The organism is Pseudomonas sp. FSL L8-0168, assembly GCF_037976155.1.
Lineage (GTDB): Bacteria > Pseudomonadota > Gammaproteobacteria > Pseudomonadales > Pseudomonadaceae > Aquipseudomonas > Aquipseudomonas paracarnis.
The window spans coordinates 3403696-3634381 of the sequence record NZ_CP150262.1; the positions used below are offsets into that span (position 1 = coordinate 3403696).

At 57.6% G+C, this 230686-nt stretch carries 221 protein-coding genes, 2 pseudogenes and 1 riboswitch; of the genes and pseudogenes, 94 read left to right on the forward strand and 129 right to left on the reverse strand.

What is annotated here, in order from left to right; genetic code table 11:
• Nucleotides 1-332: 332 nt before the first annotated feature.
• Complete coding sequence (locus tag MHH62_RS15450; protein WP_032904206.1) at nt 333-1121, reverse strand: transporter substrate-binding domain-containing protein; 789 nt, start codon at nt 1119-1121, stop codon at nt 333-335.
• A gap of 92 nt (nt 1122-1213) precedes the next feature.
• A complete protein-coding gene (locus tag MHH62_RS15455; RefSeq protein WP_014719316.1) occupies nt 1214-1837 on the reverse strand; it encodes a TetR/AcrR family transcriptional regulator in 624 nt (207 codons plus the stop codon).
• A gap of 153 nt (nt 1838-1990) precedes the next feature.
• Here MHH62_RS15455 and MHH62_RS15460 point away from each other — a divergent pair, with 153 nt between their 5' ends.
• The 8 genes from MHH62_RS15460 to MHH62_RS15495 all read left to right on the forward strand — a co-directional run bounded on the left by MHH62_RS15460 (nt 1991) and on the right by MHH62_RS15495 (nt 11398).
• Nucleotides 1991-3769: an acyclic terpene utilization AtuA family protein gene (locus MHH62_RS15460; protein ID WP_032904205.1), complete on the forward strand. Its 1779-nt coding sequence runs from the start codon at nt 1991-1993 to the stop codon at nt 3767-3769.
• A gap of 12 nt (nt 3770-3781) precedes the next feature.
• Entirely contained in the window at nt 3782-4654 is an 873-nt protein-coding gene (locus MHH62_RS15465; protein ID WP_073454665.1) for an SDR family oxidoreductase, read from the forward strand.
• Nucleotides 4655-4658: 4 nt separating this feature from the next.
• Nucleotides 4659-6272 carry a geranyl-CoA carboxylase subunit beta gene (gene atuC / locus MHH62_RS15470; RefSeq protein ID WP_339231275.1) on the forward strand — a complete coding sequence of 538 codons (1614 nt, stop codon included), beginning with the start codon at nt 4659-4661 and terminating at the stop codon, nt 6270-6272.
• 93 nt (nt 6273-6365) lie between these two features.
• On the forward strand, nt 6366-7523 hold the full coding sequence (atuD, locus tag MHH62_RS15475) for a citronellyl-CoA dehydrogenase (protein ID WP_038451036.1): 1158 nt from the start codon (nt 6366-6368) through the stop codon (nt 7521-7523).
• Complete coding sequence (locus MHH62_RS15480) at nt 7520-8281, forward strand: enoyl-CoA hydratase-related protein (protein WP_019818530.1); 762 nt, start codon at nt 7520-7522, stop codon at nt 8279-8281. The genes atuD and MHH62_RS15480 overlap by 4 nt, the downstream gene beginning before the upstream one ends.
• A gap of 109 nt (nt 8282-8390) precedes the next feature.
• Complete coding sequence (locus tag MHH62_RS15485; protein ID WP_339231276.1) at nt 8391-10274, forward strand: acetyl/propionyl/methylcrotonyl-CoA carboxylase subunit alpha; 1884 nt, start codon at nt 8391-8393, stop codon at nt 10272-10274.
• A gap of 74 nt (nt 10275-10348) precedes the next feature.
• Complete coding sequence (locus tag MHH62_RS15490; RefSeq protein ID WP_019818536.1) at nt 10349-10891, forward strand: exonuclease domain-containing protein; 543 nt, start codon at nt 10349-10351, stop codon at nt 10889-10891.
• Nucleotides 10892-11113: 222 nt separating this feature from the next.
• Nucleotides 11114-11398: a pyrimidine/purine nucleoside phosphorylase gene (locus MHH62_RS15495; RefSeq protein ID WP_014719324.1), complete on the forward strand. Its 285-nt coding sequence runs from the start codon at nt 11114-11116 to the stop codon at nt 11396-11398.
• A 49-nt stretch (nt 11399-11447) separates the two neighbouring features.
• Here MHH62_RS15495 and MHH62_RS15500 read toward each other — a convergent pair whose 3' ends face one another.
• Both MHH62_RS15500 and MHH62_RS15505 read right to left on the reverse strand, forming a co-directional pair.
• Nucleotides 11448-12254 (reverse strand): MOSC domain-containing protein, encoded by an 807-nt coding sequence (locus MHH62_RS15500; protein WP_032904201.1) that lies wholly within the window; start codon nt 12252-12254, stop codon nt 11448-11450.
• A 38-nt stretch (nt 12255-12292) separates the two neighbouring features.
• Nucleotides 12293-13228, reverse strand: a complete 936-nt coding sequence (locus tag MHH62_RS15505) for a chemotaxis protein CheV (protein WP_339231279.1) — start codon at nt 13226-13228, stop codon at nt 12293-12295.
• 548 nt (nt 13229-13776) lie between these two features.
• Here MHH62_RS15505 and MHH62_RS15510 point away from each other — a divergent pair.
• The 3 genes from MHH62_RS15510 (at nt 13777) to MHH62_RS15520 (ending at nt 16033) form a co-directional block, all read left to right on the forward strand.
• Complete coding sequence (locus MHH62_RS15510) at nt 13777-14223, forward strand: hypothetical protein (protein ID WP_014719326.1); 447 nt, start codon at nt 13777-13779, stop codon at nt 14221-14223.
• 260 nt (nt 14224-14483) lie between these two features.
• Nucleotides 14484-15377, forward strand: coding sequence for a sensor histidine kinase (locus tag MHH62_RS15515; protein WP_032904200.1), 894 nt, complete (start codon nt 14484-14486; stop codon nt 15375-15377).
• Nucleotides 15374-16033 (forward strand): response regulator transcription factor, encoded by a 660-nt coding sequence (locus MHH62_RS15520; RefSeq protein ID WP_019818544.1) that lies wholly within the window; start codon nt 15374-15376, stop codon nt 16031-16033. Before MHH62_RS15515 ends, MHH62_RS15520 begins: the two co-directional genes overlap by 4 nt.
• Here the strand turns inward: MHH62_RS15520 and yegS are convergent.
• The 15 genes from yegS to flhA all read right to left on the reverse strand — a co-directional run bounded on the left by yegS (nt 15992) and on the right by flhA (nt 32276).
• The gene (gene yegS / locus MHH62_RS15525) at nt 15992-16912 is read right to left on the reverse strand and encodes a lipid kinase YegS (RefSeq protein ID WP_019818546.1); all 921 of its coding nucleotides are present in this window, start codon (nt 16910-16912) and stop codon (nt 15992-15994) included. The genes MHH62_RS15520 and yegS overlap by 42 nt on opposite strands.
• Before the next feature lie 1073 nt (nt 16913-17985).
• Nucleotides 17986-18378, reverse strand: a complete 393-nt coding sequence (locus tag MHH62_RS15530; RefSeq protein ID WP_014719330.1) for a DUF2802 domain-containing protein — start codon at nt 18376-18378, stop codon at nt 17986-17988.
• The gene (locus tag MHH62_RS15535; RefSeq protein ID WP_003192896.1) at nt 18379-18861 is read right to left on the reverse strand and encodes a chemotaxis protein CheW; all 483 of its coding nucleotides are present in this window, start codon (nt 18859-18861) and stop codon (nt 18379-18381) included.
• A 79-nt stretch (nt 18862-18940) separates the two neighbouring features.
• Complete coding sequence (locus MHH62_RS15540; RefSeq protein ID WP_014719331.1) at nt 18941-19732, reverse strand: CheW domain-containing protein; 792 nt, start codon at nt 19730-19732, stop codon at nt 18941-18943.
• Nucleotides 19732-20520 (reverse strand): ParA family protein, encoded by a 789-nt coding sequence (locus MHH62_RS15545; protein WP_014719332.1) that lies wholly within the window; start codon nt 20518-20520, stop codon nt 19732-19734. Before MHH62_RS15545 ends, MHH62_RS15540 begins: the two co-directional genes overlap by 1 nt.
• Before the next feature lie 51 nt (nt 20521-20571).
• Nucleotides 20572-21459, reverse strand: coding sequence for a flagellar motor protein MotD (motD, locus tag MHH62_RS15550; RefSeq protein WP_014719333.1), 888 nt, complete (start codon nt 21457-21459; stop codon nt 20572-20574).
• A gap of 205 nt (nt 21460-21664) precedes the next feature.
• Nucleotides 21665-22405, reverse strand: a complete 741-nt coding sequence (locus MHH62_RS15555) for a flagellar motor protein (protein ID WP_003192902.1) — start codon at nt 22403-22405, stop codon at nt 21665-21667.
• Complete coding sequence (locus MHH62_RS15560) at nt 22405-23535, reverse strand: chemotaxis response regulator protein-glutamate methylesterase (protein ID WP_003192904.1); 1131 nt, start codon at nt 23533-23535, stop codon at nt 22405-22407. The genes MHH62_RS15555 and MHH62_RS15560 overlap by 1 nt, the downstream gene beginning before the upstream one ends.
• Nucleotides 23536-23583: 48 nt before the next feature.
• Nucleotides 23584-25797, reverse strand: a complete 2214-nt coding sequence (locus MHH62_RS15565; protein WP_339231284.1) for a chemotaxis protein CheA — start codon at nt 25795-25797, stop codon at nt 23584-23586.
• 11 nt (nt 25798-25808) lie between these two features.
• Nucleotides 25809-26597: a protein phosphatase CheZ gene (locus MHH62_RS15570; protein ID WP_003192906.1), complete on the reverse strand. Its 789-nt coding sequence runs from the start codon at nt 26595-26597 to the stop codon at nt 25809-25811.
• 18 nt (nt 26598-26615) lie between these two features.
• Entirely contained in the window at nt 26616-26990 is a 375-nt protein-coding gene (locus MHH62_RS15575; RefSeq protein ID WP_003192908.1) for a chemotaxis response regulator CheY, read from the reverse strand.
• Nucleotides 26991-27157: 167 nt separating this feature from the next.
• A complete protein-coding gene (gene fliA, locus MHH62_RS15580) occupies nt 27158-27898 on the reverse strand; it encodes an RNA polymerase sigma factor FliA (protein WP_003192909.1) in 741 nt (246 codons plus the stop codon).
• On the reverse strand, nt 27895-28728 hold the full coding sequence (gene fleN, locus MHH62_RS15585; protein WP_003192912.1) for a flagellar synthesis regulator FleN: 834 nt from the start codon (nt 28726-28728) through the stop codon (nt 27895-27897). Before fleN ends, fliA begins: the two co-directional genes overlap by 4 nt.
• A gap of 105 nt (nt 28729-28833) precedes the next feature.
• Nucleotides 28834-30150: a flagellar biosynthesis protein FlhF gene (flhF, locus tag MHH62_RS15590; protein ID WP_019818351.1), complete on the reverse strand. Its 1317-nt coding sequence runs from the start codon at nt 30148-30150 to the stop codon at nt 28834-28836.
• 11 nt (nt 30151-30161) lie between these two features.
• Complete coding sequence (gene flhA, locus MHH62_RS15595; protein ID WP_019818353.1) at nt 30162-32276, reverse strand: flagellar biosynthesis protein FlhA; 2115 nt, start codon at nt 32274-32276, stop codon at nt 30162-30164.
• Nucleotides 32277-32677: 401 nt separating this feature from the next.
• Between flhA and MHH62_RS15600 the strand changes: the two genes are divergently transcribed.
• Nucleotides 32678-32932: a DUF6124 family protein gene (locus MHH62_RS15600; protein WP_020302703.1), complete on the forward strand. Its 255-nt coding sequence runs from the start codon at nt 32678-32680 to the stop codon at nt 32930-32932.
• A gap of 112 nt (nt 32933-33044) precedes the next feature.
• Here the strand turns inward: MHH62_RS15600 and MHH62_RS15605 are convergent, their stop codons facing one another.
• Together MHH62_RS15605 and MHH62_RS15610 are read right to left on the reverse strand one after the other, a co-directional pair.
• Nucleotides 33045-33248, reverse strand: a complete 204-nt coding sequence (locus MHH62_RS15605) for a cold-shock protein (RefSeq protein WP_020302702.1) — start codon at nt 33246-33248, stop codon at nt 33045-33047.
• A 385-nt stretch (nt 33249-33633) separates the two neighbouring features.
• Complete coding sequence (locus tag MHH62_RS15610; protein ID WP_020302700.1) at nt 33634-33810, reverse strand: cold shock domain-containing protein; 177 nt, start codon at nt 33808-33810, stop codon at nt 33634-33636.
• Nucleotides 33811-34093: 283 nt separating this feature from the next.
• On the opposite strand from MHH62_RS15610, the gene MHH62_RS15615 reads away from it, so the two are divergent.
• Nucleotides 34094-35206: a hypothetical protein gene (locus tag MHH62_RS15615; RefSeq protein WP_032902455.1), complete on the forward strand. Its 1113-nt coding sequence runs from the start codon at nt 34094-34096 to the stop codon at nt 35204-35206.
• A 33-nt stretch (nt 35207-35239) separates the two neighbouring features.
• Here MHH62_RS15615 and flhB read toward each other — a convergent pair whose 3' ends face one another.
• From flhB to MHH62_RS15790, 35 genes are all read right to left on the reverse strand, one after another.
• Nucleotides 35240-36376, reverse strand: a complete 1137-nt coding sequence (gene flhB, locus MHH62_RS15620) for a flagellar biosynthesis protein FlhB (RefSeq protein WP_019818363.1) — start codon at nt 36374-36376, stop codon at nt 35240-35242.
• A gap of 3 nt (nt 36377-36379) precedes the next feature.
• Nucleotides 36380-37165, reverse strand: coding sequence for a flagellar biosynthetic protein FliR (fliR, locus tag MHH62_RS15625; protein WP_005790062.1), 786 nt, complete (start codon nt 37163-37165; stop codon nt 36380-36382).
• 4 nt (nt 37166-37169) lie between these two features.
• Nucleotides 37170-37439 (reverse strand): flagellar biosynthesis protein FliQ, encoded by a 270-nt coding sequence (fliQ, locus tag MHH62_RS15630; RefSeq protein WP_003192936.1) that lies wholly within the window; start codon nt 37437-37439, stop codon nt 37170-37172.
• A gap of 4 nt (nt 37440-37443) precedes the next feature.
• The gene (gene fliP, locus MHH62_RS15635) at nt 37444-38187 is read right to left on the reverse strand and encodes a flagellar type III secretion system pore protein FliP (RefSeq protein ID WP_003192937.1); all 744 of its coding nucleotides are present in this window, start codon (nt 38185-38187) and stop codon (nt 37444-37446) included.
• Nucleotides 38187-38621: a flagellar biosynthetic protein FliO gene (fliO, locus tag MHH62_RS15640; protein ID WP_032902456.1), complete on the reverse strand. Its 435-nt coding sequence runs from the start codon at nt 38619-38621 to the stop codon at nt 38187-38189. The genes fliP and fliO overlap by 1 nt, the downstream gene beginning before the upstream one ends.
• A gap of 1 nt (nt 38622) precedes the next feature.
• A complete protein-coding gene (gene fliN / locus MHH62_RS15645) occupies nt 38623-39090 on the reverse strand; it encodes a flagellar motor switch protein FliN (RefSeq protein WP_003192941.1) in 468 nt (155 codons plus the stop codon).
• A gap of 43 nt (nt 39091-39133) precedes the next feature.
• Complete coding sequence (gene fliM, locus MHH62_RS15650; RefSeq protein ID WP_014719344.1) at nt 39134-40102, reverse strand: flagellar motor switch protein FliM; 969 nt, start codon at nt 40100-40102, stop codon at nt 39134-39136.
• A gap of 9 nt (nt 40103-40111) precedes the next feature.
• The gene (gene fliL, locus MHH62_RS15655; protein WP_014719345.1) at nt 40112-40612 is read right to left on the reverse strand and encodes a flagellar basal body-associated protein FliL; all 501 of its coding nucleotides are present in this window, start codon (nt 40610-40612) and stop codon (nt 40112-40114) included.
• Nucleotides 40613-40874: 262 nt separating this feature from the next.
• Complete coding sequence (locus MHH62_RS15660; RefSeq protein ID WP_339231290.1) at nt 40875-42179, reverse strand: flagellar hook-length control protein FliK; 1305 nt, start codon at nt 42177-42179, stop codon at nt 40875-40877.
• 84 nt (nt 42180-42263) lie between these two features.
• Nucleotides 42264-42611, reverse strand: a complete 348-nt coding sequence (locus MHH62_RS15665; protein WP_014719347.1) for an Hpt domain-containing protein — start codon at nt 42609-42611, stop codon at nt 42264-42266.
• Nucleotides 42612-42641: 30 nt separating this feature from the next.
• Nucleotides 42642-44360, reverse strand: a complete 1719-nt coding sequence (locus tag MHH62_RS15670) for a fused response regulator/phosphatase (RefSeq protein ID WP_339231292.1) — start codon at nt 44358-44360, stop codon at nt 42642-42644.
• Nucleotides 44357-44662 (reverse strand): STAS domain-containing protein, encoded by a 306-nt coding sequence (locus MHH62_RS15675; protein ID WP_014719349.1) that lies wholly within the window; start codon nt 44660-44662, stop codon nt 44357-44359. Before MHH62_RS15675 ends, MHH62_RS15670 begins: the two co-directional genes overlap by 4 nt.
• 183 nt (nt 44663-44845) lie before the next feature.
• Nucleotides 44846-45295: a flagellar export protein FliJ gene (fliJ, locus tag MHH62_RS15680; RefSeq protein ID WP_003192954.1), complete on the reverse strand. Its 450-nt coding sequence runs from the start codon at nt 45293-45295 to the stop codon at nt 44846-44848.
• Between the two features lie 3 nt (nt 45296-45298).
• Nucleotides 45299-46657: a flagellar protein export ATPase FliI gene (gene fliI, locus MHH62_RS15685; protein WP_003192955.1), complete on the reverse strand. Its 1359-nt coding sequence runs from the start codon at nt 46655-46657 to the stop codon at nt 45299-45301.
• Nucleotides 46647-47411: a flagellar assembly protein FliH gene (fliH, locus tag MHH62_RS15690; RefSeq protein WP_282399264.1), complete on the reverse strand. Its 765-nt coding sequence runs from the start codon at nt 47409-47411 to the stop codon at nt 46647-46649. The genes fliI and fliH overlap by 11 nt, the downstream gene beginning before the upstream one ends.
• 10 nt (nt 47412-47421) lie before the next feature.
• The gene (fliG, locus tag MHH62_RS15695) at nt 47422-48438 is read right to left on the reverse strand and encodes a flagellar motor switch protein FliG (protein WP_003192957.1); all 1017 of its coding nucleotides are present in this window, start codon (nt 48436-48438) and stop codon (nt 47422-47424) included.
• The gene (gene fliF / locus MHH62_RS15700) at nt 48431-50206 is read right to left on the reverse strand and encodes a flagellar basal-body MS-ring/collar protein FliF (RefSeq protein ID WP_014719351.1); all 1776 of its coding nucleotides are present in this window, start codon (nt 50204-50206) and stop codon (nt 48431-48433) included. The genes fliG and fliF overlap by 8 nt, the downstream gene beginning before the upstream one ends.
• A gap of 16 nt (nt 50207-50222) precedes the next feature.
• Complete coding sequence (gene fliE, locus MHH62_RS15705) at nt 50223-50552, reverse strand: flagellar hook-basal body complex protein FliE (RefSeq protein WP_003192959.1); 330 nt, start codon at nt 50550-50552, stop codon at nt 50223-50225.
• 131 nt (nt 50553-50683) lie between these two features.
• On the reverse strand, nt 50684-52060 hold the full coding sequence (fleR, locus tag MHH62_RS15710) for a sigma-54-dependent response regulator transcription factor FleR (protein WP_282399266.1): 1377 nt from the start codon (nt 52058-52060) through the stop codon (nt 50684-50686).
• Between the two features lie 7 nt (nt 52061-52067).
• Entirely contained in the window at nt 52068-53279 is a 1212-nt protein-coding gene (locus MHH62_RS15715) for an ATP-binding protein (RefSeq protein WP_019818388.1), read from the reverse strand.
• A gap of 110 nt (nt 53280-53389) precedes the next feature.
• The gene (locus MHH62_RS15720) at nt 53390-54862 is read right to left on the reverse strand and encodes a sigma-54 dependent transcriptional regulator (protein WP_003192966.1); all 1473 of its coding nucleotides are present in this window, start codon (nt 54860-54862) and stop codon (nt 53390-53392) included.
• 169 nt (nt 54863-55031) lie between these two features.
• Nucleotides 55032-55328: a hypothetical protein gene (locus MHH62_RS15725; protein ID WP_014719354.1), complete on the reverse strand. Its 297-nt coding sequence runs from the start codon at nt 55326-55328 to the stop codon at nt 55032-55034.
• A gap of 25 nt (nt 55329-55353) precedes the next feature.
• On the reverse strand, nt 55354-55743 hold the full coding sequence (gene fliS, locus MHH62_RS15730; protein ID WP_020302689.1) for a flagellar export chaperone FliS: 390 nt from the start codon (nt 55741-55743) through the stop codon (nt 55354-55356).
• Nucleotides 55744-55871: 128 nt separating this feature from the next.
• A complete protein-coding gene (gene fliD / locus MHH62_RS15735; RefSeq protein WP_014719356.1) occupies nt 55872-57239 on the reverse strand; it encodes a flagellar filament capping protein FliD in 1368 nt (455 codons plus the stop codon).
• An 82-nt stretch (nt 57240-57321) separates the two neighbouring features.
• The gene (locus MHH62_RS15740; RefSeq protein ID WP_014719357.1) at nt 57322-57669 is read right to left on the reverse strand and encodes a flagellar protein FlaG; all 348 of its coding nucleotides are present in this window, start codon (nt 57667-57669) and stop codon (nt 57322-57324) included.
• A gap of 76 nt (nt 57670-57745) precedes the next feature.
• Complete coding sequence (locus MHH62_RS15745) at nt 57746-59458, reverse strand: flagellin (protein WP_032902460.1); 1713 nt, start codon at nt 59456-59458, stop codon at nt 57746-57748.
• 264 nt (nt 59459-59722) lie between these two features.
• Nucleotides 59723-60652: a ketoacyl-ACP synthase III gene (locus MHH62_RS15750; RefSeq protein ID WP_014719359.1), complete on the reverse strand. Its 930-nt coding sequence runs from the start codon at nt 60650-60652 to the stop codon at nt 59723-59725.
• A gap of 276 nt (nt 60653-60928) precedes the next feature.
• Nucleotides 60929-62539, reverse strand: coding sequence for a flagellar hook-associated protein 3 (locus tag MHH62_RS15755; RefSeq protein WP_014719360.1), 1611 nt, complete (start codon nt 62537-62539; stop codon nt 60929-60931).
• A 14-nt stretch (nt 62540-62553) separates the two neighbouring features.
• Nucleotides 62554-64599, reverse strand: a complete 2046-nt coding sequence (gene flgK, locus MHH62_RS15760) for a flagellar hook-associated protein FlgK (RefSeq protein ID WP_032902462.1) — start codon at nt 64597-64599, stop codon at nt 62554-62556.
• Between the two features lie 10 nt (nt 64600-64609).
• Entirely contained in the window at nt 64610-65869 is a 1260-nt protein-coding gene (flgJ, locus tag MHH62_RS15765) for a flagellar assembly peptidoglycan hydrolase FlgJ (RefSeq protein WP_032902465.1), read from the reverse strand.
• 4 nt (nt 65870-65873) lie between these two features.
• Entirely contained in the window at nt 65874-66983 is a 1110-nt protein-coding gene (locus MHH62_RS15770; protein WP_161981170.1) for a flagellar basal body P-ring protein FlgI, read from the reverse strand.
• A gap of 6 nt (nt 66984-66989) precedes the next feature.
• Nucleotides 66990-67685: a flagellar basal body L-ring protein FlgH gene (flgH, locus tag MHH62_RS15775; protein ID WP_014719364.1), complete on the reverse strand. Its 696-nt coding sequence runs from the start codon at nt 67683-67685 to the stop codon at nt 66990-66992.
• Between the two features lie 52 nt (nt 67686-67737).
• Nucleotides 67738-68523, reverse strand: a complete 786-nt coding sequence (flgG, locus tag MHH62_RS15780) for a flagellar basal-body rod protein FlgG (protein ID WP_003192986.1) — start codon at nt 68521-68523, stop codon at nt 67738-67740.
• A gap of 62 nt (nt 68524-68585) precedes the next feature.
• Nucleotides 68586-69326: a flagellar basal body rod protein FlgF gene (locus tag MHH62_RS15785; RefSeq protein WP_003192988.1), complete on the reverse strand. Its 741-nt coding sequence runs from the start codon at nt 69324-69326 to the stop codon at nt 68586-68588.
• A 975-nt stretch (nt 69327-70301) separates the two neighbouring features.
• Entirely contained in the window at nt 70302-71867 is a 1566-nt protein-coding gene (locus tag MHH62_RS15790; protein ID WP_032903136.1) for a sigma-54-dependent phenylalanine hydroxylase transcriptional regulator PhhR, read from the reverse strand.
• A gap of 257 nt (nt 71868-72124) precedes the next feature.
• Between MHH62_RS15790 and phhA the strand changes: the two genes are divergently transcribed.
• The 3 genes from phhA (at nt 72125) to MHH62_RS15805 (ending at nt 74564) form a co-directional block, all read left to right on the forward strand.
• Nucleotides 72125-72916, forward strand: coding sequence for a phenylalanine 4-monooxygenase (gene phhA, locus MHH62_RS15795; RefSeq protein WP_014719366.1), 792 nt, complete (start codon nt 72125-72127; stop codon nt 72914-72916).
• Between the two features lie 98 nt (nt 72917-73014).
• Entirely contained in the window at nt 73015-73371 is a 357-nt protein-coding gene (locus MHH62_RS15800) for a 4a-hydroxytetrahydrobiopterin dehydratase (protein ID WP_003192995.1), read from the forward strand.
• Nucleotides 73371-74564 carry an amino acid aminotransferase gene (locus tag MHH62_RS15805; RefSeq protein WP_019818405.1) on the forward strand — a complete coding sequence of 398 codons (1194 nt, stop codon included), beginning with the start codon at nt 73371-73373 and terminating at the stop codon, nt 74562-74564. Before MHH62_RS15800 ends, MHH62_RS15805 begins: the two co-directional genes overlap by 1 nt.
• Nucleotides 74565-74743: 179 nt before the next feature.
• Here the strand turns inward: MHH62_RS15805 and MHH62_RS15810 are convergent, their stop codons facing one another.
• Nucleotides 74744-75553, reverse strand: coding sequence for a UDP-2,3-diacylglucosamine diphosphatase (locus MHH62_RS15810; RefSeq protein WP_014719368.1), 810 nt, complete (start codon nt 75551-75553; stop codon nt 74744-74746).
• A 137-nt stretch (nt 75554-75690) separates the two neighbouring features.
• Between MHH62_RS15810 and MHH62_RS15815 the strand changes: the two genes are divergently transcribed.
• Both MHH62_RS15815 and MHH62_RS15820 read left to right on the forward strand, forming a co-directional pair.
• Entirely contained in the window at nt 75691-76440 is a 750-nt protein-coding gene (locus tag MHH62_RS15815; RefSeq protein WP_103452155.1) for an AraC family transcriptional regulator, read from the forward strand.
• Between the two features lie 100 nt (nt 76441-76540).
• Complete coding sequence (locus MHH62_RS15820; RefSeq protein ID WP_034126769.1) at nt 76541-77422, forward strand: DMT family transporter; 882 nt, start codon at nt 76541-76543, stop codon at nt 77420-77422.
• Nucleotides 77423-77424: 2 nt separating this feature from the next.
• On the opposite strand, the gene MHH62_RS15825 is transcribed toward MHH62_RS15820, so the two are convergent.
• Nucleotides 77425-77712, reverse strand: coding sequence for a SelT/SelW/SelH family protein (locus tag MHH62_RS15825; RefSeq protein ID WP_014719371.1), 288 nt, complete (start codon nt 77710-77712; stop codon nt 77425-77427).
• 83 nt (nt 77713-77795) lie between these two features.
• Between MHH62_RS15825 and MHH62_RS15830 the strand changes: the two genes are divergently transcribed.
• Entirely contained in the window at nt 77796-79985 is a 2190-nt protein-coding gene (locus MHH62_RS15830; protein WP_032903134.1) for a patatin-like phospholipase family protein, read from the forward strand.
• Between the two features lie 120 nt (nt 79986-80105).
• Here the strand turns inward: MHH62_RS15830 and MHH62_RS15835 are convergent, their stop codons facing one another.
• Complete coding sequence (locus MHH62_RS15835; protein WP_003193007.1) at nt 80106-80540, reverse strand: MarR family transcriptional regulator; 435 nt, start codon at nt 80538-80540, stop codon at nt 80106-80108.
• A gap of 121 nt (nt 80541-80661) precedes the next feature.
• Complete coding sequence (gene recQ, locus MHH62_RS15840) at nt 80662-82791, reverse strand: DNA helicase RecQ (RefSeq protein ID WP_014719373.1); 2130 nt, start codon at nt 82789-82791, stop codon at nt 80662-80664.
• 276 nt (nt 82792-83067) lie between these two features.
• Between recQ and MHH62_RS15845 the strand changes: the two genes are divergently transcribed.
• The 3 genes from MHH62_RS15845 (at nt 83068) to MHH62_RS15855 (ending at nt 87649) form a co-directional block, all read left to right on the forward strand.
• Nucleotides 83068-83655, forward strand: a complete 588-nt coding sequence (locus MHH62_RS15845) for a YecA family protein (protein WP_019818413.1) — start codon at nt 83068-83070, stop codon at nt 83653-83655.
• A 20-nt stretch (nt 83656-83675) separates the two neighbouring features.
• The gene (locus MHH62_RS15850; protein WP_019818414.1) at nt 83676-84059 is read left to right on the forward strand and encodes a YbaN family protein; all 384 of its coding nucleotides are present in this window, start codon (nt 83676-83678) and stop codon (nt 84057-84059) included.
• Nucleotides 84060-84178: 119 nt separating this feature from the next.
• Nucleotides 84179-87649 carry a PAS domain-containing hybrid sensor histidine kinase/response regulator gene (locus MHH62_RS15855; protein ID WP_019818415.1) on the forward strand — a complete coding sequence of 1157 codons (3471 nt, stop codon included), beginning with the start codon at nt 84179-84181 and terminating at the stop codon, nt 87647-87649.
• Nucleotides 87650-87697: 48 nt separating this feature from the next.
• Here the strand turns inward: MHH62_RS15855 and rmuC are convergent, their stop codons facing one another.
• Both rmuC and MHH62_RS15865 read right to left on the reverse strand, forming a co-directional pair.
• The gene (gene rmuC, locus MHH62_RS15860; protein WP_181004907.1) at nt 87698-89062 is read right to left on the reverse strand and encodes a DNA recombination protein RmuC; all 1365 of its coding nucleotides are present in this window, start codon (nt 89060-89062) and stop codon (nt 87698-87700) included.
• A 175-nt stretch (nt 89063-89237) separates the two neighbouring features.
• A complete protein-coding gene (locus tag MHH62_RS15865; protein ID WP_014719377.1) occupies nt 89238-89561 on the reverse strand; it encodes a hypothetical protein in 324 nt (107 codons plus the stop codon).
• A gap of 457 nt (nt 89562-90018) precedes the next feature.
• Here MHH62_RS15865 and MHH62_RS15870 point away from each other — a divergent pair, with 457 nt between their 5' ends.
• The 4 genes from MHH62_RS15870 to MHH62_RS15885 all read left to right on the forward strand — a co-directional run bounded on the left by MHH62_RS15870 (nt 90019) and on the right by MHH62_RS15885 (nt 93176).
• On the forward strand, nt 90019-90324 hold the full coding sequence (locus MHH62_RS15870) for a hypothetical protein (protein ID WP_014719378.1): 306 nt from the start codon (nt 90019-90021) through the stop codon (nt 90322-90324).
• A gap of 443 nt (nt 90325-90767) precedes the next feature.
• Nucleotides 90768-90992, forward strand: a complete 225-nt coding sequence (locus MHH62_RS15875) for a hypothetical protein (protein WP_003193022.1) — start codon at nt 90768-90770, stop codon at nt 90990-90992.
• Between the two features lie 278 nt (nt 90993-91270).
• Nucleotides 91271-91753: a hypothetical protein gene (locus MHH62_RS15880; protein WP_019818423.1), complete on the forward strand. Its 483-nt coding sequence runs from the start codon at nt 91271-91273 to the stop codon at nt 91751-91753.
• A gap of 145 nt (nt 91754-91898) precedes the next feature.
• Nucleotides 91899-93176, forward strand: coding sequence for an outer membrane protein transport protein (locus MHH62_RS15885; RefSeq protein WP_003193026.1), 1278 nt, complete (start codon nt 91899-91901; stop codon nt 93174-93176).
• A gap of 64 nt (nt 93177-93240) precedes the next feature.
• Here MHH62_RS15885 and MHH62_RS15890 read toward each other — a convergent pair whose 3' ends face one another.
• From MHH62_RS15890 to cobO, 13 genes are all read right to left on the reverse strand, one after another.
• Nucleotides 93241-93792 (reverse strand): redoxin domain-containing protein, encoded by a 552-nt coding sequence (locus tag MHH62_RS15890; RefSeq protein ID WP_019818425.1) that lies wholly within the window; start codon nt 93790-93792, stop codon nt 93241-93243.
• 150 nt (nt 93793-93942) lie between these two features.
• A complete protein-coding gene (locus MHH62_RS15895) occupies nt 93943-95142 on the reverse strand; it encodes an MFS transporter (RefSeq protein ID WP_161975084.1) in 1200 nt (399 codons plus the stop codon).
• A 63-nt stretch (nt 95143-95205) separates the two neighbouring features.
• Nucleotides 95206-95610, reverse strand: a complete 405-nt coding sequence (locus MHH62_RS15900; protein WP_014719383.1) for a MarR family winged helix-turn-helix transcriptional regulator — start codon at nt 95608-95610, stop codon at nt 95206-95208.
• Nucleotides 95611-95652: 42 nt separating this feature from the next.
• Nucleotides 95653-96381 carry an adenosylcobinamide-GDP ribazoletransferase gene (locus MHH62_RS15905; RefSeq protein ID WP_032873566.1) on the reverse strand — a complete coding sequence of 243 codons (729 nt, stop codon included), beginning with the start codon at nt 96379-96381 and terminating at the stop codon, nt 95653-95655.
• Nucleotides 96382-96383: 2 nt separating this feature from the next.
• The gene (gene cobC, locus MHH62_RS15910) at nt 96384-96959 is read right to left on the reverse strand and encodes an alpha-ribazole phosphatase family protein (RefSeq protein WP_339231304.1); all 576 of its coding nucleotides are present in this window, start codon (nt 96957-96959) and stop codon (nt 96384-96386) included.
• Entirely contained in the window at nt 96956-98011 is a 1056-nt protein-coding gene (gene cobT, locus MHH62_RS15915; protein WP_106111351.1) for a nicotinate-nucleotide--dimethylbenzimidazole phosphoribosyltransferase, read from the reverse strand. The genes cobC and cobT overlap by 4 nt, the downstream gene beginning before the upstream one ends.
• A complete protein-coding gene (gene cobU / locus MHH62_RS15920) occupies nt 98008-98529 on the reverse strand; it encodes a bifunctional adenosylcobinamide kinase/adenosylcobinamide-phosphate guanylyltransferase (RefSeq protein WP_019818435.1) in 522 nt (173 codons plus the stop codon). The genes cobT and cobU overlap by 4 nt, the downstream gene beginning before the upstream one ends.
• Nucleotides 98530-98977: 448 nt before the next feature.
• Nucleotides 98978-100429 carry a cobyric acid synthase gene (locus tag MHH62_RS15925; protein ID WP_130175633.1) on the reverse strand — a complete coding sequence of 484 codons (1452 nt, stop codon included), beginning with the start codon at nt 100427-100429 and terminating at the stop codon, nt 98978-98980.
• Nucleotides 100426-101415 carry a threonine-phosphate decarboxylase CobD gene (gene cobD, locus MHH62_RS15930; protein ID WP_032903127.1) on the reverse strand — a complete coding sequence of 330 codons (990 nt, stop codon included), beginning with the start codon at nt 101413-101415 and terminating at the stop codon, nt 100426-100428. Before cobD ends, MHH62_RS15925 begins: the two co-directional genes overlap by 4 nt.
• Entirely contained in the window at nt 101408-102316 is a 909-nt protein-coding gene (gene cbiB, locus MHH62_RS15935; protein ID WP_014719390.1) for an adenosylcobinamide-phosphate synthase CbiB, read from the reverse strand. The genes cobD and cbiB overlap by 8 nt, the downstream gene beginning before the upstream one ends.
• Nucleotides 102313-102963 carry a 5,6-dimethylbenzimidazole synthase gene (gene bluB / locus MHH62_RS15940; RefSeq protein WP_014719391.1) on the reverse strand — a complete coding sequence of 217 codons (651 nt, stop codon included), beginning with the start codon at nt 102961-102963 and terminating at the stop codon, nt 102313-102315. The genes cbiB and bluB overlap by 4 nt, the downstream gene beginning before the upstream one ends.
• Nucleotides 102960-104351, reverse strand: coding sequence for a cobyrinate a,c-diamide synthase (locus MHH62_RS15945; protein WP_060767400.1), 1392 nt, complete (start codon nt 104349-104351; stop codon nt 102960-102962). Before MHH62_RS15945 ends, bluB begins: the two co-directional genes overlap by 4 nt.
• Entirely contained in the window at nt 104348-104959 is a 612-nt protein-coding gene (gene cobO, locus MHH62_RS15950; RefSeq protein WP_005790169.1) for a cob(I)yrinic acid a,c-diamide adenosyltransferase, read from the reverse strand. Before cobO ends, MHH62_RS15945 begins: the two co-directional genes overlap by 4 nt.
• A gap of 78 nt (nt 104960-105037) precedes the next feature.
• A riboswitch (cobalamin riboswitch) is annotated at nt 105038-105285 on the reverse strand.
• A 99-nt stretch (nt 105286-105384) separates the two neighbouring features.
• On the opposite strand from cobO, the gene MHH62_RS15955 reads away from it, so the two are divergent.
• Nucleotides 105385-106698, forward strand: coding sequence for a sorbosone dehydrogenase family protein (locus tag MHH62_RS15955; protein ID WP_339231307.1), 1314 nt, complete (start codon nt 105385-105387; stop codon nt 106696-106698).
• A gap of 123 nt (nt 106699-106821) precedes the next feature.
• On the opposite strand, the gene MHH62_RS15960 is transcribed toward MHH62_RS15955, so the two are convergent.
• The 5 genes from MHH62_RS15960 to MHH62_RS15980 form a co-directional block, all read right to left on the reverse strand.
• Nucleotides 106822-107361 (reverse strand): C40 family peptidase, encoded by a 540-nt coding sequence (locus MHH62_RS15960; RefSeq protein WP_003193049.1) that lies wholly within the window; start codon nt 107359-107361, stop codon nt 106822-106824.
• A 144-nt stretch (nt 107362-107505) separates the two neighbouring features.
• Complete coding sequence (locus MHH62_RS15965) at nt 107506-108135, reverse strand: NlpC/P60 family protein (RefSeq protein ID WP_003193051.1); 630 nt, start codon at nt 108133-108135, stop codon at nt 107506-107508.
• A 209-nt stretch (nt 108136-108344) separates the two neighbouring features.
• Entirely contained in the window at nt 108345-109049 is a 705-nt protein-coding gene (hda, locus tag MHH62_RS15970) for a DnaA regulatory inactivator Hda (RefSeq protein WP_014719395.1), read from the reverse strand.
• Nucleotides 109050-109254: 205 nt separating this feature from the next.
• Nucleotides 109255-110328, reverse strand: coding sequence for an AI-2E family transporter (locus MHH62_RS15975; RefSeq protein WP_014719396.1), 1074 nt, complete (start codon nt 110326-110328; stop codon nt 109255-109257).
• Between the two features lie 55 nt (nt 110329-110383).
• Entirely contained in the window at nt 110384-111424 is a 1041-nt protein-coding gene (locus MHH62_RS15980; protein ID WP_014719397.1) for a DUF2066 domain-containing protein, read from the reverse strand.
• Between the two features lie 341 nt (nt 111425-111765).
• Here MHH62_RS15980 and purM point away from each other — a divergent pair, with 341 nt between their 5' ends.
• The 7 genes from purM (at nt 111766) to MHH62_RS16015 (ending at nt 120194) form a co-directional block, all read left to right on the forward strand.
• Nucleotides 111766-112824 carry a phosphoribosylformylglycinamidine cyclo-ligase gene (gene purM / locus MHH62_RS15985; RefSeq protein ID WP_014719398.1) on the forward strand — a complete coding sequence of 353 codons (1059 nt, stop codon included), beginning with the start codon at nt 111766-111768 and terminating at the stop codon, nt 112822-112824.
• The gene (purN, locus tag MHH62_RS15990) at nt 112824-113474 is read left to right on the forward strand and encodes a phosphoribosylglycinamide formyltransferase (RefSeq protein ID WP_339231309.1); all 651 of its coding nucleotides are present in this window, start codon (nt 112824-112826) and stop codon (nt 113472-113474) included. Before purM ends, purN begins: the two co-directional genes overlap by 1 nt.
• Nucleotides 113475-113482: 8 nt before the next feature.
• Nucleotides 113483-114196, forward strand: a complete 714-nt coding sequence (locus tag MHH62_RS15995) for a DUF3108 domain-containing protein (RefSeq protein ID WP_014719399.1) — start codon at nt 113483-113485, stop codon at nt 114194-114196.
• A 364-nt stretch (nt 114197-114560) separates the two neighbouring features.
• Nucleotides 114561-114749 carry a hypothetical protein gene (locus tag MHH62_RS16000; protein ID WP_003193064.1) on the forward strand — a complete coding sequence of 63 codons (189 nt, stop codon included), beginning with the start codon at nt 114561-114563 and terminating at the stop codon, nt 114747-114749.
• Nucleotides 114750-114935: 186 nt separating this feature from the next.
• Nucleotides 114936-116861, forward strand: coding sequence for an IucA/IucC family protein (locus tag MHH62_RS16005; RefSeq protein WP_339231311.1), 1926 nt, complete (start codon nt 114936-114938; stop codon nt 116859-116861).
• Nucleotides 116851-118077 carry an MFS transporter gene (locus tag MHH62_RS16010; protein WP_103452229.1) on the forward strand — a complete coding sequence of 409 codons (1227 nt, stop codon included), beginning with the start codon at nt 116851-116853 and terminating at the stop codon, nt 118075-118077. The genes MHH62_RS16005 and MHH62_RS16010 overlap by 11 nt, the downstream gene beginning before the upstream one ends.
• Nucleotides 118074-120194 (forward strand): TonB-dependent receptor, encoded by a 2121-nt coding sequence (locus tag MHH62_RS16015; RefSeq protein WP_014719401.1) that lies wholly within the window; start codon nt 118074-118076, stop codon nt 120192-120194. The genes MHH62_RS16010 and MHH62_RS16015 overlap by 4 nt, the downstream gene beginning before the upstream one ends.
• 60 nt (nt 120195-120254) lie before the next feature.
• On the opposite strand, the gene MHH62_RS16020 is transcribed toward MHH62_RS16015, so the two are convergent.
• The 7 genes from MHH62_RS16020 to MHH62_RS16050 form a co-directional block, all read right to left on the reverse strand.
• The gene (locus MHH62_RS16020; protein ID WP_014719402.1) at nt 120255-120800 is read right to left on the reverse strand and encodes a DUF2058 domain-containing protein; all 546 of its coding nucleotides are present in this window, start codon (nt 120798-120800) and stop codon (nt 120255-120257) included.
• A 25-nt stretch (nt 120801-120825) separates the two neighbouring features.
• Nucleotides 120826-121659, reverse strand: coding sequence for a nucleoside triphosphate pyrophosphohydrolase (gene mazG / locus MHH62_RS16025; protein ID WP_014719403.1), 834 nt, complete (start codon nt 121657-121659; stop codon nt 120826-120828).
• 154 nt (nt 121660-121813) lie between these two features.
• Complete coding sequence (gene relA, locus MHH62_RS16030; RefSeq protein WP_005790193.1) at nt 121814-124057, reverse strand: GTP diphosphokinase; 2244 nt, start codon at nt 124055-124057, stop codon at nt 121814-121816.
• A 120-nt stretch (nt 124058-124177) separates the two neighbouring features.
• On the reverse strand, nt 124178-125530 hold the full coding sequence (gene rlmD, locus MHH62_RS16035) for a 23S rRNA (uracil(1939)-C(5))-methyltransferase RlmD (protein WP_019820441.1): 1353 nt from the start codon (nt 125528-125530) through the stop codon (nt 124178-124180).
• Nucleotides 125530-126432 (reverse strand): cysteine synthase CysM, encoded by a 903-nt coding sequence (gene cysM / locus MHH62_RS16040; protein ID WP_003193080.1) that lies wholly within the window; start codon nt 126430-126432, stop codon nt 125530-125532. Before cysM ends, rlmD begins: the two co-directional genes overlap by 1 nt.
• A gap of 105 nt (nt 126433-126537) precedes the next feature.
• Entirely contained in the window at nt 126538-127137 is a 600-nt protein-coding gene (locus MHH62_RS16045; protein WP_014719405.1) for a DTW domain-containing protein, read from the reverse strand.
• A gap of 7 nt (nt 127138-127144) precedes the next feature.
• Nucleotides 127145-128038 (reverse strand): LysR family transcriptional regulator, encoded by an 894-nt coding sequence (locus MHH62_RS16050; protein WP_014719406.1) that lies wholly within the window; start codon nt 128036-128038, stop codon nt 127145-127147.
• A gap of 186 nt (nt 128039-128224) precedes the next feature.
• On the opposite strand from MHH62_RS16050, the gene speB reads away from it, so the two are divergent.
• Nucleotides 128225-129175 carry an agmatinase gene (gene speB, locus MHH62_RS16055; protein WP_014719407.1) on the forward strand — a complete coding sequence of 317 codons (951 nt, stop codon included), beginning with the start codon at nt 128225-128227 and terminating at the stop codon, nt 129173-129175.
• Nucleotides 129176-129337: 162 nt separating this feature from the next.
• Nucleotides 129338-130720, forward strand: coding sequence for a sodium:solute symporter (locus tag MHH62_RS16060; protein WP_014719408.1), 1383 nt, complete (start codon nt 129338-129340; stop codon nt 130718-130720).
• A gap of 177 nt (nt 130721-130897) precedes the next feature.
• Here MHH62_RS16060 and MHH62_RS16065 read toward each other — a convergent pair whose 3' ends face one another.
• Both MHH62_RS16065 and MHH62_RS16070 read right to left on the reverse strand, forming a co-directional pair.
• The gene (locus tag MHH62_RS16065; RefSeq protein ID WP_003193089.1) at nt 130898-131020 is read right to left on the reverse strand and encodes a PA1414 family protein; all 123 of its coding nucleotides are present in this window, start codon (nt 131018-131020) and stop codon (nt 130898-130900) included.
• A 142-nt stretch (nt 131021-131162) separates the two neighbouring features.
• Nucleotides 131163-132056 carry a LysR family transcriptional regulator gene (locus MHH62_RS16070; protein ID WP_014719409.1) on the reverse strand — a complete coding sequence of 298 codons (894 nt, stop codon included), beginning with the start codon at nt 132054-132056 and terminating at the stop codon, nt 131163-131165.
• A 104-nt stretch (nt 132057-132160) separates the two neighbouring features.
• Between MHH62_RS16070 and MHH62_RS16075 the strand changes: the two genes are divergently transcribed.
• A complete protein-coding gene (locus MHH62_RS16075) occupies nt 132161-133339 on the forward strand; it encodes an MFS transporter (protein WP_339231315.1) in 1179 nt (392 codons plus the stop codon).
• Here MHH62_RS16075 and MHH62_RS16080 read toward each other — a convergent pair.
• Both MHH62_RS16080 and MHH62_RS16085 read right to left on the reverse strand, forming a co-directional pair.
• Nucleotides 133283-133681 carry a DUF2177 family protein gene (locus MHH62_RS16080; protein WP_103452273.1) on the reverse strand — a complete coding sequence of 133 codons (399 nt, stop codon included), beginning with the start codon at nt 133679-133681 and terminating at the stop codon, nt 133283-133285. The genes MHH62_RS16075 and MHH62_RS16080 overlap by 57 nt on opposite strands.
• 159 nt (nt 133682-133840) lie before the next feature.
• Complete coding sequence (locus tag MHH62_RS16085) at nt 133841-134677, reverse strand: S1-like domain-containing RNA-binding protein (RefSeq protein ID WP_019820451.1); 837 nt, start codon at nt 134675-134677, stop codon at nt 133841-133843.
• A gap of 323 nt (nt 134678-135000) precedes the next feature.
• Between MHH62_RS16085 and MHH62_RS16090 the strand changes: the two genes are divergently transcribed.
• From MHH62_RS16090 to MHH62_RS16100, 3 genes are all read left to right on the forward strand, one after another.
• Complete coding sequence (locus MHH62_RS16090; RefSeq protein WP_003193095.1) at nt 135001-135180, forward strand: hypothetical protein; 180 nt, start codon at nt 135001-135003, stop codon at nt 135178-135180.
• 212 nt (nt 135181-135392) lie between these two features.
• Nucleotides 135393-136115 carry a TorF family putative porin gene (locus tag MHH62_RS16095; RefSeq protein ID WP_019820453.1) on the forward strand — a complete coding sequence of 241 codons (723 nt, stop codon included), beginning with the start codon at nt 135393-135395 and terminating at the stop codon, nt 136113-136115.
• Nucleotides 136116-136181: 66 nt separating this feature from the next.
• Nucleotides 136182-137048 carry a DUF6279 family lipoprotein gene (locus MHH62_RS16100; RefSeq protein WP_020302672.1) on the forward strand — a complete coding sequence of 289 codons (867 nt, stop codon included), beginning with the start codon at nt 136182-136184 and terminating at the stop codon, nt 137046-137048.
• Here MHH62_RS16100 and copD read toward each other — a convergent pair.
• The 5 genes from copD to MHH62_RS16125 form a co-directional block, all read right to left on the reverse strand.
• Nucleotides 137045-137926 (reverse strand): copper homeostasis membrane protein CopD, encoded by an 882-nt coding sequence (gene copD, locus MHH62_RS16105; RefSeq protein ID WP_103452271.1) that lies wholly within the window; start codon nt 137924-137926, stop codon nt 137045-137047. The genes MHH62_RS16100 and copD overlap by 4 nt on opposite strands.
• On the reverse strand, nt 137923-138309 hold the full coding sequence (copC, locus tag MHH62_RS16110; RefSeq protein WP_003193103.1) for a copper homeostasis periplasmic binding protein CopC: 387 nt from the start codon (nt 138307-138309) through the stop codon (nt 137923-137925). Before copC ends, copD begins: the two co-directional genes overlap by 4 nt.
• A 49-nt stretch (nt 138310-138358) precedes the next feature.
• A complete protein-coding gene (locus MHH62_RS16115) occupies nt 138359-139186 on the reverse strand; it encodes a copper resistance protein B (protein WP_103452270.1) in 828 nt (275 codons plus the stop codon).
• A 10-nt stretch (nt 139187-139196) separates the two neighbouring features.
• The gene (locus tag MHH62_RS16120) at nt 139197-140912 is read right to left on the reverse strand and encodes a copper resistance system multicopper oxidase (RefSeq protein WP_014719415.1); all 1716 of its coding nucleotides are present in this window, start codon (nt 140910-140912) and stop codon (nt 139197-139199) included.
• A 127-nt stretch (nt 140913-141039) separates the two neighbouring features.
• Complete coding sequence (locus MHH62_RS16125) at nt 141040-141429, reverse strand: hypothetical protein (protein ID WP_014719416.1); 390 nt, start codon at nt 141427-141429, stop codon at nt 141040-141042.
• 153 nt (nt 141430-141582) lie between these two features.
• On the opposite strand from MHH62_RS16125, the gene MHH62_RS16130 reads away from it, so the two are divergent.
• On the forward strand, nt 141583-141852 hold the full coding sequence (locus tag MHH62_RS16130) for a hypothetical protein (RefSeq protein ID WP_032903111.1): 270 nt from the start codon (nt 141583-141585) through the stop codon (nt 141850-141852).
• A 64-nt stretch (nt 141853-141916) separates the two neighbouring features.
• Here MHH62_RS16130 and MHH62_RS16135 read toward each other — a convergent pair whose 3' ends face one another.
• Nucleotides 141917-143263, reverse strand: coding sequence for a DEAD/DEAH box helicase (locus tag MHH62_RS16135; RefSeq protein WP_014719418.1), 1347 nt, complete (start codon nt 143261-143263; stop codon nt 141917-141919).
• A 191-nt stretch (nt 143264-143454) separates the two neighbouring features.
• On the opposite strand from MHH62_RS16135, the pseudogene MHH62_RS16140 reads away from it, so the two are divergent.
• From MHH62_RS16140 to MHH62_RS16165, 6 genes and pseudogenes are all read left to right on the forward strand, one after another.
• Nucleotides 143455-144156: pseudogene (locus tag MHH62_RS16140) on the forward strand (mechanosensitive ion channel family protein); the annotation flags it as partial.
• Nucleotides 144157-145124: 968 nt separating this feature from the next.
• Nucleotides 145125-146546: a site-specific integrase gene (locus tag MHH62_RS16145; protein ID WP_339231319.1), complete on the forward strand. Its 1422-nt coding sequence runs from the start codon at nt 145125-145127 to the stop codon at nt 146544-146546.
• A gap of 40 nt (nt 146547-146586) precedes the next feature.
• Complete coding sequence (locus tag MHH62_RS16150; RefSeq protein ID WP_339231320.1) at nt 146587-148434, forward strand: integrase; 1848 nt, start codon at nt 146587-146589, stop codon at nt 148432-148434.
• Complete coding sequence (locus MHH62_RS16155; RefSeq protein ID WP_339231321.1) at nt 148431-150359, forward strand: integrase; 1929 nt, start codon at nt 148431-148433, stop codon at nt 150357-150359. The genes MHH62_RS16150 and MHH62_RS16155 overlap by 4 nt, the downstream gene beginning before the upstream one ends.
• Nucleotides 150356-150574 carry a hypothetical protein gene (locus MHH62_RS16160; RefSeq protein ID WP_339231323.1) on the forward strand — a complete coding sequence of 73 codons (219 nt, stop codon included), beginning with the start codon at nt 150356-150358 and terminating at the stop codon, nt 150572-150574. The genes MHH62_RS16155 and MHH62_RS16160 overlap by 4 nt, the downstream gene beginning before the upstream one ends.
• Entirely contained in the window at nt 150571-150963 is a 393-nt protein-coding gene (locus tag MHH62_RS16165; RefSeq protein ID WP_339231325.1) for a hypothetical protein, read from the forward strand. The genes MHH62_RS16160 and MHH62_RS16165 overlap by 4 nt, the downstream gene beginning before the upstream one ends.
• Nucleotides 150964-151467: 504 nt before the next feature.
• On the opposite strand, the gene MHH62_RS16170 is transcribed toward MHH62_RS16165, so the two are convergent.
• A complete protein-coding gene (locus MHH62_RS16170) occupies nt 151468-152082 on the reverse strand; it encodes a hypothetical protein (RefSeq protein WP_339231327.1) in 615 nt (204 codons plus the stop codon).
• A 598-nt stretch (nt 152083-152680) separates the two neighbouring features.
• Here MHH62_RS16170 and MHH62_RS16175 point away from each other — a divergent pair.
• From MHH62_RS16175 to MHH62_RS16210, 8 genes are all read left to right on the forward strand, one after another.
• Complete coding sequence (locus MHH62_RS16175) at nt 152681-153712, forward strand: hypothetical protein (protein WP_339231328.1); 1032 nt, start codon at nt 152681-152683, stop codon at nt 153710-153712.
• Between the two features lie 213 nt (nt 153713-153925).
• On the forward strand, nt 153926-154186 hold the full coding sequence (locus MHH62_RS16180) for a hypothetical protein (RefSeq protein WP_339231330.1): 261 nt from the start codon (nt 153926-153928) through the stop codon (nt 154184-154186).
• A 165-nt stretch (nt 154187-154351) separates the two neighbouring features.
• Nucleotides 154352-154663, forward strand: a complete 312-nt coding sequence (locus MHH62_RS16185; RefSeq protein ID WP_339231331.1) for a hypothetical protein — start codon at nt 154352-154354, stop codon at nt 154661-154663.
• Nucleotides 154660-155262 carry a hypothetical protein gene (locus MHH62_RS16190; RefSeq protein ID WP_339231333.1) on the forward strand — a complete coding sequence of 201 codons (603 nt, stop codon included), beginning with the start codon at nt 154660-154662 and terminating at the stop codon, nt 155260-155262. The genes MHH62_RS16185 and MHH62_RS16190 overlap by 4 nt, the downstream gene beginning before the upstream one ends.
• Before the next feature lie 1316 nt (nt 155263-156578).
• Nucleotides 156579-157721: a DUF262 domain-containing protein gene (locus MHH62_RS16195; RefSeq protein WP_339231335.1), complete on the forward strand. Its 1143-nt coding sequence runs from the start codon at nt 156579-156581 to the stop codon at nt 157719-157721.
• Entirely contained in the window at nt 157718-158842 is a 1125-nt protein-coding gene (locus MHH62_RS16200) for a DUF3696 domain-containing protein (protein ID WP_339231336.1), read from the forward strand. Before MHH62_RS16195 ends, MHH62_RS16200 begins: the two co-directional genes overlap by 4 nt.
• A 14-nt stretch (nt 158843-158856) precedes the next feature.
• Entirely contained in the window at nt 158857-159813 is a 957-nt protein-coding gene (locus tag MHH62_RS16205; protein ID WP_339231338.1) for a hypothetical protein, read from the forward strand.
• 922 nt (nt 159814-160735) lie between these two features.
• Nucleotides 160736-161746, forward strand: a complete 1011-nt coding sequence (locus MHH62_RS16210) for a hypothetical protein (protein WP_339231340.1) — start codon at nt 160736-160738, stop codon at nt 161744-161746.
• A 565-nt stretch (nt 161747-162311) separates the two neighbouring features.
• On the opposite strand, the gene MHH62_RS16215 is transcribed toward MHH62_RS16210, so the two are convergent.
• Nucleotides 162312-163595: a HEPN/Toprim-associated domain-containing protein gene (locus MHH62_RS16215; protein WP_339231342.1), complete on the reverse strand. Its 1284-nt coding sequence runs from the start codon at nt 163593-163595 to the stop codon at nt 162312-162314.
• Here MHH62_RS16215 and MHH62_RS16220 point away from each other — a divergent pair.
• Nucleotides 163588-163851, forward strand: a complete 264-nt coding sequence (locus MHH62_RS16220; protein ID WP_339231344.1) for a hypothetical protein — start codon at nt 163588-163590, stop codon at nt 163849-163851. The two genes, MHH62_RS16215 and MHH62_RS16220, sit on opposite strands and share 8 nt — an antisense overlap.
• A 93-nt stretch (nt 163852-163944) precedes the next feature.
• Here MHH62_RS16220 and MHH62_RS16225 read toward each other — a convergent pair whose 3' ends face one another.
• Nucleotides 163945-164448, reverse strand: coding sequence for a hypothetical protein (locus tag MHH62_RS16225; RefSeq protein ID WP_339231346.1), 504 nt, complete (start codon nt 164446-164448; stop codon nt 163945-163947).
• Between the two features lie 510 nt (nt 164449-164958).
• Here MHH62_RS16225 and MHH62_RS16230 point away from each other — a divergent pair.
• The 3 genes from MHH62_RS16230 to mauJ all read left to right on the forward strand — a co-directional run bounded on the left by MHH62_RS16230 (nt 164959) and on the right by mauJ (nt 169317).
• Nucleotides 164959-165669 carry a hypothetical protein gene (locus MHH62_RS16230; RefSeq protein WP_339231347.1) on the forward strand — a complete coding sequence of 237 codons (711 nt, stop codon included), beginning with the start codon at nt 164959-164961 and terminating at the stop codon, nt 165667-165669.
• A gap of 511 nt (nt 165670-166180) precedes the next feature.
• Nucleotides 166181-167905: a hypothetical protein gene (locus MHH62_RS16235; protein WP_339231349.1), complete on the forward strand. Its 1725-nt coding sequence runs from the start codon at nt 166181-166183 to the stop codon at nt 167903-167905.
• An 86-nt stretch (nt 167906-167991) separates the two neighbouring features.
• Nucleotides 167992-169317, forward strand: coding sequence for a methylamine utilization protein MauJ (mauJ, locus tag MHH62_RS16240; protein WP_339231350.1), 1326 nt, complete (start codon nt 167992-167994; stop codon nt 169315-169317).
• A gap of 279 nt (nt 169318-169596) precedes the next feature.
• Here the strand turns inward: mauJ and MHH62_RS16245 are convergent, their stop codons facing one another.
• The 3 genes from MHH62_RS16245 to MHH62_RS16255 form a co-directional block, all read right to left on the reverse strand.
• Nucleotides 169597-170307 (reverse strand): hypothetical protein, encoded by a 711-nt coding sequence (locus MHH62_RS16245; RefSeq protein WP_339231351.1) that lies wholly within the window; start codon nt 170305-170307, stop codon nt 169597-169599.
• Entirely contained in the window at nt 170307-170777 is a 471-nt protein-coding gene (locus tag MHH62_RS16250; protein WP_010218777.1) for a RusA family crossover junction endodeoxyribonuclease, read from the reverse strand. Before MHH62_RS16250 ends, MHH62_RS16245 begins: the two co-directional genes overlap by 1 nt.
• Before the next feature lie 80 nt (nt 170778-170857).
• Nucleotides 170858-172024, reverse strand: coding sequence for a restriction endonuclease (locus MHH62_RS16255; RefSeq protein ID WP_339231354.1), 1167 nt, complete (start codon nt 172022-172024; stop codon nt 170858-170860).
• 265 nt (nt 172025-172289) lie between these two features.
• Between MHH62_RS16255 and MHH62_RS16260 the strand changes: the two genes are divergently transcribed.
• Genes MHH62_RS16260 through MHH62_RS16270 form a run of 3 tightly spaced genes read left to right on the forward strand, consistent with a single transcriptional unit; the run spans nt 172290 to nt 174535 of the window.
• Entirely contained in the window at nt 172290-172910 is a 621-nt protein-coding gene (locus MHH62_RS16260) for a hypothetical protein (RefSeq protein WP_339231356.1), read from the forward strand.
• Nucleotides 172903-174015, forward strand: coding sequence for an XRE family transcriptional regulator (locus MHH62_RS16265; RefSeq protein ID WP_339231358.1), 1113 nt, complete (start codon nt 172903-172905; stop codon nt 174013-174015). The genes MHH62_RS16260 and MHH62_RS16265 overlap by 8 nt, the downstream gene beginning before the upstream one ends.
• Before the next feature lie 34 nt (nt 174016-174049).
• Nucleotides 174050-174535, forward strand: coding sequence for a hypothetical protein (locus tag MHH62_RS16270; protein ID WP_339231360.1), 486 nt, complete (start codon nt 174050-174052; stop codon nt 174533-174535).
• Nucleotides 174536-174571: 36 nt separating this feature from the next.
• Here the strand turns inward: MHH62_RS16270 and MHH62_RS16275 are convergent, their stop codons facing one another.
• On the reverse strand, nt 174572-174784 hold the full coding sequence (locus MHH62_RS16275; protein ID WP_339231361.1) for a hypothetical protein: 213 nt from the start codon (nt 174782-174784) through the stop codon (nt 174572-174574).
• A 301-nt stretch (nt 174785-175085) separates the two neighbouring features.
• Here MHH62_RS16275 and MHH62_RS16280 point away from each other — a divergent pair, with 301 nt between their 5' ends.
• Nucleotides 175086-175631, forward strand: coding sequence for a hypothetical protein (locus MHH62_RS16280; protein ID WP_339231362.1), 546 nt, complete (start codon nt 175086-175088; stop codon nt 175629-175631).
• 275 nt (nt 175632-175906) lie between these two features.
• Here MHH62_RS16280 and MHH62_RS16285 read toward each other — a convergent pair whose 3' ends face one another.
• Nucleotides 175907-176371, reverse strand: coding sequence for a hypothetical protein (locus MHH62_RS16285; RefSeq protein WP_339231364.1), 465 nt, complete (start codon nt 176369-176371; stop codon nt 175907-175909).
• Nucleotides 176372-176848: 477 nt separating this feature from the next.
• Between MHH62_RS16285 and MHH62_RS16290 the strand changes: the two genes are divergently transcribed.
• Nucleotides 176849-177271, forward strand: coding sequence for a hypothetical protein (locus MHH62_RS16290; protein WP_339231365.1), 423 nt, complete (start codon nt 176849-176851; stop codon nt 177269-177271).
• Nucleotides 177272-177750: 479 nt separating this feature from the next.
• Here MHH62_RS16290 and MHH62_RS16295 read toward each other — a convergent pair whose 3' ends face one another.
• The 3 genes from MHH62_RS16295 to MHH62_RS16305 form a co-directional block, all read right to left on the reverse strand.
• Nucleotides 177751-178248: a GNAT family N-acetyltransferase gene (locus MHH62_RS16295; RefSeq protein ID WP_339231367.1), complete on the reverse strand. Its 498-nt coding sequence runs from the start codon at nt 178246-178248 to the stop codon at nt 177751-177753.
• 205 nt (nt 178249-178453) lie between these two features.
• Entirely contained in the window at nt 178454-178666 is a 213-nt protein-coding gene (locus MHH62_RS16300; protein WP_339231369.1) for a hypothetical protein, read from the reverse strand.
• 13 nt (nt 178667-178679) lie between these two features.
• Entirely contained in the window at nt 178680-179087 is a 408-nt protein-coding gene (locus MHH62_RS16305; protein ID WP_339231370.1) for a hypothetical protein, read from the reverse strand.
• 272 nt (nt 179088-179359) lie between these two features.
• On the opposite strand from MHH62_RS16305, the gene MHH62_RS16310 reads away from it, so the two are divergent.
• Together MHH62_RS16310 and MHH62_RS16315 are read left to right on the forward strand one after the other, a co-directional pair.
• Nucleotides 179360-179869, forward strand: a complete 510-nt coding sequence (locus tag MHH62_RS16310; RefSeq protein WP_339231371.1) for a hypothetical protein — start codon at nt 179360-179362, stop codon at nt 179867-179869.
• 168 nt (nt 179870-180037) lie between these two features.
• Nucleotides 180038-180718: a competence protein CoiA family protein gene (locus MHH62_RS16315; protein ID WP_339231373.1), complete on the forward strand. Its 681-nt coding sequence runs from the start codon at nt 180038-180040 to the stop codon at nt 180716-180718.
• Between the two features lie 210 nt (nt 180719-180928).
• Here MHH62_RS16315 and MHH62_RS16320 read toward each other — a convergent pair whose 3' ends face one another.
• The gene (locus MHH62_RS16320) at nt 180929-181177 is read right to left on the reverse strand and encodes a CsbD family protein (RefSeq protein WP_057009840.1); all 249 of its coding nucleotides are present in this window, start codon (nt 181175-181177) and stop codon (nt 180929-180931) included.
• Nucleotides 181178-181365: 188 nt separating this feature from the next.
• On the opposite strand from MHH62_RS16320, the gene MHH62_RS16325 reads away from it, so the two are divergent.
• Nucleotides 181366-181584, forward strand: a complete 219-nt coding sequence (locus tag MHH62_RS16325) for a hypothetical protein (RefSeq protein ID WP_339231375.1) — start codon at nt 181366-181368, stop codon at nt 181582-181584.
• A gap of 67 nt (nt 181585-181651) precedes the next feature.
• Entirely contained in the window at nt 181652-182206 is a 555-nt protein-coding gene (locus MHH62_RS16330) for a restriction endonuclease (RefSeq protein ID WP_339231376.1), read from the forward strand.
• Nucleotides 182207-182444: 238 nt separating this feature from the next.
• Here MHH62_RS16330 and MHH62_RS16335 read toward each other — a convergent pair whose 3' ends face one another.
• The 3 genes from MHH62_RS16335 to MHH62_RS16345 form a co-directional block, all read right to left on the reverse strand.
• Nucleotides 182445-184052: a methyl-accepting chemotaxis protein gene (locus tag MHH62_RS16335; RefSeq protein WP_339231377.1), complete on the reverse strand. Its 1608-nt coding sequence runs from the start codon at nt 184050-184052 to the stop codon at nt 182445-182447.
• Nucleotides 184053-184117: 65 nt separating this feature from the next.
• Nucleotides 184118-186220, reverse strand: coding sequence for a 3-hydroxyacyl-CoA dehydrogenase NAD-binding domain-containing protein (locus MHH62_RS16340; RefSeq protein ID WP_339231379.1), 2103 nt, complete (start codon nt 186218-186220; stop codon nt 184118-184120).
• Between the two features lie 56 nt (nt 186221-186276).
• Nucleotides 186277-187428, reverse strand: a complete 1152-nt coding sequence (locus tag MHH62_RS16345; protein WP_339231381.1) for an outer membrane protein transport protein — start codon at nt 187426-187428, stop codon at nt 186277-186279.
• A 406-nt stretch (nt 187429-187834) separates the two neighbouring features.
• Here MHH62_RS16345 and MHH62_RS16350 point away from each other — a divergent pair, with 406 nt between their 5' ends.
• Entirely contained in the window at nt 187835-188800 is a 966-nt protein-coding gene (locus tag MHH62_RS16350; protein WP_339231382.1) for an AraC family transcriptional regulator, read from the forward strand.
• 146 nt (nt 188801-188946) lie between these two features.
• On the opposite strand, the gene MHH62_RS16355 is transcribed toward MHH62_RS16350, so the two are convergent.
• On the reverse strand, nt 188947-189798 hold the full coding sequence (locus MHH62_RS16355) for an SDR family oxidoreductase (RefSeq protein ID WP_226033756.1): 852 nt from the start codon (nt 189796-189798) through the stop codon (nt 188947-188949).
• An 87-nt stretch (nt 189799-189885) separates the two neighbouring features.
• Between MHH62_RS16355 and MHH62_RS16360 the strand changes: the two genes are divergently transcribed.
• The 10 genes from MHH62_RS16360 to MHH62_RS16405 all read left to right on the forward strand — a co-directional run bounded on the left by MHH62_RS16360 (nt 189886) and on the right by MHH62_RS16405 (nt 199056).
• Nucleotides 189886-190302 (forward strand): helix-turn-helix domain-containing protein, encoded by a 417-nt coding sequence (locus MHH62_RS16360; protein WP_226033755.1) that lies wholly within the window; start codon nt 189886-189888, stop codon nt 190300-190302.
• A 322-nt stretch (nt 190303-190624) separates the two neighbouring features.
• Complete coding sequence (locus MHH62_RS16365) at nt 190625-191077, forward strand: nuclear transport factor 2 family protein (protein ID WP_339231385.1); 453 nt, start codon at nt 190625-190627, stop codon at nt 191075-191077.
• A gap of 21 nt (nt 191078-191098) precedes the next feature.
• Complete coding sequence (locus MHH62_RS16370) at nt 191099-192106, forward strand: hypothetical protein (protein WP_339231386.1); 1008 nt, start codon at nt 191099-191101, stop codon at nt 192104-192106.
• Nucleotides 192107-192199: 93 nt separating this feature from the next.
• On the forward strand, nt 192200-193126 hold the full coding sequence (locus MHH62_RS16375) for a 3-keto-5-aminohexanoate cleavage protein (protein WP_218543582.1): 927 nt from the start codon (nt 192200-192202) through the stop codon (nt 193124-193126).
• A 44-nt stretch (nt 193127-193170) separates the two neighbouring features.
• Entirely contained in the window at nt 193171-194502 is a 1332-nt protein-coding gene (locus MHH62_RS16380; protein WP_274091274.1) for a glycine cleavage T C-terminal barrel domain-containing protein, read from the forward strand.
• 62 nt (nt 194503-194564) lie between these two features.
• A complete protein-coding gene (gene purU / locus MHH62_RS16385) occupies nt 194565-195449 on the forward strand; it encodes a formyltetrahydrofolate deformylase (RefSeq protein ID WP_163912794.1) in 885 nt (294 codons plus the stop codon).
• 110 nt (nt 195450-195559) lie between these two features.
• Nucleotides 195560-196456, forward strand: coding sequence for a bifunctional methylenetetrahydrofolate dehydrogenase/methenyltetrahydrofolate cyclohydrolase FolD (folD, locus tag MHH62_RS16390; protein WP_339231391.1), 897 nt, complete (start codon nt 195560-195562; stop codon nt 196454-196456).
• Nucleotides 196457-196528: 72 nt separating this feature from the next.
• Nucleotides 196529-197230, forward strand: coding sequence for an alpha/beta hydrolase (locus tag MHH62_RS16395; RefSeq protein WP_339231393.1), 702 nt, complete (start codon nt 196529-196531; stop codon nt 197228-197230).
• Between the two features lie 111 nt (nt 197231-197341).
• Nucleotides 197342-198124, forward strand: coding sequence for an aldolase/citrate lyase family protein (locus MHH62_RS16400; protein ID WP_339231395.1), 783 nt, complete (start codon nt 197342-197344; stop codon nt 198122-198124).
• A 20-nt stretch (nt 198125-198144) separates the two neighbouring features.
• Entirely contained in the window at nt 198145-199056 is a 912-nt protein-coding gene (locus MHH62_RS16405) for a hypothetical protein (protein ID WP_339231396.1), read from the forward strand.
• Nucleotides 199057-199302: 246 nt separating this feature from the next.
• On the opposite strand, the gene MHH62_RS16410 is transcribed toward MHH62_RS16405, so the two are convergent.
• Entirely contained in the window at nt 199303-199890 is a 588-nt protein-coding gene (locus MHH62_RS16410; protein ID WP_163912784.1) for a TetR/AcrR family transcriptional regulator, read from the reverse strand.
• Nucleotides 199891-200055: 165 nt separating this feature from the next.
• Between MHH62_RS16410 and MHH62_RS16415 the strand changes: the two genes are divergently transcribed.
• The 5 genes from MHH62_RS16415 (at nt 200056) to MHH62_RS16435 (ending at nt 205264) form a co-directional block, all read left to right on the forward strand.
• Entirely contained in the window at nt 200056-201156 is a 1101-nt protein-coding gene (locus MHH62_RS16415; protein WP_339231398.1) for an alkene reductase, read from the forward strand.
• Nucleotides 201157-201207: 51 nt separating this feature from the next.
• On the forward strand, nt 201208-201996 hold the full coding sequence (locus MHH62_RS16420) for an SDR family oxidoreductase (RefSeq protein ID WP_339231400.1): 789 nt from the start codon (nt 201208-201210) through the stop codon (nt 201994-201996).
• 101 nt (nt 201997-202097) lie between these two features.
• Entirely contained in the window at nt 202098-202967 is an 870-nt protein-coding gene (locus tag MHH62_RS16425; protein ID WP_315337334.1) for an alpha/beta hydrolase, read from the forward strand.
• A 75-nt stretch (nt 202968-203042) separates the two neighbouring features.
• On the forward strand, nt 203043-204041 hold the full coding sequence (locus MHH62_RS16430) for an NADP-dependent oxidoreductase (RefSeq protein ID WP_339231402.1): 999 nt from the start codon (nt 203043-203045) through the stop codon (nt 204039-204041).
• Between the two features lie 410 nt (nt 204042-204451).
• Nucleotides 204452-205264 carry an oxidoreductase gene (locus tag MHH62_RS16435; RefSeq protein WP_163912774.1) on the forward strand — a complete coding sequence of 271 codons (813 nt, stop codon included), beginning with the start codon at nt 204452-204454 and terminating at the stop codon, nt 205262-205264.
• 274 nt (nt 205265-205538) lie between these two features.
• Here MHH62_RS16435 and MHH62_RS16440 read toward each other — a convergent pair whose 3' ends face one another.
• Both MHH62_RS16440 and MHH62_RS16445 read right to left on the reverse strand, forming a co-directional pair.
• On the reverse strand, nt 205539-205772 hold the full coding sequence (locus tag MHH62_RS16440) for a hypothetical protein (protein WP_339231403.1): 234 nt from the start codon (nt 205770-205772) through the stop codon (nt 205539-205541).
• Nucleotides 205772-206098, reverse strand: a complete 327-nt coding sequence (locus tag MHH62_RS16445; protein WP_339231405.1) for a hypothetical protein — start codon at nt 206096-206098, stop codon at nt 205772-205774. The genes MHH62_RS16440 and MHH62_RS16445 overlap by 1 nt, the downstream gene beginning before the upstream one ends.
• Nucleotides 206099-206423: 325 nt before the next feature.
• Between MHH62_RS16445 and MHH62_RS16450 the strand changes: the two genes are divergently transcribed.
• Entirely contained in the window at nt 206424-207122 is a 699-nt protein-coding gene (locus tag MHH62_RS16450) for a helix-turn-helix domain-containing protein (RefSeq protein WP_339231407.1), read from the forward strand.
• Nucleotides 207123-207147: 25 nt separating this feature from the next.
• Here the strand turns inward: MHH62_RS16450 and MHH62_RS16455 are convergent, their stop codons facing one another.
• The 3 genes from MHH62_RS16455 to MHH62_RS16465 form a co-directional block, all read right to left on the reverse strand.
• A complete protein-coding gene (locus MHH62_RS16455; RefSeq protein WP_339231408.1) occupies nt 207148-209793 on the reverse strand; it encodes an AAA family ATPase in 2646 nt (881 codons plus the stop codon).
• 290 nt (nt 209794-210083) lie between these two features.
• Nucleotides 210084-211751, reverse strand: coding sequence for an ATP-dependent helicase (locus tag MHH62_RS16460; protein WP_339231409.1), 1668 nt, complete (start codon nt 211749-211751; stop codon nt 210084-210086).
• A complete protein-coding gene (locus MHH62_RS16465; RefSeq protein WP_339231411.1) occupies nt 211748-213703 on the reverse strand; it encodes an AAA family ATPase in 1956 nt (651 codons plus the stop codon). The genes MHH62_RS16460 and MHH62_RS16465 overlap by 4 nt, the downstream gene beginning before the upstream one ends.
• A 412-nt stretch (nt 213704-214115) precedes the next feature.
• On the opposite strand from MHH62_RS16465, the gene MHH62_RS16470 reads away from it, so the two are divergent.
• Nucleotides 214116-214457, forward strand: a complete 342-nt coding sequence (locus tag MHH62_RS16470) for a hypothetical protein (RefSeq protein ID WP_339231413.1) — start codon at nt 214116-214118, stop codon at nt 214455-214457.
• A 339-nt stretch (nt 214458-214796) separates the two neighbouring features.
• Here MHH62_RS16470 and MHH62_RS16475 read toward each other — a convergent pair whose 3' ends face one another.
• The 6 genes from MHH62_RS16475 to MHH62_RS16500 form a co-directional block, all read right to left on the reverse strand.
• Complete coding sequence (locus MHH62_RS16475) at nt 214797-215912, reverse strand: DUF3800 domain-containing protein (RefSeq protein WP_339231414.1); 1116 nt, start codon at nt 215910-215912, stop codon at nt 214797-214799.
• A 341-nt stretch (nt 215913-216253) separates the two neighbouring features.
• Entirely contained in the window at nt 216254-218089 is a 1836-nt protein-coding gene (locus tag MHH62_RS16480; RefSeq protein ID WP_339231416.1) for a DUF4209 domain-containing protein, read from the reverse strand.
• A gap of 354 nt (nt 218090-218443) precedes the next feature.
• The gene (locus tag MHH62_RS16485; protein ID WP_339231418.1) at nt 218444-218722 is read right to left on the reverse strand and encodes a hypothetical protein; all 279 of its coding nucleotides are present in this window, start codon (nt 218720-218722) and stop codon (nt 218444-218446) included.
• Between the two features lie 64 nt (nt 218723-218786).
• Complete coding sequence (locus tag MHH62_RS16490) at nt 218787-219170, reverse strand: hypothetical protein (protein WP_339231420.1); 384 nt, start codon at nt 219168-219170, stop codon at nt 218787-218789.
• A gap of 90 nt (nt 219171-219260) precedes the next feature.
• Complete coding sequence (locus MHH62_RS16495) at nt 219261-219707, reverse strand: hypothetical protein (protein ID WP_339231422.1); 447 nt, start codon at nt 219705-219707, stop codon at nt 219261-219263.
• A 54-nt stretch (nt 219708-219761) separates the two neighbouring features.
• Nucleotides 219762-220157, reverse strand: coding sequence for a hypothetical protein (locus tag MHH62_RS16500; RefSeq protein WP_339231423.1), 396 nt, complete (start codon nt 220155-220157; stop codon nt 219762-219764).
• A 130-nt stretch (nt 220158-220287) separates the two neighbouring features.
• Between MHH62_RS16500 and MHH62_RS16505 the strand changes: the two genes are divergently transcribed.
• Nucleotides 220288-220749, forward strand: coding sequence for a helix-turn-helix transcriptional regulator (locus MHH62_RS16505; protein WP_339231425.1), 462 nt, complete (start codon nt 220288-220290; stop codon nt 220747-220749).
• A gap of 319 nt (nt 220750-221068) precedes the next feature.
• Nucleotides 221069-221659: pseudogene (locus MHH62_RS16510) on the forward strand (mechanosensitive ion channel family protein); the annotation flags it as partial.
• Between the two features lie 16 nt (nt 221660-221675).
• Here MHH62_RS16510 and MHH62_RS16515 read toward each other — a convergent pair.
• Nucleotides 221676-222242: a TetR/AcrR family transcriptional regulator gene (locus MHH62_RS16515; RefSeq protein WP_038451095.1), complete on the reverse strand. Its 567-nt coding sequence runs from the start codon at nt 222240-222242 to the stop codon at nt 221676-221678.
• A gap of 125 nt (nt 222243-222367) precedes the next feature.
• Here MHH62_RS16515 and MHH62_RS16520 point away from each other — a divergent pair, with 125 nt between their 5' ends.
• Together MHH62_RS16520 and MHH62_RS16525 are read left to right on the forward strand one after the other, a co-directional pair.
• Nucleotides 222368-223156 (forward strand): SDR family oxidoreductase, encoded by a 789-nt coding sequence (locus MHH62_RS16520; RefSeq protein WP_014719421.1) that lies wholly within the window; start codon nt 222368-222370, stop codon nt 223154-223156.
• A 62-nt stretch (nt 223157-223218) separates the two neighbouring features.
• Nucleotides 223219-224247, forward strand: coding sequence for an NADP-dependent oxidoreductase (locus tag MHH62_RS16525; protein ID WP_339231428.1), 1029 nt, complete (start codon nt 223219-223221; stop codon nt 224245-224247).
• Here the strand turns inward: MHH62_RS16525 and MHH62_RS16530 are convergent.
• The 3 genes from MHH62_RS16530 to MHH62_RS16540 all read right to left on the reverse strand — a co-directional run bounded on the left by MHH62_RS16530 (nt 224204) and on the right by MHH62_RS16540 (nt 226341).
• A complete protein-coding gene (locus tag MHH62_RS16530; RefSeq protein WP_034136149.1) occupies nt 224204-225073 on the reverse strand; it encodes a carboxylate/amino acid/amine transporter in 870 nt (289 codons plus the stop codon). The genes MHH62_RS16525 and MHH62_RS16530 overlap by 44 nt on opposite strands.
• Before the next feature lie 202 nt (nt 225074-225275).
• Nucleotides 225276-225875: an FMN-dependent NADH-azoreductase gene (locus MHH62_RS16535; RefSeq protein WP_014719424.1), complete on the reverse strand. Its 600-nt coding sequence runs from the start codon at nt 225873-225875 to the stop codon at nt 225276-225278.
• Between the two features lie 151 nt (nt 225876-226026).
• Nucleotides 226027-226341, reverse strand: a complete 315-nt coding sequence (locus MHH62_RS16540) for a 3-phosphoglycerate kinase (RefSeq protein ID WP_038451101.1) — start codon at nt 226339-226341, stop codon at nt 226027-226029.
• A gap of 49 nt (nt 226342-226390) precedes the next feature.
• On the opposite strand from MHH62_RS16540, the gene MHH62_RS16545 reads away from it, so the two are divergent.
• From MHH62_RS16545 to MHH62_RS16560, 4 genes are all read left to right on the forward strand, one after another.
• Nucleotides 226391-227314 carry a LysR family transcriptional regulator gene (locus MHH62_RS16545; protein WP_014719426.1) on the forward strand — a complete coding sequence of 308 codons (924 nt, stop codon included), beginning with the start codon at nt 226391-226393 and terminating at the stop codon, nt 227312-227314.
• 14 nt (nt 227315-227328) lie between these two features.
• Nucleotides 227329-228132, forward strand: a complete 804-nt coding sequence (locus MHH62_RS16550) for an alpha/beta hydrolase (protein WP_020302664.1) — start codon at nt 227329-227331, stop codon at nt 228130-228132.
• Between the two features lie 3 nt (nt 228133-228135).
• Complete coding sequence (locus tag MHH62_RS16555; protein ID WP_014719428.1) at nt 228136-228699, forward strand: peptidylprolyl isomerase A; 564 nt, start codon at nt 228136-228138, stop codon at nt 228697-228699.
• 82 nt (nt 228700-228781) lie between these two features.
• Entirely contained in the window at nt 228782-230614 is a 1833-nt protein-coding gene (locus MHH62_RS16560; RefSeq protein WP_339231432.1) for an ABC transporter ATP-binding protein, read from the forward strand.
• The last annotated feature ends 72 nt before the right edge of the window (nt 230615-230686 follow it).

The following is a 230686-nucleotide window of genomic DNA, read 5'->3' on the forward strand; positions in this document are numbered from 1 at the left end:
TGGCGGCGGCCCACGGATTCAAGCCTGTGTTCGGGCACACCGAGCCTAAGCGAGGTGCCGAGTGGTGGGGCAAGAGCCTTTTGCTTACTTTTGGGCTCCTTTCAAAAGTGAGCCGCTGTCAGAGCGGAACCCTAAGTGGCCGTTACCGCAGGAATGGATATGTACACAATCCAACTGTGTCGCCTGTCAGGCCGCCTTCGCGAGCAAGCCCGCTCCCACAGTTGGATTGTGGGGTGTCAGGTAGATAGGTGTCGGCTGGCAGGCCGTCATCGCAGGCAAGCCAGCTCCCACAGTTGACCCCACTGAGCCCAAAGGATCTTATTTACTGCGATCTAGGGCAGTGGCGTCACATCAATACGATACGGCTCAAAAATCCTCAGCATCTGCCCACTGCTGCGTAGCCCCTTGAGCAACGCCGAAAACGCCTCCCCCGTGATCGGTGTCTTTGGCCGCAACAACGCGTAGTGGTGATACACCTGATCAATACGCTCCGACACCAAAAACTGCCCCGCCATGTCCGCGTTGCGCACCATGAAATCACTCAGGTACGAGCGGGTAACCAGCGCAATATCTGCACGCCCACGAGCAACCATCAGCAGGTTACTGTCATGGGAATAGGTCAACGTCGCGTTGAAACGCTCGGCCATGTTCTTGGGATCGGGATTGAAGTCGGCGAAGGCATAGTGATACCCGCTGAATACCGCCAGGCGCTTGCCGCTGAGGTCGGCGAAGTAGCTCTGGTCACGCCCGGGTTGGCGCTGGGCAACGAAGATTTCCGCATCTTCCAGCCCCATATCAACACTGGTATGGGCAATATTCTGCCAACCCCAGGAAGGGTTTTCGAAGATAGCCATGTCGACCCGGCCTTGCTCGAAGTCACGAAAACGCCGAGGTATCGAGGTAGGCACCACCACAAACTGGTAATCGGTTTGCGCAGCGTTCAACGCCTCGACCAATTGCGGCAGCAACCCGGTGTCGGCGCCTTGTTCAGGGCGTACGGTGTAGGGCGGAAAATGCGCCGCGCCGATTCTCACCAACTGCGCGGCACCAGCCTGCGTCCACGCGGCGGTGCCCAGTGCCCATAAAGTAAGTCCTGCAGCCAGCCGCCATGGCGAAAACATCGAGGCACACACCGTTGAAGAGTTCAATGCCGATAAGCTAGGCGTTTTTACTGGGGGAGACAACTTTCGCCAGCAAATTAATAACTTGCGCCTCAGTCCGACTTCAGCACCATCAACAAGGCCTCTTCGGCCAACTCCTCAAGGGTCAGGCTGCCTTGGGCACGAAACCAGGTGGTGGTCCAGGATAAGGCCCCCGTGAGGAAGCGCCGGGTAATAAACACATCGCCCCGGATGTAGCCAGCGGCCTTGGCCTCGCCCAGTACCTGCAACCAGATCTGCTCATACACGTCACGCAGGGCCAGCACGTGCGCCTGGCCTTCGGCCGACAGCGAGCGCCATTCGTAGACCAGCACCGCCATGGCCTCGCCACTGCCGCCCATGATCGACTGCAACTCGCAGCGGATCAGCGCCAGCACGCGTTCGCGCACCGTGCTCGCCTCCTCCAGTGAAGCGCGCATCATCGCGGTGTTGTAATGGATGGTTTCCTCCATCACGGCACGCAATATCTCATCCTTGCTCTTGAAGTGATGAAAGATGCTGCCGGACTGGATGCCCACGGCGCTGGCCAGATCTCGCACGGTGGTGCGCTCGAAACCCTTGTTGCGAAACAGATGAGCCGCGGTTTGCAGCAACTTGCCGCGGGCGCTCTCGGGGTCGGTCAATTGGCCACTGTCGACCATGGTGCGCATCACCCCCAGGGCTTTGTGCTCATCCATGCTGCTCTCCTTCACGTCTACTGTCGTCTTGGCCGGCAATTTAGGCCGTGACTGCCACCCAAGCAAGCGCTTGGGTAAAACTTGTGACTGGAGTTTACAAACCAAGCGCTTGCTTGGTAGTCTCGGCACCAGCCCTTAGAGGAAGGATTTCTCATGAGCAAGACGGTACGTATCGGCTGCGCCAGCGCCTTCTGGGGCGACACTTGCACCGCCGCCGCCCAATTGGTGCAGGGCGGTGCCTTGGATTACCTGGTGTTCGATTACCTCGCGGAAGTCACCCTGTCGATCCTCGCCGGTGCCCGCCTGAAAGACCCCAAGGCCGGTTACGCCACGGATTTTGTCGAGGTGCTGACACCCCTGCTGGCGGATATCCAGCGCCAGGGCATCCGGGTGATCAGCAATGCCGGTGGTATCAACCCCCAAGCCTGCGCCGCCGCCCTGCAAGCGGCCTGCGATAACGCGCACATCCCGCTGAAAATCGCCGTGTTGCTCGGCGATGACCTGCACCCTCAACTCAAACAGCTGCCACCTGTCACCGACCTGTACAACGGCGCTCCGCTGCCGCCTCTGTGCGTGTCCGCCAACGCCTACCTCGGCGCACCGGGCATTGCCCAGGCCCTGGGGCTCGGCGCTGATATTGTCATCACCGGCCGGGTGGTCGACAGCGCAGTGGTCAGCGCGGCACTGGTGCATGAATTCAATTGGTCATGGCAGGACTACGATCATCTGGCCCAGGCCGCCCTGGCCGGGCATATCATCGAATGCGGCGCCCAATGCACCGGCGGAAACTTCACCGACTGGCGTGACGTGCCCGACTACGAACACATCGGCTTCCCTATCGTCGAAGTCAGCGCCGACGGCCAGTTCACCGTCAACAAGGTCGAAGGCAGCGGGGGGCTGATCAGCGAACTCAGCGTGGCCGAACAACTGCTGTATGAAATCGGTGACCCGCGCGCCTATGTGCTGCCGGACGTGATCTGCGATTTCAGCCAGGTCAAACTGCAGCAACAAGGCAAACACGCGGTGCGCCTGCACGGCGCCAGGGGCCTGCCACCCACCGACCAGTACAAGGTCAGCGCCACCTACCCCGATGGCTTTCGCTGCACCGCCAGTTGCCTGCTCGCTGGCATCGACGCGGTGGCCAAGGCCGAGCGGGTCAGCCAGGCGCTCATCAACAAGACTTCGGAGCTGTTCAGCCAGCGCGGCTGGGCGCCCTACACCGACGTCAACATCGAACTGCTCGGCAGCGAAGCCACCTACGGCGCCCACGCCCGGCGTGCGGATTGCCGCGAAGTGGTGGTGAAGCTGGCGGTGCGGCATCCGAACAAGCAGGCGCTGGTACTGTTCGCTCGCGAGATCGCCCAGGCGGCCACCGGCATGGCACCGGGGCTGACCGGCATTGTGGGCGGGCGGCCGACGGTGTATCCGCTGATTCGGCTGTTTTCGTTCCTGGTCGACAAATCACGGTGTAGCGTCGCCATCGAGTACCAAGACCAACGTCATGCCGTCGAGCTGCCCGCCTCCGCGCCTCTGCTCACGCCGGCTGTGCCCATCGAGCCGGCCAAGCCGGAGGGCCGTGCCGATGCCAGTGTGCCGCTGGTGAAACTCGCCGTGGCGCGCTCAGGTGACAAGGGCAACCACAGCAATATCGGCGTGATCGCTCGCCACCCTGACTACCTGCCGTGGATCGCCGAAGCCCTGACCCCGGAGGTAATCGTCGACTGGATGGACCACGTGCTCGACCCGATCCATGGCCGCGTCGAACGCTGGTATTTGCCCGGCAGCCACAGCCTGAATTTCCTGCTGGAGAATGCCCTGGGCGGCGGCGGTATCGCCAGCCTGCGCATCGACCCGCAAGGCAAAGCCTTCGCTCAGCAACTGCTGGAAATCCCCATCGCCGTGCCGCAACACATTGCCGACCAACTCACCTAAAGGACCGTCGCCGTGGCCTTCGACTCGATCTTCAAAGCCGACCTGTTCAAGGGGCAAACCGTGATTGTCACCGGAGGCGGCAGTGGCATTGGCCGCTGCACCGCCCATGAGCTGGCGGCCCTTGGTGCCTGCGTGATCCTGGTGGGGCGCAAGCCAGAAAAACTGCAGAAGGTCGCGGCGGAAATTGCTGAAGATGGCGGCGTGGCCCATTGGCATGCCTGTGACATTCGTGAGGAAGAGGCGGTGAAAGCGCTGGTCACGCAGATCCTGCACGACCACGGCCCCATCCATGGCCTGGTGAATAACGCGGGAGGCCAATACCCGTCGCCACTGGCGGCGATCAATCAGAAGGGCTTTGAAACCGTACTGCGCACCAACTTGGTGGGCGGTTTCCTGATGGCGCGGGAAGTGTTCAACCAGTCGATGAGCAAGCACGGTGGCGCGATCGTCAACATGCTCGCCGACATGTGGGGCGGCATGCCCGGCATGGGCCACTCCGGCGCGGCGCGCTCCGGCATGGACAACTTCACCAAGACCGCCGCGTTTGAGTGGGGCTATGCCGGGGTGCGCGTCAACGCCGTGGCGCCTGGCTGGATTGCCTCCAGCGGCATGGACACCTACGAAGGCGCGTTCAAGGCGGTGATTCCCACCCTGCGTGAGCATGTGCCGCTCAAGCGCATCGGCACCGAGTCGGAAGTCAGCGCGGCCATCGTCTTCCTGCTCAGCCCGGCTGCGGCCTTTATCAGCGGCAGCACCCTGCGCATCGACGGCGCCGCGAGCCTGGGCAGCCGCGCATGGCCGCTGCACAAGGCGCAGGCGCCAAGCGAGCCGTTCAATGGGTTCCACCGCGCCTATCTACCGGATGTGCTCAAGGCGGAGCAATAACGCCATGCCAGTCATTGAAACCCTGATCGACCCTGACAGCCCAGCCTTCGCGCAAAACCGTGAAGCCATGCTGGCGTGCATCGCCCAACTGCGCCAACTGGAACACGCCCTGCTGGCCAAGGCCCAGGAAGCCAAGCCCAAGTTCGACAAGCGCGGCCAATTGCTGCCCCGTGAGCGCCTCAACCTGCTGCTGGACCCCGGCGCGCCGTTCCTGGAGCTGGCCAGCCTGGCCGGCTACAAGCTCCACGACGACAAGGACGGCAGCGCCGCCGGTGGCGGGCTGATCGCTGGTATCGGCTATGTCAGCGGCGTGCGCATGCTGGTGGTGGCCAACAACAGCGCGATCAAAGGTGGCACCATTTCCCCTTCCGGGCTGAAGAAATCTCTGCGCCTGCAACAGATCGCCATGGAGAACAAACTGCCGGTGGTGACCCTCGCCGAAAGCGGCGGCGCCAACCTCAACTACGCCGCCGAGATTTTCGTCGAAGGCGCGCGCAGCTTTGCCAACCAGGCCCGCATGTCCGCCATGGGCTTGCCGCAGATTACCGTGGTGCACGGCTCGGCCACGGCCGGCGGTGCGTATCAGCCGGGCCTGTCGGATTACGTGGTGGTGGTGCGCGGCAAGGCCAAGCTGTTCCTCGCCGGGCCACCGTTGCTCAAGGCCGCCACTGGCGAAGTCGCCACCGATGAAGAACTGGGGGGTGCGCAGATGCACGCGCAAACCGCCGGCACCGCTGAGTACCTGGCCCAAGACGATGCCGACGGCGTGCGCATCGTGCGTGAAATTGTGGGCCTGCTGCCCTGGAATGATCGCTTGCCGCACGCACCACAACGCGCTTATCGCGAACCGCTGTATCCGATTGAAGAGCTGTTGGGGCTGATCCCCGATGACCCGAAAAAACCCTACGACGTGCGCGAGATCCTGGCGCGCCTGGCTGACGGTTCCAACCTGCTGGAATTCAAGGGCGAGTTCGACCCCCACACCGTCTGTGCCCATCTGCATATCCAGGGGCGCGCCGTGGGAGTGATCGGCAATAACGGCCCCATCACGCCGAAGGGCGCGAGCAAGGCCGCGCAGTTTATCCAGCTGTGCGACCAAAGCCGCACGCCGCTGCTGTTTTTGCACAACACCACCGGCTTCATGGTGGGCACCGAGTCGGAACAGCAAGGGGTAATCAAGCACGGCGCGAAGATGATCCAGGCGGTGGCCAATGCCCGGGTGCCTAAACTCACCATCGTGGTCGGTGGCTCCTACGGTGCCGGCAACTACGCCATGTGCGGCCGCGGCCTCGACCCACGCTTTATCTTCGCCTGGCCCAACAGCCGCACGGCAGTGATGGGCGGCGCACAGGCCGGTAAGGTGCTGCGCATTGTCACCGAGGCCAAGCAACTCAAGGATGGCCTGGTGCCCGACCCCAAGGTGCTCGACATGCTCGAACAGGTCACCGCGCAGAAGCTCGACAGCCAGTCCACCGCCCTCTACGGCAGCGCCAACCTGTGGGACGACGGGCTGATTGATCCACGGGACACCCGCACCTTGCTCGGTTTTTTGCTGGATATCTGTCACGAAGCCGAACTGCGGCATCTGCAACCGAACACCTTCGGCGTAGCGCGCTGATCGTTCCCACGCTCCACGTGGGTGATCGTTCCCACGCTCCGCGTGGGAATGCAAACCAGGACGCTCCGCGTCCCAACAGGGAGAACAATAAAAATGATCTTCACCCAGGAACACCAGGAACTGCGCCGCACCGTGCGCGCCTTCGTCGACCGCGAGATCAACCCGCACGTGGATGAATGGGAAAAAGCCGGGCGCTTTCCCATTCACGAGATCTTCCGCAAAGCCGGCGACCTCGGCCTGCTGGGCATCTCCAAACCGGAAAAATTCGGCGGCATGGGCCTGGACTACAGCTATTCCATCATCGCCGCCGAAGAGTTCGGCACCATCCGCTGCGGCGGCATCCCCATGTCCATCGGCGTGCAGACCGATATGTGCACCCCGGCCCTGGCGCGCTTCGGCTCCGATGAACTGCGCGAAGAGTTCCTGCGCCCGGCCATCAGCGGCGAACAGGTCGGCTGCATCGGTGTCTCGGAAACCGGTGCCGGCTCCGACGTGGCCGGGCTCAAGACCCATGCGCGCAAGGATGGCGACGACTATGTGATCAATGGCAGCAAGATGTGGATCACCAATTCGCCCAGCGCCGACTTCATCTGCCTGCTCGCCAACACCTCGGACGACAAGCCGCATATCAACAAATCCCTGATCATGGTGCCGATGAACAGCCCCGGCATCAGCGTCAGCCCGCCGTTGGAAAAACTCGGCATGCACAGCTCCGAGACCGCCCAGGTGTTTTTCGACGACGTGCGCGTGCCGCAACGCAACCGCATCGGCCACGAGGGCGCGGGCTTCATGATGCAGATGTTGCAGTTCCAGGAGGAACGCCTGTTTGGCGCGGCCAATATGATCAAGGGCCTGGAGTACTGCATCGACAGCACCATCGAATACTGCAAGGAGCGCCAGACCTTCGGCAAGGCGTTGATCGACAACCAGGTGATCCACTTTCGCCTGGCGGAACTGGCCACCGAAATCGAATGCCTGCGCGCCTTGGTCTACCAGGCCACCGAGCAGTACATCAAGGGCCAGGATGTCACGCGGCTGGCCTCCATGGCCAAGCTCAAGGCCGGGCGCCTGGGCCGTGAGGTCAGCGACAGTTGCCTGCAATATTGGGGCGGCATGGGCTTCATGTGGGACAACCCGGTGGCCCGCGCCTATCGCGACGTGCGCCTGGTGTCGATTGGCGGCGGTGCCGACGAAATCATGCTGGGCATCATCTGCAAACTGATGGGCACCCTGCCCGGTAAAAAGCCATGAACACCTTGCTGCTCGAAGCCCACAACGGCGTGCTCCACGTCACCCTCAACCGGCCTGAATGCCGCAATGCGATGAGCCTTGAAATGGTCAAGGAGCTACGTACGGTACTGGCGCAGTTGGACAGCCAGGTGCGCGCCGTGGTGATCAGCGGCGCGGGCGGGCATTTTTGTGCGGGGGCCGATGTGAAGGATCTGGTCGGCGCGGGGGATCAACTGCAAGCGTTGAACCGCGCGTTTGGGACCTTGCTGCAAGAGGTGGAGGCGCTGGCGCAGGTGGTGATCGTGGTGCTGCAAGGCGCGGTGCTGGGCGGTGGGTTCGGGCTGGCGTGCGTGAGTGATATTGCGATTGCACAGGGCCAGGCGCAATTCGGCTTGCCGGAAACCCGCCTGGGCTTGTTGCCGGCGCAGATTGCGCCCTTTGTGGTCAAGCGTATTGGCTTGACCCAGGCGCGGCGCCTGGCGCTGACGGCGGCGCGGTTTGATGGGATTGAGGCTGGGCGGTTGGGGGTGGTGCATTTTGTCGAGCACGACGCCCAGGCATTGGCGCAGCGGGTGGATGAGGTGTTGGGGCAGGTGTTGCAGTGCGCGCCGGGGGCCAATGCACGAACCAAAGCCTTGTTGTTGGCCAGTGTGGATGAGCCCCTTGAGACCGTGCTGGATCGCGGGGCGCAGTGGTTTGCCGAGGCGGTGAGGAGTGAGGAAGGGGTTGAGGGGACGCAGGCGTTTGTGCAGAAGCGAAAGCCGAGTTGGTCTCGATGACGCCATCGCAGGCAAGCCAGCTCCCACAGGGGAACACATTTCAAATGTGGGAGCTGGCTTGCCTGCGAAGAGGCCCCAACACACGCCACATTCATCAAGGGATAACCCAATGCCCGCATTCAGCAAGATCCTGATCGCCAACCGCGGCGAAATCGCCTGCCGCATCCAGCGCACTGCCCAGGCCTTCGGCTACCGCACCGTGGCCGTGTACAGCGACGCCGATACCGACGCCCTGCACGTGCAGATGGCCGATGAAGCCGTACACATCGGCCCGGCGCCCGTCCACCAGTCCTACCTGAACACAGAGGCCATCCTCGCCGCCGCCCAGCTGACCGGCGCCGACGCCATTCACCCCGGCTACGGTTTCCTCTCGGAAAACCCCGACTTCGCCCGCGCCTGCCAGCAGGCCACGCTCACCTTCATCGGCCCCAGCGTCGAGGCGATCGAACTGATGGGCAGCAAACGCCTGTCCAAACTCGCCATGCTCGACGCCGGCGTACCTTGCATCGCCGGCTACCAAGGCAGTGCCCAGGACGATGCCGCCCTGCAACAGGAAGCCGAACGCATCGGCTTCCCACTGATGATCAAGGCCAGCGCCGGTGGCGGTGGGCGTGGCATGCGCCTGGTGCATCAGCGCGAACAGCTGCTGGAGCAACTGCGCACCGCACGCTCGGAAGCCATGAATGCGTTCGGCAGCGACGAGCTGATCCTCGAACAGGCGCTGATCGACCCGCGCCACGTGGAAGTGCAACTGTTCGGCGACCGCCATGGCAACCTCATCTACCTCGGCGAGCGCGACTGTTCGATCCAGCGCCGCCATCAGAAAGTCATTGAAGAAGCGCCCTGCCCCGTGATTACGGCCGATCTGCGCCAGGCCATGGGCGAAGCCGCGCTCAAGGCCGGGCGGGCGGTGAACTATGTAGGTGCCGGCACCGTGGAGTTTCTGCTCGACCGCAACGGCCAGTTCTATTTCCTGGAAATGAACACACGCCTGCAAGTCGAACACCCCGTCACCGAGATGATTACCGGCCTCGACCTGGTGGACTGGCAGTTGCAGATCGCCGCCGGCCAACCGCTGCCACTCACCCAATCACAGGTGACCCTGACCGGCCACGCCATGGAAGTGCGCCTGTACGCCGAAGACCCGGCCCAGGGTTTCCTGCCGCAAACCGGCGACGTGCTGCGCTGGGAACCCGCCCCCGGCGTGCGCATCGACCATGGCTTGCGTGAAGGCCAAACCATCAGCCCGTTCTACGATCCGATGCTGGGCAAGATCATCGCCCACGGCGCCAGCCGCGAAGAAGCCCGGCGAAAACTGCTGCGGGCCGTGGAAGACAGTGTATTACTGGGGGTAGCGACCAATCAGCGCTTGCTCATCGACCTGCTCAAGCACCCGGACTTTATCAACGGCGACTTCAGCACGGGCTTGATCGCCGAACACTTCAGCGTCATCTCACAGCAGACGGCAACCGCTGAACAGCTCTCGCTGGCCGCCGCGCTGTTTTATCAACACAGCGCCAACCAGCACCCCCAAACACTCGCGCGCTGGCGCAACACGGCGAGTGTCCCCGCCACGTACCGCCTGGAGGTCAACGGCCAACTCCACAGTGTCAGCGTTGACGACCTGCAACTCACCACCGACAGCCGCCACGCCAGCCTGGTCATCAACGGTATCCGCCGCCGCATCGCCTATCACCTGGACGGCAACCGGCTATGGCTGCCAGGGCTGACCGTCACCGACCGCACCCAGCAAGTCGCCAGCCGCCAGGCCGACGCCAGCAGCGGTACGGTCCAGGCGCCCATGGACGGCGCCATCGTCGATATACGGGTGTGCGTCGGTGAGGCCGTCAGCAAAGGCCAACTGTTGCTGGTGCTCGAAGCGATGAAAATGGAGCACCCGTTGAAGGCCGGCATCGATGGCACCGTCAAGGAGATGCGCGTCATGACGGGCGATCAGGTGCGCAACCGTCAGGTTTTGCTGGAGATCGAATAACGCCCCTAGGCGGAACTACAGGGCCGGGCTACGCTCTATCCCCATCAGGAAGGGACGAGTACGGGAACCTGCACATGCCTCATTGGCTGATTATTGACCTTGAAGCCACAACGGATGACGGCGGCTGGCCCGTGACGGAGATGGAAGTCATCGAGATCGGTGCCAGCCTGGTCAACCGCCAGGGCCGCGAACTGGACCACTTCCAGCGCTTTGTGCGGCCCTTGCGCCGGCCATTGCTGACACCCTTTTGCCGCAAACTCACCCATATCACCCAGGCCAATATCGACATGGCCGCGCCGATCACCGAGGTGTGGCCGCTGTTCGAGCGCTGGCTGGGCCAACATCAGCCACGCCTGGAAGGCTGGGCCAGCTGGGGTGACTATGATCGCGTGCAGCTTGAGCTGGAGTGGCAGCGCCATGGCCTCGCCAGCGCCTTGGGCGACACGCCGCATGTGAACCTCAAGCAACGCTTTGCCAAGGCCCGGCGCCTGGACAAGCCGCTGGGGCTCAATGGTGCGCTGCAATTGGCCGGAATGCAGTTCAATGGCCAGCAGCATCGCGCCCTGGAGGATGCACGCAACACCGCGCGCCTGCTGCCACTGATTTTGCCGGTCTAGGCAGCGCTTGCAGCCTTGGGCATACTGGCCAGCCAATTTCCTTTGTTGCTACCCACCTGCACCAACGAAATCCTGTGGCGAGCAAGCTTGCTTGCGCTGGGGTGCGAAGCGCCCCCAAAAAACGGGGACTGCTACGCAGTCAACGGGAGCAAGCTCCCTCGCCACAGAAGCCCGCGCCTGCAGTGATGAGCGTAAGCATCCATCTTTTCCGAGGATTCACCCATGTTCAAAGTCAACGAGTACTTCGACGGCACCGTCAAGTCGATCGCTTTCGGCACCGCAGAAGGGCCGGCGACCATCGGCGTGATGGCTCCGGGTGAATACGAATTCGGCACCGCCCAACGTGAAATCATGCACGTGGTCTCCGGCGCCCTGACCGTGAAGCTGCCTGACAGCAGCGACTGGGAAACCTTCGCCGCCGGCAGTCAGTTCCACGTACCGGCCAACAGCAAGTTCCAATTGAAGGTTGCGGTGGACACCGCCTACCTGTGTGAATACCGCGGCTAAGCGGTACCCGGCACACAAAAAAGCCCGTCTCCCACCAGACGGGCTTTTTTTATTCCAACACCGTTACCGGCATGCCGACTTCCAGGCGCCCGATGCCATCGTTGACCAGGTTCTGGCCGAACATCGCGCCCTTTTCGGTCTTGCGGTAGGTTTCCAGTGTCGTGAAGGGCTCGCGATCGGGGCTGCGCTCACCGGTCTGGGGGTCGATGGTGGTGAGGATGCACCGCGAACACGGCTTGACCACCCGAAACTCCACATCGCCGATGCGCAAGCGCTTCCAGCCGTCTTCGGCGAAGGCCTCGGCGCCTTCGATGACCAGGTTGGGACGAAAACGCAGCATCTCCATCGGGCGACCGATCTTTACACACAAGTCGTCGAGGGAGCCCTGGCCGATCAACAGCAAGGGGTAGCCGTCAGCGAAGCCGACCTTGTCGTCATCCTTGCCATAACCGGCTTCGGTGGTGCGCGCACGTTCCAGGGGCAGTTGCACCAGGCGCGTCGGCTTGCCAATGAACGCGCTGACCCAGGCCGCGGCCTCATCGCCAGCATCCGGCACGCGCAGAGTGTCACGCCAAATGGTCACACCGCGCAGTTCGCTGGCGCTGCCCGGCAACGCTACATCCAGCGGCGCGTAGCCCGGCGAGCTCAGGGTGAGGCCCCCGCTGCTGTTCCATAACGCCGAGAGCTGGCTCATCTTCGCCACGGCCCGCTGCGTCAGGAACCGCCCGCTGGCTTCATCCACCAGCATCCAGCGTCGATCCCCGTCCAACCCGAGTTTATCCAGCCCAATCTGCTGCAAAGTTTCGGCCTTGCCGGACTTCAAGGGGTAACGGTACAACGCGCTGAGACGCAGCATGGGCCTGCCTTCCTAGGAAACAAAGTGTCATCCTAAAGTCAGGCGGGCATTTCGTCCAACATCAGTCGCTGGCGCACCACGTCCACCAGCTTGTCCGGCTGGAATTTGGAGAGGAAATTGTCGCAGCCGACCTTCTTGACCATCGAATCATTGAAGCTGCCCGACAGCGAGGTGTGCATCACCACGTACAGACCGCGCAGGCGTGGGTCGTTGCGGATCTCGGTGGTGAGGCGGTAGCCATCCATCTCGGGCATTTCAGCGTCGGTAAAGATCATCAGCAGTTTGTCGGTCATGACCTGGCCACTGTCAGCCCAGGCCTTGAGCATGTTCAGTGCCTTGAGGCCGTCGCTGGCAATGTGCATCTTCACACCCAACTGGCCCAGGGTGTCACGCAGCTGCGACAACGCCACGTTGGAGTCATCCACCAGCAGCACTTCGCGGCCACGGGCACGCTCCAGCATCGGGTCTTCAAGTTTGTCCCGGGAGACCTTGGCGTTGTAGGGCACGATCTCGGCGAGGACTTTTTCCACGTCGATGATTTCCACCAGTTGCTCATCGACCTTGCTGATGGCGGTGAGGTAGTGCTGGCGACCGGCGCTGGTCGGCGGCGGCAGGATGGCTTCCCAGTTCATGTTGACGATGCGGTCGACGCCGCCCACCAGGAACGCCTGCACCGAGCGATTATATTCGGTGACGATAATGGTGCTGTTGGGGCCCGGCACCAAAGGACGCATACCGATGGCCTGGGACAGGTCGATCACCGGCAGGGTCTGGCCACGCAGGTTGACCACCCCACACACGAACGGGTGGCGCTGGGGCATCAGGGTCAGCTTGGGCAACTGCAGCACTTCCTGCACTTTGAACACGTTGATCGCGAACAACTGCCGTCCGAAGAGGCGGAACATGAGAATTTCCAGGCGATTCTCACCCACCAATTGCGTGCGTTGATCTACCGTGTCGAGAATGCCGGCCATTAAAAGCTCCTGGTGTACACGCCGCAGGCGCGTTGAAAGGGTGTGCAACTGTATAAGCACGTTATCGGCGGCAAGCGCCGGACCTTGACCCGAATAAAATGCCATGTAAATCCATTGATGTCACACTGACATCATGCTTTACTGCCTAGGCCCCTGATGCTCTTTCAAGCCGCCTTGCGCGACAGTCGAATTGACGTGCAGTTCCACCACATAGGGGATTCCCCTATGCGCAATCAGGCCCAACCTGATATTCGCGATATCTAATAGCCATTAATGTGACGCCATTCTCATTGCATGAATGGAGTCAGGCTTTTGTTTGCCATCCCCAGCCCTTGGCCCACGGGCCTTTCAGGCACTCACGTATCGGCAACTGAAGTCGTGTCATCCCGTACAACCGGGGCTACATACGACTTTCGTGAGCACTTCGCTAAACGTCCTACTGGATTATCAGAATCGACCTACAAGTCCGAGCCGTATTTCAGCGCTAGTTTTACGTCATTCACCCGGTGCGACATCTCATCATCCGACCCTACGTTGCGGAGACCTGCATGATGAACGACGGTAACGAGTGGCAATCTGCACTTCCCGAGTTCCTGCACGAGGCTGAAAAGCTGCTGATCAGGTCAGAAGAGTGCTTGAACCACCTGCATTTGATTCGAAACGACAGTGACGCTATCGACTGCATGAAAGCCAGCCTGAACAAGCTCGCCGAGAGCGCAGACTGTCTCGCATTGCAGGCCATTAGCGAGTTCTCTCGGCAGATTCAATACTTGATTGCCAATGCCGTGAGCCCGGTGCAATTGCATGACCAGGCGCTGCATGCCTTGCATGACTGCTTGACGCTACTGGCCTGGCAACTGGAACTGATCGATATCCGTACTGGCAAGCTTAGTCTGGATGAAGAAGAGCAGTCGTCGCTGATTGAGGCGGTCAGCTTGCAGATCCCGCAAAAAGCCCCCCAATACACTCCGCAGCATGATCGGCGCGCACAATAAATATCAATTAGCTATCAATGCAATAACGATACAAACCAACTTTGTTAATACAACTTTCCATGTTGAACTCTGGGGTGCCTGCCCAGAGTATTCGCGTGGGCCATAAACCCAATCAGACGACCAACGCTAATAGGGGTGTTACTATGCGCCCCCCGAAGTGATTTAACTTCAACAGGCTTAAAAACGATTTGGCAGCGCACTCCAAACAGAGCCCGGTCAACCGGCCTCCCCGCAGTGAACCCTCATTGGCTCCATCCGCTATGTACGCCAGTTTCAAGTCACTTATCGCCAGGTCCGTGTCCCCCAGCCACGCACGCCGCCTTACCCTTTCGCTATGCGTGTGCTCGTTGGTGGCGAGCCTGTGGGTCTATCTGCTGGACGCGCCACTGCCGTTGCTGATCGTGCTGCTCAACCTCGCCACGCTGATGGTGGTCGGGCTGCAACAGTGGCGTTCGCGCACAGCCATCAAGTTCGAGCCTCAGGAACTGGCCGCCCGCTTATTGCAAGTTCAGGAGAACGAACGTCACCGACTCAGCCGCGAACTGCATGACGACATCGGCCAGCTACTGACAGCCGCCAAGCTGCAAAGTGAATGGCTGCAGCGCCGCCTGCCCCAGGATCTGCAAAACCATTGTTCGGTGCTGTGCAATACGCTCAATGAAACCCTGGCCAAGGTGCGTGACGTCTGCGCCATCCTCAACCCGCGCCAACTGACCAGCCTGGGCCTGGAAGCCAGCCTGCGCGCGCACCTGCTCAAGACCCTGGAAAACACCCAGGTGTGCTGGAGCCTGGAGTGCCAGCAACGGCTCACCGGCATCCCCGAAGAAATGGCCGTGGCGGCCTTTCGCGTCACTCAGGAAGCGGTGACCAACATGCTTCGCCATGCAAAGGCTCGCAACCTGCTGGTGCGTCTGCAACGCCTGCCTGAAGGCTTGTCGTTGATAATCTGCGATGACGGCCAGGGGTTCTTGCCTGCCCCCGATCCGGGCCGGGAAGGCCAACGGGGCATGGCCGGTATGTGCGAACGAACACACCAACTGGGAGGCACCTTTTCCGTCAGCAGCGAGCCCGGCAAAGGTACACGCATCAACGCACTTTTCCCTTGGGCGCCCCGCGCTCTCGAACGGGCCAGCGCCCCTAAGGTTCTCGAGTGACCTGCAATTTACTCTTGGTAGACGACCATGCACTGATTCGCGCCGGCGTGCGCGCGCTGATTCTGGATATTCCCGGCTACAGCGTCATCGGCGAAGCCAGCGATGGCGCGCAACTACTGGAGCAATACAGTGCCTTGCAGCCAGATACCGTGCTGCTCGACCTGTCGATGAAGCACACCGGCGGGCTGGATGCCTTGCAGCAACTCAAGCGTTTTTACCCCACGTGCAAGGTGCTGATTCTGTCGATGCACACCGAGCCGGACCTGATCATGCGCGCACTGGAGTCCGGTGCCCACGGCTACCTGCTCAAGGACACCACCGCCAACGAGCTGGAACATGCCCTGCTGGCCCTGCGTAACAACGAACGCTACCTGAGCCCCGCCATCGCCCACACAGTGATCAACCAGGCGCTGATCCGTAGCCAGGCCCCCAGCGCGCCTGTCGCCCACAGCCACAGCCTGACGGCGCGGCAACTGGAAATCCTGCGCTTGATCGTGCGCGGCAAATCCACCCGGGAAATTGCCCACGGCCTGGGCCTGAGCATCAAGACTGTCGAAGCCCACCGCTCGCAGATCATGAAGCGCTTGCAGATTTTTGACGTGGCGGGCCTGGTGTTATTTGCCGTGCGTGAGCAGATCATCAGCCTGGACGACTAACGGCGAACCCAGCGGCAAGTGCACGCGCAGGGCCTTGGGCAGCACCTCGAAGTGCAGGTCGTCGCCTTCCAGCGGCTCGCCGTCGAGGTTGATGTACAAGCCTTGTGCGACCTTGATCTTCACCCAGGGCAGGCGTGCGCGCACGAACATGGTGTCCAGGCCCCAGCCGTTGTTCATCAACTCACGCAACGTGCCGACCACCTCTTGAGGCGCCGGCAAGATGCTGACATCCAACAGCCCGTCATCAGCCAATGCACCGGGGCACAGCACATGCCCGCCACCGGCCTGGCGACCGTTACCGATGCCCAGCGCGAGCAACTCGCCTTTCCAATGGAAATCCGGGCCTTCCAATTCACCGTAGGCGGCTTTCAATTCACTGAAGCGGGTTAAACCGGTAAACAGGTACGCGGCACCGCCCAGGACCTTCTTCAGGTCTTCGGACGTGTTGGCCGTGACCTGGCTGCCAAAACCACCGGTGGCCATGTTCAGGAAGATTTGCCCACCGACCTGGCCCAGGTCAATCGCCTTGGGCGGCACATCCAGCAAGGCCAGGGCGCCAGCCGGCTCCAACGGCACGCCGGCGGCCTTGGCGAAATCATTGGCGGTACCCAGGGGCATCAGCACCAGGCTGGCGTCGGTGTTGGCATGGGCCATGGCTTCGGCCACATCGCGCAAGGTGCCGTCACCACCGCCGGCAATGATATGGGTGTACCCCTCGGCCAGCGCTTCATTGACCAGTCGCCGGGCATCGCCGCCCTCCCACGTCACCCGCACGGCCAGCTCCCCACCCTGCTCACGCCGGGCCAGCACGGCAGCGCGCACATCCTCGTTGAGGGCTTGTTTGCCGTGAAGGATCAACAGGGCTTTGGGGGCGGTCATTTGGGAGAATCTCCTGGGTCAAGGTGCTTGAAGGATGTTGACCTTTGGGGAACAGGAAAAGTCTGTGGCTGGAGAAAATTGATTGAAGAACACAGATCAAGAAGTGGGAGCTGGCTTGCCTGCGATGGCGGCGGTTCAATCGACAAAGACTTCAAATCTGCCACCCAACGGTAACCACGATGCGAAGCGAGCCGCTCTTGATCTTGATCTTGCTCTGCTTTTGATCTCAGGCGCCCCGTTAAACCACGCTGGCCGAACGCAGGCTTGAATTCGTGGGTAACCCGGCAGGACGCCGGGTTAGCCGCCCCGCGCCATGGATGGCGCGTGGCGGCGGCCCACGGATTCAAGACTGTGTTCGGGCACACCGAGCCTAAGCGAGGTGCCGAGTGGTGGGGCAAGAGCGCTTTGCTTACTTTCGCGCTTTTCGAAAGTGAGCCGCCGTCAGGGCGGAACCCTAAGTGGCCGTTACCGCAGGAATGGATATGTACTCGCTATAACAGCGTCGCCTGTCAGGCCGCCTTCGCGAGCAAGCCCGCTCCCACAGTTGGATTGTGGGGTGTCAGGCAGAGAAGTGTCGGCTGATAGGTCGTCATCGCAGGCAAGCCAGCTCCCACAGTTGGATCGGGGGTGTCAGGTAGAGAGGTGTCGGCTGGTAGGCCGTCATCGCAGGCAAGCCAGCTCCCACAGTTGGATCGGGGGTGTCAGGTAGAGAGGTGTCGGCTGGTAGGCCGTCATCGCAGGCAAGCCAGCTCCCACAGTTGGATCGGGGGTGTCAGGTAGAGAGGTGTCGGCTGGTAGGCCGTCATCGCAGGCAAGCCAGCTCCCAGTTGGATCGGGGGTGTCAGGTAGAGAGGTGTCGGCTGGTAGGCCGTCATCGCAGGCAAGCCAGCTCCCACAGTTGGATCGGGGGTGTCAGGTAGAGAGGTGTCGGCTGGTAGGCCGTCATCGCAGGCAAGCCAGCTCCCACAGTTGGATCGGGGGTGTCAGGTAGAGAGGTGTCGGCTGGTAGGCCGTCATCGCAGGCAAGCCAGCTCCCACAGTTGATCGCTGCGGCGGCCAAGCCGCGTCGAGAATCAGCCCTTGTGCAACTTGCTCATCAACTGCGCCTCGGCCTGGGTCAGCCCGCACGACTGGGTCAACTCATCCACCGTCGCCCCCATGCCAACCAGCTTGGCCGCCTGGGCAAACGACAGGTTCGACGGATCACGCTGCTCCAACTGCACCAACCTGTCCGGCAACGGCGCAAGAATCGCACGCAGTTCATGCACCTCATCCCCCACCCGCACCGCACTTTGCTGGTAATGATCAACGCGCTTGACCAGTTCCAGAATGCGCCGGTCACGCACCGCATCGCGCTCGGCCTGTTGCAAGGCCAACTCCCGCTGCTGGCGCACATAGCGCAGCACAAACGCCAAGGTCCCGGCCCACAACAGGGCCAGGACAATCACCGCTGCCTCAAGGAACAATCAGATGCTCTCCAGTTCCGACCACTCTTCTTCGCTCATCATCTTGTCCAGCTCAACCAGAATCAGCAGTTCGCCGTTCTTGTTGCACACGCCCTGGATGAACTTGGCCGACTCTTCGTTACCGACGTTCGGTGCGGTTTCCACTTCCGATTGGCGCAGGTAAACCACCTCGGCCACGCTGTCGACCAGGATGCCGACCACTTGCTTGTCGGCCTCGATGATCACGATACGGGTGTTGTCGCTGACTTCAACCGTGTCCAGGCCGAAACGCTGGCGGGTGTCGATCACCGTCACCACGTTGCCGCGCAGGTTGATGATGCCCAGCACGTAGCTTGGCGCGCCTGGAACCGGGGCGATCTCGGTGTAGCGCAGCACTTCCTGCACGCGCATCACGTTAATGCCGTAGGTTTCGTTGTCCAGCTTGAAGGTCACCCATTGCAGGATCGGATCATCCAAACCTTGTGCGGACGCTGACTTGTTCATTCATCTGACCCCTTCAAATGCCGCTATCGACGGCGTGTGTGCACGTAGGCCGCGCAACCGCACGGCCCTTATTGTTCAATCAACTGCGTTTGTTCTGTGGCATCGCCTTCACCGCACCGCTGGCGATCAACTCGGCCAGTTCGGCGACATCCAGCAACGCGCACATGTGTTCGATCACAGTGCCCGCCAACCACGGCCGCTGGCCACGGTGGCTGCGCCATTTGATTTCATTGGGGTCCAGGCGCAACGAGCGGCTGACTTGATGCACTGCCAGCCCCCACTCGTAGCCCTGCACGGAGATCACGTATTGCAGGCCCTGGCGAAAATCATCGCGGTAGCGGTCGGGCATCACCCAGCGCGCCGTATCCAGCACCTTGAGGTTGCCGGCCTGGCTGGGCAGGATGCCGAGGAACCACTCCGGCTGCCCGAACAGCGGCGTCAGCTCCTGGCCTTCCAGGGAATAGATCGAGCCCAGGCACACCAGCGGCACCGCCAGGGTCAACCCGGCGACGTCGAACAGCAGGCACTCGAACGGCTCGGCAGCCCATGAGGGGCGACCGTCGCCCGTCACCGGTGGCGGCGTGATGCTGGGCGGCAGGTGCACGTCCACCAGCGGTTCGACCACCGGCGGCGCCACCACCGCGGGGGCGCTTGGCACCACCACGGGCACCTCCACCCCCTGCGCATCCCGTGCCTGCTCTTCCATCACCGCCTGCTGGAATTCATCCAGCGGGCTTTCGGGTTCGACAGCAGGCTCAAGTACCAGAATCGGTTCTGGCAGTTCCTCGGCCGTCGCATCCTGCAGCAAGGCATCCAGGTAGGATTCCAGTGCCAGTTGCGGGCGGGTCTTGAATTCGACAGGACGGTTCATCACGCCACCTGCGCCACAAGTTGTTGCGACAGCAGGTGCTTGAGCAACGCACGGTAGGCCAGCACGCCACGGCTCTTGCCGTCGAACTGCGACGGTGTGAGCCCGGCACGGCTGGCGTCACGCAGGCGCGTGTCCACCGGGATGTAACCGTTCCAGATGGTGTCCGGGTAGGCATCGCGCAATACGCGCAAGGTGCCGAGGGACGCCTGGGTGCGACGGTCGAACAAGGTCGGCACGATGCTGAACGGCAGCGCCTGCTTGCGCGAACGGTTGATCATCGCCAGGGTGCTGACCATACGCTCCAGGCCCTTGACCGCCAGGTGCTCGGTCTGCACCGGGATCACCAATTGCTGGCTGGCCGCCAACGCGTTGACCATCAGCACGCCGAGCAACGGCGGGCTGTCGATGATCGCGTAATCGAAGTCCTGCCACAGCTGCGCCAGGGTCTTGGCGATCACCAGGCCCAGGCCGCTCTGGCCTGGCGACTGGCGCTCCAGCGTGGCCAGGGCGGTGCTCGACGGCAGCAGGGAAATGCTTTCGTTGCTGGTGGGCAACAGCAGTTGCCCAGGCAGATCCGCCGGCACGCTGCCCTTGTGCAAAAACAGGTCATAGCAGCTATGTTCCAGCGCATCCGGGTCGTAGCCGAAATAGCTGGTCATGGAACCGTGGGGGTCCAGGTCGACCACGACCACACGCTTGCCCGCTTCGGCCAGCAAACCGGCCAAGGCGATGGAAGTGGTGGTCTTGCCGACTCCACCCTTTTGATTGGCAACTGCCCAGACTCTCATTCGGTTGGTTCCTCCCGGCGGGCACAGGCGCGACCGAGACATTGCATACGGTTATTGAGCCAGCGACGGAGAATTGACGTTACTCGGTCGGACCGGCGGTTTGACAACGGGCGGTGCAGTTTGTGTGCCAGCACGCTTCAACGCCGCATCCGGGGTGGCATTGGCGGTGCCGGTTCCGGTCAGGCTGCGACGCACATCCAGGTTGCGCGAGACCACCAGCACCACCCGGCGGTTACGGGCGCGGCCTTCGACCGTGGCGTTATTGGCCACCGGCTGGAATTCACCATAGCCCACCGACGCCAGGCGCTGGGGGTTCACACCCTGCATCGCCAACATGCGCACGATGCTCGACGCGCGAGCCGAGGACAGTTCCCAGTTGGTCGGGTACTGCGCAGTGCTGATGGGGAAATTGTCGGTGAAGCCTTCCACGTGGATCGGGTTTTCAAACGGTTTGAGGATCGCCGCGACCTTGTCGATGATGGTGAACGCCTGGTCACTGGGCAATGCATCGGCACTGGCGAACAACAGGCTGGAGTTCAGCTCGATCTCCACCCACAACTCATTGCCGCGCACGGTCATCTGGTTGGAGCTGATCAGGTCGCCAAAGGCGGCACTGATATCGTCGGCGATGCTCTTGAGCGGGTCGCTGGTGCCTTGGATGCCAGCAGCGGTTTCATCACTGTCATTGACCAGGGGCTTGGCCGGGGTCACGGTCTTGGGCCGCTCTTCGCCGATAGGGATCGGCTTGAGCGACCGCTCGGCATCGTTGAACACGCCCACCAGCGCCTGGGAAATGATCTTGTACTTGCCTTCGTTGATCGACGAGATCGAGTACATCACCACAAAAAACGCGAACAGCAAGGTGATGAAGTCCGCGTAGGACACCAGCCAACGCTCGTGGTTGACGTGTTCTTCAGGCTCGCGACGGCGACGGCTCACAGGCAAATACCTCCCTGACCGCTATTGGCCGCTTTACTGTGGCGAGCGAGCTTGCTCGCGCTGGGGCGCGAAGCGGCCCCCATCCAGGCAACGCATTTGTTCAGACAAATTGCTGTGCCTGGTTTTGGGGCTGCTTCGCAGCCCAGCGCGAGCAAGCTCGCTCGCCACATAAAGCTCACTGGCCACAGGTCAATGCGCATACCCATCAATCCATGAAGCCCTGAAGCTTCAATTCGATGGAGCGCGGGTTCTCGCCCTCGGCAATCGACAGGATGCCTTCGAGCAACATTTCGCGATAACGCGACTGGCGCATGGCAATCGACTTGAGCTTGCTGGCCACCGGCAGCAGCACCAGGTTGGCACTGGCCACGCCGTAGATGGTCGCGACAAATGCCACGGCAATACCGCTGCCCAGTTGCGAAGGATCGGCCAGGTTGCCCATCACGTGGATCAGGCCCATCACCGCGCCGATGATGCCAATGGTCGGCGCGTAGCCGCCCATGCTTTCAAAGACTTTGGCCGCGTTGATGTCACGGCTTTCCTGAGTGTAGAAGTCCACTTCGAGGATGCTGCGGATCGCTTCCGGTTCGGCGCCATCGACCAACAGTTGCAGGCCTTTGCGCGCGTAGCTGTCAGGCTCGGCATCGGCCACGCCTTCCAGGCCCAGCAGGCCTTCCTTGCGGGCGGTGAGGCTCCAATTGACCACGCGGTCGATGCCGCCTGCCAGGTCGACCCGTGGCGGAAAAATGATCCACACCAGAATCTGCATGGCACGCTTGAATGAGCTCAGGGGCGACTGCAACAACGCCGCGCCCACGGTGCCACCGATCACGATCAGCGCTGCCGGGCCGTTGGCCAAGGCGCCGAGGTGGCCGCCTTCCAGGTAGTTGCCACCAATAATGGCGACAAACGCCATGGTGATGCCGATCAGGCTCAACACATCCATCAGAGGCAGGCCTCCACCAGGTGCTTGCCGATGTCGTCCAGGCTGTAGACCGCATCGGCCAGGTCAGCCTTGACGATGGCCATGGGCATGCCATAGATCACGCAACTGGCTTCATCCTGGGCCCAGATGGCGCTGCCGCCCTGCTTGAGCAGGCGCGCACCTTCACGGCCATCGGCGCCCATGCCGGTGAGCACCACCGCCAGAACTTTGTCGCCATAGGACTTGGCCGCCGAACCGAAGGTGATATCCACACACGGCTTGTAGTTCAGGCGCTCATCGCCCGGCAGGATTTTGATCGCGCCACGCCCATCCACCATCATCTGCTTGCCGCCCGGCGCCAGCAGTGCCAGGCCAGGACGCAGAATGTCGCCATCCTCGGCTTCCTTGACGGTGATACGGCACAGCTTGTCCAAGCGCTCGGCGAACGCCTTGGTGAATGCCGCCGGCATGTGCTGCACCAGCACAATCGGCGCAGGGAAGTTGGCCGGCAGTTGGGTCAATACCCGCTGCAAGGCCACCGGGCCGCCGGTGGAGGTGCCGATGGCGACCAGCTTGTAAGCCTTGCGCTTGGGTGCCGGCGAATGCGCACTCGGCGCTGCGGCGGCACGCACCGGCGCGACCGCAGGCCGGGCCACGGGCGCCGGGGCCGGGCGCGCAAACGACGAACTGGGCGCCGCTGCGGCGGGCGCAGGCGTAGGGGCTGGCGCAGGTGTGCTGAACAGGCTGCGACGGTTACTGCGGGAAATGCTGTGCACCTTCTCGCACAGCATCTGCTTGACCTTGTCGGGGTTGCGCGAGATGTCTTCGAAATTCTTCGGCAAAAAGTCCACCGCGCCGGCATCCAAAGCGTCGAGGGTCACCCGCGCGCCTTCGTGAGTCAGCGAGGAAAACATCAATACCGGTGTAGGGCAGCGTTGCATGATGTGGCGCACGGCCGTGATGCCATCCATCATCGGCATCTCGTAGTCCATGGTGATCACGTCCGGCTTCAAGGCAATGGCTTGATCGATCGCCTCTTTGCCGTTGGTGGCCGTGCCGACCACCTGGATCGTTGGATCAGCGGAAAGAATTTCCGAGACGCGGCGGCGGAAGAAACCCGAATCGTCCACCACCAGGACCTTGACTGCCATAAACACTCCGTTAGGCGGGGCGGGCATGACCGCCCTGCCCCACCAGAATCAAATACGCCGTGCGGCGTAACGCTTGAGCATGCTCGGAACATCGAGAATCAGTGCGATGCGACCGTCACCGGTAATGGTTGCGCCCGACATGCCTGGGGTTCCCTGCAGCATCTTGCCCAAAGGCTTGATCACCACTTCTTCCTGGCCCACCAGTTGGTCGACCACAAAGCCGATGCGCTGGGTACCCACGGACAGAATCACCACATGACCTTCGCGTTGTTCTTCATGGGCGGCCGAGGCCACCAGCCAACGCTTGAGGTAGAACAGCGGCAACGCCTTGTCACGCACGATCACCACTTCCTGGCCGTCCACCACGTTAGTGCGCGACAGGTCGAGGTGGAAGATCTCGTTGACGTTGACCAGCGGGAAGGCGAACGCCTGGTTGCCCAGCATCACCATCAGGGTCGGCATGATCGCCAGGGTCAACGGCACCTTGATGACGATCTTGGAGCCCTGGCCCTTGGTCGAGTAGATATTGATCGAGCCGTTGAGCTGGCTGATCTTGGTCTTCACCACGTCCATGCCCACGCCACGCCCGGACACGTCGGAGATCTCGGTTTTGGTCGAAAAGCCCGGGGCAAAGATCAGGTTGTAGCACTCGGTGTCGGTCAGGCGGTCGGCGGCGTCCTTGTCCATCACGCCGCGCTTGACCGCGATATTGCGCAAGATGGTCGGGTCCATGCCTTTGCCGTCATCGGTGATCGACAGCAGGATGTGGTCGCCCTCTTGCTCCGCCGCCAAAATCACTTTGCCGTTGCGGGACTTGCCCGCAGCTTCGCGTTCTTCCGGAGTTTCTACGCCGTGGTCGACCGCGTTGCGCACCAAGTGGACCAGCGGGTCAGCCAGAGCCTCGACGAGGTTTTTGTCGAGGTCGGTTTCTTCGCCCACCAGTTCCAGGTTGATTTCTTTCTTGAGCTGGCGCGCCAGGTCACGAACCAGGCGCGGGAAACGGCCGAAGACTTTCTTGATCGGCTGCATCCGCGTTTTCATCACCGCGGTTTGCAGGTCGGCGGTGACCACGTCGAGGTTCGACACGGCCTTCTGCATGGCTTCGTCGCCGCTGTTCAGGCCCAGGCGCACCAGGCGGTTACGCACCAGCACCAGTTCGCCCACCATGTTCATGATGTCGTCCAGGCGCGCGGTATCCACACGCACGGTGGTTTCGGCTTCGCTGGCAGGTTTTTCCGCTGCCGCTGGGGCCGCTGCACGCGCAGGGGCCGGGGCGGCGGCAGGTGCTGGCTTGGCTGCCGGCGCAGGTTTGGCAGCAACCGGTGCCGCAGTGGCAGCGGCTGGCGCTGCAACCTGGGCGGCAGCGGCCGGGGCCACTTCGCTGAACTTGCCTTTGCCGTGCAGTTCGTCGAGCAAGGCTTCGAATTCGTGATCGGAGATCAACCCGTCACCGGCCGGTGCGGTACTGGCCGCTGGCGCGGCGGCGGCGGCGGCAGTCGCCGCCACCTCGGGCAGGGCTTCGGCCACAAAGGTGCCTTTGCCATGCAGTTGGTCGAGCAGTGCCTCGAATTCGTCGTCGGTAATGTCAGTGCTGGTGTTGGCAGCGGGTGCTTCTGGCGTCGCCGCAGGAGGTGCCACGGCATCCGCCGCGAACTGGCCTTTGCCGTGCAACTGGTCGAGCAACGACTCGAACTCGGCGTCCGTAATGTCTTCACCGCTCGGCGTCGCGGCAGGCTGCACCGGCACTTCAGCTTCGGCCTTGACCGCGCTGAGGGAGTTGAGCAGTTGTTCGAACTCGCTGTCGGTCACGTCCGGCTCGGCTTGCGCCACCGGCTCCGGTGCGGCCTCGACCACCGGCGCAGCCGCGGTATCGGCAGGTTCGGCCAGGCGCGCCAGGGCGGCCAGCAGTTCCGGCGTGGCGGCAGTGATCGGTGCACGTTCACGCACTTGGCTGAACATGCCGTTGACCGCATCCAGTGCTTCGAGAATCACGTCCATCAGTTCCGAGTCGACGTGACGCTCACCCTTGCGCAGGATGTCGAAAACGTTCTCGGCGATGTGACAGCACTCCACCAGCTCATGGAGCTGGAGGAAGCCGGCGCCCCCTTTTACAGTGTGAAAACCGCGAAAAATTGCATTGAGCAGGTTCGCATCATCCGGTCGGCTTTCCAGCTCGACCAGTTGTTCGGACAGTTGCTCTAGAATTTCGCCGGCCTCTACAAGGAAATCCTGAAGGATTTCTTCATCGGCGCCGAAGCTCATGTGGGTGCTCCTTAGAAGCCTAAACTGGATAACAGGTCATCTACGTCATCCTGACCTGACACAACGTCTTCACGTTTATCGGCATGAATCTGCGGACCTTCACCCTTGGCGAGATGTTTTTGTGGATCTTTTTCCGAGAGGATCGCTTCACGGTCATGTTCGATGCCGGCAAAACGATCGACCTGGCCGGCCATCAGCACCAATTTGAGCAAGTTGCTTTCCACTTCGGTAACCAACTGGGTCACGCGCTTGATCACCTGGCCGGTGAGGTCCTGGTAATCCTGGGCCAGCAGGATGTCGTTGAGGTTGCTGGCCACCGTGCGGTTTTCCTGTTCGCTGCGCGACAGGAACCCGTCGACGCGACGCGCCAGTTCACGAAACTCTTCAGCGCCCACTTCGCGGCGCATGAAGCGGCCCCAGTCCTGGCTCAAGGCCTGGGCTTCGGTGGCCATGCCGTTGACCAGGGGCGTGGCGTTTTCCACCAGGTCCATGGTGCGGTTGGCCGCCGCCTCAGTCAGCCTGACCACATAGGACAGGCGCTCGGTGGCGTCGGTAATCTGGGAAATTTCTTCGGCCTGGGGCATGCGCGGGTCAATCTGGAAATTGACGATTGCGCTGTGCAGCTCGCGTGTGAGCTTGCCCACTTCCTGGTACAGGCCGCGGTCACGGGTCTGGTTAAGCTCATGGATCAACTGCACCGCATCGGCGAACTGGCCTTTTTCCAGGCTGTCGACCAACTGGTGAGCATGTTTTTTCAGGGTCGACTCAAAGTCGCCCTGTGACGTTTCGTTATGCTCCATAGCTCCCCCGCGATGGCATTAGCCGTGGATGCGTTCGAAGATTTTCTCGATCTTCTCTTTCAAGGCCAGTGCCGTGAATGGTTTGACCACATAACCGTTGACCCCGGCTTGGGCGGCTTCGATGATCTGTTCGCGCTTGGCTTCGGCGGTCACCATCAGCACAGGCAAGCTGCGCAGTTTTTCATCGGCGCGCACATGGCGCAGCAGGTCGATACCGGTCATGCCCGGCATGTTCCAGTCGGTTACCAGAAAGTCGATGCTCCCGCTGTTGAGGATCGGAATGGCCGTCAGGCCGTCATCCGCCTCGACCGTGTTGGTGAACCCAAGGTCACGCAACAGGTTTTTAATGATCCGCCGCATCGTTGAGAAGTCATCAACGATGAGGATTTTCATGTTCTTGTCCAATTCGACCTCCAAGCAGTCTTAAACGCGCCCAGCACCTGGACGCGCCATTTCAATCAACAGGCGTTACACAAAAAGGACTGCCCAGGGCACCACGGCACACAGCCGCGAAACCTTGCGATCTCACGGCAGCGTCTGCAGTGCCCCCACACTGCCTGTCAGCGCGCGCGCCACTCGGCCAATCGCCCCCGCAAGCGGGCTGCGCACTGGCTATGCAACTGGCTGACACGCGATTCGCTGACCCCCAGGACCTCACCGATTTCCTTGAGGTTCAGCTCTTCGTCGTAGTACAGCGCCAGCACCAGCCGCTCACGCTCCGGCAAGTTGGCGATTGCATCGGCCAACGCGCCCTGGAAACGTTCATCTTCCAGGTCGCGTGACGGCTCCGTATGCGCGCTCGCGCCGTCCTCGTGCAGCCCTTCGTGTTCGCCGTCCTGTAAAAGGTCGTCAAAACTGAACAGGCGGCTGCCCAAGGTATCGTTCAAAATCCCGTAATAATCGTCGAGACTCAATTGGAGTTCGGCCGCAACTTCATGATCTTTAGCGTCACGACCGGTTTTTGCTTCAATTGCTCGAATTGCATCACTGACCATGCGCGTATTGCGGTGTACCGAACGCGGCGCCCAATCGCCTTTACGCACCTCGTCGAGCATCGCGCCACGGATACGGATACCCGCATACGTTTCGAAACTGGCACCCTTGCTGGCGTCGTATTTGGTCGAGACTTCAAGCAGGCCGATCATGCCGGCCTGGATCAAGTCTTCAACCTGCACACTCGCGGGCAGGCGCGCCAACAGGTGATAGGCAATGCGCTTGACCAACGGCGCATAGCGCTCGATCAATTCGCCCTGGCTGTCACGTGCCGACTTTTTGTAAAGGTTGTAGCCGCTGGATGTCATAGCACCGGTCCTGCGCTCGTCTGATGCACCAAACGCTCGACGAAAAACTCCAGATGCCCCCGCGGGTTGGCGGGCAACGGCCAGGTATCGACCTTCTGGGCAATGGCCTTGAACGCCAGTGCGCATTTCGAACGAGGGAACGCTTCGTAGACCGCACGCTGCTTTTGCACGGCCTTGCGCACACACTCGTCATAGGGAACTGCGCCGACGTATTGTAAAGCCACATCGAGGAAGCGGTCCGTGACCTTGGTCAACTTGGCGAACAGGTTGCGCCCTTCCTGCGGGCTCTGGGCCATGTTGGCCAGCACGCGGAAGCGATTCATGCCGTAGTCACGGTTAAGCAGTTTGATCAGCGCGTAGGCATCGGTGATCGAGGTGGGCTCGTCGCACACCACCAACAGCACTTCCTGCGCTGCGCGCACAAAGCTGACCACCGACTCGCCGATCCCGGCGGCGGTGTCGATCACCAGCACGTCGAGGTTGTCGCCGATGTCGCTGAACGCCTGGATCAGCCCGGCATGCTGCGCGGGGCTCAGGTGCACCATGCTCTGGGTGCCCGAGGCCGCCGGCACGATGCGAATGCCACCAGGGCCCTGGAGCAGCACATCGCGCAGCTCGCAGCGGCCCTCGATCACATCGGCCAGGGTATGTTTGGGTGTCAGCCCCAGGAGAACGTCCACGTTCGCCAAGCCCAGGTCAGCATCCAGCAGCATGACGCGACGGCCAAGCTCTGCCAGGGCCAGGGACAAATTCACTGACACGTTAGTTTTCCCGACGCCACCTTTGCCGCCGGTCACCGCGATCACCTGTACGGGATGCATGCTGCCCATTTTATTTCTTTACCTTGTCTTGCTTAGACGCAGGCTACATGGCTTGGCCGCGTGAATCGCTTGCAGACCATCGATGTAGGTACATTTCACGGTGTTCATCCTGCCTCAACCCACCCGTTTAGCCGGGTGGTGGTAAAGGTCGGCGAACATATCGGCCATCGCTTCCTCGCTAGGCTCGTCTTGCATTTGCACACTCACGGCACGGCTGACCAACTGATGACGGCGCGGCAGATGCAGATCATCCGGGATCCGCGGCCCGTCGGTGAGGTAGGCAACCGGTAATTCATGGCTGATGGCCAGGCTCAATACCTCGCCCAGGCTCGCGGTTTCGTCGAGTTTGGTGAGGATGCAGCCGGCCAGGCCGCAACGCTTGTAGCTGTGATAGGCAGCGGTAAGAACCTGTTTCTGGCTGGTGGTTGCAAGCACCAGGTAATTTTTCGACTTGATGCCACGCCCGGCCAGGCTTTCGAGCTGCATGCGCAGCGCTGGATCACTGGCTTGCAGGCCGGCGGTATCGATCAGCACCACGCGCTTGCGCAGCAACGGCTCGAGGGCATTGGCCAGGGACTGGCCCGGGTCGACATGGGTCACCGGCACGTTGAGAATGCGGCCCAGGGTCTTGAGCTGCTCCTGGGCGCCGATGCGGTAGCTGTCCATGCTCACCAACGCGATATTCTGTGCGCCGTACTTAAGCACATAACGGGCGGCCAGCTTGGCCAGGGTGGTGGTCTTGCCCATGCCGGCGGGGCCGACCATGGCGATCACACCGCCCTCTTCCAGGGGTTCGATTTCCGGCGTGGCGATCATGCGCGCCAGATGCGCCAGCAACATGCGCCAGGCCTGACGAGGTTCTTCGACTTCGGCGGTCAAGGCCAGCAGGTCGCGGGACAACGGGCCGGACAAGCCGATGCGTTGCAAGCGGCGCCACAGGTTGGCTTGCTGGGGCTTGCTGCCTTGCAACTGAGTCCAGGCCAACGAGCCCAGCTGCACTTCGAGCAATTCACGCAGGCCATTGAGTTCAAAGCGCATCGAGTCGATCACACGCTGGTCAACTGCGGCGGCCGGGGCAGGCGCTGCAGGACGCGGCGGTTCGACAAAGGTGGGCTCAACCAGCGGCTCGGCGGCGGTCAGCGGCAGGCCGGCGAATAATTGGCGATTGGTGCTGGCATCGCTGTCACCGCGCATGCTCAGTTCAGCCTGGGCCGACACAATGCGCGAGGCGGTCTTGCGCAGCTCGTCTTCGAGTTCCATGTTCGGCACGCGCGGGGCCAGCGCCTGGGGCGTGTAATCCAGGGCAGCCGTCAGCTCGACACCGCCGGCAATCCGACGGTTACCGATAATCGCGGCATCGGCGCCCAGCTCATCGCGGACCAACTTCATGGCCTGACGCATATCGGCGGCGAAAAAACGCTTAACTTGCATAACCCACTACCTCAGCCATTGGGCCCAACTGTCGCGACGATAGTCACTTGCTTATTGTCAGGAATTTCCTGGTAAGCCAACACGTGCAAATTCGGTACAGCCAGGCGTCCAAACCGCGACAACATCGCGCGAACCGGGCCGGCCACCAGCAGGATCACCGGGTTGCCCTGCATTTCCTGGCGCTGTGCGGCGTCGATCAACGAACGCTGCAGCTTTTCAGCCATGCTTGGCTCCAGTAAAACGCCCTCTTCCTGGCCTTGCCCTGCCTTCTGAATACTATTGAGCAATATTTGTTCCAACCTGGGTTCCAAGGTGATCACAGGCAGCTCGGACTCAGTCCCTACAATGCTTTGCACGATTGCGCGGGACACCCCGACACGCACCGCCGCCACCAGAGCGGCAGTATCTTGACTCTTGGCGGCATTGTTGGCGATGGCCTCGGCAATGCTGCGAATGTCGCGCACAGGCACCTGTTCGGCCAACAGCGCTTGCAACACCTTGAGCAACTGCGACAACGACAGCACGCCAGGCACCAGCTCTTCGGCCAGTTTTGGCGACGATTTGGCCAGCAAGCCCATCAATTGCTGGACTTCCTCGTGGCCGATCAGCTCGTGGGAGTGCTTGTAGAGAATCTGGTTGAGGTGCGTGGCGACCACGGTGCTGGCATCCACCACGGTGTAACCGAGGGACTGCGCCTGGCTGCGCTGGCTGACTTCGATCCACACCGCTTCCAGGCCGAAAGCCGGATCTTTGGCGGTGATGCCGTTGAGCGTACCGAACACTTGGCCGGGGTTGATCGCCAGTTCGCGGTCCGGGTAGATCTCGGCTTCGGCCAGGATCACCCCCATCAGTGTCAGGCGATAGGCGCTGGGGGCCAGGTCGAGGTTGTCACGGATATGCACAGTGGGCATCAGGAAGCCCAAGTCCTGCGACAGCTTCTTGCGCACGCCCTTGATTCGCGCCAGCAGTTGCCCACCCTGGTTGCGGTCGACCAGCGGGATCAGGCGGTAGCCGACTTCCAGGCCGATCATGTCGATGGGCGTGACGTCGTCCCAGCCCAGTTCCTTGGTTTCCTGGGCACGGGCCGGGGATGGCAGCAGATCCTGTTGACGGGCAATCTCCTGCTCGGCCTGGACCTTGACCTGGTTCTGCTTCTTCCAGAACAGGTACGCCGCGCCACCCGCCAGGGCCGCCATGCTCAGGAACGAGAAGTGCGGCATGCCCGGCACGATACCCATGATCGCCATAATGCCCGCCGCCACGGCCAGGGCCTTGGGCGAAGCGAACATCTGCCGGCTGATCTGCTTGCCCATGTCTTCGGAGCCCGAAGCACGGGTAACCATGATGGCCGCCGCTGTGGATAACAACAGTGATGGCAATTGCGCCACTAAACCGTCACCAATGGTCAGCAAGGCGTACACCTTGCCGGCATCGCCGAAGGTCATGCCGTGCTGGAAGATACCGACCGCCATGCCGCCGATCAGGTTGATAAACAGAATCAACAGGCCAGCGATGGCGTCACCGCGCACAAATTTGCTGGCGCCGTCCATGGAGCCGTAGAACTCGGCTTCCTGAGCAACTTCGGCCCGGCGCGACTTGGCTTGGTTCTGGTCGATCAAGCCGGCGTTGAGGTCGGCGTCGATGGCCATCTGCTTGCCGGGCATGGCGTCGAGGGTAAACCGCGCGCTCACCTCGGAAATCCGCCCGGCGCCCTTGGTCACCACCACAAAGTTGATGATCATCAGGATCGCGAACACCACGATACCGACCACGTAGTTACCGCCGATCACCACCTCACCGAAGGCCTGGATCACCTTACCGGCAGCGGCATGGCCGTCCTGGCCGTGGAGCATCACCACCCGCGTGGAGGCGACGTTCAATGCCAGACGTAGCAGGGTCGCCACCAGCAGAATCGTCGGGAACACCGCGAAATCCAGCGGCCGCAAGGCGTACACGCACACCAGCAAGACCACGACAGACAGGGCAATGTTGAAGGTAAAGAACACGTCGAGCAGGAAGGGCGGCATCGGCAACATCATCATTGCCAGCATCACCAGCAACAACAACGGCACACCCAGATTGCCCCGCGACAGGTCAGTCAGGGTGCCACGGGCCGTGTTGAGCATTTGAGAGCGATCTACCACCGGTATTCCTCGGGTCCTTGAAGCAAAGTTTTGACGCTGGAGGGCGACTTGGAGGCGGGGTTGCAAGAAGCCTTCCAACTTTGGTTTTGGGATGATTCTCGAGTGCTAGCCGATTCAAGTGTGGGAGCTGGCTTGCCTGCGATTGCGGTGTGTCAGCCACTGAGATATTGGCTGTGAGTCAGCTATCGCAGGCAAGCCAGCTCCCACATTTGGATTTGTGTGCACCTTGGATATCGAGGAAATTTCCGATAAGGATTTGGGGTTGCCCCTAGGAAACTCGCTCTCTAGTCTCCGTACACCGCTGCAAACGCAGCGGACGGGCGTCGCGGCCCGGATTACCTAGGAGCAAAAGCACCCTCTCCCTTTCTAAAAGGAGCTTCACAGTGATCAAACACGCCTCAAATTCCCCCACCCGGCTGTTTACCGTAGCCGACGGCATCAGCAGCGAAGACCTGCTGGTCAACCTTAGTGAAACACTTGCTTCGGCCAATGCGCTGAGCTGCGACTTGGCCTTTGACCTGGAAGGTTCGAAACGAGAGGAATTGCTCGGCGTTGCGCAGTTGATCGAACTCGCGCAGTTACTGGCTGATCGCCTGCACGTTGGCGCCACAATGGCGGGCAAAGCAAGCAGCGGATAATACGGGCAAGGGTGGGAGCTGGCTTGCCTGCGATTGCGGTGTGTCAGCCACTGGGATATTGGCTGTGAGTCAGCCATCGCAGGCAAGCCAGCTCCCACCTGTGATTCAGTTTTTAAACTGGCCGTATATTGTAAGCCTGTGGGCCTTTTGGACCTTGTGTGATGTCAAACTCTACTTTTTGATTCTCCTCCAGGCTTTTGTACCCAGCCGTCGCAATTGCCGAGTAATGGGCAAACACATCGGGCCCTTCATCATCTTGGGTAATAAAACCAAATCCCTTCTCCGCGTTAAACCACTTCACCGTGCCAGTTGCCATTGCCATTCTCCCTACACTTCACTTGAGACCCGGTTCACCTGGGTTGCACCGTTTGATAGGCAACGCATAAATACCCTCGGGTCGATGGACCATTTGGAACTCCATGCGCTTGCCAAACCACAGCGCGGTGCAACGCCAGTCTCTGCCATTGATAAACACATCCTCTCCCCCGCCATCGGGCTTGATCAACCAATCGCCTCTGAGCCAGACGTAATACCTGACCGTACCCGTAGCCACCTTCACAACCGCTCTCCCTGCATCTCGTTACTACATACGCGCAGTGCATGGTGGGTAATAAAACAGCGGGCAGCGCCCGTTGGCTACTGTCAGAGTTGACAGGTAGACGCGGGCTTTCAATGGGTGATAGGCATGGCAACGTTGCGGATCATGCATCCGCTGATTTTTTGCGTTTGCGCGGTTTGCGCTGCTTGGCAGGCGCTTGCGGGATTTCAGCACATGTGACATTCATCGATTGGACGGCAACCTCGTTGCCATCGCGATCCCGCACAATAAAGCCGATGCCTTTGACCGCATCGAACCACCTGACCGTACCCCTATCCATCACCGCCTCCCGAGCCGCGCATGGCTGCGCGCCTCATCGCTGTATCAAACAGTGAAGGCGGCGTAATGGCTACTGTCAAAGTTGACAGGTAAGACCGGGTTTGAATCCTGATGAAGTCATCATGATAGGTACTTCGACGCCTGCGAAAACGCTATCGGGCCTAGGGATAAAGATTTTGTGGAACCGGTACGACATTTTTTGTCACTCAACTCGCTGAGCGATCAGCTCTTTAAAATCACCCTTCCCTAGGGTGGATAAGCGATTAAAAAATAGCGGCGAAACCATGGACTTAAATTTAAACGCATTAAACACCTTTTTTCGCTTTGCCTCCTCAGAGGCTGAAACGGTTGAATCAGGGCCCCCTAAAGCTGAGTACGTTTGGGCGCCAGCGCCGTCGACGGGCGAAACTAAACTGGTACCAGATCTGAAAAAAACGCTATTCGAGATTTTAGGCAATGAAGTGGATTCACCCGCAGCGTTCGATAAGTTGATCGAAAAACTCAAGGTGATGCCGCAAAAAGATCTGAAAGCCTATCTACAGCGTTTTGAATCAGCCCTGTCACCTGAACGATTCAAACGCCTGCAGGACGATCTTAATTTGGTAAGAGGAGGCTGGACATCTGACCCGCGCGGGATTCCAGGTGATGGTGGCAGCAATTCCCAAAACGTCGACATGAGCCTTTACCCCGCGGGCGAGGTCATCAGTGACAAGCCCCTGATGAAGGCGGACAGCTTCTATCACTATCATCCTGGTGGGTCTGAACCCGGAAAAAAGCCAGAAAATATCTATAGTGGTTTCAGCCAAGGTTATGAAGATAACTGTGTAATTACTTCCTGGATCAAGGCAGGGATGGCGCTGTTTGGTCAAAAGGATGTCTTTGAAGCGGTAAAGGAAGTCGCTCAGGGTTATTTCGTGACCATGCGCGACGGTTTCAAACTGTACCTGTCAAAAGGCGAGTTACAGTTGGCAGCCCGCAATTCAGGGTATAAAGGCGATGATCCGGTGATGCTCACCGACGCTAACTTTATGTTCGCAGTGGCTGCCAAGCGAGCACAACTGGTAAATAGCTATGATCGTGTTGGACAGAGCTACGCTAATGGCGTGAAAAGCCTTAACGATGGAGCTTCTCCTTGGGAAGGGTATGAACTCCTTGGGTTAAAGGATCACATTAAACCCGGCCGCGATAGTAACGCGAAGTTGAAGGAGCTGGAAACTCCGGGTGAAATCGGGGTTGCCAGCGCTCCAGGCCACAATTTTTTGGTAGTGGATGGCCGGCAAGAGCTCTTTGGAACCCGTGGCGGTAAACCAGACCCTACACTTGTAGAGCAGGTGTACGTGCTGCAATTATCGAAAGTCGAAGCACCCCAAAGCGATACTCCCGAGCGACTTAAATAACTACGGTTTACCACAGCCGCGGCGCATTGAGCCTCAGGAATCCCGACGCAAATCCGGCGGAATCGGCAAATCCTTGAGCGGATCAGGCCGCTTGCCCTTGCCGGCGCGGTATTGGCGGATTTGGTAAACGTAGGCCAGTACCTGTGCAACGGCCAGGTACAAGCCGGCCGGGATTTCCTGGTCGAGGTCGGTGGAATAGAAAATCGAGCGCGCCAACGCCGGCGATTCCAGCAACAGAATGTCGTTGGCCACGGCGATTTCGCGGATTTTCAACGCGGTGAAGTCGCTGCCCTTGGCCAGCAGCATCGGTGCGCCACCCTTCTCCGGGTCGTATTTGAGCGCCACGGCGTAGTGGGTCGGGTTGGTGATGATCACATCGGCGTCGGGCACCGAGGCCATCATCTTGCGCTGGGACATTTCCCGCTGCAGTTGGCGGATGCGTTGCTTGACCTCGGGGCGGCCTTCCTGGTCCTTGTGCTCGTCGCGCACTTCCTGCTTAGTCATCAGCAGTTTCTTGTGGCTTTCCCACAGTTGGATCGGCGCATCCACGGCGGCGATCAGGATCAGCCCGAGGGCCATCCACAGTGCGCTCCAGCCCACCACCTGCACGCTGTGGATGATCGCCGATTCCAGCGGTTCATGGGCAATGCGCAGCAAGTCGTCGATGTCGGATGACAACACCGCCAACGCCACGAACAGAATCAGGAAAAACTTGGCCAGGGCCTTGAGCAATTCAATCAGGGCCTTGGCAGAGAACATGCGCTTGAGCCCCGCCCCCGGGTTCATGCGGCTGAACTTGGGCGCCATGCTGCCCGCGGCAAACAACCAGCCGCCGAGGGCGACCGGGCCGATCAGCGCGGCCAGCAGCAAAGTGATCAAGATCGGTTGCACCGCCAACAGGGCGATTTTGCCTGAGTGCAGCAGGTACTGGGCCATGGCGTCAGGGTTGAGCAGCACTTCGCGGGGCAAGCTGAAGTTGTGCTTCATCATCTCCAGCAGGTCCAGCGCCAGGCCACCGCCGTAGATCAGCAAGGCGCCTGCACCGGCGATCATGGTGGCGAAGGTGTTGAGCTCTTTGGAGCGCGCGATCTCGCCCTTTTCCCGGGAGTCCTTTTTACGTTTCTCCGTGGGGTCTTCTGTTTTGTCCTGACCACTCTCGCTCTCGGCCATGGCTCAGCGCGCCCGTGCCAGGTCACGTAAGAACTGCAAGGCGTCGGTGGCCAGCGGTTGATACTGATTGAGAATGTCAGCCAGGCCGACCCAGAAAATCCCCATGCCCAACACCAGGGTCAGCGGGAAACCAATCGAGAAGATGTTCAGTTGCGGCGCCGCGCGGGTCATCACGCCGAACGCGATATTGACCACCAGCAGCGCCGTGATCGCCGGCAACACCAGCAACAGCGCCGCGCCCAGCACCCAACCGAGGCGCCCCACCAGTTCCCAGAAGTGGTTGACCACCAAGCCTGCGCCCACCGGCAAGGTGGTGAAACTCTCGGTCAGCACCTCGAACGCCACCAGATGACCGTTCATGGCCAGGAATAGCAAGGTCACCAGCATGGTCAGAAACTGCCCGATCACCGCCGCCGACACGCCGTTGGTGGGGTCCACCATTGAAGCGAAGCCCATACCCATCTGGATCGAGATGATTTGCCCGGCCACCACGAAAGCCTGGAAGAACAGGGTCAGGGAAAACCCCAGCATGGCGCCGATCAGAATCTGTTCGGCAATCAGCAACAAGGCGCTAAGGTCCAGTGCGTTCACCGGCGGCATCGGCGGCAGGCCCGGCACGATCACCACGGTGATCGCCACAGCGAAATACAGGCGCACACGACGCGGTACCAACGTGGTGCCGAACACCGGCATGGCCATCAACATCGCCGTGACGCGAAACAGCGGCAGGATGAACGAGGCCACCCAGGTACTGATCTGGGTGTCGGTCAAGGCCAGCAAGGATTGCATCGGCTCAGCCGATCAACTGCGGAATACTGCCGTACAACTGCAGGATGTATTCCATGAAGGTTTGCACCAGCCACGGGCCGGCGACGATCAGGGTCACCAGCATCACCAGCAGGCGCGGCAGAAAGCTCAGGGTTTGTTCGTTGATCTGGGTGGCCGCCTGGAACATCGCCACCAGCAGGCCCACCAACAGACTGGGCACCACCAGCACGGCGACCATCAGGGTGGTCAGCCACAGCGCTTCACGGAACAGGTCAACGGCGACTTCTGGCGTCATAGCGCTATACCCCTCCGAAACTGCCGGCCAGGGTGCCAATAATCAGCGCCCAGCCGTCCACCAGCACAAACAGCATGATCTTGAACGGCAGCGAGATGATCAACGGTGACAGCATCATCATACCCATGGCCATCAGCACGCTCGCCACCACCAGGTCGATGATCAGGAACGGGATGAAGATCATGAAGCCAATCTGGAACGCGGTCTTCAGTTCGGAGGTGACGAACGCCGGCACCAGAATAGTCAGCGGCGCCTGGTCCGGGGTAGCGATGTCGGTGCGCTTGGACAGGCGCATGAACAGCTCAAGGTCGCTGGAGCGGGTTTGCGACAGCATGAAGTCCTTGATCGGGCCCTGAGCCTTGTCGATGGCATCCTGGGCTGTGAGCTTTTCCGCCAGATAAGGTTGCAGGGCTTGCTGGTTCACCTTGTCGAACACCGGCGCCATGATGAACAGCGTCAAAAACAGCGCCATGCCGGTGAGGATCTGGTTCGATGGCGTCTGCTGCAGGCCCAGGGCCTGGCGCAGGATCGAGAAGACGATGATGATCCGCGTAAAGCTGGTCATCAGCATGACGAACGCCGGGATAAAACTCAGCGCCGTCATGATCAGCAGGATCTGCAGGCTGACCGAATATTCCTGCGCGCCCGCCGCGTTGGTGCCCAGGGTGATCGCCGGGATCGACAACGGGTCGGCGCCCAGGGCCATCGGTGCGGCCAGCAACAGCATGAGCGTCAACAAAACGCGCATTACTTCTTATCCTTCTGATCCTTGCCCAGCAACTCCATCAGGCGCTGGGCGAATTCTGGCGTGGCGGCTTCGGTCTTGACCGCGTCCACCGGGGTCTTGAGTACATGCAGCGGGGTGATGCGGCCGGGGGTGATGCCGAGCAGGATCTGCTCCTCGCCCACCTGCACCAGCACCAGCCGATCACGCGGGCCGAGGGCGCGCGAGCCCACCAGCTCGATCACTTGGCCGTTGCCCGGGCCGATGCGCTGCACGCGGCGCATCAACCAGGCCAGCACGAAGATCAGGCCAATCACCAGCAACAGGCCCAGCACCAGTTGCGTCAACTGCCCACTGACACTGCCGACCGCTGGCGCCGCAGCCACCTGCGCCACCGGTTCCGCCGCCAGGGCGCTCAATGGCAGCGCCAGCAACAGTCCCGCCATCAAGTACTTCATCTCAGCGCAACTTCTTGATGCGTTCGCTCGGGCTGATCACGTCGGTCAGGCGGATGCCGAACTTCTCGTTGACCACCACCACCTCGCCATGGGCAATCAGGGTGCCGTTGACCAGCACGTCCAACGGCTCGCCGGCCAGGCGGTCCAGCTCGATCACCGAGCCCTGGTTGAGCTGCAACAGGTTGCGGATGTTGATTTCGGTGCTGCCCACTTCCATGGAAATCGACACCGGGATGTCGAGGATCACATCCAGGTTCGGGCCGTCGAGGCTCACCGGGTCGTTGTTCTTCGGCACGCTGCCGAATTCTTCCATGGCCAGGCGGTTGCCGGCCGGCGCGGTAGCGGCGTCGGCGGCCAGCAGCGCGTCGATGTCGTCCTGGCCAACATCGCCGGTTTCTTCCAGGGCCGCAGCCCACTCGTCAGCCAGGGCCTGGTCTTCGGCGGAAGTATTTTCGTGTTCGGTAGCCATTACATGTCCTCGGCGCAGCAAACAATCATGAATTGGGGTTGAATCAGCGGCGGTTGATCGGCTCAACCACTTGCAGCGCCAGGTTGCCCTTGTGGGAACCGAGCTTGACCTTGAATGACGGCACGCCGTTGGCGCGCATGATCAACTCTTCCGGCAAGTCGACGGGGATGATGTCCCCAGGCGCCATGTGCAAAATATCGCGCAGGCGCAACTGACGGCGGGCCACGGTGGCGCTCAACGGCACGTCGACGTCCAGCAGGTCTTCGCGCAGGGCCTTGACCCAGCGTTCGTCCTGGTCGTCGAGGTCGGACTGGAAGCCGGCGTCGAGCATTTCGCGCACCGGCTCGATCATCGAGTACGGCATGGTCACGTGCAGGTCGCCGCCACCGCCATCGAGTTCGATGTGGAAGGTCGACACCACAATGGCCTCGCTCGGCCCGACGATGTTGGCCATGGCCGGGTTCACTTCCGAGTTGATGTACTCGAAGTTGACTTCCATGATCGCCTGCCAGGCTTCCTTCAAGTCGATGAAGGCCTGCTCCAGCACCATGCGTACCACGCGCAGTTCGGTGGGGGTGAATTCACGCCCTTCGATCTTGGCGTGACGGCCGTCGCCGCCGAAGAAGTTGTCCACCAGCTTGAACACCAGCTTGGCGTCGAGGATGAACAGCGCAGTGCCGCGCAACGGCTTGATCTTGACCAGGTTGAGGCTGGTGGGCACGTACAGCGAGTGTACGTATTCACCGAACTTCATCACCTGCACACCGCCCACGGCCACGTCCGCCGAGCGGCGCAGCATGTTGAACATGCTGATGCGGGTGTAGCGGGCAAAGCGTTCGTTGATCATCTCCAGGGTCGGCATGCGTCCCCGCACGATGCGATCCTGGCTGGTCAGGTCATAACTTTTGACGCTGCCGGGTTCGGCAGCCATTTCGGTCTGTACCAGACCATCGTCCACGCCATGCAACAGCGCATCGATTTCATCCTGGGACAGCAGGTCTTGCACGGCCATGTCGTGATCCTACTGCAATACGAAGTTAGTGAAGAGCGCCTGCTCGACCACAACTTTGCCGAGTTCTTTCTGGGCCACTTCCTGCACGCTGGCAGTGACCTTCTGGCGCAGCATTTCCTGGCCGACTGGCGTGGCCAGGCTGTCGAAGCTCTGCCCGGAGAACAGCATCACCAGGTTGTTGCGAATCACCGGCATATGCACCTTGAGGGCATCCAGATCCGCTTGGTTGCGCGCCAACAAGGTGATGCTCACCTGCAGGTAGCGTTGACGACCATTCTGGTTGTAGTTGGCGACAAAGGCCGGAAGCATCTGTTCGAAGATTGCCGGTTGCTTGACGTTCGTGGCGGCTTCGGCGGCGGGCGCCGGTTTGCTCGCGCTGCTGTGCATGATGTACCAGGTGCCGCCCACCGACGCACCGATGGCCAGAAGCAGGCCCAGCACAATCATCAGGATCAGCTTGAGCTTGCCTTTGCCTGCGGGGGGAGTTGCTGCGTCGTCGCTCTTCGCCATGCCAATAATCCGTCACTATTCGGGGATTCGTAGATCTATGGCAAGGCAAGAGCAAGTGTTATGCCAGAGTTGGCTGGCAGGCGCAGGAAGATGATCGTTCCCACGCTCTGCGTGGGAATGCATCCTGTGACGCTACGCGTCACCGTGCGCAACGGTCGAAAACATCGCCGACTTCGGGACGCGGAGCGTCCGGGGTGGCATTCCCACGCAGAGCGTGGGAACGATCAGCCAGCTCCCACACTGACCGGGTTTGAGCAGGAAGTCAGGCGTAGTAGTCGACGGCGCTGGAGCCGATCACGCTCTGGCTCACGGGCGCTGCCACTTCGGCCACGTCCACAGGGCCACCGGCGTCGCCGCTGTCAGCACGCCTGCCGCTGCCACTGACGCCCCGCGCCTGGCCCTGCTGTTGCTGCTGCTCCTGGCCCCGCGACTGGTCGGACACGTTCACATCCACCTGCCCCATGCCCTGCTGGGCAAACATCTCGCGCAAACGGCCGGACTGGCTTTCCAGGGCTTCACGCACCACCGCATGGCCGCTCATGAAGTTGACTTGGGCTTGCTGGTCCGCCGTCATATTGACCTTGATATCCAGGCGCCCCAGTTCAGCGGGCTGCAACTGGATCTCGGCCGACTTGAGGTTGGCGCTGGACAGGTACATCACGCGGTTGACCACCTCTTCGGTCCAGCCGCTCTGATGCATGGCAAGCGGCGCGTTGGCAACCGGCGGCAAGGCGTTGGCGGTTTTGGGCGTGGCGGCCTGGGTCAGCGCGGCGAGGCGGTTGGCGAAGTCGTCCACGCGGGTGTCGCTGCTGGCGTTCTTGAGGTCCTTGAGGCCGTCATCGATCAGCGCGCCGAAGGCCTTGTCGCCCCCCTGGTCGGTGCTGTCCTTGGTGGCTTGCTGGTCGACCATGTTGGCCAGGCCGGCGGCAAAGCTCTGCGCGGCGGTCGGCTGGTCCTGGGGGGTGGGCGCGGCTTTCTGCGGCGCCTGGCTGCTGGCCGAGACGTGACCGCCCTGCTCCATCGCCAGGCGCACGGCCGGCATCGAATCCAGCGGGTCGGCCTCAGGGTCGAAGGCCGGCTGCTTGGGCTCCTCGGTCACAGCAATGAGCGGCTGGGCCTGGTCATCTTCGGCAGTAACGGCAGGCGCTTGTACGGACACAGGGGCTGCCACGGGCGTCACGGCGGCGACCAGCGCCGGGTCGGCCACCGGTTGCTGCGCCAGGGACGGGTCGGCAGGTGGCTCGCCTTCACTGTCAGCGTGGTCGTCGCTCTTGGCCGGCTTGGCAGGCAAGGGATTGCCGCTATCGGCAACCGCTGGCGCGCTGGCGGCAGGTTTATCGTCGCCGGCGGCCGGTTTGGCGCTGGGATCAGAAGCCTTGTCGCGCACGGGTTTGGCTGGCGCGTCGTCGCTCTTGGCCTGCGGCTTGGCAGCTTGCTTGGCAAACACTTGAGCGAAGCCAGCGCCCTTGTCCCGCGGGGCCGCAGGCGCTACCGCAGGCGTGGCGGCCGGCGCTTGAGGCTTGGCCGCAGCAGCAGCCTGAAGAAGCGAATTGGGGGCGACTGGCATAAGTAAGGGTCTCCACTGCATGGGGTCGGGGATGCAGTCTATGGAGGTAGAGCAAGAGTCGGGCCAAGTCAGGCCGATAAAATATCAAACCCCAGAAAACCGCTCCCGCTCATGCTCATAAAGCGGCCGAACCAGCGCAAACTCACGATCAATCTGATCCACCAACGCCCCCAAGTCGGAAGCAGACTTGAAGGACTCGGTCTCCAACCGCTCACACAACGTTGCCAAGCGCAGCGCCCCCAAGTTGCCACTGCTGCCCTTGAAGCTGTGTGCGATACGCCCCAACGTCTTGGCGTCGTCCCGCGCCTTGCGCAGCGCTTGCACGCGCTCTTCAGAGTCATGCAGAAAGGTGTCCAGCAGCGTGGGGTATTCGCTTTCCATGACTTCCTGCAAACCCGACAACACCTCGGGGTCCATATGAATCTCAGCCACTTGCTCGCTCCTTGATCAAGAATCGGCGGATTATGCCAGAGCCGCCCAACAAAACTCCACGCAGACAGTGCGCCCGCCATCGGACCAGCCTACAGCGCTGCTCAGTTGACGCACCAGGCTCAGGCCCCGACCAGACAGACGGTCGATGTCCACGGGGCGCGCCAGCTCTTGCTCCACATCAAAACCCTGCCCGCTGTCTTCGAGGCGTAAGGTCAGTTTGCCGCCCTTGTCGGTGGGTACCACCTGCACATGCACGCGCACGTAACCGCTGTCCAACTGCGCCAGGCGCTCATGGCGCTGGCGATAATACTGCGCAAACCCCTGGGCATCGCGCTTGAGCCGTGAGTCCAGGCCCAGCACGCCATGCTCCAGCGCGTTGGAATACAACTCGGCCATCACACTGTAAAGCGCCCCGCTCTGCGCGCGCAGGCCATGGATCTCCAACAGCAGTTGCAGCAGGTACGGCAACGGGTTGTAGGTCCTGAGCGTCTGGGCGCGGAATTCGAAACTCACCGACCAATCCAGCGGGCACGACCGGCCGCTGTCGGCATACATCGGTTCGGACGCCCGCAAGGGTTGGCCCGCCTGCAACGTGATCTCGACCATGCTGACGTCATCGCGCGCCTGGCCGCGAAAGGCCGCCAGGGCCTGCTCGATGTCCTCGAACAGGCGGTCGGGCTCGCGGTTGGCGGCGAACACCTGCTGCAAGCGCTCGGCGCCGAACAGTTGATCGTTGGCGTCAGCGGTGTCGAGCACGCCGTCGGAAAGCAAAAACACCCGGTCGCCCAACGCCATGGGCCAGACCTCGGTGCTGTCATCGAACGCCTCTGCCGACAACACCCCCAGGGGCAGGTGCCGCGACATCAATGGCGTGCGCCTGCCCGTGGCGACTTCATGCACATAGCCTTCGGGCATGCCGCCGTTCCACACCTCCACCGCCCGCCGCTGGGCGCTCAGGCACAGCAAGGTGGCGCAGCAGAACATGTCCACCGGCAGGATGCGCTTGAGCTTGGCGTTCATTTCCCGCAGGGTCTGCGTGAGGCCGTAGCCCTTGGCGGTCATGCCGTAGAACACTTCGGCCAGGGGCATGGCGCCGATGGCGGCCGGCAAGCCATGGCCGGTGAAATCACCCAGCATCACATGCATGTCACCCGATGGCGTGTAAGCCGCCAGCAACAAGTCGCCGTTGAACAACGCATAAGGCGATTGCAGATAGCGGATATTCGGCGCGGCGTTGATGCAACCGGAATGGGCGACCTTGTCGAACACCGCCTTGGCCGCCCGCTGCTCATGCAGCAGGTGTTCGTGGTGCCTGGCGATCAGGTCACGCTGTTGCAAAACCGTGGCCTGCAGGCGGCGCAGGCGGTCCATGGCGTTGATCTTCGCTGCCAGGATCAAGGGGTTATAGGGCTTGGGCAGAAAGTCATCGCCGCCCGCGTCCAGGCACTGGGCCAGGGCTTCGCTTTCGCGCAGCGACGTGAGGAAGATGATCGGCACCAGCGCCTCCCCCGCCAGTTGCTTGATCTGCCGTGCGGCTTCGAAGCCGTCCATCACCGGCATCAGCGCGTCCATCAACACCAGTTGCGGGCGCTCACGGGCAAACACCTCAATCGCTTCGGCGCCGTTGCTGACAGTCAGCACCTGGTGGCCCTGACGGCGGATGATGCTCGCCAGCAACAGGCGGTCGGCGGCGCTGTCTTCGGCGATCAGGATGGTCAGCGCCTCCAGGACAGGGGCCAGGGCGCTCAATTGATATCGAACAGTTTGTCGAAGTTGGAGATGGCGAGGATCTTGCGCACGTCGGAGTTGCTGTTCGTCACGCGAACTTCGGCGTCATCACCTCCAGCATGATCCCGTAGCAACAGCAGCATGCCGAGGGCTGAACTGTCCATGTAGGTGGCATCCTTGAGGTCGACGATATAGGTCTCGGGCACCTTGTAGAAACGCTCGTAGGCTTCCCGAAACGCCTGGTGGCTGCCGAAATCGAACCGACCCTTGATTGCGATCGTCAACTTCTTCCCGTCCAGGGATACTTCTGACTCGACTGTCATGTGACTGCTTCCTTGTCGTTGCACTAGACACAAGGTGTAGCAGCTGAACCGCATCTGAGCAACACAGTGAATCAACTGTGGGAGCTGGCTTGCCTGCGATGGCGGCGTGTCAGCCACTGAATCTTTAACTGAACCACCGCGTTCGCAGGCAAGCCAGCTCCCACACTGGATTTGTGGTGCCGGTTAGAACTGTTCTGGGCGGGGAAGGCGTTGGGACAATTCATCGAGCAGCTTTTGCTCGCGCTTGTCTTCGATGGCTCGCGCTTCGTCGATGTAGCGCTGCACCAGTTTGCGCAGCCCCTCGACCCGGGCAAACGCCTGTTGCCAGGCCTCGCGCGCTTTGTCGAGGTTGGCCTCGTGCCAGGCCAGGCTCTGGCGTTGCTGACCAACGGCGGTTTCAAGCTGATTGAGAAAGCCCTGGTACCCCATCAGCCACTGGCCGGATACACCCTGGCTGCCGCGCTCGATCCACTGTTGCTGGTACTCGCCCCGAAAGCGCTCCAAGTCGCCCAGCTTGCTTTGGGCCAGGCGCACCTGGCCCTGGAAGTAGCCCAGGCGCTGCACAGCGGCTTTCTCGGCCTTTTCGGCCATGTCCACCACCGGAGCCAGGCGGGCGGCGCGGCTGTTGGCCATGGCTTAGCCGCCCGGCGCCGGGGCGAAGATGGACTGCAAGTGCGACTGGCTCTCGCCCATGGTGATCTTGTCGTTGAGACCCTGGCGCAGGTAGGTCACCAGTTGCGGCTGCAAGGCGATGGCCAGGTCGGTGTCGCGGTCACCACCGGCCACATAGGCGCCGACGCTGATCAGGTCGCGACTTTGCTGGTAACGCGACCACAACTGTTTGAACTGCTGGGCACGGGCCATATGCTCCGGCGTGACCACCGCCGGCATCACCCGGCTGATGGACGCTTCGATGTCGATGGCCGGATAGTGCCCTTCTTCGGCCAGGCGGCGCGACAGCACGATGTGGCCGTCGAGCACACCTCGCGCCGAGTCGGCAATCGGGTCCTGTTGGTCGTCGCCTTCGGACAACACGGTGTAGAACGCGGTGATCGAGCCACCGCCGGCTTCGGCATTACCGGCACGCTCCACCAGCTTGGGCAGCTTGGCGAACACCGATGGCGGGTAACCCTTGGTCGCGGGCGGTTCACCGATGGCCAGGGCGATTTCGCGCTGGGCCTGGGCGAAACGCGTGAGCGAGTCCATCAGCAACAGGACGTTCTTGCCCTTGTCGCGAAAATATTCGGCGATGCGCGTGCAGTACATCGCCGCACGCAGGCGCATCAGCGGTGCATCGTCTGCCGGAGAAGCGACGACAACGGAACGCTTGAGCCCTTCTTCACCGAGGCTGTGCTCGATGAACTCCTTCACTTCGCGGCCCCGCTCGCCGATCAGCCCCACCACGATGATGTCGGCCTCGGTAAAGCGCGTCATCATGCCCAGCAACACCGACTTACCCACGCCAGTACCGGCGAACAGGCCCAGGCGCTGGCCGCGACCGACCGTCAATAAACCGTTGATGCTGCGAATACCCACGTCCAGTGGCACGCTGATGGGGTTGCGCTTGAGCGGGTTGATGGTGGGGCCGTCCATCGGCACCCAGTCTTCGGCCTTCATGCCGCCCTTGCCGTCCAGCGCACGGCCGGCCCCGTCGAGTACGCGGCCCAGCATGCTCATGCCCATGGGCAGGCGGCCAGTGTCGGCCAGCGGCACCACGCGGGCGCCGGGGGCAATGCCGGCGAGGCTGCCGACCGGCATCAGAAAAATCTTGCTGCCCGAAAAGCCCATCACCTCGGCTTCGACCTGCACCGGGTGGTAGCTGTCGTCGTTGATCACCAGGCAGCGGCTGCCCATGGCGGCGCGCAGGCCCTCGGCTTCGAGGGTCAGGCCGACCATGCGCAACAGGCGCCCTTCGAGGATCGGCTGGCCGGGCAACTCGGTGGCCTCGGCGTAGCTGCCCAGGCGCTTGGCGAAGCTGGTGCGATCAAGGCGCATCGGTGGCGTCCAGGTCAACGCTCAGGTCCGGCTCGGCGGGGTGCAGGGCTTGTTCATGCAGTTGATCGAACAACTTGGCCATGATCTGGCTGATGCGGGTTTCCACCGTTGCATCGATGCGGCTGTGCTCGGTTTCGACACGGCAACCACCGGGCTGCAACGAAGCGTCTTCGACGATGCGCCAGGTTTCTTCATGGCGCTCGCGCAGGGCTTTGACCTGTTCGAAATCCAGGGGGTTGATGTACAGCCGCACATTGCCGACGCCCAGGGGCAGCAGCTTGAGGGCTTCGCGCATCACGCCTTCGATCTGGCTGGAATCGAGCACCAGTTCGCGCTGGATCACCTGGCGCGCGATGTGCTGCACCAGGCCAACCATGGATTTTTCCAGCTGCGAGTCCTGTTCGGCGATAGGGTCGAACAGGTTGCCCATCAGGCGCTCCAGGCTACCCAACTTGGTGGCCAGCGCCGCTTCGGCCTCCTGGCGAACCTTGAGGGTGGTGCTGCGAAAACCGTCTTTTTCCCCCGCCGCGAAGCCTTCGTTGTAGGCCTCCTGACGAATGGTTTCCAGCTCTTCGAGGGTCAGTGGCTGGACTTCATCCAGTGGCACTTCTTCCATCTCTGCCGGAGGTTCTTCAACCGGTTCAGGCTCAGGCTCCGGCACATGGGGGTCGAAACTGGGCAGCGACCAGATGTCGAAACCACCGACATCCCGCGCGCGAATCAGATCGCTGGGCGCCTCATCTTTATTCGACATGCAAGGCGCCTTAGATCATTTCTTCGCCGCCCTTCCCGCCGAGAACGATTTCTCCGGCTTCGGCCATACGGCGGGCAATGGTGAGGATTTCCTTCTGGGCGGTTTCCACGTCGCTGACGCGCACCGGGCCCTTGGCTTCCAGGTCGTCGCGCAACAGCTCCGAGGCGCGCTTGGACATGTTCTTGAAGATCTTTTCTTTGACGTTTTCGTCCGAGCCCTTGAGCGCCAGCACCAGCACGTCCGAGGAAACTTCGCGCAGCAGCGCCTGGATGCCACGGTCGTCGACATCGGCCAGGTTGTTGAACACGAACATCAGGTCTTCGATCTGGCCGGACAGGGTGTCGTCGATCTCGCGGATCGAGTCCATCAACTGGCCTTCGACCGAGCTGTCGAGGAAGTTCATGATGTCGGCTGCGCGCTTGATGCCACCCAGGGTGGTGCGCGAGGCGTTGGAATTGCCGGAAAACTGCTTCTCCAGAATGGTGTTGAGTTCTTTGAGCGCCGCCGGCTGCACGGTGTTCAACGATGACACACGCAGGATGATGTCCAGGCGCACTTTATGGTCGAAGTGGCCGAGCACTTCGCCGGCCTGGTCCGGGTCCAGATAGGCCACCACGATCGCCTGGATCTGCGGGTGCTCATAGCGGATCACGTCGGCCACTGCTCGCGGTTCCATCCACTTGAGGCTGTCCAGGCCGCTGGTGTTGCCGCCCAGCAGGATGCGGTCGATCAGGCCGTTGGCCTTGTCTTCGCCCAGGGCCGAGGTGAGCATCTTGCGAATGTAGCTGTCGGAGCCGACGCCCAGGCTGGTCTGGTCGCCGACGATCTCGACGAACTCGCTCATCACCTGCTCGACTTGCTCGCGGTGCACATTGCGCATCTGCGCCATGGCCACGCCGACACGCTGGACCTCTTTGGGGCCCATGTGGCGCAGCACTTGGGCAGCGTCGGTTTCACCCAGGGACAGCAGCAACACAGCGGCTTTGTCGACCCGGGACAGCTTGGCCACAGCGGCTCGATCATTCATCAGCGTTAATCCACTCTTTCACGACCTGGGCCACACGGCCCGGGTCTTCTGCCACCAGACTCTTGATTGCGTTCAACTGAGCGTCATAGCCTTCGCTCGGGCTTGGCAACAGGATGCTTTGCGGGCCGCCAAGGCTGACGCGGTCGTTGGCCAGTTCGCCGTCCAGGCCGCCCATGCCACCCAACTCGACGTCGCCACCGGCCAGTGCCAGTTGCTTCTTGCCGCCACCGGTGATGTTGTTGAGCACCGGGCGCAGTACACCAAACACCAGCACCAGGATGAACAACACGCCCAGCACTTGCTTGACGATGTCCCAGAACCACGGCTGGGTGTAGAACGCAGGGTCAGCGATCACTTCACCGCGCTCGGCGGAGAACGGCATGTTGATCACGCTGACGCTGTCGCCACGGCTGGCGTCGAAGCCAACGGCGTCCTGCACCAGGCGGGTGAAACGGGCCAGTTCGTCAGCCGTCCACGGCGCACGGGTCACCGCGCCGTCTGCCGGGTTGACCTTGACCTGGTCATCGACCACCACCGACACCGACAGACGATTGATCTTGCCCTGTTGCTGCTTGGTGTGGCTGATGGAACGGTCCAGTTCGAAGTTCTTGGTGGACTGGTTACGCTTGTCCGCAGGGTACGGCGCAAGCATCGGCTGGCCGGTGGCCGGGTCCATGATCTGCTGGCCGTTGGCGTCCAGCAATGGCTGGCCAGGCTGGATCGCGCCCGCCGTGGCGGCAGCGCCACCGGTGGTCTGCGGTGCCGAGGCCGGCGCGGGTGGCTGGTTGCTCAGGGCGCCCGGCACACCTTGGGGGCCATTGCTGGCGGTGCGTTGTTCGCTGGTGGACTGCTCGCTGCGCAACGCTGGCTGGTCCGGGTTGAACTGCTCGGAGGTGGACTCGACAGCGCTGAAATCCACATCGGCGGAGACTTCAGCCTTGTAGCGGTCGTTACCCAGTACCGGTTGCAGGATGTTGTGCACACGCTGGGTGAGCATGCTTTCCATGCGGCGACTGTAGTCGAACTGCTTGCCGGCCTGGGTCAGCGCGGAGTTTTCGGCCATGTCGGACAGCAGGTTGCCCTTCTGGTCCACCACGGTGATTTGCGACTTGCTCAATTCGGGAACACTGGTTGCCACCAGGTTGACGATCGCCAGTACCTGGCCAGGCTCCAGGGAGCGGCCAGCAAACAGCTCGACCAAGACCGAGGCGCTGGGCTTGCGTTCGTCACGCACGAACACCGAGCTTTTCGGAATCGCCAGGTGCACACGGGCGGCCTTGACGTTATTGAGGCTGGAAATGGTGCGCGCCAGTTCGCCTTCCAGGCCACGGCGATAACGGGTGGCTTCCATGAACTGGCTGGTGCCCAGGCCCTGGTCTTTGTCGAGAATTTCAAAACCGATATTGCTGTCGGACGGCGCCACACCAGCGGCGGCCAATTTCATGCGTGCGCGGGCGACGTCGTCAGCCTTGACCAGCAAGGCACCTGAGTTGGGCTCCACGGTGTAGGCGATGTCGGCGGCGGCGAGGGTTTCCATGATCTGCTTGGAATCCATGCCCGACAGGCTGCCGTACAGGGGGCGGTAATCGGGTTGCTGCGACCACAGCACCACGGCAAAACCAATCGCCACGCTGGCTGCCAGGCCCACCATCAGGCCCACCTGACGCAGCATGGTCATTTCCGAGAGGTTTTCCAGGAACGACAGGCCAAACAACGGCGGTTTGCCGTCGGCCTTGGCGGGGAGGTTGTCGGAGACTGCTTCAGCCATGACTTAAATCTCGTCCTTAAACCGGCATCTGCATGATGTCTTGATACGCCTGAACCAGCTTGTTACGCACTTGGGTCAAGGCCTGGAAGGACACACTGGCCTTTTGCGAGGCGACCATCACATCGGTGAGGTCCACGCCGCTTTTACCGATCTCGAAAGCCGTCGCCAACTGGCTGGACGCCTGCTGGGTATCACTGACTTTATTGATTGCCTGACCGAGCATGTCGGCAAAATTGCTTTGGCCCAATTCCGGCGCTGGCGCGACGGATTTCGGTTGAGCCATGGCGTCCATTTGCATGGCGCGCATATCCAACATCAACCGATTGAACTCAATACCCTGGCTCATGACCTTCTCTCTCCGACGACCCGCAATTTTTTGACACTACGCAGCGGTTACTAGGGGTGGTAGCAACAAGGGTGCCAGCTCTGTGACAACTCGTAAGAAAAGGCGACAAAGCTTGTCAAACTTGTTACCGGTCATGTGGCGAAAAGATACGCCTCCACATCCATACCGGCGTCGCGCATCTGCGCCAGCTTGTAGCGCAAGGTGCGCGGGCTGATGCCCAGGCGCTCGGCCGCTTCTTTGCGACGGCCGCGCTCGGCGCGCAGGGTGTCGATGATCATCTGAAATTCACGGCGGCGCAGGTCATCACCCAGGGCGCCTGCCGATTCCGCCTCGGCGACCACTGGAGCCGGAGCCAGGCTCGGCAACGGCGCAGCGCCAGTGCCCATGGCCAGGCAGAAATCCTGCGGCTGGATCAAGCCGCCCTGCTGCAAAATCAGCGCACGCTGGATGGCATTATCCAACTCGCGCACGTTGCCCGGCCATGGATAATTGACCAGGCACGCCTGGGCCTCGGGCGACAACCGCGCCTGGGCATGCTTCATTTTTTTGACATGGTTGTTCAGCAGGCGCTCGGCCAAGGGGATGATATCCGCCGGGCGCTCACGCAATGGGCGCCAGGCCAGCGGGAACACCGACAACCGGTAGAACAGGTCCTCACGGAAGCGCCCCGCCGCCACTTCGCCCGCCAGGTCGCGGTTGGTGGTGGCAACCACGCGAATATCCAGCTGGATCGGCTTGCGCGCGCCCACGCGCTCCACCTCACGTTCCTGCAATACGCGCAGCAACTTGGCTTGCAGGCCAAGGGGCATTTCCGAAATTTCGTCGAGCAGGATGGTGCCGCCGTCGGCCTGTTCGAACTTGCCGGCCTGGGCCGCGATGGCGCCGGTGAACGAGCCCTTTTCATGACCAAACAAGGTCGCTTCGAGCATGTTGTCGGGGATCGCCGCGCAGTTGATCGCAATGAACGGTTGCTGGGCGCGGCTGGACTGCTGGTGGATGTAGCGCGCCAGCACTTCTTTACCGGTACCGGATTCACCGGAAATCAACACAGTGGAATCACTGCGCGCCACCCGCGCGGCCAGTTCCAGCAATTGCGCGCTGGCCGGCTCAAAGGCAATCGGGCCATCGCCCTCGCCCGCCGACGCTACGCCCAGAGCATGTCGGGCCACCAGCTCGATCAGCGCCTTGGGCTCGAACGGTTTGACCAGGTAATCCGCCGCGCCCTGACGCATAGCATCCACCGCCCGCTCCACCGCGCCATGGGCGGTCATCAGCAGCACCGGCAGTTGCGGCTGGCGCACGCGCAGCAGGCCGAGCAACTGGTGGCCGTCCATGCCGGGCATGTTGACGTCGCTGATCACCAGACTGAAGGCCTCCTGTTCGACCGCCTCCAAGGCTTCCTCGGCAGAGCCGACCGCACGGTAGTCATGGCCCGCCAGCAGCAGCGTGTCAGCCAATGCTTCACGCAGGGCGCGATCGTCTTCCACCAATAAAACCTTGATAGCCATCATCCTCTTACTCCGCGCTTGCCGCGCTGGAAAACAGCGGCAAGGTCATCAATGCACAGGTGCCACGCCCCAGGCGGGAACGCAGCTGCAATTGTCCCTGATGGGCGCGGGCCACTGCCTTGACCACAGTCAGGCCCAGGCCAGTGCCGTTGGTCTTGGTGGTAAAAAACGGCTCGCCCAGACGTTGCAGCACCTGCGGGGCGATACCGCTGCCGCTGTCGCTGACGCACAGGCGCAGGGTTTGCCCGCGGGTGTACAGGTGCACTTTCAGGCGCGCCCCGGGGCCACTGGCCTGGGTGGCGTTTTCGATCAGGTTGAGCAGCGCGCCCACCAGGGTGTCGCGGTTGCACAGCAATTCGCCCTGATGGCTGTCGCACTGCCAGCGCAGGTTGGCCTCCTGCACATGAATGGCCGCTGCCGCTTGCAGGGACTGCATCAAGCCGGCAGGTGTAACGCGATCGGTCAGCGGCAGTTCGCCACGGGCAAACACCAGCATGTCGCGCACTTGGTGCTCCAACTCATGCAGGCGCTCCTTGAGGCGCCCGGCAAAGCGTTGGTGGGTGGCCGCCGGTAATTGCTCGTCAGTCAAATGGCTGGCGTAGATCAATGCCGCCGACAACGGCGTACGAATCTGATGGGCCAAGGAAGCGACCATACGCCCCAGGGACGACAGCCGCTCATGGCGCGCCAGTTGATCTTGCAGGTGCCGGGTTTCTGTCAGGTCATTGAGCAGCACAAGCTGGCCCGGCTCGGCGTCCAGGGAACGGGTCGCGATGGACAGCCGACGCCCGTCCTTGAGGGAGACTTCGTGGCCGTCGTCTTCACGGGGGGCAAAACAGCGGGTGATGACTTCACGCCACAGCTCGCCTTCCAGCGGCAGGCCGAGCAGATCACAGGCTGCCGGGTTGGCTTCGCGCACGCGGCCCTGGTCATCGATGACGATTACGCCACCGGGCAACAGGTCCAGCAGGTTTTGCAGGCGGTTGGCCAGGCGTTCTTTCTCGGCCAGCTCTTGCATGCGCTGGGCGCTGACCACCGCCAGTTCGCCTTTAAGCTCCGAAACCCGGGCCTCAAGCAGGCTGTAGGAGTCGGTCAGCTGGCTCGACATCTGATTGAACTGCGAGAACGCGTGCTCCAGGCCCTGGCGGGTCGGCGGTTCTACAGGCGAAACCAGCCCCTGGATGGCAGGGGCCGAAGATAGTTGGGCGGCGTGGGGCATGATGCTCTCTCGCTTGGCTGACCGTCAGTTAAACGGAACGTTGCGAGGGCTGTAGCAATACCCGTGCCGAAAAAAATCTACCTATAAATCAAATAGTTGAAAAACAGGCGTCAATCATCCGCCTGTTCATCACCTTCTTTGCGGCTCATACCGTACTTGCGCATCTTCTCCACCAGGGTGGTGCGACGGATACGCAGGCGCTCGGCGGCGCGGGCCACGATGCCATGAGCATCGTCCAGGGCCTGCTGGATCAACCCTTGTTCGAGATTGCCGAGGTAGTCCTTAAGGTCCAGGCCTTCGGGCGGCAACATCGCGGTGGCGCCGAAGTCCGGAGTATGGCCGTTGATCGCCACGCGCTCTTCCATATCGCTGCGCAAGCTGTCCATCTGTTCGTCTTCGTCGTCGACGTAGCGGAATTTCTTCGGCAGTTCGACCACGCCGATCACCCCGTACGGGTGCATGATCGCCATGCGCTCCACCAGGTTGGCCAGCTCGCGCACGTTGCCCGGCCAGCCGTGGCGGCACAGGGACATGATTGCCGCGGAGTTGAAACGAATGGAGCCGCGCTTTTCGTGCTCCATGCGCGAGATCAGTTCGTTCATCAACAGCGGGATGTCTTCCACGCGCTCGCGCAGCGGGGCCATCTCGATAGGGAATACGTTGAGGCGGTAGTACAGGTCTTCGCGGAAGCTGCCGACCTCGATCATGCTTTCGAGGTTCTTGTGGGTGGCGGCAATGATGCGCACGTCCACGCTCTGGGTCTTGTTGCTGCCCACGCGCTCGAAGGTGCGCTCCTGCAATACGCGCAGCAGCTTGACCTGCATCGGCAACGGCATGTCGCCGATTTCGTCGAGGAACAGAGTGCCGCCATTGGCCAGCTCAAAACGCCCGGCACGGCTGGTGATCGCCCCGGTAAAGGCGCCCTTCTCGTGGCCGAACAATTCGCTTTCCAGCAGCTCTGCCGGGATCGCCCCGCAGTTGACCGGCACAAAGGGCCCGTCGCGACGCTTGGAGTGATAGTGCAGGTTGCGCGCGACCACTTCCTTGCCGGTGCCCGACTCGCCGAGGATCAGCACGCTGGCGTCGGTGTCGGCCACTTGCTGCATCATCTGGCGCACGTGCTGGATGGCACGGCTGGTGCCGACGAGGCTGCGAAACAGATTGGGCTCACGGTGACGGCCGCGCTCGCGGGCCTGGTCGTACATCTCGCGATAGACCTGGGCGCGGTGCAGGGAATCGAGCAATTTGCTGTAGCTGGGCGGCATTTCCAGGTTGGACAACACACGGCGGCGCTGGTCTTCCGGCAGGTCCACGGAAGAAATATCGCCCATTAGCAACACCGGAAGGAACTCATCCCAGGTAGACAGTGTCTTTAACAGGCCCAGAACTGCGCCAGGAGCGTTTACCGTCCCGATCAATACGCAAATGACTTCACGGCTCGACGACAACGAGCTGACCGCCTGCTGCCAATCGTGGCTGCCGCAGGGTAAATTTTCTTCACCAAGAAAATTTAAAATCACCGCTAAATCGCGGCGGCGGACGCTATCGTCATCGATCAGCAGAATTTTGGTTTCACGCCACATGCAATAGCAACTTCCCTAGTAAAACTTCCTGCCCCGGAATGAGGGCAATCTAGACGTCTGTAAGATTTCTTACCTTCTAGACGTCTGAAATCTGAAAACAGCACTAGTTAAGTCAAAAATGCTGGCACAGTCAAATATATGACGCGCCGTTCGGATTAACTGCGCCCGTTCAACCGAACAGATGGTAAACCTTTGACGCATTTTTCGCTTGGTTGATCTGCGACATCTCTTCGAAAATCGCCTGGCGTTCGCCGGTCGTCACCTCCAGCAACTGCTGGTACACCACCAACAAACTTTCCAGCTTCTCGCGCAATGCGCCCTCGTCTACCGGTGCCTCACTGAGCACCTCATCAATCACCGCGCGGCAACCCAGGTCCAACTCGCCCACGGCTTCCCAATTGCGCTCAGCCAGCGCGCCGAGAAGGGCTTCGCGGGTTTCGTCGATGCGTTGCAGTGCGTGGCTCATGATGTGTACCTCAAGGCAATCGGCCTTATTGTGGAGCGATGGCATCCCAGCCGGTCTTGACGGTGATCAGCAGGCGGGCGACTTCGTCGATCATCTCGGCGTCGTTGACGCGATTGGCCTCGACCAAGCGATTGCCCATGTAGTTGTACAGGGCATCCAGACGCTGGATCGCGGCCGGATCTTCGGCTTTCTCAGGCTCCAGGCCATCGCGCAGGCCCGAAATGATTTCGATCGCCTTGCCCAGCATCAGGCCCTTTTGCGCGATGTCCCCGCGGCTCAACGCACCCTTGGCCTGGGCCATGCGATCCAGGCCACCTTCCATCAGCATCTGCACCAGGCGGTGCGGGCTGGCTTCGGAGACCTGAGCGTGGGCATTGACCTTCTGGTACTGGCGAAGGGCTCTCATCGGGTTCATGTTGCTACCTCGTTACTGGCGACAATCGAATAGGTTTGCTTAACCAGTTTTTCGACCACGGCGATAAAAACTTTAATCCAGCACCCTGCGCGAGGGCCCCTGGACAGGGCCCTGGCGCGCACCGCTCATCAGTTCGACTTAGGATTGTTCAGCGAGTTGAGGGTGGTCAGGATGCTGGAGCTGCTGGCGTTGATCTGCGCGATCATGGTGTCCATCGCCGTGTACTTGGCGGTCAGGGACTTCTGCAAGGCATCCATGCGCCGCGTCAGGTCGTCGGTCTCTTTGGTCAAGTCGGTCAACTTGTTGTTGAGATCGGTGGCACGTGTCGCCAGGGTGCCGGTAGTGCCGACGTAGCTGTTGGTCGCCTTGTTCATGCGGGTGATCAAGCCCGTGTCGCCGGTGAACAGCTTGGCAATGTCGCCAGCGCCCTTGACCACGGCCTTGTCCCAGGTTTTGTCATCCAGGCTCAGCAGGCCGGTTTTCTGGTCGGTGGTGATGCCCATCTGCGCCAGGCTGGTCATGGTGCCCGCGCCGGAGCCGTTGACCAATTCGGAACGCAGGCTGTTCACCAATTGACGCATCGACGCATCGCCGGTCAACGCACCTGCGGTGGTGGTGGAGGCATCACCGGTTGCAGTGACCTTGGTTTGGGTGTTGATCGCCGTCATCAGCGTGTTGTAGGCGCTGACGAAGGACTGCACCGAGGTTTTCAAGGTGTCGGTGTTGCTGGCCACGGTGATGGTGGTCGGCTTGGTGATGTCTACCGTGTCCAACAGGTCCAGGGTCACGCCGCTGATCGCCGAGGTGATCTTGTTGCTGTTCGATGACATTTCAATGCCATCAATGGAGTACTTGGCGTTGGTCGGCGCCTTGCCTTTGTCGTAGCCGACAGCCAGCTGCGAATCACCGCTGAGGGTGATGTCGGTGCCCTCGCCCATGGTGGTCGAAGTCAATACCAGACGCGCGCCATTAGAGTCACTCAGTACGTTGGCACTGATGCCTTGGGACGAGAGCTGGGTATTGATCGACTCGCGCACCTGTTGCAAGGTCGCGCCGCCTGGGATCACCACGTCGTAGCTTTTGCCCGACTGGTTGATGGTCAGCGTCTGGTCTTCGTCCGTGCTGTTGGCCTTGCCCGACGCGCCGTCCGCATTCACCGCCGTGGTGACTTTCGAGGCGGTCGCAAGGTTGGCGATCTTCAACAGGTATTTGCCGCTGGACGCACCGTCGGTCAGGGTGACCTTGGCGTTTTTCTCTTCCGAAGAAGTCGCCGCCAGCCCGTTGAAGGCCGAGGCATTGTTCAACTTGGTGATCGCCGCCTGGTAGGCTTCCAACGCCGTCTTGACCGAGCCCACGGCAGACAACTGCACGGTGGCCTTCTTCTGCTCGTTGGTGATCTGAGCCTGCTTGGGCGCCTGCTCGGCACCTACCAGCGCCTTGACGATAGCCTGGGTGTCGTAGCCCGAACCTGGGCCGGAAATCGTTGAACTAGCCATTTGCCATTCTCCTTGTCCTGCAGCGGCCGTTTTTTGGCGCTTATACGCCTAGACCGCAATCAAAAACATGTTTCGTGCCAACTCAAGCCTTGCTATCAAACAGCAGGCTGCCGGCATCGCTCAGGTTCTGCGCCAATTTCAGCGCGGTCTCCGATGGAATCTGTCGAATCACTTCACCACTGTCAGTGGCGATCACCTTGACCACTACCTTGCCGGTAGAGTCATCGATGGAAAAATCCAGGTTGCGCTGTGAAGCCTGCACAAACTCACGCATATCGGTAACAGCCTTTTCCAGCGCCACGCGCTGCGGCTCTTCACTTTTGATCGGCTCATTGCTGGCCACAGGCTTGGCCTGGGTCACCACTGCGCCAAGGTTGGCCGGGGCCGTGGCTGCGGGGTAAGACGAGGTCAGCTTGATGCTCATGTCCATGTCACCACCTCCAAACTGAAAAAACGGAAGGGCACGTTGTTAAACGCACCCTCCCGTTATTTAACCGCTAGCGCTATTACTGAAGCAGCTTCAGAACAGACGATGGCAGTTGGTTGGCCTGGGACAGGATCGCAGTGGAAGCCTGTTGCAGGGTTTGTTGCTTGGTCAGCTCAGCGGCTTCAGAAGCGAAGTCAGCGTCTTCTACGCGGCCTTTGGCAGCGGAGGAGTTCTGCGAAATGCTCTGCAGGTTGGCCACGGTGCTGGCGAAGCGGTTTTGTACGGCACCCAGCTGCGAACGCTGGCTGTCGATCTGCTGCATAGCATCGTCCAGAGCCTGGATGGCCTGCTGCGAAGAAGCGGCAGTCAGGATGTTCAGGTCGGAAACGCTGGTTTCCATGGTGACGGCGGTTTTGGTGCCGGCCGCTGCAACAGCGGTCAGACCCAGTGCAGCCAGGCCAGTACCGGCGCTACCATCCTTGATGGTGATGTCTTTGTCAGCGAACAGGTTCAGGGTGCCGTCAGCGTTTTTGCTGGCTTGAACACCGGTGCTGGCGCTGTTGATCGAGGCTACTACTGCATCAGCAGTGTCACCCTTCTTGAACTTCACTTCGACGCCGTTCACGTCAATCGAAGTGTCAGCGGTCAGTTTGGCTTGGGTAGTACCGGCCGACAGACCCAACTGGGAAAGCGAACCGCTCGAAGTGTTGGACAGCTTGATGTCCGCACCGTCACCCGAAGTCAATTTGACACGGCCATCAGTGAAAGTGGCCGAAGCGCCTGTCGCCGCACCGCCAGCCGCGTTTTCAAGCTTGGTCAACACAGAAGCCATGGTGTCAGTAGCAGACCAAGTTACGGCTGTGCCATTGACCGAGATGGCACCGTCAGCCTTGAGGTTGCTGTTGGATGGAACGGTGGCTGCTGCACCCAGACCGAGCTTGGCCAAACCGTCTGTCGCGCCAGCGGTAGCCGAAGCGCCCAGGACAATGTCGTTTTTCGAGGTCAGGGTTACGACGCCAGCGGCATCGGCAGTAGCGGTAACACCAGTGGTTGCGGTTTGAGCGTTGATGGCAGTCAGTGCAGCAGTAGCTGCCGGAACACCAGCGGCGGCAACACCGAGAGCAATTTCAGTACCGTTGATAGTGAACGCGTCGGTAGCAACGGTAGCGGTTGCTGCGGCTGCGCCAATTTTCATTGCGCTATTGCCCAATACCGAACCAGTAGCGGTAGCGGCCAGGCCTTTCATCGCAACGCCATCTACAGCAGCTTCTTTGTAGTTACCCTTCAGCGCAGTCGAGCTGATATCGGTCATACCGAACGAGATAGTCTCGTTGGCATTGGCGCCGATCTGGAACGCTACGTTGCTGAACGAGCCGTCCAGCAGGTTACGACCACCGAAGGTGGTGGTGCTGGCGATACGGTTCAGCTCGCCCACTTTAGCGGTGAATTCTTGCTGCAGGGAAACACGGTCAGCGTCGCTTTTATCACCGTTGGCCGCTTGCAGGGCGAGTTCACGCAGACGCTGCAGGGTGTTGGTGGATTCTTGCATCGCGCCTTCAGCGGTCTGGGCAATCGACACGCCGTTGTTGGCGTTGGCGATGGCAACGTTCAGACCTTTGACCTGGTTGTTCAGACGGTTAGCGATCTGCATGCCGGCAGCGTCGTCTTTGGCGCTGTTGATTTTCAGGCCGGAGGACAGACGGTTCATCGACTGGCTCAGAGCGTCGGAAGCTTTGTTCAGGTTCTTCTGGACACCCAGGGAGGTGATGTTGGTGTTTACTGATAATGCCATGACGAAATCCTCGTGGTTTGGATACTGCGGCTTCCGGCCCTGGCGACCGCCGGGTGTGGCCTAGAGAACCTACGTAATAGTTATCGTCGTGGTAGCCGGTTGCTTGAGGATTTTTTTGATTTTTTTTAGTAGCCCTGTGCCAGCCCTTGTATTTCAAGGGCTTATGCAGGCGCAGAAGCCCGGTTTCATTGGCTTTTCTGGCGCCAATAAAAAAACGCCGATGATCATTCGATCATCGGCGTTTTTTGTGCAACGGCTAATGCATCACGGACGATAGAGAATCGCCGAGCCCCACGACAGGCCCACGCCAAAGCCGCTGATTGCCACGCGCTTCCAGGTGGCGTCCATCACGTGCTTTTCCAGCAGCAGCGGGATGCTCGACGACACGGTGTTGCCGGTCTCGACCATGTCCTTGATGAACTTGTCCACCGGCGCTTCTTCAAAACGGCGCGCCACGGCGTCGACGATGGCCGCGCTGCCCTGATGGATGCAGAACGCATCGATGTCATCGGCCTTGAGGTCCGACTCTTTGAGCAGCTCGTGCAAGTGCGCAGGCACCTTGAGCAAGGCGAAGTTAAACACCTGGCGGCCGTTCATGAAGAACACGCCGTCGCTGACCTTCAGGTGCGGTGCGCCGGAACCGTCGGTGCCGAACTTGGATTTGCCCAGCAGCCATGGCGCGTCCTCGCCCATCCAGGTGGCGGTGGCGGCATCGCCGAACAGCATGGTGGTGTTGCGGTCTTCCGGGTCGACAATCTTGGAATACGGGTCGGCGGTGATCAGCAGGCCGTTTTTCAGGCCCGCGGCTTCCATGAAGCCTTTCATCGCGTAGATGCCGTAGACGTAGCCGGAGCAGCCCAGGGAAATGTCGAAGGCGGCCACGTGAGTTGGCAGGCCCAGTTTGTCCTGCACGATGGCGGCGGTGTGAGGCAGGCCCTCTTCATCGCCGTTCTGGGTGACGACGATCAGCGCGTCGATGGATTCGCGCTTCAATTGCGGGTTGTTGGCAAACAAGGCGTTGACCGCCTCGACACACAGATCCGAGGTTTCCTGTGCCGCTTCCTTGCGCGGCAGGAACGCCGAGCCGATCTTGCCGATGATGAACTCTTCATCCTTGGCGAACTTGGCACCCTGGGCGTAGTTATCGATCCCGTCCGCCGGCACGTAACTGGCGATGCTTTTTATGCCAATCATTGTGGCTTCCCAATACTAAATAGCTGGAGAACACCCCTCGGGCTATGCCGGAAGTGCTGACAATAAAGGGGATAACCCCATAAAAATCCCGCTGAAAGCCGCCCGATGAAGGCCCTGTGACGACTTATCCTTTTCACACGATACAGTGAAGATGCGCTTTATGACTCACAGGTCACTCAATTTTGCGTGGTTTATGCAAAACGTTTCAACAATTAAGCCCCCGAAACGACAACGGCCCGCCCTGTTTCCAGAGCGGGCCGCTTGACTGAACGCCGTTTACATCTTGTTGAACAGGCTCAACTGCGAGATTTTCACGAAGGCCAATTGCGAGGCCTGCAACATGGTTTGCTGCAAGCTCAGGTTGATGGCGGCTTCGGCGAAGTCGACATTGCCCAGGGCATTCATGGTGGTGGTATTGGCCAGGTCCAGGCTGACGTTTTCCTTGGACTGAATGTCCAGGCCATTGAGGCGCGCGCCCAGGGAGCCACGCGCCTGGTCGATCTGGCCGTAGGCATTGGTCAGGTTGCCAATGGACTTGGCCACCACATCCTTGAGCTCCTTCTGCGCCGCCGGGTTGCCGTCTGACGGCGTTTCCAGGATTTTGCGCAGATGGCTCAGGGTGTCGAGGACGTTCTCGTTCTTGTTGCTGGTGGCACTGATCGCAAACTGGTCGCCGGCTGCCGGTGCCGGTGCGGTGGTGACATCAAAGGTCACCCCTGCCGCCGTGATGGTGGTGGCGCCGGCCGCCAGGGTGCCACTGGCGATGGACTTGCTGTCTGCGCTATACGGCTGGGCATACAGGTCATAGGCGCCGGCGGCACCGAACTTCACGATCACGCCCGAGTTGGGAAAGGTGCTGGCGTACGCCGCCGGATCGCTCACCGTGCCGCCGCTCAGTTGCGCGGTGGACGGATTGCTCGGGGTGCGCGAAACGCTGAAGGTGTCCGGCTTGACCGACAGGCTGAACTCGCGATCCTTGACGATGGCGTCCGACGGCGCGCCTGGCAGTATGTCTTTGCCCAGTGCGTCTTTGCCCAGGTTCAAGCCAATGTCGAACTTGACCCCGCGCAGGTTGATAGTCGAGCCGCCTTCCTTGGTGGCATCGAAAGTGCCGTTGCCTGGAATCTCCGAAGTGATGTCCTTGCCAGCATTGTCCGTGACCACGTATTGGGTGCTGCTGGTGAAGGTCAGCTTATACGGCTGACCATCGGAAAAGCTGCTGTTATAGCTGCTGTTGGCCGCGATCAGCCCGGCAGATACGGTGACCTTGCCATCGTCGACCGCTGGCGGCACGAGGATCGGCGCGGTTTGCGTACGGCCCGTATTCGCTGAGCTTTCAAGCATGCTCTTGGCGGTATTGCCCATGGCAACCGACAGGTTCTCTGCGATCTGCAGGCTCAACGGCGTGTCATCGCCCTGGTAACTGTAGGTGCCGTCATTGTTGCGGGCGTAGGGCGGCGTATCGGTCTTGCTGCCGGAGAACAAGTAATTGCCGCTGGCGTCCTTGGTATTGAGCAGGCCCAGGATCTGGTCTTCAATGGCGCCAATCTCGGCGGCCGTCGACTTGCGGTCAGCGTCGCTGATGCCGACGTTACCCGCCTTGAGCGCCAACTCACTGGCCCGTTGAATCGCGATATTGATATTTTCCAGCACGCCGTCCTGGGTGGTCAGCGAGTTTTTCAGGGTGTCGATGTTGCCATTGAACTGCGCCAGCATGTCTTTCTGCTGCTGCAGCATCAACAACCGCGCCGCCGCCACCGGATCATCTGCGGCGGTTTGCACGCGCACGCCGGAGCTGGCCTGGTCCTGGGCCTTGACCACGCTGGAATAGTTGCTCTGGTACTTGGCAGAGCTGGTCTCGAAATACTGCTGTGTAGAAATACGCATCGTCCCAGCCTCCCTTAAAGAGCATTCATCAGTGTGGTGAAGGTTTCCTGCGCAGCCTTGATGATCTGCGACGACGCGGTGTAGTACTGCTGGAACTTGATCATGTCGCCCGCTTCATCATCCAGGTTGACCCCGGATACCGAGTTGCGTGCTTCCTTGTTGGCGCTGAGCAACGCACCGGTGGCGGCGGTGTCGACCCCGGCCTGGCTGGCCTTGGCACCCACGGTCGAGACCAGCTTGCTGTTGGCACCCACCAGGCTGGTGCCCGCGTTGCCCTCGCCCATGCCGACGGTGGCCTTGGTTTGCAGGTTCAGCAGTTCCTGGGCGTTGCGGCCGTCGGACTTGCCACCACTGTTGAAGGCAAAGGTGGTGCTGTCGCCGTCTGCCGGGGAGCCGTTGACAGTGGTGTCGAACTTGAAGCTCTTGCCGGGAATGGCGGCACCGCTGGCGTCGCGCATTGGCACGTCCACGGTGATCTTGTTGCCCTGCCCCGGAATGATCGAGCCGGTGCCAATCGGGTTGCCCTTGGAGTCGCTGATCGTATACGACTGCGTTCCGTCGGCGGCAGGCTTGCCGAACACCATCTTCACCGGCATCGAGTTTTCAATACCGGCGCGCAACTGGGCAGTGTCAGTGCCGCCATGGATATCCAAAGGCACTGTCAAAGCCGGCTGGGTAAAGGTGCCCGTGCCACTGTTGGTCTTGCTGCTGGTACCTGCCAACGGGCCGGCAAACGCCAGCTTGTTCGCATCGGTGAGCGCCACGCCAATACCGCTGGCGCCCGTGGCGGTGGGGCTGACCTTGAAGCTGTCGCCAAACGCCATGGTGCCCTTGCCGTCCAGCGCCAGGGTGAAACCATCCAGGGTCGGCGGCGGTGTAGCGCTCATGTCAAAGGTGCCCATGGCCTTGCCGTCCGAGCGCAACACCGTGATTTTGTTAGGATCGGTCTTGTCGCTGAAGGTCACGGTGTAGTCAAACGTGGACAACTGACTGCTGTCCTTGATCGTCACGTTCAGGTTGCCCGCGCCGGCGCTGTTGCCCGAGGCACCCTGGCTGCGCGAGGCAATGGCGGCCGCGCTGTTGATGTCTTTGAACAGCGAAACGCCAAAGTCACCATTGAGGTCCAGGCCCTGGCCCAGTTGGCTGTTGAGCGTGTCCGCGGTGGCAATGGCGATACGCCCCAGCTCATTGATGGCCGGCATCAAGGCATCGCTGCGATAGCGCAACAGGCCACCGATGCTGCCGCCGCTGATCACCGAGCCCAGGTCCAGGCTGGTGCCGTTCATGTCCAACTGGATGGTGTACTGGCTGTTATCGGTTTTGCTTGGTGCCGCGGAAATCTTGTTGGAGATCCCGCCCTCTACCAGGGACTGGCCGCTGCCGGTGGTCACGCTGAACTGGCCGTTTTTCTCGGTGGCCGTGACACCGATCAACTCATTGAGCGAGCGTACTGCCTCGTTACGCGAGTCCAGCAGGTTGGCTGGGGCGCTATTGGAGCTGCCCTGGGCCTGGGAGATCTGCTGGTTAAGCGAGGCAATCGAGGCGGTCAATTGGTTGACCTGATCAGTCATGCTGCTCAGTTGGTTGTTGATGGTCTCTTTCTGCTGGGTCAACTGCGTGGAGATCGAGTTGAAACGGCTGCTCAGGGTCTGGGCGTTGGTCACCAGCAATTGGCGGGCCGACAGGTCGCTGGGGTTGGACGCGGCGGTTTGCAGGGTGGCGAAGAACGAACTGAGCACTGAGGACAGACCGGTGGTTTTGTCCGACAGCACTTTGTCGACGGCCCCCACCTGGTCCAGGTACGCCTTGGCGTCGTTATTGAGCGCCGTGCTGTTCTGGTAAGCGGTGTCCAGGTACTCGTTGTACACCCGGCGCACATCGGCCAGGGTGGTGCCGCTGCCGATGTACACGCCGCCGAACGGGTTTGATGCGTTGGTATTTTGCGTGGTCTGCTGACGCGAGTACCCTGGGGTATTCACGTTGGCGATGTTATTACTCAAGACCGACAACGATCCTTGAGCGGCATTGAGCCCTGACATCCCGATACTGAGCAAACTCATGGTTCAGACCTTATAAATGTGTGGTTGCGCCAGCGGCAGCGTAGTTCTGGTAACTGTTCATGTTTTTTGCGATCTGCGAAATCTTGCTGGCGTAATCCGGGTCGGTTGCATAACCGGCTTTTTGCAACTCGCGTACAAACTGTTCCGGGTTGTCGGCTGATTTCACAACTTCTTTATAGCGATCATGGCTTTGCAGCAAAGTCACGAGGTCGTGGAAGCTGTCCTGATACGAGCTGTAGGAACGGAACTGCGCCGTTTCCTTGACCATCGCACCATCGCGAAACTCGCTGGTGATCGCCCGGGCCTGACCGCCCTGCCAGCTCTGGCCAGCCTTGATGCCGAACAGGTTGTGGCTGCTACTGCCGTCCTCGGCGCGCATCACCGATTTGCCCCAGCCGGTTTCCAGCGCGGCCTGGGCCACAAGATATTTGGGGTCGATACCGATACGTGCGGCGGCGGCCTTGGCCATCGGCAGCATAGTGGCGACGAATTCATCCTGGGAGCTGAAGGCTTTCTTGGCCGGCGCCAGCGGTGGCTGCGCAATGGCGCGGCCATACACCTGCATGCGCCCGCTCGGCACGGCAAAGCTACGCGCGCTGCTGTTGATGACCGTGTCGTCGGCAGCGCTGTTACGCAGGGGCGCGGCTTTGGCTTCGACCGGAGCGTTCGGCACGATGCCGGCCAGCAGGCGGTCGGCCAGCTTGCTGGGCAAGGCGATACGGCGCTGGTTCATCAGTTCCATGTCGTTGGCATGGGTGCTGGCGCCCTCAGGCACGGCCACGCGATACGCCCACAAAGGCCGCTGGCCATTGGAGCGGCCCAACGGGCCTTCGGCCTGGGTACCGGCGGCAATCTCGGTCGGCACATCGACTTTCTTCACCGGCGCATCCGCCGCCGGGCCTTGCAAGGTGGCGGCCTGGGCCTCCACCGGCTTGTTCTTCTGCATCTGGCGCATCAGCACATCGGCCAGGCCGATACCACCGCCTTCGCGGGACATCGACACCGCCAATTGCTGGTCGTACATTTCCTGGTACTGCTTGGCGGCCGGGGTGTTCAGCGGGTTGTCCTTGCCCAGGGCCTCGGTGGCCGAACGCATGGACTTGAGCATCTCGTTCAAAAACAGCGACTCGAATTCCTGCGCCACTTTGCGCAGGTTGCCTTCGCTGTTTTTGTCGGCACCGACCTTGAGCTGGTTAAGCCGGTTCAGGTCGGAGTAAGACCCCGAGTCCGCCGTGCTGCTGATACCGCTCTTGCGCATATCCATGGCCATGGCCTCAGATCACGATCAGGTCGGCTTGCAACGCGCCGGCCTGCTTCAAAGCTTCGAGGATCGCCATCAAGTCGCCGGGCGCAGCGCCCACCTGGTTCACCGCACGGACAATCTCGTCCAGGGTGGTGCCGGGGCCGAACTTGAACATCGGCTTGGCTTCTTGCTGGGCATTGACGCGCGAGCGCGGGACCACGGCCGTCTGGCCACCGGACAACGGCCCAGGCTGGCTGACGATCGGGTCTTCGGTGATGGTCACCGTCAGGCTGCCGTGGGTCACCGCCGCTGGCGAAACCTTGACGTTCTGGCCGATCACGATGGTGCCGGTGCGCGAGTTGATGATGACTTTAGCCACGGCCTGGCCGGGGTCCACCTCAAGGTTTTCCAGGATCGACAGGTAGTCCACACGCTGGCTTGGGTCCAGAGGCGCAGTGACGCGAACCGAGCCGCCGTCGATGGCCTGGGCCACGCCAGGGCCGAGCATGTCATTGATCTTGTCGACCACGCGCTTGGCGGTGGTGAAGTCGGAGCGGTTGAGGTTCAGGGTCAGGCTGTTGCCCTGGTTGAAACCACTCGGCACGGTGCGTTCAACCGTGGCGCCACCGGGGATACGCCCGGCCGACGGCACGTTGACGGTGATCTTCGAACCGTCGCGGCCTTCGGCGTCAAAACCGCCGACCACCAGGTTGCCCTGGGCGATGGCGTAGACGTTGCCGTCGATACCTTTGAGCGGCGTCATCAGCAAGGTGCCGCCGCGCAGGCTCTTGGAGTTACCCATGGACGACACGGTGATATCCACCACCTGCCCCGGCTTGGCGAACGCGGGCAGATCGGCGCTGATCGACACCGCTGCGACGTTCTTCAGCTGCACGTTGCCCGAGCCTGGCGGCACTTTGATGCCGAACTGCGAGAGCATGTTGTTGAAGGTTTGCAGGGTGAACGGCGTCTGGGTGGTCTGGTCACCCGTGCCGTTAAGCCCCACGACCAGGCCATAGCCGATCAACTGGTTGGAGCGCACGCCGGAAATACTGGCGATGTCCTTCAGGCGCTCGGCATGGGCCACAGCGCTCAAGGCCAGCAAAAGCGTCATCGCCATCAGCTGTTTGAACTTCAAAATGGCCACCTAGAAAGGGAACAGCGGGCTGAGGAAGAAGCGGTCGAACCAGCCCGGCTGGCTCGCATCGGCAAACGAACCGGTGCCCGAGTAGGTAATGCGTGCATCGGCAATGCGCGTCGACGGCACGGTGTTGTCGGTGGAGATGTCATCGGCACGGACCATGCCGGCGATGCGCACCAACTCGTCGCCGGTGTTGAGGGTCATCCACTTTTCACCACGCACGGCAATGATGCCGTTGGGCAATACGTCGGCGACGGTCACGGTGATCGAACCGGTCAGGCTGTTGCCCTGCCCTGCCGCGCTCTTGCCGTTGGTGGCACGGTCGCCGCTGTAGCCGGCGTCCAGGCTCAGGTCACCACTGCCCAGCGGATTGTTGGTGTTCAGGCCGCCGCCGAACAGCGAGGTCAGGCCGATGCTGGTCTTGCTGTTCTTGCCTATCTGCGAGTTAGCGTTCTTGCTGGCCTGGGTCTTCTCATTCAGGGTAATGGTGATGATGTCACCGACCCGGAACGCCTTGCGGTCGCTGTACAGGTTCTGCTCGAAACCGGCCTGGTAGATCGAGCCATTGTTGGCCGCCGCCGGCAACGGTGTGCGTGGCAACACCGGCGCGTAGTACGGGTCATTGGGCTTTGGCGTGGGGGCGACACAGCCCGCAAGCACGGCGATCCCACTCAATGCCAACACACAAACATAGCGATTCATGACCCTAACCTCACGGTGTTGCAGGCACCCTCAAGGGCGCCCCATAGACTGATTACAGATTTTGCGTAACGAACGAAAGCATCTGGTCGGCGGTGGAAATCACCTTGGAGTTCATCTCGTAGGCGCGCTGGGTGGTGATCATGTTGACCATCTCCTCAACGGTACTGACGTTGGAGGTTTCCAGGGTGCTTTGCAGCGTGGTACCGAAGCCGTTCAAGCCAGGGGTGCCGATTTGCGGCGCGCCACTGGAGGCGGTTTCCAGGAACAGGTTGTTGCCCATCGCCTGCAGGCCGGCCGGGTTGATGAAGTCGGCGGTTTGCAGGTTGCCGATCACCTGGGACGCTGGGTTGCCAGCGACGGTGATGGACACGGTGCCGTCGTTGCCGACGGTGAAGGTCTTGGCGTCGGGCGGCACCACGACAGCAGGCTCCAGGGCGAAACCGTTGGCGGTCACGATCTGGCCGTTGGAGTCCAGGTGGAAGGTGCCGTCACGGGTGTAAGAAGTGGTGCCATCCGGTTGCAGCACCTGGAAAAAGCCGCGACCATTGATCGCCATGTCCAGGGGCTGGCCGGTTTGCTGCAGGTTACCGGCGCTGAAGTTTTTCTGGGTGCCGACGATCTGCACACCGGTACCCAGTTGCAGGCCCGACGGCAGTTCGCTGTCCTGGGTCGACTGGGCGCCCGGTTGCTTCTTGATCTGATAGAGCAAGTCCTGGAACTCGGCGCGGTCACGTTTGAAGCCCGTGGTCGACACGTTTGCCAGGTTGTTGGAAATGGTCGTCAGGTTGGTGTCCTGGGCGGACAGGCCTGTCTTGGCAACCCATAGAGCCGGAAGCATGCTGTTCTCCTTCGTGCGCCGGATGGTTGGCGCTGCGTTGCAAATTAGTTAATGGGCTTGGATCAGCTCATCTGCATGACGCGCGTCATGGCCTGGTCGTCTTCTTTAGCGCTGTTCATCATCTTGATATGCAGCTCGAACTGCTTGGCCAGCGCCAGCACCGCGGTCATTTCTTCCACGGCATTGACGTTGCTCGCCTGCAGGAAACCCGAGGTCAGCCGCACATTCGCGTCGGCCTGGGCCGGTTGGCCATCCTTGGTGTGGATGGTGCCGTCCAGGCCTTTGGTCATGTTCTTGAGGTCAGGCTGGACCATCTTGATACGGTCCACTTCCGCCATCACCCGCGGACCTTCGCCCATGGCACGGATGCTGATGGTGCCGTCCGAACCCACTTCGATTTTCTGCTGGGGCGGCACGGCAATCGGGCCACCGTTGCCCATGATCGGCATACCGTTGCCGGCCCGCAGCACGCCCAAGGCATCCACGTTCATGCTGGCGCTGCGCACGTAGGCTTCGCCGCCATCGGGGGTTTGCACCGCCATCCAGCCGTCGCCGCTGACGGCCACGTCGAGGTCGCGGCCGGTTTCGATCATCGCGCCCGGTGAAAAGTCGGTAGCCGGACGTTCGGTCATGGCAAACGCCCGCGCCGGAAAGCTGTCACCGAACACCGGCATCGAACGCGCCTGTTCCAGGTCGCGCTGAAAGCCGTTGGTGGAAATGTTCGCCAGATTGTTGGCATGGGCCTTCTGCGCCAGTGCATTCTGGCTGGCGCCGGTCATTGCCACATAAAGGTACTTGTCCACGCTCTATCCTCTTTCTGACGGACGCTTGCCGCCCACCGCTGTACTGAGGAGGCTTAAGCAATTTGCGAACCAACTTTTCAAAAGAGGCGAAAGTCCAGGCTGGGCGGGGGTTTCGTGGAGGTAGCTGAAAGAGGTGATGGGAGAAACAGTCGAAAAAACGGCGGACTACTGCCGCCTGCGGCAAACACCGGCCTTCAAACCGGTAGAGATCAAAGGGGGAGCGGGCTTGCCTGCGATCGTGCTGATTCAGTTGCAGATTAATTGACTGACCCGCCGCCATCGCGGGCAAGCCCGCTCCCACAGGGGATTGAGGCCGGGCGCTGATTGCGGGGGCAATACCCAACCAATGTGGGAGCTGGCTTGCCTGCGATAGTGTTAGTTCAGCGACAGAATCATTGACTGACCCGCCGCCTTCGCGGGCAAGCCCGCTCCCACAGGGGATTGAGGCCGGGCGCTGATTGCGGGGGCAATACCCAACCAATGTGGGAGCTGGCTTGCCTGCGATAGTGTTAGTTCAGCGACAGAATCATTGACTGACACGCCGCCTTCGCGGGCAAGCCCGCTCCCACAGGGGATTGAGGCCGGGCGCTGATTGCGGGGGCAATACCCAACCAATGTGGGAGCTGGCTTACCTGCGATAGCGTTAGTTCAGCGACAGAATCATTGACTGACACGCCGCCTTCGCGGGCAAGCCCACTCCCACAGGGGATTGAGGCCGGGCGCTGATTGCGTGGGCAACACCCAACCAATGTGGGAGCTGGCTTACCTGCGATAGCGTTAGTTCAGCGACAGAATCATTGACTGACACGCCGCCTTCGCGGGCAAGCCCACTCCCACAGGGGATTGAGGCCGGGCGCTGATTGCGTGGGCAACACCCAACCAATGTGGGAGCTGGCTTGCCTGCGATAGCGGTTGGGCAGGCACTGATATGCCAACTGACAATCCGCTATAGCAGGCAAGCCAGCTCCCACCGTTTTAACTGCGATCGGCCTTGAGCACTTCGTAATCACGCAGCTTGTTGGCAATGGTGGTGTGGGAAACTCCCAGGCGCTTGCCTAACTGGCGGCTGCTCGGGTGTTCGGCGTACAGGCTTTCCAACACCGCCTTCTCAAAGCGCCCGACGATATCCTCCAGGCTCCCCTCCAGGGAAAAATCACCCAGCGGCTGACGCACGCCGTAATCGGGCAAGCGAATATGCTCAACCTTGACCGTGCCGCCTTCGCACAACGACACCGCCTGGAACAGCACGTTTTCCAGTTGCCGCACGTTGCCTGGCCAGTGGTAGTGGCTGAGTTTGTCCATGGCCGCAGGGGCCAGCCTGGGCAGTGGGCAACCGATCTGCCGGCTGGCCTGGTCGAGAAAGTGCTCGACCAACGGCGCGAGGCCATCCAGGCATTCGCGCAACGGCGGGATATGCAACGACAGCACATTCAGCCGGTGATAAAGGTCCTGACGAAACTCACCCCGGGCGCAGAGTTCCGACAAATCTACCTGGGTCGCGCAGATCACCCGCACGTCCAGGTACACCTCTTCATCACTGCCCACCCGGCGAAAACAACCATCCTGCAAAAAGCGCAGCAGCTTGACCTGCAAGCGCGCGCTCATTTCTCCCACGCCGTCGAGAAACAAGGTACCGCCCGCCGTCAGCTCAAGCAGGCCCAATTTACCTTCCGCCCGCGCCCCTTCAAATGCGCCGGGACCATAGCCAAACAGTTCAGTCTCGGCCATCGACTCGGGCAACCCCGCGCAGTTGAGCGCCATCAACGGCGACTGCCCCCGCGGGCTGGCCAAGTGGCAGGCCCGGGCCAATAGCTCCTTGCCGGTGCCGGTTTCGCCTTCTATTAATAGCGGCGCATCCAGCGGCGCCATGCGCCGCGCTTCACGCACCACTGCGGCCATGACCTTGGAGCTTTGGAAGATGCTGTCGAAACCGCGCAGCTCTTGCTTGCGCACGTTATAGATACGCTCACCGACACGGTCGGCACGGTGCAGGGTGAGCACGGCGCCGGCCATGGCTTCGCTGTCGTCGTGCTCGGAGGATTGCAGCGGCGCGATATCCGCCAGAAATACGTCGCCCTTGACCTTGACCCGCAGGCCATTGATTCGCGACTTGCTGGCGCGCACCAGTTCCGGCAGGTCAAAATCCTCGGCATAACGCGACAGGGGAATCCCCGGCACTTCATCTACCCGCACGCCAAGCAACTGCGCCGCCGCCCGGTTGGCGGCCACGATGGAGCCGCCCATATCAATGGACAGCACCGGGAATTCCAGGGCACCGAGCAACGCATTGAGTTCCATATGCCGCCGCTCGCTGGGCATCAGCCCTACCCGCTTGACCCCGAACACTCCGGCAATCGCCTCGAACTGCGGGCGCAACGCCTGGAATTGCATGTTCACCAGGTTGGGGCAGAACAGGTAGATGGCATTGCCATGCTCACCGCCGACTTCGCCCTTGGCGACGTTGACGCCGTACTCCACCAGCAGGTTGAGGATGTCCCGCAGGATGCCGATGCGGTTCTGGCAGTGCACTTTGATACGCATGGAAAAACTCGAAAAAGAAGTAGGCGCCGCCTCTTTTTGTCGCTAGGCGCAGATAGTCGTCAAGATTATGTGACAGTACGGCAGCTATTCCCAGCCCATAGCTGCGAGAAGCGAGCCTATCGTAACGAATTCTTTACGAATATCGGTAATTTTTCCTACACGCATTGGCTAAAGGCTGATGGAATCCTGCGCCTATCCGGTTATCAATAGAGGCATCCCAGGACATAACAAGAACGAATGCCTAGCAGGAGAGCCGTATGAAGCAGACGCAGTACGTGGCCCGCGAGCCCGATGCGCAAGGTTTTATCCACTACCCGCCAGAAGAACACGCGGTGTGGAATACCCTGATCACTCGTCAGTTGAAGGTGATTGAGGGCCGCGCCTGCCAGGAATACCTGGACGGCATCGACAAGCTCGGCCTGCCCCTGGACCGCATCCCCCAACTGGGCGAGATCAACAAGGTGCTGGCCGACACCACCGGTTGGCAAGTCGCCCGCGTGCCGGCGCTGATTCCCTTCCAGACCTTCTTTGAATTGCTGGCCAGCAAGCAGTTTCCGGTGGCGACCTTTATCCGCACCCGTGAAGAACTGGACTACCTGCAAGAGCCGGATATTTTTCACGAGATCTTTGGCCACTGCCCGCTGCTAACCAACCCCTGGTTCGCTGAATTCACCCACACCTACGGCAAGCTCGGCCTGGCGGCCACCAAGGAGCAACGGGTGTACCTGGCGCGCCTGTACTGGATGACCATCGAGTTCGGCCTGGTGGACACGCCTCAGGGCCGGCGTATCTACGGTGGCGGCATTTTGTCGTCGCCTAAAGAAAGTGTGTATTGCCTGTCGGACGAGCCCGAGCACCAGGCCTTCGACCCGCTGGAAGCGATGCGCACCCCCTATCGCATCGACATCCTGCAACCGCTGTACTTCGTCTTGCCCGAGCTCAAGCGCCTGTTCGACGTGGCGCAGGAAGACATCATGGGCATGGTCGAGCGCGGCATGCAGTTGGGTCTGCACGCACCGAAATTTCCGCCCAAACCCAAAGCCGCGTGAACCTCACGTTTTAAGGCCAGGTGAGTCTGTTCCCTGGCCCCGCGTTGCTTTAGGGTAACGCCACTGACCTTCAATCATTCGAATTCAGGACACCTTCCATGACCACCTTGAACCAAGCCCACTGCGAAGCCTGCCGCGCCGATGCCCCGCAAGTCAGCGATGAAGAACTGCCGGTGCTGATCAAGCAGATCCCTGACTGGAACATCGAAGTGCGCGACGGCGTGATGCAGTTGGAAAAGGTTTTCCTGTTCAAGAACTTCAAATTCGCCCTGGCTTTCACCAACGCCATGGGTGAAATTTCCGAAGCCGAAGGCCATCACCCTGGCCTGCTCACCGAGTGGGGCAAAGTCACCGTGACCTGGTGGAGCCACTCCATCAAGGGCCTGCACCGCAACGACTTCATCATGGCCGCGCGCACCGACGAAGTGGCCAAGACTGCCGAGGGCCGCAAGTAATGCATTTCGATGCCATCGACCGCGTGCCCGGCGACCCGATTCTCGGGTTGATGGACCTGTATACCCAGGACGCCAACCCGAACAAGTTCGACCTGGGCGTAGGTGTCTATAAGGACGAGCAAGGCCTGACGCCGATTCCCCACTCGGTGAAGCTGGCGGAACAGCGCCTGGTCGACACCCAAGTGACCAAGACCTATATCGGTGGGCATGGCGATGCAGCGTTCGGCAGCCTGATCAGCCAACTGGTGCTCGGCGCCGACTCGGCCTTGCTGCGTGACCGCCGCGCTGGCGCCACGCAAACCCCAGGCGGCACCGGCGCCCTGCGCTTGAGTGCCGACTTTATCGCCCACAGCCTGCCGGGCCGTGGCGTGTGGCTGAGCAACCCGACCTGGCCGATCCACGAAACCATTTTTGCCAAAGCCGGGCTCAAGGTCAGTCATTACCCTTACGTGGGCAGCGACAACCGCCTGGATGTGACGGCAATGCTGGCAACCCTGTCCAGCGTGCCCAAGGGCGACGTGGTATTGCTGCACGCGTGCTGCCATAACCCGACCGGCTTTGATCTGTCCCAGGATGACTGGCGCCAGGTCTTGCAGATCGTGCGTGAACGCCAGTTGCTGCCGCTGATCGACTTCGCCTACCAGGGCTTTGGCGATGGCCTGGAACAGGATGCCTGGGCGGTGCGCCTGTTTGCCGCCGAGCTGCCGGAAGTGCTGATCACCAGCTCCTGCTCGAAGAACTTCGGCCTGTATCGCGACCGCGTGGGTGCATTGATCGTCTGTGCGGCGGATGCCGAAAAGCTCACCGATGTACGCAGCCAACTGGCGAATATCGCTCGCAACCTGTGGTCGACACCGCCGGATCATGGCGCCGCCGTGGTGGCGACCATCCTCGGTGATGCACAGCTGAAAAAGCAGTGGAGCGAGGAAGTCGAGGCCATGCGTTCGCGGATCGCCCATCTGCGCGCAGGATTGGTGGAAGCGCTTGCGCCCCATGGCCTGGCCGAGAAATTCGCACATATCGGCACGCAGCGTGGGATGTTTTCCTATACCGGCTTGAGTGCCGAGCAGGTCAAGCAACTGCGCGAAAAGCACAGTGTGTATATGGTCAGTTCGGGGCGGGCTAACGTGGCCGGTGTTGATGCAACGCGCTTGACGTTGCTGGCTCAAGCCATCGCCGACGTTTCCAACTGAAGCAACAGGATTACGTGTGGGAGCTGGCTTGCCTGCGATGGCGGTGGTTCAGTTGCAGATTAATTGCCTGGCCCGCCGCCATCGCGGGCAAGCCCGCTCCCACATTTGAATCGTGGGGTGTCAGGTAGATCAGCGTCGGCTGTCAGGCCGTCACGGGAGCAAGCTCCCTCGCCACAGGTTCAGCCAGCGACCATTTCGGCCTTTAGCAGTGCCTCTTTGGCCTGCGCATCCGCCAACCGATACAACTCGATATGCCCATCCCAGTGCTCGATCAAGGCCGTGCACGACTCCACCCAATCCCCGCAGTTGAGGTAATCCACCTCGCCCACCTTGCGAATCTCGGCATGGTGAATATGCCCGCACACCACCCCGTGCAATTCCCGCTTGGTCACCTCGTGGGCAATCGCCTCTTCGAAATCGCTGATAAAACTCACTGCCGTCTTGACCTTGTGTTTCAGGTACGCCGACAGCGACCAATAACCGTAGCCATACCGCGCACGCCAGTGGTTCAGCCAGCGGTTCAGCGTCAGGGTGAATTCGTAGGCCGAGTCGCCGAGAAAGGCGAGCCAGCGGTGATAGCGCGTGATCACATCAAACTGGTCGCCATGAATCACCAGCAAGTGGCGGCCATCGGCGGTGACGTGTACAGCCTCATCGACCAATTGGATATTGCCCAGGATCAGCTTGGAATAGCGACGCAGGAACTCGTCATGGTTGCCGGTGACATAGATCACCTCGGTGCCACGTTTGGCCATGGTCAGCAAGCGGCGGATCACGTTGGTGTGAGCCTGGGGCCAATACATGCCACCGCGCAGTTTCCAACCGTCGATGATGTCACCGACCAGGTAGACCTTGTCGGCATGGTAGCCCTTGAGAAAGTGCGACAGGTGTTCGGCCTGGCAATCCCGAGTGCCCAGGTGCACGTCGGAAATCCACAGGGTTCGCACCCGTTGCTTGCGGCTGGGCTTGGTGAACTCGGCACGGGTCATGGGCATCCCTCGACGCTGTTTTGGCGAGCTTGCGCCTTGGCGATTAATAGTCCATGACAAGCGTGCGTCAGTCTGATGACAGCGCCCGTCGCTCGCCAAGCGTTGTAGACTGACAGCTTGCCGCCCTGGAGACCGCGATGAGCCCGACCCTCACGCTACGCCACTACCTCGAAGCGCCCATTGCCCACAGCCATGACCATGCGCAGTTGGTGTTCGGCCTGTCCGGGCACCTGGACCTGGAAGTCGATGGCCGTGGCAGCCAGGTGCGCGAAAGCAGCGTGATGGTGCTGCCCTTCTCCACCCATCATGCCTGTATCAGCCGCGATGGCAGCCGCTGCCTGGTGCTGGATGTGCCGACTGAGCACTGGGTGGTGCAATCCTTGGGCGAACATGCCGACGCCAGCCGCCGCTTGCTCGACCAACCCGCGCGCCTCGCGTTGGATGCCCGGCAACACCAGTTGGTGCAGTGGCTGGCACAGAGCCCGGTGCACGACCCACTGATCGTCCAGCAAGGCGCCGTGTTGTTACTGGCCAGCCTCAACCACCCTCAGGCCCAACCGCTGCCTGGCCGGCGTCTGCCTTATGCCGCGTTCAATAGCCATATCGAGCGCCATGCGGCGCGTCCGCTCCAGGTGGCCGACCTGGCACGGATTGCCGATTTGTCCGTGCCGCGCCTGCATGCACGGTTTATGGCGGAGTGCGGGCAAACGCCGATGGACTATCTACGCAGTCGTCGCTTGCACATGGCGCTCAGGCTTTTACGCGAAACCTCCCTGCCCATCGGCGAGATTGCCGAGCGCGTCGGTTACGCCTCGCAAAGTGCATTTTGCGCGGCCATGCTTCGGGCGTTTGGCGCCTCGCCCGGTGCATTGCGTCGAGCGGGCTAGCAAGAGTCTTGCGCTAAAAATCACCCCACCCGCGACAGACGCCCATTCTCCAACCCTCTAGACTGCGAGGCTGTCACCCCCTGTTGGATCAAGGATCGCAATGACTCCCCGCTCAGCCCTTGGCGCCCTGCATATCGGCGCATTGATGTTTGGCCTCACCGGCGTGTTCGGCAAGCTGGCGGCGGCCTCCCCCGCCATCATCGTATTTGGCCGGGCGGCGTTTGCCGTGCTGGCACTGGCGGTCTTTGCGCGCTTTGCCAGCAACGCTCCCTGGAAAAAACTGGAGATGCGTGACTGGCGCCGGCTGCTGGTCAGCGGCGTGTTGTTGGCTGCCCATTGGGTGACGTTCTTTATCGCCGTCAAAGTCGCGGGTGTGGCTGTGGCGACCCTGGGGTTCACCGCCTTTCCGGCCTTTACGGTGATCCTTGAGGGGCTGATTTTCCGCGAGCGTATTCGGGCCAATGAAGTGCTGCTGGTGGTGCTGGTCACCGTTGGCCTGGTGCTTGTGACCCCGGATTTCAATCTCGCCAGCGAAGCCACGGGCGGCCTGCTATGGGGCATCGTCTCGGGCCTGTTGTTCTCGTTGTTGTCGCTGAACAATCGCGCCAGTTCCGGGCGCATTCCTGCGGTACAGGCCGCGCTGTGCCAGAACGTCGTGGTCGCCGCGCTCCTGCTGCCCGTGGCCGCGCCGGGGTTGGCGGATGTGCGAGGGATAGATTGGCTGTGGATCGGGCTGCTGGGGGTGTTTTGTACCGGCCTGGCCCACAGCCTGTTTGTCGCCAGCCTTGCGGTGATCAAGGCGCGCACCGCGTCGGTGGTGTTTGCGATGGAACCGGTCTACGGCATCACCGTGGCCTGGCTGTTGTTTGCCGAAACCCCGACCCTGCGCATGCTGCTGGGCGGCGCCTTGATCATCGTCGCCATCGTGCTCTCCGGCCTGATGGGCAGCGCCAGCCAGGCCAAGCAACCGGCGCCGGCCTGACTTCAGACGGTACGGTCGTTATGCCCGAGGTCGCGCTGCGGGTCGATCTGGTCGCGCACTCGCTGCTTGAGCACCTTGGCCTCGGGAAAACCGCCATCGGCCTTGCGCTCCCAAATCTGCACGCCATCGCAGGTAATGCGAAAGGCCCCGCCGGTGGCTGGTTCCAGTGCCACGCGCCCCAAGTCATCGGCAAAGGTGCTGAGTAGCTCCTGGGCCAGCCACGCGGCGCGCAGCAACCACTGGCACTGGGTGCAATAGGTGATCACGATCTCGGGTTTGCATGCAGACATCATTAAGCGGCTCCTGGCGTAACAGGCTCAGCGAATCGGGTGGCTATAATAGCGGCCTTTGTCGCCCAGCCACGAGATTGATGATGCGCCGCCTGCTGTCTTGCCTGTTCCTGTGCCTTGTCCCCCTACTTGCCGACGCGGTAGAAGCCCCCCGCCCGAAAATCGGCCTGGTGCTGTCCGGCGGCGCTGCCCGTGGCCTGGCGCATATCGGCGTGCTCAAGGCGCTTGAAGAGCAAGGTATTCATATCGATGCGATTGCCGGCACCAGTATGGGCGCGGTGATTGGCGGGTTGTATGCGTCGGGCTACAAAATTGACGAGCTGGAGAAGTTGGCGCTGGGGATCGACTGGCAGCAGGCCCTGTCCGACGCGCCACCGCGTGAAGATGTACCGTTTCGGCGCAAACAGGACGACCGGGATTTCCTGGTCAAACAAAAACTCAGTTTTCGCGACGATGGCAGCCTCGGCCTGCCGCTGGGCGTGATCCAGGGCCAGAACCTGGCGTTGCTGCTGGAAAGCATGTTCGCCCACAGCAGCAACACGCGTAATTTCGACAAGCTGCCGATCCCCTTTCGCGCCGTGGCTACCGACATCACCACCGGCGAAAAAGTAGTCTTCAGCAAAGGCCACCTGCCCCAGGTGATACGCGCCAGCATGTCGATTCCCGCGGTGTTCGCCCCGGTGGAGCTGGATGGCCGCCTGCTGGTGGACGGCGGTATGACCGACAACATCCCGTTGGATGTGGCGCGGGAGATGGGCGTCGATATTGCTATCGTGGTCGACATCGGCACCCCGCTGCGCTCGCGCAAACAACTGGCCACCGTGGTGGACGTGCTCAACCAGTCCATCACCCTGATGACCCGGCGTAACTCCGAGGAACAACTCAAGGCCCTGAACCCCAAGGACGTGTTGATCCAACCGCCGCTGGCCGCTTATGGCGTCACCGACTTTGGCCGCGCCAAGGACATGATCGATGCCGGCTACCGCGCCACCCGTGCCCTCGACGTACGCCTGGCACACCTGCGCCCTGCCGAACCCATCGACGCCGACCTGATAGCCGCCCGCACACCGGGCGAACGCACCCCGGTAATCACCGCAATCCAGGTGGAGAACGACTCCAAGGTCAGTGATGACGTCATCCGCTATTACATTCGCCAGGGGCTGGGAGAACCGTTGAACCTGGGCCGCCTGCAATCAGACATGGGCACCCTGTACGGCCTCGATTACTTCGAGCAGGTGCAATACCGCGTGGTAAAAAAAGGCCAGGACAACACCCTGGTGATCAGCGCACGCGGCAAGCGCAGCGGCACCGACTACCTGCGCCTGGGCTTGAACCTCTCGGACGACATGCGCGGCGACAGCGCCTTCAACCTCGGCGCCAGTTACCGCGTGAACGGCATCAACCGCCTCGGCGCGGAATGGCTCACACGGGTGCAGATCGGTGATCGGCAGGAGCTCTACAGCGAGTTCTACCAACCCATGGACACCGGCTCACGTTACTTTGTGGCCCCCTACATCAGGGCCGAGGCGCAGAACGTCGAGCTGATCCTGGATAACGACCCCATCTCCGAATACCGCCTGGAACGCTATGGCTTCGGTTTGAACGTGGGCCGGCAGATCGGCAACAGCGGCGAGATCCGCTTTGGCGTGGGCGAAGCCTGGGGCAAGGCGGACGTGCGCATTGGCGACCGCGATCTGCCAAGCGTGAGCTTCAGCGAAGGCTTCTATGAACTCAAATATTCCTTCGACTCCCTGGACAACGTGTACTTCCCCCACAGCGGCGAAGACATCGGCCTGGCCTTTCGCGAGTTCGAACCTGGCCTGGGCTCGGACCAGCGCTACCGCCAGTGGGAATTCAAGCTGGACAAGGCCATGAGCCACGGCCCGGACACCCTGATACTGGGCGGCCGCTATGGGCGCACCCTGGACGATTCGGATGTGGTGATTTCCAGCTTCCTGCTAGGAGGCGCACGGCAATTATCAGGCTTCCGCCAGGATGCGATTTCGGGGCAGAACATCAGCCTGATGCGCGCGGTGTACTACCGCAGGCTCACCCCGCGCTCTTACCTGCCACTGGACTTCCCGTTGTACCTAGGTGCATCCCTGGAACGGGGTCGGGCGTGGAACAACGATAACGAGTTCGACAGCGGCTATATCAACGCTGCAAGTATTTTTCTGGGGTTTGATACACCCTTGGGGCCGCTGAATTTCAGCTATGGGTTCAATGATGATAATCAGAAGGCGGTGTACTTGAACCTGGGCCAGACGTTCTAAGAAGCCGAACACTAAACCCAATGTGGGAGCTGGCTTGCCTGCGATAGCGGTGCGTCAGCCAGCTAATCCCTTGACTGAATGTCCGTCATCGCAGGCAAGCCAGCTCCCACACTATTTAGATCAGGACTTTTCCAGGTTCGCCAGGATGTGCTCATGCACCCGCATGCACACCCGCAGGTCTTCCTCATTCACGCCCACGAACAACTCATGGCGCAACGCCGTGGCGATGGTTTCGATCTGGTCGATCAGCGGTTGGGCGGTATCGCACAGCAGGATACGTTTGGCGCGGCGGTCTTCCACCACGGCTTGGCGTTGCACCAGGCCCTGGCCTTCCAGGCTATCGAGCAGACGGGCCAGGGTGGGCCCTTCCACGCCGACACTTTGGGCCAATTCACGCTGGGTGGGTGCTTCGACAAAACGGGCCAGGTGCAACAGCACCAGCCAGCGCGCCTGGGACAAGCCCAGCCCCGCCAGCCGGCGATCCAGTTCGGCGCGCCAACCTCGGGACATTTGCGCCAACTGCATGCCAAAACGGTGTTGATCGGTTAACGGCATAAAAAACTCATGTTTAAGACTGAAAATAAAGTATGGCTAATTATTAGTCAGCTAAGCATGAGCCCTGTCAGTAGGCAAGGCCCGCTATGTACTGATTCGTTACATTGTCGTAATTGGCACACTAAATTTCGAATTCCGACTGCAAAGCAGCACGCACGCAGTACAAAACGCCTTCCGGAACACGCCCGGTAAATAACGGCGCAATCTCCGTGACAGCTGGCAATTCGCCTTCTCCATCGAGAAAAGCGTCCTGGATTTCACCGAGCAAATCTTCAGGCAAATCAAGGGCCTGCTCCAGGGACAATTGCTGCTTGCCGATGGCTTCGGCGAGCAAGGTGTATACGTTTTTTTCCGAGCATTGCAGCTGGCCGGCGATCTGGATCGGGGTCATGCCGGCGCGGGCCAGGCTGATCAGTTCGTGGCGAATATCGGCGATTTCCTTCGGCGCTTCGGCCTGGCCGCCGAGCACTTCCAGGAAGGCCTGGCCGTAGCGTTCCAGTTTACGCGCGCCCACACCGCTGACCCGGGCCATCTCGGCCATGGTGGTGGGCTGCTCGCGGAGCATCTCCAGCAAGGTGGAGTCGGGAAAGATAACGTAGGGTGGCACGCTGTGCTCCTGCGCCAGTTTGCGCCGCAGGGTGCGCAAGGCTTCCCACTGTTCGCGTTCTTCACCCCGCACCAGTTGGCTGGCCTGGCTAGTACTGCTGCTTTTGGCGGTGGTCTGCGGCTTGAGGTCACGGCGCAGTTCCAGGCTCACTTCGCCCTTGAGCAAGGGCCGGCAACTGTCATTCAGGCGCAGCCCGCCGTAGCCTTCGATATCGATGTCGACCAGCCCACGGGCAACCATCTGGCGAAACAGCGAACGCCACTCACCTTCGGCGCGAGCTTTGCCGACACCGTACACCGAGAGTTTCTCGTGGCCGAAGCTGCGGATTTTTTCGTTGTCCTTGCCCAGCAGTACGTCCACCAGATGGCCCACACCATAACGCTGGCCGGTGCGATAGATCGTCGACAACGCCTGGCGCGCCGGCTCGGTGGCGTCCCAGGTTTGTACGCCGTCGATGCAGTTATCGCAGTGGCCGCAGGGTTCAGGCATGTCTTCGTCGAAATACGCCAGCAGGGTCTGGCGGCGGCAGCGGGTCTCTTCGCACAATGAGAGCATGGCATCGAGCTTGTGCTGTTCCAGGCGTTTGTGGCGCTCGTCGCCCTCGGAGTTCTGCAGCATCTGCTTGAGCATCACCACGTCTTGCAGTCCGTAGACCATCCAGGCATCCGCCGGCAGGCCATCGCGGCCGGCACGCCCGGTTTCCTGGTAATAGGCCTCAAGGGACTTGGGCAGGTCCATGTGCGCCACGAAACGCACGTTGGATTTGTCGATGCCCATGCCAAAGGCGATGGTTGCCACCATGATCAGGCCTTCCTCGTTCAGGAAGCGTTTCTGGTGCGCTGATCGCGTTTCATTGGGCAGGCCGGCATGGTAAGGCAGTGCCGGGTAGCCTTGCTCACAGAGGAACGCCGCGACCTCGTCGACTTTCTTGCGCGATAGGCAGTACACGATGCCCGCGTCACTGCGCCGCTCGGACAGGAACGCCAGCAACTGCTTGCGTGGCTGCTCCTTGGGCACGATGCGGTAGAAAATATTGGGCCGGTCAAAACTCGACAGGAAGCGCTCGGCGTTCTGCAAATGCAGGCGCTCGACGATCTCTTCGCGGGTCCGCTTGTCGGCGGTGGCGGTCAGCGCGATACGCGGCACATCGGGAAACAGTTCGGCCAATTGGCCAAGCTGCAGGTATTCGCGACGGAAATCGTGACCCCATTGCGACACACAGTGGGCTTCGTCAATGGCGAACAGGGCGATTTCCAGGCTCTGCAAAAAAGCCAGCATGCGTGGCTGCACCAGGCGCTCCGGCGCCAGGTAGAGCATTTTCACCTCGCCACGCTTGATGCGTGCGGCCAGGTCGCGCTGCTGCTCGGCGCTGAGGGTGGAGTTCAACGACGCGGCGGCGACACCGAGTTCTTCAAGGGTGGCGACCTGATCGTCCATCAACGCAATCAGCGGCGACACCACCACGGCCAGGCCATTGCGCAACAGCGCCGGCACCTGGAAGCACAGCGACTTGCCGCCACCGGTAGGCATCAGTACCAGGGCATCGCCGCCACTGGCCACGCGCTCAATGATCGCACCCTGGCGGCCACGAAAACTGTCGTAGCCGAAGATGTCCTTGAGGACGCGTTGAGCCTGCTCGAGCATGTAAAACTCCAAAATGGTGCCGAAATCCCTCTATACAGGCTGGCCGAAAAAATCCCCGTTCACGAAAAATAATCCGTAAGCGAAGTTTTCCCGGATTGGCGCTGGGCCTGTAGGGGCATCACAAAACGCGGCAGTATACCCGAGCGTTATCCACCAAAGGGCGCGACTGACGAATAGACGCACCAGGCTAAAACCGGGCAAATATGCCGTGCGGCTGGCCTGGGCGCTCAAGAAAGCCTAGAATTCAGCATCGTTTATTCCCAAGGTAGCCCTTCAATGTCCTTCGCTGAGCAACTAACCCGCCTGCAAGCCTTCCTCGACGCCGATGAGCTGCATGACGAGGCGCTGGACTACGTGGCCGCCCACGGCTACCTGACCGCCCTGTCGATCTGCTCCGACCCCGTCCCGGACCGTGAATGGATCGACGCGCTGTTCGCTGAAGAGCCTCACTACAGCGACGACGCCCAGCGCGCAGAAATCGAATCCACCCTGATCGCCCTCAAGGCCCACATCGCCCGCCAACTGGCCTCCGACGAAGAGTTCGAGCTGCCGTGCGAGCTGGACCTGGGCGACGACCCTGATGACTCCGACCTGCGCGGCTGGTGCATCGGCTTCATGGAAGGCGTGTTCCTGCGCGAAGCCGCCTGGTTCGAAACCGCCGAAGAAGAAGTCAGCGAAATGCTGCTGCCGATCATGGTCGGTTCGGGTCTGTTCGAAGAGGAAGCAGAGTTCTCCGACATCGCCGCCGACGCCAACCTGATGGACGACATGATCGTGCAGATCCCGGAAGCCCTCACCGCGCTGTACCTGCTGTGCAACGCGCCTGACGAAAAACCGGCGATCCTCAAGCCACGTCACCACTGAGTGGCTTGCCCGTGGCACCCATGGGCAACCGTCCACTGCTCCTGCGCTACGCGCTGCTGGCCATCGGCTGGCTAAGCGTAGCGCTGGGAGTCATCGGCATTTTCCTACCTGTGCTGCCGACCACGCCCTTCCTGTTACTCGCCGCCGCCTGTTTCGCTCGCAGCTCCCCGCGCTTCTACCACTGGCTGGTGGAACACCCGCGCCTGGGGCCCTGGGTGCGCGATTACCTGGACGGCAATGGCATCCCGCTCAAAGGCAAGGTCTACGCCATTGGCTTGATGTGGTTGAGCATCTCGATTTCCTGCTACCTGGTGCCGCTGCCATGGGCACGGGGCTTTATGCTGACCAGTGCGGTGCTGGTGACGATCTACATCCTGCGCCAGAAAACCCTGCCGCCACGCTGAGCGCCACCTGCGACATTCGATCCCACACGACCTTGGTCGACACTGACTAACACCAGGCATCATGCGAGACTGTCCAACCGGGCCTGGAATGCCCGGGTGTTCTTATGCTCGGAGTTACCATGACGCTGTCCAGCGGGCTGATCGCCGCCGTTGCCCTGGCCTATATGGCCACTATGTTTGCCATCGCCTTTTACGGTGACCGCCGCCATGCGCCGCTGCCACCGCGCGTGCGTGCCTGGGTGTATAGCCTGTCACTGGCGGTGTACTGCACCAGTTGGACCTTCTTCGGCGCCGTAGGCCAAGCCGCCGAACAACTGTGGGCATTCTTGCCGATCTACCTGGGACCTGTGCTGTTGCTGGTGCTGGCACCCTGGGTGCTGCAGAAGATGATCCTGATCAGCAAGCAGGAAAACATTACCTCCATCGCCGACTTTATCGCTGCCCGCTACGGCAAGTCCCAGTCCCTGGCGGTGGTGGTGGCACTTATTTGCCTGGTGGGCGTGCTGCCCTATATCGCGCTGCAGCTCAAAGGCATCGTACTGGGCGTGAACCTGCTGATCGGCGCCGGCCCCGACACCACCGGCACCCGCGCCCAGGACACGGCCTTGATCGTGTCGCTGGTGCTGGCGCTGTTTACCATCGTGTTCGGCACACGCAACCTCGACGCCACCGAACACCACCGCGGCATGGTGCTGGCGATTGCGTTTGAGTCGCTGGTCAAGCTGTTCGCTTTTCTCGCCGTCGGTGCGTTTGTCACCTACGGCTTGTACGACGGTTTCGGCGATTTGTTCAGCCAGGCCATGCTCGCCCCGCGCCTGGAGGAATACTGGAAAGAGACCATCAACTGGCCTTCGATGGTGGTACAGACCGGCGTCGCCATGATGGCGATCATCTGCCTGCCGCGACAATTTCATGTGACGGTGGTGGAGAACATCGACCCCCAGGATTTGCGCCTGGCCAAGTGGGTGTTCCCGGCTTATTTGATCCTCGCGGCACTGTTCGTGGTGCCCATCGCCTTGGGCGGCAAGATGCTGTTGCCCAGCTCAGTGCTGCCGGACTCCTATGTGATCAGCCTGCCAATGGCCGAGGCCCATCCTGCCCTCGCCGTGCTGGCATTCATTGGCGGTGCATCAGCGGCCACTGGCATGGTGATCGTGGCGAGCATTGCACTGTCGACGATGGTCTCCAACGATATGCTGCTGCCGTGGCTGTTGCGCCGATCCAGCGCCGAGCGGCCATTCGAAGTCTTTCGCCACTGGATGCTGTCGGTTCGCCGGGTGAGCATTGTGATCATCCTGCTGCTGGCGTACGTGAGCTACCGCTTGCTGGGCTCCACTGCCAGCCTGGCGACCATCGGCCAGATCGCCTTTGCCGCTGTGACCCAACTGGCCCCAGCGATGCTCGGTGCACTCTATTGGAAGCAGGCCAACCGGCGTGGGGTGTTTGCCGGTTTGGCCGCCGGTACCTTCCTGTGGTTCTACACCTTGGTCTTGCCAGTGACGGCGAAAAGTCTGGGCTGGTCGCTCAGCCTTTTCCCCGGCCTGACCTGGATGCATTCCCACCCGTTCGGGCTGTCGGTCACGTCGCTGACCTTGGGCACCGTGTTCTCCCTGGCGGGGAATTTCACCCTCTTCGTGTGGGTGTCGATGCTGTCGCGCACACGGGTTTCCGAGCACTGGCAGGCAGGCCGTTTTATCGGCCAGGAAATCAACCAGCGTGCGAGTGCGCGCTCCATGCTGTCGGTGCAGATCAGCGACCTGCTCAGCCTCGCGGCACGCTTCGTCGGGGAAGAACGGGCCCAGCAGAGCTTTATTCGCTTCGCCTACCGCCAAGGCAAAGGCTTCAACCCCAACCAGAATGCCGATAACGATTGGATCGCCCACACCGAACGCTTGCTGGCCGGCGTACTCGGGGCCTCCTCGACGCGGGCGGTGGTGAAAGCGGCAATCGAAGGGCGGGAAATGCAACTGGAGGACGTGGTCCGTATCGCCGACGAAGCCTCGGAAGTGCTGCAGTTCAACCGCGCCCTACTGCAAGGCGCCATCGAGAACATCACCCAGGGCATCAGCGTGGTGGACCAGTCGCTCAAGCTGGTGGCCTGGAACCGGCGTTACCTGGAACTGTTCAACTACCCGGACGGCTTGATCAGCGTCGGCCGGCCCATTGCAGACATCATTCGCTACAACGCCGAGCGCGGCCTGTGTGGCCCTGGCGAAGCGCAAGTGCACGTGGCGCGTCGCCTGCACTGGATGCGCCAGGGGCGTGCGCACACCTCCGAGCGCTTGTTCCCCAATGGCCGGGTGATCGAGTTGATCGGCAACCCGATGCCCGGCGGCGGGTTTGTCATGAGCTTCACCGACATCACCGCCTTCCGCGAAGCCGAACAAGCACTGACCGAAGCCAACGAGGGCCTGGAGCAGCGGGTGACCGAGCGCACCCATGAACTCTCGCAACTGAACGTGGCCCTCACCGACGCCAAGGGCGTGGCCGAATCCGCCAGCCAGTCGAAGACGCGGTTCCTGGCGGCCGTGAGCCATGACCTGATGCAACCGCTGAACGCTGCGCGGCTGTTTTCCGCCGCCCTCTCCCACCAGACCGATGGCCTGTCCAGTGAGGCACGGCAATTGGTGCAGCACCTGGACAGCTCGCTGCGCTCGGCTGAAGACTTGATCAGTGATTTGCTGGATATTTCGCGCCTGGAAAACGGCAAGATCAACCCACAACGCCAACCCTTTGTCCTCAACGAGCTGTTCGACACCCTGGGTGCAGAATTCAAGGCGCTGGCCCAGGATCAACACTTGCGCTTCCGCTGGCGCGGCAGCCGTTTGCGGGTCGACAGCGATATCAAACTTTTACGGCGAATTTTGCAGAACTTTCTGACCAATGCCTTCCGTTATGCCGACGGCCCGGTGCTGCTAGGCGTACGTCGCCGCAAGGGCGAACTCTGCCTGGAGGTCTGGGACCGCGGCCCTGGCATTGCGCCGGATAAACAAAAGGTGATCTTCGAAGAGTTCAAGCGCCTGGACAGCCACCAGACCCGTGCCGAAAAGGGCCTGGGCCTGGGCCTGGCGATTGCCGACGGTCTGTGCCGCGTGCTGGGCCATCGCCTGAGCGTGCGCTCCTGGCCGGGCAAAGGCAGCGTCTTCAGCGTGTGCGTGCCGCTGGCCCGCAACCAGGCCAGCGTGCAACCCAAGCCGCCCACAGAAACCGGCCTGCCCTTGAGTGGCGCACGGGTGCTATGCGTGGATAACGAAGACAGCATCCTGATCGGCATGCGCAGCCTGCTAACGCGCTGGGGCTGTGAAGTCTGGACGGCCGCCAACCAGGCCGAATGCGCGGCACTGCTGGCCGACGGTATCCGCCCGCAACTGGCGTTGGTGGATTACCACCTGGACCACGGCGAAACCGGTACCGAGTTGATGGGCTGGCTGCGTGCGCAACTGGCCGAGCCGATTCCCGGTGTGGTGATCAGTGCCGATGGGCGACCGGAGATGGTGGCCGAGGTGCACGGGGCGGGGTTGGATTACTTGGCCAAACCGGTGAAGCCGGCGGCGTTGCGGGCGCTGTTGAGCAGACATCTGCCCCTGTAACGGGGCTGTATTCGAGCTATTTGTGGGAGCAATTTAGACCCCTATTTATTATTCCGGGAGATGCGCCACGCCATCCGAATCGGTCATCGCCCGCTCCAGCAGATCCGCCGGCAAGCTCTTACTGGCGCGGGCGCCGAGCAACCTTAGCTGCTCGGTACGGCTGACCAAGTTCCCACGCCCATCCGTCAGCTTGTTGCGCGCCGCGCTGTAGGCCTTGTCCAACTGTTGTAGCCGGTTGCCCACTTCGTCCAGGTCCTGGATAAACAGCACGAACTTGTCATACAGCCAGCCGGCACGCTCGGCAATTTCCCGCGCGTTCTGGCTCTGGCGCTCCTGCTTCCACAGGCTGTCGATCACGCGCAGGGTGGCGAGCAAGGTCGTGGGACTGACGATTACGATATGGCGGTCGAAGGCTTCCTGGAACAGGTTGGGCTCGGCCTGCAATGCCGCAGAAAAGGCAGCCTCGATCGGTACGAACAGCAGGACGAAATCCAGGCTGTGCAAACCCTCCAGGCGCTTGTAGTCCTTGCCGGCCAAGCCTTTGACATGATTACGCAGGGACAGCACGTGTTGCTTCAACGCGGCCTGGCCAATCACCTCGTCATCCGCCGCCACGTACTGTTGATAGGCGGTCAAGCTGACCTTGGAGTCGACCACCACCTGCTTGTCGCCCGGCAACATGATCAGCACATCGGGCTGGAAACGCTCGCCATCCGGGCCTTTGAGGCTGACCTGGGTCTGGTACTCACGGCCCTTCTCCAGGCCCGCGTGTTCCAGCACTCGTTCAAGAATCAGCTCACCCCAGTTACCCTGGGTTTTCTGGCCCTTGAGAGCGCGGGTCAGGTTAGTGGCTTCGTCCGACAGACGCAGGTTCAATTGCTGTAGGCGCTCAAGCTCTTTGGCGAGGGAAAAGCGCTCACGGGCTTCGTTCTGATAGCTTTCTTCGACACGCTTCTCGAAGGACTGGATACGTTCCTTGAGCGGGTCCAGAAGTTGGCCCAGGCGGTCCTGACTGGTTTCGGCGAAGCGTTGCTCACGCTCGTCGAAGATCTTGCCGGCCAGCTCGGCAAATTGCGCACGCAGTTCGTCTCGTGAGCCTTGCAGGTCGGTGAGGCGTTGCTGATGACTCTCTTGCTGCTCACGCAATTCGGCGCTCAGGGCCGCGGCCAAGGCGTCGAGGCGACGCAGTTCGGTTTCCTTGGCGCTACGGTCGAGGTTCCAGGCGTGCGCGGCATCGCGGGCGTTATCGCGGTCGATCTGCAACAGCTCGACTTCACGGCGCAGCGCCGCCAGGTCGGCTTGTTTGGCGGCATTGGCCTGGCTGAGGTCACTGATCTCATCGCGACTGGCGTCCAGTTGCGCGGCGAGCCCTTCCTGGGCCAGTTGTGCGGTCGCCAGGCGCTCCTCCAGCAACTCCCAGCCGGTGGTGCGTGCGGTCAGGCGCCGCTGGAGTTGCCAGCACAGCGCCAGTAGCGGCACGGCTGCGCCCACAAGACCCAAGGCGATACTGGTCCAGTCAAACACCATAGCCATTTCTGCCATCACCGAAAAAGATCAAGGGTAACCAAGCCTAAGGCCGGAGGACAGCTCAGTCTTCGACCTGCCCCAGTTCGCGCTGGGCGCGACGGTCGCCGGCGCGAGCAGCCGAACGCAATAAATCGTGGCCGATGCGCCGGTCACGGGCATTTCCGCACTCGCGGCACATCAGTTGGCCAAGACGGCTCTGAGCGGCCACCACGCCTTCGCGGGCGGGCTGCTTGAGCAAGCGTCCGGCGAGATGCTTGATATTGTTGCTCTGCCCCAGGCGCGGGCTGTCGAGCAGCCACAAAGCAACCTTCAAGGAAAAACGCTTGGGCGCGGTAACAGTTTGGGGCGTGTCGGTAACAGAAGGTGATACTGAGCGAAACTTCATAAAGCACTGTGGGGCAGAACGGAAGGCGCGCCACTCTACTCTTTTTTTCGTACAGGTAAAGCTGAAAAAACCGTGCACGCCCGTCCTAGAGCAAGCGCTCGGGACAATCCACAGAAGCTGTGGATAACTCAGTGGACAACCCCCCTTGAACAGGCGCAAAGCCCCATGGAACGGGGGCCGCGGTCAAACTGACGATTTTTTCACCAATAAAAAAAAGCGAGATTTTTCATTGACTTAAATTTTGATTACAGGCAAATGGGCGCACTTGCACACCCGTGGCAGCAGGGTTACACCCTTGACCACAAATGTGCACAAGTCCTGATCGGCTGGTTATATCGTCGGCGTTTTTTGATTCAACACCGGTTAAACATGTTACTAAGCGCGCAAACCCGAGGGCTTTTCAAATCTGCCTCGGCTCGCCACACTGCGCCACCGCCAATGCAAACCAGTAGGGCCGATGAAAGGAATTCTGTTATTCGCCGGGCTGCTACTGGCCATCTGCGCGACCTCGCTTGGGATCAATGCCGCGCTCCCCTCGCCGGACGGCGCACTGTTTGCTATTGCTATCCTGCTATCGGCCGCCTTTACCGCCGTGATTCTGTGCATCGAACTCAGTGATGGCAGAATTAACGACATGGGCGATGTGATCCGCATGATCGAGACCGGCCAGTCCTTGCGGCTGACGCTCGCCGCCTACGGTCTGGGCTGTGCCCTGGCCGCATCCATGACCGTGCTGGTCTATTGCGAGTTACTCGGCGGCTGAACGAAGTTTTTTTGCAAGCGGCCTTCCCTTCCCTGTTTCAATCCGTTACTATCCGCGGCGTTAGTACCAAGCTGAAAGTCAATTCTGGTCGAACACGTCCCCTGAACCACATGGGATCGGCCACCTCGATGGTTTCCAGGTATTCCTTGCGACGACACTGCCTTTGAACAAGCAAAGGGTGGCGCGAAGTTCCAATACTCTGACCGAACCAACCTGCAAATTGATCAGGATCTCCACCCTGGGCCCAGAACCTTTGCCCTTGTTGTGTTGCCTGCCCTCCTAAGTACCTACCTGCCAGCCCAAGCGCGCCAAATTTAATTGCGCTTCAAACTGGCTGCTTTGTTCCAGTCGGGTTCTTCGTTTGATCAATGGTGATCAGCGTTACTGGAACGTTTTAACGTTGCACGGTTCTTATCCGTGTCATTTGTAGGAACACCAATAATATGAACGCTCAAATCCACACTCAGGATGCCATTCGCACCCTCACCAACGCTTTTGCCCCAATGAACTGCCTGATCATGGCCGCTCGCAAAGGCTGCTTCAGCTTCACCCTGGTCAACGAACACGGCATCGCTCGTCACAGCGAACGCCTGTACCCCGATCAATACTCCAGCGCAGAACCGCTGCAGGCCGTGATCGATCGTACCCGTCAGGCACTGACTGCCTGATCGACCCGCGTCGCTGAAACCTCAAAAACCCTGTTTGAATAACAGGGTTTTTTATTGCCTGGAATTTGGCCCTGAGTTCGCCGGGCTAAGTACAAATGGATATAAACGTTATAACCAGTTGCAGAAGATGTTTTAAAAACAGTCCTTTACATCGTGAATATGACACTACACTTCAACTCAAGCGGCGTGATCCGCTTACGACGGGCCTGAGATCCGATTCACCGCTGCCAAGCCCCCCTTCTCAGGCTCGTCCACTCTTTGCAAGGACTGAGGCTCGTATGGGTATTGCCGCCAGTGAATTGTGTCGTTATGTGATCAGGCCAACGCTGATGTACCTCGGCCGCCACAGCTCGACAGCCGAATCCCTGCTGCTGGGCATTGCCGCCAGCCAGTCAGAACTGGGCTCGGCGCTGCATGACCGCCGCGGCCACGGCCTCTACAGCATCACCGAACCACGCCACCGCGCGCTCTGGGATAACTACCTGGCGCTGGACCCGGAACGCGCCAGCCTGGTGCGCGGGCTGGCCAGCCAACATGCGTTCCTCAGCGCGCCCCAGTTGGAGCTGACGGTAAACCTGCGCTACGCCACCGCGATCGCCTGGTTGCTGGTGGAACAACATCGTCCTGCCCTTCCCGCGCCCGGCGATGTACTGGCCATGGCGCGTATCTGGAAAGAAATATTCCACCCCCAAGGCCGCCTGCGAGATTTCACCCAAGCCTGGCAAACCTGTGTAAGCCCCATGAAACAGGCAGCTTGCTGACCGGGCAAATTGCAAGATTCGGCAAAAAACGGCAATTTTGGTCGGATTGTCCTACAAAACCGCTCTATCTCCCGCATTACAGCCTATAGCGCGATGTGAAATTTATTGATACTTTCCGCAGCGGTGATCACACGGAGTTCTAATAATGAAAAAAGTAATGCTCAAGACCACACTTAGCCTCGCCGTTGCCATGGCATCCTCCCAACTGTTCGCCAGCGGCTTTGCGCTCAACGAACAGAGCGTGAGCGGGATGGGTACCGGTTTCGCAGGTCGCTCTTCTTCTGCCGATGATGCGAGTACTGTGTTCGGTAACCCTGCCGGTATGGCACGTCTGGAAGGCCAACAGATCACCGGTGGCGTTGCAGCCATTGATGCCTCCACCGATATCAGCAATGTCAGCGGCCGCTCCGCTGGCAGCAACAAAGGCGATATGGTGCCTTTCACCGCCGTTCCTTTCGGTTTCTACACCAATAAACTTAACGACCAGTGGGCTGTCGGCTTCGGCGTCTATGCGCCGTTCGGCCTGGTGACCGACTACGAAAGCGGCTTCCAGGGCCGTGGCTTTGGCAGCAAGAGCGAAGTGAAAGTCATCACCTTGCAACCGACTGTCAGCTACGCCTTCAACGATCGCGTTTCCGTGGGTTTTGGCCCGACCATCAACCGCATCGCCGGTACCCTGGAATCGGACCTGACGCTGAACCCTCGCGCGCCAGACACCAATATCAAGATCAAGGGTGACGACACCGCGCTGGGCTTCAACATCGGCGTACTGGTCCAGGCCACCGATACCACCCGTGTCGGCCTGACCTACCACTCCAAGGTCAGCTACAAGCTGGACGGCCACACCGAAGTCACCGCACCGACCGCGACCTCGCCGTTCCTGCGCAGCAACCGCTATGACGCCTCGCTGAAAATCGACACACCTGAGTCCTACGACCTGTCCGTCACTCAAGACCTGACCGACGCGTGGAAACTCTACGCCGGTGCAACCTGGACACGCTGGAGCCGCCTCAAAGACATCACCGTCAAGAACGAAGGCGTCAGCGGCGCTACTGGCGGCGCGCTTGCCCCAGGCCTGGTCAGCACAATCAAGGAAGACCAGAACTGGCACGACACCTGGGCCTACGCCGTGGGTACTTCGTACCAGCTCACCAAGCAAGTGGTACTGCGTACCGGCCTGACATTCGACCAGTCGCCTACCAACAACACGGATCGCTCACCGCGCATCCCGACCGGCGACCGTACTATCTTCAGCCTGGGCCTGGGCTACCAGGTCATGGATAACATGACCATCGACCTGGCCTACTCCTACCTGAAGGAAGAGGACGTCAAGATTTCACGCTCCAACCAATTGGCCAGCTACAACGCCAAGTATGAAAACAGCGCCAACGGTTTCGGCTTGGGCATGACCTACAAGTTCTAACCGCAGTCGTATAAAAAAGCCCCGCTCTCCTGTGAAGGAGGCGGGGCTTTTGTTTGGCTGGCGGTCAGGGTTTGGAAGCCAATGCCTGTTCCACCGCCTTGATCAGCTCCGGACTGTCCGGCTTGGTCAGGCTGGAAAAACTGGCAACCACATTGCCTTGGCGATCCACCACATACTTGTAGAAATTCCACTTCGGCGCCGCGTCGGCCTGCTGTGCAAGCACCTTGAACAGGTGCACCGCATCCGGCCCCTTGACCTTCTGCGGCTCGGTCATGGTGAAGGTCACGCCATAGTTCACGTAGCAGACCTTGGCGGTTTCCTCCCCGGTCTTGGCTTCCTGCTTGAAATCATCGGACGGCACGCCGATCACTTCCAGGCCCTGGCCCTTGTAGCGCTGATATAACGCTTCCAGGCCTTTGAACTGTGGGGCAAAGCCGCAGAAGCTCGCTGTGTTAACGATCACCAAGGGCTTGCCAGCGAATTGCTGGCACAGGTCGATGAATTCCTTGGCCCGCAGCTTGGGCAATTGGCCCGCAAGCAACGGTGGGCAACTGGCGGCCATCGCCACGCTGCCAATAGCCATCAGGACGGGTACAGCGAGCCAGCGCATCTGCATGTCAAAAGTCCTTGAGTCAGTTCAGACCCACAACTTAGCAGATCGCCATGCCCAGTTGCATCAATGCCAGGCCGCCCTGATGCCAGCCCCACCAGGCCAGCAGCAATAACACCATCCCCACAGCCACCAGCATAAGACGCGCTGTCATGCTCATGCCGCCTCCATCTGCGCCTGAATACGTGCCACCGGCCGCTCACGCACCGGCCAATTCAGCGCGGCGGCGAGCAGGCTGAGTAAAATTGCCACCTGCCAGATCAAATCGTAGCTACCGGTTCGATCATAGACCACCCCGCCCAGCCACCCGCCGAGGAACGAGCCAAGCTGGTGGAACAGGAACACAATCCCGCCGAGCATCGAGAGGTTGCGCACCCCAAACAGGGTCGCGACGGTGCCATTGGTCAGCGGCACCGTGGACAGCCACAAGAATCCCATCGCCATACCAAACAGATACGCCGTGACCTCGGTGACCGGCGCCCACAGGAACAACACAATCACTACCGCCCGTAACAGGTACAAGCCGGTGAGCAGACGCGGCTTGGACATGCGGCCACCGAGCCAACCCGCCGTGTAGGTGCCAAATACGTTGAACAGGCCAATCAAGGCCAGCACCGTGGTGCCCACCGTGGCCGGCAGGTGCTGGTCGACCAGGTACGCCGGCAAGTGCACACCGATGAACACTACTTGGAAACCGCACACAAAAAAGCCGAAGGACAGCAGCCAGAAGCCGGAGTGGGAGCAGGCCTCTTTCAGCGCTTCGCCCAGGGTTTGCTGGCCTACCGTGACCGCCAGCGGCCGGTCCTTGAGCATGGCGACCAGCGGCAGGATCAGCGCCACCATCAAGCCCAGCGCCAGCAAGGCGGCCGACCAGCCGAGCCAGCCAATCAGGCCCAGGGTGCCGGGCACCATGGCGAACTGGCCGAACGAGCCGGCGGCGCTGGCAATGCCCATGGCCATGCTGCGTTTTTCCGGCGCTACGGCGCGGCCAACCACGCCGAGAATCACCGAGAACGAGGTGCCGGACAGGCCAATACCAATCAGTAAACCTGCGCTCAACGACAGCGACCAGGCAGAGTCGGACATGCCCATCAGCACCAGGCCGACGGCGTACAACACCCCGCCGACAAACACCGCCTTGGTCGCGCCGAAACGGTCGGCCAAGGCCCCGGTAAATGGCTGCGCCAAGCCCCAGATCAGGTTCTGCAAGGCGATAGCAAAGGCAAAGGTTTCACGCCCCCAACCGAATTCGCTGCTCATCGGCGCCAGGAACAGGCCAAAGCCATGCCGTACGCCCAAGGACAACGCCAGGATCAGCGCACTGCCTAAAAGGACCCAACCACTGGTGCGCCACATCGAGGTCATTTCTTATTCTCCATTCGCGGGTATATACCCGCTTGTAGTCGAACAAACCGCCGTTCAGGCAAGTTCATCCAGCAAGGCCAACAACATTTCGCGCTTTTCGGCGCCGAGCTTATCAATCAGTTTCTGTTGCGCTGCTTCCCACGCCGGCAACGCAGCGCCTAGCCGTTCATGGCCGGCGTCAGTCAACACCACCAGGCGGTTGCGCAAATCGTCGCCCTCCACCAACTGCACCAGTCCTTCACCTTCCAGGACGCGCAGGTTGCGCCCCAGGGTGCTGCGATCCAAGCCCATGGCGTCCGCCAGGCTGGAAATGCTCGGCTGGTCGAGACGCTGCAGATTGCACAACAGAGAATACTGGGCAACGTTGATCCCGAAGCCGTCGAGAGCGCCGTCGTAGTGCCTGCTGACGCCACGGGCGGCACGTCGCAGGTTGGTGCATAAACATTGGGAGGCAAGCATAGAGCGTGTATATACCCGGAGTTAACCAATTGCAAGAAAGCGTTACAACGCCAGCCCGACCAGCACCGCGACTTCAAGCAGCTCCAGCAGTGCGCCAGCAGTGTCGCCCGTGGTACCGCCCAGACGCTTGACCATCAACTGGCGCAGCCACACGAAACACAGGACCGCCAGCAACACCGCGATGCCGCCGCTGAAACCACCGATCAGGATGCAGGCCAACCCGCTGAGGATCAGCACCTGTTGGCCGACAATTCGCGGCAGATGATCTGACAGTGCCTGGCCCAATCCGCCCGCCCGCACATAGCGCGTGGTGAGAAACAGCGCCAGCATCGAAGCACGTCCGATCAAAGGCGCCAGGATCAAGGCGGCGCCATTGTGTTGTTCGATCAACGCCACCAACGCGCTGAACTTGAGCAGCAGCACCAGCCCCAGGGTGACCACCGCAATCGGGCCGCTGCGCGGGTCTTTCATGATGCTGAGGGTGCGCTCCCGGTCGCCAAAACCGCCCAACCAGGCATCGGCGCTGTCGGCCAGCCCGTCCAGGTGCAGGCCACCGCTGAGCAGCACCCAGGCGGTGAGCAGCAACGCGGCGTGCAACAGCAACGGGGTACCCTGCAACACCTGGTTGAGGCCCCATAACAGCACGCCGAACAGCAACCCTACCAGCGGATAAAACAGCAACGAACGGCCCAGCTCTTGAGGCTGCGGCATGCCCGGCAAACGTATGGGCAGGCTGCTGAGAAATTGCAGGGCGATCCAGAACGGCAGCAGCATCAGCGCCCTTCCTTCAACACGCCATCGGCCGCAACCTGCAGGCCGAACAGGGCACCGTGGCCCACTTCGACATTCAGCAGTTGCTCACGGGGCAACCCTCGCGCCTGGGCCAGCAGCAGGCGCATTACACCGCCATGGCTGATCAACAGCACGCGCTGGTCAGCATAGGCCTGATGCAGCCGCCTGACAGCGCCAAGCACGCGCGCGGAAAACTGGATGACCGGCTCGCCTTCCGGCGGCGTGAATTCATAGGGGTTGGCCCAGAACAAGCCCAGCCCTTGGGCATCGGTGTCCATCAACGCGGCCGCACTCTGCCCTTCCCACGCGCCGAAGTGCAGCTCTTGCAGATCGGCCTCCAGAGTCACCGGCACATCGAGCTGTGCCCCCAACTCCTGGGCGAACAGAGCGCAGCGTTGCAGCGGTGAGCTGATCAGCCGATCCCACGGCCCCTGCCCCACCACTGCGTCGCGCATCTGCCGCCAGCCGTTGGCGGTCAGCGCATCGTCCAGGCTGCCACGCAGGCCTCCGCCCAGTTCGGTTTCGCCGTGACGCAGCAGGTCCAGGCGCAAGGTCATGCGGGGCGGTCCGCCACGGCGGCTTCGGCGAAGGTCGCCATCTGCCCGTGCAGCGCACACGCCAGGCGCAACAAAGGCACCGCCAACGCCGCGCCGCTGCCTTCGCCCAGGCGCAGGCCCAGTTCCAGCAACGGTTGCGCATCGAGGCTGTGCAGCACATGGCGATGGCCCGGCTCGGCACCCCGATGGCCGAACACCAACCATTCGCGGCACGCCGGGTTCAAGCGCACCGCCACCAGCGCGGCCACGCTGCAGATGAACCCATCCACCAGCACCACGATGCCTTCCTGGGCGCAGGCCAGGTAGGCGCCAACCAAGGCAGCAATTTCAAAACCGCCGAGATTGAACAGGGTTTGCAACGCATCGCTGCGCTGACCGGCGTGCAACCCCAGGGCGCGCTCGATGACCGCGACCTTGTGGCTGACCCCTGCGGCATTCAAACCGGTGCCAGGGCCTGTGAGGTCAGTGACCTGGCAATCCAGCAATGCGCAGGCCAAGGCACTGGCGGCAGTGGTATTGCCGATGCCCATCTCACCGCCGATAAAGAGTTGCGCGCCGCTTTCCAGGGCACGGCGTGCGCTGTCTCGTCCAGCTTGCAAGGCCAACTGCCCTTGGGCTTGGGTCATCGCCGGGCCATGCACGAAATTAGCCGTGCCCGCACCGATATTCAGATGACGAACGCCGGGCAAATCCAGGGACGGCGTGACCGTGCCGAGGTCAATCACCTCCAATTGCGCTTGCAGTTGCCGCGCCAACACGCTGATCGCCGCGCCACCGGTGACGAAGTTTTGCAGCATCTGCCCGGTGACCTCTTGGGGAAATGCCGACACGCCTTCAGCGACCACACCGTGATCGCCGGCAAAAATCGCGATCCACAGGTGATCTACCGTCGGTTTGACCTGGCCCTGCAAACCCGCCAGCCGCACCGCCAGGGCCTCCAACTGGCCGAGGGAACCGGCGGGCTTGGTCAACTGCTGCTGACGCGCCAGCGCCTGTTCGTGGGCCGTGGTATCCACCGCCTTGCAGGGGTTGAGCCACCAGGAATCGGTCATAACGCAGTACCTTTCAAAGTCAGGGGCAGGCCGGCAACCGTCAGCACAACGCGCTGACATTGCTCGGCCAAGGCTTGATGCAGCCAACCGGCTTCATCCACATAACGGCGAGTCAACTCGCCCAGCGGCACGACACCCAGACCGGTCTCGTTGCTGACAAAAATGATCTCCCCCGGCAGCGAGGCCAGGGTTTGCAACAGTTGATCACGCTCGGATGCAAGGCGAGCCGGGTCTTCGAGCATCAGAAGATTGGTGAGCCATAAGGTCAGGCAATCCACCAGCAGGCAGCGATCAGTGGCGGCGTTTTCCTGTAGCACACGCGCCAGGTCGATGGGCTCTTCAACCAGGCCCCAATGGTCGGGACGACGCTGGCGGTGCAGCGCGACGCGCTCGCTCATCTCACCGTCGAGCGGTTGGCTGGTGGCGATATAAATGACGGCAAGCCCGCTCTCTGCGGCAAGCTTTTCGGCCAGGCGGCTCTTACCCGAACGGGCACCGCCGAGGATCAATTGATACATGCAAAGGCCCCTGGCAAATGATGTGGCGAGGGAGCTTGCTCCCGTGACGGCCTGACAGCCGACGCTGATCCAGCTGACGCACCGCGACCCAAATGTGGGAGCTGGCTTGCCTGCGAAGACGGCCTGACAGTCAACACAGTTGGACCGTGTACATATCCATTTCTGCGGTAACGGCCACTTAGGGTTCCGCTTTTACAGCGGCTCACTTTTGAAAAGCGCAAAAGTAAGCAAAACGCTCTTGCCCCACCACTCGGCACCTCGCCCAGGCTCGGTGTGCCCGTAATCCGCCAGTGATTTGGGGGGCCGCCTAAGATCAAGATCAAAAGCAGATCAAGATCAAGGGCGGCTCGCTTCGCATCGTGGTTACCGTTGAGCACTACAGCGTTGTGTAGATACACATGGCTATCGCAGGCAAGCCCGCTCCCACAGTTGGGTCGTGTGAGCACCGTCAGATCCCACATAGCTTGCGCAACAAATCGGTGTCCAAGTGGTGCTCCACCAAGTCCGCCAACCGCTCGATATCGCGCTCGCGCAAGCCGTGATAATCCACCTCTTGCACCTCCTGCAACCCGGCCCAACGCAGCAAGGCGCTGCACGCTGCCGGGGTCTCGAACAAGCCGTGCAGGTAGGTGCCTAGAACTTGCCCATCAGGGCTCTGCGCGCCATCGCTGCGGCCATCGTCCAGCAGGACCGCAGCGCTTGCCAAGGCAGCGCCGCAGGTCACCCCCGCATGGATTTCATAACCGCTGACGTCGGCATCTTCCAATACCAGACGCCCACGCACATTGCGCAGTTGTTTCTCTTGTTCCAGGGTGGTGCTGAACGCCAGCAACCCAAGGCCGGCACTGGAGCCCGCGAGCCCTTCCAGACCCAGCGGGTCATGGACCTGCTCGCCGAGCATCTGCAAGCCGCCGCAGATCCCCAGTACCTTGCCGCCATAACGCAGATGCCGCGCCACGGCGGTGTCCCAGCCATTGGCACGCAGATAGGCCAGGTCACTGCGCACGCTTTTCGAGCCCGGCAGGATGATCAGGTCAGCGGCAGGTATCGCCTGGCCCGGCCCGACGAACTGCAAGTCCACCTGGGGGTGCAAGCGCAGCGGGTCGAAGTCGGTATGGTTGCTGATGCGCGGCAGCACCGGCACCACCACCTTGAGCACCTGGGCGGCCTTGTCGATCTGGCGCTGGTCGATGCCGTCTTCCGCCTCCAGGTGCAGGTCCATCACGTAGGGCAGCACGCCGACGACCGGTTTGCCGGTGCGCGCTTCGAGCCAGTCCAGCCCTGGTTGCAGCAACGCGATATCGCCGCGAAAACGGTTGATGATGAAGCCCTTGACCCGCGCCTGTTCACTGGGCGACAGCAGCTCCAGGGTGCCGACCAGATGGGCGAACACGCCGCCGCGATTGATGTCTGCGATCAACAGCACCGGGCAGTCCACCGCCTCGGCGAAGCCCATGTTGGCAATGTCATTGGCGCGCAGGTTGATCTCGGCCGGTGAGCCCGCGCCTTCGACCATCACCACCGGGTAGGCCTGGCTCAAACGCGTGTGGGAGGCCAGCACCGCTTGCATCGCAATGGCTTTGTAGTCGTGATAGGCCACGGCATTCATGCTGGTGACCGCACGGCCATGGATGATCACTTGGGAGCCGGTGTCGCTGTTGGGCTTGAGCAATACCGGGTTCATGTCGGTATGGGGCGCCAGGTTGGCAGCCTGGGCCTGCACCGCCTGGGCGCGGCCGATCTCGCCGCCTTCGGCGGTCACCGCGCTGTTGAGCGCCATGTTCTGCGGTTTGAACGGTGCCACCGCGACGCCTTGGCGTACCAGCCAGCGACACAGCGCAGTCACCAGGGTGCTTTTACCGGCGTCGGAGGTGGTGCCCTGCACCATCAACGTGGTCATGTGGCGTCCTTGTAGGCGGCCAGGGCTTCATCAAGGCGCAGCCAGTCGGCGTCGGTGTCGGGCAGGCCCAAGCGCACGCTGCTGTTGTGCACGAACAGGCGCAGCAGGATGCCGCGTTGGGCCATGAATTCGTACAGCCGTTCAGCGTGGGGGGTAATCAACCACTGGAACAATGCGCAGCCGCCGTGCGGTTGAAGCCCACGGCGCTCAAGCAACTCGAACAGACGCTGGCCGGCTGCGATGCAACGACTGCGCTGGCGCGCATGCCCGTCGGTGTCGCGCAGGCACACTTGGCCCAACACCCGCGTCGGCCCACTGACGGCCCAGGGCCCGACCTGTTCGGCCAACAGCTTGAGCAACTTGCGCTCGGCCAGCACAAAGCCCAGGCGCACGCCGGCCAAGCCGAAGAACTTGCCGAATGAGCGCAGTACGATCAAGCCGACCTGATCGGCATGGCTGGCCAGGCTCAAGTCCGGGGTCACGTCAATGAACGCCTCGTCCACCACCAGCCAGCCACCGCGCTGGGCCAACCGCGCATGCCAGTCCAGCAGGCGTTGCGGGCTCAGGCTCAAGCCCGTGGGGTTGTTGGGGTTGACCACGACCAGCACGTCGAGGCTGTCGAGAAAGAAGTCGACTTCCTGCTCCTGCACTTCGCGCACCACATAACCGGCGCGGCGCCAGGCTTCGGCATGTTCGGCGTAACAGGGCGAAAGCACTCCGACCTTGCCGGAACGACGCAAGCGCGGCAGCAGTTGGATCGCGGCCTGAGAGCCCGGCACCGGCAGCAATGGGCCGGCGCCGTAGTACTCGCTGGCAGCCTTTTCCAATCCGTCGTCGGTTTCCGGCAAACGCGCCCAGGCACGCAAGGGAATCTCGGGAATCGGCCACGGCCAGGGCGCCAGGCCGCTCGACAGGTCGAGCCAATCCGCTTCGGCAATGCCGTACTCAATCGCGGCCTTACGCAGCCGACCACCATGTTCAAGCATAGATTTGCGCCCCCACGCACAGGACCAGCAGCCACAGCCACACGCCGCGCTGCACCAGTTGCCAGCCGCGATCAATGGAATCGGCGTCGGCCGGCGGGCCTTCGCCCAATGGCGGGCGCTGATGCACCTCGCCGTGATAAATCGCCGCGCCGCCGAGCTCCACACCCAAGGCACCGGCCCCTGCCGCCATCACCGGGCCGGCGTTGGGGCTGTCCCAAGTCGGGCCCTGAGTGCGCCAGCATTTGAGCGCCAGGCGGGTTTTACCCAATAACGCGTAGGTTAAAGCCACCAAGCGCGCAGGAATATAGTTGAGCACATCATCGATCCTGGCGGCTGCCCAACCGAAGCGCTCAAAGCGCTCATTGCGATAGCCCCACATGGCGTCCAGGGTGTTGCTCAGACGATAGAGCACCACGCCCGGCACACCGGCCACCACAAACCAGAACAACGCGGCGAATACCGCATCGCTGCCGTTCTCCAGCACCGATTCGGTGGCTGCGCGGGCCACTTCAGTACGGTCCAGTTCACTGGTCTGACGGCTGACCAGGTAACTCACACGTGTACGCGCCTCGTCCAGGTCATCACGGCGCAGGGCCTGGGCCACTGGTATCACGTGCTCGCCCAGGCTGCGCATGCCCAGGGCGCAGTACAACGCCAGGATCTCCAGCAGCCAGCCGATATAAGGCGCCCACGACAACGCCGTGGCCAGCAGGGTCAGCGGCACCACCGCAATAAACCACGCGGTCACACCATGGCTGCGCCAGCCACGCCCGCCAGTATTGAAACGTTGCTCGATGCGCCCGGCGAAATTGCCGAACGCCACCAGCGGATGCCAGCGCCTGGGCTCACCGAGCAGCGCATCCAGCGCCACCGCAGCCACACACAGCAAGGCCACACTCATTGACTCACTCCCCACGTGTTTTCATACAGCATGTCACTCAGCGGTCGCGGATCGGCCCAGCCTTCAAGCTGCAACATCGGTGCCGGGTAAAACTCGGCCACCGGCCCCAGGCACAACACTGCAAGGGGTTTTGCGCCGGGTGGCAAACCCAGCAACTCGGCCAGGGCCTGGGGGTCGAACAGCGAAACCCAGCCCATGCCCAACCCTTCCACGCGCGCCGCCAGCCACAGGTTCTGGATGGCGCAGGAGAGCGAGGCCATGTCCATTTCCGGCAGGGTGCGGCGCCCGAAGATGTGGCGCTCGCGATCGTCCATCAAGGCGGCGACCAATACCTCGGCACAATCGTTGATGCCTTCGACCTTGAGCTTCATGAACGCATCGGAGCGCTCGCCCAATGCTTCGGCGGTGCGTACGCGCTCTTCTTCTACCAACTGTTGAATCTGGCTGCGCAACGAGCGATCGCTGATGCGGATAAAACGCCACGGCTGCATCAGGCCGACGCTGGGCGCCTGGTGCGCAGCGTGGAGCAGGCGCTGCAGCAGTTCAGGCGCGACGCTGCCACCGCGGAAGTGGCGCATGTCGCGGCGTTCGGCGATGGCGCGGTAGACGGCTTCGCGGTCGGCTTGGGGGAATGCGTTGTCAGTCATGGCCTCTTCGCGAGCAAGCCCGCTCCCACATTGGATTGGTTTGCAACTGGGTCAACTGTGGGAGCTGGCTTGCCTGCGATAGCGGTCTCAAGGTCGGGCGCAAACAACGCGGCCACCGCGCCAGGATTCGACGGAAAATAAAAGTGCACATAGGAGGCGGTCAAACGACCCTGTCGGTAAACCGCTTCAGCACCGCGCCCGCCGTTAGGGCTCAGGCCACGGGCAATCGGCGCCCATTCGGTACTGGTCAGGGAATGGTGATAGGTATGCCCGCGCAAGGTCCCCTCCGGCAGCTCGACGCTTTGCAGCGCCAGGGCCGCGAGTTTCTTCTGCATCACCGCATCGCCTTGCAACAAGCCAACCAGTTCGGCGCGCTCACCCTCCACATCGGTCAACGAGTCGAGCAGATAGAGCATGCCACCGCATTCGGCGAGCAGCGGTTTGCCAGCGGCGTGATGAGCACGAATGGCGTCCAGCATCGAGGTATTGGCCGACAATGCCTGGTGGTGCAGTTCCGGATACCCGCCGGGCAAATAGAGGCTGTCCGCTTCAGGCAATTGGCGATCATGGATCGGTGAGAAGAACTTCAGCTCCGCGCCCATTGCCCGCAACAGATCCAGGCTGGCGCCGTAAGTAAAAGCAAAGGCTTCGTCACGGGCCACGGCAATCCGCACACCGGCCAGCAAGGGTTCGGTTTCGATCACGTGCGGCGCGGCAAAGGTCACCGGCGGCGGCAGGGCCACTTCGCAACTGCTGCCCAACGCCTGGGCGGCGGCATCCAGGCGTATATCAAGGTCATTCAGTTCGCTGGCTTGCACCAGGCCCAGGTGGCGGCTGGGCAGTTCGATGCCGGTCTCGCGGGACAATGCACCGTACCAACGCAAGCCCTCAGTGAGGCTGCCTTCAAGCAATTGCGCATGGCGCAGGGTGCCGACGCGATTGGCCAGCACGCCGGCGAATGGCAGGTCGGGCTGATAGCGCGCCAGCCCCAGGGCCAGGGCGCCGAACGTCTGGGCCATAGCCGTGCCATCGATCACGCCCAGCACCGGTACACCGAAGTGCCGCGCCAAGTCAGCGCTGGAAGGCGTGCCGTCGAACAGGCCCATCACGCCTTCGATGAGGATCAGGTCGGCCTCCCCCGCTGCCTCCCAGAGCAGGCGGCGGCTTTCCTGCTCGCCCACCATCCACATGTCCAACTGGTACACCGGCGCGCCACTGGCACGCTCGTGGATCATCGGGTCGAGAAAGTCCGGCCCGCATTTGAACACGCGCACCTTGCGCCCCAGGTTGCGGTGCAAACGCGCCAACGCGGCGGTGACCGTGGTTTTGCCCTGGCCGGACGCCGGAGCGGCGATCAGTACGGCCGGGCAATGACGGGGCTGATTCAAAGTTCGACGCCTTTCTGTGCCTTGATACCGGCCTGGAACGCGTGCTTGAGCATGCCCATTTCGGTGACGGTGTCGCCCATTTCGATCAGCTCAGGCTTGGCGCCACGGCCGGTGACCACCACATGCTGCATGGGCGGGCGGGCTTGCAGGTCGCTGAGTACCTGGTCCAGGTCAAGGTAACCGTGCTTGAGGGCGATGTTCAGTTCATCCAGCACCACCAAGCCGATGGAAGGGTCATTCAACATGGCCCGGGACACTGCCCAAGCCGCTTCGGCAGCGGCGATATCGCGCTGGCGATCCTGGGTTTCCCAGGTGAAACCTTCGCCCATCACGTGAAAGCGCACCTGCTCGGGGAAGCGGCGAAAAAACAATTCCTCGCCGGTGCTGTTACGCCCCTTGATGAACTGCACCACACCGCACTGCATGCCATGGCCCATGGCCCGGGCCAACATGCCGAACGCCGAACTGCTCTTGCCTTTGCCGTTGCCAGTCAGCACCAGCAGCAGGCCGCACTCGTTGGGCGAATTGGCGATGCGCTCGTCAATCACGGCTTTTTTGCGCAGCATGCGCGCCAGGTGGCGTTCGTCGCGGTCGGGGGAATCAGTCATGGCAGCTCTCCGTTGGGGCTGGACAAAAACGGCGGGCAGGAAAAAGAAACAACAGACAGCCAAGCATCGCCCACCGTGATGCTGTTGGATGATTCAGGCCGGTCTCCGGGCTCATGAGTGGCGCTTTTGATAGCAAGCAGCCGAGGGCGCGCCTTCCCATATCGCACGCGACACAGTGGCAAACAGCACCGTCTTGACTCATTTACCGTTGCGGGGGCAGCGCCGGAATCGCGGCAGCACTGTGTACAAGTGCGCTCACTCACCGGCTTCCCTGTTTCACTCTGTCGACGCGCGCGCCACAGAGCACCTGGAACAAGCCGCGAAGGTTAGTGGGTTGGGGGTGGAGCGTCAATTAAAGCTGGCCTTGTACTTGAACCATCCGCCGTTCGTGCTTCTCTACCCCTACAGGTATCAAGGAGAAAACCATGCCTAAAACCCGACTCGCCCTACTGATCATGTTCGCCGGTAGCCTCGCTGCGTGCGGCGAAAGCTCGACCCTGCAGGTCGCCGACGGCACCGGGCCCTCGCCCCGGCTGCCGGAGCCGAACAAGACGTTGATCCCCACCGTCAATATCGCCCGGGCCATCGGCTGGCCCGAAGGCGCCAAGCCCGTCGCCGCCGCCGGCACCCAAGTGGCCGCATTCGCCGAAGGCCTGGACCACCCGCGCTGGCTCTACGTGCTGCCCAACGGCGACGTGCTGGTCGCCGAGACCAATGCACCGCCCAAGCCGGACGATGCCAAAGGCGTGCGCGGCTGGGTGATGGAAAAAGTCATGGACCGCGCTGGCGCCGGCGTGCCGAGCCCGAACCGCATTACCTTGCTGCGCGATGCCGACCATGACGGTGTGGCAGAAACTCGTACGGTGTTCCTGGAGAACCTCAACTCGCCGTTTGGCATGGCCTTGGTGGGCAACGACCTGTACGTGGCCGATTCGGATAAGTTGCTGCGCTTCCCCTATCAGCCAGGTGAAACCGCGATCACCTCCCCAGGCACCAAGGTGGTGGATTTACCCGGTGGCCCTTTGAACCACCACTGGACCAAAAATGTGGTGGCCAGCCAGGACGGCAGCAAGCTGTACGTGAGCGTCGGCTCCAACAGCAACGTCGGCGAAAACGGCTTGGAAGCCGAACAGGGTCGCGCCGCCATTTGGGAAGTCGACCGCGCCAGCGGCCAACACCGCATTTTTGCCTCCGGCCTGCGCAACCCCAACGGCATGGCCTGGGAACCCCAGAGCGGCAAGCTGTGGACGGCAGTCAACGAGCGCGATGAGATCGGCAGTGACCTGGTGCCGGATTACATCACCTCGGTCAAGGATGGCGGCTTCTACGGCTGGCCTTTCAGTTATTACGGCCAGCATGTAGATGTGCGTGTGACCCCGCAGAACCTGGACATGGTCGCCAAGGCCATCGCTCCCGACTATGCGGTAGGCCCCCATACTGCCTCGCTGGGGTTGACCTTCGCCGAGGGCAGCAAACTGCCGGCCCCCTTCAGTAATGGCGCATTTATCGGCCAGCATGGCTCCTGGAACCGCAAGCCGCACAGTGGCTATAAGGTGATTTTCGTCCCCTTCGAAGGGGGCCAGCCGAAAGGGCAACCGGTGGATGTGCTGACGGGGTTTCTTGATAGCGATGAGAAAGCCATGGGCCGGCCGGTCGGCGTGGTGATAGATCAGCAGGGGGATTTGCTGGTGGCCGATGATGTGGGCAATAAGGTTTGGCGGGTGTCGGCTGTTAAGTAAATAACCACATACCCATGTGGGAGCGGGCTTGCCCGCGATTACGGTGGCCCAGCCAACTAAGCCGTTGACTGACACACTGCATTCGCGGGCAAGCCCGCTCCCACATTTTGGAGTTTTATTGATTCAGGGGTTACGCGCCAGATTCCCTGGCAACACGCGTTTGGCACTCAGGTAGGCATTCTGCCAATACGCTTTGGATAGCGTATCCAGCTTCACCGTACCGCCGGTCTGCGGTGCATGCACGAAGCGCCCTTCGCCCACATAGATGCCCGCATGGCTGACCCGCGAACCGCCACCGGTGGCGAAGAACAGCAGATCGCCGGTTTGCAGGTTTTGTTCGCTGACGTCCTGGGCACGCATCACGATCAATTCACGGGTGGTGCGCGGCAATGAGATGCCGGCAGCGTCGCGGAATACAAAGCCGATCAAGCCACTGCAATCGAACCCCGAGTCCGGTGTGTTGCCGCCCCAGCGATATGGCGTGCCGACCAGGCCCAGCGCACGAAAGAGCACGTCTTCGGCAGCAGGCGAGAAATTTTGGGTGGCATAGTTGAACACCGGCTTAGGCTTGACCGCGACGGGCGCGGGCGGCGGTGTACGACTGGCGCAGGCGCTGAGCAGCGCGGCGCAAACAATAAGCATCAGGCGGGCCGAGGTCGACATGTGCAGAACAATCCTGGTCTGGATGCGGCTTTCGCTGCCGAACGTTGAAAACCAGAACGCGCAAGCAAAGCTCGCGCGAACGGATGACAACAATGTCCAGGGATTCTAGCGCTTACACGTCAAACTTCAAGTATCACTTTAACTTTACTTACTAGCGGTAACCGTAGTCGGAGCCATGGCGAGTGCACGCTTGGCTTCGATGAAGGTTTTGCTCCAGTAGCTATCACCGAGGTTATCGACCCGAACACCACCACTGCGGCGGCTGCTAGAGTGAATAAACTGGTTATCGCCCAGGTAGATACCGGCGTGGCTGACACGACCGCGACCACTGGTACTAAAGAAAAGCAGATCACCGGGCTTGAGGTTGTTTCGCGCGACCAACGGTGCATTCACGTTGATCATCTCGCGCGTAGAGCGCGGCAGATTCATGCCAGCTTCTTCACGAAACAGGTAGCCAATGAACCCACTGCAATCAAAACCGGCTTCCGAGGTGCCGCCGAAACGGTAACGGGTACCGATCAAGGACATGCCGCGCTCAAGGATGCTGTCGGCCAGAAGAGGCAGTTGGTAAGGCTTGCTGTCAGAGAACTCGGCGAGTTCTTTTTCGGTTGCCACCTCTTCTTCATAAACAGAAGCAGACTGTGCAGCAACGAACTTTGCCTGATTTTGAACCTGTGGTTTTTGCTGTTCTGCCACCTGCTGAGGGTGGGAGGCGCAACCAAACAACAGGGTAACGAGTGCGAGAGGCACGAGGGGTGCGAAGCGATTTAGCATGGGCACGACCGTGGCTGATGTGTAAAGAAGCCGAGACTATGCCCTCTATCACATCGATTTGCAAATTCAATCGCGATCTATGTGACTTATCGTTTCGACTATGCCATCTAAGCCGTGATTCCATTTCTCGCTTGAGTTGCGTAGCCCTTCGGGCTCAAACGCAGGTTTTCTGACGCCTTGAAAATGCCGTTACACGGAAAATCAAGACCTTACCAGCCCAAGGTTTCTTTCAGGAAAGGGATCGTCAATTTTCTTTGTGCCTGCAAGGAAGCCTGGTCGAGTTGCTCAAGCAAATCGAACAGCGCGCTCATGCTGCGGGTGCCACGGGTGAGGATAAAGTGCCCGACTTCGTCGGTCAGGTGCAGGCCACGACGGGAAGCGCGCAGTTGCAGCGCACGCAGCTTGTCCTCATCGGATAATGGGCGCATCTGGAAGATCAACGCCAGGGTCAGGCGCGACTTGAGGTCAGCCAGCTTCACCGGCAGTTCACGCGGCGAGGTGGACGCAGCGATCAGCAAGCGCCGGCCGCTGTCGCGCAAGCGGTTGAACAGATGAAACAGCGCCTCTTCCCACTCCGGCTTGCCGGCCACTGCCTGCAGGTCGTCGAGACACACCAGTTCATATTGCTCAAGGTTATCGAAGATGCCGATCCCGCGGTCCATCAATTCGGCCAAGGGCAGGTAGACCGCCGGCTCGCCCGTCTGCTCGAAACGCAGGCATGCGGCCTGCAGCAGGTGGGTACGCCCCACGCCATGCTTGCCCCACAGATAGATCAGGCTTTCAGTCCACCCGGCGTCGGCTTCGCAAAGCCGCTCCACATAGCCGAGTGCAGCGGCATTGGCGCCTGGGTAGTAGTTGATAAAGGTAGCGTCATCACGCAGACGCACACCTAGGGGCAGCTGAATCGGTTTCATGCTGACTGAACGGCTCCCATCGAACCGTTAGTGGCCTCTATGTAAAGTTTGCAAAGTTTATACCCGTGACGCCGGGCGCACAATGCAGCAGACCACAAGCAAAATCAAAGGTTTGCGTTAATCCGGGGGTTTTACGCAGTTTGTTTGACGCACCCCGGCGCCAGAAACAACAAACCCGGCCAGGGCCGGGTTTGTGACACCGCGATTACAACTCGGGCTCATCCACCCCGGTATACACGTCCGAATCCTTGTACAGGTCGTGCACATGGCGCACCAGCACCATGATCACCGCCGCCACCGGCAGCGCCAACAGGATGCCGGTAAAACCGAACAGCTCGCCACCCGCCAAAATCGCAAAGATCACTGCCACCGGGTGCAGGCCGATCCGATCGCCCACCAGCAGTGGCGTCAGCACCATGCCTTCCAAGGCCTGGCCCACCATGAACACTGCGACAATCCCCAGCATCGGGTACAGGTCGCCGCCGAACTGGAACAGCCCGGCCACCAGCGCCGCACCGATGCCGATCACAAAGCCCATGTACGGCACGATGGCAGCCAAGCCCGCGATCAAGCCGATCAACAGCCCCAGCTCCAGGCCGATCGCCATCAGGCCAGCAGCGTAAATCACCCCCAGGGCCAGCATCACCAGCAACTGGCCACGCACGAACGCACCCAATACCTCATGACACTCCGCTGCCAGGGAAACAACACGCTCTTCGCGGTCACGAGGCAGCAGACTGCGGATCTTGGCCATCATGATGTCCCAGTCTCGCAGCAGGTAGAACGCCACCACCGGGATCAGCACCAGGTTGGTCAACCAGCCGATCAGCGCCAGGCTCGACGCAGTCGCCTGGCTGAGCACCACCGTGACGATATCGGTGGTCTTGTCCATATGCTCGCTGATAGCTGCCTTGACCTTGTCGAACTTCCAGAAGCCATCGGCCAGCCCGAACTTGGACTGGGCCCACGGCATTGCCGTGTGCTGCAACCAGTCGAGCATCTGCGGCGCCAGCTCATAGAGGCGAAACAGCTGCTTGGCCAACATCGGCACCAATATCAACACCAGCGCCGTGATGATCAACGTGAACAGCGCAAACACCGTGATCACGCCCCAGGTGCGCGACATGCCGACTTTTTCCAGGCGATCCACCACGGGATCGAACAGATAGGCGAGCAGTAGCGCCACCAGGAACGGCGTCAGGATCGAATGCAGCAAGAACACAAAACCGCACAGCAGGACAATCCCGCCAAGCCACACCCAACGACGCGTATCCGCCATAAACCACTCCATCTGTTTTTTACGCCCTTCTTCTATATAGAAGGAGGAACACTATTTACCAACGAAAACGCAGTTGCGCCTGGGGCTCAGGTGCAACAGCCGGTTGCGTGCCATCGATCACGGCTGGCTGGGCCGGGGCTTCGCCAGCAGGAATTTCCTGCAGCTTGGCCAAGCTCAATTGGGTGCGAAGTTGTTCGGCGCTGCCATTGACGCGATACACGATCCGGGTGCCATCCACTAACTGCGGCTGGCCGCCAAAGGGCTCCAGCAAACGGCCCAGGGCGGCGTAGCGCTCCAGGTTCATGCCTTGCACTTCAAGCAGTTGCTCACTGCTCACCCCAGGTTTGACCGCAAAGCGCGGCGCCAGCTTTTGGCTGACCGCCAGCAATACCGCGTCGGCAAGCGCGGCAGTGTCAGCGCCTTGGGCGGTGCCCTCCTCTGCCTTGTCGCCCAGCCACAAGCGCCATTTTGCCTGCCACTGGCTACCCTCCTGACGCGCATGCACTGCCAGCAACGCATCGGCACCGTAACGCTCGGAGGCTGCGCGCAAAGGCGTGGCGTCCGGGCTTTCAAGGTTCGGCGCGGTGGCGACTACCTGTTCATCCAGGTCTCCCAGCGGCAAGCGCAGCGGCAGACCCCGGTGTTGCGCGGCCCGGCGCAGGGCCTGGGCAACGGCCTGGCCATCGCCGACCAGGCTGCTGCCTTCAGTTGAATCGTTCAGCCACCAACCCAGGATCGATGGCCGGTTGCTGCCCCAGATCGACAGGCCCGCATCCCGCAAGGCGCGGTCGGTGCTGACCGGGTCGAAGTCCACTTGCAGGCTTTCTGGCGGGCCGGCGTCGTAGCCGTACTGGCTGATGATTTGTTGCGGGTCTTTGCGGATCGCCGCCAGGCCAGGGCCATCGGCGGCCTTGGCGTCGCCGGTCAGGCGGATCACGAGGGTCTGCACAGCACGCTGGGTGGCTTGGTCGCGCTCTTGGGGCGACTGGCTGCTGACTGGTTCAAGTACTTGATAGAGGCCATTGAGGGTTTCGGCATGACTCGCCAGGCTGACCAACGACAAGCAGCCTACAAAGAAGAATTTACACAGACGCATGGAAGATTCCCGAACGACAAATTTAGCGGTTGGAACAGACCGCGTGATCTCGGCTTGGCAAGGCTGTGACACAGCGACCGGTAAAACATTCACAAGGTCCCGGTAAGTTTTCATACTGTCATAACGCTAGCGAGCTCAAGGCTATACCTTAATACGCACGATTACCGGCCCGATTTGCATTTTTTTGAACTCATATGCCCTGCCCGTCGGCCCGAGGATGGCCGCTGCCCCTCAAGCCTGATAAAATCGCGCGCCTTCGCAGACCGTCAACGGCAGGGCCCTTTCCAAAAGCCCCCGCCCGCCCGGTCGTTACCCAGAAATCCCCCCTAAAGGCCTGGATCATGAGCAAGCAACCCTCCCTGAGCTACAAGGACGCCGGTGTAGACATCGACGCCGGTGAAGCATTGGTCGAACGCATCAAGAGCGTCGCCAAGCGCACTGCGCGCCCTGAAGTCATGGGTGGCCTGGGCGGTTTTGGCGCCCTCTGCGAAATCCCGGCCGGCTACAAGCAGCCTGTACTGGTGTCCGGCACCGACGGCGTGGGCACCAAGCTGCGTCTGGCTCTGAACCTGAACAAGCACGACAGCATCGGCATCGATCTGGTCGCCATGTGCGTCAACGACCTGGTGGTGTGCGGCGCCGAACCGCTGTTCTTTCTCGACTACTACGCCACCGGCAAGCTCAATGTCGAGACCGCGACCCAGGTCGTAACCGGCATCGGTGCTGGCTGCGAACTGTCGGGCTGCTCCCTGGTCGGCGGTGAAACCGCTGAAATGCCAGGCATGTACGAAGGCGAAGACTACGACCTGGCCGGCTTCTGTGTCGGTGTGGTGGAAAAAGCCGAGATCATCGACGGCTCCAAAGTAGCTGCTGGTGACGCCCTGCTCGCCCTGCCATCGTCCGGCCCGCACTCCAACGGCTACTCGCTGATCCGCAAGATCATCGAAGTGTCCGGCGCCGACATCGAGAACATCCAGCTCGACGGCAAGCCACTGACCGACCTGCTGATGGCGCCGACCCGCATCTACGTCAAGCCACTGCTCAAGCTGATCAAGGACACCGGCGCCGTCAAGGCCATGGCCCACATTACCGGTGGCGGCCTGCTGGACAACATCCCGCGCGTACTGCCAAAAGGCGCCCAGGCGATTGTCGACGTGGCCAGCTGGCAGCGCCCGGCTGTCTTCGATTGGCTGCAGGAAAAAGGCAACGTCAACGAAACCGAAATGCACCGCGTGCTCAACTGCGGCGTGGGCATGGTGATCTGCGTTGCGCAGGAACACGTTGAAACCGCACTGAACGTGCTGCGTGAAGCCGGCGAGCAACCTTGGGTGATTGGCCAGATCGCCACTGCTGCCGAAGGCGCAGCCCAGGTTGAACTGAAGAACCTCAAGGCTCACTGATGCCCCAGACCTGTGATGTCGTGGTGCTGCTTTCCGGCACCGGCAGTAACTTGCAGGCCCTGATCGACAGCACGCGCACCGGCGACAGCCCGGTGCGCATCGCTGCGGTGATTTCCAACCGCAGCGACGCCTACGGTCTGCAACGCGCCCGTGACGCGGGTATCGATACTCGCTCCCTGGATCACAAGGCGTTCGACGGTCGCGAGGCCTTCGACAGCGCCTTGATCGAACTGATCGACGCCTTCAACCCCAAACTCGTGGTCCTTGCCGGTTTCATGCGCATCCTCAGCGCAGATTTCGTCCGGCACTACGAAGGGCGCCTGCTCAATATCCACCCTTCCCTGCTGCCCAAGTACAAAGGCATGCACACCCACCAGCGCGCCCTCGACGCCGGCGACAGTGAGCATGGCTGCAGCGTGCACTTTGTGACCGAGGAACTCGATGGCGGGCCTCTGGTCGTACAGGCAGTGATTCCGGTAGAGTCAGGCGACTCGGCGCAGACGCTTGCGCAACGGGTTCATACCCAGGAACACAGGATTTACCCGCTGGCTGTTCGCTGGTTTGCCGAAGGACGGTTGATTCTTGGCGACCAGGGTGCATTATTGGACGGCCAGTTACTCGCGGCCAGCGGCCACTTGATTCGAACCTAGGAGATTTTATGCGTCGCGCCCTGCTTTTCGCTTTTGCGCTGTTCGCTTTGCCTGCCGTACAAGCGGCAGACCTTCACCCCTTCTCCGTCAGCTACACCGCCGACTGGAAACAACTGCCCATGAGCGGTTCGGCTGAACGCAGCCTGAGCAAGAATGGCGACGGTACCTGGACCTTGAATTTCAAGGCCTCGATGATGATTGCCAGCTTGACCGAAACCAGCGTGATCCTGTTCGACAAGGACACCCTGCAACCCAAGAGCTACAGCTTCGAACGCGGCGGCCTGGGCAAGGCGAAGAAGATCAACCTGGACTTCGACCAGAGCGCTAAAAAAGTCACCGGCTTTGAAAACAAAGACCCGGTCAATGTCACTCTCGAAAGCGGCATGCTCGACAAGTCCACCTACCAGCTTGCTCTGCAACGCGATGTTGCCGCCGGCAAGAAGAGCATGAGCTACCGCGTGGTTGAGGGTACTGATACCGATACCTACGACTTCCGCGTGATCGGCTCGGAAAAGGTCCAGACCAAGGTCGGTTCGATCGACGCGATCAAGGTCGAGCGCGTGCGCGACCCGTCGCAGAGCAAGCGCATCACACAGATGTGGTTTGCCAAGGACCAGGGCGGCATCCTGGTTGCCCTGCGTCAGGTCGAGACTGACGGCAAGGAATACAACATCATGCTGCAGGATGGCACCGTTGACGGTAAGGCTGTCAAAGGCAGCTGATTGCTGATGCACCGGAAAAGAGCCTCGCTGAATGCGGGGCTTTTTTTTGCCTGGGATTTTTAGGGGACGCCACTCCCGCTATCGCATGCAAGCCAGCTCCCACAGTGGAATGCATTCCAAGGTGGGAGCTGGCTTGCCTGCGATAGCGGTGCCGAGGTCAACCTAGCCGACCTGAACATGAAACTTTTGTCATAAAGCCGCTGCGCTGGCGACGCAATGCCTTGGTTTACAAGGCCTGCAGCATTGTTGCGTTCCCCGCAATGAATTATTGCGCGCAAAATCAGTTTACTTAGCAAGCTAACAAATCATATAACAGAGGCCTGCGACGACTTGCCGCAGATCAACCAGAGATTGGAGCAAGCAGATGACTGTAAAAGTAACTGAACGCGACGATGAACATATGTCCCATGAAGCAGTAGGCCACGGGATTCACATCTGGGATGTCCATCAGCAAGACGTATTGGTCGGCATGTTTCACAACGAGAGCGACGCCCACAACTATAAAAACGAGCTCGAAACTCTCGAACTGCAACGCCAGGCAAAAAGCTCCTGAAGCTCTGAAATCATGTGGACGCCCGGCCCACGCAGCCGGGCCGTTTACGAGAAACCGCGCCTTTGGAGCGCGGTTTTTTTGTCAATAATCGCCATAAATTAATGTAACAAAAACACACACAAATAATGATTCTCGATATCATTCGTTCGCTTTTCATTCAGGCTCACGAATCAGGGAATCAATTAGATGCATGGAAATAGCAGCAAGCCAGAAAACGCGTTACTGGAACGCTGGAGCGAAGCACTTGCCACTGCGCAATTTCAGGCCAGCCACGTCAGCCTCCAAGCCCTGATCAATACGCTGGCACCCGCCGCCGAACGTAGCTTCCAACGCCTGATCCAAGCTTTGTTTCGTGAAAGCCTGCTGGCCCCCAGCACCCTCCTTTATGACGAACAGGGGCATTGCTCGCTGACACTACCTTGCCAAGCCCGACTACGTTTCGAACATTTGCGTCCTGGCCGCATGGCAAGCTGGGACCTGCGCGGCGAAGTCATCCTGTTGCGCGAAGGCCAGCCCGAACAGAAAATCCAATTCCCCTCACAATTGTTGACGTTACTTAACGCCAGCCTTGAGTCGCCTGCTGACCGGGAAGTGCTCAACCGCCTCAACGTCGAGATCGACGACAGCTTCATCAACGACACCTTGTGCCTGGCCTTCCATGAGCAATGGACGCTCAAGCTGCATGCGTCCATGGACCCGGTGTATCAAGACAATCTCCTCAGTCATCTCAAGAACAGCCCGAGCGTTATCAACCCGACTTCCGTGCTTGAACAGTGGGGAACACTGGGTCACCCATGGCACCCCAACTACAAGACCAAGCTAGGCCTGAATACCGAGCAAGTCATCGACTACTCGCCGGAATTCGAAGCACGCTTTCCGGTATTGCTGTGCGCGCTGCATCGCCAATTTGCCCATGTCGAAAAGTTGGCCGGTACCGCCGATTACTGGCAGTGGTGGAGCGAGCACTTCCCGCAAGCGGCACAGCAATTGACCGCAGTCCTGCAAGCACAAGGCCTTCAGGCAGGCGATTATCTGCCATTGCCCGCCCACCCTTGGCAGGCACGCCAGGAACTGCCCCAACTGTTCGCCAACGAAATCGGCGACAAACTGCTGGTGCTGACCGATATCGTCGCGTTTACCGCCCACCCCACCATGTCATTCAGAACCGTATTGCCTGAAGGGCGTTGCGATGCGCCTATGGTCAAATTGCCCGTGTCGCTGCGACTGACCAGCGTGCAGCGCACCGTCTCACCGCGCTCGGCGCGCATGGGCCCACGGATCAGCCATTTGCTGCTGGCCATTCTGGAGCGCGAGCCTGCGATTCAGAAAATCCTCAGCATCGTTCCCGAGCGTATCGGTGTGCATTTCAAGCCACAGCCGGCCAATGACGAGCACTCCCGCCACCTGGCGGTGCTCTATCGCGACAATCCCCATAGCCAGCTCCAGCCCGGGGAAATGGCCGTGCCGGTGGGCAGCCTGTTTGCCATTGATCAACACGGCCAGCCGCTGCTGCGCCAATGGGTGCGCCTGAGCCAAGGCAAGGATGACGCGGCGGCCATGCTCGCCTTCTTCCATGAGTACGCGGCGATCAGTGTGCCGGCGCTGCTGGGCATGTATTTGCGCTACGGCGTTGCATTCGAGGCCCATCAGCAGAACTCCTTTATGGTCATGGCCGCAGGCGGGCAATTGAGCCGCCTGCTGTTACGCGATTTCGGCGATATCCGTATCGACCGCAAAACCTTGCACGCCCACGGCCTGGACATTGAACTGCACGACCCGAAGATGACGCTGTACGACGATGCAGGTTTCGTAAGGGACAAGCTGCTGCACACCGTATTCATGTGCCATCTGGGCGAGCTCATCCTGCTTGCCGCGCGCCACTTCGACATCCCCCAGGCGCTGCTCTGGAATGAACTGTCGGCTCAGGTCAGCCAGTGTTTTGACGACCTGCGCTCGCAGGTTGATCCGCAGCGCTGGGCCACCGAGCGCGAAGCACTGCTGGAGCACGCGTGGCCGGCCAAGTCGTTCATGCGCATGCGTCTGCTGGAGAGTCATGCCGATATCGTAGGGCGCCTGCCCAACCCGTTGAGCGCGGCCGCCAATGCCGACTAACAACACCGCGCTGCGGCTGCTGGTGGTGATTCAGTTGGTGTCGATGGGGGCGATGGAAATGAGCGGCCCGTTCTGGCCGCTGCAAATCCAGAAGCTGTTGGGCGTTGCCAATGCTCAGTACACCGGCCTGCTGTCTTCGCTGGTGTATGCCGGGCCGATGATGGCAGCGATGATCCTCACGCCCATGTGGGGGAAGCTGGGCGACCGTACCGGCCATAAGCCCATGATCATCCGCGCGTTGCTGGCACTGGCGGTGTGTCAGGCGCTGGCTGCGATAACGCCTGATCCGTGGTGGCTGGTGGTCATCCGCGTGGTGCAAGGTGCGTTGGCCGGCTTCATTGCAGCTGCCCAAGCCTACGCACTGGCCTGCTGCGGCGACGGCGGACGGGGTCACATTCTTGCCAGGCTGCAATCAGCCACTGCCGTAGGCTCCCTGGCCGGGCCGGTATTGGGCGGCTGGCTCATGGACATATCCGGTTTCGCATTGCTGTGCTACAGCGCCACCGCCGTCTGCCTGTTGTGCGCGATAATCAGCGCGTTCTTGCCCAGCGACTCACCACGATCCAGACCTGCCCGCCCATCGAAGCCTGTCGCACTGCCCAAAGGCTGGCTTGGCGCGATGTTGGGGATCATCGTATTGATCCAGGCAGCCAGGATGATGCCGCAACCATTTTACGCTTTATATGTTGCCGAGGTTTTGCAGGCGCCCGCGTGGCTGATCGGCGCCAGCTATGGCGCCAGCGCCTTGACCCTGGCACTGTCTGCGCCGTTATGGGGCCGCCTGTTCGATCGACATCAGCCAGCACATACGCTGCGCATCATCGAATGGGTCACCTGGGCCTGCGCCCTCACGCTGGCCTGCACGGCGCTGGCCAGTGAATGGTTGGGGTTCATCGCCAGCCGGTTGCTGTGGGGCGTGTGGCAGGGAGCTTTGCTGCCCGTGGCCTACACGCTGATCGCCAATACCGTCGCGTCCAGCCAGCAGGGTTTTGCCCTGGGCATGGGTAACAGCGCCGCCAAAGCAGGTGCGCTGTGCGGCGCCTTGATAGGCGGTATCGGCATGGGGTGGGTGGGCCTGGCGCACAGCTTCTGGCTGGTCGCACTGACCTATGCATTGGCCGCAGTGAGTATCCGCGCGATCCGTTCATATACGCGAGCGCCTGAGACACCCGATTTTTCTGTCAATACTTCTAATAACTCTGAGACAAACCCATGAATAAATCGCAATTGGCCGTTCTGCTGCCGCTTCTCGGCTCGATGAGTGCGCCCGCCTGGGCCGATCAGACAGAACAGACACAGGCAGCCCCGACCAGCCTGCAATTACAGGCAACAGTCGTATCGGCCACGCGCAGCGAAACCAGCATTGCGCAGATTCCAGGCTCAGTGCAGGTGATCAATGAAGCGCAAATCCGCCAGCAGACCGGGGCAGGACGTCGGGTCGCCGATATCCTCGGCCAACTGGTGCCTGGCATTGCCCCTTCCAGCGGCGGCATGAGCAACTTCGGCCAGACGCTTCGCGGGCGTAATACCCTGATCCTGATCGATGGGGTTTCACAAAACGCCACGCGCGATAACTTCCGCCAGCTCAACAGCGTGGCACCGGAAAGCATCGAGCGTATCGAAGTGATCTCCGGTGCCAGCAGTGTCTACGGCGCAGGCGCATCGGGCGGCATCATCAACATCATCACCAAACGCAACCAAGGTGAAGACCTGGCGTTCAGCAGCAAGATCGGCATGACCGCCGGTAACAACCTCAGCCACAAGGGATTCGCTTACCAGGCGTTCCAAAGCGCCACCGGGCGCAAGGGCCCGGTGGACTGGTACCTCTCGGGCAACACCGTGCAGCGCAACGATCAGTTCGACGGTAATGGCAAGCGCATTCCCCAGGACACGTCCCAGGGCAGCAACATGGACACCGATACCTACGACCTGCAAGGTCGCTTCGGCTATGAGCTTGATGACGACAAGAAGATCAGCCTGTCGCTGCAAGACTACAAGGACGAACAAGACACCCGCTACACCAAGAACCCCCGCATCACCAGCAACGCAGTCGCCGTAAAAGGCCTGGACCTGGGCGACCAACCCTACACCCACAACCAGGCGGTCAACCTCAACTACGCCGACAAGGATTTCTACGGCCAGGGCCTGCAGATCGAAAGCTACTGGCGGCGGGCCGACGCCCTGTTCTTTCCAGACCTGTCCCGAGGCCGGGCAGGCGTGTCAGATAACAACAGCGTGCAGGACGTCTACGGCCTGCGTGCGGCGATCGAGACCCAGATGCCGGACATCGGCCCGGCAACGGGCAACCTGGTATGGGGCGCGGACTACGACCATGAAACCTCACGCCAGCGTGGCGACCAATACCGGGTCAATGGCCTGACCTACACGAAAACCGGTACCACGTTCGAACTGGGTCCAGATATCGAGACCACCACCAAAGCCATCTTTGGCCAGCTCTCCTACGACATCGACAACTGGACCTTGCGCGGTGGCGTACGTCGCGAATGGATTGAGAGTAAAGTCTCCGACAGCATCGCGTATGGCGAAATCGTCCAGACCGGCAACCGCGCGACACTGCCCGGCGGCACGCTCAAATACGATGACACGCTGTATAACCTCGGTGCGGTGTACCACCTGACCGACAACCAGGATGTGTTCGTCAACTTCAGCCAGGGCTTTTCCCTGCCGGATATCCAGCGCTTCCTGCGTGACGTGAACAGCCAATACGATATCCAGGACCTCAATGCCCAGGCCTTGAAAGTCGATAGTTACGAGCTGGGCTGGCGTGGCGACTGGGACAAGTGGCAGGCCAGTGTCACCGCGTACGAAAACACCTCGGATGTCACGCAGTTCTATGATGCCAATGATCGTGTGCTGCGCCTGATCAATCAGAAAGAACGCGTACGTGGCGTCGAAACCGGCCTGACCTATAACATCAGTGACCAATGGTCCGTCGGCGGTACTTACGCTTACGCCAAAGGCGAGACCCAGCAGAACGGCAAGTGGATCGACCTGCCTGCCACCCGCATCTCCCCCGCCAAGACCACAGCCTTTGTCGGCTATGAGCGTGACGACTACAGCCTGCGCTTGCAGGGTATGCGCCTGGCCAATTATGACGCGGCGGCCAAAGACAACAACGGCCGCGATATCCAGGGCTACACCCTGGTCGACTTGCTGGGCTCGGTAAGGCTACCGGTAGGCCGCCTCGAAGGTGCGGTGTACAACCTCACGAACCGCAACTACCAGAACATGTTCGCCCAGGCCAACGCCCGCGCACCGTACCCGAACGCCGAAGGTCGTACCTTCAGCCTGAGTTACGCAGTGGATTGGTAACAGGCTGCACGCTTAAAACACAAACCCCGCCGTTTGGCGGGGTTTGTCGTTTCTAGCGGCTTACCACATCAGATCATCAGGGATCTGGTAAGCGGCGTACGGATCGTCTTCATCCGGCACCTGGCTTTCGGTGAGGATGTTGAGCTGCACGATACGCTCCGGAGCACGCTCCTGGATTTTGAGCGCCGCTTCGCGCGGGATCACCTCGTAGCCGCCACCGTGGTGCACGATCGCCAGGGAGCCGTTGCTCAGCTTGTTGCGCATCAGCGTGTTGACCGACAGGCGCTTGACCTTCTTGTCATCGACGAAGTTGTAGTAGTCCTCGGTGGTCAGCTTGGGCAGGCGCGAGGTCTCGATCAGTTGCTTGACCTGGGCGGTACGCGCCTTGGCCTCGGCTTTTTCCTGCTGCTGACGGTTCAGCTCCTGGTCACGCTTGACCTTCTCGGCGTGTGCCTCAGCGGCCAGGCGCGCCTGAGTATCATCGACTTCGGCCTGGCCCTTGTGGACCAGGCGCTGCTGTTTCTGCTTCTCTTTGCCGACCTGTTTGGCCTGCTTTTGGTTGACCAGACCTGCTTTGAGCAACTGGTCGCGAAGGGAAAGGCTCATGGTGCTTACTCACTTAGGCAGCTGCTCAACCGCAGCTGGACACATTCTTTTCCTGGCGTTTGGCTTCGCCCCACAGGGCGTCCAACTCTTCGAGGGTGCAATCTTCTATGGGTTGGTGCGTATCGCGCAATGCCTGTTCGATAAATCGGAAACGTCGTTCGAACTTGGCATTGGCACCGCGCAAGGCGGTTTCCGGGTCGACCTTGAGGTGACGGGCCAGGTTGACCGCGGCAAACAGCAGGTCGCCGACTTCATCGGCGATGGCCGCCGAGTCGTTATCGGCCATGGCTTCGAGCACTTCGTCCAACTCTTCGCGCACGTTATCCACCACCGGCAACGCGGACGGCCAGTCGAAGCCGACCTGGCTGGCGCGCTTTTGTAATTTGGCCGCACGGGATAACGACGGTAAGGCGGTGGGCACATCATCGAGCAGGGAGAGTTGCTCGGGAGCGTCGGACTTTTCTGCGCGCTCCTCAGCTTTGATCTGCTCCCAGCGTTCCTTGACCTGTTCTTCGCTCAACTGCGGGATATCCAGCGGTGCGTACAGGTCGCCGGTTGGGAACACGTGAGGATGCCGGCGAATCAACTTACGGGTGATGCCGTCGATCACGCCGGCAAATTCGAAGCGCCCTTCTTCCCGCGCCAGTTGGCTGTAATACACCACTTGGAACAGCAGGTCGCCCAACTCACCTTGCAGGTGATCGAAATCGCCGCGCTCGATGGCGTCGGCCACTTCATAGGCCTCCTCCAGCGTGTGCGGGACGATGGTCGCGTAGGTTTGCTTGATGTCCCACGGGCAGCCGTATTGCGGGTCGCGCAGACGGCTCATCAGGTGCAGCAGGTCTTCGAGTGAATACATCGTATCTCTTTCCGCTGAAAATCCAATGTGGGAGCTGGCTTGCCTGCGATGCTCGCGACTCGGTGCTTCAGTTAAACCGAGGTGATGCTATCGCAGGCAAGCCAGCTCCCACATGAAGCAGCTAACACAATTCAGTTCGCGCCCATCCAGCTATTCATGGGGTGCGGTTGCGCCGGGTTTCGATGATGTTCGGCAACTGGGAAATCCGCCCCAACAACCGTCCCAGTGCGTCCAACCCCGGAATCTCGATGGTCAGGGACATCAACGCAGTGTTGTCTTCCTTGTTCGAACGGGTGTTGACCGCCAGCACGTTGATCCGCTCGTTGAGCAGCACTTGCGAGACGTCACGCAGCAAGCCGGAACGGTCGTAGGCACGGATGATAATGTCCACCGGATACGTGAGCACCGGCACCGGCCCCCAGCTGACCTGGATGATCCGCTCCGGTTCGCGCCCGCCCAGCTGCAGCACCGAGGCGCAGTCCTGGCGGTGAATGCTTACGCCACGGCCCTGGGTGATGTAGCCGACAATGGCGTCGCCCGGCAACGGCTGGCAGCAGCCGGCCATTTGCGTCATCAGGTTGCCCACGCCCTGGATCTGGATATCGCCACGCTTGCCCGGCTTGTAGCCAGTGGCTTTGCGCGGGATCAGCTCCAGCTGTTCGTTGCCGCGCTCAGGCTCGACCAGTTGCTGGGCCAGGTTGACCAGTTGCGCCAGGCGCAGGTCGCCCGCGCCGAGGGCGGCAAACATGTCTTCGGCGATCTTCATGTTGGCCTTTTCGGCCAGCTTGTCGAAGTCCACCTGAGGCAGGCCCAGGCGCGCCAGTTCGCGTTCAAGCAAGGTCTTGCCGGCGGCGACGTTCTGGTCACGCGCCTGTAGCTTGAACCAGTGGACGATCTTCGCCCGCGCCCGCGAAGTGGTGATGTAACCCAAGTTCGGGTTCAGCCAGTCGCGGCTCGGCGTACCGTGCTTGCTGGTGATGATCTCGACCTGTTCACCGGTTTGCAGGCTGTAGTTGAGCGGCACGATGCGCCCGTTGATCTTGGCGCCGCGGCAGTTATGCCCGATTTCGGTGTGCACGCGGTAGGCAAAGTCCAGCGGCGTAGCGCCCTTGGGCAAGTCGATGGCGTGGCCGTCAGGCGTGAAGATATAGACCCGGTCCGGCTCGATATCCACCCGCAGTTGCTCGGCCAGGCCGCCGATGTCGCCGAGTTCTTCGTGCCATTCCAGCACTTGGCGCAGCCAGGAGATCTTCTCTTCGTACTGGTTGGACCCGGCCTTGACGTCGGTGCCCTTGTAGCGCCAGTGCGCGCACACCCCCAGCTCGGCCTCTTCGTGCATGGCGTGGGTGCGGATCTGCACTTCCAGCACCTTGCCTTCAGGGCCGATCACGGCGGTGTGCAGCGAGCGGTAGCCGTTTTCCTTGGGGTTGGCGATATAGTCGTCAAATTCCTTGGGGATGTGGCGCCACAGGGTGTGGACGATACCCAGCGCGGTGTAGCAGTCGCGCATTTCCGGCACCAGCACGCGCACCGCACGCACGTCGTAGATCTGGCTGAAGGCCAGGCCCTTGCGCTGCATTTTGCGCCAGATGGAATAGATGTGCTTGGCGCGGCCGCTGATGTCCGCGTCCACGCCGGTGGCCTGCAGCTCCGAACGCAACTGGCCCATCACGTCGCTGATAAAGCGCTCGCGGTCCAGGCGCCGCTCATGCAGCAGCGTGGCGATCTGTTTGTACTGGTCAGGTTCCAGGTAGCGGAAGGACAAATCCTCCAGCTCCCACTTGATATGGCCGATGCCCAGGCGATGGGCCAGCGGCGCGTAGATGTCGAAGACTTCGCGGGCCACACGGTTGCGCTTTTCGTCATCGGCGGTCTTCACCGCACGGATCGCGCAGGTACGCTCGGCCAGCTTGATCAGGGCGACGCGTACGTCGTCGACCATCGCTACCAGCATTTTGCGCAGGTTCTCTACCTGGCCCTGGGTGCCCAGCACCATCGACTGCCGCGGGCTGAGGCTGGCGCTAATGGCCGCCATGCGCAGCACGCCGTCGATCAGCTTGGCCACCACCGAACCGAAACGCTGGCCAACGGTGGCCAACGGAATATGCCCTTCGCGTACGCCGCGATAGAGCACGGCGGCGATCAGCGAATCCTGGTCCAGCTTGAGATCGGCCAGGATCTCGGCGATTTCCAGGCCAGTGCGAAAACTTGAAGTGCCTTCGGCCCACAGGTTCTTGGCCGCATTGTCTTGCTGTTCAGACTCACGAGCGAACTCGCAGGCTGCTTTCAAGGCTTCACGGTCCAGTGCCGGGTCGACACTGACGGCATGATCCAGCCATGCCTCGAGATTGATACTGCCGTCGGTGTTGATCGGCTGGTGTGCTCTCACCTGTACCATCTTGCTTACCTTCCCTACGACGCACCTTCGATGCGCCAAAATCATCGCCGACTTTACTGCGAGCTCCGTGGCAGTGTTCAGGCCCTGGAGAACGCAGGCCAGTCGGATTAAACGGGCATCCTAGCCCGCTTCAAATAACGCCATGGCCTCGACATGCGCGGTCTGCGGAAACATGTCGAGGATCCCGGCACGCTTTAGCCGGTAGCCTTGCTTGACCAACTCAACCGTGTCCCGCGCCAGCGTGGCTGGGTTGCAGGACACATACACCAGGCGCTTGGCCCCCAAGGCGGCGAGTTTGCGCACAACCTCCAGGGCACCATCGCGGGGTGGGTCCAAGAGTACCGCAGAAAAGCCCTGTTTGGCCCATTCTGCGTCGGTCAAAGGCTGGGACAAATCGGCCTGAAAAAACTGTGCGTTATGCAAATGGTTGCTGACGGCATTGAGGGCCGCACGGTCCACCATGGCCTGTACGCCCTCCACCGCCACCACTTCGCGTACGTGGCGAGCCAGTGGCAGGGCGAAATTGCCCAGGCCGCAAAACAGGTCCAGTACCCGTTCGTCGGCTTGTGGCGCCAGCCATTGCAGGGCTTGGGCGACCATCGCCTGGTTGACTCCGGCGTTGACCTGCACAAAGTCGCCCGGACGGTACGCCAGCTCCAGATCCCACGCCTCCAAACGGAAGCCCAGGGCCTGACCCGGCTCGACGGACTCCGGCTGCCCTTCCCCGTGCAGCCACAATTGGGCGTCATGGAAGGTGCAGAATTCCTTGAGGATCTGCAGGTCAGCCTCGGACAACGGCGCCATATGCCGCAGCAACACGGCGATGGACGAACCGCTGAACAACTCGACATGCCCCAACGCCTGCGGTTTGCTCAAGCGACGCAGCATCGCTGGCAAACGCTGCATGATCGGTTGCAAGGCCTGTACCAGCACCGGGCAATCATCGATAGCGACGATGTCTTGGCTGGCCACAGCGCGAAAACCCACTTCGAGTTGCTTCGCCTTGGCGTCCCAACGCACGGCTACGCGGGCGCGGCGCCGATAACCGAACTCCGGCCCGCTCAACGGCGCGGCCCACTCTTGCGGTTCGACACCTGCCACCCGCGACAGTTGCTCGGCGAGCATGCGCTGTTTCAGGGCAAGTTGCTGGTCATGAGGCAGATGCTGCACGCTGCAGCCGCCACAGCGGCCAACATGAGCGCAGGGCGCAGGGCGCCGCAGCTCACTCGCCTGGAACACCCGCTCGGTGCGCGCCTCGACCACTTTGCCATGGGCGCCCAACACCCGTGCTTCCACCTCTTCGCCGGCCAACGCACCAGTCACAAACCAGGTGCGGCCTTCAAAGAACACGATGCCTCGGCCATCATTGGCCAGGCGCTCGATGGTCAGGCGTTGTTTCTTGCCCACCGGGATCTGCGGGGCCCGGCTGCCGCCCGTTGGCTGGAAGCGCAAGCCTCTCTCGTGCTTGGCCATCAGTTGGGTTCGTCGAAAATGCCGGTCGACAGGTAACGGTCGCCTCGGTCACAGATGATCGCGACGATCACCGCGTTTTCCACTTCTTTGGACAAGCGCAACATACCGGCCACGGCGCCACCGGAGGACACGCCGCAGAAGATGCCTTCTTCACGGGCCAGGCGGCGCGTGGTGTCTTCGGCTTCGCGCTGGGCCATGTCGATGATGCGGTCTACCCGCGTGGCGTTGTAGATCTTCGGCAAATATTCTTCGGGCCAACGACGAATACCCGGGATGGCCGCGCCTTCCATCGGTTGCAGGCCGACGATCTGAATCGCTGGGTTCTGCTCCTTGAGGTAGCGCGAGTTGCCCATGATGGTACCGGTGGTGCCCATGGAGCTGACGAAGTGGGTGATGGTGCCCTGGGTCTGGCGCCAGATCTCCGGGCCGGTGCTGGTGTAGTGCGCCTCGGGGTTGTCGCCGTTGGCGAACTGATCGAGCACCACGCCACGGCCTTCGGCGGCCATGCGCTCGGCAAGATCGCGGGCGCCTTCCATGCCTTCTTCCTGAGTCACCAGGATCAGTTGGGCACCATAGGCGGTCATCGCCGCCTTGCGCTCGGCACTGCCGTTGTCGGGCATGATCAGCACCATCTTGTAACCCTTGATCGCTGCGGCCATGGCCAGGGCGATCCCGGTGTTACCGGAGGTGGCTTCGATCAGGGTGTCGCCGGGTTTGATCTGCCCACGCAACTCGGCGCGGGCGATCATCGACAGTGCCGGGCGGTCTTTGACGGAGCCGGCCGGGTTGTTGCCCTCGAGTTTGAGCAACAGGGTATTGCTGGTTTCACCCGCCATGCGTTGCAAGCGGACCAGGGGCGTGTTGCCGACACAATCGGCGATTGTTGGGTACTGCAAGGTCATGGCGTATTCGCAATCCAGACTGCGGGGCGCACATCATACCGGGAAAGGCCGGCGGGCCATATCACGCAAAGTGTGGTGCTTATGGCTTAAAGGCATAAGCCGGGTTTATGTCGGGTCGCCATGGTTGCGCTGGAATACTTCATCGCCCATCGCAGCAATCTGCCCTTCGATCAGCGCTTCAAAGGGTTTGAGTAGTGGCTCAAACGACGTCGGCGCTTCCAATACCTGCAACGCTTGCGTGATCGCTTCGACCGTCGACAAGGCGCCAGGCCCCGGCGCCTTGCGCAAGCGATAACGGGAAACGCCGCCTTCGGCCAATGTCACCCGGGGCAACGCCGCCAGCAAGGGGTTGAGGTGCAGCAGTTTGCGCGCCTTGCGCCAGGTGCCATCGGGAACCACCAACAGCAGTGGCTGATCGTCAGGTGCGTAGGCGTGCAGCGGCTCGGCTTCATCCGCCGGGAACAACAGGCGTGCCCGATAGCCAGGCGGGTTCAATAGCGTCGCCAGGTCATCAAACACCTCCCCCACCACCAACTGCGCGTTGTTCAGGCCCAACGCCGCCAGCCGCGCAGTATTGAGCGCATGGCCGACCTCGCTCGGGTGCTGCAACACCAACACGCGGGTGCGGCTGTCGAGGTGGGGGATCAGCGCACACAGGCAGTGCGTGGTCGGGCGCAGGCAGCGCGGGCAATGGGGTCGGGACATGGTGTGTTCAGGCCTGGTTGAGCTGGGTCTTGAGCAAATCGCGGAAGGTCTGGATCAGGGGCTCGCGGCTGCGGCCACGGCGCATGATCAGCGAAAACGGCGCCTGGTAGCCGAAGGTGGCCGGCAGCAAAACGCGCAGGTCGCCCTTGTCAGCCCAGGCCTGGGCGTAGTGTTCGGGCAGGTAGCCAATATAAGCGCCCGACAGCACCAGAATCAGTTGCGCCTCCATACTTTCCACCGTGGCAGCGCTGTGCTTGAAGCCGTGGCGCGCCAGCTCGGCCTGGCTCCAGTAACCTCGCCCGACCATGCGTTGCTGGGTGATCACTTGTTCCGGGATGCGCCGCTCGTTGAACAATGGGTGCCGGTTGCTGCAATACAACCAGTGCTGTTCGCGGTACAGCGGCATGTAGACCAGCCCGCTCATGCGGTTGGAGAACGCACCGATGGCCAGGTCCAGGCGATTGTCCTGGACCCCCAGTTGCAATTCGTAGGGGCTCATCACCGACAGGTGTAAATGCACCGCCGGGTGCTCCAGGCTGTAGGCGCCAATCACTTCGGCGAACGGCAAGGCCTTGTCGCTGACGGTGGAGTCGAGCACCCCGAGCTTGAGGGTGCCGCGCAATTCGCCTTTCAACGCAGCGGCGTATTGCTCGAAACCTTCGAGTTCGCCCAACAGGCGCAGGGTTTCCTGATGAAACAGCTCGCCCTTGCTGGTCAGGCTGAAGCCGCCACGGCCACGATGGCACAGCACCAGGCCCAAGGCTGACTCGAGTTGGCTCATGTAGGTGCTGATGGCCGACGTCGACAGGTTGAGCTCGTGCTGGGCGTTGGCAAACCCTTGGTGGCGCACGACGCTGACGAAGATGCGCAGGAGTTTCAGGTCGGGCAAGGCGTTGGCCATGGGGGCTCCAGGGGGGGCACACTAAATTGTGGGCGCTGGCTTGCCTGCTCCCACATTTGAATGGAGTTTACCCCAGGCTTTAGTTTAGAAAAATCTGAACTAAGTATTTGCCGCTGCCGATTCTTCCTAAGCCAGGCTTTTCGCAGAATCGGCCATCAATAAACAAAACAACGATGAGGCAATCCCGTGGACAAGATTTTCCACCAACCACTGGGCGGCAACGAAATGCCGCGCTTCGCCGGCATCGCCACCATGATGCGTCTTCCCCACCTGCAAACCGCCAAGGGCCTGGACGCCGCCTTCGTCGGCGTGCCTCTGGATATCGGCACCTCGCTGCGCGCCGGTACGCGCTTCGGCCCACGGGAAATCCGTGCCGAGTCGGTGATGATCCGCCCCTATAACATGGCCACCGGCGCTGCCCCCTTCGACTCATTGTCGGTGGCCGATATCGGCGACGTGGCGATCAATACCTTTAACCTGCTCGACGCGGTGCGCATCATCGAAGAAGCCTACGACGAGATCCTCGAGCACAACGTCATCCCCCTGACCCTGGGTGGCGACCACACCATCACCCTGCCGATCCTGCGGGCGATCCACAAAAAACATGGCAAGGTCGGGCTGGTGCACATCGATGCCCACGCCGACGTCAACGACCATATGTTCGGCGAGAAAATTGCCCACGGCACCACCTTCCGCCGCGCCGTGGAAGAGGGCTTGCTCGATTGCGACCGCGTGGTGCAGATCGGCCTGCGCGCCCAGGGGTATACCGCCGAAGACTTCAACTGGAGCCGCAAGCAAGGCTTCCGTGTGGTCCAGGCCGAAGAATGCTGGCATCACTCCCTCGCGCCGCTGATGGCCGAAGTGCGGGAAAAAGTCGGTGGCGGCCCGGTGTATCTGAGCTTTGACATCGACGGCATCGACCCCGCCTGGGCGCCCGGCACCGGCACCCCTGAAATCGGCGGGCTGACCACCATCCAGGCCATCGAAATCATCCGTGGCTGCCAGGGCCTCGATCTGATTGGTTGCGACCTGGTAGAAGTTTCGCCGCCTTACGACACCACCGGCAATACCTCGTTGCTGGGCGCCAACTTGCTGTACGAGATGCTCTGCGTACTGCCTGGCGTCGCGCATCGCTGATAAGGCGAATGCGCTGAGAACAATAAAAACCGCGTCTTCACACTCACAACCAAGGGGATCGCACAGATCCCCGACAACGATGTACCTGACTTTCGCTCGCGTGTTTACCGAGCCAGCTGCCGCCTGATCGCCCATAAAAAATATAATCGGAGAACCGCCGTCATGGCTTTGGATTTATTCGTCGTACTCATCTACGCCGCCGGCATGCTGGTGCTCGGCTACTACGGCATGCGTCGCGCCAAAACCCACGAAGACTACCTGGTCGCCGGCCGTAACCTCGGCCCGTCACTGTACATGGGCACCATGGCCGCTACGGTGCTGGGCGGTGCCTCCACCGTCGGTACCGTGCGCCTGGGGTATGTGCATGGTATTTCGGGTTTCTGGCTGTGCGCCGCGCTCGGCGCGGGCATCATTGCCCTGAACCTGTTCCTGGCCAAGCCGCTGTTGAAGCTGAAAATCTTCACCGTCACCCAGGTCCTGGAAAAACGCTACAACCCCATGGCCCGCCAGGCCAGCGCGGTGATCATGCTGGCCTACGCGCTGATGATCGGCGTGACCTCGATCCTGGCCATTGGCACCGTGCTGCAAGTGCTGTTTGACCTGCCGTTCTGGATGTCGGTACTGGTGGGCGGCGGCGTGGTGGTGGTGTATTCGACCATCGGTGGCATGTGGTCGCTGACCCTCACTGATATTGTGCAATTCGTGATCAAGACCGTCGGCCTGATGTTCATCCTGTTGCCGATCTGCCTGTACCGCGTCGGTGGCTGGGATGAACTGGTGGCCAAACTGCCGGCGTCGAACTTCAGCTTCACCGCTATCGGCTGGGACACGATCATCACCTACTTCATGATCTACTTCTTTGGCATCCTGATCGGCCAGGATATCTGGCAACGGGTCTTCACCGCCCGTGACGAAAAGGTCGCCCAGTACGCAGGCACTTTCGCCGGCTTCTATTGCATCCTGTACGGCCTGGCCTGTGCGCTGATCGGCATGGCTGCCCATGTGCTGATCCCGGACCTGGACAACGTCAACAATGCCTTCGCCGCGATCGTCAAAGCTTCGCTGCCGGACGGCATTCGCGGCCTGGTCATCGCCGCCGCGCTGGCCGCCATGATGTCCACCGCCAGCGCCGGCCTGCTCGCCGCCTCCACTGTGTTGACCGAAGACCTGCTGCCCCGCCTGCGCGGCGGCAAGGCGTCGAGCCTGCGCATCAACCGGCTGTTCACCCTGTTGACCGGCATTGCCGTGCTGGGTATCGCATTGGTGGTGAACGATGTGATCAGCGCCCTGACCCTGGCCTATAACCTGTTGGTGGGCGGTATGTTGGTACCCTTGATCGGCGCGATCTTCTGGAAGCGCGCGACCACCTCGGGCGCAATCACGTCCATGAGCCTGGGCTTTGTGACCGCGCTGGTGTTTATGTTCAAGGATGGGCTGGATGCAAACACGCCGATCTACTACAGCCTGGCAGTGGCGCTGGTGAGCTTTGTACTGGTGAGTTTGCTGTCGCGTCGGCCGGCCAAGGTGGCGGCTGCGGTGGTTTGAGCTATAACAGGGACGAGGATATTTTCTTCAGCGGGCGCGACGTCGGAGGTCGCGCCCGTTTTTTTCGCCTAGTGCAATACAACTGTGGGAGCGGGCTTGCTCGCGAAAGCGGTGTGTCATTCAACCTTTCCGTTGGCTGATACACCGCTTTCGCGAGCAAGCCCGCTCCCACATTTTTTAGCGGCGACGGGGCCGACGTTGCTCGTCATCCGTGCGAATCGGCACCGGTTGCAGCGGAGGCTCGATCAAGCCCAACGCAACGCCAAGGTCGTGGAGCCAGTTTTGGATTTTCTCTTTCATGATTGCCCCCTTTGAGGGTAGTGCTGGCCGGCGTGAGTTCTGTCGCCGTTTCCTACAGTGATAGTAGCCCTAAGTCCTAGGTAATGCTTGAAGGAAACCACAACGAACTATTACTGAATTGATCCGAATCCTGACGGATCGTTCAAGCAATCGCGCGAGTGTCTTGCACGCACAGTGGGTTGCCGTCTTGCTGCAGGTCGATCCATGCATTGAGGTTAGCGCCGAGCATACCCTTTCGCCACATCAGCCAGGTGGTCGCAGTGGCAAAAGGCCCGGTCAGCGGATGAACGGACACGCTGTCCTTGCCGGGAAGGCTTGCGAGCATGGATTCAGACATCAACGCCACGCCGGAACCTGCGATCACGCAAGCGAGCATGCCTTGGTAGGACTCGATCTCGATCGCCCGCCCCATCGCCACTCGCTCATGGGAAAACCAGGTTTCCAGGCGCGTGCGGTAGGCGCAACTGCGCCGGAACGTGAACACCGCACGGCCCGCCACATCCTGAGGGCCACGCACCGGCGGATGATCGGCCTCGCAAATCAGCACCAGGCGCTCTTCGCACAGCGGTACGCCATCCAGGGTGGCGATGGTCAGCGGGCCGTCGACGAAGGCTGCGTCGAGGCGCCCGGTAATCAGCCCTTCCAGCAACTCCCCACTGGGTGCCGACTGCACCTGAAGGTTCACCATGGGGTAAGTCTTGTGATAGCGCGCCAGCAGCTTCGGCAAATGAACTGCGGCGGTGCTGTACATGCTGCCCAATACGAAATCACCGGCCGGTTGCCCGCCTTGTACGGCGCCGTGGGCTTCATCATGCAGCGCCAGCAGGCGAGTGCTGTAGTCCAGCAGTACCTTGCCCGCCGGAGAAAGCTGCAAACGCTGGCGCTCGCGCACGAACAGGTCGACACCCAATTGCTCTTCCATTTGTTTAAGCCGGGTCGACAGGTTGGACGGCACGCGGTGCAGGCGCTCGGCGGCACGGGTAATGGAGCCCTCTTCCGCCACAGCCTGGAAAATGCGCAATTGACTGAACTCCATTACTTTCTCCAAAACTGAACAAGTTACTCACTATTATTCAATTTTACAGAAAGTCAATCCGTCTTAGCCTGCAAGGCATTCGCTTCTTTGCAGGAAACCTGAACATGTCCCCGCTGATTCGTTTACTCGCCAGCTCCGTCGCCCTGATGATGGCCATGGGCATTGGCCGCTTCGCCCTGACTCCGCAAATGCCGCATTTGCTCAGTGAAGGCCAGATCGACCTGACCGGCGCCGGCCTGCTCGCTGCCGCCAATTACCTGGGTTATTTCGTCGGCGCGGTGGACTCGATCTTTGCCCGTAGCCATCAGCATGTGCGCGGGCGCCTCTACGGCGGGTTGTGGCTGTGCGTATTGCTGACCCTGGCGTCCTACTGGGCTAACGGGTTCTGGCCGCACTTGTTGCTGCGCTTTGGCACCGGGGTCGCCAGTGCCTGGGCCCTGGTGATGATTACCAGCCTGAGCCAGCCACTGGCGACTGCCGCCGGCCGCCCGCGCCTGGGTGCGTTGGTGTTTGCCGGGCCGGGGTTGGGGATTGTGCTGACGGGGCTGCTGGCGTTGGTTTCCAACCTATTAGGGCAAAGCTCTGCCACGCTGTGGTTGCTCTACGGGACGGTAGCGCTGGTGATGCTGCTGGCGATCCTGCCGTTTTTACCCAAGCCGGCCGTCACTGTTACCCAGATCTCCAGCGCGGGGAGCAACGGCAGCATCGCGCACCTGTGCTGGATTTATTTCCTGTACGGCCTGGGCTACATCATCCCCGCGACTTTTCTGTCGCAGATGGCCAGCGCTCAATTCAACGGGGCCTGGCAGGCCGATCTGTTCTGGCCCTGCTTTGGCCTGGCGGCCGCGCTGGGAGTGGGGGTGGCCAGCCTGCGCCGCAAGCACCCGAACACCACCCGTCGCTGGCTGATGGCGACTTTATGGCTGCAAGCGGCCGGGGTATTTGCCTGCCTGCTGGGCAATGGCTGGGGCTTGGCGCTGGGCGTGTTGCTGTGCGGTGCGCCATTTTTGGCCTGCATGCAGTTGGTGATGGCGCGATTAAGGGAGGTCGCACCCGATGGCTACCAACGCAGCACGGGGCTGCTGACCGCCAGCTTCGCCGTCGGCCAATTGAGCGGGCCACTATTGGCGTCGGTCAGCAGCCACCTCAGTGGCGGCCTGCAACCGGCGTTGGTCGCTGCCGGTACCGGGTTGTTATTAGCCGGTTCAGTACTGATCAACCGCCCTCTACCGCCGCAGCCGATTTGCACACAAGTGGCCAGCGGTGCAGCAAATGGCGGTTAGGCACGTGCCCCACGCCATGTCCATCAGCGCCAACCCGGCGGACCAGCCTTGAAGCGTGGCCCAGTTGCTCAGGTCATAGGTGCCATAGGCCACCAAGCCAAGCAAGGCGCCCAAACGCGCAGCGCGCTGCCAACTGGCGCTGGGCAAGATCACCAACACCACGCAACCGAGGACATACAGGAGATAGAACAATATCGCAGGCAACAGGCGTGGCTGATCAAGCATCAGCGTGCCAAGCAGGGATTTGTAGGTGGGCCCCATGAGCACGCCGAGCCAAAGGCCGTCGAGGACCAGGAAGGCGAGCAAGGTACCGAGGTAGGCATACAACGACTTTCTGGACATGAGCAAGCCCTACTGTGAAGGCAAGCTTGTTGTGGCGAGCAAGCTTGCTTGCGTTGGGGTGCGAAGCGCCCCCAAAAAAGCTTGCGACTGCTACGCAGTCGAGCGGGAGCAAGCTCCCTCGCCACAACAAGCTCGCTCCTACAGGAGAGCGAAGCGTACTCAGCTTAGTTCAATGCGGTCCGCATGAATCACGATCTGCCCTTGCTTGTAGAGCGCACCAATGGCCTTCTTGAAGTTGCCCTTGCTCACGCCGAACAAGTTGCTGATCACCGCCGGGTCGCTTTTGTCGCTGACCGGCAGGGTGCCGTTGTTGTCACGCAACTTGGCGAGGATCTTCGAGTTCAGGCTGGAGGCCGCTTCCTGGCCCACCGGTTGCAGGCTCAGGCTGATGTTGCCATCGGCGCGGATCTCTTTGATGAAACCCTTCTCTTCCTTGCCCGGACGCAGGAACTTGAACACTTCGTTCTTGTGGATCAGGCCCCAGTGCTTGTTGTTGATGATCGCCTTGAAGCCCATGTCGGTGGCTTCGGCCACCAGCAGGTCGACTTCCTGGCCCACCTGGTAGTTGGCTGGCGTCTTGTCCAGGTAACGGTCAAGGCGAGCGGTGGCGGTGATGCGCTTGGTGTGCTTGTCGAGGTAGACGTGCACCACGCAATACTCACCTGCGGTCAGCTGGCGTTTTTCTTCCGAATACGGCAGCAGCAGATCCTTGGGCAAACCCCAATCAAGGAATACGCCAATGCTGTTGACTTCCACAACTTTCAAACTGGCGAATTCACCGACTTGAACTTTGGGTTTTTCGGTGGTGGCGATAAGTTTGTCATCGCTGTCCAGATAAATGAAAACGTTGAGCCAGTCTTCATCTTCACTGGGAATATCTTTAGGGATATACCGATTAGGCAAGAGGATTTCCCCATCTTGCGCACCATCGAGGTACAAACCAAAGTTAGTGTGCTTGACCACTTGCAAGCTGTTGTAGCGCCCGACTAAAGCCATTTCCAATACCCTCATTGCGTGGGCGGCATTCTACCCGAGTTGGGCCCTGCACGCGCGCGCGCCTGAAAAATCGCGGGCTGGCATGGCGTTCCAATGGCAGCGCCCCACTCGTCTGATCGTTCGGTTCACTTTGAGCAGGCCACCAGCGGGCCACCCGGCCTGTGGTTTCCAGCTAAAACAGTAAGTTAGCGCTTTATTTCGGCGTTGAACTTCGGCTATTTCCAGCGCTGCGTATTAATCCTGAGGGATATTTGCCAAGCAATTGTCAAGTATTTCCTGTACGATGCCTGGCCAAGTTAATTTTCTACAGGTTAGTGGCCGCCATGCGTGTAAAAGCATCCAACAGCAAAGCAAAGCCAGCTCCCGCCGTTGAAACCAGCGAATCGATCAATAGCCAGATTGCTGCGTTCCTCAAGTCCGGCGGCGAAATCCAGCAAATTGCCAAGGGCGTGAGCGGCCAGACTTTCGGCCCGTCCAAGCAGATCAGCCTGGGCAAGAAGTAATAGTCATACCCTCGCACTGTATCTGGTCCCTAAGCGTCTTGCCTTCAAGGCGCTAGGACTAGAGTTGCAACCCCCTCCTCACACCTTCAATACGCAGCTAATCGACGAACGGGCCTCAACGCCAGGCATTCGCCGGTATCCTTGCACACGTCTAGCACGGGCATCCGCCTGAATCTTTCCGTTACTGCTCCTCGCTTTTCATGGAGTGAAGCATGCTTAAACGCTGTATTTTCGTGGTCAGCCTCCTGGTCGCCAGCCCTTTGGCCCAAGCGCATATCTTCCAGCGTGAACTGGGTGACTTCGACCTGAAATTAGGCACCACCCCCAGCCGCACCATGGCCCAGGGCCTGGTCAAGCCGACCGCCCCTGGCAGCGACTCGTTCCACGGTGGCCTGGACCTTACCCACGACAGCGGCCTGTATTTCGGCCAGTTTTCCCCAAACATGGGCCTGTCGTCGGCCAATAACCTTGAAGTCGACTCCTACATGGGCTTCAAGCGTCCGTTCGACCAGACCCTGGGCTACGAAGTCGGCTTGATCCACTACAGCTACCCCAAGGTCAGCCCCCTCGACAGCCAGGAGTTCTACGGCGGGCTGAACCTGTTGGGCAACCGCTTTGGCGTGTCCTTCAGCAACGACCCCGACCGCCAGGACAGTACCCTGTTTGCCGACCTGGGCGGTACCCAGCCTTTCGGCATCGGCGTCAGCATGAAGTACACCACCCATCAACTGGGCACACCGGTCTCGGTAGAGAACGGCGCCATCAGCAGTTTCAGCGATTGGTCGGTGCAGTTTTCCCGGGCCTGGAAAGGCATTGACCTGGACCTGATCTACAGCGGCTCCAGCCTCAGCGGCAGTGACTGCTCGGCCTACTCCGGACACAACTCGCAATGTGATGGGCTGTTGACCTTGAAGGCCGCGCGGTCGTTTTATTGATGGGCTGAACTGTCGCACCCCGCGCAGGTTCACATGCATTAACGCCCTCCATGCAAGGACCTGCCCATGTTGCGCCGGCTCAAACTCCTGATGGTACTGCTGACCCTGAGCCTGGTGCTCGCCGGCTGCAATCGCGTGGGCCTGGCCTACCGTAACCTCGACGTGATCATCCCCTGGACCCTCAACGACTACCTGGACATGAATGCCGGGCAAAAGAGCTGGTTCAACGACACCCTCAAGGAACACCTGGCCTGGCACTGCACCACGCAATTGCCTGGCTACCTGGACTGGCTCGACCGCCTGCAGCAGATGGTCGACAGTAACCAGGTCACCGACGCCGCATTGCAAACCCGTACTGTCGAAGCCAAACAGGCAATTGCCGAGATTGCTCGGGAAATCACGCCCTCAGCTGTGCAATTGCTGCAAGGCCTGGACGATCAGCAGGTCAAAGACATGAGCGATGCTCTGGCCAAGGACCTGCGCAAGCGCCAGGACGAATACCTCAAGCCACCACTGGCTCAACAAATCAAGGAACGCGCCGAGCGTATGAGCAAGCGCCTGGACGCCTGGATCGGCCCGTTGAGCCCAGGCCAGCAAAACCGCGTCACGGCCTGGTCGGCCGAGTTGGGCGCGCAAAACCAAGCGTGGATCGGCAACCGCGCCCATTGGCAGGCGCAATTTATCGAGGCGCTGCAACAACGCCACAATGCCGATTTCCCGCAGAAAATCCAGCAACTGCTGGTGGATCGCGAAAGCCTGTGGACCCCGCAATACCGCGCCGCCTACGCACAGACCGAAGCCGCCGCGCGCGGCTTGCTCGTGGACGTGATGGCCCAAAGCTCCCCAGCGCAGCGCCTGAAACTCACCCAAAAAATCGACAAGGTCCGCAGCGACTTCCAGGCGCTTAAATGCCTGAAAAGCGCACAGTCTTAGTCAGGCGCCAAGGTGCCCAGCCAGGCCACCAGGCCAAGGATGAGCACCACAGCGCCAAACTCCAGGGCCATGCTGCGCCGTAACGCACGGATCGCCACGTTATAATCGCCCGCCGCGATAGATTGTTGCAGAAGCGGCGTCAGGTGAAAGCGATTGAGCGCCGCCAAGGCCAGCATCACGCCGAACAACCCCAGCTTCAGGCATAGCAGCACCGCATAGACTCCGCCGTTGATACCCCCCAGATTCGGCCCGACAACAAACAGATAATTGGCAACGCCAGTGCCGATCAGCACCAAGACAAATCCCGCGCCAATGCGCTCAAAGCCTGCCAATGCGCTGGCCAGAACCTGCACTCGATCATCCTGTGGCAACGGCGCAGGCATCAACAACAAACCGAATGCCGCCAACGCCCCCACCCAACCCGCCGCTGCCAACAGGTGTGCACTGTCGCTGACGATATGCCACACACCTTGCACGCCTTCGTGCATTACGCCGTGCCCTGTCCACACCAGGGTGGCCAACGCCACGCCAGCCGACAGCGTGGCCAGCGCCAGATGAGTGCTCAGTGCCGCCAGGACCAGCGCCGCGATACGCACCCACCACGTCAGCCCCAAGTCGCTCTGCCACAGCATCATCTGCACATGCGGCCATAGCGCCTGCCAATCAGTGGCGCCGCTCATGGATTGGGTCATGACCAATAGCGACGCCACCGAAAACGCCAGCCCCAAGCCGCCCGTCAATCCCATCCATGCCCTTAGATTGAGCCATCTACGTTGCTCAGCGTGCAGACCATAAAGGCCGAACAGTCCCAATCCAAATAGCATCATCAGGTCGAGATAGAGCGCGAAGCGCAATGCGATGGAGATCAGCTCACTCATGGCTGCACGCTGAACACCACATTACCGGTGATCGGATGTGTATCGGACGACACGGCACGCCAATCCACCCGATAGCTGCCGGTGGTAAGTGCGGAGACCGGCTTGATCAACATCACCTTGGGGTCGCTGCTCGCCGACACGCTGGCCTTCACCGGCATCGGCGAATTGGGCATGCCCGGCATGTCGGTCATGATCAACTTGGCCCCGGAAAACTGGGTCAGCAGGTTTTCTGAGAAATGCAATTCAATCACTGCGGGAGCGGCGCCCTGTGCGCCTGCCGCCGGAATGGATGACAGCAGCTTGGGGTGGGCCGAAGCGGGCAGGCTAAGACTTAAACCTACCCACAGCGCAGCACCCAGCAGCGTGGTTTTCAACATAGACATGCAAGACTCCAGGCCGCGCCAGGCGGCGAATAATAAAAAGGGAAACCCGTCAGAACCACAAGCGCACGCCGACGACCCAGCGCAGTTGATTGATGTCTTCGTCTTCGTCCCGTGCGTATTGCGCGGTCTGGCCATAAGTGCGGTTCCAGCTGAGACCGACATATGGCGCAAACTCGCGGCGAACTTCGTAGCGCAAGCGCAGGCCCAGTTCACTTTCCGCCAAGCCCGAACCAACGCCGCGTTGCGGATCGTTCTGCGCATAGAAGTTGAGTTCGGCGGTCGGCTGCAGGATCAGGCGATTGGTGAGCAGAATGTCGTAGTCACCCTCAAGGCGTGCGGCGGTATGCCCCGATTCGCCGACAAACAACGTGGCTTCGGCCTCGAAGTTGTAGAGCGCCATGCCTTGTAGGCCAAAGGCCGCCCAGCTCTGGCTGGCACCGGGCTTGAAGTCCTGGCGCACGCCGCCGACCACATCCCACCACGGGCTGATTGCGTGCCCCCATAACGCTTGGGCTTCGGCACTTTCAGTGCGGCCGGCGCTGCGTTCGCCTTCACTGCGTAGCCACAACCGGTCGATGTCACCGCCGACCCAACCCTTGATGTCCCAAGTCTGCGCGTTGCCGTCGCCGCCCTGCCATTCCAACTGGTTGACCAGTAGCATGGAGTTGACGCCGCCGTCGTGCACCTGATGCCCTCCCGGCGCGTTGTAGACCGCTGCGCGGTCTGCGTCGGTCAGCGCCGGAATCGGCGTACGGCTTTGCGCCAGCGCTGGCGTCGCCGGGCTCATGCCCTGAAGTTCATCCTCGGCCGCCAACGCCCATGGGGCGAACCCCAGCGTGGCGAAAGCGATGCAAAGGGACGAGACGCAACGGTTCATGCTCGCTTCCTTATTCATGCACGCGCACCTCGCGGAACATGCCCATTTCCATGTGGTACAGCAGGTGGCAGTGATAGGCCCAGCGCCCCAAGGCATCGGCGGTGACGCGGTAACTGCGACGGGAGCCCGGTGGCATGTCGATGGTGTGTTTGCGCACCAGGAACTGGCCGTTTTCGTCCTCCAGGTCGCTCCATAAGCCATGCAGGTGAATCGGGTGGGCCATCATGGTGTCGTTGACCAGCACCACCCGCACGCGCTCGCCATAAGTCAGTTGCAAGGGCTCGGCATCGGAAAACTTCACGCCATTGAACGACCAAGCGAACTTTTCCATATGCCCGGTGAGATGCAATTCGACGGTGCGGGAGGGGTCGCGGCCATCGGGGTCTTCGAAGGTACTGCGCAGGTCGGCATAGGTGAGCACCCGGCGGCCATTGTGGCGCAGGCCGATTCCAGGGTCGTCCAGCTTGGGCACCGGGTTCATCGCCTGCATGTCTACCAGCGCGTTGTTCTGCTCGCTGGCGGGGTGTTTCTGCATGGCCATCGCGCCCATGGCACTGTGATCCATGCCTTCCATGCCCGGCATATCGGCCATGGCACCGTGGTCCATGCCGCCCATGCCCATGTCCTCCATGGTCAGCCACGGGCGCGGATCAAGCAGTGGAACTGAGGCGGTCGCTCCCATCTGCCGGGCGAGGGTGCCACGGGCATAGCCTGTGCGGTCCATGGACTGAGCAAACAGGGTGTAAGCCTCTGCCACAGGCTCGACCAGCACGTCGTAGGTTTCCGCCACGGCGATACGGAACTCGTCGACACTTACCGGCTTTACCGGCTGACCATCCGCGGCGATGACGGTCATTTTCAACCCTGGAATGCGCACATCAAAATAGGTCATCGCCGAGCCATTGATAAAACGCAGGCGAATCGTTTCCCCCGCCTTGAACACTCCGGTCCAGTTCTGTCCAGGCGGCTGGCCGTTGAGCAAGTAGGTGTAGGTCTCGCCGCTGACGTCCGCAAGGTCGGTGGGGTTCATCTTCATTTGCGCCCACATCAGCCGGTCGGCAGCCGTGGCCGACCAGCCCTGCTTGCCCACATCCCGGATAAAATCGCCCAGGGTGGGTTTGTGCAGGTTGTAGTAATCGGACTGCTTCTTGAGGGTTTTCATCAGGGCGACGGGGTCTTCGTCGGTCCAGTCCGACAGCATCACCACGTAATCGCGCTGGTAGCTATAAGGCTCGGGTTCCTTGGGATCGATAACCAGCGGACCGTACACGCCCTGCTGCTCCTGAAGCCCGGAATGGCTGTGGTACCAGTAGGTGCCGTGCTGCTTGACCTTGAACTGGTAAACGTAAAGGCCGCCCGGTTCGATGCCCTTGAAGCTCAGGCCGGGCACGCCGTCCATGGTCGATGGCAACAGGATGCCGTGCCAGTGGATCGAAGTGGGCTCGCCAAGGCGGTTTTTCACGCGCAGGGTCACGGTGTCGCCCTCCCGCCAGCGTAACAGCGGGCCGGGCAGGCTGCCGTTGACGGTCAACGCGGTGCGCGGTTGGCCTGTCAGGTTGACCGGGGTCTGGTCAATAAACAGGTCAAACTCGCTGCCGGCGAGCACCGTGGGCTGGCCGGGGCTGATCAGTGCCCACACAGGGGGGCGCCAAAGCCCGAGCCCGCCCAACAGGCCGCCTGCGGCCAGGCCTTTGACGAATGTGCGTCTGGAGGTTGTGGAGTGCATGCCGATTCAAGTCCGTGAGTTGAATGGCAGCAGATTAGGAGTCGCCGGCTGTCAGCAACCTTAGCGGCAGATTACCGATTCGACAGGTTCACCCGGCACCCTCAGGGGCGCCGGGGGCATAAGAGGATCAGGCGATCTGGGCTTTTGAGGCCACTTCCGCGAACGTTGCCGGATCAAGCGCATCCGCTTGTTCATCCAACACCTGACGCGGATGATCATTGCCCGGAATCGAACTGTCGATCAGCGCCAGCAATTGCGCCCCCAGCGCCGTCAGGATGAAGTTCTCGCCATTGCCGCCCTCTTCCTCAGGCCGCGACTCAATAAAGCCACGCTTGAACAGCAGCGCCTCGTAGTCGGCAGCGGTCTTCTTCAGCGCGTCCAGGTTGCCAGTGTCCTCGCCGGCCGTCGCCTTCTCGGCCGCTTCCTGTTCGGCGTATTTGCGCGGGGCAAAGCTGCCCTCGCCGTTCTGCACTTCATGCAGCAGACGTTCGATCAGATCCCAATTGTAAGTCGTCATCCTGATTCCTCCTGCAGGCCGATGGAGTTAGCCCGTCTTAGGGAGTGACACGTTCCGGCACGGGCCGTTCAACCAAACGGACGGGCGTCATTTCTCTGAACTTTGCAGAGGTTTGCCACCTCAACTGCACATCACTGCCAAGGAAGTCCGACCATGAAAACCTTGATGAAGCTGACTCTCGCCGCCACGCTGATAAGCGCCCTGCCCGCCTGGGGCTGCACGCCCGAGGAGGCCACGGCCAAGCGGGAGGAACTGGCCAAGGAAGTGACCAAGCTCACCGAGCAGAACCCGACCAAGGCCAAGGAGATGAATGACCAGTTACAGAAGATGGACCTGGATACCGAAAGCGCCGAGTTTCCCGACAAGTGCCAGTTGATCGATGCGCGGCTCAAGGAGCTCAGAGAAGCTGCGGGGAAGCGTTGAGCACAGCGCGACGCTGATGGCGAAAAAAAACCGGACATCGTCCGGTTTTTTTAGGCCCGCCTGCTTATTCGGCAGCCGGAGCTTCTGGCTTGCGGCGCTTGAGCGGGGCCATGCCGTCCTTGCTGACGAGCGACAGGTTGTCGGTCTTCGGCCGGTTAGCGATCTTGCGCTTGGTCGGTGACTTGGCGGCGGTTTTTTTCTTGTCGCCCTTGGCGTCGGTCTTTTTCTTCTTCACGCCAACGGCCTTGCCCGACGCCTTGACCTTCTTCGGCCCGGTGTACGTGCCTTTGACTTCCTTGATGGTGCGGCGCTCGAACGACTGCTTCAGGTAGCGTTCGATGCTCGACATCAGGTTCCAGTCGCCGTGGCAGATCAGCGAGATGGCCAGGCCATCGTTGCCGGCCCGTCCGGTACGGCCGATGCGGTGCACGTATTCGTCGCCGCTGCGGGGCATGTCGAAGTTGATCACCAGGTCCAGGCCGTCCACGTCGAGGCCGCGCGCGGCAACGTCGGTGGCCACCAGGATCTTCACGCCGCCCGCCTTGAGACGGTCGATGGCCAGCTTGCGGTCCTTCTGGTCTTTCTCGCCGTGCAGCACGAACGCCTTGTATTCCTGCGCAACCAGGCGCCCGTAGATACGGTCGGCGGCGGCACGGGTGTTGGTGAACACGATGGCCTTCTGGTAGGTCTCGTTGGCCAGCAACCAGTTCAGGATCTGTTCTTTATGCACGTTATGGTCAGCGGTAACGATCTGCTGACGCGTGGTGGCGTTCAGGTCGCTGACGTTGTTGACCTGCAAGTGCTCAGGGTTGTTCAGCACCTTGGCGACCATGTCGCGCAGGGTCGAACCACCGGTGGTGGCGGAGAACAGCATGGTCTGCTGGCGGTTGACGCACTCGCCGACCAGACGTTGCACATCATCGGCAAAGCCCATGTCGAGCATGCGGTCGGCTTCGTCGAGCACCAGCACTTCGACTTCCTTGAGATCAAGGTTGCCAGCGTTGAGTTGCTCGATCATGCGCCCTGGGGTGCCGATCAGGATGTCCGGCACCTTGCGCAGCATCGCGGCCTGGACCTTGAAGTCTTCGCCACCGGTGATGATGCCGGACTTGATGAAGGTGAACTGCGAAAAGCGTTCGACTTCCTTCAGGGTTTGCTGGGCCAGCTCGCGGGTCGGCAGCAGGATCAGGGTCTTGATGCTGACGCGCACCTTGGCCGGGCCGATCAGGCGGTTAAGTACCGGCAGGACGAAAGCGGCGGTCTTGCCGCTGCCGGTTTGCGCCGTCACCCGCAGGTCACGCCCTTGCAGCGCGAGCGGGATGGCCGCTGCTTGCACAGGCGTAGGCTCGACAAATTTAAGCTCGGCCACGGCTTTAAGCAGGCGTTCGTGCAGGGCGAATTGGGAAAACACGGGTGCTACCTCGAAGAAATACAAATATCAGCTGCATAGGTTACCGGTTTCGGGCGCCCAAACCGAGTTTCTTTACGCGAACGGGGCTAATCAGCTGCTTTTTTGTCAGCGATTTTGTCCAGAGCGTCAACTTTGTTGCACTTAAATGCTCTAATCGCCCCGTGTTGTCTTACAGAAGAATCGGTTCACGCATGGATATCAAACAGCTCTGGCTCAACGTCCAAGACCTTTGGGGCGCCCTAGATGAACACCCGGTCCTGCATTCCAGCCTCGGCTTGCTGGTGTTGCTGGTGGTGGCATTGGTGGTGGGACGGGTCGCCCGTTACCTCATCCTGCACGCGGTCAAATTGCTCGGCCGGCAGCCGGCCCTGCACTGGCTGAACGACCTGCGGCATAACAAAGTCTTCCATCGCCTGGCGCAAATGACGCCGTCGCTGGTGGTCCAGTTCGGTCTGTACCTGGTGCCGGACCTGAGCAAGACCGCCATCCTGTTCATCGGCAACGTCGCCCTGGCGATCAGCATTCTGTTCATGGTTTTGGCCATGAGTGCCCTGCTCAACGCGCTGCTGGATATCTACGCACGCACCGAACACGCACGCACCCGCTCGATCAAGGGCTATGTGCAATTGGCGAAAATGGTGCTGTTCGTGTTCGGCGCGATCATCATCGTCGCCACCCTGATCGACCGCTCGCCACTGTTGCTGCTCTCAGGCCTGGGTGCGATGTCGGCGGTGATTCTGTTGGTGTACAAGGACACCCTGCTGTCGTTCGTCGCCAGTGTGCAATTGACCAGCAACGACATGCTGCGCGTCGGTGACTGGATCGAAATGCCCCAGGTCGGGGCCGATGGCGATGTGGTGGATATCACGCTGCACACGGTGAAGGTGCAGAACCACCCGTGAGTTTTCATCGATTGACTAATCCCTGTGAATTCTTCAAAAAAATGGACAACCTTGTCTCCACGATGCTCACTAGCAAGGCCGCAAGTGCCCACCTCCTTCGTGTCATCAGCAGGCAGTGCTGATAGTCCAAAATCACGGCTATAGACCATCAATCTCCCTCCTCTATAAGTCACCAGAAATGCAATTAGGCTGGTGCGTGCTCCGAGGCTTTCCAGGTCACATCCTCGAATGTCAGTCCGTATATGGTTCCAGTCCTTCGGCTATAGAACCCTGGCCCAGTGTCCATTTTCCCAGCGGGTATGAGAGATTTGCTGTGTGAGTCAGATTTCAACCTGAGCTGTGCGAGACCTCGGAATACCCATCACTGGCCTCATTCGAAAGCGGATACGATCAGTTCGCTCTCCTTAGCGAATGATTAAGTACACGCTTAGGAACTGTTGCTTGAACATCGAAGCTTCCTGGCAGCGTGAGCGTGGGCCTAGATCGCCATTGAGCGATGCCGCTCCACTGGTAGGTCGGAGTACACCTTCACGTCTTGAGGCAGTCCCCACAGCGCCACGCCATTCTCATGATGGCTACGTTTCAAAGCCCTCCTCTCCAGCTGCCGGTTTGGCAACCGCTGCTCATAAAGCAAGGTATTTATCTTAGATAACGTCACACCCAGTTAATTCTCTTTATATTTGATATCTACCAGCTACATATACATTTACCACCCTTTCTCACCTATTAGTCATCTGTCAAAAGACCTCAACCCCCAGAGACATCAGGGCTGGAAGACAAGCGATCAAAAAAAATAAAAAAGGCAAACACAAAATTGGATTGTCAATTAATCAAATATTAATTAAAGGAGCTCAGAAAACTAACTTAGAGGATGCTTTTAGCATACTTTGAATAATGCTTGACAGTGGCCGCTCTAAAACTTTCAATCCTCTACCCGAACCCACTCTGACAGTCTAAACATGCCTGCAGCAGTCAACCGAAAACAGCGCCAGACTCCATTCAGGAAGTTCCGATTTGTAGTGCTTCCTCTCATCTCCGTATTCAAAGCAGAAAAAGCCTCCAATGATGAATTGCCTGAGGCGGCGGCTGTCATCCAAGGCAAATACGTTATCCGACCTTTCAAGAGTGATTCGGGAAAGTACGAACTGAGGAACGTCCCGGTCATTCTGAAGTCAGACGGCACAATATGGCACCACGGGTCTCTCTACATTCTTTCAAGGGCGTCGGAGTACAACCCTCCTTCTGACCAGACGCTGAGATCGTATGCAAAGGGCTTAGTCGATTACATCAATACCTTGTCCGTTGACCAAGTAGACTATCTATCAACCCCACTTAGAAAAAGCCTTCGGCCTACTTATCACTACAGAGCCGAACTCGAAGAACGGATAAACGGTAACCTACTTGCAATTTCCACGGCAAATTCGCGCATTAGTATCGTAGTAAATTTTTATCGATGGATGAAAAGTCGTTTCGATTACCATCCAACTCAAGATCTTTGGATTGAGATAAAAAAATACGTTCGCTACAACAATAGACAAGGCTTTAGCAGTGGTAGAGAAGTAATCACCACAAACCTCAATATAATGCAGTCAAAAGAGGTCAATACAGGTGAATACATTGTAGATGGTGGGAAACTATATCCATATTGTGAAGAGCAACAGCGCACACTAATTAATGTTCTTTTTGAAACACGTAACACAGAGATGGTACTTAGCTTCCTCGTTGCGCTAACTAGCGGAGCACGCTCGCTGGCAACATACACCCTGCGGACAACTGACATAGTAGATCCGGAAGCAGTAAAAGGGACAGAAGTAGCCATCAGAATAGGACAGCGCACAGCCGTTGATAACAAAAACAACAAGGCAATGAACATCTATATTCCATCATGGCTAAACCGGCTCATTTACACATATATAAATTCTGAACGCTATAAGAAAAGATCTTCTAAGGCGGGACAGCCAACAGATGGCGCACAATATGTTTTTCTCACATCTCGTGGCAATCCGTTTCACATTGCGAAAAGCGACATGAGGAGAGGACAAGACAACCCGATCCAAGATGGAAATTCTGTTCGAAAATTTATTTCCGAGACGCTTCAGCCTGCCTTAAACAAACTTGAATCATCATTCAAGTTTCGCTTTCACAACCTGAGGGCGTGTTTCGGCATGAACCTTCTCGAGGAAAAACTTAAAGGTCTACCGGTAAATTCTGTTGCTTACACACGAGCACTGGGGAAAGTCCAGCAGCGCATGGGGCATGCGGAGAGAAGCACTACTGAAAGATATCTAAACTATCTCGAAGATAAAGACCTGAAATTCCAAGCTCAAAGCATGTTCGAGCAACACTTACAGACGATATCTGAGAACCATGTATATAGTTAAGGTTAAGTCTTACCTACGTCAGGTCTCCGGCATCACTGTCGTGGACATTGATAAGCTCTCACTGCCGGAAATCGATGCAAAGATTGATGAGCTAGGAATACATAAAGTAGCTTTGGCGACTAAAGATGAAGCTGTGTTCCATGTAGGGTCACATTGCTTTCGTGACCGCTATCGTATAGCAAACACGGCATTCTATCAGTGCCAGAAATTTGACCTAGATGTTAACAAATGTAAAGCGCTTGATGGCTGGGCCAGAAACGCCGTTACGGCGGTCAAAACCGGTGCTATCAGCCAATCTACTTTCCTCTCAAATTCACGAGAACTCAATCAGTTTCTCTGCTGGAGTTACAACAATGGATACTCAGACTTATTTGACAACGTTGAGATTTATTACGAAGCCTACTCAAAATATTCAAATCACATCTACGAAATACACATGGGCGGAAAATACACATACCATACCGCCACGCTAAAACAAAGCGCTCCCTTTACCGTACTTTATTGGTTCTTTCCAGAGACGACCATTAACTTCAAGCAAGCCCTCCCAAAGGTTCCTGTTAATCGAAACTACAACCCAACACCTGTTCCACCAGAGGACGAAGTCGCTCATGGGCTAGGCCTATGCACTGAAATCTTCAAGGAATTTACGGACGCTCTGCTGAACGGATGGAAATACCCATTTAAAGTAAATTTAATGGACGATAATCTTTGGGTATTCCCTATCCAATGGTTATGCCATACGAAGCGAGCACGGCCACCTGGGTTCATCACAGAGCTTTGGCATTACAAGACAGGCACTTTAATACCGCAAACCAATGAATTTCGTATTAAGCGGTACTACCGAGCCTTGGAAACTATCGAGCATGAGAATAAAGAACCGCACGTGCTCACTGCTCACAGGCAGCGCCTCGGAAAGTGGGCGCATGATAGTTTTCTACTGATGTTCGCAGCAAACACCGGCATGAATGAACAACAGATCCGAGACCTGGAATGGCTAACAGGAGAATACGAAGTCGCCCCGAGCGTACAAGGATTCAGGACAGTGAAATGGCGAGCGGGTAGGAAGGTGCAAAGCTTCACTATCACGACCCGATTTGTGAGAGAGTTTGAGATTTTCTTGAAACTAAGAGCTTTCCTTACAAGCAATAGACCAAGCAAATCTCTATTCCTTCAAATTCCGTTTTCATCAAAAAAACAGTGGAGGCCGCTGCAGCCTGGCGCCCTAAGAAAACTGGGAGATTCCATCCGTCAAACTTTTGATGAAAATTTTCCTTATTTAAGCTACCGACAACTGCGGCTGTATAAATACAACTACCTACTAAAAGAATTTGGAGTTGCGGCTGCCAGCCAAATCATGCAGAGCAGTTTCGGCACAATCGCAAAAGCGTATTCAACTGCTGCTGATGATGCGGCCTTGAAAGAAATTAGTGCTTTTTATAATCTTCTTTCGGATGCGCACAAGAAAAATTGGCAAAGAAGAAAACAAAACAGCATTCCTTCTGGGCATTGCATTGAACCTGGAAACGCAATTCCGTTGGTTGAAATCGACCACCCCGTGGCCGAACCATCGTGCGACAACTTTATCACCTGCCTGTTTTGCGAGCACTTTGTTGCCCACGCCACGAATAATGACATCCGAAAACTGCTCAGCCTCCAATATTTTCTTAAGCAAATAAGATGTCAGTCCATTTCAGCCGAAGAATTTGAAAAACTGAACGGAGCGACCGTGCAAAAAATCAACTACATAATTGGAAAGCTGAGAGACATCTCTAAAGCGATAAGCGACTCCATAGACAAGATTGAAAAAGAGGTATTTAGCAACGAAATTCTAACCGACTACTGGGCAGCACTTCTTGATAACTTAGTACGCATTGGAGCGGTCAAATGAAATTGACTAACGCCCGTAAACACGCCAACAGTGGTGACGATGCTTATTTAAATATGGATGCATCCGAGGTCAATGACAATACGGTCATAAGTCGCGACAAGGATGGACACATCATTTCTATCGTTGCCCATAACAAATGGATTACACCTCAGCTAAGCAATCACCATCTCAAGACCTCTTCGATATGCTTCTCCAAATTCAACACAAAAAAACACACAGAACTTAAAAGCTTAGCTCAAGCAAAGAAGATCATCTGTATACAGATCCATCGTCCTTCCAAGAGAACAGGCTCCTACCCTAGCCACGACGGGGTAATGTCAAACCTTGGAGCCCTTCGCAAAGTTCATGCCTTCGCCTCTGAGAAAGGATTAACTGTCGCAGAGATCTTTGAGAACCCAATTGAGTTCGGTGAATATATCCGAGAAGTAGAATCGCTAATTGGCCTTAGAATTCTCCAAACCATGCTCAATAAAGTTGTTGAGGATTCAATATACCCGGTCTCCCCACTTGCCCTAAAACTGATAGACCAGCTCATTCGAGAGTCCAATGACGAGTCAGAGCAGCATCCAGTTATTCCAGGCCGTATTCTTTTTGAGAAAATCTCGAACTACAAGGAGCTCCTAGCAGAATACAACTCAATTGCTGACAACATTGAAGAGCTTAACAATCGGGTCGCAGCCAACCCCTACTACGGCAGGATGAAGCAGACATCAAAAAATCCTGCGCTGCCTAACGTCCCTTTTAACCAAGCTATAGATGATTGCGGCCTTAGTATAATCAGCGATAAATACAATTTTAATCAACTAGCAAACATCGGAAACTACCTCAACCGTTGCTATTATGCGGCCAAGATGCTTATACACACATTCACAGCAATGCGTGAACGAGAAGCGTACCTGTTGAAAGAGAACTGCATCGAAAAAATCTCAAATGATACTTACATAGTACATGGACTGACAATCAAACTAACGAAAGCACCTCGCCCAGCGAAATGGGTAACCTCTGCGGACGTTCTCTACCCTTACGAAGCAGCCATGAGAATCACGCAACTAATCAAGCAATACCTACCTACGCATGTCAACACCCAAGATTTACTTTTCCTGTCAGTTTCCTACTTGCCAACATCTAACTATTACAAAAACAAGTCAAAATCAAAAAACCTAACCCAAGCAAGTCTTCCCCCTTCAAAGTGGGAAGAAACCTTCCCGGCCACTTTTATTCACACTGAAGACTTCAATGAACTGGTGATGCTGGATCCACTCAGGGACTGGCAGTCCCAACCCGAATTTCAGCCGGGTGAAAATTGGCGATTAACCACTCACCAATTCAGACGCTCAATGGCCGTTTATGCCGCACAGAGTGGATTAGTATCACTCCCTTCATTGAAGAGGATGCTGCAACACACCTTAATCCAAATGTCACTTTATTACACCAAAGGGTTTGCAACAGCCAAATATCTTTTCGAAGACGTCAATCCAGAAATTGCCAAATACTTTAAAGAACAAGCGACCCCTGCGGAGGCTAGCCTTTTTTTGAAAGATGTAATTATCGAAGAAGCAACGCTTCATGGCGCAGCGGGGACTTTTTATGAACGCAATATTAAAGCGTCATTCTTGGGTAACATTGCTACTAATTTCGCTGAAACTCTAAAAAAGGTAAAGCAAGGATTACTTTCTTACAAAGAAACCATGCTGGGAGGCTGTTTAAAGGTTGGAGAGTGTCATGAGCGGGCTCATCACAACTATGTCGCCTGCCTAAATTGCAGCAATGCATGCATCAAAGAGGAGAAACTCGATCAATCCATCCTTATTCAAATCAAAGTTATTGAAAGTATTCCGAGAGGAACTTTTGCCTACAACACCGAGCAGACCAAGCTCAGCATACTGCAATTCTTTAAAGACAAAGTTTCACAGGTGATCGCATGACCTTAGATATTATCCAACAACAATACCAAGCTGCTCTTCAACGACTAATTAACAACCAACCTGCTTCGTCAGGTGTGAAAATCTGCTGCAATGGTGTGGCTAAATCAGGATTACAACGGAGCTCGCCTAGCAGTAAACCTTCCCGCCCGAAAGTACGCGCTCCAGAAAATAAAGCGCAGCATGTCCAGGTTGTTAAGGATGACGTGAACTCATGACTTCCGATGTGATTCTTCAATATGAAAGAGCACTTCAACGACTGGTTGAAAACAAGCCAAACATCCTGCCGCTGGGCAGCAAGATCACCATCAACAACGTGGCCTTGGAAGCTGGGCGCGGTAAAGGCTCCATCAGAAAAGATCGCGAGTGCTTTGATGAGCTTCGCGAAAAGACCAAGGCAGCCGCAGCCAAACAACAAAAAGAAAATAGTGCGAAACCCAACAAGGGGGCTGAAAAGCTTTTCAAAGACCTCTATCACGATAGCTTGGCCAGAGAGCTGATGCTTATCTCGCAGATCGATGAGTTGAATAAAGACCTCTCGGCATTGAGTAACGTTACCAACATCGCCACTCATAAGGAAAATAACAGCAAGGCTGCCAAGAAATGAGCGCCCGGAACAAGTCTCTCAATTTTGCGTGGCGGATTAATGGAGTCACTGGAGAGGTTGCCGGAATGCCTTTCCAGAGCCGCTTTCAACGAATTGGAGAATGACCCTAAAAAGTGATGATTGGCGAGGAAGGCGCTCCGGCTCATGACACTACTGAGGCGACCATTCGTACCTAGATCACTTCTGAGTTTGAACGTTACTAGCGGCTCCAACATACTCCTCTTACCACGTTGCAGGTTACGCTTGACGGAAGAATACGGAATGATCCCGAAGAATCGGGATCAGATTATCGTTGGTCGGGAACGGCTGAAATGCTTGGTCAGACAATGATGCCTATCGGCTTTCTGTAGTAGCCCAGTGCAATGGCCTGAGATTCGCTCTGAGCCCGCAACTCACACCGCGTGAAAAGCTATTCTTAGCTTATTTGCACACACGCAATTCAGAATCAGCAAACCTTTTTGGAACATGTCACCGGTTGTACAACTTAAACATGGTGTCAAACAACTAATCGCGCGTCTCGATTGGTACAGTCGCCCTTCGCGTCAGGGCGTTACTTCTGACCATCAAAAACTCACTTTCTTTTTGACTACGTTCCTTTTTTTTCTTTCGCTTTATTTCTTTGAAAACCCCATCGCGAATCTTATTGAACTGAAGATTTTCGCGCATCCTCAATGAAACTGCTGAAGATGGCCAACTTACCCGCTCCATATCTTCAAACAAACAACCATTATTTACCATCCCCAGCGGCCATAAGTTTTCAACATAATGGTCAACTGAACGGCACATATAAGCAAACCTATATTCCGCATATCCTAGGCAGTTCGCAATTACGTTGTAGGCAAAACTCAGCTTCATCGTACCTCCGGATGAACTCACAATTCTCATAAGCTTCCGCGCTCGATATTTAATCTGAGCAATAGTCATACCCTTTGAGGTGCCAAGATATACTAGCACATCTGCCACTCTATCCTCTCTAAGAGTGTAATCGTCCAGCGGCGCCCAACTTGAAATATTATTCGCATTCAGGAATGCCTGGAAATGCTCACCCAAGTGCGTAATCGCAGCTCTAGCACTAAGAACGCTGTCAACTTCTTGCGGAGGATAGACTGTGTAGTTCATGGTAGGGAATGCTCTTGTATCAGTTACTTTCGGCCATCATAATCAAAAAAAACCATCTGGCAAGCACAACAAATCGCGAGCTGTCAATACACACTTAATCTAATTTGCATATATTGACAGCCTGACATGCGTTTTGTGGGATTGATTGTTTTTAGTGCGTTGCTTTTTGATATCAGTCTGATAACAGAACAACACGGAAGAGTACGTAAACAGGCGAGGCTGATGTTAATACCTCATGATGATGGATGCTCATCTAAGGGGCTGGTGTGACGAAGCGATTGCACTGATTTTCGCCGCTAGGCTTGGAGCCATCGATCACTTGGTAAAGCACATCAATGGTACTAATCGAAGCGGCCATGTCGCGCAGCGCGTATTAAGAAGGATTACTCGATAGACGCCCTGCAGGAGCGCTAATCGGGATGGCGGCTAGAATGTTAATCACTAGCTATGCTAACTTGACCGCTCGGATACCTAGTCGAGATCGGGCGGTCGGTTCGCCAAGGCGGTATAGCCACAGGGTGCTTCATCTCTTTCGCTTCATATGCATTCCGACAATAGTCAGAGGGCAGCCGACACCGCTGGCGAACTGGAGAATGCTATGCGCGTACCAATCTCTCTTGCCGACCTTCGTGTCAAATACGGCTTCAACCGTGTCGCCAAAAAGCTCCAGCGCAATTGGCGGAGCACTTTTTTCCTATCCCTCGCATCCTCGCAAGAAATCCTCTCGAAGGGTCTTGGCTATCAGGATCTTCATGATCTGCAAAAATCGGCTAATGAGCACGCCAAGACTGTCGCCGTGCCTACTCAGGATGAAGTCAGGGACGGGATCAGTAACTCTATTACCGATTTCTGTCAGTCGAAGAAAGTAACTGACATGAGCGAGCGCGACGTCAACCACTTGGTAAGTTTGCTGCCCCTACACGAGCTTACCGTGTTCCAGACTTCACGCTCACAACAGGCCGGTACTCTCGCTTCTCAGTCCGTCTTTGAGTTAATCACAGGGCCAGCCAATGACCTGGCTGTGGCTGCCAATCAGGGGAAGTCGAAGCGTCCCGCACACTTACGCGACGATCTGAGTTCAGAGCTTCTGAAGCCACCAGCAGATCCCATCAGCCAAGAAGAACTGAAAAGCTTTTGGGAGGTTGTAGAGCGCAAGGGTAGTCTTCATGACCAATGTTTGTGCCTGGGTTTGCTGCAAGGTATTCGCCCGCTTGAACTGTTAAACGTGAAAGCTCATGACGTTTACACTACTGACCAGCACTCTCTCCTACGGATCAAGAATTTTAAAACGCGCAGTCGTAGTGGTCAGCTATTTATGCCTCCCGTATTCAGTAACCTTATTGATCAGTACGTGCGCCAAGCGAAGATTCCTTCAATCGGTTACCTCTTTCCTTCTCCGAAAGACAGCAATGTCCCTATGTCGCTCGAGCAAATGCATCGGATTATTGGAGTCTATCTGCGAGAGGCCATAGCTAATCCATCTCAGAGGCGTGCATCCTCCATTCGCCAATCCATGCTCCACGTTGCTGCGAAACATATTCTCGAGCGGATAGCGCAAAACATGGGACATCAGGTTAGCGGGATGACGATGAAGTATCTGCGCATTCCGAAATCAAGCAATCAGAAGTGATGATTTGGCAAGGGCCACGTTTAATTTATGCCGTGCCCTAGCGGGCCGGCTGTCGTGAACCAGGCCCGGCGATACTCGCCGTTGTCCTAGCCCTGCCGGGCTTCCATCCTCATGTCTGCGCGCTCCGCTTGCATCAAAGATAAGACGTAGTCGTCTGCTGGAAAATAAGAGGTCTCTCCAAGCGGGGAGACCTTGCTAAGGGAGAACTCTGTGATGCCTCAGTCACCATACGAACAACACCGTGAAATCCTTCTGAACGGTATGTACGGAACAGCCTATCGGTTGCAAGAGTTCGTCCTCTATCAGCTTGATCCTTGTAGGTACACTTTCGACATCGATGAGCATCGCGGCGGGTTCGACAGCGTCCACCTTCAGGTCTATCAGGATATGAAGCAGTGGTTCTGGGACAACGGCCCATCAAGCGCCGGATTTAAAGAAATCGCCGAAGCACTTCAAGCCAGATACACCGGGTAAGAAATCGGTTTTCAAACACTGTAGCTAGGTGACAGTCCTCCAACACATCCGTCCTAGGTGCTGCGCTTGGGCAAACCTGTATCTCTTAAAAAAAATCGCTTCAGGCTCAAGGTTTTCCGAAACCAACCGTTTGTGATGGGTAAGTACCTTTTTTGAGCGACAGCTTTGACCCTCTCTACACATGACTTCGCACAGTGCCTGAGCGCCGCCTTATCGTTCCCCTCCACGATTCTCGGCAACCGCCAACGGCGCACATGGGAGCGGCTGATCAGCTACATCGAATCCTCAGCCTGCACATCCGAATTCAACAAAGCTGCAGCCTATGCCGAGGGCTATGCACAGGCTTTGGCCGACAGTGGCCAGATCGATACCTCCACAGACCGGGATCTGCTGATCATTGCAACGGTGGATGCATGGAGATGCACCCGTACTTACCCGAATACTTCTACCAACCTGAGCTACCCAGGAAAACCATGACTTCCTTTTTTAGACGCTACGCCGACGGCGGAACATCAGCCCTGCACATCCATATGCCGCAGCGTCTTTTGCCCACGACCGTCAGTCATTGTCCCATCGAGGTCTTAGTGGGCCACTGGGAAAAGTATCTCGTAGATCCCTCCTCCGCTCATGAGCATTGTCCATGGGCAGCGCGATTCGTTATGGGCATGCCCGTGCCAACCTGGTCGCGCGGGCTGGAATGGAACATCGGAGAGAAGTCTCGCTTCATCTCAGCAGTATGGTTAGGTGGGGATCTGGGGAGCTACCTCACGAATGACTGGTACGAGCCAGAGATCGGTAGAAGAGCATTGGCTGAAAACAGTGAAATTTTGATTGATGGCCAACAACGTCTGCACAGCCTGGAAGAGTATTTCCTCGACCGCCTTGCAGTCCCAGACGCGCAAGGACAGCCGAGGATTTGGTCTGAGCTCGGCAACGGCGAAAGGAAACGCTTTCTGTCGACGATCTTTACCCATGTCAGGGTGTCGTCTGGTGACGAGGTGGCATTGCGCAGAACATACGATCTTTGTGCGCTGGGCGTAGTGCCTCGGTCATTTGATCAACGAGCTATTCGGTAACTTTTTAATCAAGGCGGTCGGGCGTATCCCTTCGGGAGCGGCTGTCGTAAACCGAGCCGCGCTACGCTGGGTCTCGGCCCTTCGGGCTTCCATCCTTACGCTCTTCGACCATCCTGGCCAGCGCGCTCCGCTTGCATACTAGCTGAGGTCACTTCCTTGCTTGGACATTGCCTCCAGCACCCACATACTGCTGGCATCCGATCAAAGACGAGGCCGGGCAAATGGGTTGGCTATTTTGGAAAGACAAGCGCCCAGAGTGGGTTCAGGCAGAGGAACGGGAATTCATCAAGGCTGCGAACCGCTTAAAGACGCTTCAGGTCACGCCTCGCGGTGGCATGCGCATTGACCCCGAGGAGCTCAGGGATCAGATCCTTGCGGCCCGTGAGTTATACAAAGACCTGGTTCAGAAATAACGGCAGGGTGTAGGCAACCTGCTTGCAGCCACCGCCATTTAGCATGCTTTCAGAACGGCAAAAAAGGTGTCCCAGGGAGCTCGACTCACTGAAACCATGGCTCCCAAGTCGGTGGCTAACCATCCCGAGTCAACTGCGTGGCTTACCCACGCGGAGCTCACGCAGTCATTCGATTGAGCCGTACGCGCGATGGACTCTAGTGATCAATCCCACCTCTTTTTGATTCCCATCTCATGCCAGGTGCTGATCTCGTCGGAAGTCATCGCCTGGATATATCGATAACCCTGATCCCTGAAAAATTCTACATACTGATCTCTGCAACCTCGCCGTGCCAAGCGCCGGACAGACTCACGTCTGGAGATCATCATTCATTTTCGGTGCCTCAATTCGAACCGGTAGCTAGTCGACGATAAAGGTCGGCTAAGAGGCGAGCATCCAGCAGCGCGGGATGGGGAAGTTCCAGGAGCGTCACCTTGCCGATATCATCCGCTTCGAGATGCCTGAAAAGCAGGATTAGGTCGGTTGGACGATTGGCAATCGTTAGCTGGCCAACGATGATTTACGTAGGCCAATTGGAAGAACATATCCCAGTCCCAATCTGGAGCGTCCGAGCAAATCTCAAGCGGGCCTTCAAGGTTGCTTAGGAAAGTGAGCAGTGATGCTTAAACACTCCACACTCATTGCCCGGGGAACGAAGCTCAATTCGGAGGAAATCGGGGTTCGTAGGTCACACGTTGAGATCTATCCAAAGGATTGGTAAAGATAGTGGTGCCGACTGGCCAATCTACTCGAAGCTGCAACCTAAAGCGCGGTGCTCGTAAGGGAACGAAGCAGGAGTAGTTGAGACTGTTACAGGGAGCACATGCTAAAGTCATCGCTTGGCTATGCCAATAGGACTAGGAAATGAGTGAACCACCCCGCAGCCATAAAATTCGATCTGAACTCGTAGACGATAATTATGGGCTCGAGCCTGAGATAGAAACCTCAGCACGTATGTCGGAACCGTTTGATCCATCAAAAATACGCGTGCAAACCGAGCGTAAAACTATAGATTTAATATTTAGAAGGTATGTTCATAAAGAAATTGATTTAGCACCTGATTTTCAGCGTCGAGCGAGGCTATGGCCGCTATTTCGACGCAGCCAACTGATCGAATCATTATTACTCAAAATTCCTTTACCAGTCTTTTATGTCGCTGCCGATCAATCAGATCATTGGGCGGTTGTTGATGGTTTACAGCGCCTTACAACTATCGTCGACTTTCTAGGCAACGATTTCGCCTTGAATGGCCTTGAATATCTGTCCGACTTAGAGGACTGTTACTACTCTGATTTAGACCGCGCAATGAAGCGTCGCATCGAAGAAACCGAACTTGTGATAAACATCATTCAACCAGGCACACCTGATGAAGTCATGATGAATATTTTCAAGCGCATTAATACAGGAGGCATTGCTCTGAATGGTCAGGAAATTCGAAATGCCATCCATAAAGGGCCAGCAAGAGAATTCCTTCGAGAACTGTCCACCTCGGAAGAGTTTTTGCTTGCGACGCACGACAGTATAAATGATACGCGGATGGCAGCCCAAGAGCTTGTTCTGAGATTCATTGCATTTTTTATAATGAACAGTCCTGACAAGCCCAAGAACCTAGACAACCTTTTAAATTCCGCGATGAAGCTACTTAACTCGATTGACGAATTTGAGAGATTTGATCTGAAATTGCACTTCAAACGTGCAATGCAATTGGCGCATGAGATATTTGGAACCGACGCATTTAGAAAACCTTCGAAGATCAAAAAAAACCCTATAAACAAAGCTCTATTTGAAAGTTGGGGAGTCAACCTTGCCGCGCTTTCAAAAAACAATATTGAAACCATTCTAAGAAAAAAAGAACTTCTAAAAGAAAACTACTTTTCTGTATATGAAAATGACAAATTCTTCGTGGAGTCCATCACTACATCAACAGGACATAACGCAAAAATAATAAAGCGCCTTATGACAATCGCGCACATCATACATGCCACTCTGAATGGAACTCGGATATGATTCAAAACATAGGACTACTAAACTTCAAGTGTTTCCGCAGAGCATCTGTCAGCTTAAGCAACCTAACTGTTTTGACCGGCTTGAATGGCATGGGAAAAAGCAGTGCCATCCAAGCCTTATTGATAGTTGCGCAATCCATCGCCGACGACTCAAACAAAGGCCGTTTGCTGACCAAGGGAAAATATATAGATCTAGGCACATCATCAGACATCCTTCACGACAATGCAAAAACCAATTCCATTGGCATCAGGATCTCTGGAGGCAACTCTCGAGCAACATTTAAGCTTCGAGCCAAAGCAACTCAAAAGAACAACTACGTTTACAACAACAACTTCAGCACACTGCGACTGGAAACTTTTAGCGATCCACTTTGTGCACCATCATCACAAAATGGCATATCAAAATTTCAATATCTGCAGGCTGAGAGAAGTGGCCCAAGAAAATATCTTCCCGTAGGGGATGATCAAAGTGAGAGTTTCGAGATTGGCTCTCAAGGTGAATTTGTGCTCCACCTGCTAGATATACATGGGTCAAGCCCATTAGACTCAGCAGACCCCAGGGTGATATCTGGAGACGGGCATCGTCTGATTGACCAAACCGAAGCATGGCTCAAATTGGTCAGCCCTGGAGTTAGCCTTCAACTCAAGACATTGTACGAAGCTGACCTGATCCAAGCCGGATTCAGTTTTAGCTCGCCAGGCTCTTTAAATAGCAGAACATATCGCGCTACCAATGTTGGCTTCGGAATAAGTTATGTACTACCTGTGATTGTAGCCTTACTCGCAACCCCCACCGGCGGACTCATCATTATTGAGAACCCCGAAGCGCACTTACACCCACAAGGCCAAACTCATCTGGGTGAGTTATGCGCTAGGGCAGCAAAAGCTGGGATACAGGTTATTATTGAAACTCACTCTGATCACTTTATGGATGGCGTGAGAATCTCAGTCAAGAATAAAACATTGACTCCATCCCAAGTACAATTTCATTACTTTCACCGCCAAGGCACTGAAACGGAGATTAAGTCGCCCAATATTGACGATAAAGGAAAATTGAGCGAATGGCCGGAAGGCTTTAATGATCAGCATCGCAAAAATGCAGTTCAGCTGCTAAAACCTTAACCCAAGGACGGGAAATGTCTGACTTCGTTTTCAACCATTCATCGACGCAACCACCGTTTGGAAACATCCAAGATGTTATTCCAATTTTGGCAGCCATGCTCAAAGCGATGGCCACATTAGAGGCCAACTTTCCAGAGCGACCAAACTTCAGGCTAAGGGATAATCCTTGGCAAATCGAAATTGCCACAACAAATGATGTCAGTCATAACTTGGGGGAAGCTGTAGAGTTGCTCTTTCGCTCTAACCATGTTGACGAAGGAAGCTATTTTGTAGATCTCGCGCTGATGACTCCATCTTGGGATGAACTCGATGAAGCCGTGATCGAAAGCATTATCAACCTTGATGAACTGTTAGAGCACCCGGAAGTTCCAGGCACGCACCTGTTAGCAACTGAAGCAGGAGAAGAGGCGCTCGTCTGCGCAGTGACCGGTTCCGTGTTAGCAAGCCTTTTTCGTAATGCAGCGCATTCGACCTCTCAGATCGGTTTCATCTGCAATGGAAAGACCTATAAATTCGACCACACTTCCAATCCACTGACCAGTTCAAGCATTAGTGAACGGTTAACTCATGACGCTTTCGCCCAGTTATCCGCGAGAAACTTCCCGCAGCGCAAAAATGAAATCTTTCCCAATTTACTTTTTGGATTAGAAACTGACGATCAAATCCTCAACTTTCCAAGCAACTTTATCAAGCTACTATTCACACGACTTAAAGAACTTGACTCTTTTTCTCAGCATTGGCAACAACATGACACCCCACCCGAAAACATGACCTTTCAAAACGAGTCAGAGTTCACAATGAATAAATATGGATACCAGCGAAATAGGAAAGGGTATGACGGAGAGCACCGGACTTTTGAACTCCATGTGTGGGTCGGTAGTGGGACTCGAATTCACCTATTCAAACATGATAACTTAAAACAAATTGAAATCGGGTATATGGGCCCCCACTTAGATACGAAGCTATTTTAAGCCAACGGCAATTAACATTAGCTCCCTAAGTATTAGCGAAGCATGTCATTAGCTGCTAGCTTTATCAGATAACCACTCTCGTTCTGACATTTGAATGGGATTCATGACTAGCAGATCGGGTATCGCTTGGGTGTTGGTCAATCAGAGCTGACTCATCACAGCTCTAGAGCTTAGCGTGCGCAGGGATGCGTCCTTTGCCTGTGTCGTTCACGCCATCAGCGAAAAGTCTCGAGCACCTGTGATATCGCTCTTGTAGAAGGTAACGAGGTGATGATTTCGATGTCCGTCAGGGCCGGCGATCAGGCGCTTACATTCGCTTCGATGGCCCTCACAGTGCATGATTAAAGTAAAACGTGACGCTCCTTGCAGGCCCGCGTCGTGAACCAAGCTACTCGCGGTCTGACGCGTTCTGCCCAAGGGCTGCCTGCTCAGCTTGCCCCTGCGAATGGTTACTAAGCTCCACGCCAGCAACAATGTGACCCCCACCTTCAGCAGCCTGACGTCGAGTCAGGAGCACAGGTGCAGCGGCATACCCACGATCCGCTGCGAACGCCAGGAGGGCTTGCTCGTGATAGTCCTGAACCGCCGATTGCTACTCATTCGCCTCATAGGTCGGAGCATCCATCTACAGCAAGCCCGCCTCGCTAAGCGTAGCTATTCCTTTCCTAGTACAGTGCTCTGCCGAACCACCGACCATATGGCGACAAGCGCCAATCTCCGTTTGACAGCTATGGAGATTGGGGATATTTTCCCTGCTCAAATGGCTGACCCCATGTCCATAGGCCACCTGTGGGAATCAAACAGTCGTAAAAGCAGAAACTGATGTAAAGCAATGCAAATGAAGCGCTTTTCCAATTTGGCAAAGGGACTTTGTTTAGTGGCCTGACACTGTCCAAAACCCAAAATTTTGGAGAATGTGCGTATGAACACGAAATCAAAAAACCTGCAAGAATTCACCCTCACTATCCTGGGTAAAGATCGGACACCGATTCAGCAGAAAGTCTTTGACAGCAATGACTTTATCCTGCCTGGCACACGGGTTGGCTTTGACAACCATGAGCCAAAAACCCGCAAAGACAAGATGAGCGCCTGGGCACGAGCCCCTCTGAGCGAGCATGACATCGAGATCTCAAATCTCATGCATCTGCGCAACCCATTCGATCATCTCGTCAAGGCGATTGATACCTCTCAGCTTACACTTTCGATTCCCTACAAGGGCATCAAGGTCAAGGTAAAAGAACTTCGCGAAGCTGCTCTCAAGGCTGCGCCGCAGGGTACGAAGATCGGTGTGGCCTTCGATACCTACGCCAAAGAGCAATACGGTCACTCCTATTCTGATCTGGTCAGCGATGCCCGTAAAAAGGTCATCGCCCAGTTCAAGGCCGCGTTTTCGGAGAACCTTAGTCAGCATCCGATGAGCGATGAGTACCATAAGGACAAGGATATTTTCCTGCACCTTCCTGCCTGGACGCCTGAAGCCACCTTGAAGGAATACAAGTCGCTCGCAAAGAAAGGTCACGTGTACTCCCAGTACCTGGCAGGCCTCTTCCTAGCTTCGGACGCTGGTGGCTACAAGGTTGAGTGTGTTGAGTACCTGCTTATGGCGTATGAAAACAAGCAACCCGAAGCTATACGCGTGCTCGCTGAGTTTTTGCGTTTCAAGGAAGACTACTACGGTGCTGCACAGTGTGCGCTTCTGTCTATCGACGGCGGCGATGACTACTCGACGAAAATTTTCCGCGACGTGCTTGGCAATGCGACTTACCGGATGATGCAGACGAGTCATGGTATGGTGCCGCTTAGCCACGTGATCATTGAGAACCTACGTGCACACGGGTTCGACTCAATCCTGAGGGAGCATTTCAGCGAGTTCAACTCTGCCCCACAACCGCAAATGCGTATTCCTGGTTTTCTCAAAGGGGGTCGGTCATGAGCGGCGTTCAGATGTGGGATAGCAACGGATCCGACGAAGAGCATGAAGAGTTCGAGTGCCTCGATTGCGGGTGCATCACGTCAGAGGCTGATTTCGAGTCAGTCGACGATGAGGTGAACCGGCAAAGCCCGCGCTGCCCTAGTTGTCAGAGCGCGCACCGGATCTCCCGTGAAGAATGCGAATGTGGCGAGCCGGCAACGCATGAGGTTGAGTCAGGGTTCGTTTGCGACGATTGCCATGAGCACTATGTCAGCGGGTACATACGAGACTAATGCTTAGGGGGTGGGGCGTGCATAATTGCTTGCACGCTCCCACTTACAGATGCTACTTCGAGCATTCGACTTTCCACCTCACTTGTCGATAAGCGTACGATTGATGGGAAATAATGTAGATCGGTCGACCACCGAAATCGAAAAGGTACACAGCCCGAAAAAGCTGACCGGGGAAACGCAACGAAACTATTGGATTGCCCATCGGCCCAGATCATCCCGCTTAGCGATTGAAATCATCCCTGCCGCTGTTAACAGAGAACCGCCCCAGCAAATGCGTCCCAGTTAAAGCTTCTTCAGCCATACTCTTGCGCTGAAATTTTTCCAATCGCAAAGCATTCTTGAATCAAAGCATCGAGAAGTGCGCTGAGCTTAGAAGTGTCGTAGGCGCCGTTCAAAATGGACTTATTGGTCTGCTTAAAAAAATCTCTAGCATAGCTCTCTTTATGCTCAAGAGCTCCATGATATGCATTCAAGTCTTTTTTGTAAGTCGTCCACGCTACCTTAGCCTGAGGATAACCACTTATTGTCAGATCCAAATAACACTCAATTGCAGCTGCTCTCTTATTAATATCAGCCATCGACTCCCCGCCTGGCCCCTTCGTTAAAAATGATTCGAAGGCCTTAAGCTCTGGCAACAACATTACTCGCATATTTGCCAACAACGGCATTCTTGTTATTTTCAAATATGCTTCATAGCCCTCGGCGTCATTATCGAAAACAAAAATAACATTATTTTGGATATCAATCTTTATTAGACCATCAGCAAACTTCACCAAGCCTCCAGTCCCCGGAAATGGATGGCTTTCGCTAACATCGATAAATCTAAAAAAATCCTCAACCTCAGGCTTTAGCAGATGTAGGGCATGTTTGATTATATGAACATCAGAACTGCCTTCAGTGGCGATTAGGAACGCATGCTTTTGGCCAGCTCCTGGTTGAAAATCAGCTTCTTCAGCATAACCTTCCTCGACAACTGGCCCCCAATTCCAAAGGACTTCTGAATCCAAATTTTCCTCACATTCCGCGCACACTCGCAACACTGCATAAGGATGAAGAAAGCCAACAAGAGCGCCAAATAGACTCGTCTCGGAATAAGCCAGATTATTGATATTAACAGGGACTTTTGAGGTTCTGGGGTCGTTAACGAATTGCTCTGTCATCACGAATTTAGAATCGTACGATCCGTCGAGAGCTTTAAGAGGATGAATTTTTACAAATTCGCAAAATTCGTCAAAGCCCAAGAAACTGCCAATGACCTCTGCTTCCTCGGCCTCAAGAATTCTATACAGAGTTTCTTCCCACTCCGAAACGTAGGAGTCGTATTGTTCTCGAACCGCTTCCAGTGTGAATCCTAGGAGCTCTAGTCTAGGGAATACGTCTTTAAGCAAGGCACACATCGATCTTTCCATGGAAGCAACGAACTCCGAAGGAAGGTCTGGATAGCTGTAATCCAGCTGGTCACAAGTGACTCGCTTCTGGTGGTGACTTTGAAAGAGCGGCCCATGATCATTACCTGGGCCATTTTTGCTCCAATCGATGCACACGCCTCCCATTTTCAACGTAACTTCCGTGCCCATCTTCTATATTTCTCCTCAAATCCATCAATTCTTAATCGTCAACGGCATCTGGCCCTCCGCGCAACGGCGCGTGATTGCCATTAGGATGCTCGCTTGCAAAACACGCTCACGCCATGCTGTTGAATACTGCCTCGCGCACAATGCTGATTCCGGAACTGTAGCGCTTAATCTGGACTGCTTTGCGGGCAGCTTCGATATTGAGGCCTGGATGGCTAAGATTGACGTGCACGCGCTGCTGCTCTTCGATGTCGTCTAGAACTCTAGGATCGCGGCAGCCTTCGAATCGCCTGGCATCAGGTGTGACAGTGTCTAGAGTTCGCGCCTGACAGACTCACGCGTACGAAGATCATCAGCCATGTCCCGTGCCTCGATTTGAACCGGCAGTCAGTCGACGATACAGGTCGGCTAAGAGGCGAGCATCCAGCAGCGCGTGATGGGGAAGTTCAGGGAGCGTCACGTTGCCGATATCATCCGCTTCGAGATGTCTGAATAGCAGAATCAGGTTGGTTGCGCGATTGGCCACATTTGCCGGCCAACGATTATTTGCGTAGGCCAACTGGCAGAAGAGATCCCAGTCCCAGTCTGGAGCGTCCGAGCAAACCTCGAGAGGGTCTTCTAGATCGCTCAGGAAAGCGAGCAGTGAGGATTGGGCTTCGACTAAGGTTTGCCCGTACTCAGCAAAGTTGAGCTGAGGCAGCACGTTCTGGATCACGAAATCGCTGCAGTCTGCCACTTGGTAGGTATCTGTGAGCTCGACGTAGAATTCGTGGCCGGCCTCGGACACAAGTGCCAGCGAGATCAACTTCGTGTCTCGGTTCAGCTGAGTGAACTCGCAGTCCAAAAATAGCTTCATCCCCTCCTCCCCTGTGAGTATCTGGTTCACGCCTGCCGGTGTACCTTTGGCAAAACGATCAAAGCCGGCTGGTTTCTTTTATGACTTTAACCGATTGTCCTGAAGAACCTACGCCTGCGCTCACAGCAAGAGAGGTTTACCAAGTATTGCGCGATGCGAGCTTTGGGCGACGCGTGATGGTCAGAGTATGCGCTCAGACTTGGGACGAGCTCTATGCCGGCATGTTCTTGGTCGATATCGAGGGATTGAGCATTACGATCTTCAACGACTGTGATGAGCTTGATTACTGCGAAGCGTGCGTGAGTTCGGATCGACGGCGCTGTCCCTATAGCCCTGCTTAGCACGCGGAAGCATCAGACGTTTGAGAACCTGCTGAAGCCGCTCTAAAAACCATATTCAATAGTGGGCGCCTTGATGGGTCGGCTACAGTGAACCATGCCATGTCCTCAGTCGATGCGCTTTCATAATCGCGCCTTCAGCCTGCCTGCCTCATGTTCAGAGAGAGAAATCATGACTTGTATTTTGGTTGCTCATCTAGGTGATGAGGTCATCATCGCCGCCGATAAGCGTGTCACCCAAATCACCCAGGACGGCGTGAAAATCCCTTGCGGTGACAACGAGGAAAAGATCGTTAGGACTAAAGTTGGCGTCATCACCGGGGCGGGCTCATTGGCGATGCTAGATCCAGTTAAATCGTTTGTTCGAGACCACGGTTTCAACAGCCCTGATGATGTCTTGGACTTGATCCTGCGTACACGCCACTCGTTCTCAGAATTCCATGCCGAAAGCCCTCGTCTTCAAGCAGATCTAGCCGAGACCTCATGGATGTTCACATATCCGACTATGGAGAATGATCAGGCGATTACTCGGTTCGTCTACTTCCACCAGCATCACAGCGCCGAATCCTTACGCGCGCTAACCGAGGGAAAAGTGATGTGCTTCCCTGGAGGTTTTTCCTTGGAGCAAGCGAAAGAGCTGCAGGCCAAGCTACAGGGCGTGGTGACTGCAGCACTCGATTCTTATCCTACTGATCAGGTGAGACAGCTGGTGGCCTCGTACATGCTTACCTTGATTAGTGAAGTTTCGGCCACCAGCGAAACAGTGTCGAACAAGTGTGACATCGCTCTTGTAGAAGGTAACAAGGTGATGATTGCGATGTCCGTCAGGGCCGGCGATCAGGCGCTTACATTCGCTCCGATGGCCAACCCGGTGGCTGACTAAACTAAAACATGGCGCTCCTTGCACGCCTGCGTCGTTTACCAAGCCACTCGCCGTCTGACGCGTTCCGCCCAAGGACTGCGTGCTCCGCTTGCTCGTGCGGATGGTTACTAAGCTCCACGCCAGCAACAATGTGACCCCCACCTTCAGCAGCCTGACGTCGAGTCGGGAAGCACAGGCGCAGTTCAGCGGCATACCCACGACCCACTGCGAACGCCAGCAGGGCCTGCTCATGAAAGTCCTTAACCGCCGATTGCGACTTATCCGCCTCATAGGTCGGAGCATCCATCTTAGGCGTGAGCCATAGCGCTATAGGTGCCGGTCTCCCATTGCTAAGGCATACTTTCAGAAGGGCAGTCATAGGTTGAAGACGCTGATCACCAATGCGAGCTACCTGATCGTCCATCGAGTACGCTGTGAACTAGGCTCTTGCAGCGTTAAAGTCGACCCATGAGGCCAGTTAATAACGATACGAGTTGCCTACCTTCATCTGGACATACCTAAAGGAGTAGCCATGCTTCAGGTCGCGACAGCTAAATTATTTACCCACCCTTCGCACACCAATCGCCTAAAAGGGGTGCTATACACCAATGTACATCTACCAAGTGACACAACTGTTGATACAGCAATAGGATCATTCACCCCCCTTGCGCACACCCAATACGGTAATGCACTTTTTTGGGATTTCACAGAGCATGTAGAGGGCACCGAGTTTGGCCCTGGTGTTTTACATTCTAATGGTATTGACGCCTATATTGATGACTGTGCAAGCGTGTTGTCTTTCGCGCTAGAGTGTATTTGCACGCCAAGCTCGTCCGTAGCTGATCGACTTATTAGAGCCGGGGCAATTAATCGGCGCGACACACCTCAACAGCTAATACCCAAAATATTTGATAAAGATAGATATATTAAACCTGAGGATCTCTCTAACTTTCAGAGTTTACTGAAAAGCATAATTGGTCTACCTCGCGTTAAGTTTCTAGGCGTTATGAAGGCAATCCGGACGTACGTTGCAGCACTTCACCGCCTTGAAGAGGATGTAAATCTCTCGTATACCCTCCTTGTCATGTCCATGGAGACTTTGGTTCAGGATTTCGACGGATATGAAAGCAGTTGGTCAGACATAGAGGATCGGAAGCGCCGACCGCTTGAAAAAGCTATGGAGGGCATAGAAAAAGCTCATGCAGATGCCATCAAGGATACCTTAATAAAAGTTGAGCACGTGGCCGCTAACAAACGATTCAAGGCATTCATCCGTAGCCACATCAGAGATGTCCACTTCTCTGTCGAGCTCTCTGGCGAGCCATCGCCGGTAGGTAAAAGGGATTTCGAGGAAGCTCTGAATAATATCTACAATGTACGCTCTAAGTACGTGCATACTCTCAAACCGCTTCCCAACGAATTTTTAGCTTTTTCAGGCTCCAGTGAGACAGTCCATATAGGTGGCGAGCTAATCTTGACTCTTCGTGGTTTAAGAAGGGTAGCAAAGTCGGTAATTCAGTCCTTTATAGAAAACCAAGAACAGATTGAGAAGGAACCTTACAATTACACTTGGGAAAGCCCCAATATAATTCAGGCAAAAATGTGTCCTAGCACGTGGATATCAAGAACGGATGGCCTTTCGAATGAGAGTTTTAGACTGTATTTTGAGGGATACATCTCACTTCTCGACCAATTCCTCACCAACCACCCAGATGGACAATTGTATGACGTTCGAAGGGTTCTAGAAATAGGATTAGCCAAACGCAGCCAACTTAAGCCTGAGCATCATCGGGCCCTCGTCGGCCTATATATTGCCTTTGCTTATTTCACCCATCCGACTCTTCACCCTGAAACCAAGCTTGAAAGCATTGATTACGAAGCTATAAACCTTCCTTCTATCGAGTCATTAATAATTCACACTGCGACGGGAGAAGTAACAGACTGGCCTATTGAAGAACATATAAGGCAGCATAATGCCTATTTCAAAAAACGACATAAGACGTCCGGAATCAAGGTACCTCCTAAATTAGAAGCATGTATGGATCTCGCGCTGGTTGAGCGATGGCGAGCATCAGGCGATCACGATAAGGCGTTTGAGACGCTCAATTGCGCAAGAATTAATAGTCCTGGGTTAATTGAGATACACAGTTTTAGCGACTCCTTCACTTCAGACTCAGCTATTAATTGGCTTAGAATCGTTTATCCATCGTTGAATAAACTACGTTCACAAAACACCTTGGACGACAGCGGGCTCTAGAAGATATGCACGCAATCAGGTCGCTCACATCGATAACCAATATAAACTGGGGCGATACAGCAGCGGCCAATCCTAGGAGCTTCACGATGCTTGCAACCGATGATCCATTCGAACGCGCAGAGCAATATCAGGCCCAACGAGGCGAATGGGTGGTTGGCGGGCTGGAAACCCAGGTTTTCTGGCCAAATAGGGCTCAGCTGATAACCTTTGAGGGGATAGAGTTTTTGCTGCAACCAGCTATATCCGAAGGGCAGCATCGGAGCCTCCCTGCAATCGCGCTTCGAGTTAATGGTCAAGACATGACTGTCAATGAAGGGCGAGCGGCAGTGATGCGCTTGGCGACTGCAATGGCCTGGCGTGAGGGTGCGAAAGTAGAGATAGTCATGTGGGGTGGTGGTAGCCATCCACATCGAGTAGGTATGCTTCGCAACAACGCCTTTACCGAGTTTTTTTCTGACGAGAACCTCCACTCCCCTCAAAGCGATGAAGCCCGCAAAGCAATGGCCTACTATCGTGAAGGGCTGTCACTCGGCAATCCCTTCTACTCGTTTCTCGGATTCTACAAAGCGTTTGCCCGCTCTCTGCCTGCTGGCCGAGAACGAGGGCCGTGGATCCAGCAGGCCCTCCCGGTATTAACGGACAGAGACTCAATCGCACGTCGTGATGAGTTGCAGGCTCTTGGGACTGACATTTCCGACTACCTAGCAACACAAGGCCGCCATGCTATCGCACATGCCGAACGCGACGATATCGTAGATCCTGATGACCCGGCTGATCACCAGCGGATTCACATGGACAAGCCACTGATGAGACATCTTGCTGAGCTCGCTATGGAGGAGCGTCTTGGGGTGCCAGCACGGTGGGCATATGAACGGGAGCACCTGTATGAGCTCGAAGGATTTCGTGCTCTGTTTGACCAGGAGCAGTTGGACAGCCTGAAGCAGGGTGAGCTCGCTCCGAACCGGCAATGCGAAATTCCTGATGACTTTTACGTACTCGCACGCAAAGGAAAGTCATGCGCTCCCCTTGGAAATATGCGCCTTATATCCGCTGGCATGGATGACGGGAAGGTAGGTGTTCGTCTGGAGTCGGCCAACGGTCGAGTGGCGTTTATTTTTTGGATGGATTTCAGAAACGAACGTTTGCTAATTGATCCTCTAGCGGGTTGTGGCTTACTAAATGAACGGCGTGATAGCAGAAGTGACATCCAATCGGAGCTCTCTCTACAGGAGTTTAAATTCGCCTTGTACTGTAATGCGTCGGTGGAAATCTGGTCTTCAAACCTGCAACAGCGCTTAGGTAAATCAGAGCCTTTCATACTGGAGAATGCCATGCCAGACTTGGCTGGGCATCGGCAGATCATCGACGAGCTCAAGGCCGCCTTGGAGAGAATCCCCCCTGAAGAGGGCTAACTCCGTGAAGGCGTTGAAGTTATTCGACTCCCTAAATGTAATCACCAGTTGCAGCAGATACCCCCCCGAGAATAGTAATTCTCGCGGAGGATTCGATGTCTCCCGGCTAAACTTAGCCAAGTTCAACTCTGCATAGTGATTAGACGGGTGCCAACCTAAGCGGCATCCTGCATTCATTTAATTTACTCTTGCTCAACCATAACTTCTGGAGCCCCACACTTGATCATTCGCATTTGCTTTATTCTGGATAAATGAAGACCTTCAAGAAAACGATGGTGACTACCAGCGCATTTTATCTCCTGGCATACCATTCTTGCTATAATTTTTTGCTTGCTTCCGAAGGGATTGATAATGTCCCCTAAGTTGTTTCACATACTTCACATCTACAATGGCACCTTGCGTTGCAGCTACAACCACCTCATACATCTGAAACAGGTCATGATTCACCGCATCATCAGTCAGCTCCGCTGGCACTAATCCTCCCTTCCTCAGAAAACTGTTGTATAGATCTAAAATTGAGGCAGTTTCACTGTCGGGGTGGTTACAGAAACGTCCGAACCCCCTAAGAAGGCAAGCGTAGCCCACCCATAGGCTCAGCATCTGTCTAGATGCATACTTCGGTTTTTTGTTGAATACAGGAAATCTAGCTTTTAATAGATCAGTGAATTGCTGATACCTAAAATCGTCATCTCTCTTGTTGAACTCCAAAAACGCAGAATTCTTAGTATCAATGTAGCGAAAATCAACCAATGCATTTGGAAACAGTGAAGCCGTCTCCGCGATTGCGCGTCGCCGAACAGCTATCTGACCCTCAGAAAGATTTGGATTTACGAGTTCTACCAAAACCATCTTACCTTCAGATTCTTTTCGAGCGACGGCGTCAAATCTCGAACTAATCCCCGGAAGCTGTGACTCTACTTCAATAACATATCCCTTACTCCTGTATTCACTTACTATCAAATCAAGCTGGTACCTTTCATACTCTTCCATTACCAAAAACTCCCATTATTATCGGCATAAGCTTCAACTTTAACGGCGGTCGCATGTTGCTTAGGCAGAGCGGAACCTGAAGGCGTAAGCCCCGCCCCATTAGCAATCATCAACGCCCCTGCGATTTCAGACGCGAAACCGATAGGGACGACCAGGCTTGCGCTGGGTATTGGAGCAAAGCGTTCAGTGATGATCCGAGCTACTGTCTTATCGTTCTTAAGGATATGTGGAGCGAAACCATCAATGGTGTGCTTCAAACCATTATCAACATCTATATATTGCTGACTTATTGGAAAATAAAACACCTTTACGGTTACCGCTCCCTCGTAGGGAATTATCCCAGGGTACTTGATCGCTACAGCTCCTCGAGCCACATTCTCAACCAGTGCCTTCCATATGTTCTTCTTGTTGGAGGTCGAGTTAACAGAAGACGGATTACCTAAAACCGTAAACTCAATCGGGATCGTCATAATCTATTCCGGTCATACATACGTTGAAGGAGCCTTAGCAGTGAGCTTCACTATCGACTTCATTAGAACTTACAAAAATTTCAAGCTTCGTCGGCCTCTGCCTGAAAAATCTCAATCAGCTTCTGGTTATAGTCATCGAGATACATCTGGAGTCCATCACGATCAATTAACCGCACGCCCGCCGTAACGGCCAATTCTTTTGCAGACTTTGTGTAATAGGAGTTCGTGACTACCATAGCCTCGTCGCACCCGTAGAACGCTTTAGCAGAGATGGCTTGCTGCACAGCAGCATTGCCCACAGAACCAGAGTAATTCTTCGCCTGGATGACCATGTTTTTACCGAACCGGGTAACGAAAAGGTCAGCGCCCTGATCAGCAGTCTTCTTGGTCTCTTGGACGTCGTAGCCAATGGTCTGGAAGATCTCAACCAGGAAAGCTTCAAATTGAAATCCGTCCATAGCATCCACCAGATACATGGTGATGAACTGATTCGGATTGAAATGCTCCAGCTGAGATCCAAGCCGCTCGACGAGAATATCGAAATAAATTTCCTCGCAGAGGCTCAGGCCATTCCGGAAAACCTGTATCGGGAGGAGTGGCACACCAGATGTCGACGCCGCCTGGGGATTGAATTGCACATTGGGGAAAGCAACGTCATTTTCCCACAGGTAGTAATAGAACAAGGCCAAGTCAGACCTGAAGGTCGTTCCTGCCTCTTCAATCCAAGAACGTAAGGTGTCGGTAAGATCAGTCCGAATGTGGCGGGTCAATTCTGTGGAGAAGCCCAGATAGGCAGAGTTGAAGGCGGTGGTCTGTAGCAGCTTGTCCAATAGGGATGGAAGACCTTCAAGTTCGTCAAAGCCTTTGCGAATCAAGACTTCCCTGAACAGCTCTCTCTCGCTGTACACACCATCCAACCGTGGGCCGGGTACCCCTGCGTCATCGCTGCTACCTGCGCGCTCCCGGGTGGTGTGAATGAAGTTCGTGAAGTACGGCTGCTTTAGCTCCGAGTATTTTCTTAATACGTTGTTCAGAAGATCGTTGAGCTGGGCTTGCTCCTTCTTCTTCCCAAAAAAGTCTTGAATCAAGCCTTTGGATCTGTATTGAAAGTCGGGATAAAAGGAAGGATCCAGTGGCGTAAGGTGGCGCAGCGTGAGCTCTGATGATGGCGACACCTGAGAGCCCATGCACCATGGGCACCCTGTCTCGAAGGTAGTCCTATTGCATCCATTGCATTGGTAAATCATCGCGTCGATTCCTTTCTTGAGTCATCGCGCGGTCTCGCGCTTATCTTGCAAGCGAACATAGCTCAGTGCCATCAGTTCGTCCATTGGGACTATCCAGAGTGACAGAACCGTGGTGGATCAAGTCCTGACGGTACTGATAAAAGCGCCCAATCACGGGCAGAGTGAGCACAATAACACCTGCATTTACCTGGTTGACAATCACTAGAAAATGCACAAAAATGCCAGTTGACATTACTTAGAATTTGCACGCTTTTCGGAGAGTCAAATGCCAGAATTCCAGCATCCAAGCGAGCTTGAGCCGAAGCTCTGCCGAGCCCATCTCGATGTCGTTTTCAACAACCTCTTGGACGCTGCGTATAAGGCACTAGAGGCTACTTCGACAGACGATGACACCAATTGGACACGAGGCGTTTTTCCGTATGGGCGCATCCATGGTCGCTTCATACGTCTTCAACGTGAGGGTGACCTTCCTTGGTTCCGACTCGTCAACAAAACACTGGATTACACAGTCAGCGTCAACGGGGTTTTGATGCAGTTCGTAACTGATGACCCTGACCTACGCAAGAAAGGGCATCGTTTACAAAAAAACCAAGTCGAGCGATATCACGACAGCCTTCTCGGGCCAGCCAACGATGGCAACCTCACTTGGCGGGTATACGTAGATAGTGACCGTAACCCTGATGGGCCAACCCTGACGGTCTCGATCTTGGGTTTTGACACGAACCGGAACGTTATTTGCAAATGGGTTCACAACTATGAGCCTTTGGTCTCGGTTCGCACGACCGCGCTTTCGCCAGTCGTTGAGATTGTTGACTCGCTGCCGATCCGTCGCGAGAAAGACGCAGCACAAACAGAAATGAAAGATACCGACTCGAAAGATGAATAACACGACAGGCTTCCTGCCTTTGGGTGACGAGTTTTCGCCCGACAAGCTCCGCCTCGCTAGGTGCGCGGCGGGGCGATCCCTTGCTGAGATTGGTGAGCTACTTGGCGTTACCAGGCAGTACGCGCACAAACTTGAGGTCAACGCGATACCCTCCCCTAATCAACTGGAGCGGCTTTGCGAAGTCCTGAATGTTGGGGAAAGCTTTTTCTTTGCCCCCCGAAAAAGTGGCGTCGAGCTAGAGCAATGCCATTTCCGGAGCGTCCGAACTTCGACACTTACTCTCAAAAAAACCATCGCCGCTCAAGTTGAAATGTTCGAGTTGCTGGTTGATGAGCTGGACAAGGAGGTCGCATTTCCTGTCGTGGACTTCGCTGCCCTTGATGAACCTGTCACCGGTGCTGGGAAGATTGAGTTGGTAGCGGAGCGATTTCGCAGGGAACAAGGATTAGGCTTAGGCCCGCTATCGAGTGTGACAAAGCTCGCAGAGAAGATTGGCGTTTTGGTGGTCAACCTTGCAGACGCTGATGACCGAATTGATGCTTTTTCTCTTTTTAATAAGCGTCCTTTAATCGTTCGCAATACATCCAAGGCCAACCCTGGAAGGCAACGGTTCGACCTGGCCCATGAGCTCGGCCATCTAGTCATGCACCAAGGGATCGAGACAGGGTGTCGTGAGACTGAGGAACAAGCCAACCAGTTCGCCAGCGCACTCCTGATGCCACGAGCAAGCTTCGCTGCGGAGTTTCCGACCATGAGAGGGAAGTACCTGAACTGGCCAGCGCTCAAGGAGCTAAAGCTTCGCTGGAAGGTGAGCTTCAAGGCATTAATCTATCGGGCTCGTGCATTGGATCTGCTAACTGCCGATCAAGCCAAGAGTGGCTTTACCTACCTAGCGCGTAAAGGGTTTACAAAAAGCGAAGAGTTTGACGAGTTGATTCCGATGGAGTACCCCCTCCTCGTTCAGCGCGCAATCGACTTACTGGACTACACGACGTGGAATCGCGTGCTCGCTGCTGCCGGCTTGAGCACGGAGATGGTGAAAAATCACTTCATGTTGAATGTACCCATCGCCCCCTTACGGTTAGTGAACAGCGCCCAACGCTAGGCTTAACAACGCTAACCGTGGAGGCAAGCCTGCCATGAACAAGCCACTCTTCGACTTTGACCTCAAACGCGTCTCGCATCAGCACTACATAACAGGGAAAGCCGCCATCAATTTCCCGCATCTAGGAAGCACCACCGGTGGGTGGCATTTCCTTTCTTATTTTGATTGGGAATCCGGCGTGGCCAAGGTGTCGTTGGCAGGTATCCATTATCCTGACACGACAGCCTACTTTGGTGACCTTGGCATCATCGACGTGACCGATGAGCTAGCAAAGCGTGGATGGTCTGTTGAAGGACGGCGGCTGTACATGGCGGATCACTACAGAGCCGCTGCGGATATTGTCGTGAGATGGGCACTGAGCGAGTCCAACCACTGCAGCGTCGAGATTGATGATTGGTTTCCCTCTCGTGCGGAGAGACAGCGACTGCTTGAGATTCTAGATACAGGAAGGTCAAAATTTTCCGAGGCTGACCGATGGCAAAAAGTGGAAGATTGGCTGCGTACGCAAACCTTCAGCTAGGGTAGTCGCTAGTCTGGATGGAGCGTGGTGCCAGTGCTAAGTGGTGCGTCGGCCCCAAGGGCCCCAGGTCGGTGGATTTTCGACGATATCAATCGATGCGCTGAGCTCGTCTTGCATGCGCTCGAAAACCCTGTCGAGAGGCGAATGGGCTTTTGACTCCCTCAATGCGCTAACCAGTTGGAACAGCTCGCGGCCCTGCGCTAAAGACATCTGGACGTCGCAGTAGACTGTGTCGTCATCGCCTGTCATTCCCATCAAAAAAACCTCGCAGTATGGTGTTGGCCTCTGTTCCCACCACAGGCATTAGGCCGTGCCCCTTCGGGGAGGCGCTGTCGTAAACCGAGCGTTGGCGCAAGCGCCGGCGTCTCGGCCCTTCGGGCTTCCATCCCACACGCCTGCGCGCTCCGCTTGCCTTAATGTTCAAATGCGTTAGCTGCGTTGGCTGGATGTGGATAAAATCGATGGTTGTCGGCAAGATTAATCCCAGATCGCATGGTTGATAGCAGGAGACCGACTCAGTGAACAGTGCTATCGAACTACCGGAGAAATCGTGGGCAACTTAATAGCTTTGACACGAAAAAACCTACATGAGCTCGAAGCTATCGAACGCCTCGCCTCATTTCTAGGTGCCGACCGATTCGGTGCTCTGGCTCTGCAGTTAGCTTACGACTATCGTGTCAAAATCGAAGAGCCCTACCAATCTATATCCAAACTGCATCACAGCTCTATCATAGGTATGAGTGACGCTCCGTTTGAGGAGCTGCGCGTCGTTTGCGAAGTCGTTATCAACCGAGTTCCTGAACTGCTTCGGATACTGTCATACCGGAATCGACACGAAAATCGTACAACTGTCCCCCATGGGCTTTGGTTAGCTCTTCTAGAACGGGCCAATGGAGATATGTCTGTCATCGAGCCTTCAAGTTCGCGCGCCGTTGATGGGCGCTTGCCTCCAGATTTTTTTGCCACATGCCACGACTTGATATCTAACAACCAGGCAGTGTTTGACCAGAATTTTTTACTCGCACGTAAGCACGAAGGTTTATCAGCCAGCGAGGCCGTGGAGAGCTTAATCGCACACAGACGAGGCGGCATTTGAACGTCGCAATACACTGTGCGGGAATCGTCTGTCGTACTTGTCTGATACGCGAAGATTGCGGTGTTGCGTGCCCATCGGGAGCGGCTCTCGTTAACCGAGTCTACGTCTCGGCCCTCGGGCGTCCATCCCACACGCTTGCGCGCTCGACTTACCATGCTTATCCAGCCGCGTGATCACTTGACTTCGGTTCGAGTGGACACTCAGGCTGAGCTAAATCCAAAGCTCAATGGGTTCGATGCATTCGTACGGCTGCGGTGTTACACCCCTTCAAAAATTCAAGCCGTAAAAAAAGCACGGCAGGCCTCCATCAAAGCAGTAGCGTCATGCAGAGCTCGATGGCGCCTGGTTGTTGGCAGTAGGCGATAAATGTCACAAGCCGCCTCCCGGCCCACTAACACCTCCAAAGGCTTCAACTCGAAGGTCGGCATCAGGTCTGCTGCTTCGTAGAGGACATCGAGCCAAAAAACATCTTGAGGTGAGTCGCTGCAAAGCACCTGCCCTGAAAACAGCTGATTCATTCGTTCCGCCACGGTGGGTGGGGCATCACCTTCCTGAAGTAAATGATCCTGAGTAAGACCATGCATGTCTTGCGCATCGAACGACCAATGCGTCCAATAGCTGGCTGGCTTTATCAACGAACTGAACCAGGTTTCATTCGACACGACAGCCACCTCAATGGGATAGCTATCTGGGGCTATCCCTGATGCCTCGAAATCGATAAAAAAAGAAGGCCGTTCCACCTTGCTGCTCCTGTTTGAAGGTTGCGACTGTCCCTGCACAGCCGGGGAAAGACGGTCTTGATAAACATGAAGTCGTCCCTAACAAACGGCGGGCAAGTCGTAAGGGTATGCTCGCTAGATACTGATTTCTCGTCGGAAAACCAAAAAACTTACCCTTCATAACCTTGACCAACTGCACCCCATGGTCTTCATTTCTCGCAATCACCCAAGAGAGATGCTGGCATGACCTTTTCATCCTTGTTTCGCCCCGATAGCGCCCCCGTAAAACTCGATGACACCTTCAACTACCTCATGTTGAGCTCTCTCCATTGGAACGACGCCGACCTTTAGGTGATGACAAAGGCAGCCAAGCAGCGCTTCGCCGTCCTGGCCCTTCGGACTTCTATCCTCAAGCCTGCGCGCTCCGCCTGTCTAGTTGCATAACAAATCAGAAGTCCCCCCAAACAGGAGTTGCCATAGCTCCGCGAGAGGTCACTGATGCAACAGTCACCATACGTAATACATCGCGAAATCCTCCTCAACGGCATGTATGGAACAGCCTATCTGCTGCAAGAGTTAGTCCTCTATCAGCTTGATCCCGGTAGGTACACATTCGACATTGATGAGCATCGCGGAGGGTTCGACAGCGTCCATCTTCAGATCTATCAGGATATGAAGCAGTGGTACTGGGACAACGGCCCATCAAGCGCTGGCTTCAAAGAGGTAGCCGAGGTACTTCAAGCTAGGTACACCCAGCAAGCCCAGGAGAATCTAGGGGAGCTGTATCTCCTCCAGGCGATGAAGCCAAGCAATTTTCCTGCTGAGCCTGGCGAGATACCTGCAGACTCTCATAGGCATGCAGTTGAGCGAGCTGAGCTGCTTCACAGGGAGTATGTCGGCAAAGGGTTCATCAACGAGTAGACGTAGTCTACCGTTCCCCTCCATCCAACCAGACATGGGGAAAAACCGATGGCATGGCTATTTTGGAAAGACAAACGTCCTGCCTGGGTGCAGGCAGAGGAACGAGAGTTCATCAAAGCGGTGAATAGCCTGCAAACGCTGCCGACAACACCTCGTGGCGGGATGAGGATTGATCCTGAAGAGCTCAGGGATCAGATCCTTGAGTCACGAGAACGATACAAAGATCTGGTGAAGAGGTAGCGATGCGAAGAGTCAGCTGGCTGGGTGCCTGACTAAGTTGTTCACGCAGGGGCGGATTGGTGCGTGCCACTGCGGGGAATGGTTGTCGTGAGCTGAGCCTTGGAAAGCCCACGTCTAGGCCTTTGGGCTTCCATCTTGCACGCCGCGCACTGCTTTCCATGCCCACGCACTCGAGCAATTTACTCACGCAGGACTCATGCGATCATTGATTGATCCGCACGCGCAGTTAACTCTCGTAATCAATCCCACCTCAATTTGATGCCCATCTCATGCCACGTGCTGACCTCGTCGGAAGTCATCGCTTGGATATATCGATACCCCTGCTCCCGAAAAAAGTCGACGTACTGATCCCTACAACGCAGATGGACTGACTTCTTATTGAGGTCTTCTGGAATAGACTCAAAATTAGCGATCAGCGCTTGTACGAAACGATCCCGTTGAAACAACGGATCGACTGCAATGGATCTGACGTGGATATAGGGGGCAGATGCATCCTCATTGCACTGTTCTTTGAAACCTTCTTCCGAGATGAAGTCGTCATTCGAGTGGCCAAAATGAGCAAAGCCTACGAAATTGCCTTCATGCTCATAGATGAGGAAGTTCTCGGGGGTGCGTTGAATCCAATCCTGAAAATCTTCTAGGGTAGCGTTCGCGTCGCCTGCGCAGGCTGAGCCTTCAGCGCGGAAGCAATTCACCGCATCGCCTGGGGTGGCGGAGCGGTATACGGATGCCCACATATCAGTACCTCGGTGATCCCAAAGGCCTGCATGGTAATCGGTGTGCGGATTCTTCGCATTACATCTAGTTGGCCGCAATGCCCGCCGTAGAGCCTCCTTAGCTGTATGAGCAGCTGGATTTAGCTGGCAACAGATTGCCTTCGAGGCGTCTCAAGACAAGGTCAGGTAGGGTAATGGCTAGCCTGGATGGAGCGTGGTGCCAGTGCTAAGTGATGCGTCGGCCCCAAGGGCCCCACGTCGGTGGATTTTCGACGATATTAATCGATGTGCTGAGCTCGTCTTGCATGCGTTCGAAGACTTTATCGAGACAGGGATGTGCTCTCGACTCTCGCAGTGCATTCACCAACTCCAGAAGCTCTCGACCCTGGGCTAGCGGCATCTGGATATCGCAGTACACCGTGTCATCGTCGTGTCCCATTCCCGTCATCCGTTCAGTCTGTTCCAGGTTTGTATTTGGCAGCCCTATGCTGCTCCAAGTGCCGCATCTCTACATCCCAACCAGCCAAGAATTTATCCCAGTCACAGGAGTAAAAACCATCTACCAGCTTGGTCGACCCTACGCTTGCCTGAAAGAAGCGCTCCCTCCACGGCTGCGGGATAGTCTGCTCCAAGATGATGTCGATTCCGGAGTTGTGATGCTGCAGCGTGACACAATCCCGAAGCTGGTTGAGATCAAGTGCCTTGTCAGCATTGGGGGAATATTTCCGTTCTTGAAGGTCAAGGTCATCAAGGATGGATAAGGCATCGAACGCCTTCGAATCGCCTGGAGATATGTTCGCAAGCATCCACAAAGCCTTTCGTCTCTTGGCCTCCAGTTCGCGGAGTTCATCGTCGGGCATTTGAGTTACCTCTTGTTGGCGTTGATGGCATGCCGCCTGCGGCGTCAGGCTGCCGTGAATCGAGCCCCGTCAAGGCGTGTCTCGCCCCTGCGGGCTCGCATCCCTCACGCCTGCGCGCTCCGCTTGCTTGGTGTCTGAGCCTCTGTGAAGCATAGATCGCAACGCATCCTACCCTCATGATTCGGAGCTCGGCATCGATATTCGAAACGTTCTGTTATCGTTCTAAAAGTAATTTAGTCGCTCTTAGTCATCAGCCTTCTGGGGAGCAGGGAGTGGACACAACTCGACGCGTACCAGGCAGAGCCTACCAAACGGTTCGCGATCCTGAGCGTCTGCTCATTGAAGAGCGCGCCGAAGCTCTATCTGCTGCAGGCTACCCGCTGCCAGATGATGATCCGGCTATGTACGCTGAGCAATTGTTGAAAGAGGCCAGAGCGGCAGCTCGTTCGTCGCAGCTAGACGGCGCTGCCGAAGAGGCTCCACTCTCAGCGCGAGAGGTCAGCCAAGTGCTGAGGGAGGTAGCTCTTGGGCGCCTAATTATGGTCAGAGCCTGCGAGAGGGGATGGGAAGAAATTTATGCGGAGCGCTTCAAAGTTAATGTCGAAGGTTGGCGAATATCTATTCATAACGACCGCGATGAGCTGGGCTACTGCGAAGAGTGCATAAGCCCTGACGGACGGAGCTGGTCTTTAGACTCGGGAAATCGCTTTGGCACAGATCCCATTGCTATGCTGAGCACATGGGAGCATCAAACGCTTGAGCGTCTCCTGAAGGCGATTTAAGTGGGGCACCCTCCGCCACCCGCCTCTTTAGACATTTACGCAGGCCTGCCAGGCTGCTAGGACGACTTCCGTGCTCAGATATTTGTCTTTCATCCTGTGAGTTACAAGGTACTGCCGACTAGGAAGTTAAGAGCTGCCGCCCCCCCATTTTTAGCATCAAGGAAGAAAATGAAATACTCATTGCTTGAAGGTGCTCGTGTAGAGGCCACTCCAAAAGCACGTGGTGTTTGCAGTTTTTGTGGTTCCCAGACCGTCGCTAAATGCGGGAACCATGTCGTCTGGCATTGGGCTCATAAACGTTTGGACAATTGCGATCCGTGGTGGGAAACGGAAACGGCATGGCATCGCGATTGGAAGAATATGTTCCCAACCGAGTGGCAGGAAGTTGTGTTGCAAGCGTCCTCAGGGGAGCGACATATAGCAGATGTCCGAACGCCTTCAGGGATGGTTATTGAGTTTCAGAGATCGACAATACATCCTGAAGAGGTCATCGCGAGGCAAAACTACTATCAAAATATGATCTGGGTGATCGATGGCACGCGAACTGAGTTCGACAGGTACAACTTCAGAATGGGTTTGTCAAAAGTGTCGGAGAATGGACTGGCTTCATTTAGCTGGCATTCCCGCAGCAAGCTTTTTGCTCGCTGGTGGGTTTCCAAACCCGTGTTCATCGACTTCGGCCCCGATTTTGGTATATGGCGCGTCTTAAGATTCGATCCGACTCAAAAACGTGGAGTGGTGGCTTACACACACAAGGAAAAGCTGGTCGAATGGATCACCAACGGCACCACCGATTTTAGCTTCAATGGAGGCCCGGCCTCTGATAAATCCGGTAAGGCGGATCAATAAAAACCGACCAAGCGTCTAGCCGGCATCTCTGTCCTTCGGGCTCATTGCTGTGCCAGCTTGCAAATCAAATACTTCGAGACTACTGAGGGACGGGACGCTCATAAAGTGCTCTCCAAGGTATCCCTATAACCCTCGCACCCTTCAGAGATAGCCCTGGAGAGTACGAGAGACGATTTCGGGAGAAGCAACTCAAGGCTTTTCCTCCCACCTTCAGCGACGCAGGAGACGGTCTAGTACCAGCAGGGCTACTGCACCAATTGCAAGTGCAGCAACCGGCTTCTCTTTGACGAACGTAGACACACTGTCCAGTGCATCGCCATAGGTTTGGGTCAACTGACCGGCAGCCTGGCGTCCCGCACCTTCGGCTTCAAGCTTCGAATCACCAAACAGTTTCCCGACTGCGCTCTGCGCTTTGCCGGCAACCTTTTCTACAACGCCTTCTACCTGTTCGCTCTTCATGATTCACCAAACCTTTGTTTGTAAATAGGATGCTCAGGGTTGACCTGAGCTAGCGGCTATTTGCACAGGATTAGGGGCGTGGTCGTCATGATTAGTTCAAAGTTGCTGAGCACCGGGAGCTACCCACATCGTTTCAGCCAGCGGTGAGATGAACTAGGCTCTCTGCCTCATTCTCAAGGAAGACTTTCATGCCAGATACCTCGGACTACAAGATCGCCACGGCGGACACCCTGACATTGCTGCTGCATAACCAGCACGCACTAGGTGCAGCAATAGAAGAAATAACCAAGTGGCTTTCAGAAAATGGAGTGGGAAGCGTCGCCGCTCATGCGATGTCGGCCATGGAAGCGCTGGACGCAAATACTCAAGCCATCACCGATTCCATTTTGAGGATTCGACAGTCTTAGGTGCTGCTACCCCGAGTCCTGCGCACCTATCGCGCACTGCTAATTCGACTGAACGATAAGGAAAAGAATGTTCCCACCAATGGCGAATCCCAACCTCGAAATTAACGCCACTGAGTTCGAGTTCTTGGTCAGAGACTGGATCCTCAAACAGGGAGGTGAACTGACATCGCTGGAGGTCAAGCACGACGTGAAGGTCGAGGCCTACGACTCTACCTACCAGATCGACGTGCTGGCGAAATTCCAAGCTTTTGCAGGGGCCGAATTCATCGTGCTGATTGAGTGCAAAAAATACCGTAACGCAGTCGAGCGGGAGCTGGTTCAGGTACTGCACGACAAGGTGAGATCTGTGGGCGCTCATAAAGGAATGCTGTTCACCACAACAGGGTTTCAATCCGGAGCGATAAGATACGCAAGGGTGCATGGTATTGCGCTGGTGTCGATAATCGACGGTGCAGCAACCTATCATACCCGCTCGGCTTTTCCAGTTGATGCGAAGCCACCGGCCTGGCTAAACCTTCCGAAATTTTCGCTCTGGCACGTCGGTGAAAATGACGCTGGCAACATCACGATGAAATCCTTGGGTCGTGCTGATACAGAGCTCGATGAGATGTTTGGTGACTAGATCTATCTCCATATCCATGAATCCGTGCCGTTTCCACTGATCAGTAACTCGACCAGCCTACCGGATGAGTCACCCGGCTCAACTCCACCCGAAGGTCACTCATCAGACGAAGCGAGGATTGACCAGACTTCACCTCAAGGAAAAATCCGGCTGCAGCTCAAACCCGCTTCGCCATCGCCTCCAAGAACAGCCTGGCGCAAATTGATGCTGGAGTAATAACCATCGCACCTGCATTTTGCTAAAGCCGAAAGCGACTCACGGATGCAGTCAACTCAGAGCCCAATTTCGCTAAATTTCGAATCGATTTTGTGTTTCGCTCTGCCGTTGTCGCAGATGCGTCTGCCAATGACCTGACGTGTTGAATATTTTGATTTATCTCCCCTACAGCGGCACCTTGCTGTTCCGCAGCCGCAGCAATTTGCTGATTCATCTCCTGGATTCCAGCAATAGACTGGCCGAACTCTAACAAGAGAGACCTAACGTCCTTCGCCTTGGTGACGATTTCACGAGTACGGTCGTTTCCCCGTAAAACCAGTGAGGAGGCCGCTGAGCTACCTTGCTGGAGTGCATCTACCAGACCTTCAATTTCTGTGGTCGACTGCTGTGTTCGCATCGCCAAAGCCCGGACTTCATCTGCAACCACGGCGAATCCCCTGCCTTGCTCTCCAGCTCGTGCCGCTTCAATCGCCGCGTTAAGCGCCAATAGGTTCGTCTGTGTTGCGATGGAGTTGATGACATCTACGATCTGACCGATCTTGGCTCCGTCCTGCCGAAGCCTTTCCATTGCTGAGCCAAGCTCATCCATCTCCTCCCCAAGATGTTCAATCTGGGCTACGGTATCGCGAACTAGGGCCTCCCCGTTTCGAGCTTTCGCATCGGAGTTCGCGGCTGAAACTGCTGCGATCTCTGTATTCCGGGCGATCTCTTGCACGGTGAACACCAACTGATTAATAGCTACTGCGACCTGCTCAACCTGTGCTCGTTGTTGATCTATATTGATCTGAGATTCACTGCCATCCTCGAGCAGTTCTTTGGAGGCGCTGCTTAGGTGTGTTGCGCTTTCACCTATGCGACCAACCAAATCTCGAAGGCCCGAGCACATGGAATGAGTAGCACGCTGTAGTTGGCCGATTTCGTCACGTCGATCTGACCGGGTTGTTTCCCGTAAATCACCTGCTGCAATGCTTTCCGCGACGGATGCTGTAGTTTTAATTTGAGGGACAAGCTGTCGTGATATGACGATCACTGCGAAAGCGCTACCTACCATTGCCAGGACGGAGGCGGATATTAAGAACCAGTAGATGATATGAATTGTTCTTTGCTGTTCCGCGCTGACCTTTGCTGACACCCCGGAGAGCGTTAATCCAACACTTTTTATGGCGCTCGCTAAAGCCTCGCCAGCAGTTAGACGACTACTTGGGCTCACTGATGAGTCCGGCCTCGTGGATTCGAGAGTTTTTTCGATATCAACGAGCTCAGATTCAGCTTTTAATAATGCCTCCTCAGTTGATATGGCGATATCTTCGTGCTCAGTCGGATAAGAATATTGCTCACGAAGCAATATTTCCGCCGCATTGATATTAGCTTGAGGAAATTGTTCGTGAAATCTGAGATTTTGAGATAGGAGCTTCCGCTCTAGCGCTACAACCTCCCAGTTCTCGTGAATCAGTGCAGACAATTTGTAGGTTCCTAAGAAGCCAGAAACAGTTACCCCAAGCCCAATCACTATGGCAATAGAGAAGCCTAACGCCAGCTTATACTGAACCCTCATATCTTCTATAAGTCTACGTAGACCAAGCACGGCAGAACCCTCTATGGACGACAGAAAACAACCAACATAGAACATTGAATCTCAGGCTTTAGGAGACATCACATGCAACCAATGACGACTGTCACCCATTGAGACAGAAACTAACTATCCGCGCTCATAAACGTTGTCAATATAAAGTTCCCCTCGTAGAGTGGGCCCAGATTTTCTAATAACGACGCAGACCTCACAAAGGCATCAACACCGACTGTTTCAATATAGCTGAGCGGCCCTCCCCGAAATCGCGGAAACCCCAAGCCCATTACGGCTGCAAGATTCCCATCTTCAGCACTGTGAATTGTATTATCCGCAAGGCAACGGGCAGCCTCCAGACACATCGGGATCATCAACCGATCTACGATTTCCTGATCGGAGATTTCATGTTCTGCAATCGAGCCAGTAGCGTAAACCTCAGCTCTTATCGAGGGTTTTTTTCGACTGGCATCAAGAAGACCAGAGTAATCATAAAATCCTGACCCATTTTTTTTGCCAAGAAAGCCTTCACCTAGTAGCTTTTCGGCAATGACTGGAACTTGGTGGCGCATCCGGTCTGGGAAAGCTTGCTGCAAAACGCCGTCAGCATGTACCAGAATATCCAATCCGATAACGTCAGCCAATGCTGCTGGCCCCATAGGCCAACCAAAGCGCTGCATAACCGCATCTATACGGAGGAAACCGACACCCGCATTTAACAAAAGATTGAACGCGTTAAAATAAGGAAACAAAATACGATTTACGTAGAATCCAGCCCCATCATTCACAACAATGGGTGTTTTCCCAATCGCAACGGCAAATGTGACAGCTCGGGTGATTGTTTCGTCCGAGGTCTTCTCGCCTCGCACGACCTCCACAAGAGACATGGCGGGGACAGGGTTGAAAAAGTGTATTCCACAGAAATTTTCAGGACGTGACAGAGTCTGAGCCAGTTCGCTTATGGAGATTGTGGAGGTGTTAGAGGACAGGATGGCACTGGCGGGAAGCCTTTTTTCAAGCGCAGACAAGACGGAACTTTTTATATCGACCCTCTCCGCTACGGCTTCAATCAGAACCTGGCAATCCGAAACTGGATCGTCATCCAGTGTCGTGTTTACGTTAGCGCAAGCTATTTCAGCCTCAGACGGCGTAAGCTTTCCACGCTTAACTTGCTTCGATAAATAGGTATTAATAGTATCAATACCCAGATCCAGCGCTGGTTGCGTGATATCTTTCAATATGACTTTCATACCGCTTATTGCCATCTGATATGCGATACCTCCGCCCATAACACCTGCGCCAACCACGCCTCCCACATCCGCTTTGGGCAGTGCAGCTAAGCTACTAGAGTTTCGCTTCTTCAGCGCTTGCTCTGCGAGGAACAAGCCCACAAGATTTCGAGCTTCAGCACTCTTCGCCAGCCTTGCAAAAAGCTCTCGCTCAGCCTGTAGGGCCTTGTCGAAAGGTTCAAAAGCGCTGGTAGAAACCAGGCGATGGATTTCCGCTGGTGCTCGATAAGCGTTATCGTGGGTAGCTGCTTCTACATCCTTTTGTTTGACTGAGTGCGCCTGGATGGGCGCCCGCTTGAGATCCCTCCTGCCCTGCCAAAGTTGACGTGATCGAGCCTTGGATTTCAATAGCGCCATGGACTCACTAAGAAGATCCTCAGGATTCACTGCAAAGTCGACTAAACAGCGGGATACTGCAGTATCTGAATCGATAGCCTTGCCCTCGACGATATAGGTAATCGCCGCATCAAGGCCCATCAGGCGGGAAAGACGTACCGAACCTCCCCATCCGGGACAGAGGCCAAGTGTTACTTCAGGCAATGCCAAGCGCGAGCCATGTGAGATGACTCTATAATCCGCACTGAGCGCAAACTCTAATCCACCACCCAGCGCAAAACGCTCTATAGCGGCCACGGAAGGGAAAGGTAACGTCTCGATCCTATTGCACAGATCCTGACAATGGGCAGCCCATTGCTCAATGCTATTTTCGCTTCCGGAAAAAATGGATGGAAAACCTTTGATATCAGCACCAGCAATGAAGCTGTTTTTCCCGCTGGTGATGACCAACCCTCTGATTCCGGACGTTTGTTCGAGTATATTAAGCGCCTCTCCCCACTCGCGTATGGCTTGCTCGTTCAGGATATTAACCGGCCCAGGCAAATCCAAGCGCCACTCAATAAACTCCTCGGGCAGCCGAAAGAGGCTCATGGTAATTCCAGAGTACATTCAATATTCCTCAAACTAAAGGCGATCATTATTACTGTAAAATTTCAGAGTTCAGCTCAAAACTTCCAGCCGTAGCCGACAGTTACGAAACCCATGTTGGTACGAATCTTAGTGCCTTCGCTCGTACCGGTACCTTTTGAGCTTGTACTTAGATCGTACTCATACCCCAGTGTCAACTCGCCATTTTCTTTGAAGTCTCGAGTCACGCCGAAAGTCGCAGCTTTGGGATTTATACCAACTAACAAAGTGTTTTGTAACGTATAGTCCGTGGGGAATTGTTTACGAGTAGTGCTGTAACCTGCTCGAATTGTCCAATCCGGAGAAAGCTCATACGATGCACCAAGCCTGAAGATATCTTGTGAACGCCAACCAAATGTTTCATGGTATGTGTCGCTGTTCTGCCAAGAGATGTGCTGCCAGTCAAGCGCAACCGTCAAGTTATCAATTGGCTTGACCGCCACCCCCAGAGCATACTGTTCCGGTATATCAATCGAACCACCGGTTGTTGAGAGCAAGTCATCCTCATAAGAGTTGTAGTTGCTCATCTTGATTTTACTTGCGTACATAGCCCCTACAGACAGCCACGGCTTGGCCTTCCAGAGCGCTCCGGCTCTCCAACTCGCCCCGTAAGAATATTCAGCGCCGTGAGCTGGATTACTTGCACTACCATCCGGCAAAGGAATTCCCTGTATTTCAAGTCGTTGTGCCGCCAATGCAAGTGAAAAGCCAAGGGAAAGCTGGTCTGTTACCTTATAAGCAATAGTTGGAAGGCCAATCACTTGCATGAATGCGCCTTTGGCCCTGTCAACGTTTGGATTAGGGATAAGTTCGTCATCATAACGGAACAACACCCCGCTGGCCGCCGTAGAGAATCCTAGTGAAAGCCTATCATTGACCTGATAGTTCACCCCGAACTCCGGGATCGGTGCATAACGCTTCCCGCTATGCTTGTTCTCACTGTTAAGAAACTCAGTTTCAGTGTCGACGTACAGGATCTGGAAATCCCCATCCACTCGACTACCTACTTCAGCCATGCCGGCAGGGTTGTTAGCTGCAGCAATAGCATCTTGAGGAAACGCGACGCTAGCACCTGCCATTCCCGCTGCTTTGGCCCCATAGCCGGTCAGCTGGGTTCCGTTCGCCGCGAAGCAAATACTAGGAATTTGAGACGAGAGCACTACACCTGCAAGGACGAGGAATTTATTCACGACTTATTCTCATTATTTTTATTGATAGAGGCGCGTAGATCAGGCGTGCCCTTTGATCGACAAAAACCTTTGATTAACTAAGGTCTGCTGCGGATCCGGTTGAGGCACTAAGCACCCCTGAGCTGATGCCAGACTGCCAGATTCCAAGAGGTGACGCGCGCACCGAGGTGACCTCGAAATAGGATCTCAGGGACATGCACAATCCGAAAATGCTGGGTGTTGTCCGCCGTGCAGTCCTGAGATAGAGTGAATTTATGCACATGCCTGCCAAAGCACTCGGCATCACTTTTCGGTCATCCCTAGGTGATGTCACCAGGCCTGACCTATAAGAAAAAAGCGACTCCTGAATGCTAAGAAACCGCTCACTGGAGCGATTTCGACGTATACGCAGCGAGAGAGGCCAATAATGGTTATCACTCCAAGTGAAGCTCGAGATAGACGCTGGTCTACCTCTGATGTCGAAAACTCGGCGCCACTGAATGCTTTCAAGGCGGTGGTCTCTACGGAGATTGCTGAGATGTCAGTGGAAAGCACGGTGCCGGACACATTTCGAGCATCGTGGACACGCTATGGCCTCGGCCCCATAGATCTTAATTTTCTAGAGTGCGATTCCCAAAAGACCTCTCGCTCGATAGAAATGGCGAAGCGGGATCAAAGGCCTTTTTTTGAGCTGCTCTATGCCAGAAAAGGCCGCATCCAGGTCTCTCATTGCGGTGAGACCTCCGAGGTTCCCGCCGGCGCGTTCGTACTGCTATCGGATCAGAAACCTTACTCTCTAGACTTTCCTGACGGCAGCATTTGCTTGACCGCCCACATGCCAGAGGACTGGTTGAGGAAATGGGTACCGGATCCTAACGCTCTGGTGGGAAAACCGCTCGGCGTGGGTGGTACTTGGTCGCTTCCGCTCCAGGGGTTGCTAACAGCCTTCGCTGATGCCGGTTTGGAAACAGCTCCGCTGCCTCGATTCGTGCTGGCAGACCAATTCGGCGCAATGTGCGCCTTAGTCGCGAACGTCAAAGCGCCTGAAAAACATAATTCTGAATTAGCTAATCGCATCCGTCGGTTCATTCTTGAATACTATCCAAACCCCACCCTATCCCCGACCACCATTGCGGGACATCTGGGAATAAGCACCCGCCATCTGCACAGGGTGCTGGCCACTTTCAATCAAACCTACAGCGGCTTGCTGCTTGAGACACGGCTGAACAAAGCAGCTCAACTGCTAGCGACACCGTCACAAGCCATAGTGTCCATCAGCGATATTGCTTGGGCGGTCGGTTTCGTCGACCAAAGCCATTTTGCTCGTCTGTTCAAATCAGCGTTTAAAACCACTCCTTCTCAATACCGTAGTACATCGCTTCGGCAGATATAAGGGCCGCGATGGCGGCACGGCCTGCTTTTCCGGACATGCAATTCACGCGGCTGGTGAGCACTCCTCGCGAACCAATAGGTGCAGGTCTCAACGATGCCATCATGACGGCGCCCCCATCAGAAAAGTGCATCTGACCGAGACTGTCCCTATTGAACGATCTCCATTAACGAATCAAGCACAGCGGTTGTAGATCGTCCAATCAAAGCACTCAGCATCCCACTGTCATCGTATAGCGCGCCTTGTGCCGCCGCAGCATCCGAGTCAGCAAGCAGCGCTGCCAAGCCAGCTGGCAAGCCAATGCTACTCAATACAGCTTCGAACTCAGACTGTGGCAAGTCCTGATAAATCACAGGCTTCTCAGTGTTTTGGCTAATCATCGAAGCCAGGTCGGATAACGTGTAGCTGCTATCCCCTGCCAGTTCATAAACCTTACCAGCCTGCCCCTCAGTGGTCAGAACCACCGCAGCAGCTTCAGCGTAATCTGCGCGCGGTGCTGAGCTGATTCTACCGTCAGCTGCGCTGCCCAGCAGGACGCCATGTTCCAAAGCTGAAGGTACATTTGCCAGGTAGTTTTCGCTGTACCAGCCATTGCGAAGCAATACGTAGGGTATGCCAGACTCTCTCAAGGCTTCTTCAGTATCCCGGTGATCAGCAGCCAACCCCAAACTAGAGACATCAGCATGCAGAACGCTGGTGTAGGCGATGAGTTTAATCCCAGAGGCCTTGGCGGCATCTATAACGGTGCGGTGCTGGGTCGTACGGACTCCCGTTTCATTTGAGGAAATCAGTAGCAGTGTATCAACGCCTTTCAGCGCTTCCGCAAAAGTACCAGGCTCGTTGTAGTCCGCATGACGTAGAGCCACACCCAAACTGACTAACCCTTGAGCCTTACTTGGATCTCTGATCAAGCCAGTGATTTGATCCGCTGAGATGCGCTCGAGCAGACATTTGATGACAAGACGGCCCAGCTCGCCAGAAGCACCAGTGATCGCGATCATTTAAAAATACCTTGATAGGAAGAGGGAGAGTGGTCACCCTAACCGCCAAGCTAACTTTTCGTAAGTACGCACAAAAAGGTAAGTGTCATGGGCCCCACCCCTCCAGTTTCTGAAGCATTCTCGACCGCCGTTCGACGCGGGGATTTACTTAGCGCTGATTGCCCATCTCGTGACGTACTCAAGCACATGACGAGCCGATGGGGCGTGCTGGTTCTGGTGATGCTGTTGGGCGGGATGCACCGCTTCAATGAGCTGCGACGCAAGATAGGGGGAGTGAGCGAAAAGATGCTGTCTCAAACACTCCAAGCACTCGAGCTTGACGGACTGATCGCTCGAAAGTCGCTACCGGTTATTCCGCCTCATGTGGAATACAGCCTGACTCCGTTGGGTCAAGAGGCTGCTCAGCACCTAGAAGTGATGGTTGACTGGATAGAGAATAACCTTCCGGAAATCATGTCTCGACGTCGTGAGGCTCAAGCCTCTTCTCTGGAAAGTCTTGCCTGATACCCGGTATGGAAGAGTGACATTTCTCATTTCCCACAAGTCCATGGCAGTGCAGAACGTGCTTCGCATAACCATTAATCTTGCCTCGCAGTTGGCCCTTCTAGAGATGTGCCATTTCTGCTCCCTCCCCTAGCGCCCTGCCGATTCGACCACGACCTCCTTTGGTCTCTTGGCTCCTAATCGGATGTCCTCTATAGGCGCGCATCTCTTGTGGCTATGAGTCAACCTGAACTCATAACGACGGACACCCTTCGGTTGAAGTCTCTACAAGAATAAGCAGAGGGCCAAAGCTCCTACTGCGTTAGCCGTTTCAGAGGCCAACATGATCTCTCATGAGATTTATCTCTTCTCGCTTCAACTCAACCAAGCCTACTGGGCATGCGCAGATGGAACTGCGGATAAGGCCGTCCAGCAACTGTTTGTCCCTAGCGGTCGGCTACAGCTGGGTTCGCTGGAACTTGCCGGTCGAGACCAAATCGAGCGTTTTTTTAAAGAGCGCTCTCTCGCAAACCATGAATCAGGCCGAATCACTCGACACTTTTCCAGTGGCTTCACGCCAGTGGCAGAGAGCAGCCAACGCTTGCGGGTGAAATCTCTGGCGATGGTTTTCGCGGGCACCGGCGCCCTACCCGTCCCTTCTGACGCTCCTTCCACAATCGCCGACGTCGAGGATGTCTTGGTGCTGACATCCACTGGGGAGTGGCTCTTTGAGAGCCGAGTAATCACACCCGTATTCGTGGGCGCATCGGCAGCCAAGTTCGCTCAGCGATCCTAAATCTTCCAGGAAAATTTCATCATGCCTAATAACAACAATTCAGCTCGGAACAATACATCGTCTGGGTTTCTCGCATGTGTACCTCACGTGCCACTCACCAAAATTCAAGAGTCTTTGGGAGTCAAGGCGAACGAAGAGTTCTGGTTGAGCTACGAGAAACGCGTCGAGGAATTCAAAGCTTTCGATCCAGAACTGGTAATTATCTTTGGTGGCAACCACATGGACGGCATCCACCTAAAACTGATGCCCCAGTTCGTAGTAATACACGCTGCAGAGGCTTTGGACGACTGCGGTGGTTGGCCTGGCCCACTCGACGTTCCCATGGACGTCGCAACAGCTTTGACTGAACACCTTAACGAACGTGAATTTGATATCACGACCTCATACGCCATGGAGGTCGATCACGGTTTTTCTAATCCACTGCACTATTTCATGGGTGAGCTGAACGCCCGTCCTGTTCTTCCTATCAATATCAATACCATCGCAGATCCTCGACCTACCCTGCGACGCTGCCGTTTACTGGGCGAGGAAATTGGACGCTTCGCAAAAACACTCAACAAACGCATAGCGTTCCTGGGTACCGGTGGGCTTTCGCACCAGACCGACTTTGTGTTTCCTCAGTACCACACAGCCCCTAACTTAGAGGTTCGTGACTACCTTGTGCATGGCGGAGATAAAGGCCCGATTACTCGCGAAAAATGGCGCAATGATGTTGTCATAGGGATGGACAAGCTTAGTCGCGATCTCGTGGAGGGTACATTCCAAGCCCCCTGGATCAACGAAGAGTGGGACAAAAAGTTTCTCTCTACATTGGCTAGTGGCAACCTCGCCGAATTCGACACTTGGACAGATACCGAAGTTTTAGATGCCGCAGGTTATGGCGGTTCAGAAGTACGCCTTTGGATTGCCGCTGCTGCCGCTGCACAAGCGTGCGATGAGCGCTCTGATTTTAAAGTGGACTTTTACTCAAGCGAAACAACTTTTGCTGTCGGCGCCGGAATTGTGCACAGCAATCCAACATCTATTTAATCCTGACTCTACTTGGCAGATCCAAGATGTGTAATTCAGGACTATATGTTTGACCTCAGCTTGGTTGCGACCAAGTTAAACTAGGGGATTAGCATGAAAAACAAAGTTATCATCACATGTGCTGTAACGGGCTCGATCCATACTCCATCGATGTCCCCATATCTTCCCGTTACATCGGCTGAAATAGCGACTGCCGCCTTGGAAGCTGCTGACGCTGGTGCTGCAATCGTACATTTACATGCTCGTGACCCATCAGATGGACGGCCCTCGCAGGACGTAGGTCTGTTTCGCCAGTTCGTACCTGAAATCAAAGAAAAGTCTGATGTGATCATCAACATCACTACAGGCGGTTCACCCACGATGACAGTAGAAGAGCGCCTGCAACCTGCGTTACAGCTAAAGCCTGAGATCGCATCCCTCAACATGGGTTCAATGAATTTCGGGCTCTATGAAATGCTAGGGCGCTTCAAAGATTTTAAGCATGACTGGGAACAGCCTTACCTTGCGGGAAGCGATGATCGAGTTTTCAAAAATACATTCAAAGACATTGCTTATATTCTACAGTCCTGCAGCGAGAATCAAACTCGGTTCGAAATCGAATGCTATGACATTGGACACCTGTATACCGCTGCGCACTTTTTGGAGCGCGGACTGCTGAAGCCTCCGTTGTTCATTCAGTCAGTATTCGGGCTTCGTGGTGGTATCGGTGGTCACGCCGAAGATATCTTGCAGATGCGCCGCACGGCTGATCGCTTATTTGGAAAAGACTATGTTTGGTCAGTTCTAGGCGCAGGCCGGGGTCAGATGCCGATTGCCGCAATATCTGCATCCATTGGAGGAAACGTCCGTGTCGGCCTAGAAGACTCTCTTTGGGAGTCTCCTGGTCAACTGGCCACATCCAGCGCAGCACAGGTAAAAAGAGTTCGCACCATCATCGAGGCATTATCGCTCGAAGTTGCAACGCCTGAAGAAGCGCGACAAATGCTTCAATTGAAAGGGCGTAACTCAGTCGCGTTCTAGTTTTGAAAACCAAATTAAAATAAGATTAACCGGAGTTACCGATCATGCCTAAAGCCTCTGACTATCGCGCCTTCACGTCTGTCGTGCCTCATTACGCCTCCACCACTACAGGGAATACTCCTGAATACACCGGGTGGATGGACGAACAAATGTCTTGGAAAACCACTTGCTACATGGGGGACTGGTCATTCGTTCCTCAGATCCGGATCAAGGGCCCAGACGCACTAAAGCTGTTCACCGATCTGTCGACTAATAGCTTCGACAACATGCCCCTTAACCGAGCTAAACATTGCATTCAATGCAATGAGGACGGAAAGGTAATTTCAGAAGGTGTGCTGTTCCGGCACGCTGAAGACGATTTTGAGTATCAGTGCGGCACCCCCCAGTGGGTGTATTACCACCTCAAGTCGAAAGGCTACAACGCGGAAGCTAGCTTTCCAGTCAGCTATAAAATGCAGATCTCCGGGCCAAACGCATTGGGGCTTTGCGAAAAGCTTGCTGGTGAAAGCTTAAGAGATGTCAAATTCATGTACACAAAGAAAGGAAAGGTTAAACACCTAGATGTTACCTTTCTGCGCCAAGGCATGGCTGGTGAAATTGGGTTTGAATTGCAGGGGCCTATAACCGAGCGTGAAGAGCTGGTCGCAGCTGTCATGGAGCTTGCACCGGAGTTCGGCATGCGCCGCTTGGGCGCCAGAAACCTGATGATCAACCATCTTGAAGCTTGCTATCCAACAGGGAGCATGCATTTCTACAACGCGCTCTCGGACAACAGCCAACAAGATTATTTAGACTTCATGGCGGACGATAAAAACCTGCCAGAAGCCTGGCGAGGCACTCCTTTTGAAACAGTGTTGCGATTCAACTTTTCCGGTGCATTCACTGGTAGTTGGGACGGCGACGACCTCACTGGCTTATACCGCAGCCCTGTTGAAATGGGCTGGGGTAAAAATATTGTCTTCGATCACGAATTTATCGGACGCCAAGCGCTTGAAATTGAACTGGAGACTCCTCGTCGCAAGGTCGTGACTCTTGAGTTCAACAGCGACGATGTCAAGGCTGTCCACGCGTCCCTATTCAGCGATGGTGAAGTCTACCGTCAGTTTGAATACCCAGATATTCCGCATCAGATGGCTTGGACTGATCTCATCCTTAAAGATGGGAAAACCGTGGGCCACGCCACACACCCTGGCTATAGCCTTTACTTCCGCAAAGTGCTCGCGCTTAGCTTCATCGATGTTGCGTTCGCCGAGCCTGGTACCGAAGTTGAGGTGTTGTGGGGCGATCCAGGTACGCCACAGATCAAACTCCGAGCTACCGTCGCACGTGCTCCTTACAAGCAAGACACTCGTCGAGCCGACTTGACCAAGCTGTGAATTAAGCATTGTTAACTACACCTTGCATTATGCATTAATGATTATGCGTGCGGAGAATTATCATGGCTGCGCCAGATAAGCCAAAAAGCGAAAAGACGTACATTTTGAATGCAACCTGCAAAGCCACTAAAGGCATTGTCGCCGCAGTCACTTCATTTCTTGCGGAAAATGATTGCTACATCTGCTCCCTTGAGCAGTTCGATGATGAATCGACTGAACGTTTCTTCATGCGTGCAGTGTTTAAGCCTGAGGCTTCGGCGCCTAAACTTGACGAACTCAAAGACGGCTTCGTAGATATTGCCGAGCGACTGGGCATGTCTTGGAACTTCTTCGACCCTAGCCTTCCAGTTAAAACCGTAATAATGGTATCGAAGTTCGACCACTGTTTGGATGACCTGTTATACCGCCGCCGAAAAGGTGATCTCAACATGGAGATCACCGCTGTGGTATCGAACCATCAGGAACTGCGACCAATGGCTGAGCGAGAAGGCATTCGCTTTGTTCATCTTCCGGTGAATTCTGACAATAAGGCTCAGCAGGAAAAACGCTTAGTTGAGATTGTTGAAGAGACGCAATCTGAACTGGTAATCCTGGCGCGGTATATGCAAATCCTTTCCAATGAGTTGACTGCTGAACTCGCTGGAAAATGCATCAACATCCATCACTCTTTCTTGCCTGGTTTCAAGGGGGCTATGCCCTACCACCAAGCTTTCGAGCGGGGAGTGAAGCAAATCGGCGCCACGGCGCACTATGTTACGTCCGACCTCGACGAAGGGCCGATTATCGATCAGGTAGTCACACGTGTTGATCACAGCTTCAAGCCCCAAGAACTTGTTCGGGTTGGGCGAGACAATGAGTGCATGGCTCTAGCAGCAGCGGTGAAATACCACATCGAGCGCCGGGTGTTTGTCGACGGTAACAAGACAATAGTGTTTCAAGGCAGCTGACTTACAAGCTATTACTGCGCCTGCCCCTAATTATCAGGAGTAGAGGCGGGTCGCGGTAGATTATTTGTAGGATTTGTTGCTTGCCTGCTTGCTGTTTGTTGGAGAACAAAATGACTGCCAAGATTATCGATGGCAAAGCGTTATCATCGAAGCTGCGAGTAGCGTTCAGGGCTCGGGTTTCCAAGTTGGTCGAACAGGGTATTCGTCCTGGTCTAGCTGTGATTCTTTTAGGGGATAATGCAGCGTCTCGGGTCTATGTTAGAAACAAGATTAACGCCTGCGATGATTGTGGCCTGAAGTCATTCCCTCACCTGCTGCCTCCAGATACTACGCAAGACCAGTTGCTCGAGCTGATCGAAAGACTCAATGAGGATGAAGAAGTACATGGCATCCTCGTTCAACTGCCTTTGCCGCCTCACATTGACATGCGCAAGATCTTAGAAGCAATTGCCGTGGACAAGGATGTTGATGGTTTCCATCTTTACAATGTCGGCAGTCTGGTTGTCGGCAACAGCATTTTCCCACCCTGCACACCCTATGGCGTTCAGCTGCTACTGGATACCACTGGGATTGATGTGGCAGGTAAAAACGTTGTCGTTGTAGGGGCTTCAAACATCGTTGGAAAACCCATGGCACTTATGCTTCTTCAAAAAGAAGCCACGGTTACGGTGTGTCATGCCAAAACCCGCGACCTAGCCCAGCACACTATCTTGGCAGACATCCTTATCGTCGCCGCAGGCGTGCCAGGGCTCATCACCGGCCAGTTGGTCAAGCGCGATGCAATAGTTATTGACGTAGGCATTAACAAGTTGCCTGACGGGAGCATCGTAGGCGACGTCGATTTTGCTTCAGTGAAAGAACGCGCTTCCTGGTTAACGCCAGTGCCAGGTGGAGTAGGCCCGATGACTGTCACGATGCTGATCGAAAACACATTGCGATCAGCTGAGCGCCGCTTGGGAATAGGTCGCGGCATCGGCTCTGAAGGATGGGACGCAGCGTCGCTCTAACTTCAGAGGAACTACCTGCGGTCTCCTCGTGATTTGCGACGTTGCCCATTGATCACTTGAAGGACACGTTCCATGTCTAAATTAATTGATCGTAAATCTGTTGTACTCATCCACGGTTGGGGCGGTTCTACCCAGTCCGTTTGGAACGCAAACGGCTGGCTTAACCTGCTTCGTAACGCTGGATTCGATCCAGTCGGGATCGACCTACCTGGACATGGGGATGCCCTGCGCTCCCATGATCCTACGCGATATGCAGATCTAGCGAGTGACGTCATAGCCCAACTACCCGACGACCAGGTTTTATTAGGAATCGGATACTCCTTGGGCTGCAAAGTATTACTCGAGATTGAGGCGAGGCAGCCAGGACGGTTTGCCGCGCTTGTCCTCGGCGGACTGGGCGGGAACGTGTACGCACCAGAAGCTCTCGGTGCAGTCGTTGCCCAATGCCTGGAGGATGGAATTCCAGACGAGGCACCGCCCTTGGCAAAAATGCTCGCTCGGTACGGTGTTTCTGCAGGCAATGATCCACTCGCGATTGCCGCATGTTTGAGACGAGAGCCTAACCCTTTATTGACTCCGGAACGACTCCGGGCGGTGAAGTGCCCTGTACTTCTCGTATCAGGCGATGCAGACACGGTCGCTTTCCCCGTTGACCTACTCGCTGACTCCATTACGCAATCATCGGTACAAATCCTGCCTAGCATTGACCACCTACATCTGCCAGAAAACAAGGATTTTATGGCAGCTGCGCTTCGGTTTTTGGCTGCAAGCTAGTTCAGCTCTACAGGGCAGCACACGTGCTTCCTTGTAACGCTGGGTTCAAGTATTGAGGGCACAAGGCCGAAGCTAGACGACGGTTCCGACACTTATCAAGGCGACCTACGTATGAACTCCATCTCCGCAAGTTTCAGGCAACGACTGAGGGCTCCAGGTCGCGCATTGCTTGGCACTTTCGTTAAATCTCCCTCCCCCCAGGCAATTGAAATCTTCGGGGATCTAGGCTTCGATTTTGTGATTATCGATGCGGAGCATGCACCGCTTGATAGAGGAACAATTGATCATCTGCTGTTGGCAGCGAAAGCCAGTGGTATCGCGGCATTGGTTAGGGTTGCCGAGACATCCGCAAGCCACATTCTGTCTCCGCTTGATTCTGGTGCCGCCGGCGTCATAGCCCCGCACATAGATTCGGTGGAAAAAGCGCGAGCTTTGGTGGCCGAAAGCCGCTACAGCAAGGGTCGTGGCTTTTCGAACTCGCCTCGTGCAGGCGCTTATGGGCAGAAAACAGTATGGCAGCACGTTGATCAGGCTGATGACGAAGTCATCGTAATTGGCATGATTGAAGACCCGAAAGCCGTAACCAACATCGAAGAAATTCTCAGTGTGGATGGACTAGACGCTGTGTTCATCGGGCGTGGAGATATGGCGGTTGCTCTCAATGATCGGCAACCAGGTGCACCAGTCGTTCAGGAGGCTACTTCCAAGGTAATCAGTGCCGCCAAAAAAGCCGGAAAAACAGTGTTCCTTTTGGCCGCAACACCGCAGGAGGCAGCGGAATTTTACGCTCAAGGCGTCGGAGCCTTCGTCATTTCGTCTGACCAAGGGTTTCTTCGGACGGCTGCCGCTAACGCTCTTAGCGCGTTCACCGACTCTGACTCTGCCAGAACCTAACTTAGATACTAGGAGCCACCATGGGCCAGTCCATTGATCCCAGAGCAAGCCTCGCCGCATACGGTCAAGCACAAGCGGTTGAGTCGTACCCAGCTCAATATGCTCGATTCTATGCTACCCCCCCTTCTGTCGCCCAAGAGCACGTGGAGGTTTGGTACGCACGCGGTCAAAACTTCGTAGTGGGCCAGGTCAATGCAAAACCGGGTGGTGAGATCCAGCGACTAAATCAAGTGGACGAATACGCCGTTCTGTCCCTAGATACCAACGTGCCTTTCGAAATCACCTGGGGAGGCGTCCAGACCCACGTGAAAGGCGGTTCTATAGCATTCGTACCGGCTGGCGCAAGTTCGATCCGCTTGCAAGACGGAGGTCGTCTCACTCTAATGATTACGACCCAAAACAACGATGTTTGCGATCTTTGCGCGAACTCCGAAGCTTACAAAACTCAGCACGCGAACATCCCTCCTTTTGAGGAGTGGCCGGAACCGCCAACTGGGCCCAAGGTAAGACAGTACAGCCTTGATGTAGCTGATGAGCCTGGAAGATTTGGTCGTATCTGGCGCTGCTCGACGTTCATGATCAACGTGCTTCCCGTTCAGATAGGGCCACGGGACACCACCAAGCTGTCGCCACATCATCACGACGACTTTGAGCAAGGCTCACTTGCCTTGGAGGGTTCGTTTACTCACCACGTGCGTTGGCCTTGGAACTCAGATCTGAACACATGGCGTGCCGACGACCACGAGTTCTGCGCCTCCCCATCCCTCGCGGTTATTCCACCGCCAGCGATTCACACATCGCGCGGTATGGACGACGGGAAAAATCAACTGATCGATATTTTCTCCCCCCCTCGGGTCGACTTTTCCTTGAAGGAAGGCTGGGTACTTAACGCCGACGAATACCCACTGCCGGAGTCGATATCCCTACTGTAGAGACCTACTAGGGTTAGACATAGCCGGACTAGCTGGAAGTGCTCCGCCCGGAGGGTCGATCCAATACCAACAAGTCTAGGTAGCAGCTACAAAAAAGGCCCTTGTTGGGCCTTTTGGACTCAAACCAAACTCACTTCCTCAGCCAAGACTCGACGGTTTAGACGCCATTCAGCCTTCCGCCCCTTAAAACTGCGAGAGCTACCGTCCTGTTTCGATGACATCTCGGGGGTCGTATCGGTCAGCCACTCATGCGCTACTTTTTTTACTCGATGGTAATGACGTCATTATCTCAGCACGACAAGTCTCCAGTATTTCATCAGCGAGGGATGAGTCATCCGGACAAGCACGCGACAGCATGACCGCGCCAATAGCATGGGCCAGCAGGTCGATCATTTTCGCTCGAGCCTCTCGCTTCGTCACATCCAGTCCCGCTGTGTACTTTTCCTCGAGTGCTGCAAGCGTATTTTCAACTCCACTGGCAAAGGTCGCCTTCAAATCATCTGACTGACGGGCGGCGTCACCACACAGGGCTGCCATGGTGCAACCCACTCCCCTGCCGTCTCGGTGATCCCTAGACACGTACAGATTTACAAATCCAGGAACGTCGAGATTGCAGGTACTCGAGAGCGATTTTGAAAGGCTATTTTCAGCTGCCTCGGCCATCAAATCCGCCTTGGAACCGAAGTGCTTGTAAAAGCCTCCTTGGGTAAAACCGGCAGTGGCCATCAGCTCCGCCACACCCACACCATCGTAGCCACGCTCACGAAATAGCTCTGAAGCCGTCTCCACAATGTGAGCTCGGTTGGCGATTGATTGCGTCTTGGTGATCTTCATTTCTCGCCTTATGCCTCTTAAACAATGGCCTGACTATACTCTGATGTCGATCATAATCAAAACCGTTGACAGCTTTGATTACGACCGACATCATAAATCAGCTCCCGCACGCCTTTGCCAACACGGCGCAGATCGCCGTCACTGATCAACGAGTATGGAATCGATATGAACGACAAGACCTTGTTTGAGCCCTACACCCTTGGCTCGCTGACGCTTTCCAACAGAATCGTAATGGCGCCACTGACGCGAAACCGAGCTGGGGAAGGCTTTATTCCGAGCGAATTCGCTGCCACTTATTACAGTCAGAGGGCGTCTGCAGGCCTGCTGATTTCCGAGGCTACTCAGATCTCACAGCAAGGTCAGGGCTATCAAGACACGCCAGGGATTTATACGCAGGCGCAGATAGAGGGATGGCGTACCGTCACCGAGGCCGTTCATGCCAAAGGGGGACGCATTTTCTTGCAACTGTGGCATGTCGGGCGCGTATCTCACGTCGACCTTCAGGAAAACGGCGCCGCTCCGGTAGCACCTTCTGCCCTGCAAGCCGCGACGAAGGTATTCGTCAACAACAGCTTCGCAGATGTCTCAGCCCCACGGGCTCTTGATATCGAAGAGTTGCCTGGGATTGTAAATGACTTTCGCCGAGCGGCGACAAACGCCATCGCTGCGGGATTTGACGGCGTAGAGATCCACGGCGCAAACGGCTATTTGTTGGATCAGTTCCTCAAGGACGGCTCCAACATTCGCACTGATGCCTACGGTGGCTCGGTTGAAAACCGTGCTCGCTTACTGCTCGAGGTCACTGCTGCAGTGGTGGACGAGATCGGTGCTGATCGAACGGGAATTCGTATTTCCCCAGTATCACCTGCCAATGGTGTTTCAAGCAGTGATCCGCAGCAGCAGTTTGATTACGTTGTCGATCAGCTTGATGCCTTTGACCTGGTTTATCTGCACGTGGTTGAAGGTGCAACGGGTGGCCCTCGCGACGTCGCCCCTTTCGATTTTGGCTCCCTGCGCCATCGCTTCAAAAATACCTACATCGCCAACAACGGCTATGACCTGAACCTTGCGGCCTCCCGACTCAACGACGATAAGGCTGATTTGATCGCCTTCGGTCGTCCGTTTATTGGCAACCCTGATTTGGTGGAACGACTCAAGTCCGATGCTTCGTTAGCCGCATTTGATCCGACCACTCTGTATGGCGGCGGTGCAGCGGGCTACATCGACTACCCGACGCTTGCCGAATCCAGCTCCGCGCAGGGCTGAACAGTTGCAAAACCAAATCGCTGATCGCCAACCATTCAAGAGCATCTATTTATGAGCATCCCTGAAACCGTCCTGATTACCGGCGCCTCGACAGGCATTGGCTCGACTTACGCCGAGCGCTTTGCCCAACGTGGGCACAACCTGGTGTTGGTCGCCCGTGACAAAGGCCGTTTAGAAGCACTTTCTTCCCGTCTGCGTGAGAAACACGGCGTTGCCATTGATGTGATCCAGGCTGATCTGACTCAAACCACCGATTTGACGACCGTCGAAGCTCGCCTGCGTGATGACGCCAGTATCGGCATCCTGGTAAATAATGCGGGCGCCGCCCAATCCGGCAGCTTCATCGAGCAACCCACAGACAGCGTTGCCAACCTGGTCGCGCTCAACACCACCGCACTGGTACGACTCGCCAGCGCAATCGCTCCACGACTTGCACACGCTGGTAATGGCGCGATTATCAACATTGGCTCAGTAGTGGGGCTGGCACCGGAATTTGGCATGAGCGTCTACGGTGCAACCAAGGCGTTTGTGCTGTTTCTATCCCAAGGGCTGAGCCTCGAACTCTCGCCCAAAGGCGTCTACGTGCAAGCTGTCCTTCCTGCGGCCACCCGCACGGAAATCTGGGAACGCGCAGGCATCGACATCAACACCTTGAGCGAAGTAATGGGCGTGGACGATCTGGTCGATGCTGCACTGGTTGGTTTTGATCGTCGCGAGCCTGTGACCATTCCACCGTTACAAGACGCCGCCCGTTGGGATGCGTTGCAGGCTGCCCGCCAAGGTTTGCTTTCAGAGATTCGCCAATCTGTAGTCGCCGAGCGCTATCAAGCCGAGGCGTGATGGTCACGCTGCAGGCGCTGATACCCGTCCTTGATGTAAAGGCGCTTGCTGCAGATTGTCTTAAATTCACTCATCCGCCCTCATCCGGGAACGGTGTGCACATGATCGTTGAAGCCACAAATCGTGACCTTGGATCGCCGGCGCAGTTCGTCTGCGCGGCAAACCTGCGGGTGACTGTCGAAGGAACAGCATTTGCCTACCGTGACTTGGGGCCAAGAGACGGGGTGCCGCTCGTTCTGTTGAATCATTGGGGCGCAGTCTTGGATAACTTTGACCCACGTATCGTCGATGGACTGGCCAGCACTCGGCGGATCATTGCCACTGACTACCGGGGAATCGGCGCATCGGGTGGAAACGCCCCTCTGACCGTTGGTGAAATGGCGAACGATGCAATCGCCGTGATCCGCGCGCTTGGATTCAAAAAAGTCGACCTGCTGGGTTTTTCATTGGGTGGATTTGTGGCACAGGACATCGCGATGAAAGCGCCTGAGCTAGTGCGCAAACTTATTCTGACTGGTACCGGGCCGGCGAGCGGCCAAGGTATCGACAAGGTGTGGTCTGTGTCGTGGCCGTTGATGCTTAAGGGGCTTGTGACATTGCGCGACCCGAAGTTTTACCTTTTCTTCACCGCTACGGCCAATGGGCGAAAAGCGGCCAAGGATTTTATATATCGCCTGAAGGAGCGTGATAAAGACCGAGACAAAAATCCAACGCCAGTTTCCTTCATGCGGCAGTTGAAGGCGATTCGCTCATGGGGTCGGCAGCAACCACAGGATCTCAGCCGCATCCAGATACCCACGCTGATCGTTAACGGTGATAACGACATCATGGTTCCGACTGTGAACTCTGCCGAGTTGGCAAACCGCATTTCAAATTCACAACTGATCATTTACCCCGACGCGGGTCACGGCGGCATCTTCCAATACCACTCTGATTTTGTGACGAGAGCGACGGCTTTTTTGAATGCCTGAACACGTTCGGATCGCCTTTAAGTAGCCTCTGAATTGCGCAGGCTGCCATCCCACTGAATCCATGAGAACTGAATCATGAAAGCTTTCCTGATCGACCGTTACGGCAAGAGTCATGGACGTATTGGCGAGGTGCCTGAACCGGAACCAGGAAACAACGACGTCCTGGTTAAGGTGCATGCCAGCAGCGTCAACGTGCTGGATTCGAAGATCAGCAAAGGTGAATTCAAACTGATCCTGCCGTACAAATTCCCGCTGATTATGGGAAACGACTTAGCAGGCGTCGTCGTTCGCGTAGGGCCGGGCGTGAGCAAATTCAAACCCGGTGATGAGGTCTATACCCGCCCTCCCCAGGCGCATATCGGAAGCTTTGCTGAGCTCATCGCGATTGAGGAAAGCGCCCTCGCGCTGAAACCCAAAAATACCAGCATGGAAGAAGCGGCTGCCCTTCCCTTGGTTGCGCTGACTGCCTGGCAGGTGCTGGTTGAAACAGCCCGGCTGAAGAAGGGGCAAAAAGTCTTTATCCAGGCAGGTTCCGGTGGCGTCGGCACAATTGCCATCCAGCTTGCAAAACATCTGGGCGCTTTCGTCGCGACCACGACCAGCACAAGTAACGTGGATTGGGTTAAAGCGTTAGGTGCGGACGTTGTCATCGACTACAAGCAGCAGAACTTCGAAGAAGTCCTGCGCGACTACGACGTCGTATTGAACAGCCTCGGCCCTGTCGAGCTGGAAAAATCACTCAGCATTCTAAAGCCTGGTGGTCAGCTGATCTCTATCTCAGGGCCACCTACAGCTGAATTCGCACAAGAGCAAAAGCTGTTCTGGGGCCTAGGTTGGGTAATGCGTCTGTTAAGTAGCGGCATCCGCAGAAAAGCGCGCAAAAAGGACGTCAGATATAGGTTCGTATTCATGCGTGCGAGCGGCGCTCAATTGAAGAAAATCACTGCGCTTGTCGAGTCCGGGGTTATTAAACCAGTGATCGACCGAACCTTCCCGTTTGAGTCAACGGCTGAGGCATTGAGCTATGTCGAACGGGGCAGAGCCAAGGGTAAGGTCGTCATCAAGCTCAGGTGACTAAGCGGCACTCAATAACTAGAGCTCAGGACGAGGGTTCATATTCTTCGCGGTTAGATGTATGCGAGCAGGTTAGGAAAATAAGCTGATGGGTGTCGATAATTTGAAGACACGAAGATCCGTGCCGCCCCTTGAATCAGGTCAAGCTCAAGTAAGCAGCGCTGACTTACTGATCTGTAACTCGACCAGCCTACCGGACGAGACTCCTGGCTCAGCTATAAGGGAAGATCACTTATCAGAAGTGTCCTGTAGTAATCCGGCTTCATCGCCAGGAAAAGATGAGCTGCTGTCCAAACTCGCTCCCCCGACGCCCCCAACAATAGTCTGGCGCAAGTTAATGCTGGAGCAATAACGCCGAACCAGCACCTTGCTATAGCCGAAAGCGACTTATGGACACACTGGAGTATCAAATGAAAACATCTTCCGAAAGAACCGCCATAGTAACCGGTGCATCGTCCGGTATTGGTCAAGCGACAGCAGAGGCCCTGGTGCGTGCAGGATATAGGGTATTTGGTACGAGTCGGAAGGCGGGTGCCAGCCCAACGCAGGTGGCCATGCTCACCTGCGACGTAACAGATGACGAGTCTGTCAGTGCTCTCATCTCTACCGTACTCGCGCAGACCGGGCGGATTGATCTGTTGGTCAATAACGCTGGCATCGGTCTGCTAGGCGGCGCTGAAGAGTTCTCGATCCCACAAGTGCAGGCCTTGTTCGATGTCAATCTATTCGGCGTCATACGCATGACCAATGCAGTGTTACCTTCGATGCGGCAAGGTGGCCAGGGGCGCATCATCAATATCGGATCAATTTTGGGATTGGTACCCGCGCCCTACTCCGCTCATTATTCGGCAGTCAAACACGCTTTAGAGGGCTACTCTGAGTCCCTCGATCATGAGATAAGAGCTTTCAATATTCGAGTCTCGGTCATCGAGCCGGCATTCGTGCGTACCGTCTTCGATCAGAACGGTATTGAGCCGGATTCGCAAATCAGAGAGTACGATCAGGCCCGAGCTGGGTTTCGGTCACTGCTAGGAGAGGTGATGCCGAAAGCCGACCTTCCAGAAGTCGTGGCGGCAGTAGTAGTGAAAGCTGCGACCGATATCCGCCCTCAGCATCGCTACACTGCCGGCAAGACAGCAAGGCAAATTAGTCTGCTACGCCGTTTTGCGCCCGCAGGAATCTTTGACAAAGCCCTGCGTAAGGAATTCCGCCTGCCGGTTTGAACCAAAAGGCGTGCGTTCGCCAGGTCAAGGCTTAGGCCAGAAGCTCAAATTCTACATCGGCGGTGTCACAGTGTTGCAAGCTGCTTTAGAGAGTAAACCAGCCGCGAGTAATCTGTTGTAGCACTGCTGAACTGGAAAACAGCGATAAATTTCCCCATCTTGGAAGCACTACTGGCGGGTGGCAATTTCTGTCGTATTTCGACCGGGAGGCGGGCATGGTCAATGCGGCGTTTAGATATTTAGCCATAGCAACTGCCCCGCCGTATCTCTTCACTTACGCGTCAAGCGCTTGCCTGGACAACCCATCAATGATCCCCAGAATCTGAGCATCATTGAGAGCAAATTTGGGCACAAACTCCATGCCGACCGGCAAGCTATTATGAGGACATATCAGCGCTCCTTTACCCTCACCGAACTGCTGGCTGATGAAGGTTTTGAGTTTGCTTGGCGTTTTAGTGGCGTAGGCGCTTCGGAAGATCGACAGGTCGCAGAGGACACCTGCGAGCATTACCCAGGCGTGACCGTCCCACTTGGCTTCACGAACTCTCCCTCATAGGTTGCTCCTGGGATATTCCCTAGGCATTCAAAAGCATACTGGCCGTTAATCAGCAGGTCTCCGAGGACGACAACGGCGGGTATCCCTTTAGATTTGAGAATGGCAGTAAAGCCAGCACTGACCATGACGCAAGAACCAAATGATGGGGGGATCGAATCTAGCGTTTGCTTAGCGGCGCTAACGATTACGTTAGGATCGGTAATTTGAAAATCCGCGTAATCGGTATAGCCCTGCGCGCCCCGGTCGCGGGTGATAATGTCTATTAAAGTTGAAGGCACAAAGGATCCCTTGAGTGAGTATTCGACCTTGCTGGTTATTTGGATTCGTTCTGGCCGACCACTGCTTCAGATTTAAAATTGCGAAATAAGCCACTGGCGGCGATTAGAAGGGTCATTCCCCAGACTGCACTAGAATCACGGGTTCGGAAGACATTATCACCCCTACGCTGAGCGGAGAGGTACACATGTCTGCACGCTTGCTTCAATTCATCGTTACCTCAGCAGAGCCTCAGACCTTGTCGTTTCTCTGTCGGGCTCCTGTCGTGTTTTGTCATCAGCAGCTTCTTCATCATGAGCCGTACCGACTACCTCATGGAGCTTGAAAATGAATACAAACACCTCGTCTAGCCAACCTCGCGTGCTGAGTCTCGAAGAATTTGCCGCACTCATCCGCAAAATGCGGGAGATTTTTCAATGGTCACAGGAGACTCTGGCCGAGCTTTCAGGCTTGAACGTACGGACTGTACAACGCGTTGAGAATGCCAAGTCTGCAAGCACTGATACTCGACGTGCGCTCGCAGTTGCTTTCGAGATCGAAGACATCGATGCCTTCAACAAGCCCTTCGACTTCCCCTCAGAGGATGAGTTGAGATTAGAGAAGGCCCGTATTGAGAGCGACTACGTCACCCTACCGGCGCTGCCTCTGTCGACTGGACACCAGCTCGCTACGCTTGCAGAAAGCTCCACAGTAGATATTTCCCAACCCGGCTTTGAAATGCAGCGTGATGCCCACGAGGTGTTTGCGTCACTCGTGGACTATTTTCGCGACTACAGGGACTGTGCCAGCGATTATTCAGAAAGCGCCAAATTTGCCGTTTACGACGAGATGCAGGAGCTGATCAATGAGCTGCAAGGGCTTGAGGTAGCAATTCAATATGCGACTCGCAAAGTACATCTGAGGGTTTCTGGCGAGCAGTCAGAAGCGAAGCCCTTGACCGTCCAGATGTCGTATTTGATCGCTTTCGAACGAGGTAAAGCACCAAGCGAATTTGCGGTGCAGAAAAAACTGGATTTTCCATTCTGATCAGAACTGTGGCGAGCTAGGACGTTTATCTGGCTCGCAGTTGCAACGCGTTTAGCGACTCAAGCGTGTGCACCACCAATTCAACCACGCCTACGTCGAAGTCCTCGCGATTTGCCTCCTCATGGGTGCCTTTGTTCAGGTACAGCCAAACCAAGGACTGCTCGGGTATACCCAGGATATGATCCAACGCCTGGATGATTGGCGACTTGTCAGCATGCTCAAAGTTTGGCGCGCCCCTCAGCTTCGCTCTAATACCCTCGCATAGATTACGAAGCGCAGGTTCTGCTCCAGAGCCTGCAATCTTTAACGTCAGCATGCCTTGCTCACAGCGCCCTAGCCAACCCCAGACCTTGTTGCTGAGCATTTCCAATGCTTGCCGCGCAAAACCTAGTGCCGCCCGATCATCACCCCGCTCAACAGCTGCACGAGCGTTGAGCAAATACGATTGAGTCGAGGCATTTCCCAAAACACGAGGATGATAGTTTCCACTGTGATGCCTGAACGCGTAAGCAGCCCAGTGCTCCGACGCTACATGGTTCTGGATGTCTTTGATAAATTCGTTGCTGTGGCAAGTCACGATGATCTGAGTGCCTGAGAAACGGTTGCTTTCAAATATCGCCTCTCGTATGCCTTGGCGGTGCTCATGATCGATAGCGTTAATCGCATCGTCGAATACGATGACGGGAGCTCTGATACTCAGACACTTCGCCAACAAAATGGAAAGGCCCAAGCATCTAACGTGACCTTCACTGAGAATTTGCAGCGCGTCGACGCGAGCAGCAGGTGTGCCACGAAAACTCAATTCGATACGCCCTTCCCCCGTCACTGGGAGGTACAGGGCTGACAGCTTGTCTGCGTCCAAATCGCGCACATTGAACTCGTTGTAAAGCTCCAACGTCAGGGCATTCAGGCCGGCCATTAACGTACCTGGCAGTTCGGTACGGTAACGGCGCAAGAGACTTAAAAACTGGTCGTAGGCGTTGCTTATTCGTGTATCGCGAGCAATCGCTACCACCTCCTCAGCAACCTGCTGGATAAGCGGAGCGTTGTCAGCAGCGAACGCCGCGATTCTACCTCTGGCACCAGCAATAGCCTGCAAGGTTTGCTGACGATTGGAAGCTAATGTAGTTACACCGATGCGAGCCTGATTGAGCCTGTCGCGCTCGTCGATTAGACCTTGGCGATCATCAAGGATCACTCGAGATGCGACGTCGCGCGCTTTGAGTTCAGTTGCCCAGTCAACTGCTCTCTGCGCCAACGATTTCCCTGTTTCATCAGGTTGGAAACTACCCACCCACCATGCGTGCTGGACATCGAAACCTGGATCAGCAAGATAGCGCTGCACGGGTAAAGGACTGTGAATCGTTGCTCCTACACGTTGCGCGAATGTAGCCAAAAACATCCGCAATGCTTCCGACGCGGCGTTTCGTGCAGCAATAGCAGTACGCTGACGCGCCTGCAGCTCAGCCAGCTCCCTCAAACTTGCCAGGCCATCGTTGGCCTTTTGATACGGGTTATGGAGGGCGCGATAGTCACCGGCAAGCGGGGTATCACAGGCAGGACAATGGTCACCAACGACCTGTTGAAGACCTAGTACCGCTGTATATAAATCCTGAAATGAGATGTCGTTACTGCGCTGTGCCAACTGACCTTCTAGATCATTTAGTGCCCTTTGCGCCGTTTCCGCTGCGGTGTAGGCATTGATGAGAGCGGCAGCACTCACGCCGAAAATTGCAGGGGCTGGCTGGTTGATCGCCTGCTCGAGTTCCTGCAACCGCCCTGGAAACTGCGCGCTACCAATGGCAGCCAGAAGCTGAGCGTAATTCATTCCAGGATTGTAAGCATTGGCGTAGTTTTGCTCTGCCTGAGCATGTCGGATTAAGGCAGCGCCCTCGTCTGCAACGGTCGCACTATCTTGATTTAACGTCGCTTGCTTGGCCAAGAGCTCCTGATTTTTCACAGCCACCAACGTTAGTTGACCTTCCATAGAATCATTGAAGTGCCCAACGAAATCATTGAACTGATCCATACCGAAGAGAGCAGCTATCAGCTCGGTTTTCTGCCCTGCAGGCTTTGCCGCTATGCGAGAGAATGCGTCTATTCGATTCTTCTCGACGAAGCAGAAGCGGTAAGCGTCTGCGTCCGCCATCACAGGTACCTGCCGGCCATCAAAATCGGTTGCGAGTAATACTGGCCGGGCAAAACGGCCCTCGTGCGAGTTGGAAAGATAACGGTCAGCTGCAATCCGTTTGATGTCCCCCTCGTCCACAGCCCCGAGCAAGGCAAACTCCAACGCCTCACACAGGCTAGTTTTTCCGCTGCCATTCGGGCCGTAAAACATGACAATCCGTTTTTGCAACTCGAATGGCTCAGGGTGTCTGAACCCTCGAAACGGCCCCACTGTCAGATGATGCAGCTTACGAAAAGCCCATCCCGCTCTGGCCTCTGCAGCCTGGGGCACTGGCTCTGCCGGGGATGTGGCAGGCAGGGATAAGCGTGCTAACTCGCTCAGCACAACGGATCGTTGGCTGCGCTGCCTTGAGCTTGCTGCGACGGCAGGAAAATTCTCCGACACCAAATTGGCGAATCGACGAGCGTCTTCGGAAGCTTCACTATCTGGACGGTGAAGCCAATGAACGAATTGCTGGAAATCCTGCAATGCCGACGTCATCCATTTCTCCCGGCGCTGCAAATGAGCGCGATGGCTCACAATACAACGACCTGCAAAACACGCATACACCTGAGAGTGTGAAGGACAACCGCCGCCGGAAAAATGTGAAACTGCGACTTTGGCAGTTAGGACTCAAGGTGGACAGGAAGCAAGCCTTTTGCAGATCAAGCGGCTATCTATTTATGGGGTAATAGCTGGCCAATCTCACCGGCCCGCTGCGTCGGTAGACGATTCAGTACGTCTTTCAGATAGATCATCAGTGATCAGTGATAGACGAAAATTTTTCAGATTTAATTAGAGTGGGTTCTCCAAAGGTTCACATACCCCAAGAATTCTGCCTGAGCTGTGCGAGGTAATTTCCAATAGTTAACCTGCCCAAGGTTTTCTCTACGACGAGCCGTTGTCACGACAAGTCTTCTTTCTGCACGCGATACGCCAACGAAAAACGTGCACTGAACTTCATGATGATCCTTGCCGAAATAAGCTTGGTCTTCGACACCCAGCAAAACAACCGTATCGAACTCCAGCCCCTTGCTCTTGTGCACGGTTAGGATTCGAATCGACTGGTCATCAGATAGCTGAGCCAACGCTTTCAGAAGATCAGGTTCTTTCGCCAAAGCTTCGTCAATGTATTTCTTGACGTCCTCAATGAGCTGGCGAAGGTGCTCCCTGGACTCGTAATCGTGGGAAAGCCCGGCCAGCTGCGTCGGCCCAACCATCGCGAGGAACTCCTCCAAAAGTGTCCATCGCTGGGCGAACGTTTTGGTCGCCAAATCAGCTGAAGCAGACTTGCGTGCTTCTTTGATGTATCGGCTCCAATTGGTCTTCAGCTTCCCTTCTGCATCGTCCTCTACCGGAATGATGCGACGGGTGAGACGAGTCCAAGCTTTAGGCTCTCTAAGCCCGTAGATGCACAATAGGTAATCCACGATGACTTGGGCGATGGGCTCAGTCGAAATGTCTTGCGCCTTGTTTTCGTTTCGATAGCTAATCCCCCAATCGTCTAGCTCAGCGGTCAGTCGCGTGCAGTAAGCCTCCGGCTGGATGCGCGTGAGTATGGCGATCTTGGCAGGAGCAATGCCTTCCACGTTGATCCAGTGGGAGATGCGCTCTGCTAGATCACTGGCCTCCTCCTCGCAATCGGCATAGGACAACACGTGTACCTCTCCCCCCTCACCGGCGAGTAAGTGAGCAGGCATTTCTGAGTCCGGATCTAGAACTTTGATGATCTCGTTCTGGAGTTTGAGCAGGTGCGGCAGCGAACGGAAGTTTCGATAGATATTGAGGTGATCGGCTTCAAAATCATCGACGAACTCGGCGAATATCCCTTCCAAGGCTCCAGCCCACCCCATGATTTTTTGCTTCACGTCTCCCACCGCAGTTACGCGACGACCTGATGCTTTAAACAGCCTCGTAACCAGCTCGTATTGCTCATCCGTGCAGTCTTGGAATTCGTCCAGAAAGACGTCGCTGTAGGTCTGGCGTACTGCGTTAACAGCTGCCGGATAGGCATCCAGAATCTTAATGGCAAGCGGGATGAGTTCCTTGAATTCAGTTTGAACGGGGTGAGCCTTGCCCTTGGCGACAACTTTGAAACCCGGGTTCAAAGCATCGTCGCCAGCTAATACTGGTCTGAAGCGCTCAATGATCCTCTTCGCCAACCCGTGGAATGTGTAGCTGTCGAACCGACCTGCATACGCCGCGCCGCAGCGACGCCGGACGCGCTCCTTCAGGTTGTTACTGGCGTCGACTTTGAAGGCGATGGCCAGAATGCGTTTTGGATAACGGCACACGCCTGTTGTGAGCAGGAAGTCGGCACGCTGAGCGAGCAGCTCTGACTTCCCGGAGCCAGGGCCAGCAGTCAGGGCCACGCAGCGCTTTTGCTCCTTCGCTGCAATCTCTGCATTGGGTTCAAGCACGATTCCATCGGATGGTTTCCAGGCTTCGACCTTGATCATTCGTGGAGCTCCTTGGCCATCTTGATCACATGCTTGACCAGTCGCTTGAGCGAGGTTGGCATCTCCTCCCTTAAATCATCGTCGGAAAGATTCGAGAGTGCTTCAATGTGAGACTTCGGCTTGCTGTCGATCTTAAATAACTGGTGGTACGACGCGAAGTGCTTGCGCTGTATACGCGTGTATTGATAACGATCATAGAATTTCTCACCCAATACCGACTTTATCTGACTCAACTTGGGATCGACGAGATCATCGTCATCAACATCGAACGCTTCTGGAAAAGCAACAAGCATCGAAAAATCTAAATCCATTGGCGCGGAAAAGAAAACGTTAAACTTCTCGAGCTGAGTTAAATGGCTCGGCAGTTTTCGGTCTTTTTCCGCTTTCAAAAACTTGCTTAAGGGGTCATTCCATTTCGGAAGTTTATTGATATCCGCGTTTGACAAATACCCTTCATCCCCAAGATATTTATTGAGCTCAGTTGCCACATACCTGATGCGCCCCCAACCGCCACCATTGCGCGCCACGTCCAGATCCAGCAGCGTCACGTGTGGAATTCTCAGCCCGTTTAGGAGCCTCCAGAAGTGATTCACGTGGCTCCCCCCAAGCGGTGCGATGCACACAGCGGCCTCATCCACCATGAGTCCATCAGCGGCTAGTAAACGCGGCAGCACAATCTCTTCGCTGTCACCCTCGCCCAGCACGACGAGCCTTGAAAAATAGATCTCGGGAAATGCTTGTACGGCTTCTCTAACAAATTTGTAGGCCTCACCAGCCTTTGGGGGCATCGTAATCTTAGTTACGACCGTGCAGCGCGAATCGTCGAGCCGGAGATACCGTATCTGTTCAGGCTCAACGCGGCGCAGCATTGATGGGGCATGCGTGGCGATCATTGCCTGCGCATCTGAGTTTCCCTTATCTAGCACCAGAGCCTTCAAGGACGATACGATCCGGCCCAAGTAGTGAGGAGAGAGACTGTTCTCAGGTTCTTCTAGCGCTATCAATGTGAATACGGCGGGCTTGAGCTTGTCCATGTCGAACGAGTCATCATCCCCCTTAAGTACCGCCCTGCCGATTGCCTGTGAAGTGAGTACCAAGGTCAAATACAGCATCGACTTCTGCCCGTCGCTGAGACGAGAGAAATCAACCTGCTGCTCACCATGACCTGGTGTGAAAGATACCGACAGATGCCTGAGCAACGCCTCGATCTCGTGGGTCACGAAGGTCAGGCTAGGGTCTTTGAAAAATTTGCCTTTGTGTAGCTTGCCCCAGGCCTTCGCGATTCCATCTCCAAGGTTGATCACTGATTGATTCGTACTGAGGCTCTCGGAAATGTCTGCAGAAAGTTGGCTGATTTTTTCGCGTTGCTCTGTCCAGTTCACCGCCCGCAACATTCGGCCAAGAAGAGCATTGGTTCCGTAGGCGATGTGCTCTGCCGGATCACGCCGCGCGGGCAAGTAGTGCACTTGTATTTGGTTACGCTCATCGCGCGGTACCGGAGACGTTGCGACTGGATTCCCGTCCTCGTCGACCTCAGAGACATAGCGCAAGGTTTGCTCGATCTCATCGTCCAACCCTAGCGAGGCGTCCAAACGGTACCGCACGCGCGGCACACCATTGATGTTATCCAGCCGCATGTGCCCAAAGTTGCATGGGATGGTCGGGTGTTCTTTTGTCTCATCGGCAATTTCGGGGAAATAAAAATCTGCTTCAATCCACAACGTTCGCTCACTATCCGGCCTCTCTTCCTCATCATGTGCGACGAAGAAATCAGATTTGCGCAGTCGCCGTTGATTGGGGTCAATTGAAAAAAGGCGACAGAGCGCCTGCAACGTTGCAGTTTTGCCGGAGCCGTTAGGCCCAATCAGGAAGGTTAGCTTCCGGAAATCGATAGTCACCGGCTTTGCGCCGAACGATTGAAAACCACACACGCGCATCTGCTTGAGTATCAACGCTCGAATCCTTTCTAGCTAACCGTGGCCTGCGGCACAAGCTCTCAGGCCTGCTCCGCTATGAGTGAAAATGCAGCGAGCCAATCCTAGCCCAAGCAGTCACACAGTAGTAGCCAAAGAGTGGCAAAAGGCAGCTCAAGGTTGGGATAAGGGCGCTGGTAGCCAGTAACACCACAAGACACCTATGGGCCGGGAGGTCAGCTTGCATGATTGCACAGCTCGCTGACAGCACGATTAACAACCACTAGGGAACTGGAAAGGACATTTTCATCACTATAGCGTCAGCTCGCCCGGAACCCACGCTGGCTTCACCCCCTTCAGGAGGGCGCAGTTGCTCGGCAGGCCCAACATCCGCACTGCATCACGCAATGCTAAAATCACGCCAGCAACGTCCCTTCCCACGAGAAACCACATGAACACAGATTTGACCGAAGAACAGATGCGCCGAGCGCTCTTTGGCAGCGCCGTGCCAGCAGCGCAAGTGACTGCACCACCCGAACAATCTCCAATTCCAGATATCGCGCTCGCGCAGGTCGTGAAGCCCCTACCAAAACAGAAGGTCGCGAAAGCGTTCACCCCACGCCTACGAGTAACGATGCAAGTCGGCAACGAATTCGAGGGCAAAACATTCGAGCTGATCCACGAAGCAGATACGTTGAGTACCCTCTTAGCTGAGCAAGAAGCAGTCAAGGCAGCCAAGAAGAAGTTCCGATACGTGGAAGTGGTTTCAGTGAAGTCGATGCAGACCCGCTAACTGTTGCGCTTTCGGTCAAGAATCTCGCCATCTGTAGCGTTGCTATTAGCCATAAACCATCATCTCGAGGGGAAGCGGTGCCTGTCTTAGACGAGGCAGCGCGGCAGACACTTGGCGAAACTTTGTATCATCCTGGAATGACTCAACCATCCAGAAGGGATTCAGATGCAGAAGCTGTTAGAGGGTATCGAGCGCCCTGGGCTCACGAAAAAACGGGATGAGCTAGCCTTCCTAGTCGATAAGGTGATTAAGACGAGCACCGGCCACACCCAACTATGTCGTTTCTGTATTCGGCTTGAAGATCAAGCCGATGACCCCTTGGGCAAAGTAGACCTGAAACTACAGGTTAAACTTTTTGAACACCAGCGCCTGCTTGGATGGCGGCAGCACAAAATTCACCCCAAGCGGACTCATAGGTCTGTTATAGCTTACGATATACCTGAAAGTTTTATGGTATATATCAAGAACGTCAAGATTCTTGTAAAAACAACCATTTATGTAGCGGCTTACAAAACCAGCCAAGAGATCCGCGAACTGCACACCTAGGGACTCCTCAGACTTTACAAAACGAAAAGCCGGCTCATCTTTTAGTATAAAGTCCGCCGTCAGAACCTCAGGAACACCACCCGGAAATTTAGCGTTCTTTAAAGTTCTGATACAGGAACGAATTGACTGACCAAACTGATCTTGGACATCATGATGCATCACAACATCTGCGAGATCCTTTAGATGGTATTTGTTAAGTCTAGCAAGGATATTGAATTGACAGTGGATATGGGGAAGCAATGCTATAGAATCGCCATTATTCGAATCATCTGGAAGAGGAATAAATTTCTTTACCGAATCACCCTCTCCAAACTGCCTCTTAAACATTAAACAAGTATCAATTGTCTCATTAATATTATCAACTGCAAATTTAGAATACTCAAACGCTCCATCATCAGACTCCAAGAAACACTTAAGAGCCTCCATTGACTCGAGCAGATTTTCCTCGCTTGGTTCCATGCATGACTTGTAGAAAGCCGCATAGCAAGCCGGCGACATATTAAACGAAAGAAAATCCGAGATTTCGTTTCTCACCGCTTGAATCAAACCATCGTCATCGGGGGGCGAGTCATAAGGCGGAATAATTTGATGCCCGACGATAGCCGTGCTAACACAATATCTCTTATCCACCACTTCAACAATTATCGGAATACGGTTTTCGAAAATATACTTAGCAACATCCAAGATCACTTCAGGCTGCTTGAAATACAAATCTTCGGATTTAAGTTCATCACTCTCAAGACCATAGATTGTTTTTAATAATTTAATAAATTCATTTGCATGAGCTAAATCATTCAGCCCAACACATGCCAATGAAAAAATAGGCTGCCCACCAAATTTAGATCCTGATTTTTTAGTTGCAAGATCTCCTGAATTACCGCTTTCATCCAAATAGTAGTTGGACGTCATAAAATCCCCTCTTTCCCCACGATGAGCTCTAAAATCCATCGCAATCACCCATCTGGCGCGGAACCTTTGGGGGATGCGATCATGGCGCGAAGAAAGATAGCACAACGCTACCACATGACATCACATGCGCTATTTGAAAAACGCTCTCAAATTTTCCGAAACAGAGTGCAATGGTTATCAGCTTGGCAGCCCGGCTCAGGCGTAAGCCATCTTCAAGCGCACAACCCCGTTATTCGGAAGATGTTGGGGCGTTGGCCTTGCTTCTCTTGGCAAATAACGTCGTCAAGCTATCCGCAGCATGCGACAGAGCCACCGGGGTTGAGCAGATAGGCCAACCAACGCTACACCCTCGGTACCGTCTCCCAAAATGGCCCTGAGATGTACTTGAGCATGAACCACCAGGCGTAGACGGTCGACTCTGAATAGAACTGATCGTCGTCAAGTAGCCCATGCGCAAAAGTGTTTCTGAGGTTAGGGCCATATGGGCTGCAGAACACAGCTTTGATTTCAAAAGCTACATCATGGCCAAGCAGTTCGGTGACACCTTCGACATCCATTAGGGTGCTCAATCCATTCTCGGTAACGATACCGTCAGCACTGGACGTCGAAGTGTTGAGACCGGCCTCCTTCATTAGGTGTCGAATGATTGCTTCCACCTGCGGAATGAGGAAATGAGCTGCCATACCAAAGTCCCCTACGAATCCCCAGTACAATCCCTTACCGATCATCTGCGCTCGATTTGGAGGCACGAGAGCAGATGCTTTGGCCAGCTCAACCATGTCAATCTCTTTGACACAGTGTGCTTCTGAGATGATCGCAAGCGCCGGCAAAACTCCACCCCTTACCGTAAGCTTGATGGTGTGCAAGTGTTCGCTGACCATCTTGGCCTGGATTGTGTATTCATCCTCCTCAGTCAGTTCGCCGCCGAAGGACAGTGGAGGTCGTTTCGCAATCACTCTGCCAGTCTCATCGAAGAAGACTGCCTCTGTCAGGGAGCTCAATATCCCTGTACGTAGTGACTTTATCGCTGCCTGCCGGGATTCAGCAGGAGAGCAAAACGGGTACATATTTGCGAGATTATAAAGGGCGGTACCAAAGGACTGTCCTTCGATAAGGCGTTTGGTACGATCAACCAGGTTTGTGATATCTGTGCGCGTTGAGAGCTTGTGCATCTGCTCCACCACGCGGGCACCAGCCTCAGCAATTCTCTTGCGCAGAACAGGCAGAACCTTGTCTACCTCGAATTCAGCTCGAAACGCTCCTGGAATAGATCGGTAGATTTGAAGAGCATTTTCTAAAGCGTTTTGCGCCACAATCGGGTGAGTTTGCTCCCCCCTAAGCTCTGCTTCTGATATCCACGTCTGCGCTACGGCGACCGTCATTTTTACAGCAAGCAGGTCGCGGTTGGACAACGCAAAACCTTTGCTAGCTGTCACGAAACATTTACGAGCGCTAAACACATCATTCTTGCTCTGGAAGTGTTGCCCGAGCTCAGCCATCTTTTCAGGTAATTCTGGCACGTCGGGGTGGTCAAGCCTGTACTCAATGACCGTCTCTACCAAACCCACGGAGAATGCTAGTTCTTGGTGGATCGCCTGCTTGGTTGCGTCCATGATCATCTGAGTAAGGGTCGTAAGCCGCCCCTCAGCTCCAGGCCCAATCATCTTTGCCAGGGACAGCGCTCTTTGGAAACACTCACGACCCTCTTGGTACCAAACCTCATCATTCAGTGGAACCGTCGCATAGCAGTCAATGGCGGCCCGGGCGTGCCGAATGTGTTTGAGGCCAGGTGTAATCCAGAGTAGATCGGAGACTCTCGCCTTCAAGAGGCCGTTAGGGAGGCAGTCGACCAAGTCCTTGAAGAACACGTACTCTTCGTCGACCATGCTGGCCGGTGACATCGAATGCCGGTCACCAATGAGTAGGTAGGGCCTGAAGGGCTCATTTCTGTTGCTAGTGTCCAGCATCATCATGCAGAGATCCGCCATCAGCCACCAAACCCTCGCGGCCTCGAACTCCTGGGCCTCCGAGGCAGCCTTCGCCAGTCCTGTCAGCGCTCCGGAAAGGGCAGAGTAAGTTGGCTCAATGCCGGACGTGGCACGTTCATGATCGGACTGGCTAAATGCGCCGAGACGCAATGGAGTATTTACAGGATAACGAGGGGCTTGCTCCGACACGACGGTCTCTCAAGGGACGATGGTAGAGCAATGTTTACGACGCGGCGTTTATAAAAGCAAAAGGTTTTGGCCTAAAAGATTATGCGCCAGCACTCGACCGTTAGTGAATGTAAGACTCGCTTCCGAACCAGCCACTAGAGGGTTCGGCATATGACCTTACGAGTCAAAGCAAGCGGAGCACGCAGGCCGCTAGGCCGGAGACGTGAGGATGGGAGCCCGTCAGGGCCAAGTCACGTAGGGGCTTGGTGCATGACAGCCGTCCCCGGAGAGGCACGCAATGAACTGTCGGTGCCCGACTTAAACTCCAAAGCCGTATTCATTGATAGTGCTTGAAGACTAATCTCAAACGACCAATCACAAGTCCTTCTTCTCCTCCGTCAGCTCAACGTCACCCAATGACCCCAAGTGAATTCGTCGACAAGGTAGCTCGACAAGGAGACCTTGCTCAACAAGCAACCGAGGAAGCTCCCAAAGCAATTCGGTGATTTCCCAAGTTTCCGTAACCGCATATACGGTCTCGGCAACGAATACGCCAAGGTCGAAATCCTGGGTCGCTACAAACGGCCCTTCCCGGCTGTAGGCCTCAAAGATACCGGAAGCAATGGAGACGACCTCGCCTTTCTTCAGGAGCATGAAGCCACCTTGATCCCAAACTCACAACAGTAGGCCGAGACATCCCCTCCCTCCCGATGAAATATCACTGCAAGATCCGAGGGGTCGGATGGTACTGCCCCTTAGTGGTACGCAAAAAATCACGCAAGCTGGCGCGGCCATTTTGGCGCTGAAAAGTTGCTAACACATAACGGCTATTCTCCGTCGTCATCACCCAAAACCTCCCCTCGCGTTCGACCTTCAACACGTCAGAAGTCCTGATCAGGTGACCATCTTCAAAACGCCCATACTGGTCTTTCCGCTTGTGGCCAAACACCACACCGATACCTGCGCGCGCCCTGATGGATACTCCGCAAAGGTACGCAGTGACCGGTATGTCGAAGCCTTGCTCTTGAGCCCTTATAATTCGCTTCAGATCAAAATCTGTATGTCGTTTGCCGTGAAAATTCACATCTAGTGTGTCCAGCATGTTTGGGCTCCGGTTGCGGTCTGTATGGAGTTATCAAGAATTGCACACGCAACCAGTCGCGCTGGTATCGTGGGGGATTACTGGTAAATTTCAGGCTGATCGAATCATGCTTGAGAGAAAGACGGGCCTCAGGTTGGCCAGCGCTTCAATCTTGAAGTCTCGCTGGTGTGAGGTGTGATACACCGCCCCCTTAGCCACTTCCAGCAAGCAAACCTCAGAACCAGACCTGTCCTCACCTACGGTTACTCTGGTTAACCGCTCCATCTGCCAGCCTCCGGACTTATTCATCCAAGATGGCGTCACAGCCATAATCTCGGTGATAGCTAAATCCGCACCTTGGCTTACCAACATTTTTTGAAGCTGGTGGGTGTCGTCAATCATCATCACGCACTCGCTGAACCGACCCTCGCTTTCGACGCTAAGGGTTAAGTGATACCAAGGCGTTCGGAGCAGCCTTGAGACTCCACGCCATTGGGACACGCCCTCCCCGAACATTCCTGGGACGCCTATCAGGTCGTTGTCTGAGGTTCTGAACATGTGTCGCCTCAAACTGCTGGAGCACGTCAGTTGCCCAGCAGAACCGGTGGGTAATCAGAAAAGGGAAAATATCACTTCGATAGAAGCAGACTTACGATGGCCTGGGCCAAGCAACACGTAGACCGTGTTGCGTGTTTCGAATAGGTAGCCTTCTTTGAAAGCGGTACCCATGCTTGAGCGCACCCAATGACCTGGTTCGAAACGCCGCTGCTCGTCGTGCACAACTTTGTGGGCAAACATGAAGATTGGTTGGCAGCCTGCGGCGGCTACTTTGGCTCGCTCGTCGTCGGTGAGGATGGCGTCAAGGATGATCCACTCCTCGACGGCGCATAGGGGCATCCATTTGTAGCGCTTTCTGGCTGCATACATCGCTGCCTCGAGACCGTGCTCAGAACCCATCAGGCTGACTCCAGGATCGCCCAACAGACCGTCTTCGATGATTCCATCCACGGCCCACCCCCTCTCTGTCAATATTCAATAATTAGCGGCTGAGTCGTAATACCGCCACAACGACAAATATATCTGTTTGTGTGGCGGTAGGCAAATACGACATACCGTCTCTTTTTATTGGGATAGTGAAATGTCGCTGCGGAAATCTTATGCAGCAGTAGTTCAACTGCTTCGCACTCGGAAAGGCTTGTCTCAAGCAAAACTCGCGGGCTCGTTAACACAAGCCCACGTGAGCGAGCTAGAGCTCGGTAGAAGCTCAGCGACCATCGAAATGAGTGCCCGACTTGCCTCAGCGCTGAAAGTAGAGCCAATAACTCTGCTGGCACTCGCTGCTGCCTCCCATGAGAAGTGCACAGTGCGGGAAGCTCTCCTGGCTGCGCTGGCTGAGGCTGAATCCCTAGGGCTAGCGGACACTCCTCTGCCAACCGAACCACAAGTTATGGCTCCGTCTAGAGTGTTGGAAGCCAAGAGAAAATGGTTGGCCGTGCAAGAGCTGAAGGCGAAAGGGCTCAGTCAGAGTGAGGCAGCGAAACATCTAGGGATGCCTGAATCGACGTTGCGTCGGTTGTGGCATCAGACGCTTAAAGATTAAGGCTGGTGCGGCGAATGCATCAACTGGGGCAATTAGCTAACTGAGAATCTTGCATTGGGGATCAACAGCCCAATCAGGCTGGTGCCAAAATTCACGCTTTCAGGCGGCAGGAGCGAGGTAGATCTGAAAGGGCGAGCAAGGTCTGGATTTGCCCAGAGAAGCAGCTTTCCGAAAACCGCAGCGTTCCCCTTTCAATAGTGAGATGTTGCCGACCCTGTCCATTTTTATGGAAAAAGATGGACAGATGCGATTGTCTGTAAGTGTTTGTTTTTCAATATTTTCGATTGTCCATTTTAGGGCCCTCTCACGGGTGTACATGTTCGACAAGACCATCGTCTCCATCCCCACCTGGCGCCTGATGTCCGAGTCGTTCAAGAACTGGCGTGGCATGCAGGCCTCCGGTGGGCGCCGTATCAAGCGCAGCCTGTACATCGACGCCAGCGGCGTACGCTTCCTGAACGATGAGGAAGAAGTGCGCATGACCCAGGTGCACTTGCTCAGCGGCTACATCAGCCGCAAACAGGCCGAACTCAAGGCCTGGAACGAGGCCCAGGGCCACAGCGCGCAACTGTCGGCCAACCGTCGGCGCATGACCAACCTCGGCACCTTCCGCGCCTACGCCCTGGCGTACCTGCAAAGCCACCCGGACATCCAGCCGAACATGACCTGCATGGTGCGCCAGATGCAAACCACCGCCCAGGGCGTGCCGCTGGAGATCTACTGCTTTACCCGCACCACGGCGTGGGGCGATTACGAGCGGATCCAGGGCGATATCTTCGATTATCTATTGGCAGTGTTGCCGGAGTTCGGGCTGAGCCTGTATCAACAGCCGAGCGGCAACGACCTGCGGGCCGGCGTGCTGCCTGCATTGGCCGGGGCCACTCAGGTACCCGTGGCCGAAACGGCATGAGGTGATGCACGCGGGATTACGGCAGTGATGCCGTAATCTCCTTGCGGCACACCTCAAGCACTTCATCGGCCAGGGCGGAATCATCCGGGCACGCCCGCGACAACATGATTGCGCCGATGGCATGGGCCATGCTGTCGAGCATTTTCGCCCGCACGTCTTCTTTTGGCCCGTCATGAGCCGCGTTGTACTTTGCCTCCAGGGCCTGCAGGGTATTTTCCAAACCGTCGGCAAAGGTCGCCTTCAGCGTGTCCGACTGACGGGCGGCATCGGCACACAACGCCGCCAATGTGCATCCGCCGCCGCGATGGTCGCGGTGCTGCCTGGACAGGTAAACCTCGAAAAACTGCTCCACCTCCCTCTCCGCGCTGTCGGCCAGTGACTGCGCCAGGCTGTTAGCGGCTGCTTCCGCCATCAAGTCCGCCTTGGAACCGAAGTGCTTGTAAAAGCCGCCTTGGGTAAAACCGGCCGCAGCCATCAACTCGGCCACGCCCACCCCATCGAAACCCCGCTCGCGAAACAACTCGGAAGCTGTCGCGACGATATGGGCCCGATTGCTCTGTGACTGCGCCTTGGTGATCTTCATGTCTGTGGTCCTGACAGCGTGCGAGATAGGCATATTACTATGATGTCGATCATAATCAAAACCGTTGACAGCTTTGATTATGATCGACATCATAAAACCTCCTCGCACTCACAGAGCATCACACCATGAGTACTTCCAACACCGTTCTGATCACTGGCGCTTCGACCGGCATTGGCGCCGCCTACGCCGAACGCTTTGCCGCACGCGGCCACGACCTCGTACTGGTCGCCCGTGACATCACGCGCCTGGAAGCGCTCGCTGCCCGACTGCGCGAACAGCATGCCGTCAGCATTGATATCCTCCCCGCCGACCTGACCCAGACCGCTGACCTGGCAGCAGTTGAAGCGCGCCTGCGCGAGGACGCCAACATTGGCACCCTGGTCAACAATGCCGGCGCCGCGCAGTCTGGCGGTTTTATCGAACAGTCCACCGACAGCGTCGCGCAGTTGGTCGCCCTCAACACCACTGCACTGGTGCGCCTGGCCAGTGCCATCGCCCCGCGCCTGGCGGCAGCGGGCAACGGCGCTATCATCAACATTGGCTCGGTAGTGGGCCTGGCCCCGGAATTCGGCATGACGGTGTACGGCGCGACCAAGGCGTTCGTGCTGTTCCTGTCCCAGGGCATGAGCCTGGAGCTGGCGCCCAAAGGCGTGTACGTGCAAGCCGTGCTGCCCGCCGCCACGCGTACCGAGATCTGGGAGCGGGCGGGCATTGACATCAACACCCTCACGGACGTGATGGAAGTGGGCGATCTGGTGGACGCGGCGTTGGTGGGTTTTGATCGCCGCGAGCCGGTGACCATTCCGCCGTTGCAGGACGGCGCCCGTTGGGACGCGTTGCAGGCTGCGCGGCAAGGCTTGCTGGCACAGATCAAGCAGTCCCAGGTTGCCGAGCGTTACCTGGCCAACGCCTGAACAACCGGTAGCAGGCGTGCTGCGCGCCTGCCCCTTCTCACCGAAGCAACGAGCGTTGAACCATGAAGGCATTTTCCATCGAACGGTACGGCAAACAGCCCGGCCGCCTCACCGAGGCCCCCGCGCCTGTTGTGGGTGAGCATGACGTGCTGGTTCAGGTGCGGGCCAGCAGCGTCAATGTGCTGGATGCAAAGATCGCCAAGGGCGAATTCAAACTGATCCTGCCCTATGCGTTGCCGTTGACACTGGGCAATGACCTGGCCGGCGTGGTGCTCAGCGTCGGCGCGGCGGTACGACGCTTCAAGCCGGGGGACGAAGTCTACGCTCGCCCGCCCCAGCAACGTATCGGCACCTTCGCTGAGTTGATTGCCGTGCACGAAGACGCACTGGCGCGCAAACCCGACAACATCACCATGGAGCAAGCCGCGGCCCTGCCCCTGGTCGCGCTCACGGCGTGGCAGGTGCTGGTGGAAACCGCGAAGCTGAAGAAAGGCCAGAAAGTGTTCATTCATGCGGGCTCAGGCGGGGTGGGCAGTATCGCCATCCAGTTGGCCAAGCATTTGGGCGCTTTTGTCGCGACCACCACCAGCACCGCCAATGTGGAGTGGGTCAAAGCGTTGGGCGCAGATGTGGTGGTCGACTACAAACAGCAAGCCTTCGAGACCGTGCTGCGGGATTACGATGTGGTGCTGAACAGCCTGGGCCCAGATGCGCTGGCCAAGTCACTGAAGATTCTCAAGCCCGGCGGTCAGCTCATCTCCATCTCCGGCCCACCGACGCCCGCCTTCGCCCGCGCCCAGAACCTGCCCTGGTTATTGGGCCTGGTCATGGGTGTGTTGAGCAGCGGTATCCGCAGGAAAGCGCGCAAGCAAGGCGTGAGCTATGACTTTGTCTTCATGCGCGCCAGTGGCGCGCAACTGGATGAAATCACCACGCTGGTCGAGTCGGGGATTATCCGGCCGGTCATCGACCGAACCTTCCCTTTCGAATCCACAGCCGCGGCCCTGGACTACGTCGAACAAGGCCGTGCCAAAGGCAAAGTGGTGATCACGATGGAGACGGCACCGCCCGACGCACACCCAGCCGGCTGATCCACACCGCCCCCAGAATCACCAGACCGCCCAGGGCCAAACGGCCCAGCGGTTCGTGCTGGTTCCAGATCAGCAGGTTCAGCAGCAACCCCACCGGCACATGCAGGTTGTTCATCACCGCCAGGGTGCCGCCATTGACCAGGCAGGCGCCCTTGTTCCACCAGTACATGCCCAGCGCGGTGCTGACCAACCCGAGGAACACCAGCACACCCCATTGCAGCGGCGCTTGCGGCAGGAAGTCAGCCTTGCCGAACAGCAGGAACGCCGGCAACACCACCAACAAGGCGCCCAGGTAGAAATAACCGAAACGCCGGAAGTGCGGCTGGTCACTGGGATAACGCGCCACCAGGTGCTTGTACATGACTTGCCCGGCGGCGTAGGTGAAATTGGCCAATTGCAGCAGCAAGAACCCCATCAGGAAATGCGGGGTGATCTGATCGAAACGAATCACCGCCGCCCCCCCCACCGCCACCAGGGCCGCCACCAGTGCCCAGGGATTGAAGCGACGATTAAGCGCGTCCTCGATCAGGGTCACATGCAGCGGCGTGAGGATGGTGAACAGCAGCACTTCCGGCACCGTCAGCACGCGAAAGCTCAGGTACAAGCATACGTAGGTCACGCCGAACTGCAATGCACCGATCACCAACATGCCGCGCATGAACGCGGGCTCCACCGAGCGCCAGCGCGTCAGCGGGATAAAGATCAGCCCGGCCAGCACCACGCGCACCAGCACCGCAAAGTAGCTGTCGACGTGACCGGCGAGGTATTCGCCAATCAAGCTGAAGGAAAATGCCTGAATCAGGGTGACAACCAGTAGATAGCCCATGCGCGCCTCGTTTCGAATGGGCGCGACATTAAAGCTTTTTGGTTTTTGAAGAAACTCGGCGGAAAAAAAACCCGACCTCGCTAAAGCGGCAGTCGGGCGGGAGCACTCAGGAGCAAAAGTGCAAAGGGAGGTTCGATACGCGTACTTGAAGGGTTTGCGTGGGGCTATATAAGCAGCACGGGATTATCTGACGATTAACGCCTCAGGCGACCTGGGCCAGTTGCGCCTTGGCATGATTGACGCCCTTCTCCTGGAAGTCGCCGCCCAGGTTGACGCCTTCGGCGTGAATGAAGGTAACGTCATGAATGCCGATAAATGCCATGACCTGGCGCAGGTACGGTTCCTGGTGATCCGAGGTGGCGCCAGTGTGGATACCACCGCGTGCGGTGAGCACGATAGCGCGCTTGCCGGTCAACAGACCCTGGGGCCCGGTGGCGGTGTATTTAAAGGTCACACCGGCCCGCAACACGTGATCCAGCCAGGCTTTAAGGGTGCTCGGAATGGCGAAGTTGTACATCGGCGCGGCCATCACCAACACGTCGGCGGCCAGCAGTTCGTCAGTTAACTCGTTGGAGCGGTCCAGGGACACCTGTTCGTCGTCGTTACGCTGCTCCGCCGGTTTCATCCAGCCACCCAGCAGGTTGGCATCCAGATGGGGTACCGGATTGAGCGCTACGTCGCGCACGGTGATGCGGTCTGCCGGATGGGCGACTTGCCATTGGCTGATGAACTGTTGGGTGAGCTGGCGGGAAATGGAATCCTGCTGGCGCGCACTGCTTTCGATGATCAGGACATTGGACATGGCTTCGTAGGCTCCATCGGTAATTGCTGTAAGTCGATGGAGAGAAGGTTAACCAGGGCCTATTCGATAAAAAAGCGCAAAAAACTGCTACAACCCATCTAGAAATTTGTTTATAAGCGGAGTATTCCTGTGAGCACGCTCCGCTGTTGCTTTATTTTGGCGCGCAGTCCAGGGCAATACGCATCTTGATGATGGCGCGGTTGAACTTGACCGTGGTGTTAGTGCTTTTGCCAGCAGGCACGGTCACGGTACGACGGCGTGGCGATTCCGGGCCGTTGGTAAAGGTGACCTTGCACACCGCGTCCTTGGCGCCGTAGTTGTTCAGCTGGATCGAACTGATGTCGCCGTCCACATCGGAGGCGGTGTAATCAATGCTCACGCCATCGATCTTTTTCGTCACGTCGATAGGATAGGCAAACGCGCTCATCGGCAGCAGCGCCAGCAACACACAACACAATTTTCTCATTCGGCAGTCTCCAATAAGGACCGCCAGCTTAGGACAAGAGGAGCTCATCTTGAAAGCGCCCCGCGTTACCCTCGATCAATGGCGCACCTTGCAAGCCGTGGTCGACCATGGCGGCTTTGCCCAAGCTGCCGAAGCGCTGCATCGTTCGCAATCTTCAGTGAGCTACACCGTGGCGCGCATGCAGGACCAACTCGGCGTCCCCTTGCTGCGTATCGACGGGCGCAAGGCGGTGCTGACCGAGGCCGGTGAGGTGCTGCTGCGCCGATCCCGCCAACTGGTGAAAAACGCCAGCCAACTGGAGGACCTCGCTCATCATATGGAACAGGGCTGGGAAGCCGAAGTGCGCTTGGTGGTGGACGCCGCCTACCCCAGCGCACGTCTCGTTCGCGCATTAACCGCCTTTATGCCGCAAAGCCGTGGCTGCCGGGTACGCCTGCGCGAAGAAGTACTGTCCGGCGTCGAAGAGTTGCTGCTCGACGGCATGGCGGACCTGGCCATTTGCGGTTTTATCATCCCGGGCTACCTGGGCACGGAAATGAGCGATGTGGAGTTCGTCGCCGTGGCCCACCCCGATCACTCGCTGCATCGCCTCAACCGTGAGCTGAGTTTCCACGACCTGGAGAGCCAGATGCAGGTGGTGATCCGTGACTCCGGCCGCCAACAACCGCGCGACGTCGGCTGGCTCGGCGCCGAACAGCGCTGGACCGTCGGCAGCCTCGCTACCGCGGCCACCTTCGTCGCCAGCGGCCTGGGCTTTGCCTGGCTGCCCCGGCACATGATCGAGCGCGAACTCAAGGAGGGCGTGCTCAAGCAGCTTCCCCTGGAAAAAGGTGGCAGTCGCAACCCGACGTTTTACCTGTACTCCAACAAAGACAAACCCTTGGGGCCCGCCACGCAGATCCTCGTGGAATTGCTGCGCACCTTTGACACCGCTCCCCTGGACGCGCCCTTCGCCGCCCCTCAACAAGCCTGAAACGGAGTTCATCCATGGCCTGGTTCGACCATGAAGGCTGCAGCCTGCATTACGAAGAATATGGCCATGGCAACCCGCTGATCCTGATCCACGGCCTGGGCTCCAGCAGCCAGGATTGGGAACTGCAAGTACCGGTACTCGCCCGACACTACCACCTGATCGTGGTTGACGTGCGCGGCCATGGTCGCTCGGACAAACCCCGGGAGCGCTACAGCATCAAGGGGTTCACCTTCGACCTGATCGCGCTGATCGAACACCTCGACCTGCCAGCGGCCCACGTGGTGGGTTTATCCATGGGCGGCATGATCGCCTTCCAACTGGCGGTGGATGAACCCCGGCGGGTCAAGAGCCTGTGCATCGTCAACAGCACGCCTGAGGTCAAGGTGCGCAGTGCCGATGACTATTGGCAGTGGGCCAAACGCTGGACCCTGGCCCGTGTGCTCAGCCTGGGCACCATCGGCAAGGCCCTGGGCGATCGGCTGTTCCCCAAACCTGAGCAGGCCGACCTGCGCCGCAAGATGGCCGAGCGCTGGGCAAGAAACGACAAACGTGCTTATCTCGCCAGCTTCGACGCCATTGTGGGCTGGGGCGTGCAGGAACAACTGTCGAGAATTACCTGTCCAACCCTGGTCATCAGCGCCGACCATGACTACACCCCCGTGGCGCAGAAAGAAATCTATGTAAAACTGCTGCCCGATGCGCGGCTGGTGGTCATCGAAGATTCCCGCCATGCCACGCCCTTGGATCAACCCGAGGTCTTTAACGCGACCTTGCTCGACTTTCTAAAGACCGTCGAAACCACTACCCAGGACCACTGACCCATGCTGAAAAAAATCGCCTTCTTTGCCGGTTCCGCCTTGTTTGCTGCCAACCTGATGGCAGCTGAGCCGGCCAAGGCGCCACATGTTTTGCTCGACACCACCAACGGCCAGATTGAAATCGAACTGGACCCGGTCAAGGCGCCGATCAGCACCAAGAACTTCCTGGCCTATGTCGACAAGGGCTTCTACACCAATACGATCTTTCACCGCGTGATCCCGGGCTTCATGGTCCAGGGCGGCGGGTTCACCCAGCAAATGTCACAAAAGCCGACCGAAGCACCGATCAAGAACGAAGCCAGCAATGGCCTGCATAACGTGCGTGGCACCTTGTCCATGGCTCGCACCAATGACCCGAATTCGGCCACCAGCCAATTCTTCATCAACGTGGCTGACAATGCCTTCCTCGACCCGGGCCGCGATGCCGGTTATGCCGTGTTCGCCAAAGTGGTCAAGGGCATGGACGTGGTCGACATCATCGTCAACTCCCAGACCACCACCAAGCAAGGCATGCAGAACGTGCCTATCGATCCTGTGATCATCAAGTCGGCCAAGCGCATCGACTGAGGTCCGCAGGCAGCTTTGCACGGTGCCCGCATGGCACCGTGCACCTTTGAAAGGAGAGCCCGCCCGGCGGGCGTCAAACCTAATGCTCTATCGTCGTTTTGAACAACTGATCGATATTTTCCGCGACGCCCCCAGCGCGGCCCCTCCCGAAAAAGTCCTGCCCTTCTATCTCTATTACCTGCGCCAGGTGTGGCCGTGCTTCGCCGCACTGCTGGTGGTGGGGCTGGTCGGCGCCCTGATCGAAGTTGCGTTGTTCAGCTACCTGAGCCGCATCATCGACCTGGCCCAGGGCACGCCACCGGCGAATTTTTTCCAGATCCACAGCGCCGAGCTGATCTGGATGGCCGTGGTCGCCTTGTTGTTGCGCCCGCTTTTCAACGGCCTGCATGACTTGCTGGTGCACCAGACCATCAACCCTGGCATGACCAGCCTGATTCGCTGGCAGAACCACAGCTACGTGCTCAAGCAGAGCCTGAATTTCTTTCAAAACGATTTCGCCGGGCGCATCGCCCAGCGGATCATGCAAACCGGCAACTCCTTGCGTGACTCGGCGGTGGCGACCGCGGAGGCTATCTGGCACGTGTCGATCTACGCCATCAGTGCCCTGGTGTTGTTTGCCGAAGCCGACTGGCGGCTGATGATTCCGCTGATCACCTGGATCGTTTGCTACAGCCTGGCCCTGCGTTACTTCGTACCTCGGGTGAAAGAACGCTCGGTGGTCTCCTCGGAGGCGCGCTCCAAGTTGATGGGCCGAATTGTTGACGGCTATACCAATATCACCACCTTGAAGCTGTTCGCCCATACCCAGAATGAACAGGAATACGCCAAGCAAGCGATCATCGAGCAGACCGAAAAAACCCAACTGGCCGCCCGCGTGCTCACCAGCATGGACACCGTGATCTGTATTCTGAACGGCCTGCTGATCGTCACCACCACCGGCCTGGCCCTGTGGCTGTGGACCCAGTCGCTGATTTCCGTGGGCGCGATTGCCCTGGCCACCGGCCTGGTGATCCGCATCGTCAACATGTCCGGCTGGATCATGTGGGTGGTCAACGGCATCTTCGAAAACATCGGTATCGTGCAGGACGGCCTGAAGACCATCGCCCAGCCACTGGCCGTGGTCGATCGTGAAAACGCTCCCCGCCTGACGGTGCCCCACGGCCAGGTGCGCTTCGAGCAGGTGGACTTCCACTACGGCAAGAAGAGCGGAATCATTGGCGGCCTCAACCTTGAGATCAAGGCCGGGGAAAAAATCGGCTTGATCGGCCCGTCCGGCGCGGGCAAGTCGACGCTGGTCAACCTGCTGCTGCGCCTGTACGACCTGCAGGGCGGGCGCATCCTCATCGACGGCCAGGACATCGCCGAAGTGGCCCAGGAAAGCCTGCGCGCGCAGATCGGCATGATCACCCAAGACACCTCGTTGCTGCACCGCTCGATCCGCGACAACCTGCTGTATGGCAAGCCCGACGCAACTGACGAAGAACTCTGGGCGGCGGTGCACAAGGCCCGCGCCGATGAGTTCATCCCGCTGCTGTCGGATTCCGAGGGCCGCACCGGGCTGGATGCCCATGTGGGTGAACGCGGGGTGAAACTCTCCGGCGGGCAACGCCAGCGTATCGCTATCGCCCGCGTGCTGCTCAAGGACGCGCCGATCCTGATGATGGACGAAGCCACCTCCGCGCTGGACTCGGAAGTAGAAGCGGCGATCCAGGAGAGCCTGGAAACCTTGATGCAGGGCAAGACGGTGATCGCAATTGCACACCGGTTGTCGACCATCGCACGAATGGACCGCCTGGTGGTGCTGGAAAAAGGCCAGATTGCCGAGAGCGGCAGCCATTCCGAGTTGCTGGCATACGGCGGGCTTTATTCGCGGTTATGGCAGCATCAGACCGGGGGTTTTGTCGGCATAGACTGATTTCGCTGGGTAAAGCCCCGCTCAATTCCGAACAATTCTGACAGCTTTCTCTATCTGGCTGGTCTTGCGACA

Bases quoted from the DNA above. Each gene is read 5' to 3' on its own strand.
- MHH62_RS15895 (WP_161975084.1), bottom strand. From the start codon at position 95,142: ATGTGGCGCACCAGTGGTTGGGTCCTTTTAGGCAGTGCGCTGATCCTG.
- MHH62_RS16395 (WP_339231393.1), top strand. From the start codon at position 196,529: ATGTCTAAATTAATTGATCGTAAATCTGTTGTACTCATCCACGGTTGG.
- MHH62_RS15980 (WP_014719397.1), bottom strand. From the start codon at position 111,424: ATGCGTCTGTGTAAATTCTTCTTTGTAGGCTGCTTGTCGTTGGTCAGC.
- fliR (WP_005790062.1), bottom strand. From the start codon at position 37,165: ATGCAATCCTTGCTGGCCTTGACCGACACCCAGATCAGTACCTGGGTG.
- MHH62_RS15925 (WP_130175633.1), bottom strand. From the start codon at position 100,429: ATGACCACGTTGATGGTGCAGGGCACCACCTCCGACGCCGGTAAAAGC.
- flgH (WP_014719364.1), bottom strand. From the start codon at position 67,685: ATGAATCGCTATGTTTGTGTGTTGGCATTGAGTGGGATCGCCGTGCTT.
- recQ (WP_014719373.1), bottom strand. From the start codon at position 82,791: ATGCTCGAGCAGGCTCAACGCGTCCTCAAGGACATCTTCGGCTACGAC.
- MHH62_RS15745 (WP_032902460.1), bottom strand. From the start codon at position 59,458: ATGGCATTATCAGTAAACACCAACATCACCTCCCTGGGTGTCCAGAAG.
- relA (WP_005790193.1), bottom strand. From the start codon at position 124,057: ATGGTACAGGTGAGAGCACACCAGCCGATCAACACCGACGGCAGTATC.
- MHH62_RS16490 (WP_339231420.1), bottom strand. From the start codon at position 219,170: ATGCTGGACACACTAGATGTGAATTTTCACGGCAAACGACATACAGAT.
- MHH62_RS15515 (WP_032904200.1), top strand. From the start codon at position 14,484: ATGTACGCCAGTTTCAAGTCACTTATCGCCAGGTCCGTGTCCCCCAGC.
- MHH62_RS15490 (WP_019818536.1), top strand. From the start codon at position 10,349: ATGCCTCATTGGCTGATTATTGACCTTGAAGCCACAACGGATGACGGC.
- MHH62_RS15845 (WP_019818413.1), top strand. From the start codon at position 83,068: ATGTCCTTCGCTGAGCAACTAACCCGCCTGCAAGCCTTCCTCGACGCC.
- MHH62_RS15870 (WP_014719378.1), top strand. From the start codon at position 90,019: ATGAAAGGAATTCTGTTATTCGCCGGGCTGCTACTGGCCATCTGCGCG.
- folD (WP_339231391.1), top strand. From the start codon at position 195,560: ATGACTGCCAAGATTATCGATGGCAAAGCGTTATCATCGAAGCTGCGA.
- MHH62_RS16300 (WP_339231369.1), bottom strand. From the start codon at position 178,666: ATGGGACACGACGATGACACGGTGTACTGCGATATCCAGATGCCGCTA.
- flhB (WP_019818363.1), bottom strand. From the start codon at position 36,376: ATGGCCGAGAGCGAGAGTGGTCAGGACAAAACAGAAGACCCCACGGAG.
- fliL (WP_014719345.1), bottom strand. From the start codon at position 40,612: ATGGCGAAGAGCGACGACGCAGCAACTCCCCCCGCAGGCAAAGGCAAG.
- MHH62_RS16130 (WP_032903111.1), top strand. From the start codon at position 141,583: ATGAAAACCTTGATGAAGCTGACTCTCGCCGCCACGCTGATAAGCGCC.
- MHH62_RS15800 (WP_003192995.1), top strand. From the start codon at position 73,015: ATGACCACCTTGAACCAAGCCCACTGCGAAGCCTGCCGCGCCGATGCC.
- MHH62_RS15725 (WP_014719354.1), bottom strand. From the start codon at position 55,328: ATGAGCCACGCACTGCAACGCATCGACGAAACCCGCGAAGCCCTTCTC.
- MHH62_RS16470 (WP_339231413.1), top strand. From the start codon at position 214,116: ATGAACACAGATTTGACCGAAGAACAGATGCGCCGAGCGCTCTTTGGC.
- MHH62_RS16180 (WP_339231330.1), top strand. From the start codon at position 153,926: ATGCCTCAGTCACCATACGAACAACACCGTGAAATCCTTCTGAACGGT.
- copC (WP_003193103.1), bottom strand. From the start codon at position 138,309: ATGTCTATGTTGAAAACCACGCTGCTGGGTGCTGCGCTGTGGGTAGGT.
- MHH62_RS16095 (WP_019820453.1), top strand. From the start codon at position 135,393: ATGCTTAAACGCTGTATTTTCGTGGTCAGCCTCCTGGTCGCCAGCCCT.
- MHH62_RS16010 (WP_103452229.1), top strand. From the start codon at position 116,851: ATGCCGACTAACAACACCGCGCTGCGGCTGCTGGTGGTGATTCAGTTG.
- MHH62_RS16250 (WP_010218777.1), bottom strand. From the start codon at position 170,777: ATGACGATCCCGATTGAGTTTACGGTTTTAGGTAATCCGTCTTCTGTT.
- MHH62_RS15575 (WP_003192908.1), bottom strand. From the start codon at position 26,990: ATGAAAATCCTCATCGTTGATGACTTCTCAACGATGCGGCGGATCATT.
- mazG (WP_014719403.1), bottom strand. From the start codon at position 121,659: ATGTATTCACTCGAAGACCTGCTGCACCTGATGAGCCGTCTGCGCGAC.
- MHH62_RS16085 (WP_019820451.1), bottom strand. From the start codon at position 134,677: ATGGCTTTAGTCGGGCGCTACAACAGCTTGCAAGTGGTCAAGCACACT.
- MHH62_RS16375 (WP_218543582.1), top strand. From the start codon at position 192,200: ATGAAAAACAAAGTTATCATCACATGTGCTGTAACGGGCTCGATCCAT.
- MHH62_RS15460 (WP_032904205.1), top strand. From the start codon at position 1,991: ATGAGCAAGACGGTACGTATCGGCTGCGCCAGCGCCTTCTGGGGCGAC.
- MHH62_RS16215 (WP_339231342.1), bottom strand. From the start codon at position 163,595: ATGGGCACGGAAGTTACGTTGAAAATGGGAGGCGTGTGCATCGATTGG.
- MHH62_RS15545 (WP_014719332.1), bottom strand. From the start codon at position 20,520: ATGAGAGTCTGGGCAGTTGCCAATCAAAAGGGTGGAGTCGGCAAGACC.
- cobU (WP_019818435.1), bottom strand. From the start codon at position 98,529: ATGTATCAATTGATCCTCGGCGGTGCCCGTTCGGGTAAGAGCCGCCTG.
- MHH62_RS16365 (WP_339231385.1), top strand. From the start codon at position 190,625: ATGATCTCTCATGAGATTTATCTCTTCTCGCTTCAACTCAACCAAGCC.
- rlmD (WP_019820441.1), bottom strand. From the start codon at position 125,530: ATGGCCAAGCACGAGAGAGGCTTGCGCTTCCAGCCAACGGGCGGCAGC.
- MHH62_RS16065 (WP_003193089.1), bottom strand. From the start codon at position 131,020: ATGAAAGAGAAAATCCAAAACTGGCTCCACGACCTTGGCGTTGCGTTG.
- MHH62_RS16425 (WP_315337334.1), top strand. From the start codon at position 202,098: ATGATCGTTGAAGCCACAAATCGTGACCTTGGATCGCCGGCGCAGTTC.
- MHH62_RS16160 (WP_339231323.1), top strand. From the start codon at position 150,356: ATGACCTTAGATATTATCCAACAACAATACCAAGCTGCTCTTCAACGA.
- MHH62_RS16475 (WP_339231414.1), bottom strand. From the start codon at position 215,912: ATGACGTCCAACTACTATTTGGATGAAAGCGGTAATTCAGGAGATCTT.
- MHH62_RS16370 (WP_339231386.1), top strand. From the start codon at position 191,099: ATGCCTAATAACAACAATTCAGCTCGGAACAATACATCGTCTGGGTTT.
- MHH62_RS15880 (WP_019818423.1), top strand. From the start codon at position 91,271: ATGGGTATTGCCGCCAGTGAATTGTGTCGTTATGTGATCAGGCCAACG.
- MHH62_RS16450 (WP_339231407.1), top strand. From the start codon at position 206,424: ATGAATACAAACACCTCGTCTAGCCAACCTCGCGTGCTGAGTCTCGAA.
- atuD (WP_038451036.1), top strand. From the start codon at position 6,366: ATGATCTTCACCCAGGAACACCAGGAACTGCGCCGCACCGTGCGCGCC.
- copD (WP_103452271.1), bottom strand. From the start codon at position 137,926: ATGAGTGAGCTGATCTCCATCGCATTGCGCTTCGCGCTCTATCTCGAC.
- MHH62_RS16090 (WP_003193095.1), top strand. From the start codon at position 135,001: ATGCGTGTAAAAGCATCCAACAGCAAAGCAAAGCCAGCTCCCGCCGTT.
- MHH62_RS16295 (WP_339231367.1), bottom strand. From the start codon at position 178,248: ATGTGGGCATCCGTATACCGCTCCGCCACCCCAGGCGATGCGGTGAAT.
- MHH62_RS16290 (WP_339231365.1), top strand. From the start codon at position 176,849: ATGCAACAGTCACCATACGTAATACATCGCGAAATCCTCCTCAACGGC.
- fliD (WP_014719356.1), bottom strand. From the start codon at position 57,239: ATGGCTAGTTCAACGATTTCCGGCCCAGGTTCGGGCTACGACACCCAG.
- fliJ (WP_003192954.1), bottom strand. From the start codon at position 45,295: ATGGCCAACAGCCGCGCCGCCCGCCTGGCTCCGGTGGTGGACATGGCC.
- MHH62_RS16120 (WP_014719415.1), bottom strand. From the start codon at position 140,912: ATGCACTCCACAACCTCCAGACGCACATTCGTCAAAGGCCTGGCCGCA.
- MHH62_RS16275 (WP_339231361.1), bottom strand. From the start codon at position 174,784: ATGACAGGCGATGACGACACAGTCTACTGCGACGTCCAGATGTCTTTA.
- MHH62_RS16210 (WP_339231340.1), top strand. From the start codon at position 160,736: ATGAACACGAAATCAAAAAACCTGCAAGAATTCACCCTCACTATCCTG.
- fliO (WP_032902456.1), bottom strand. From the start codon at position 38,621: ATGAAGTACTTGATGGCGGGACTGTTGCTGGCGCTGCCATTGAGCGCC.
- MHH62_RS15560 (WP_003192904.1), bottom strand. From the start codon at position 23,535: ATGGCAGTCAAGGTCCTGGTGGTGGACGATTCGGGTTTCTTCCGCCGC.
- MHH62_RS16245 (WP_339231351.1), bottom strand. From the start codon at position 170,307: ATGGAAGAGTATGAAAGGTACCAGCTTGATTTGATAGTAAGTGAATAC.
- MHH62_RS16405 (WP_339231396.1), top strand. From the start codon at position 198,145: ATGGGCCAGTCCATTGATCCCAGAGCAAGCCTCGCCGCATACGGTCAA.
- MHH62_RS16325 (WP_339231375.1), top strand. From the start codon at position 181,366: ATGCCAGATACCTCGGACTACAAGATCGCCACGGCGGACACCCTGACA.
- MHH62_RS16505 (WP_339231425.1), top strand. From the start codon at position 220,288: ATGTCGCTGCGGAAATCTTATGCAGCAGTAGTTCAACTGCTTCGCACT.
- purN (WP_339231309.1), top strand. From the start codon at position 112,824: ATGCCCCAGACCTGTGATGTCGTGGTGCTGCTTTCCGGCACCGGCAGT.
- fleR (WP_282399266.1), bottom strand. From the start codon at position 52,060: ATGGCTATCAAGGTTTTATTGGTGGAAGACGATCGCGCCCTGCGTGAA.
- MHH62_RS15995 (WP_014719399.1), top strand. From the start codon at position 113,483: ATGCGTCGCGCCCTGCTTTTCGCTTTTGCGCTGTTCGCTTTGCCTGCC.
- MHH62_RS16015 (WP_014719401.1), top strand. From the start codon at position 118,074: ATGAATAAATCGCAATTGGCCGTTCTGCTGCCGCTTCTCGGCTCGATG.
- MHH62_RS15605 (WP_020302702.1), bottom strand. From the start codon at position 33,248: ATGGCAACTGGCACGGTGAAGTGGTTTAACGCGGAGAAGGGATTTGGT.
- MHH62_RS16060 (WP_014719408.1), top strand. From the start codon at position 129,338: ATGGCTTTGGATTTATTCGTCGTACTCATCTACGCCGCCGGCATGCTG.
- MHH62_RS16125 (WP_014719416.1), bottom strand. From the start codon at position 141,429: ATGACGACTTACAATTGGGATCTGATCGAACGTCTGCTGCATGAAGTG.
- cysM (WP_003193080.1), bottom strand. From the start codon at position 126,432: ATGACCTTGCAGTACCCAACAATCGCCGATTGTGTCGGCAACACGCCC.
- MHH62_RS15480 (WP_019818530.1), top strand. From the start codon at position 7,520: ATGAACACCTTGCTGCTCGAAGCCCACAACGGCGTGCTCCACGTCACC.
- MHH62_RS15510 (WP_014719326.1), top strand. From the start codon at position 13,777: ATGATGAACGACGGTAACGAGTGGCAATCTGCACTTCCCGAGTTCCTG.
- MHH62_RS16420 (WP_339231400.1), top strand. From the start codon at position 201,208: ATGAGCATCCCTGAAACCGTCCTGATTACCGGCGCCTCGACAGGCATT.
- fliE (WP_003192959.1), bottom strand. From the start codon at position 50,552: ATGAGCCAGGGTATTGAGTTCAATCGGTTGATGTTGGATATGCGCGCC.
- MHH62_RS15740 (WP_014719357.1), bottom strand. From the start codon at position 57,669: ATGGACATGAGCATCAAGCTGACCTCGTCTTACCCCGCAGCCACGGCC.
- flhF (WP_019818351.1), bottom strand. From the start codon at position 30,150: ATGCAAGTTAAGCGTTTTTTCGCCGCCGATATGCGTCAGGCCATGAAG.
- MHH62_RS15500 (WP_032904201.1), bottom strand. From the start codon at position 12,254: ATGCTGCGTCTCAGCGCGTTGTACCGTTACCCCTTGAAGTCCGGCAAG.
- MHH62_RS15610 (WP_020302700.1), bottom strand. From the start codon at position 33,810: ATGGATAGGGGTACGGTCAGGTGGTTCGATGCGGTCAAAGGCATCGGC.
- cobC (WP_339231304.1), bottom strand. From the start codon at position 96,959: ATGACCTTGCGCCTGGACCTGCTGCGTCACGGCGAAACCGAACTGGGC.
- MHH62_RS16050 (WP_014719406.1), bottom strand. From the start codon at position 128,038: ATGGCCAACGCCTTGCCCGACCTGAAACTCCTGCGCATCTTCGTCAGC.
- MHH62_RS16355 (WP_226033756.1), bottom strand. From the start codon at position 189,798: ATGATCGCGATCACTGGTGCTTCTGGCGAGCTGGGCCGTCTTGTCATC.
- MHH62_RS15820 (WP_034126769.1), top strand. From the start codon at position 76,541: ATGACTCCCCGCTCAGCCCTTGGCGCCCTGCATATCGGCGCATTGATG.
- MHH62_RS15835 (WP_003193007.1), bottom strand. From the start codon at position 80,540: ATGCCGTTAACCGATCAACACCGTTTTGGCATGCAGTTGGCGCAAATG.
- flhA (WP_019818353.1), bottom strand. From the start codon at position 32,276: ATGCTCAACACGGCCCGTGGCACCCTGACTGACCTGTCGCGGGGCAAT.
- bluB (WP_014719391.1), bottom strand. From the start codon at position 102,963: ATGACTGACAACGCATTCCCCCAAGCCGACCGCGAAGCCGTCTACCGC.
- MHH62_RS16230 (WP_339231347.1), top strand. From the start codon at position 164,959: ATGACTTGTATTTTGGTTGCTCATCTAGGTGATGAGGTCATCATCGCC.
- MHH62_RS16525 (WP_339231428.1), top strand. From the start codon at position 223,219: ATGAAGGCATTTTCCATCGAACGGTACGGCAAACAGCCCGGCCGCCTC.
- phhA (WP_014719366.1), top strand. From the start codon at position 72,125: ATGAAGCAGACGCAGTACGTGGCCCGCGAGCCCGATGCGCAAGGTTTT.
- MHH62_RS16460 (WP_339231409.1), bottom strand. From the start codon at position 211,751: ATGATCAAGGTCGAAGCCTGGAAACCATCCGATGGAATCGTGCTTGAA.
- MHH62_RS16005 (WP_339231311.1), top strand. From the start codon at position 114,936: ATGCATGGAAATAGCAGCAAGCCAGAAAACGCGTTACTGGAACGCTGG.
- MHH62_RS16550 (WP_020302664.1), top strand. From the start codon at position 227,329: ATGGCCTGGTTCGACCATGAAGGCTGCAGCCTGCATTACGAAGAATAT.
- MHH62_RS15540 (WP_014719331.1), bottom strand. From the start codon at position 19,732: ATGAACCGTCCTGTCGAATTCAAGACCCGCCCGCAACTGGCACTGGAA.
- MHH62_RS16305 (WP_339231370.1), bottom strand. From the start codon at position 179,087: ATGCCCGACGATGAACTCCGCGAACTGGAGGCCAAGAGACGAAAGGCT.
- MHH62_RS15965 (WP_003193051.1), bottom strand. From the start codon at position 108,135: ATGCTAAATCGCTTCGCACCCCTCGTGCCTCTCGCACTCGTTACCCTG.
- MHH62_RS16175 (WP_339231328.1), top strand. From the start codon at position 152,681: ATGCGCGTACCAATCTCTCTTGCCGACCTTCGTGTCAAATACGGCTTC.
- MHH62_RS16100 (WP_020302672.1), top strand. From the start codon at position 136,182: ATGTTGCGCCGGCTCAAACTCCTGATGGTACTGCTGACCCTGAGCCTG.
- MHH62_RS16455 (WP_339231408.1), bottom strand. From the start codon at position 209,793: ATGACGTCGGCATTGCAGGATTTCCAGCAATTCGTTCATTGGCTTCAC.
- MHH62_RS16205 (WP_339231338.1), top strand. From the start codon at position 158,857: ATGTCTGACTTCGTTTTCAACCATTCATCGACGCAACCACCGTTTGGA.
- MHH62_RS15720 (WP_003192966.1), bottom strand. From the start codon at position 54,862: ATGTGGCGTGAAACCAAAATTCTGCTGATCGATGACGATAGCGTCCGC.
- MHH62_RS16265 (WP_339231358.1), top strand. From the start codon at position 172,903: ATGAATAACACGACAGGCTTCCTGCCTTTGGGTGACGAGTTTTCGCCC.
- hda (WP_014719395.1), bottom strand. From the start codon at position 109,049: ATGAAACCGATTCAGCTGCCCCTAGGTGTGCGTCTGCGTGATGACGCT.
- MHH62_RS16535 (WP_014719424.1), bottom strand. From the start codon at position 225,875: ATGTCCAATGTCCTGATCATCGAAAGCAGTGCGCGCCAGCAGGATTCC.
- MHH62_RS15535 (WP_003192896.1), bottom strand. From the start codon at position 18,861: ATGAACAAGTCAGCGTCCGCACAAGGTTTGGATGATCCGATCCTGCAA.
- MHH62_RS15455 (WP_014719316.1), bottom strand. From the start codon at position 1,837: ATGGATGAGCACAAAGCCCTGGGGGTGATGCGCACCATGGTCGACAGT.
- MHH62_RS15855 (WP_019818415.1), top strand. From the start codon at position 84,179: ATGACGCTGTCCAGCGGGCTGATCGCCGCCGTTGCCCTGGCCTATATG.
- fliQ (WP_003192936.1), bottom strand. From the start codon at position 37,439: ATGACGCCAGAAGTCGCCGTTGACCTGTTCCGTGAAGCGCTGTGGCTG.
- MHH62_RS15715 (WP_019818388.1), bottom strand. From the start codon at position 53,279: ATGCCCCACGCCGCCCAACTATCTTCGGCCCCTGCCATCCAGGGGCTG.
- MHH62_RS15830 (WP_032903134.1), top strand. From the start codon at position 77,796: ATGCGCCGCCTGCTGTCTTGCCTGTTCCTGTGCCTTGTCCCCCTACTT.
- MHH62_RS15815 (WP_103452155.1), top strand. From the start codon at position 75,691: ATGAGCCCGACCCTCACGCTACGCCACTACCTCGAAGCGCCCATTGCC.
- fliA (WP_003192909.1), bottom strand. From the start codon at position 27,898: ATGACATCCAGCGGCTACAACCTTTACAAAAAGTCGGCACGTGACAGC.
- MHH62_RS16400 (WP_339231395.1), top strand. From the start codon at position 197,342: ATGAACTCCATCTCCGCAAGTTTCAGGCAACGACTGAGGGCTCCAGGT.
- MHH62_RS15660 (WP_339231290.1), bottom strand. From the start codon at position 42,179: ATGCCAGTCGCCCCCAATTCGCTTCTTCAGGCTGCTGCTGCGGCCAAG.
- cbiB (WP_014719390.1), bottom strand. From the start codon at position 102,316: ATGAGTGTGGCCTTGCTGTGTGTGGCTGCGGTGGCGCTGGATGCGCTG.
- MHH62_RS16495 (WP_339231422.1), bottom strand. From the start codon at position 219,707: ATGTTCAGAACCTCAGACAACGACCTGATAGGCGTCCCAGGAATGTTC.
- MHH62_RS15865 (WP_014719377.1), bottom strand. From the start codon at position 89,561: ATGAAGTTTCGCTCAGTATCACCTTCTGTTACCGACACGCCCCAAACT.
- fliF (WP_014719351.1), bottom strand. From the start codon at position 50,206: ATGGCTGAAGCAGTCTCCGACAACCTCCCCGCCAAGGCCGACGGCAAA.
- fliP (WP_003192937.1), bottom strand. From the start codon at position 38,187: ATGCGCGTTTTGTTGACGCTCATGCTGTTGCTGGCCGCACCGATGGCC.
- flgK (WP_032902462.1), bottom strand. From the start codon at position 64,599: ATGAGTTTGCTCAGTATCGGGATGTCAGGGCTCAATGCCGCTCAAGGA.
- fliH (WP_282399264.1), bottom strand. From the start codon at position 47,411: ATGTCGAATAAAGATGAGGCGCCCAGCGATCTGATTCGCGCGCGGGAT.
- MHH62_RS16255 (WP_339231354.1), bottom strand. From the start codon at position 172,024: ATGATTTACCAATGCAATGGATGCAATAGGACTACCTTCGAGACAGGG.
- MHH62_RS15570 (WP_003192906.1), bottom strand. From the start codon at position 26,597: ATGGAGCATAACGAAACGTCACAGGGCGACTTTGAGTCGACCCTGAAA.
- MHH62_RS16115 (WP_103452270.1), bottom strand. From the start codon at position 139,186: ATGAACCGTTGCGTCTCGTCCCTTTGCATCGCTTTCGCCACGCTGGGG.
- MHH62_RS15615 (WP_032902455.1), top strand. From the start codon at position 34,094: ATGGACTTAAATTTAAACGCATTAAACACCTTTTTTCGCTTTGCCTCC.
- purM (WP_014719398.1), top strand. From the start codon at position 111,766: ATGAGCAAGCAACCCTCCCTGAGCTACAAGGACGCCGGTGTAGACATC.
- MHH62_RS15960 (WP_003193049.1), bottom strand. From the start codon at position 107,361: ATGTCGACCTCGGCCCGCCTGATGCTTATTGTTTGCGCCGCGCTGCTC.
- MHH62_RS16360 (WP_226033755.1), top strand. From the start codon at position 189,886: ATGGGCCCCACCCCTCCAGTTTCTGAAGCATTCTCGACCGCCGTTCGA.
- fliG (WP_003192957.1), bottom strand. From the start codon at position 48,438: ATGAATGATCGAGCCGCTGTGGCCAAGCTGTCCCGGGTCGACAAAGCC.
- MHH62_RS15885 (WP_003193026.1), top strand. From the start codon at position 91,899: ATGAAAAAAGTAATGCTCAAGACCACACTTAGCCTCGCCGTTGCCATG.
- MHH62_RS16435 (WP_163912774.1), top strand. From the start codon at position 204,452: ATGAAAACATCTTCCGAAAGAACCGCCATAGTAACCGGTGCATCGTCC.
- MHH62_RS15505 (WP_339231279.1), bottom strand. From the start codon at position 13,228: ATGGCCGGCATTCTCGACACGGTAGATCAACGCACGCAATTGGTGGGT.
- MHH62_RS15810 (WP_014719368.1), bottom strand. From the start codon at position 75,553: ATGACCCGTGCCGAGTTCACCAAGCCCAGCCGCAAGCAACGGGTGCGA.
- MHH62_RS16070 (WP_014719409.1), bottom strand. From the start codon at position 132,056: ATGGAGTTCAGTCAATTGCGCATTTTCCAGGCTGTGGCGGAAGAGGGC.
- MHH62_RS15675 (WP_014719349.1), bottom strand. From the start codon at position 44,662: ATGACAGTCGAGTCAGAAGTATCCCTGGACGGGAAGAAGTTGACGATC.
- MHH62_RS16515 (WP_038451095.1), bottom strand. From the start codon at position 222,242: ATGAAGATCACCAAGGCGCAGTCACAGAGCAATCGGGCCCATATCGTC.
- MHH62_RS16080 (WP_103452273.1), bottom strand. From the start codon at position 133,681: ATGTCCAGAAAGTCGTTGTATGCCTACCTCGGTACCTTGCTCGCCTTC.
- MHH62_RS16320 (WP_057009840.1), bottom strand. From the start codon at position 181,177: ATGAAGAGCGAACAGGTAGAAGGCGTTGTAGAAAAGGTTGCCGGCAAA.
- MHH62_RS16440 (WP_339231403.1), bottom strand. From the start codon at position 205,772: ATGCTCGCAGGTGTCCTCTGCGACCTGTCGATCTTCCGAAGCGCCTAC.
- MHH62_RS16555 (WP_014719428.1), top strand. From the start codon at position 228,136: ATGCTGAAAAAAATCGCCTTCTTTGCCGGTTCCGCCTTGTTTGCTGCC.
- MHH62_RS15975 (WP_014719396.1), bottom strand. From the start codon at position 110,328: ATGGCGGATACGCGTCGTTGGGTGTGGCTTGGCGGGATTGTCCTGCTG.
- MHH62_RS16155 (WP_339231321.1), top strand. From the start codon at position 148,431: ATGAAATTGACTAACGCCCGTAAACACGCCAACAGTGGTGACGATGCT.
- MHH62_RS15850 (WP_019818414.1), top strand. From the start codon at position 83,676: ATGGGCAACCGTCCACTGCTCCTGCGCTACGCGCTGCTGGCCATCGGC.
- MHH62_RS16260 (WP_339231356.1), top strand. From the start codon at position 172,290: ATGCCAGAATTCCAGCATCCAAGCGAGCTTGAGCCGAAGCTCTGCCGA.
- MHH62_RS16235 (WP_339231349.1), top strand. From the start codon at position 166,181: ATGCTTCAGGTCGCGACAGCTAAATTATTTACCCACCCTTCGCACACC.
- MHH62_RS16530 (WP_034136149.1), bottom strand. From the start codon at position 225,073: ATGGGCTATCTACTGGTTGTCACCCTGATTCAGGCATTTTCCTTCAGC.
- MHH62_RS15555 (WP_003192902.1), bottom strand. From the start codon at position 22,405: ATGGATGTGTTGAGCCTGATCGGCATCACCATGGCGTTTGTCGCCATT.
- MHH62_RS16225 (WP_339231346.1), bottom strand. From the start codon at position 164,448: ATGAAGCTATTTTTGGACTGCGAGTTCACTCAGCTGAACCGAGACACG.
- MHH62_RS16415 (WP_339231398.1), top strand. From the start codon at position 200,056: ATGAACGACAAGACCTTGTTTGAGCCCTACACCCTTGGCTCGCTGACG.
- MHH62_RS16520 (WP_014719421.1), top strand. From the start codon at position 222,368: ATGAGTACTTCCAACACCGTTCTGATCACTGGCGCTTCGACCGGCATT.
- MHH62_RS16075 (WP_339231315.1), top strand. From the start codon at position 132,161: ATGTCCCCGCTGATTCGTTTACTCGCCAGCTCCGTCGCCCTGATGATG.
- MHH62_RS16350 (WP_339231382.1), top strand. From the start codon at position 187,835: ATGGTTATCACTCCAAGTGAAGCTCGAGATAGACGCTGGTCTACCTCT.
- MHH62_RS16170 (WP_339231327.1), bottom strand. From the start codon at position 152,082: ATGAACTACACAGTCTATCCTCCGCAAGAAGTTGACAGCGTTCTTAGT.
- atuC (WP_339231275.1), top strand. From the start codon at position 4,659: ATGCCAGTCATTGAAACCCTGATCGACCCTGACAGCCCAGCCTTCGCG.
- MHH62_RS16000 (WP_003193064.1), top strand. From the start codon at position 114,561: ATGACTGTAAAAGTAACTGAACGCGACGATGAACATATGTCCCATGAA.
- MHH62_RS15450 (WP_032904206.1), bottom strand. From the start codon at position 1,121: ATGTTTTCGCCATGGCGGCTGGCTGCAGGACTTACTTTATGGGCACTG.
- flgJ (WP_032902465.1), bottom strand. From the start codon at position 65,869: ATGGCCATGGATATGCGCAAGAGCGGTATCAGCAGCACGGCGGACTCG.
- cobO (WP_005790169.1), bottom strand. From the start codon at position 104,959: ATGACTGATTCCCCCGACCGCGACGAACGCCACCTGGCGCGCATGCTG.
- MHH62_RS15900 (WP_014719383.1), bottom strand. From the start codon at position 95,610: ATGCTTGCCTCCCAATGTTTATGCACCAACCTGCGACGTGCCGCCCGT.
- MHH62_RS16200 (WP_339231336.1), top strand. From the start codon at position 157,718: ATGATTCAAAACATAGGACTACTAAACTTCAAGTGTTTCCGCAGAGCA.
- MHH62_RS16020 (WP_014719402.1), bottom strand. From the start codon at position 120,800: ATGAGCCTTTCCCTTCGCGACCAGTTGCTCAAAGCAGGTCTGGTCAAC.
- fliS (WP_020302689.1), bottom strand. From the start codon at position 55,743: ATGAACCCGATGAGAGCCCTTCGCCAGTACCAGAAGGTCAATGCCCAC.
- MHH62_RS15890 (WP_019818425.1), bottom strand. From the start codon at position 93,792: ATGCAGATGCGCTGGCTCGCTGTACCCGTCCTGATGGCTATTGGCAGC.
- MHH62_RS15955 (WP_339231307.1), top strand. From the start codon at position 105,385: ATGCCTAAAACCCGACTCGCCCTACTGATCATGTTCGCCGGTAGCCTC.
- MHH62_RS16165 (WP_339231325.1), top strand. From the start codon at position 150,571: ATGACTTCCGATGTGATTCTTCAATATGAAAGAGCACTTCAACGACTG.
- mauJ (WP_339231350.1), top strand. From the start codon at position 167,992: ATGCTTGCAACCGATGATCCATTCGAACGCGCAGAGCAATATCAGGCC.
- MHH62_RS15875 (WP_003193022.1), top strand. From the start codon at position 90,768: ATGAACGCTCAAATCCACACTCAGGATGCCATTCGCACCCTCACCAAC.
- MHH62_RS15750 (WP_014719359.1), bottom strand. From the start codon at position 60,652: ATGATTGGCATAAAAAGCATCGCCAGTTACGTGCCGGCGGACGGGATC.
- MHH62_RS16270 (WP_339231360.1), top strand. From the start codon at position 174,050: ATGAACAAGCCACTCTTCGACTTTGACCTCAAACGCGTCTCGCATCAG.
- MHH62_RS15755 (WP_014719360.1), bottom strand. From the start codon at position 62,539: ATGCGTATTTCTACACAGCAGTATTTCGAGACCAGCTCTGCCAAGTAC.
- purU (WP_163912794.1), top strand. From the start codon at position 194,565: ATGGCTGCGCCAGATAAGCCAAAAAGCGAAAAGACGTACATTTTGAAT.
- MHH62_RS16430 (WP_339231402.1), top strand. From the start codon at position 203,043: ATGAAAGCTTTCCTGATCGACCGTTACGGCAAGAGTCATGGACGTATT.
- MHH62_RS16195 (WP_339231335.1), top strand. From the start codon at position 156,579: ATGAGTGAACCACCCCGCAGCCATAAAATTCGATCTGAACTCGTAGAC.
- MHH62_RS15485 (WP_339231276.1), top strand. From the start codon at position 8,391: ATGCCCGCATTCAGCAAGATCCTGATCGCCAACCGCGGCGAAATCGCC.
- fleN (WP_003192912.1), bottom strand. From the start codon at position 28,728: ATGGGCAGCATGCATCCCGTACAGGTGATCGCGGTGACCGGCGGCAAA.
- fliN (WP_003192941.1), bottom strand. From the start codon at position 39,090: ATGGCTACCGAACACGAAAATACTTCCGCCGAAGACCAGGCCCTGGCT.
- MHH62_RS16560 (WP_339231432.1), top strand. From the start codon at position 228,782: ATGCTCTATCGTCGTTTTGAACAACTGATCGATATTTTCCGCGACGCC.
- MHH62_RS16190 (WP_339231333.1), top strand. From the start codon at position 154,660: ATGACTTCCTTTTTTAGACGCTACGCCGACGGCGGAACATCAGCCCTG.
- cobT (WP_106111351.1), bottom strand. From the start codon at position 98,011: ATGACCGATTCCTGGTGGCTCAACCCCTGCAAGGCGGTGGATACCACG.
- MHH62_RS16380 (WP_274091274.1), top strand. From the start codon at position 193,171: ATGCCTAAAGCCTCTGACTATCGCGCCTTCACGTCTGTCGTGCCTCAT.
- MHH62_RS16145 (WP_339231319.1), top strand. From the start codon at position 145,125: ATGCCTGCAGCAGTCAACCGAAAACAGCGCCAGACTCCATTCAGGAAG.
- fliM (WP_014719344.1), bottom strand. From the start codon at position 40,102: ATGGCCGTGCAAGACCTGCTGTCCCAGGATGAAATCGATGCGCTGTTG.
- MHH62_RS16330 (WP_339231376.1), top strand. From the start codon at position 181,652: ATGTTCCCACCAATGGCGAATCCCAACCTCGAAATTAACGCCACTGAG.
- MHH62_RS15825 (WP_014719371.1), bottom strand. From the start codon at position 77,712: ATGTCTGCATGCAAACCCGAGATCGTGATCACCTATTGCACCCAGTGC.
- cobD (WP_032903127.1), bottom strand. From the start codon at position 101,415: ATGCTTGAACATGGTGGTCGGCTGCGTAAGGCCGCGATTGAGTACGGC.
- flgG (WP_003192986.1), bottom strand. From the start codon at position 68,523: ATGCTTCCGGCTCTATGGGTTGCCAAGACAGGCCTGTCCGCCCAGGAC.
- MHH62_RS16045 (WP_014719405.1), bottom strand. From the start codon at position 127,137: ATGTCCCGACCCCATTGCCCGCGCTGCCTGCGCCCGACCACGCACTGC.
- MHH62_RS16335 (WP_339231377.1), bottom strand. From the start codon at position 184,052: ATGTTCTATGTTGGTTGTTTTCTGTCGTCCATAGAGGGTTCTGCCGTG.
- MHH62_RS16410 (WP_163912784.1), bottom strand. From the start codon at position 199,890: ATGAAGATCACCAAGACGCAATCAATCGCCAACCGAGCTCACATTGTG.
- MHH62_RS15790 (WP_032903136.1), bottom strand. From the start codon at position 71,867: ATGCGTATCAAAGTGCACTGCCAGAACCGCATCGGCATCCTGCGGGAC.
- fliI (WP_003192955.1), bottom strand. From the start codon at position 46,657: ATGCGCCTTGATCGCACCAGCTTCGCCAAGCGCCTGGGCAGCTACGCC.
- MHH62_RS16540 (WP_038451101.1), bottom strand. From the start codon at position 226,341: ATGAGAAAATTGTGTTGTGTGTTGCTGGCGCTGCTGCCGATGAGCGCG.
- MHH62_RS16340 (WP_339231379.1), bottom strand. From the start codon at position 186,220: ATGTACTCTGGAATTACCATGAGCCTCTTTCGGCTGCCCGAGGAGTTT.
- MHH62_RS15805 (WP_019818405.1), top strand. From the start codon at position 73,371: ATGCATTTCGATGCCATCGACCGCGTGCCCGGCGACCCGATTCTCGGG.
- MHH62_RS15565 (WP_339231284.1), bottom strand. From the start codon at position 25,797: ATGAGCTTCGGCGCCGATGAAGAAATCCTTCAGGATTTCCTTGTAGAG.
- MHH62_RS16315 (WP_339231373.1), top strand. From the start codon at position 180,038: ATGAAATACTCATTGCTTGAAGGTGCTCGTGTAGAGGCCACTCCAAAA.
- MHH62_RS16485 (WP_339231418.1), bottom strand. From the start codon at position 218,722: ATGCTCCTGAAGAAAGGCGAGGTCGTCTCCATTGCTTCCGGTATCTTT.
- yegS (WP_019818546.1), bottom strand. From the start codon at position 16,912: ATGACCGCCCCCAAAGCCCTGTTGATCCTTCACGGCAAACAAGCCCTC.
- MHH62_RS15495 (WP_014719324.1), top strand. From the start codon at position 11,114: ATGTTCAAAGTCAACGAGTACTTCGACGGCACCGTCAAGTCGATCGCT.